Origin of the sequence: Kutzneria sp. CA-103260 (assembly GCF_018263855.1) — a bacterium.
Classification (GTDB): domain Bacteria; phylum Actinomycetota; class Actinomycetes; order Mycobacteriales; family Pseudonocardiaceae; genus Kutzneria.
Genome location: NZ_CP073318.1, coordinates 6,529,675 through 6,760,360, shown reverse-complemented (window position 1 = coordinate 6,760,360; position 230,686 = coordinate 6,529,675). Strand labels below are relative to the sequence as shown.

At 70.0% G+C, this 230,686-nt stretch carries 214 protein-coding genes, 3 tRNA genes and 2 riboswitches (2 of these 219 running past the window's edge); of the genes, 125 read left to right on the top strand and 92 right to left on the bottom strand.

Annotated features, from left to right (window positions below):
- The 3 genes from JJ691_RS29685 to ssuE all read left to right on the top strand — a co-directional run.
- Positions 1-152: the end of a glycoside hydrolase family 16 protein gene (locus JJ691_RS29685; RefSeq protein ID WP_211762902.1), read on the top strand. 778 nt of this gene lie to the left of the window's left edge; only the last 152 of its 930 coding nucleotides appear in the window; its start codon lies off the left edge, out of view; the stop codon is at positions 150-152.
- Between the two features lie 118 nt (positions 153-270).
- Positions 271-1,137: an oxygenase MpaB family protein gene (locus JJ691_RS29680; RefSeq protein ID WP_249227093.1), complete on the top strand. Its 867-nt coding sequence runs from the start codon at positions 271-273 to the stop codon at positions 1,135-1,137.
- A gap of 504 nt (positions 1,138-1,641) precedes the next feature.
- Positions 1,642-2,196, top strand: a complete 555-nt coding sequence (gene ssuE / locus JJ691_RS29675) for an NADPH-dependent FMN reductase (RefSeq protein WP_211762901.1) — start codon at positions 1,642-1,644, stop codon at positions 2,194-2,196.
- Here ssuE and pdxR read toward each other — a convergent pair.
- Complete coding sequence (gene pdxR / locus JJ691_RS29670; RefSeq protein WP_211762900.1) at positions 2,193-3,584, bottom strand: MocR-like pyridoxine biosynthesis transcription factor PdxR; 1,392 nt, start codon at positions 3,582-3,584, stop codon at positions 2,193-2,195. The two genes, ssuE and pdxR, sit on opposite strands and share 4 nt — an antisense overlap.
- A gap of 47 nt (positions 3,585-3,631) precedes the next feature.
- Between pdxR and JJ691_RS29665 the strand changes: the two genes are divergently transcribed.
- The 3 genes from JJ691_RS29665 (at position 3,632) to JJ691_RS29655 (ending at position 7,971) form a co-directional block, all read left to right on the top strand.
- Positions 3,632-4,108 (top strand): carboxymuconolactone decarboxylase family protein, encoded by a 477-nt coding sequence (locus JJ691_RS29665; protein ID WP_249227092.1) that lies wholly within the window; start codon positions 3,632-3,634, stop codon positions 4,106-4,108.
- A complete protein-coding gene (locus JJ691_RS29660; protein WP_211762898.1) occupies positions 4,105-4,860 on the top strand; it encodes an isocitrate lyase/PEP mutase family protein in 756 nt (251 codons plus the stop codon). Before JJ691_RS29665 ends, JJ691_RS29660 begins: the two co-directional genes overlap by 4 nt.
- Before the next feature lie 135 nt (positions 4,861-4,995).
- Positions 4,996-7,971, top strand: a complete 2,976-nt coding sequence (locus tag JJ691_RS29655) for a glycine--tRNA ligase (RefSeq protein ID WP_249228289.1) — start codon at positions 4,996-4,998, stop codon at positions 7,969-7,971.
- A 142-nt stretch (positions 7,972-8,113) separates the two neighbouring features.
- On the opposite strand, the gene JJ691_RS29650 is transcribed toward JJ691_RS29655, so the two are convergent.
- Entirely contained in the window at positions 8,114-8,719 is a 606-nt protein-coding gene (locus JJ691_RS29650) for a TetR/AcrR family transcriptional regulator (RefSeq protein ID WP_249227091.1), read from the bottom strand.
- Between the two features lie 78 nt (positions 8,720-8,797).
- On the opposite strand from JJ691_RS29650, the gene JJ691_RS29645 reads away from it, so the two are divergent.
- Both JJ691_RS29645 and JJ691_RS29640 read left to right on the top strand, forming a co-directional pair.
- A complete protein-coding gene (locus JJ691_RS29645; protein ID WP_211762896.1) occupies positions 8,798-9,976 on the top strand; it encodes a cytochrome P450 in 1,179 nt (392 codons plus the stop codon).
- Positions 9,977-10,105: 129 nt separating this feature from the next.
- Positions 10,106-10,321 (top strand): hypothetical protein, encoded by a 216-nt coding sequence (locus JJ691_RS29640; RefSeq protein ID WP_211762895.1) that lies wholly within the window; start codon positions 10,106-10,108, stop codon positions 10,319-10,321.
- A 66-nt stretch (positions 10,322-10,387) separates the two neighbouring features.
- Here JJ691_RS29640 and JJ691_RS29635 read toward each other — a convergent pair whose 3' ends face one another.
- From JJ691_RS29635 to JJ691_RS29625, 3 genes are all read right to left on the bottom strand, one after another.
- The gene (locus JJ691_RS29635) at positions 10,388-10,768 is read right to left on the bottom strand and encodes a GntR family transcriptional regulator (RefSeq protein WP_211762894.1); all 381 of its coding nucleotides are present in this window, start codon (positions 10,766-10,768) and stop codon (positions 10,388-10,390) included.
- Positions 10,765-11,475 (bottom strand): hypothetical protein, encoded by a 711-nt coding sequence (locus tag JJ691_RS29630; RefSeq protein WP_211762893.1) that lies wholly within the window; start codon positions 11,473-11,475, stop codon positions 10,765-10,767. The genes JJ691_RS29635 and JJ691_RS29630 overlap by 4 nt, the downstream gene beginning before the upstream one ends.
- A gap of 132 nt (positions 11,476-11,607) precedes the next feature.
- Entirely contained in the window at positions 11,608-12,078 is a 471-nt protein-coding gene (locus JJ691_RS29625) for an Lrp/AsnC family transcriptional regulator (RefSeq protein ID WP_249227090.1), read from the bottom strand.
- 93 nt (positions 12,079-12,171) lie between these two features.
- Between JJ691_RS29625 and JJ691_RS29620 the strand changes: the two genes are divergently transcribed.
- Both JJ691_RS29620 and JJ691_RS29615 read left to right on the top strand, forming a co-directional pair.
- A complete protein-coding gene (locus tag JJ691_RS29620) occupies positions 12,172-12,984 on the top strand; it encodes a hypothetical protein (protein WP_211762892.1) in 813 nt (270 codons plus the stop codon).
- Positions 12,981-14,198, top strand: a complete 1,218-nt coding sequence (locus tag JJ691_RS29615; RefSeq protein ID WP_211762891.1) for an MFS transporter — start codon at positions 12,981-12,983, stop codon at positions 14,196-14,198. Before JJ691_RS29620 ends, JJ691_RS29615 begins: the two co-directional genes overlap by 4 nt.
- Here JJ691_RS29615 and JJ691_RS29610 read toward each other — a convergent pair.
- From JJ691_RS29610 to cobM, 10 genes are all read right to left on the bottom strand, one after another.
- On the bottom strand, positions 14,188-16,296 hold the full coding sequence (locus JJ691_RS29610) for a putative bifunctional diguanylate cyclase/phosphodiesterase (RefSeq protein ID WP_211762890.1): 2,109 nt from the start codon (positions 16,294-16,296) through the stop codon (positions 14,188-14,190). The genes JJ691_RS29615 and JJ691_RS29610 overlap by 11 nt on opposite strands.
- Positions 16,297-16,347: 51 nt before the next feature.
- Complete coding sequence (locus tag JJ691_RS29605) at positions 16,348-17,169, bottom strand: SAM-dependent methyltransferase (protein ID WP_211771792.1); 822 nt, start codon at positions 17,167-17,169, stop codon at positions 16,348-16,350.
- A gap of 7 nt (positions 17,170-17,176) precedes the next feature.
- Positions 17,177-17,986 (bottom strand): SAM-dependent methyltransferase, encoded by an 810-nt coding sequence (locus JJ691_RS29600; RefSeq protein ID WP_211762889.1) that lies wholly within the window; start codon positions 17,984-17,986, stop codon positions 17,177-17,179.
- A 91-nt stretch (positions 17,987-18,077) separates the two neighbouring features.
- Positions 18,078-19,151, bottom strand: a complete 1,074-nt coding sequence (locus JJ691_RS29595) for a hypothetical protein (RefSeq protein ID WP_211762888.1) — start codon at positions 19,149-19,151, stop codon at positions 18,078-18,080.
- A gap of 4 nt (positions 19,152-19,155) precedes the next feature.
- Positions 19,156-20,850, bottom strand: a complete 1,695-nt coding sequence (locus JJ691_RS53195) for a CbiX/SirB N-terminal domain-containing protein (protein WP_211762887.1) — start codon at positions 20,848-20,850, stop codon at positions 19,156-19,158.
- Positions 20,847-21,623: a cobalt ECF transporter T component CbiQ gene (gene cbiQ, locus JJ691_RS29585; protein WP_249227089.1), complete on the bottom strand. Its 777-nt coding sequence runs from the start codon at positions 21,621-21,623 to the stop codon at positions 20,847-20,849. Before cbiQ ends, JJ691_RS53195 begins: the two co-directional genes overlap by 4 nt.
- 73 nt (positions 21,624-21,696) lie before the next feature.
- On the bottom strand, positions 21,697-22,359 hold the full coding sequence (locus JJ691_RS29580; protein ID WP_211762886.1) for an energy-coupling factor ABC transporter permease: 663 nt from the start codon (positions 22,357-22,359) through the stop codon (positions 21,697-21,699).
- Positions 22,346-23,128: a uroporphyrinogen-III C-methyltransferase gene (cobA, locus tag JJ691_RS29575; RefSeq protein WP_211762885.1), complete on the bottom strand. Its 783-nt coding sequence runs from the start codon at positions 23,126-23,128 to the stop codon at positions 22,346-22,348. Before cobA ends, JJ691_RS29580 begins: the two co-directional genes overlap by 14 nt.
- Positions 23,125-23,895 carry a precorrin-3B C(17)-methyltransferase gene (gene cobJ, locus JJ691_RS29570; RefSeq protein ID WP_211762884.1) on the bottom strand — a complete coding sequence of 257 codons (771 nt, stop codon included), beginning with the start codon at positions 23,893-23,895 and terminating at the stop codon, positions 23,125-23,127. The genes cobA and cobJ overlap by 4 nt, the downstream gene beginning before the upstream one ends.
- Complete coding sequence (gene cobM, locus JJ691_RS29565; protein WP_211762883.1) at positions 23,892-24,728, bottom strand: precorrin-4 C(11)-methyltransferase; 837 nt, start codon at positions 24,726-24,728, stop codon at positions 23,892-23,894. Before cobM ends, cobJ begins: the two co-directional genes overlap by 4 nt.
- Before the next feature lie 53 nt (positions 24,729-24,781).
- A riboswitch (cobalamin riboswitch) is annotated at positions 24,782-24,954 on the bottom strand.
- A 79-nt stretch (positions 24,955-25,033) separates the two neighbouring features.
- On the opposite strand from cobM, the gene JJ691_RS29560 reads away from it, so the two are divergent.
- Together JJ691_RS29560 and JJ691_RS29555 are read left to right on the top strand one after the other, a co-directional pair.
- Entirely contained in the window at positions 25,034-25,570 is a 537-nt protein-coding gene (locus JJ691_RS29560; protein ID WP_249227088.1) for a precorrin-8X methylmutase, read from the top strand.
- A gap of 80 nt (positions 25,571-25,650) precedes the next feature.
- Positions 25,651-26,400, top strand: coding sequence for a sugar isomerase domain-containing protein (locus JJ691_RS29555; protein WP_211762881.1), 750 nt, complete (start codon positions 25,651-25,653; stop codon positions 26,398-26,400).
- Between the two features lie 227 nt (positions 26,401-26,627).
- Here JJ691_RS29555 and JJ691_RS29550 read toward each other — a convergent pair whose 3' ends face one another.
- The gene (locus JJ691_RS29550) at positions 26,628-27,620 is read right to left on the bottom strand and encodes a helix-turn-helix transcriptional regulator (protein ID WP_211762880.1); all 993 of its coding nucleotides are present in this window, start codon (positions 27,618-27,620) and stop codon (positions 26,628-26,630) included.
- Between the two features lie 15 nt (positions 27,621-27,635).
- Complete coding sequence (locus tag JJ691_RS29545; RefSeq protein WP_211762879.1) at positions 27,636-28,730, bottom strand: DNA glycosylase AlkZ-like family protein; 1,095 nt, start codon at positions 28,728-28,730, stop codon at positions 27,636-27,638.
- A 246-nt stretch (positions 28,731-28,976) separates the two neighbouring features.
- Between JJ691_RS29545 and JJ691_RS29540 the strand changes: the two genes are divergently transcribed.
- Entirely contained in the window at positions 28,977-29,585 is a 609-nt protein-coding gene (locus JJ691_RS29540; protein WP_211762878.1) for a class I SAM-dependent methyltransferase, read from the top strand.
- Here the strand turns inward: JJ691_RS29540 and JJ691_RS29535 are convergent.
- Together JJ691_RS29535 and JJ691_RS29530 are read right to left on the bottom strand one after the other, a co-directional pair.
- A complete protein-coding gene (locus JJ691_RS29535) occupies positions 29,506-30,303 on the bottom strand; it encodes an MgtC/SapB family protein (RefSeq protein ID WP_211762877.1) in 798 nt (265 codons plus the stop codon). The two genes, JJ691_RS29540 and JJ691_RS29535, sit on opposite strands and share 80 nt — an antisense overlap.
- Before the next feature lie 3 nt (positions 30,304-30,306).
- Positions 30,307-31,263 (bottom strand): TrmH family RNA methyltransferase, encoded by a 957-nt coding sequence (locus JJ691_RS29530; protein ID WP_211762876.1) that lies wholly within the window; start codon positions 31,261-31,263, stop codon positions 30,307-30,309.
- A gap of 83 nt (positions 31,264-31,346) precedes the next feature.
- Between JJ691_RS29530 and JJ691_RS29525 the strand changes: the two genes are divergently transcribed.
- The gene (locus JJ691_RS29525) at positions 31,347-32,558 is read left to right on the top strand and encodes an alpha-hydroxy acid oxidase (protein ID WP_211762875.1); all 1,212 of its coding nucleotides are present in this window, start codon (positions 31,347-31,349) and stop codon (positions 32,556-32,558) included.
- A 398-nt stretch (positions 32,559-32,956) separates the two neighbouring features.
- On the opposite strand, the gene JJ691_RS29520 is transcribed toward JJ691_RS29525, so the two are convergent.
- Positions 32,957-33,029: transfer RNA gene (locus JJ691_RS29520), tRNA-Arg, on the bottom strand.
- Between the two features lie 147 nt (positions 33,030-33,176).
- Positions 33,177-34,259, bottom strand: coding sequence for a LacI family DNA-binding transcriptional regulator (locus tag JJ691_RS29515; protein ID WP_211762874.1), 1,083 nt, complete (start codon positions 34,257-34,259; stop codon positions 33,177-33,179).
- A 95-nt stretch (positions 34,260-34,354) separates the two neighbouring features.
- Between JJ691_RS29515 and JJ691_RS29510 the strand changes: the two genes are divergently transcribed.
- Together JJ691_RS29510 and JJ691_RS29505 are read left to right on the top strand one after the other, a co-directional pair.
- Positions 34,355-35,557: an MFS transporter gene (locus JJ691_RS29510; RefSeq protein WP_211762873.1), complete on the top strand. Its 1,203-nt coding sequence runs from the start codon at positions 34,355-34,357 to the stop codon at positions 35,555-35,557.
- Positions 35,558-35,647: 90 nt separating this feature from the next.
- Complete coding sequence (locus tag JJ691_RS29505) at positions 35,648-37,621, top strand: cytochrome c oxidase assembly protein (RefSeq protein WP_211771790.1); 1,974 nt, start codon at positions 35,648-35,650, stop codon at positions 37,619-37,621.
- A gap of 183 nt (positions 37,622-37,804) precedes the next feature.
- On the opposite strand, the gene JJ691_RS29500 is transcribed toward JJ691_RS29505, so the two are convergent.
- From JJ691_RS29500 to JJ691_RS29475, 6 genes are all read right to left on the bottom strand, one after another.
- Positions 37,805-38,656, bottom strand: coding sequence for an ABC transporter permease (locus JJ691_RS29500; protein ID WP_211762872.1), 852 nt, complete (start codon positions 38,654-38,656; stop codon positions 37,805-37,807).
- Positions 38,657-38,677: 21 nt separating this feature from the next.
- Entirely contained in the window at positions 38,678-39,619 is a 942-nt protein-coding gene (locus tag JJ691_RS29495) for an ATP-binding cassette domain-containing protein (protein ID WP_211762871.1), read from the bottom strand.
- Positions 39,616-40,254 (bottom strand): TetR/AcrR family transcriptional regulator, encoded by a 639-nt coding sequence (locus JJ691_RS29490; protein WP_211762870.1) that lies wholly within the window; start codon positions 40,252-40,254, stop codon positions 39,616-39,618. The genes JJ691_RS29495 and JJ691_RS29490 overlap by 4 nt, the downstream gene beginning before the upstream one ends.
- Positions 40,255-40,342: 88 nt before the next feature.
- A complete protein-coding gene (locus tag JJ691_RS29485; RefSeq protein WP_211762869.1) occupies positions 40,343-41,740 on the bottom strand; it encodes a sensor histidine kinase in 1,398 nt (465 codons plus the stop codon).
- Positions 41,737-42,417, bottom strand: coding sequence for a response regulator transcription factor (locus JJ691_RS29480; protein WP_211762868.1), 681 nt, complete (start codon positions 42,415-42,417; stop codon positions 41,737-41,739). The genes JJ691_RS29485 and JJ691_RS29480 overlap by 4 nt, the downstream gene beginning before the upstream one ends.
- Positions 42,418-42,477: 60 nt before the next feature.
- A complete protein-coding gene (locus tag JJ691_RS29475; RefSeq protein ID WP_211762867.1) occupies positions 42,478-43,512 on the bottom strand; it encodes a hypothetical protein in 1,035 nt (344 codons plus the stop codon).
- A gap of 344 nt (positions 43,513-43,856) precedes the next feature.
- On the opposite strand from JJ691_RS29475, the gene ssb reads away from it, so the two are divergent.
- The 6 genes from ssb to JJ691_RS29445 all read left to right on the top strand — a co-directional run bounded on the left by ssb (position 43,857) and on the right by JJ691_RS29445 (position 55,710).
- Positions 43,857-44,285: a single-stranded DNA-binding protein gene (ssb, locus tag JJ691_RS29470; RefSeq protein WP_211762866.1), complete on the top strand. Its 429-nt coding sequence runs from the start codon at positions 43,857-43,859 to the stop codon at positions 44,283-44,285.
- 286 nt (positions 44,286-44,571) lie between these two features.
- A complete protein-coding gene (gene ettA / locus JJ691_RS29465) occupies positions 44,572-46,248 on the top strand; it encodes an energy-dependent translational throttle protein EttA (protein WP_211762865.1) in 1,677 nt (558 codons plus the stop codon).
- A gap of 15 nt (positions 46,249-46,263) precedes the next feature.
- Positions 46,264-49,368 (top strand): diguanylate cyclase domain-containing protein, encoded by a 3,105-nt coding sequence (locus JJ691_RS29460; protein ID WP_211762864.1) that lies wholly within the window; start codon positions 46,264-46,266, stop codon positions 49,366-49,368.
- A gap of 166 nt (positions 49,369-49,534) precedes the next feature.
- Complete coding sequence (locus JJ691_RS29455) at positions 49,535-54,505, top strand: NAD-glutamate dehydrogenase (RefSeq protein WP_211762863.1); 4,971 nt, start codon at positions 49,535-49,537, stop codon at positions 54,503-54,505.
- A gap of 145 nt (positions 54,506-54,650) precedes the next feature.
- On the top strand, positions 54,651-55,082 hold the full coding sequence (locus JJ691_RS29450) for an acyl-CoA thioesterase (RefSeq protein WP_211762862.1): 432 nt from the start codon (positions 54,651-54,653) through the stop codon (positions 55,080-55,082).
- Positions 55,075-55,710: a hypothetical protein gene (locus JJ691_RS29445; RefSeq protein ID WP_211762861.1), complete on the top strand. Its 636-nt coding sequence runs from the start codon at positions 55,075-55,077 to the stop codon at positions 55,708-55,710. The genes JJ691_RS29450 and JJ691_RS29445 overlap by 8 nt, the downstream gene beginning before the upstream one ends.
- Positions 55,711-55,922: 212 nt before the next feature.
- On the opposite strand, the gene JJ691_RS29440 is transcribed toward JJ691_RS29445, so the two are convergent.
- The 5 genes from JJ691_RS29440 to JJ691_RS29420 form a co-directional block, all read right to left on the bottom strand.
- Positions 55,923-57,758 (bottom strand): LamG-like jellyroll fold domain-containing protein, encoded by a 1,836-nt coding sequence (locus JJ691_RS29440; RefSeq protein WP_211762860.1) that lies wholly within the window; start codon positions 57,756-57,758, stop codon positions 55,923-55,925.
- Between the two features lie 577 nt (positions 57,759-58,335).
- Positions 58,336-59,931, bottom strand: a complete 1,596-nt coding sequence (locus JJ691_RS29435) for a glycoside hydrolase family 13 protein (protein WP_211762859.1) — start codon at positions 59,929-59,931, stop codon at positions 58,336-58,338.
- A gap of 102 nt (positions 59,932-60,033) precedes the next feature.
- Complete coding sequence (locus tag JJ691_RS29430; RefSeq protein ID WP_211762858.1) at positions 60,034-60,417, bottom strand: globin; 384 nt, start codon at positions 60,415-60,417, stop codon at positions 60,034-60,036.
- A 15-nt stretch (positions 60,418-60,432) separates the two neighbouring features.
- Positions 60,433-61,419: a mechanosensitive ion channel family protein gene (locus tag JJ691_RS29425; RefSeq protein WP_211762857.1), complete on the bottom strand. Its 987-nt coding sequence runs from the start codon at positions 61,417-61,419 to the stop codon at positions 60,433-60,435.
- Positions 61,416-63,542 (bottom strand): prolyl oligopeptidase family serine peptidase, encoded by a 2,127-nt coding sequence (locus JJ691_RS29420; RefSeq protein ID WP_211762856.1) that lies wholly within the window; start codon positions 63,540-63,542, stop codon positions 61,416-61,418. Before JJ691_RS29420 ends, JJ691_RS29425 begins: the two co-directional genes overlap by 4 nt.
- A 151-nt stretch (positions 63,543-63,693) precedes the next feature.
- Here JJ691_RS29420 and JJ691_RS29415 point away from each other — a divergent pair, with 151 nt between their 5' ends.
- Complete coding sequence (locus JJ691_RS29415; protein WP_211762855.1) at positions 63,694-64,377, top strand: HNH endonuclease; 684 nt, start codon at positions 63,694-63,696, stop codon at positions 64,375-64,377.
- An 89-nt stretch (positions 64,378-64,466) separates the two neighbouring features.
- On the opposite strand, the gene JJ691_RS29410 is transcribed toward JJ691_RS29415, so the two are convergent.
- The gene (locus tag JJ691_RS29410) at positions 64,467-64,778 is read right to left on the bottom strand and encodes a hypothetical protein (protein WP_211762854.1); all 312 of its coding nucleotides are present in this window, start codon (positions 64,776-64,778) and stop codon (positions 64,467-64,469) included.
- Positions 64,779-65,096: 318 nt separating this feature from the next.
- Between JJ691_RS29410 and ctaJ the strand changes: the two genes are divergently transcribed.
- Together ctaJ and JJ691_RS29400 are read left to right on the top strand one after the other, a co-directional pair.
- Positions 65,097-65,360 carry an aa3-type cytochrome oxidase subunit CtaJ gene (gene ctaJ / locus JJ691_RS29405; protein WP_211762853.1) on the top strand — a complete coding sequence of 88 codons (264 nt, stop codon included), beginning with the start codon at positions 65,097-65,099 and terminating at the stop codon, positions 65,358-65,360.
- Positions 65,347-65,832 carry a DUF5130 family protein gene (locus tag JJ691_RS29400; RefSeq protein ID WP_211762852.1) on the top strand — a complete coding sequence of 162 codons (486 nt, stop codon included), beginning with the start codon at positions 65,347-65,349 and terminating at the stop codon, positions 65,830-65,832. The genes ctaJ and JJ691_RS29400 overlap by 14 nt, the downstream gene beginning before the upstream one ends.
- A 66-nt stretch (positions 65,833-65,898) precedes the next feature.
- Here the strand turns inward: JJ691_RS29400 and pepN are convergent, their stop codons facing one another.
- Positions 65,899-68,451 (bottom strand): aminopeptidase N, encoded by a 2,553-nt coding sequence (pepN, locus tag JJ691_RS29395; protein ID WP_211762851.1) that lies wholly within the window; start codon positions 68,449-68,451, stop codon positions 65,899-65,901.
- A gap of 216 nt (positions 68,452-68,667) precedes the next feature.
- Between pepN and JJ691_RS29390 the strand changes: the two genes are divergently transcribed.
- Positions 68,668-69,297 (top strand): mycothiol-dependent nitroreductase Rv2466c family protein, encoded by a 630-nt coding sequence (locus JJ691_RS29390; RefSeq protein ID WP_211762850.1) that lies wholly within the window; start codon positions 68,668-68,670, stop codon positions 69,295-69,297.
- Between the two features lie 203 nt (positions 69,298-69,500).
- Here JJ691_RS29390 and JJ691_RS29385 read toward each other — a convergent pair whose 3' ends face one another.
- The 7 genes from JJ691_RS29385 to JJ691_RS29355 all read right to left on the bottom strand — a co-directional run bounded on the left by JJ691_RS29385 (position 69,501) and on the right by JJ691_RS29355 (position 75,837).
- Positions 69,501-70,136 carry a TetR/AcrR family transcriptional regulator gene (locus tag JJ691_RS29385; protein WP_211762849.1) on the bottom strand — a complete coding sequence of 212 codons (636 nt, stop codon included), beginning with the start codon at positions 70,134-70,136 and terminating at the stop codon, positions 69,501-69,503.
- A gap of 100 nt (positions 70,137-70,236) precedes the next feature.
- Complete coding sequence (locus JJ691_RS29380) at positions 70,237-71,577, bottom strand: NAD(P)/FAD-dependent oxidoreductase (protein WP_211771789.1); 1,341 nt, start codon at positions 71,575-71,577, stop codon at positions 70,237-70,239.
- Between the two features lie 5 nt (positions 71,578-71,582).
- Entirely contained in the window at positions 71,583-71,813 is a 231-nt protein-coding gene (locus tag JJ691_RS29375) for a ferredoxin (protein ID WP_116177574.1), read from the bottom strand.
- Positions 71,814-71,894: 81 nt separating this feature from the next.
- Positions 71,895-72,443, bottom strand: coding sequence for a hypothetical protein (locus JJ691_RS29370; protein ID WP_249227087.1), 549 nt, complete (start codon positions 72,441-72,443; stop codon positions 71,895-71,897).
- 318 nt (positions 72,444-72,761) lie between these two features.
- Positions 72,762-74,093, bottom strand: coding sequence for an NAD(P)/FAD-dependent oxidoreductase (locus JJ691_RS29365; RefSeq protein ID WP_256449310.1), 1,332 nt, complete (start codon positions 74,091-74,093; stop codon positions 72,762-72,764).
- Between the two features lie 173 nt (positions 74,094-74,266).
- The gene (locus JJ691_RS29360; protein WP_211762846.1) at positions 74,267-75,091 is read right to left on the bottom strand and encodes an MBL fold metallo-hydrolase; all 825 of its coding nucleotides are present in this window, start codon (positions 75,089-75,091) and stop codon (positions 74,267-74,269) included.
- Positions 75,088-75,837, bottom strand: coding sequence for a 2-phosphosulfolactate phosphatase (locus JJ691_RS29355; protein ID WP_249227086.1), 750 nt, complete (start codon positions 75,835-75,837; stop codon positions 75,088-75,090). The genes JJ691_RS29360 and JJ691_RS29355 overlap by 4 nt, the downstream gene beginning before the upstream one ends.
- 78 nt (positions 75,838-75,915) lie before the next feature.
- Here JJ691_RS29355 and JJ691_RS29350 point away from each other — a divergent pair, with 78 nt between their 5' ends.
- On the top strand, positions 75,916-76,389 hold the full coding sequence (locus JJ691_RS29350; RefSeq protein WP_211762844.1) for a ribose-5-phosphate isomerase: 474 nt from the start codon (positions 75,916-75,918) through the stop codon (positions 76,387-76,389).
- Positions 76,389-77,195: an Fpg/Nei family DNA glycosylase gene (locus tag JJ691_RS29345; RefSeq protein ID WP_211762843.1), complete on the top strand. Its 807-nt coding sequence runs from the start codon at positions 76,389-76,391 to the stop codon at positions 77,193-77,195. The genes JJ691_RS29350 and JJ691_RS29345 overlap by 1 nt, the downstream gene beginning before the upstream one ends.
- A gap of 175 nt (positions 77,196-77,370) precedes the next feature.
- Here the strand turns inward: JJ691_RS29345 and JJ691_RS29340 are convergent, their stop codons facing one another.
- Positions 77,371-78,207 carry a hypothetical protein gene (locus tag JJ691_RS29340; RefSeq protein WP_211762842.1) on the bottom strand — a complete coding sequence of 279 codons (837 nt, stop codon included), beginning with the start codon at positions 78,205-78,207 and terminating at the stop codon, positions 77,371-77,373.
- A 296-nt stretch (positions 78,208-78,503) separates the two neighbouring features.
- The gene (locus JJ691_RS29335) at positions 78,504-79,727 is read right to left on the bottom strand and encodes a GNAT family N-acetyltransferase (RefSeq protein ID WP_211762841.1); all 1,224 of its coding nucleotides are present in this window, start codon (positions 79,725-79,727) and stop codon (positions 78,504-78,506) included.
- 129 nt (positions 79,728-79,856) lie between these two features.
- Here JJ691_RS29335 and JJ691_RS29330 point away from each other — a divergent pair, with 129 nt between their 5' ends.
- The gene (locus JJ691_RS29330) at positions 79,857-80,225 is read left to right on the top strand and encodes a nuclear transport factor 2 family protein (protein ID WP_211762840.1); all 369 of its coding nucleotides are present in this window, start codon (positions 79,857-79,859) and stop codon (positions 80,223-80,225) included.
- Positions 80,226-80,277: 52 nt separating this feature from the next.
- Here JJ691_RS29330 and JJ691_RS29325 read toward each other — a convergent pair whose 3' ends face one another.
- Positions 80,278-83,415, bottom strand: a complete 3,138-nt coding sequence (locus tag JJ691_RS29325) for an efflux RND transporter permease subunit (protein WP_211762839.1) — start codon at positions 83,413-83,415, stop codon at positions 80,278-80,280.
- 161 nt (positions 83,416-83,576) lie between these two features.
- Between JJ691_RS29325 and JJ691_RS29320 the strand changes: the two genes are divergently transcribed.
- From JJ691_RS29320 to JJ691_RS29300, 5 genes are all read left to right on the top strand, one after another.
- The gene (locus tag JJ691_RS29320) at positions 83,577-84,050 is read left to right on the top strand and encodes a MarR family winged helix-turn-helix transcriptional regulator (RefSeq protein WP_211762838.1); all 474 of its coding nucleotides are present in this window, start codon (positions 83,577-83,579) and stop codon (positions 84,048-84,050) included.
- A gap of 726 nt (positions 84,051-84,776) precedes the next feature.
- Complete coding sequence (locus tag JJ691_RS29315) at positions 84,777-86,888, top strand: hypothetical protein (RefSeq protein WP_211762837.1); 2,112 nt, start codon at positions 84,777-84,779, stop codon at positions 86,886-86,888.
- A gap of 14 nt (positions 86,889-86,902) precedes the next feature.
- On the top strand, positions 86,903-88,066 hold the full coding sequence (locus tag JJ691_RS29310; RefSeq protein ID WP_211762836.1) for a S53 family peptidase: 1,164 nt from the start codon (positions 86,903-86,905) through the stop codon (positions 88,064-88,066).
- 185 nt (positions 88,067-88,251) lie between these two features.
- Positions 88,252-88,815 (top strand): flavoprotein, encoded by a 564-nt coding sequence (locus JJ691_RS29305; protein WP_211771788.1) that lies wholly within the window; start codon positions 88,252-88,254, stop codon positions 88,813-88,815.
- A 36-nt stretch (positions 88,816-88,851) separates the two neighbouring features.
- Entirely contained in the window at positions 88,852-89,817 is a 966-nt protein-coding gene (locus JJ691_RS29300) for a phosphotransferase (RefSeq protein ID WP_211762835.1), read from the top strand.
- 92 nt (positions 89,818-89,909) lie between these two features.
- Here the strand turns inward: JJ691_RS29300 and JJ691_RS29295 are convergent, their stop codons facing one another.
- Positions 89,910-90,263 carry a VOC family protein gene (locus JJ691_RS29295; protein ID WP_211762834.1) on the bottom strand — a complete coding sequence of 118 codons (354 nt, stop codon included), beginning with the start codon at positions 90,261-90,263 and terminating at the stop codon, positions 89,910-89,912.
- 120 nt (positions 90,264-90,383) lie between these two features.
- On the opposite strand from JJ691_RS29295, the gene JJ691_RS29290 reads away from it, so the two are divergent.
- A complete protein-coding gene (locus tag JJ691_RS29290; protein WP_211762833.1) occupies positions 90,384-92,132 on the top strand; it encodes a proline--tRNA ligase in 1,749 nt (582 codons plus the stop codon).
- 27 nt (positions 92,133-92,159) lie between these two features.
- On the opposite strand, the gene JJ691_RS29285 is transcribed toward JJ691_RS29290, so the two are convergent.
- Positions 92,160-93,137, bottom strand: a complete 978-nt coding sequence (locus JJ691_RS29285; protein WP_211762832.1) for a hypothetical protein — start codon at positions 93,135-93,137, stop codon at positions 92,160-92,162.
- Between the two features lie 98 nt (positions 93,138-93,235).
- On the opposite strand from JJ691_RS29285, the gene JJ691_RS29280 reads away from it, so the two are divergent.
- The 4 genes from JJ691_RS29280 to JJ691_RS29265 are packed head-to-tail and all read left to right on the top strand — an operon-like array spanning position 93,236 to position 98,186.
- Positions 93,236-94,594 (top strand): glutamine synthetase family protein, encoded by a 1,359-nt coding sequence (locus JJ691_RS29280; protein ID WP_211762831.1) that lies wholly within the window; start codon positions 93,236-93,238, stop codon positions 94,592-94,594.
- A 5-nt stretch (positions 94,595-94,599) separates the two neighbouring features.
- Entirely contained in the window at positions 94,600-95,721 is a 1,122-nt protein-coding gene (locus JJ691_RS29275) for an amidohydrolase (protein WP_211762830.1), read from the top strand.
- A gap of 18 nt (positions 95,722-95,739) precedes the next feature.
- The gene (locus JJ691_RS29270) at positions 95,740-96,213 is read left to right on the top strand and encodes a vitamin K epoxide reductase family protein (RefSeq protein ID WP_211762829.1); all 474 of its coding nucleotides are present in this window, start codon (positions 95,740-95,742) and stop codon (positions 96,211-96,213) included.
- 29 nt (positions 96,214-96,242) lie between these two features.
- Positions 96,243-98,186 (top strand): NB-ARC domain-containing protein, encoded by a 1,944-nt coding sequence (locus JJ691_RS29265; protein ID WP_211762828.1) that lies wholly within the window; start codon positions 96,243-96,245, stop codon positions 98,184-98,186.
- On the opposite strand, the gene JJ691_RS29260 is transcribed toward JJ691_RS29265, so the two are convergent.
- Positions 98,162-99,739, bottom strand: a complete 1,578-nt coding sequence (locus tag JJ691_RS29260; RefSeq protein WP_211762827.1) for a hypothetical protein — start codon at positions 99,737-99,739, stop codon at positions 98,162-98,164. The two genes, JJ691_RS29265 and JJ691_RS29260, sit on opposite strands and share 25 nt — an antisense overlap.
- A gap of 110 nt (positions 99,740-99,849) precedes the next feature.
- Between JJ691_RS29260 and trpS the strand changes: the two genes are divergently transcribed.
- Together trpS and JJ691_RS29250 are read left to right on the top strand one after the other, a co-directional pair.
- Entirely contained in the window at positions 99,850-100,860 is a 1,011-nt protein-coding gene (trpS, locus tag JJ691_RS29255; protein ID WP_211762826.1) for a tryptophan--tRNA ligase, read from the top strand.
- Positions 100,861-100,930: 70 nt separating this feature from the next.
- Positions 100,931-101,638, top strand: a complete 708-nt coding sequence (locus JJ691_RS29250; RefSeq protein ID WP_211762825.1) for a hypothetical protein — start codon at positions 100,931-100,933, stop codon at positions 101,636-101,638.
- A 33-nt stretch (positions 101,639-101,671) separates the two neighbouring features.
- On the opposite strand, the gene JJ691_RS29245 is transcribed toward JJ691_RS29250, so the two are convergent.
- Positions 101,672-101,742, bottom strand: a tRNA-Gly gene (locus JJ691_RS29245).
- 84 nt (positions 101,743-101,826) lie between these two features.
- On the opposite strand from JJ691_RS29245, the gene JJ691_RS29240 reads away from it, so the two are divergent.
- The 4 genes from JJ691_RS29240 (at position 101,827) to clpX (ending at position 105,890) form a co-directional block, all read left to right on the top strand.
- A tRNA-Pro gene (locus JJ691_RS29240) sits at positions 101,827-101,900 on the top strand.
- A gap of 359 nt (positions 101,901-102,259) precedes the next feature.
- The gene (tig, locus tag JJ691_RS29235) at positions 102,260-103,621 is read left to right on the top strand and encodes a trigger factor (protein WP_211762824.1); all 1,362 of its coding nucleotides are present in this window, start codon (positions 102,260-102,262) and stop codon (positions 103,619-103,621) included.
- Between the two features lie 147 nt (positions 103,622-103,768).
- Positions 103,769-104,398, top strand: coding sequence for an ATP-dependent Clp protease proteolytic subunit (locus JJ691_RS29230; protein ID WP_211762823.1), 630 nt, complete (start codon positions 103,769-103,771; stop codon positions 104,396-104,398).
- 211 nt (positions 104,399-104,609) lie between these two features.
- Positions 104,610-105,890 (top strand): ATP-dependent Clp protease ATP-binding subunit ClpX, encoded by a 1,281-nt coding sequence (gene clpX / locus JJ691_RS29225; RefSeq protein ID WP_211762822.1) that lies wholly within the window; start codon positions 104,610-104,612, stop codon positions 105,888-105,890.
- 189 nt (positions 105,891-106,079) lie between these two features.
- Here the strand turns inward: clpX and lpdA are convergent, their stop codons facing one another.
- Together lpdA and fdhD are read right to left on the bottom strand one after the other, a co-directional pair.
- Complete coding sequence (gene lpdA / locus JJ691_RS29220) at positions 106,080-107,480, bottom strand: dihydrolipoyl dehydrogenase (RefSeq protein ID WP_211762821.1); 1,401 nt, start codon at positions 107,478-107,480, stop codon at positions 106,080-106,082.
- A 233-nt stretch (positions 107,481-107,713) separates the two neighbouring features.
- Positions 107,714-108,538: a formate dehydrogenase accessory sulfurtransferase FdhD gene (gene fdhD / locus JJ691_RS29215; RefSeq protein ID WP_211762820.1), complete on the bottom strand. Its 825-nt coding sequence runs from the start codon at positions 108,536-108,538 to the stop codon at positions 107,714-107,716.
- Positions 108,539-108,686: 148 nt separating this feature from the next.
- Here fdhD and JJ691_RS29210 point away from each other — a divergent pair, with 148 nt between their 5' ends.
- Together JJ691_RS29210 and JJ691_RS53435 are read left to right on the top strand one after the other, a co-directional pair.
- Positions 108,687-110,042, top strand: coding sequence for an L-lactate MFS transporter (locus JJ691_RS29210; RefSeq protein WP_211762819.1), 1,356 nt, complete (start codon positions 108,687-108,689; stop codon positions 110,040-110,042).
- Entirely contained in the window at positions 110,039-110,146 is a 108-nt protein-coding gene (locus JJ691_RS53435) for an MFS transporter small subunit (RefSeq protein WP_442912474.1), read from the top strand. Before JJ691_RS29210 ends, JJ691_RS53435 begins: the two co-directional genes overlap by 4 nt.
- Positions 110,147-110,611: 465 nt before the next feature.
- On the opposite strand, the gene JJ691_RS29205 is transcribed toward JJ691_RS53435, so the two are convergent.
- Entirely contained in the window at positions 110,612-112,912 is a 2,301-nt protein-coding gene (locus tag JJ691_RS29205; RefSeq protein WP_211762818.1) for an FdhF/YdeP family oxidoreductase, read from the bottom strand.
- A gap of 41 nt (positions 112,913-112,953) precedes the next feature.
- Positions 112,954-113,862, bottom strand: a complete 909-nt coding sequence (locus tag JJ691_RS29200; protein ID WP_211762817.1) for a hypothetical protein — start codon at positions 113,860-113,862, stop codon at positions 112,954-112,956.
- Positions 113,863-113,948: 86 nt separating this feature from the next.
- Between JJ691_RS29200 and JJ691_RS29195 the strand changes: the two genes are divergently transcribed.
- From JJ691_RS29195 to JJ691_RS29140, 12 genes are all read left to right on the top strand, one after another.
- Entirely contained in the window at positions 113,949-116,570 is a 2,622-nt protein-coding gene (locus tag JJ691_RS29195; protein ID WP_211762816.1) for a valine--tRNA ligase, read from the top strand.
- A gap of 7 nt (positions 116,571-116,577) precedes the next feature.
- Positions 116,578-119,055, top strand: a complete 2,478-nt coding sequence (valS, locus tag JJ691_RS29190; RefSeq protein WP_211762815.1) for a valine--tRNA ligase — start codon at positions 116,578-116,580, stop codon at positions 119,053-119,055.
- A gap of 91 nt (positions 119,056-119,146) precedes the next feature.
- Positions 119,147-120,508, top strand: a complete 1,362-nt coding sequence (folC, locus tag JJ691_RS29185) for a bifunctional tetrahydrofolate synthase/dihydrofolate synthase (RefSeq protein WP_211762814.1) — start codon at positions 119,147-119,149, stop codon at positions 120,506-120,508.
- 10 nt (positions 120,509-120,518) lie between these two features.
- Entirely contained in the window at positions 120,519-120,884 is a 366-nt protein-coding gene (locus JJ691_RS29180; RefSeq protein ID WP_249227085.1) for a DUF4233 domain-containing protein, read from the top strand.
- Between the two features lie 25 nt (positions 120,885-120,909).
- Positions 120,910-121,137, top strand: coding sequence for an AbrB/MazE/SpoVT family DNA-binding domain-containing protein (locus tag JJ691_RS29175; RefSeq protein ID WP_211762813.1), 228 nt, complete (start codon positions 120,910-120,912; stop codon positions 121,135-121,137).
- Between the two features lie 19 nt (positions 121,138-121,156).
- Entirely contained in the window at positions 121,157-121,552 is a 396-nt protein-coding gene (locus JJ691_RS29170) for a type II toxin-antitoxin system VapC family toxin (protein WP_249227084.1), read from the top strand.
- 57 nt (positions 121,553-121,609) lie between these two features.
- On the top strand, positions 121,610-122,251 hold the full coding sequence (locus JJ691_RS29165) for an LppU/SCO3897 family protein (protein WP_211762811.1): 642 nt from the start codon (positions 121,610-121,612) through the stop codon (positions 122,249-122,251).
- A 52-nt stretch (positions 122,252-122,303) separates the two neighbouring features.
- Positions 122,304-122,714 carry a nucleoside-diphosphate kinase gene (gene ndk / locus JJ691_RS29160; protein WP_211762810.1) on the top strand — a complete coding sequence of 137 codons (411 nt, stop codon included), beginning with the start codon at positions 122,304-122,306 and terminating at the stop codon, positions 122,712-122,714.
- A gap of 61 nt (positions 122,715-122,775) precedes the next feature.
- Complete coding sequence (locus tag JJ691_RS29155) at positions 122,776-123,237, top strand: GNAT family N-acetyltransferase (protein WP_249227083.1); 462 nt, start codon at positions 122,776-122,778, stop codon at positions 123,235-123,237.
- A gap of 41 nt (positions 123,238-123,278) precedes the next feature.
- A complete protein-coding gene (locus JJ691_RS29150) occupies positions 123,279-124,211 on the top strand; it encodes an ABC transporter ATP-binding protein (protein ID WP_442912471.1) in 933 nt (310 codons plus the stop codon).
- Entirely contained in the window at positions 124,211-125,008 is a 798-nt protein-coding gene (locus JJ691_RS29145) for an ABC transporter permease (RefSeq protein ID WP_211762807.1), read from the top strand. Before JJ691_RS29150 ends, JJ691_RS29145 begins: the two co-directional genes overlap by 1 nt.
- A gap of 10 nt (positions 125,009-125,018) precedes the next feature.
- Complete coding sequence (locus JJ691_RS29140) at positions 125,019-125,828, top strand: ABC transporter permease (protein ID WP_211762806.1); 810 nt, start codon at positions 125,019-125,021, stop codon at positions 125,826-125,828.
- 6 nt (positions 125,829-125,834) lie between these two features.
- Here JJ691_RS29140 and JJ691_RS29135 read toward each other — a convergent pair whose 3' ends face one another.
- Positions 125,835-126,053: a hypothetical protein gene (locus JJ691_RS29135; RefSeq protein ID WP_211762805.1), complete on the bottom strand. Its 219-nt coding sequence runs from the start codon at positions 126,051-126,053 to the stop codon at positions 125,835-125,837.
- Complete coding sequence (locus JJ691_RS29130; protein WP_211762804.1) at positions 126,046-126,321, bottom strand: type II toxin-antitoxin system Phd/YefM family antitoxin; 276 nt, start codon at positions 126,319-126,321, stop codon at positions 126,046-126,048. The genes JJ691_RS29135 and JJ691_RS29130 overlap by 8 nt, the downstream gene beginning before the upstream one ends.
- A 73-nt stretch (positions 126,322-126,394) precedes the next feature.
- Here JJ691_RS29130 and JJ691_RS29125 point away from each other — a divergent pair, with 73 nt between their 5' ends.
- Positions 126,395-128,359: a TIGR03960 family B12-binding radical SAM protein gene (locus tag JJ691_RS29125; RefSeq protein WP_211762803.1), complete on the top strand. Its 1,965-nt coding sequence runs from the start codon at positions 126,395-126,397 to the stop codon at positions 128,357-128,359.
- On the opposite strand, the gene JJ691_RS29120 is transcribed toward JJ691_RS29125, so the two are convergent.
- Complete coding sequence (locus JJ691_RS29120) at positions 128,342-129,946, bottom strand: S8 family peptidase (RefSeq protein WP_211762802.1); 1,605 nt, start codon at positions 129,944-129,946, stop codon at positions 128,342-128,344. The genes JJ691_RS29125 and JJ691_RS29120 overlap by 18 nt on opposite strands.
- A gap of 209 nt (positions 129,947-130,155) precedes the next feature.
- Between JJ691_RS29120 and JJ691_RS29115 the strand changes: the two genes are divergently transcribed.
- From JJ691_RS29115 to proB, 6 genes are all read left to right on the top strand, one after another.
- Positions 130,156-130,992: a TIGR03936 family radical SAM-associated protein gene (locus JJ691_RS29115; protein WP_211762801.1), complete on the top strand. Its 837-nt coding sequence runs from the start codon at positions 130,156-130,158 to the stop codon at positions 130,990-130,992.
- 145 nt (positions 130,993-131,137) lie between these two features.
- The gene (locus JJ691_RS29110; protein WP_211762800.1) at positions 131,138-134,134 is read left to right on the top strand and encodes a translation initiation factor IF-2 N-terminal domain-containing protein; all 2,997 of its coding nucleotides are present in this window, start codon (positions 131,138-131,140) and stop codon (positions 134,132-134,134) included.
- A gap of 272 nt (positions 134,135-134,406) precedes the next feature.
- A complete protein-coding gene (gene rplU, locus JJ691_RS29105; protein WP_043717997.1) occupies positions 134,407-134,715 on the top strand; it encodes a 50S ribosomal protein L21 in 309 nt (102 codons plus the stop codon).
- 14 nt (positions 134,716-134,729) lie between these two features.
- Positions 134,730-134,999, top strand: a complete 270-nt coding sequence (rpmA, locus tag JJ691_RS29100) for a 50S ribosomal protein L27 (RefSeq protein WP_211762799.1) — start codon at positions 134,730-134,732, stop codon at positions 134,997-134,999.
- 153 nt (positions 135,000-135,152) lie between these two features.
- The gene (obgE, locus tag JJ691_RS29095) at positions 135,153-136,619 is read left to right on the top strand and encodes a GTPase ObgE (RefSeq protein ID WP_211762798.1); all 1,467 of its coding nucleotides are present in this window, start codon (positions 135,153-135,155) and stop codon (positions 136,617-136,619) included.
- A gap of 3 nt (positions 136,620-136,622) precedes the next feature.
- Positions 136,623-137,741: a glutamate 5-kinase gene (gene proB, locus JJ691_RS29090; RefSeq protein WP_211762797.1), complete on the top strand. Its 1,119-nt coding sequence runs from the start codon at positions 136,623-136,625 to the stop codon at positions 137,739-137,741.
- Between the two features lie 117 nt (positions 137,742-137,858).
- Here the strand turns inward: proB and JJ691_RS29085 are convergent, their stop codons facing one another.
- From JJ691_RS29085 to JJ691_RS29075, 3 genes are all read right to left on the bottom strand, one after another.
- Positions 137,859-138,581: a G1 family glutamic endopeptidase gene (locus tag JJ691_RS29085; RefSeq protein WP_211762796.1), complete on the bottom strand. Its 723-nt coding sequence runs from the start codon at positions 138,579-138,581 to the stop codon at positions 137,859-137,861.
- A gap of 219 nt (positions 138,582-138,800) precedes the next feature.
- Complete coding sequence (locus tag JJ691_RS29080; RefSeq protein ID WP_249227082.1) at positions 138,801-139,832, bottom strand: DUF2891 domain-containing protein; 1,032 nt, start codon at positions 139,830-139,832, stop codon at positions 138,801-138,803.
- A gap of 147 nt (positions 139,833-139,979) precedes the next feature.
- Positions 139,980-142,082 carry a RecQ family ATP-dependent DNA helicase gene (locus JJ691_RS29075; RefSeq protein WP_211762795.1) on the bottom strand — a complete coding sequence of 701 codons (2,103 nt, stop codon included), beginning with the start codon at positions 142,080-142,082 and terminating at the stop codon, positions 139,980-139,982.
- A 96-nt stretch (positions 142,083-142,178) separates the two neighbouring features.
- On the opposite strand from JJ691_RS29075, the gene JJ691_RS29070 reads away from it, so the two are divergent.
- The 12 genes from JJ691_RS29070 (at position 142,179) to JJ691_RS29015 (ending at position 152,810) form a co-directional block, all read left to right on the top strand.
- Positions 142,179-143,444, top strand: coding sequence for a glutamate-5-semialdehyde dehydrogenase (locus JJ691_RS29070; protein ID WP_249227081.1), 1,266 nt, complete (start codon positions 142,179-142,181; stop codon positions 143,442-143,444).
- Between the two features lie 22 nt (positions 143,445-143,466).
- Positions 143,467-144,057 (top strand): TetR/AcrR family transcriptional regulator, encoded by a 591-nt coding sequence (locus JJ691_RS29065; RefSeq protein ID WP_211762794.1) that lies wholly within the window; start codon positions 143,467-143,469, stop codon positions 144,055-144,057.
- A 76-nt stretch (positions 144,058-144,133) separates the two neighbouring features.
- Complete coding sequence (locus JJ691_RS29060) at positions 144,134-145,336, top strand: cytochrome P450 (protein WP_211762793.1); 1,203 nt, start codon at positions 144,134-144,136, stop codon at positions 145,334-145,336.
- A gap of 41 nt (positions 145,337-145,377) precedes the next feature.
- Positions 145,378-145,611, top strand: a complete 234-nt coding sequence (locus JJ691_RS29055; protein WP_211762792.1) for a ferredoxin — start codon at positions 145,378-145,380, stop codon at positions 145,609-145,611.
- 119 nt (positions 145,612-145,730) lie between these two features.
- Positions 145,731-146,321, top strand: coding sequence for a nicotinate-nucleotide adenylyltransferase (gene nadD, locus JJ691_RS29050; RefSeq protein ID WP_211762791.1), 591 nt, complete (start codon positions 145,731-145,733; stop codon positions 146,319-146,321).
- A 282-nt stretch (positions 146,322-146,603) separates the two neighbouring features.
- The gene (gene rsfS / locus JJ691_RS29045; protein WP_184860447.1) at positions 146,604-146,981 is read left to right on the top strand and encodes a ribosome silencing factor; all 378 of its coding nucleotides are present in this window, start codon (positions 146,604-146,606) and stop codon (positions 146,979-146,981) included.
- Positions 146,978-147,586, top strand: coding sequence for a histidine phosphatase family protein (locus tag JJ691_RS29040; protein ID WP_211762790.1), 609 nt, complete (start codon positions 146,978-146,980; stop codon positions 147,584-147,586). Before rsfS ends, JJ691_RS29040 begins: the two co-directional genes overlap by 4 nt.
- Positions 147,583-148,302 (top strand): diglucosylglycerate octanoyltransferase, encoded by a 720-nt coding sequence (gene octT, locus JJ691_RS29035; RefSeq protein ID WP_211762789.1) that lies wholly within the window; start codon positions 147,583-147,585, stop codon positions 148,300-148,302. The genes JJ691_RS29040 and octT overlap by 4 nt, the downstream gene beginning before the upstream one ends.
- 11 nt (positions 148,303-148,313) lie before the next feature.
- Entirely contained in the window at positions 148,314-149,174 is an 861-nt protein-coding gene (locus JJ691_RS29030) for a DegV family protein (protein WP_211762788.1), read from the top strand.
- Between the two features lie 321 nt (positions 149,175-149,495).
- A complete protein-coding gene (locus JJ691_RS29025; protein WP_249227080.1) occupies positions 149,496-150,230 on the top strand; it encodes a ComEA family DNA-binding protein in 735 nt (244 codons plus the stop codon).
- Entirely contained in the window at positions 150,227-150,523 is a 297-nt protein-coding gene (locus JJ691_RS29020; protein ID WP_211762787.1) for a hypothetical protein, read from the top strand. Before JJ691_RS29025 ends, JJ691_RS29020 begins: the two co-directional genes overlap by 4 nt.
- Positions 150,516-152,810 carry a DNA internalization-related competence protein ComEC/Rec2 gene (locus JJ691_RS29015; protein ID WP_211762786.1) on the top strand — a complete coding sequence of 765 codons (2,295 nt, stop codon included), beginning with the start codon at positions 150,516-150,518 and terminating at the stop codon, positions 152,808-152,810. Before JJ691_RS29020 ends, JJ691_RS29015 begins: the two co-directional genes overlap by 8 nt.
- On the opposite strand, the gene JJ691_RS29010 is transcribed toward JJ691_RS29015, so the two are convergent.
- From JJ691_RS29010 to JJ691_RS28985, 6 genes are all read right to left on the bottom strand, one after another.
- A complete protein-coding gene (locus JJ691_RS29010; protein ID WP_211762785.1) occupies positions 152,790-153,089 on the bottom strand; it encodes a hypothetical protein in 300 nt (99 codons plus the stop codon). The two genes, JJ691_RS29015 and JJ691_RS29010, sit on opposite strands and share 21 nt — an antisense overlap.
- 119 nt (positions 153,090-153,208) lie before the next feature.
- On the bottom strand, positions 153,209-154,015 hold the full coding sequence (locus tag JJ691_RS29005) for an ABC transporter permease (protein WP_211762784.1): 807 nt from the start codon (positions 154,013-154,015) through the stop codon (positions 153,209-153,211).
- A 96-nt stretch (positions 154,016-154,111) separates the two neighbouring features.
- Positions 154,112-154,963, bottom strand: a complete 852-nt coding sequence (locus JJ691_RS29000) for an ABC transporter permease (RefSeq protein ID WP_211771783.1) — start codon at positions 154,961-154,963, stop codon at positions 154,112-154,114.
- A gap of 93 nt (positions 154,964-155,056) precedes the next feature.
- Entirely contained in the window at positions 155,057-156,256 is a 1,200-nt protein-coding gene (locus tag JJ691_RS28995; protein ID WP_211762783.1) for an ABC transporter substrate-binding protein, read from the bottom strand.
- Between the two features lie 10 nt (positions 156,257-156,266).
- On the bottom strand, positions 156,267-157,343 hold the full coding sequence (locus tag JJ691_RS28990) for an ABC transporter ATP-binding protein (RefSeq protein WP_211762782.1): 1,077 nt from the start codon (positions 157,341-157,343) through the stop codon (positions 156,267-156,269).
- Between the two features lie 49 nt (positions 157,344-157,392).
- Entirely contained in the window at positions 157,393-158,814 is a 1,422-nt protein-coding gene (locus JJ691_RS28985; protein ID WP_211762781.1) for a gamma-aminobutyraldehyde dehydrogenase, read from the bottom strand.
- A 177-nt stretch (positions 158,815-158,991) separates the two neighbouring features.
- Between JJ691_RS28985 and JJ691_RS28980 the strand changes: the two genes are divergently transcribed.
- Complete coding sequence (locus tag JJ691_RS28980) at positions 158,992-159,768, top strand: FadR/GntR family transcriptional regulator (protein WP_211762780.1); 777 nt, start codon at positions 158,992-158,994, stop codon at positions 159,766-159,768.
- Between the two features lie 30 nt (positions 159,769-159,798).
- Positions 159,799-160,497: a cache domain-containing protein gene (locus JJ691_RS28975; RefSeq protein ID WP_211762779.1), complete on the top strand. Its 699-nt coding sequence runs from the start codon at positions 159,799-159,801 to the stop codon at positions 160,495-160,497.
- On the opposite strand, the gene thrC is transcribed toward JJ691_RS28975, so the two are convergent.
- On the bottom strand, positions 160,494-161,756 hold the full coding sequence (thrC, locus tag JJ691_RS28970; RefSeq protein WP_211762778.1) for a threonine synthase: 1,263 nt from the start codon (positions 161,754-161,756) through the stop codon (positions 160,494-160,496). The two genes, JJ691_RS28975 and thrC, sit on opposite strands and share 4 nt — an antisense overlap.
- 10 nt (positions 161,757-161,766) lie before the next feature.
- A riboswitch (SAM riboswitch) is annotated at positions 161,767-161,881 on the bottom strand.
- 109 nt (positions 161,882-161,990) lie between these two features.
- On the opposite strand from thrC, the gene holA reads away from it, so the two are divergent.
- Positions 161,991-162,962: a DNA polymerase III subunit delta gene (gene holA / locus JJ691_RS28965; RefSeq protein WP_211762777.1), complete on the top strand. Its 972-nt coding sequence runs from the start codon at positions 161,991-161,993 to the stop codon at positions 162,960-162,962.
- A 394-nt stretch (positions 162,963-163,356) separates the two neighbouring features.
- A complete protein-coding gene (locus JJ691_RS28960) occupies positions 163,357-166,029 on the top strand; it encodes an alpha/beta hydrolase family protein (RefSeq protein ID WP_211762776.1) in 2,673 nt (890 codons plus the stop codon).
- Positions 166,030-166,089: 60 nt separating this feature from the next.
- Here JJ691_RS28960 and rpsT read toward each other — a convergent pair whose 3' ends face one another.
- Together rpsT and JJ691_RS28950 are read right to left on the bottom strand one after the other, a co-directional pair.
- Entirely contained in the window at positions 166,090-166,353 is a 264-nt protein-coding gene (rpsT, locus tag JJ691_RS28955; RefSeq protein WP_211762775.1) for a 30S ribosomal protein S20, read from the bottom strand.
- 107 nt (positions 166,354-166,460) lie between these two features.
- Positions 166,461-168,779, bottom strand: a complete 2,319-nt coding sequence (locus JJ691_RS28950; RefSeq protein WP_211762774.1) for a glycoside hydrolase family 3 N-terminal domain-containing protein — start codon at positions 168,777-168,779, stop codon at positions 166,461-166,463.
- Positions 168,780-169,168: 389 nt separating this feature from the next.
- On the opposite strand from JJ691_RS28950, the gene JJ691_RS28945 reads away from it, so the two are divergent.
- On the top strand, positions 169,169-170,779 hold the full coding sequence (locus JJ691_RS28945; protein ID WP_211762773.1) for a peptide-N4-asparagine amidase: 1,611 nt from the start codon (positions 169,169-169,171) through the stop codon (positions 170,777-170,779).
- Between the two features lie 78 nt (positions 170,780-170,857).
- Here the strand turns inward: JJ691_RS28945 and JJ691_RS28940 are convergent, their stop codons facing one another.
- On the bottom strand, positions 170,858-171,073 hold the full coding sequence (locus tag JJ691_RS28940) for a hypothetical protein (RefSeq protein ID WP_211762772.1): 216 nt from the start codon (positions 171,071-171,073) through the stop codon (positions 170,858-170,860).
- A gap of 106 nt (positions 171,074-171,179) precedes the next feature.
- Positions 171,180-172,055, bottom strand: a complete 876-nt coding sequence (locus tag JJ691_RS28935; protein WP_211762771.1) for an SPFH domain-containing protein — start codon at positions 172,053-172,055, stop codon at positions 171,180-171,182.
- A gap of 114 nt (positions 172,056-172,169) precedes the next feature.
- Here JJ691_RS28935 and JJ691_RS28930 point away from each other — a divergent pair, with 114 nt between their 5' ends.
- The 5 genes from JJ691_RS28930 (at position 172,170) to JJ691_RS28910 (ending at position 178,292) form a co-directional block, all read left to right on the top strand.
- Positions 172,170-172,982, top strand: a complete 813-nt coding sequence (locus tag JJ691_RS28930; RefSeq protein ID WP_249227079.1) for an ABC transporter ATP-binding protein — start codon at positions 172,170-172,172, stop codon at positions 172,980-172,982.
- Positions 172,967-174,547 carry a hypothetical protein gene (locus JJ691_RS28925; RefSeq protein ID WP_211762770.1) on the top strand — a complete coding sequence of 527 codons (1,581 nt, stop codon included), beginning with the start codon at positions 172,967-172,969 and terminating at the stop codon, positions 174,545-174,547. The genes JJ691_RS28930 and JJ691_RS28925 overlap by 16 nt, the downstream gene beginning before the upstream one ends.
- A 113-nt stretch (positions 174,548-174,660) precedes the next feature.
- Positions 174,661-176,262 carry a circularly permuted type 2 ATP-grasp protein gene (locus JJ691_RS28920; RefSeq protein WP_211762769.1) on the top strand — a complete coding sequence of 534 codons (1,602 nt, stop codon included), beginning with the start codon at positions 174,661-174,663 and terminating at the stop codon, positions 176,260-176,262.
- A gap of 10 nt (positions 176,263-176,272) precedes the next feature.
- On the top strand, positions 176,273-177,220 hold the full coding sequence (locus tag JJ691_RS28915) for an alpha-E domain-containing protein (protein ID WP_211762768.1): 948 nt from the start codon (positions 176,273-176,275) through the stop codon (positions 177,218-177,220).
- 229 nt (positions 177,221-177,449) lie between these two features.
- Positions 177,450-178,292: a transglutaminase family protein gene (locus JJ691_RS28910; protein ID WP_211762767.1), complete on the top strand. Its 843-nt coding sequence runs from the start codon at positions 177,450-177,452 to the stop codon at positions 178,290-178,292.
- 268 nt (positions 178,293-178,560) lie between these two features.
- Here JJ691_RS28910 and JJ691_RS28905 read toward each other — a convergent pair whose 3' ends face one another.
- The gene (locus tag JJ691_RS28905; protein WP_211762766.1) at positions 178,561-178,986 is read right to left on the bottom strand and encodes a type II toxin-antitoxin system PemK/MazF family toxin; all 426 of its coding nucleotides are present in this window, start codon (positions 178,984-178,986) and stop codon (positions 178,561-178,563) included.
- A gap of 87 nt (positions 178,987-179,073) precedes the next feature.
- Between JJ691_RS28905 and lepA the strand changes: the two genes are divergently transcribed.
- Both lepA and JJ691_RS28895 read left to right on the top strand, forming a co-directional pair.
- The gene (gene lepA, locus JJ691_RS28900) at positions 179,074-180,915 is read left to right on the top strand and encodes a translation elongation factor 4 (protein WP_211762765.1); all 1,842 of its coding nucleotides are present in this window, start codon (positions 179,074-179,076) and stop codon (positions 180,913-180,915) included.
- Between the two features lie 209 nt (positions 180,916-181,124).
- On the top strand, positions 181,125-181,697 hold the full coding sequence (locus tag JJ691_RS28895; RefSeq protein ID WP_211762764.1) for a Uma2 family endonuclease: 573 nt from the start codon (positions 181,125-181,127) through the stop codon (positions 181,695-181,697).
- Here the strand turns inward: JJ691_RS28895 and JJ691_RS28890 are convergent.
- From JJ691_RS28890 to JJ691_RS28880, 3 genes are all read right to left on the bottom strand, one after another.
- Positions 181,694-182,170 (bottom strand): hypothetical protein, encoded by a 477-nt coding sequence (locus JJ691_RS28890; RefSeq protein WP_211762763.1) that lies wholly within the window; start codon positions 182,168-182,170, stop codon positions 181,694-181,696. The genes JJ691_RS28895 and JJ691_RS28890 overlap by 4 nt on opposite strands.
- A gap of 94 nt (positions 182,171-182,264) precedes the next feature.
- Positions 182,265-182,657, bottom strand: coding sequence for a DUF3224 domain-containing protein (locus tag JJ691_RS28885; protein WP_211762762.1), 393 nt, complete (start codon positions 182,655-182,657; stop codon positions 182,265-182,267).
- A 15-nt stretch (positions 182,658-182,672) separates the two neighbouring features.
- The gene (locus tag JJ691_RS28880; protein WP_211762761.1) at positions 182,673-183,122 is read right to left on the bottom strand and encodes an HD domain-containing protein; all 450 of its coding nucleotides are present in this window, start codon (positions 183,120-183,122) and stop codon (positions 182,673-182,675) included.
- Positions 183,123-183,165: 43 nt separating this feature from the next.
- Here JJ691_RS28880 and JJ691_RS28875 point away from each other — a divergent pair, with 43 nt between their 5' ends.
- Positions 183,166-183,870: a M50 family metallopeptidase gene (locus tag JJ691_RS28875; RefSeq protein WP_211762760.1), complete on the top strand. Its 705-nt coding sequence runs from the start codon at positions 183,166-183,168 to the stop codon at positions 183,868-183,870.
- A gap of 10 nt (positions 183,871-183,880) precedes the next feature.
- Positions 183,881-184,933, top strand: a complete 1,053-nt coding sequence (locus JJ691_RS28870) for an NAD(P)H-dependent flavin oxidoreductase (protein WP_211762759.1) — start codon at positions 183,881-183,883, stop codon at positions 184,931-184,933.
- Positions 184,934-184,946: 13 nt separating this feature from the next.
- Here the strand turns inward: JJ691_RS28870 and JJ691_RS28865 are convergent, their stop codons facing one another.
- The gene (locus JJ691_RS28865) at positions 184,947-185,912 is read right to left on the bottom strand and encodes a zinc-binding dehydrogenase (RefSeq protein ID WP_211762758.1); all 966 of its coding nucleotides are present in this window, start codon (positions 185,910-185,912) and stop codon (positions 184,947-184,949) included.
- A 24-nt stretch (positions 185,913-185,936) separates the two neighbouring features.
- On the opposite strand from JJ691_RS28865, the gene JJ691_RS28860 reads away from it, so the two are divergent.
- Genes JJ691_RS28860 through JJ691_RS28850 form a run of 3 tightly spaced genes read left to right on the top strand, consistent with a single transcriptional unit; the run spans position 185,937 to position 186,941 of the window.
- A complete protein-coding gene (locus tag JJ691_RS28860) occupies positions 185,937-186,185 on the top strand; it encodes a hypothetical protein (protein WP_211772274.1) in 249 nt (82 codons plus the stop codon).
- Between the two features lie 10 nt (positions 186,186-186,195).
- Entirely contained in the window at positions 186,196-186,657 is a 462-nt protein-coding gene (locus JJ691_RS28855) for a ribonuclease domain-containing protein (protein WP_211762757.1), read from the top strand.
- Positions 186,654-186,941 carry a barstar family protein gene (locus tag JJ691_RS28850; protein WP_211762756.1) on the top strand — a complete coding sequence of 96 codons (288 nt, stop codon included), beginning with the start codon at positions 186,654-186,656 and terminating at the stop codon, positions 186,939-186,941. The genes JJ691_RS28855 and JJ691_RS28850 overlap by 4 nt, the downstream gene beginning before the upstream one ends.
- 3 nt (positions 186,942-186,944) lie before the next feature.
- Here the strand turns inward: JJ691_RS28850 and JJ691_RS28845 are convergent, their stop codons facing one another.
- On the bottom strand, positions 186,945-187,721 hold the full coding sequence (locus tag JJ691_RS28845) for an enoyl-CoA hydratase family protein (protein ID WP_211762755.1): 777 nt from the start codon (positions 187,719-187,721) through the stop codon (positions 186,945-186,947).
- Positions 187,722-188,037: 316 nt separating this feature from the next.
- Here JJ691_RS28845 and JJ691_RS28840 point away from each other — a divergent pair, with 316 nt between their 5' ends.
- Complete coding sequence (locus JJ691_RS28840) at positions 188,038-191,010, top strand: S53 family peptidase (protein ID WP_211762754.1); 2,973 nt, start codon at positions 188,038-188,040, stop codon at positions 191,008-191,010.
- A 67-nt stretch (positions 191,011-191,077) separates the two neighbouring features.
- Here JJ691_RS28840 and JJ691_RS28835 read toward each other — a convergent pair whose 3' ends face one another.
- The 11 genes from JJ691_RS28835 to JJ691_RS53430 all read right to left on the bottom strand — a co-directional run bounded on the left by JJ691_RS28835 (position 191,078) and on the right by JJ691_RS53430 (position 200,335).
- Positions 191,078-191,704, bottom strand: coding sequence for a cyclase (locus JJ691_RS28835; RefSeq protein WP_211762753.1), 627 nt, complete (start codon positions 191,702-191,704; stop codon positions 191,078-191,080).
- A 160-nt stretch (positions 191,705-191,864) separates the two neighbouring features.
- Positions 191,865-192,599 (bottom strand): sirohydrochlorin chelatase, encoded by a 735-nt coding sequence (locus JJ691_RS28830; protein WP_211762752.1) that lies wholly within the window; start codon positions 192,597-192,599, stop codon positions 191,865-191,867.
- A 3-nt stretch (positions 192,600-192,602) separates the two neighbouring features.
- Positions 192,603-193,481 (bottom strand): ABC transporter permease, encoded by an 879-nt coding sequence (locus JJ691_RS28825; protein WP_211762751.1) that lies wholly within the window; start codon positions 193,479-193,481, stop codon positions 192,603-192,605.
- Complete coding sequence (locus JJ691_RS28820) at positions 193,468-194,253, bottom strand: ABC transporter ATP-binding protein (RefSeq protein ID WP_211762750.1); 786 nt, start codon at positions 194,251-194,253, stop codon at positions 193,468-193,470. The genes JJ691_RS28825 and JJ691_RS28820 overlap by 14 nt, the downstream gene beginning before the upstream one ends.
- A 42-nt stretch (positions 194,254-194,295) precedes the next feature.
- Positions 194,296-195,318, bottom strand: a complete 1,023-nt coding sequence (locus JJ691_RS28815; RefSeq protein ID WP_249227078.1) for an ABC transporter substrate-binding protein — start codon at positions 195,316-195,318, stop codon at positions 194,296-194,298.
- A gap of 74 nt (positions 195,319-195,392) precedes the next feature.
- Positions 195,393-196,721 (bottom strand): sulfate adenylyltransferase subunit 1, encoded by a 1,329-nt coding sequence (locus tag JJ691_RS28810; protein WP_211762749.1) that lies wholly within the window; start codon positions 196,719-196,721, stop codon positions 195,393-195,395.
- The gene (gene cysD / locus JJ691_RS28805; RefSeq protein WP_211762748.1) at positions 196,721-197,629 is read right to left on the bottom strand and encodes a sulfate adenylyltransferase subunit CysD; all 909 of its coding nucleotides are present in this window, start codon (positions 197,627-197,629) and stop codon (positions 196,721-196,723) included. The genes JJ691_RS28810 and cysD overlap by 1 nt, the downstream gene beginning before the upstream one ends.
- Positions 197,622-198,308, bottom strand: coding sequence for a phosphoadenylyl-sulfate reductase (locus JJ691_RS28800; protein ID WP_211762747.1), 687 nt, complete (start codon positions 198,306-198,308; stop codon positions 197,622-197,624). Before JJ691_RS28800 ends, cysD begins: the two co-directional genes overlap by 8 nt.
- Positions 198,305-198,451 carry an Insertion element protein gene (locus JJ691_RS28795; RefSeq protein WP_211762746.1) on the bottom strand — a complete coding sequence of 49 codons (147 nt, stop codon included), beginning with the start codon at positions 198,449-198,451 and terminating at the stop codon, positions 198,305-198,307. The genes JJ691_RS28800 and JJ691_RS28795 overlap by 4 nt, the downstream gene beginning before the upstream one ends.
- The gene (locus JJ691_RS28790) at positions 198,448-200,130 is read right to left on the bottom strand and encodes a nitrite/sulfite reductase (protein WP_211762745.1); all 1,683 of its coding nucleotides are present in this window, start codon (positions 200,128-200,130) and stop codon (positions 198,448-198,450) included. Before JJ691_RS28790 ends, JJ691_RS28795 begins: the two co-directional genes overlap by 4 nt.
- Before the next feature lie 115 nt (positions 200,131-200,245).
- Positions 200,246-200,335 (bottom strand): putative leader peptide, encoded by a 90-nt coding sequence (locus tag JJ691_RS53430; RefSeq protein WP_442912462.1) that lies wholly within the window; start codon positions 200,333-200,335, stop codon positions 200,246-200,248.
- A 250-nt stretch (positions 200,336-200,585) separates the two neighbouring features.
- On the opposite strand from JJ691_RS53430, the gene hemW reads away from it, so the two are divergent.
- The 5 genes from hemW (at position 200,586) to JJ691_RS28765 (ending at position 206,599) form a co-directional block, all read left to right on the top strand.
- A complete protein-coding gene (hemW, locus tag JJ691_RS28785; protein WP_249227077.1) occupies positions 200,586-201,710 on the top strand; it encodes a radical SAM family heme chaperone HemW in 1,125 nt (374 codons plus the stop codon).
- Between the two features lie 103 nt (positions 201,711-201,813).
- A complete protein-coding gene (locus JJ691_RS28780; protein WP_211762743.1) occupies positions 201,814-203,373 on the top strand; it encodes a PstS family phosphate ABC transporter substrate-binding protein in 1,560 nt (519 codons plus the stop codon).
- A 247-nt stretch (positions 203,374-203,620) separates the two neighbouring features.
- Positions 203,621-204,643, top strand: coding sequence for a heat-inducible transcriptional repressor HrcA (gene hrcA, locus JJ691_RS28775; RefSeq protein WP_211762742.1), 1,023 nt, complete (start codon positions 203,621-203,623; stop codon positions 204,641-204,643).
- 58 nt (positions 204,644-204,701) lie between these two features.
- On the top strand, positions 204,702-205,871 hold the full coding sequence (dnaJ, locus tag JJ691_RS28770; RefSeq protein WP_211762741.1) for a molecular chaperone DnaJ: 1,170 nt from the start codon (positions 204,702-204,704) through the stop codon (positions 205,869-205,871).
- Positions 205,868-206,599 (top strand): 16S rRNA (uracil(1498)-N(3))-methyltransferase, encoded by a 732-nt coding sequence (locus JJ691_RS28765; protein WP_211762740.1) that lies wholly within the window; start codon positions 205,868-205,870, stop codon positions 206,597-206,599. Before dnaJ ends, JJ691_RS28765 begins: the two co-directional genes overlap by 4 nt.
- 201 nt (positions 206,600-206,800) lie before the next feature.
- On the opposite strand, the gene JJ691_RS28760 is transcribed toward JJ691_RS28765, so the two are convergent.
- The gene (locus JJ691_RS28760; protein ID WP_211762739.1) at positions 206,801-207,346 is read right to left on the bottom strand and encodes a hypothetical protein; all 546 of its coding nucleotides are present in this window, start codon (positions 207,344-207,346) and stop codon (positions 206,801-206,803) included.
- 69 nt (positions 207,347-207,415) lie between these two features.
- On the opposite strand from JJ691_RS28760, the gene JJ691_RS28755 reads away from it, so the two are divergent.
- The 17 genes from JJ691_RS28755 to JJ691_RS28675 all read left to right on the top strand — a co-directional run bounded on the left by JJ691_RS28755 (position 207,416) and on the right by JJ691_RS28675 (position 220,371).
- Positions 207,416-208,024 (top strand): TetR/AcrR family transcriptional regulator, encoded by a 609-nt coding sequence (locus JJ691_RS28755; protein WP_211762738.1) that lies wholly within the window; start codon positions 207,416-207,418, stop codon positions 208,022-208,024.
- Complete coding sequence (locus JJ691_RS28750; protein ID WP_211762737.1) at positions 208,021-208,371, top strand: histidine triad nucleotide-binding protein; 351 nt, start codon at positions 208,021-208,023, stop codon at positions 208,369-208,371. The genes JJ691_RS28755 and JJ691_RS28750 overlap by 4 nt, the downstream gene beginning before the upstream one ends.
- Positions 208,372-208,476: 105 nt before the next feature.
- The gene (locus JJ691_RS28745) at positions 208,477-209,523 is read left to right on the top strand and encodes a PhoH family protein (RefSeq protein ID WP_211762736.1); all 1,047 of its coding nucleotides are present in this window, start codon (positions 208,477-208,479) and stop codon (positions 209,521-209,523) included.
- A 5-nt stretch (positions 209,524-209,528) separates the two neighbouring features.
- Positions 209,529-210,098 carry an rRNA maturation RNase YbeY gene (ybeY, locus tag JJ691_RS28740; RefSeq protein WP_211762735.1) on the top strand — a complete coding sequence of 190 codons (570 nt, stop codon included), beginning with the start codon at positions 209,529-209,531 and terminating at the stop codon, positions 210,096-210,098.
- Complete coding sequence (locus tag JJ691_RS28735; RefSeq protein ID WP_211762734.1) at positions 210,098-211,402, top strand: hemolysin family protein; 1,305 nt, start codon at positions 210,098-210,100, stop codon at positions 211,400-211,402. The genes ybeY and JJ691_RS28735 overlap by 1 nt, the downstream gene beginning before the upstream one ends.
- Positions 211,395-211,730, top strand: a complete 336-nt coding sequence (locus JJ691_RS28730) for a cytidine deaminase (protein ID WP_211762733.1) — start codon at positions 211,395-211,397, stop codon at positions 211,728-211,730. The genes JJ691_RS28735 and JJ691_RS28730 overlap by 8 nt, the downstream gene beginning before the upstream one ends.
- A gap of 42 nt (positions 211,731-211,772) precedes the next feature.
- Complete coding sequence (era, locus tag JJ691_RS28725; protein WP_211762732.1) at positions 211,773-212,687, top strand: GTPase Era; 915 nt, start codon at positions 211,773-211,775, stop codon at positions 212,685-212,687.
- Positions 212,688-212,811: 124 nt separating this feature from the next.
- Positions 212,812-213,690 (top strand): RDD family protein, encoded by an 879-nt coding sequence (locus JJ691_RS28720; RefSeq protein WP_211762731.1) that lies wholly within the window; start codon positions 212,812-212,814, stop codon positions 213,688-213,690.
- Positions 213,687-214,070 (top strand): DUF2752 domain-containing protein, encoded by a 384-nt coding sequence (locus JJ691_RS28715; protein WP_211762730.1) that lies wholly within the window; start codon positions 213,687-213,689, stop codon positions 214,068-214,070. Before JJ691_RS28720 ends, JJ691_RS28715 begins: the two co-directional genes overlap by 4 nt.
- Before the next feature lie 21 nt (positions 214,071-214,091).
- Positions 214,092-214,922, top strand: coding sequence for a DNA repair protein RecO (gene recO, locus JJ691_RS28710; protein WP_211762729.1), 831 nt, complete (start codon positions 214,092-214,094; stop codon positions 214,920-214,922).
- Positions 214,903-215,517 carry a GNAT family N-acetyltransferase gene (locus JJ691_RS28705; RefSeq protein ID WP_211762728.1) on the top strand — a complete coding sequence of 205 codons (615 nt, stop codon included), beginning with the start codon at positions 214,903-214,905 and terminating at the stop codon, positions 215,515-215,517. Before recO ends, JJ691_RS28705 begins: the two co-directional genes overlap by 20 nt.
- 12 nt (positions 215,518-215,529) lie before the next feature.
- The gene (locus JJ691_RS28700; protein ID WP_211762727.1) at positions 215,530-216,360 is read left to right on the top strand and encodes an isoprenyl transferase; all 831 of its coding nucleotides are present in this window, start codon (positions 215,530-215,532) and stop codon (positions 216,358-216,360) included.
- Positions 216,357-216,776 carry a hypothetical protein gene (locus tag JJ691_RS28695; RefSeq protein WP_211762726.1) on the top strand — a complete coding sequence of 140 codons (420 nt, stop codon included), beginning with the start codon at positions 216,357-216,359 and terminating at the stop codon, positions 216,774-216,776. Before JJ691_RS28700 ends, JJ691_RS28695 begins: the two co-directional genes overlap by 4 nt.
- Positions 216,777-216,831: 55 nt before the next feature.
- Entirely contained in the window at positions 216,832-217,827 is a 996-nt protein-coding gene (locus JJ691_RS28690; protein WP_249227076.1) for a permease, read from the top strand.
- Positions 217,824-218,729, top strand: a complete 906-nt coding sequence (locus tag JJ691_RS28685; protein ID WP_211762725.1) for a TIGR03943 family putative permease subunit — start codon at positions 217,824-217,826, stop codon at positions 218,727-218,729. Before JJ691_RS28690 ends, JJ691_RS28685 begins: the two co-directional genes overlap by 4 nt.
- A 65-nt stretch (positions 218,730-218,794) precedes the next feature.
- Positions 218,795-219,925 (top strand): epoxide hydrolase family protein, encoded by a 1,131-nt coding sequence (locus tag JJ691_RS28680; protein WP_211762724.1) that lies wholly within the window; start codon positions 218,795-218,797, stop codon positions 219,923-219,925.
- Between the two features lie 68 nt (positions 219,926-219,993).
- Positions 219,994-220,371: a YciI family protein gene (locus JJ691_RS28675; protein WP_211762723.1), complete on the top strand. Its 378-nt coding sequence runs from the start codon at positions 219,994-219,996 to the stop codon at positions 220,369-220,371.
- 132 nt (positions 220,372-220,503) lie between these two features.
- Here JJ691_RS28675 and JJ691_RS28670 read toward each other — a convergent pair whose 3' ends face one another.
- The 3 genes from JJ691_RS28670 to JJ691_RS28660 all read right to left on the bottom strand — a co-directional run bounded on the left by JJ691_RS28670 (position 220,504) and on the right by JJ691_RS28660 (position 221,799).
- Positions 220,504-220,920: a Fur family transcriptional regulator gene (locus JJ691_RS28670; RefSeq protein ID WP_211762722.1), complete on the bottom strand. Its 417-nt coding sequence runs from the start codon at positions 220,918-220,920 to the stop codon at positions 220,504-220,506.
- The gene (locus JJ691_RS28665; protein ID WP_249228287.1) at positions 220,917-221,261 is read right to left on the bottom strand and encodes an ArsR/SmtB family transcription factor; all 345 of its coding nucleotides are present in this window, start codon (positions 221,259-221,261) and stop codon (positions 220,917-220,919) included. The genes JJ691_RS28670 and JJ691_RS28665 overlap by 4 nt, the downstream gene beginning before the upstream one ends.
- Before the next feature lie 235 nt (positions 221,262-221,496).
- A complete protein-coding gene (locus JJ691_RS28660; RefSeq protein ID WP_211762720.1) occupies positions 221,497-221,799 on the bottom strand; it encodes a hypothetical protein in 303 nt (100 codons plus the stop codon).
- Between the two features lie 119 nt (positions 221,800-221,918).
- Here JJ691_RS28660 and JJ691_RS28655 point away from each other — a divergent pair, with 119 nt between their 5' ends.
- The 3 genes from JJ691_RS28655 to JJ691_RS28645 all read left to right on the top strand — a co-directional run bounded on the left by JJ691_RS28655 (position 221,919) and on the right by JJ691_RS28645 (position 224,767).
- The gene (locus JJ691_RS28655) at positions 221,919-222,302 is read left to right on the top strand and encodes an antibiotic biosynthesis monooxygenase (protein ID WP_211762719.1); all 384 of its coding nucleotides are present in this window, start codon (positions 221,919-221,921) and stop codon (positions 222,300-222,302) included.
- Positions 222,303-222,373: 71 nt separating this feature from the next.
- Entirely contained in the window at positions 222,374-223,000 is a 627-nt protein-coding gene (locus tag JJ691_RS28650) for a class F sortase (protein ID WP_211762718.1), read from the top strand.
- 381 nt (positions 223,001-223,381) lie between these two features.
- On the top strand, positions 223,382-224,767 hold the full coding sequence (locus JJ691_RS28645) for a glycine--tRNA ligase (RefSeq protein ID WP_249227075.1): 1,386 nt from the start codon (positions 223,382-223,384) through the stop codon (positions 224,765-224,767).
- Here JJ691_RS28645 and JJ691_RS28640 read toward each other — a convergent pair.
- Positions 224,737-225,735: a hypothetical protein gene (locus JJ691_RS28640; RefSeq protein ID WP_211762716.1), complete on the bottom strand. Its 999-nt coding sequence runs from the start codon at positions 225,733-225,735 to the stop codon at positions 224,737-224,739. The two genes, JJ691_RS28645 and JJ691_RS28640, sit on opposite strands and share 31 nt — an antisense overlap.
- Before the next feature lie 234 nt (positions 225,736-225,969).
- On the opposite strand from JJ691_RS28640, the gene JJ691_RS28635 reads away from it, so the two are divergent.
- Positions 225,970-227,199, top strand: a complete 1,230-nt coding sequence (locus tag JJ691_RS28635; RefSeq protein WP_211762715.1) for an MFS transporter — start codon at positions 225,970-225,972, stop codon at positions 227,197-227,199.
- A 1-nt stretch (position 227,200) separates the two neighbouring features.
- Here the strand turns inward: JJ691_RS28635 and JJ691_RS28630 are convergent, their stop codons facing one another.
- Positions 227,201-227,929, bottom strand: a complete 729-nt coding sequence (locus JJ691_RS28630; protein WP_211762714.1) for a peptidase E — start codon at positions 227,927-227,929, stop codon at positions 227,201-227,203.
- Positions 227,930-228,009: 80 nt separating this feature from the next.
- Between JJ691_RS28630 and JJ691_RS28625 the strand changes: the two genes are divergently transcribed.
- The 3 genes in view from JJ691_RS28625 to JJ691_RS28615 are tightly spaced (each overlapping or abutting the next) and all read left to right on the top strand, a layout consistent with a single transcriptional unit that may run on beyond the window.
- The gene (locus tag JJ691_RS28625; RefSeq protein WP_249227074.1) at positions 228,010-229,146 is read left to right on the top strand and encodes a sensor histidine kinase; all 1,137 of its coding nucleotides are present in this window, start codon (positions 228,010-228,012) and stop codon (positions 229,144-229,146) included.
- Positions 229,143-230,228: a sensor histidine kinase gene (locus JJ691_RS28620; protein ID WP_211762712.1), complete on the top strand. Its 1,086-nt coding sequence runs from the start codon at positions 229,143-229,145 to the stop codon at positions 230,226-230,228. Before JJ691_RS28625 ends, JJ691_RS28620 begins: the two co-directional genes overlap by 4 nt.
- A protein-coding gene (locus tag JJ691_RS28615) for a sensor histidine kinase (protein ID WP_211762711.1) crosses the window boundary here: on the top strand, positions 230,225-230,686 show its start. 615 nt of this gene lie beyond the right edge of the window; only the first 462 of its 1,077 coding nucleotides appear in the window; the start codon lies at positions 230,225-230,227; its stop codon lies beyond the right edge, outside the window. The genes JJ691_RS28620 and JJ691_RS28615 overlap by 4 nt, the downstream gene beginning before the upstream one ends.

Below are 230,686 nucleotides of genomic sequence, written 5' to 3'. Positions count from 1 at the left end.
GGAACAACGCCACCCAGCACGGGTTCTTCGTCATCCTGAACGTGGCGATCGGCGGCGGCTTCCCGGGCGCCTTCGGCGGTGGTCCCACCGACGCGACGGTGTCCGGCCAGCCGATGCTCGTTGACTACGTCTCGGTGTCCACCAAGGGATAGTGGCGATGGCGCCGGCCTGTGCGATCTCGGCTCGGTACCTCTCCACCGTGAACGCGTTCACGGTCGGCCACTGAGCTGGCGGTTCGGGTCGGCCCCGCGACGGCGTAACTTCGCAGTGGTGAGCGTTGCGCCGTCGAACGGGGCCGACTCGGGCCTGGTCGGCCCGAACTCGGTCACCTGGCACCTGCACGCTGACCCCGCCATGTGGCTCGGCGGCATCACCAGCCTGTTCCTGCAGTCGCTGCACCCGCTCGCGGCGGCTGGCGTGGTGCAGAACTCCAACTTCCGCGAGGACCCGCTCGGCCGGTTGACGCGCACCGCCCGGTTCGTCGCGATGAGTACATACGCACCGCTCGAAGAGGTGTGTGCCGGCGCGGCCAAGGTCCGCGCCGTGCACCGCAGCCTGCGCGGCAAGGACCCGGCCACCGGCCGGACGTTCCGCATCGACCGCCCTGACCTGCTGCTCTGGGTGCACTGCGCCGAAGTGTCGATGTTCCTGTCCGTCGTCCGCCGGGCCGGCTTCCGGCTCACCAAGTCGCAAGCCGACCGCTATTTCGACGAACAACGCCATTCCGCCGCACTTGTCGGTCTCGACCCGGACGAGGTGCCTGGCTCGACCGAGCAGATGGCCGCCTACTTCCGCGGCGTTCGCGGCGAACTCCGCCGCGGCGACGAATCCGAGATCGTCTACCAGTTCCTGCACAAGCCGCCGCTGCCCGGCGTGCTCGGCCTCGGCGTGCCGGTCTACGAACAGGCGGTCGCCCACCTCGCGTACTCCCTCCTGCCGCGATGGGCCATCGGGTTGCATGGACATGCCGCCTACTCGCCGGCCGCGAGCACCGCGATGCTCCGTACCCTGCGATCCGCGGCTCTGCTCGTGCCCGCTCCGATCCGCTGGCGGTCACCCCACGGATACGTGCCGCGGGCCATGCGCCGCCTGGGTGCAGCCGTCCGACCGTCGGCGAAGTCGCTGCCCGCCGACTGAGCAGCCAGGTTTTCACCCCATGGGACGACCTTGTCGGTGGTCGCCAGCCTGACCTACCGTCGATGACGTGGCGCAGTCAGACGATCTCCGCACCAGGCGGCATGTGGACCTCTGCCACGTGTGCAGCGCACTGTGTCCCCGCTGATCCGCGACCCCGGACGGTGACACCCCACCTGATGGCCTCTTGATCCTGCGCACCCGACGAACCCGTGCTTTTCGTCGAAAAGCAGAAGTTCGTCGACGAACCGGAAGTTCGTCGGTCGGGGGCCGTTCGTCGGCTGACCGGGAGTCGGTGGTCGAGGAGCAGTTCGACGGCCGAGCACTTGTTCGTCGGCGAAGTGGTAGCTCGTCGACGGAGCGGCTGCCGACCGGCCGGTAGTTCGCCCGCAGAGCAGCAGCCCGACGTCAGCGAAGCAGTTGGCCGACGACCGAGTGGTCGACCGACGGTCGAGGGGTTGTCCGCCACGTAGTCATGTCCGCCCACCAGCAACCCAGGAGTCCGTGATGCCTGCTGTTGTTGTCCTCTCCGGAAGTCCGTCGCGCAGCTCCAAGACGGCCCGCGTGGCCGATTACGTCGCGGACCGCCTAGCTGGGGCGGGGCTCGTCACCGAGCACCTGCGGCTGCGTGACCTGCCGCCGGGGCCGCTGCTGGCGGCCGACACGTCCGATCCGGACATCGCCCGGGCCGCGGCGACGCTGGCCGATGCGGACGGGGTCGTGCTCGCCACTCCCACATACAAGGCGGCCTACTCCGGACTGCTGAAAGTGTTCCTCGACCTGCTGCCGCAGTTCGGCCTGTCGGGCAAGACGGTGTTGCCGCTCGCGACTGGCGGCAGCCTCGCCCACGTGCTGGCCCTCGACTACGGGCTGCGCCCGGTGGTGCAGTCGCTCGCGCCGAGGCACGTGATCCAGAGCTACTTCCTGCTGGAACGGGACCTCCAGATCGATGCCGACGGTGGGTTGGTCATCAACCCGGGTGTCGAGCACGTGTTCACGGACATCGTGGAGGAGTTCCGGCACGCCTTGACCACTGCGCTGCCGTATCAGCGCACCGCCTAGACCAGTTTGGCCAGTGCGGTCGCCAATGCCTGGACGGCGGCCGCAAACGTGTGGCCAGGGGGAGTGGCGTAACCGATGACGAGCCCGGGCGCCGCCGATCGGCGGCGTGCGTAGGCCGCCAGTGAATGTGCGCCGACCCCGTGTTCGGCGAGCACGGCCTGGGCATCCTCGTCGCGGACTCCGTCGGGAAGCAGCAATGTGACGTGCAGGCCGGCGGCGATCCCGATGGGCCGGACCGTGGGCACCGACGTGGCCAGCGCGCCGAGCAGGTAGTCGCGCCGTTTCCGGTAGTGCGTGCGCATTCGACGAAGGTGACGGTCGAGTCCGCCGCTCTCGACGAGGTGCGCGAACGCCAGCTGTTCGAACACCGGGCACTCCCGCTCCGACAGCTGCCGGACCTTGACTATTGGCTCGAGCAGCCGGTCCGGCACCGCCAGCCAGGCCAACCGCAGGGCCGGCGCCAGCGACTTGCTGGCCGTGCCGGCGTAGATGACGTGCTCCGGGGCCAGACCCTGGATTGCCCCGATCGGTTGACGGTCGTATCGGAACTCGCCGTCGTAGTCGTCCTCGACAACGACCGCGTTGTTGTCGCGAGCCCAGTCGACCAGCGCACCGCGGCGGGCCGGATGCAGGGTCGTGCCCCACGGCAGCTGGTGTGAGGCGGTCACCAGAACTCCGTCGGTTTTCGGGATTTCGTCGACGACGAGACCGTCGTCGTCGAGCCGGACGGGCTCCGCCCGGAGACCGGTCTGCTCGATCGCGTCGACGTGGAACGGCAGACCGAAGTCCTCGACCGCCATCGTTCGGCCGCCGCGGTCGCGCAGCGCGGTGGCGATCAACCGCAAACCGTTTGTGAACCCGGTACACACGACAATTGCCTGTGAACTGATGCGCACACCACGCACGCGCCCCAGATAGTCGGCCAACGCGCGGCGCAGGGCCGGATGGCCACGGGGATCGCCGTAGCGGAGGTCTTCGTCGACGGCCGAGGTGACCGCGTGCCGCAACGCCGACGCCCACGTCGACCGCGGGAACTGGCTGACGTCGGGGCTGCCGGGCTCCAGGTCGTACGGAACGGAGAAGTTCGTCGCACTTCTCGATTGCGTGCGAGTTGCTGTTCCCGGGACGGCCGCCACCTCGGTGTGCGTCCGCGACCGGCTCGTCAGATATCCCTCGGCGAGCAGCTGTTCGTACGCCTGGACCACCGTGCCGCGGGACAGCCCGAGGTCGGTCGCCAAGGCTCGGGACGACGGCAGCGGGGTGCCCGCCGTCAGCCGGCCGGACCGGATGGCCTCCCGTAGCGCCCGTTCGAGGGCCGCCCGGCGGCCGAAGCCCGGCTCGAGGTCGAGGTGCAGCTCATGCCCACCACTGGTCCATGATTTTGGCATCAACCTGGATCATACGAGTGGACCAGTTCCGGGTTAGCGTCGTTGTCGTGAGTTCTGACGAGTACGTGACGCACCTGCCCCGCATCAACGTGGCGACGGAGGCGCCGGGCAGCTACCGGGCGATGTTGCTGCTCAACAAGTCCGCCCACGACGGCATCGACCCCATCCTGGCCGAGCTGATCAAGATCCGGGCGTCGCAGCTGAACGGCTGCGGCTTCTGCATCGACATGCACAGCACCGACGCCCGCAAGCAGGGCGAGCATGAGCGGCGCATCTACGCGTTGCCGGCTTGGCGTGAGCTGTCCTTCTACACGGCACGGGAGCGGGCCGCCCTCGCACTGACCGAGGAGGGCACGCTACTGGCCGAGGGCGGCGTCAGCGACGAGACCTGGGCCGAGGCCGAGAAGCACTTCAGCCAGGCCGAGCTGGCCCAGATCATCGCCCTGATCGCCACCATCAACGCGTGGAATCGGATCGGCGTCATCAGCCGCAACCAGCCGCCGGCCCTGGACGGCACGGAGTGAGCGAGCTCGCCGCGCACGCCAAGGCGCTGCGTGACCGACACCAGCGGGGCAATCCGCTGGTGCTGCCGAATGTCTGGGACGCGGCGACCGCCGGCTTGGTCGAGGAGGCCGGGTTCCCGGTTGTCGCCACGTCGAGCAGCGCGGTTGCCAACAGCCTCGGCTTCCCCGACGGGGAGAAGGCCCCGGCTGACGAGATCTTCGCCGCCGTCCGCCGAATCGCGACGGCCGTCGACCTTCCGATCACCGCCGACGTTGAGGCCGGCTACGGCCTCCCGGCTGACGAACTGGTCGCAGCCGTGCTCGGAGCGGGCGCGGTCGGCATCAACCTCGAGGACAGCGACCACACCGCCGGCGGTCTACGCAGCACGGAGTGGCAGGTGGAACGGGTCGGGCGCATCCGCAAGGCGGCGGACGCCGCTGGCGTGCCGTTGGTCATCAACGCCCGGGTGGACGTGTTCCTCGGCAGCGGCGACCCGGGCCAGCACGGCGAGGTCTTGGCCGACGGAGTCGAACGGGCCAAGCGCTACCGCGACGCGGGCGCCGACTGCATCTACCCGATCATGCTCGCCGATCCGGGGCTGATCGCCGAGTTCGTCCGCCAGGTCGATTTCCCCGTCAACGTCATGTTCACGCCGAGGACCCCGGCGATCAGCGAGCTGGGCGCCCTCGGTGTCGCCCGGATCAGCCTGGCCACCGGCGTGTGGCGGGCCAGCCTGCAAGCGGTCCGGGACGTGCTGGCCGGCCTGCGCTGACGGCTCGCCCGGCGCCTGTGGTCGCCCCGCGGGGTGACCACAGGCCGTGCTCGCCTAGGATGGAGGGTCTGTGGCGGTGTGTTTCGCCAGCTCAGTGCCCACGACCGATGGCAAGAGGGTTCCCCCGTGTTGACGATGCAGGACGCGTTGCTCGCGTTGCAGAAGTACTGGACTGATCGGGGCTGCATGGTCGTGCAGCCGTTCAACACCGAGGTCGGGGCCGGTACCGCCAACCCTGCCACAGCATTGCGGGTGCTCGGCCCGGAGCCGTGGCACGTCGGCTACGTCGAGCCGAGCGTGCGGCCCGACGACGCCCGGTACGGCGAGAACCCGAACCGGCTCCAGACCCACACCCAGTTCCAGGTGATCCTCAAGCCGGACCCGGGCAACCCCCAGGAGCTTTACCTGGGCAGCCTGGAGGTGCTGGGCATCGACATCAACGCCCACGACATCCGCTTCGTCGAGGACAACTGGGCCTCGCCCGCCCTCGGCGCCTGGGGCCTGGGCTGGGAGGTCTGGCTGGACGGGCTGGAGATCACCCAGTTCACCTACTTCCAGCAGGCCGGCGGCCTGACGCTGGACCCGGTCTCGGTGGAGATCACCTACGGCATCGAGCGCATCCTGATGGCGCTGCAGGGCGTCGGCCACTTCAAGGACATCGCGTACGCGCCGGGCATCTCCTACGGCGAGGTGTTCGGCCAGTCCGAGTACGAGATGAGCCGCTACTACCTCGACGACGCCGACATCCAGGTCAACCAGCGGCTGTTCGACGAGTACGCCACCGAGGCCCGTCGCATGATCGACGAGCGGCTGCCGGTGCCGGCCTATGTGTACGTGCTCAAGTGCAGCCACGCGTTCAACGTCCTGGACGCCCGGGGCGCGATCAGCACCACCGAGCGGGCGAAGGCTTTCGGTCAGATGCGCACGCTGACCAGGCAGGCCGCCCAGCTGTGGGCGGAGCGCCGTGAGGAGATGGGTTATCCGCTTGGCGTCGTGGAGCCGCCGGCCGCCGCCAAGCTGCCGGCCGAGCTGCCGACCGTGAACGCCCCGGCGACGCTGCTGTTCGAGATCGGCGTCGAAGAACTGCCGCACAGCGAGGTCGTGCGCAGCGCCGAGGCAGTCCGCGAGGCGCTGTCGGCGAAGCTCGGCGGCACCCGGCTCGGCCACGGCGACATCACCGTGCACGCCACCCCGCGCCGCCTTGTGTTGCTGGTCGACGACGTGCAGCCCCGCGAGCCGGACGCCGAGCGCACGGTTCGTGGCCCGCGGGCGACGGCCGCGTTCGACGCCGACGGCAACGCGACCAAGGCCGCCCAGGGCTTCGCCCGCGGCCAGGGCATCGCGCCCGAGGAGCTGCTCCGTATCGACGTGGACGGCGTCGAGCACGTCGGTGTCGTCAAGACCGATGTCGGCCGCGGCGTTGTCGAGGTGCTGAGTGAGCTGCTCGGCCAGATCGTCGCCGAGCTGCGGGCCGACAAGAACATGCGCTGGCGCGACGCCGGCCTGTCGTTCACCCGGCCGGTCCGCTGGCTGGTCGCGCTGCTCGGCGAGACTGTCGTGCCGATCGCCGTGTCCTCGCTGGCCAGCAGCCGCTACACCCGGGTGCACCGGACCGCGGCGGAGCCGGAGATCGAGGTCGCCTCGGCCGACGGTTACGCCGACTTCCTCGCCGGCCACGACATCGTGCTGGATGGCGCGGTCCGCCGGGAGCAGATCGTCGCCCGCACCGGCGAGCTGGTCGCCGAGGTCGGCGGCGCCGTGGACTTCGAGGGCGAGGGCGCCCTGCTCGACGAGGTCACCAACCTGGTCGAGCAGCCGAACCCGATCCTCGGCTCGTTCGCCGCCGAGTACCTCGAGCTGCCGAGCCAGATCCTGACCACGGTGATGCGCAAGCACCAGCGCTATCTGCCGGTTCGCGGCCGGGACGGCCAACTGCTGCCGAACTTCGTCACCGTCGCCAACGGCTCGTGCGACGTCGACCTGGTGCGCGCCGGCAACGAGTCGGTGCTGCGTGCCCGGTACGAGGACGCCGCGTTCTTCTGGCGCGCCGACCAGAAGAAAACGCCCGAGCAGCACAAGTCGGGGCTGGCCAAGCTGACCTTCGAGGAGCGGCTCGGTTCGGTCGCCGACCGTGCCGAGCGCATCGCCGGCGTCGCCGCCGACCTCGCCGGCGTCGTGGGCCTCGACGCCGCCGAGCGGGCCACCCTGGACCGCGCCGGTCAGCTCGCCAAGTTCGACCTGGCCACCCAGATGGTGATCGAGCTGTCCAGCCTGGCCGGCACCATGGCCCGCGAGTACGCGCTGCGCGCCGGTGAGCCGGCCGAGGTGGCGCAAGCGCTTGCGGAGATGGAGCAGCCGCGGACCGCGGGCGGCGCGCTGCCGGCCAGCGTGCCCGGCGCGTTGCTGGCCCTGGCCGACCGGCTCGACCTGCTCGCCGGCCTGTTCGCCATCGGCGCCAACCCGACCGGCAGCTCCGACCCGTTCGCACTGCGTCGCGCCACCCTCGGCGTTGTCAGCATCCTGCGGGCGTTCCCGCAGCTCAAGGCCATCACCCTGAGCCGGGGCCTGGCCGCCGCGGCCAAGCGCGTCAGCGCACAGGGTGTCGAGGTGCCGGAGAAGGCGCTGGCCGACGCACACGAGTTCAGCGTCCGTCGTTACGAGCAGCAGCTGCTGGACGCCGGTCACGAGCACCGGCTCGTGCAGGCCGTGCTGCCGCTCGCCGACACCCCGGCCGACGCCGACGCCGCCCTGGCCGAACTGGAGCGGCTCGGCGACGACGCCGACTTCGCTGCACTCGCCGCCGCGCTCCAGCGCGTTCGCCGGATCGTGCCGGCCGGCACCGAGCCTGGCTACGACCCGGCGCGGCTGGTCGAGCCGGCTGAGCTGGCCCTGCACGAGACTGTCGACAAGGTCACGGCCCAGTTCGGGACTGACACCACCGGCCTCGCCGAGTTCATCGGCGTCGCCGGCCCGCTGACCGGTCCCGTCAACGCGTTCTTCGACGACGTGCTCGTGATGGCCGAGGACCCCGAGCTGCGGAAGGCCCGTCTCGGCCTGCTGGCGACGATCAACTCCCTGGCCGACGGCGTACTCGACTGGCGCGCCCTCTGAGCTGTGCCCGACCGCGGCGGCCCCGTCTCATTCGTGAGGCGGGGCCGCCGCGTTTTTGTCGGTGATGCGTTCTGAGGTCTACCGACATCGTCTCCAGCGCAGGCCGTGCTGTGAGCAACACATTCGTGACGGCGCCCTGGTCCTATTCGTGCGCAGAGGCCGTCGACGGTTGGCTGTCCGGCACTCGGCCGGCCGCGGTGATGACACCCCTGATGATCGACTGGACCCGATCGGCCACGGTCTCCGGATCCGGCTGGCCGGCGTCCAGCCACGCCATGATCGTCTCGACCAGGACCACCGGGATGCTGTCGGCCGCCCACTTCGCCCATGCCGGATCGGCGATGCGGCCGGCGATCTGCTCGTAGGTCGCGTCGGCCATGCCGCGTCGGACCAGTTCCACGGTCCCGCTGAACTCGGGCTCGCGGGCGGCGTGCCGGTACAGCAGCCGGAACCCGTCCGGCTCGGACGCGGCCGTCGCGATGAACGCCTCCAGCGTCGCCATCGAGATCTGTTCGCTCGCGGTCGCCGCCTGGATGAGGTCGCCGATCCGCACCAGGGCCTGTTCGTACAGGTCCCGCTTCGAGTCGAAGTGCCGGTACACGATCATCCGGCTGATGCCCGCCTCGCGGGCCACGTCGTCGAGGCTCGTCGCGGCGAACCCGGCCCGCGCGAACGCCGTGGTCGCCGCCGCCAGGATCTGCTCCCGTCGCTGCGCTCGAGGCAGTCGTTCGCTGCGCTGTTCCGTCACGCGCACTGTCCTACCAGGTCGCAGATGTTGACTCCCGTGTGTATATTTCAAAGTATACCGAGCTGGGGAGGGAACTCGATGTCCGATCTGCCGCAACTGCCGTTCGCTCAGACCGCCGTGCTCGACCCGCCACCGGTACTCCTGGAGCTCCAGGCTGAGGGGCCGGTCGTGCGGGTGCGCACGCAGGCCGGCGACGAAGCCTGGCTCGTCACCCGCTACGAGCAGGTCCGCGAGCTGTTCGCCGACCCGCGGCTGGGCCGGTCGCACCCGAACCCGGACCAGGCCGCCCGGGTGTCGAACTCGGTGCTGATGGGCACCGCGGTGGCCGACGACAATGAGGACGAGAACCACGCGTTGATGCGGGCGATGCTCATGCCGGCGTTCTCACCGCGGCGGATGCGGGCGATGCGGCCGCACATCCAGGAGATCATCGACGTGGTCATCGACGGCATGCTCGCCGACGGCGGCCCGGTCGACCTGCACGAACGGCTGTCCATGCCGCTGCCCGTGCTGGTCATCTGCGCCCTGCTCGGCGTGCCGTACGAGGACCGGGACGACTTCCGCGCCTGGTCCAACGCCCTCGGCGACACCGTCGACGGCACCCGCTCGGCCGCCGGCTGGGAGAACCTCACCACCTATATGAAGGGTCTCATCGGCCGGAAGCGGACCGAACCCGGCGACGACCTGATCAGCGACCTGATCGCCGAGTACGGCGACCAGGTCCGCGACGACGATCTGGCGATGCTGAGCAGCGGACTGCTGTTCGCCGGCCACGAGACCACGATGGTGCGGATCGACATCGGCACAGTGCTGTTCCTGACCAACCCGTCGCAGCGGGCGGCGTTCCTCCGGGACGAGAAGCTCGCCGCGGCCGCCATCGAAGAAGTGCTGCGCCGCAGTGTGACCGGTGGCGGCGGCCTGCTCCGTTACGCCCGCGAGGACATGGACATCGCCGGCACTAAGGTCCACGCTGGTGAAGCGGTGCTGCTCGCCGCAGCTGCGGCCAATCACGACGAACGTGCCTTCGTCGAGGCCGTGCAGTTCGACATCGCACGGCCGACCAACCAACACCTCTCCTTCGGGCACGGCGCGCGCTACTGCATCGGCGCGAACCTCGCCCGCGTCGAACTCCAGCTCGTCTTCGACGCACTGCTCCGCCGCATTCCGACACTCCGACTCGCCGTTCCCGTCGAAGACCTCCAGCTGCGCGTCAACCAGCTGGGCGGCGGTCTCGTCTCGGTGCCGGTCACCTGGTGACCGTCGGCGGTCGCGCCAAGTTCGTTGGATACGAGGAACTCGACGCGACCGCCCGGGCGACCGCGAAGTCGGGCTCGGCCGACGAGTGACAGGCCGCCGACGAAGTCGGGCTTTCTGACGGAGTTGCGCATGTCGGCCAACGAGAGGACACCGGCGAAGGCGGGACGGGCGGTCGGGGTCGGGATCCTCGGCGAACTTGAGCTTTTCGTCGAAGTCGAGCTTTTCGCCGAAATCCACCTCACCGGCGGACCCGGGGTCTTCGACGGACTGGTGGACTTCGACGAAATCGAGCACGTCGACGGAGCCGGGCTTTTCGACGGCACCGAGGTAGGCCGCCGCGGTTGAGGTCTCCGGCGGAGTTGGGGTCTCCGGCCGAGGCGAGGTTTTCGGCGGAGTTGAGGTGTGCGGCGGTCAGGCCGAGGGGGTGGGGGTCGACCAGGCGGGGTCGAGGGCGGCGCGGACGATCTGGAGGAGATCGTCGGGGGAGAGGCCGAGGTCGGCGGTGGCGGCGGCGAACTGGTGGGCGGCCTGCTGGGCGCGGAGCAGGCTGTGTTCGCCGGCGGCGCTGACGAAGGTGCCGGCGCGGCCGCGGGTCTGAACGAGGCCGGCCTCCTCGAGTTCGCGATAGGCGCGGGCGACGGTGTTCACGGCGAGGCCGAGGTCGGCGGCGAGGCGGCGGACGGTGGGCAGGCGGGTGCCGACGGCCAGCCGGCGGTCGGCGATCTGGCGGGCGAACTGGGACTTGACCTGCTCGTACGGCGGAACCGGTGACGCGGTGTCGAGCTGGATCACCGGGTCACCGGCACCTTGGGCGTGAGCGGCTCGTGGGCCATCGCGAAAACCGAGATCACAGCCGAAACGGCTGTGTACACAGTTAACAACCAGATCGACGACGGCGAGGCCATCGTCACGAGGGCGAGCAGCACGGGGTAGGCGACGGCAGCGTGCCGGGCGTCGTTGACGCGGAGCAGGTCGTCGGCCTGCAGCGAGCCGTGGTCGACGGCGATGGGCGCACGGGTCAGGGCGGTGCGCAGCGAGACATAGGCGATGGCGGCCAGCAGTGCGACGCCGACGAGGAAAACGACGGACTGGACGAGGTCGCCGCCGGAGAGAAGACCGGCGAAACCGAGGAGTGCGGCGCCGACATAGGAGACGGCGAGCAGGATGCGGGTCCGCCGGCCGATGACGGCGGCGGGGTCGACGGGCTCGTGGCGGTCGACGTGCTCACGCTGCATGGCGGCGACCCGGGCGTCGCCGTGGCGCTGGACGAGCAGCGCGATACCGGCGGCGAGCGCGACCAGCGCGGTCAGCAACACCGGCCAGACCAGTGCGTCCGAGTCGAGCAGGAACTGGGCGACCCGGAGGACAAGCGCCACGGCGACCAGGCCGGCGCCGAGGTACACGGCTCGCCGGCGCACCAGCAGCCGCGCGAGCAGCAAGCTGTACGGACCCAGGTCCATGCCGCGATAGCGCTGCGTCCACGAGTCGACGTATCCCACGGAGCTCCTCGACATTGAGTGCGACCGGAATGACATGTGACTGTGATCACCGTATCCGACCGGCGGCCCCGCGTCGCCCTCCGGAAGGAGGGCAGTACACCCGACGTCAAGTCGGGAATCCACTCGAATGTCTCAGGTGATCTCCAGCACACCGGCCGGGTCGAGCGGGATCTGCCGTAGCACGAGCCGGCTGCGCAGCTCGCGGACCCCGTGTTCGCGCTTGAGCCGCTCGATCAACTCCTCGAACTCGGCGGTGTCGGCGCATGCCATCCGCAGCTGGTAGTCGTACTCCCCGGTGACGTGCGCGGCCGAGAAAATCTGCGGAAACCCACGCAGCCCCCGCTCGAACTCCTCGCCGGACATGCCGTCCCGAAGCCGAATCTCGGTTACCAGCACCAGCGGCCGGCCGAGGGCGGCGAAGTCCAGGTCGGCGCGATAGCCGCGCAGGATTCCGGACCGGCGCAGCCTGCGCACCCGGTCGGCGACGGCGTTGGCGCTCAGCCGGACGGCGCGGCCGAGCTCCTGATAGGTGATCCGGCCGTCGTGCAGGAGCACGGCGAGGATCTCCCGGTCAACGGCGTCCACTGCGACTTTTGAAGACATGTGGCCAATGTACTGAGAACATCTCAGCGGGAAAGCCCATCATGCCGCGATTTCCGCGACAAACGCGGCGGGATGGCTGAAAGGGTCGAGGTCATGGGCCAAGACCTGCTCAAACTCCTGCTGACGCCCGCCCTGATCATCGCCGCCACCCTCATCCAACGCCGCTGGGCGTCGCTGTTCGGCGGCCGCCTCGTCGGTCTGCCGCTCACCGCCGCTTCCTCGCTCGCGCTGCTGACTTTCCGTGAGGGTGAGGGCTTCGCAGTGCAGACGGCGATCGCGACCCTGTCCGGCCAGCTCGCGATCGCCGCCTTCGGTCTCGGCTACGCCCGCACGGCGCTCACCCACCGCTGGCCGATCGCCCTGGCCGCCGCCGTCTGCTCCTACGTCATCGCGGCGCGAATCCTGAGCCTGTACGACTTTTCCCTGCCAGCGCTGGAATTCCTGGTGCCGACGGGCCTGGCGGCGACGCTGGCGGCCTGGCCGGCGCTGACGCCGCGCGAAGTCCGGCCGATGCCGTGGGAGCTGCCGACCCGCATCGTCGTCGCCACCGCCATGACCACGCTGGTGCTCGCCTGCGCCACCCTGCTGGGATCGAGAACGATCGGCCTGCTGGCCTCTTTCCCTTTGTTCGCGGCACTGTTCGCCGCCTACCGGCAGGAAAGCGCCGGCGGTCCGGCGGCTGTCATCTCGCTGCGCGCTGTGGTGGTCGGAGCGTTCACGTCGTCGGTGTTCTTCCTCACGATCGCGAGCACGCTGCCGAACCTGGGCGCCCTCGCCGCGTTCCCGCTTGCCGCCGCGGCAACGGTGTTCGCGCACATCGCCGTCAACCTATTCATTCACGGATCAAATCCGACGGATTCCTGTATTGGACGCATGAACGAGCGGCAACTAGCTTCCCGACTATGACCGTGACCCATGCGCCCGAGAATCAGACACATCACCGTGGCAGCAAGGGATTCCGTCGCATCAACCTCGCGCTGTTCGCCGCCGGCCTGGCCACGTTCATGGTGCTCTACTGCGTGCAGCCGCTGCTTCCGCTGTTCGCGCACGACTTCCGCCTCACGCCGGCCGCGTCCAGCCTGGCGATCTCCGTCGCCACCGGCGCGCTCGCGCTGTCCATCGTGCCGCTGAGCATGCTTTCCGAGCGCTGGGGCCGAATGTCGCTGATGACGGCCTCGCTGTTCGCCACCGCGCTGCTGCAGATCGCGGTGGCGATCAGCCCGAACTTCGAGCTCCTGCTGGTGTTCCGGGCGTTGCAGGGCGTCGCGGTGGCCGGCCTGCCCGCGGTCGCCATGGCCTACCTCGCCGAGGAGGTGCACCGAGGGTCGCTCGGGTTCGCGGTCGGCCTCTACATCGGCGGCAACAGCATCGGTGGCATGGCCGGCCGGGTGATCACCGGTCTGGTCACCGACCTCGGCGGCTGGCGCTGGGCGGTCGGCGTGGTCGGCATCGCCTCGCTGGCCTGCGCGCTGCTGTTCCGCGCGGTGATGCCGGCGTCGGCGAACTTCCACCCGAAGCCGATCAAGCTGCGCACGCTGGGCGCCTGCTTCCGGGACAGCGGCCTGCTCCGGCTCTACCTGATCGGCATGCTGCTGATGGGCAGCTTCGTCACCATCTACAACTACCTCGGCTTCCGGCTGACGGCCGCCCCGTTCGGCCTGTCGCAGGCGATCGTCGGCCTGATCTCCGTCGCCTATCTCGCCGGCACGGTCAGCTCCCCGGTCGCCGGCCGGCTGGTCGACCGCTACAGCCGCCGCCAGGTGCTGTGGGGGACGGCGCTGGTCAGCATCACCGGGCTCGGCCTGATGCTGTCGAACGACCTAGCGCTCGTCGTGATCGGACTGCTGCTGGTCACGGCCGGCTTCTTCGCCGGCCACACGGTGGCCAGCGGCTGGGTCAGCGCCCGCGCCACCCACCCGGCGCAGGCGTCCGCCGCCTACCAGCTGTGCTACTACCTGGGCAGCAGCGTCGGCGGATCCGTCGGCGGGATCGTCTTCGCCGGCGACGGCTGGGTCGGCGTCACGGTGTTCACGGCGGCGTTGACGCTGGGCATGCTGGCGCTGGGCCTGAGCCTGCGCAAACTGGCGCCGGCCGCCCGGCTGACGCCGGTCACGACGTGATCAGCGGACCGATGTCCTCGGGGCCACCGGGCTGGCCGAGCGCGACGCCCTGACCGGCGTCCACGCCGATCTCCCGCAGCCATGCCACGTCGTCCAGGGTGTCCACGTTCTCGGCGATCACCTGCATGCCCATCTGGTGCGCGAGCGACACGGTGTTCCACGCGACGGTCGCCGGGATCGTCTCCCGCTCGCCGTTGGCCTGCGGCACCGCCAGATCCCGGCTCTTGAGCACCGTAAACGGCCGTGCCACCAGGCATTCCGGCCGATGGTGGCTCAGGCTGGCGATGCTGAACGTGATGCCACGTTCGGCCAGCAGGCTCATGTCCTCTTCCTGCTCGTCGCCGTCGCAGTCGATCGCGTCGGGCTCCAGCTCCAGCCGCAGCAGGCCGCCGTCGAGCTCGCTCTCGGCCAGCGCCCGCAACACGTTCGGCAGGAAGTCGGGGTCGCGGGCCTGCCGCGGCGGCATCTTCACACTCACCACCGGGGCCCGCTCGCCGAACTCCAGCTGCCACTGGCGCGCCTGCCGGCACACCTCCAGCAGCAGCCACTCGGCCAGCCGCATCACCAGGCCGGTCCGCCCGGCCAGGGACAGGAACTCGGCCGGCGCCAGCAGGCCGTGCTCGGGGTGGTCCCAGGCCAGCTGCGCCTCGACGGCCACCAGCCGGTTGTCGCCGAGCGCGCGGATCGGTTGGTACACAACGGTGAACTCGTCGTTGTCGAGCGCGACCGGCATGGTCAGCGCCAGTTGCAGCTGGGCCCGGTCGCGGTCACAGCGCTGCTGGTCGAACAGCGCCCACTGCGCCTTGCCGCCCTCCTTGGCCCAGTGCAGCGCCATCGTGGCGTCGCGCAGCAGCTCCGCTGGCTGCTCCCGGCCGACGGGACGCTCCACGATCCCGGCGCTGGCGTGCACGGACAGCCGGTGCCCGAGCACCGTCACCGGATCGTTGATCAGCCGCAGCGCTTCCTCGACCAGCGGCGTCACCGTCCGGGTGCCCTCCGACTCCTCGATCAGCAGCGCGAACTCGTCGCCGCCGAGCCGGGCGGCCAGCATCTTGTTGTCCTCGGCGTGGTAGCGGAGCTTGGTGCCCAGCTTGAGCAGCACCTCGTCGCCGACCTCGGGGCCGAGCCCGTCGTTGATCATGGCGAAGCCGTCGATGCCGAACACGCACAGCGCGACCCGGCTCGGCCGGTCGACCCGCCCCAGCACGCTGTCCAGCCGGGCCATGAACGCGGTCCGGGTCGGCAGCCCGGTCAGTGGGTCCTGCATGCCGAGCGTGGCCATCGCCTGGTTCGCGTAGTGCAGTTCGGTGGCGTCCTCGACCATCGCCACCTGGTACGTCGGCGAGCCGGTGGAGTCCCGCACCGCCGACACAGTGACGTTGGCCCACAGCACGTCCCCGTCCTTCTTCAGCAGCCGCTGCCGGCTGCGAAAGGAGGAGTACTCGCCGCGGAACAGCCGGTCGTAGCGCTGGAGGGTGTCCGGGATGTCGTCCGGGTGCAGGATGTCCGCGCCGGTCAGCGCGTTCAGCTCCTCACGGCTGTAGCCCAGCAGCTCCTGCAGCGCCTGGTTGGACTCCAGGATGTTGGAGTCGAAGTCGCCGATCGCCAGCCCGATCGGCGCGGCGTCGAACACGGCGAGAAAACGCGACTCGCTGTCCTGCAGCCGCCGCTGCGCCACGTCCGTGGCCAGCCACATCGCCTGCTTGATGACCTCCTGCTCCTCGAAGGTGCGCTCACGCAGCGCCTCCGAGTAGCCGGTGCTCAGCCGGCCGAGCAGCTGCACCACCCGGTCCAGCAGCCGGCGCTCCTCGCCGGAGATCCCGGCCGGCAGCACCAGACCGGTGCCGAGCAGTTGCAGCGTGCGGCCGAGCGCCTCCGGGGCGGTGAAGTGGGCGCCGACCAGCCGCGCCCCGACCTCCATCGCCGGCTCGGGGTCGAACGGCTCGCTGAGCAGCGCGGTCAGCAGGGAGTCGGACAGGTCGAGCAGGAAGTCCTCGATCTCCCGCCGGGACATCGGCACGTAGCTGGTGTCGATGATGGCCGCCGCCCAGCCCTCGGCGAACTCGCGCAGTTCGGCGCTTCGACCGTCCTCGGTCATCGCCACCTCGCTCGCTCCGGCATCCCGGGCGGTAAGTGTATTCGGCATCGGCTAGGGCTTCGCTGCCACCACTCCGTAGACGAGCGACCTCTCCGGGTGACGGCCGATGTCGGCGGTGGAGTCGGGCCGCCACAGCGGCAGGTGCACGACGCCGGGCGGCACCGGCTCGAAGCCGGCCAGGATGCGCAGCAGGTCGTCGGCCCCGCGCAGGTTGAGCGGCTCCACGGCCTCGTGCACGATCTCGCCGACGGCCTCCGCGTCGGCCAGCAGTTCGCCGTGGGCGCCGGTGAAGCTCGGGTGGGACACCGCCACGTAGCTGCCGGGGGCCAGCGCGTCGCGGTAGCGGCCCATCAGTCGAGCCGGGTCGGCGCTGTCCGGGACGTAGTGCATCATCATCAGCGTCAGCACGGCCACCGGCTGGTCGAAGTCGATCAGCGACCGGACCGCGGGCGCGTTCAGCACCTGGTCGGGCGAGCGGAAGTCGGCCAGCACCGCGGCGGCCAGCTTGTTGTCCTTGAGCACGGGCTCCGCGTAGGCGACGGCGATCGGGTCGTTGTCCACGTACACCACGCGGCATTCCGGGTCGAGGCCCTGCGCGAGCTGGTGCACGTTGCCCACCGACGGAATGCCGGCGCCGATGTCGAGGAACTGGGTGACGCCCTGGCCGACCAGGAAGGACACCACCCGGCGCAGGAAGCTCCGGTTCAGCCGGACGGTCTCCTTGACCTGCGGCATCCGGGCGACGAGCCGTTTGGCCATCTCCCGGTCGGCCGCGGTGTTGCAGCCGCCGCCGAGCAGGTAGTCGTACATCCGGGCGGCGTTGGGCCGGTTGAGGTCGATCTGCTTGGGCGCCCAGCCCGGTCTGTCCAACATCGGCACGTCAGCGCTGCTTCCTCGCCACCACACCGTAGATGGCGGCCTCCTCGGGATGATCGGCGTCCTCGGGGGACTCCGGACGCCAGCGTGGCACATGCACGATGCCGGGCTCCAGTGGGTCGAAACCGTCGATCAGGCGGGCGATGTCGGCCTGGCCGCGCAGCGTGATCGGAGTCCGGTTGGCCGCGTACAGGTCGTACACGGTGAGGATGTGGTCGGACACGGCCTCGTGGGTGGAGTGCGATAGCGCCACGTAGCTGCCCTCCGGCAACGCCTCCCGGTACACCGACATCAGCTCCGCGGGGTCGTCCTCGTCCGGGACATGGTGCAGCAGCGCGAACAGCAGCAGGCCGACCGGACGGTCGAAGTCGATCAGGTGCTGCACCTCGGGCGAGGACAGCACAGCGCCCGGGCGGCGGAAGTCCTCGTGCACTACGGCGGCGAACTCGTTGTCCTGCAACAAGAGTTCACTGTGGAACACGGCAGCCGGCTCGCGGTCGACGTAGACCACGCGACACCGCGGATCCCGCCCCTGGGCCACCTCGTGCACGTTGCCGGCGGTCGGGATGCCGGAGCCGATGTCGATGAACTGGTGGACACCCAGGTCGACCAGCAGGCGCACGGCGCGGCGCAGGAACGCCCGGTTGGCCCGGGTCAGGTACTCCACCTCGGGCATCACCCTGATGATCTCGCGCGCCAGCTCCCGGTCGGCGGCCGAGTTGGTGGCCCCGCCGAGCAGATAGTCGTAGATCCGCGCGGCGTTGGGCCTGTCGAGATCGATGTAGGTGTGAGCCCAGCTCGTGTGGTCAAGCACGGCGCACCTCGTGGGTCCGGTGCTGCGAACGGCGCGCACCCTGGTGTCTCGGTGGTAGCCCTCGGGAGTGTAGTGATCGGGGCTGTGACGTCTAGCTACCTTGAGGTAAATCCCTGCCCGCTGAGGCAGACCCGCTTCGCTGAGTTGCTGTTACAGCGTCCGATCGGGTGATGTTGGGCGCACGAAGCACCGTGAACAGGATGCCGACCGCGACACCGGCTGTGATCGACACCAACGCGCGGTCCACATCGACCGGCAGCGCCACGACACTGGTGGAGCTCCACCAGACCGGCAGGTCCTGAAGCAGGGCGACGGCGCCCAGGCCGACCGCGGCCAGCGCGGCGAACCACCGCCCGGTTCCCCGGCCGGCGGCCAGCAGGACCACCGCGGCCGCCCCGATCAGCCAGGCCAGCACGATCGGCAGGTACTCGTGCTGCACAACAGTCCACGGATCTTCTGCCTGACGACCAAGAATTGTCGCAATTCCGTTGGTGGCGCTCGCCGCGACCAGCACGGCCGTCGCGGCCGCCAGCGGACGTTGGTCGCGGGCCAGTCCCAGCAACGCCGCCGCGATCGCCAACGAGACCGTGACCAGGATCCATGGCAGCGGCGACGGCCCCGGAACCCAGCGCAGCTCGCCGCGGGCCTGATAGGTCGTGCCGTTCGAGACCAGGTCCACCTGCCAGGCCCGGATCAGCTGCTCGTGGTCCGGATCGGCGAGAACCTGCGACGGAAGTGTTGCGTCACCCCAGTGCGCGTAGTGATCGTGCCACTGCACCACCGGCTCGGTGGAGATGCGTTGCCACTGCGGGGCCTTCGCCGCGTCGTCGGACGACTTCGCCGGATCCTCGCTGATGTCGCCGGCCGGCGTCGCCTCCGCCGGCAGCGCCGCGTTCACCGCCGCGCCGTCCGGGCCGATCTGGTAGCGCTGCGCGCCGTCCGGGTCGAGCACGACGACATCCGTTCGAGTGGAATTGCGCAGCCACAGGGCTTCGCCGTTCTGCAACACCCGGAAGTCGACTCCGGGCGGCAGGGTGGAGGCGATCAGCGCGCTGCGCAGATCGCCGACGCGGTCCGGCGGGGTGTGCGCGTCGGCGTCGTGCGCCGACGCCGGCGCGGCCAGCGCCAGCAGCAGCACGGTGACCAGGACGAGCTGGCGGGCCACTTCGTCAGCCTCCCAACGGGTTGAAGCCGGCGGGCAGCTCCAGCCGGTGCGCGCTCATGAAGCCCGCGTCGGACAGGATCTCCCGGATCGGGCCGTCCGCGACGACCTGGCCGTGGTCGAGCACCACGGCCCGCTGACACAGCTCCAGCGCGTACGGCAGGTCGTGGGTGACCAACAACGTGGTCATGCCGAGCCTTTTGACCAGGTCCGCGAACTCGCGGCGGGCCGCCGGGTCCAAATTGGACGAAGGCTCGTCGAGCACCAGGACCTCCGGGTGCATGGCCAGCACCGTGGCCACGGCGGCCCGGCGACGCTGGCCCAGCGAGAGCCGGTGCGGCGGGCGGTCGGCCAGCTCGGCAAGGCCCACATAGGACAGTGCCTCGGTGACGCGGTCGGCCAGTTCCTCGCCCTTGAGGCCCAGATGGGCCGGGCCGAACGCGACGTCGCGGCCGACGGTCGGGGTGAACAGCTGGTCGTCGGGATCCTGGAAGACGACGCCGACCTTGCGGCGGACCTCCTTGAGGGTCTTCGGCCCGACCGGGGTGCCGCTGATCAGGACCTCGCCGGCGTTGGGCGCGAGCACACCGTTCAGCTGCAACACGAGGCTCGTCTTGCCGGCGCCGTTCGGGCCGAGCAGCGCGACCCGCTCGCCGCGGCCGATGGTGAGGTCCACAGTGGACAGGGCGGAGGTGCCGTCGGGGTAGTCGAAGCTGACGCCGCGCATCTCGATCGCCGGCTGGTCGTCGGGGGCCGTCGCCGAGGGCATGAACCGGCCCCGGCGCACCTCGACCGTCGGCGCGGGGGCGGGCGTGCGGATCGCCCGGCGGGCCTTCCGCTTGCCCCGGGCCGGCTCGTCGCCATGCGGGGTAAGGGAAATCGGCAGGCCGACCTTGTCCTCGTAACCGGGCAGCTGGACCCGGTACGTGCACAGGTCGCAGTTCATCCGGACGTCGCCGTGCAGCGCCTCGCGGTAGCGCTCGAGAACGATCCGGGCCAGGCGTGGGTCGGGGCCGAGATGCGGCCCACCGCGCACGGTGATCTCCGGGTGCTGCGCGGCCCATTCGCCGGCCTGCTGGTGGATTCGAGGCACCAACAGACCCGTGAACAGGAAGAACGGGCTGACCACGATCGTGGTCGCGCCCAGCAGCCGGCAGCGTTCCATCGCCTCGCCGACGTTCGGGCGGGCCACCGAGACGAAGCCCGGCTCGATCGTGCCGAGGCCGCGCTTGTCGGCCAGCAGGCGGCCGACCTTCCACAGATCCGAGCACGCGTCCGGGTCGGAGGAGCCGCGGCCGATCAGCGCCACGCCCAGCTTCTCCGGGTCCGCGTCGCCGGCCGCGTCACGGATGCGTTCCTCGGCGATCGCCAGGATCGTCGGCTCGATGCCGAGATCCCGGGCAAGTCTGAAGTGGACGGTCGGATGCCGGAGGCGGGCACGGGCCATCGCCGCCGGTCCGTCGTTCTTGAGGTGACCGGCCGCCAACAGCACCAGCGGCACCACCACGACCTCGTGCGCGCCGTCCGCGACCAGGCGGTCGATCGCCTCGTCCACGCCCGGTTCGGCCAGTTCCACGAAGCCGCAGCCGATCTGGAGCTCCGGCGCGCTGCGCTTCACGGCCTCCGCGAGCGCCCAGTACTCGTCGACGCCGTCCGCGTCGCGGCTGCCGTGGCCCAGCAGCACCATTGCCGGCGCGGTCATGCCGTCGCCCACGCGGTCGCGGTCAGCGCGGCGAAAACCGCCGGTGGGGCGAAAGCAGCCAGCCAAGCCGCTCTGGTCGCCGGCTGCCCGGTCAACGTCGTCGGCAGCGATCCCTCGTAACCGCGCGACGCCATGGCCAGATAGACCCGCTCGCCGCGTTCGAAGGCCCGGACGAACAACGCTCCGACACACATCGCCGTGTCCCTCGCCTGCCACAGCCAGCGCGGATCCCCGCCACGGCAGGCGCGGGCGGTGCGCAGGCGGTTGAGCTCGGAGTTGAGCACCTCGACGTACCGGATCATGAACGACGCCACCGCCGTGAAGATCCTCGGCACCCGGAGCCGCTCCAGGCCGGTGATCACCTCCGGCAGTGGGGTCGTGGCCGCCAGCACCCCGGTGGCCAGCAGGCCGAAACTCGCCTTCAACACGATCGAGGCCCCCGACTCGAGGCCGGCGATCGACAGCGGGACACCCAGGACATGGACTTCCGGGCCGGTAGCGAGAAACGGCAGCACCACCACGAAGAACACGAACGGGATCTCCACCACCAGCCGCCGCAGCAATGTCGTCGCCGGGATCTGCGCGGTATACGCGGCGGCCGCCAGCACCAGGCCGTACCCGAGATACGGCCAGAAGATGTCGCGCGGCGTGCAGGCCACCAACAGGATGCACAGCGCCGTCGCCGCCACCTTGCACTGCGGGGCCGCTCGGTGCAGCGGCGTGTCCGCCGGGATCAGCAGGTCCGCGCCTGGATTGTGGGCGGCTCCGCTCACTGCGACACCTCGCTAGCGCTCGGTGTCCGCGTTCGCGGACGCTCTGCGTTGAATGACTCGCTCGCAAGCTCGCTCATGCGCTCGCCCGGGTCAGATGCCGGCCCACCCGGACCAGGTCCGGCCGCAGACGCAGCAGCGCCGCCACGATGAGCCCCGTCACCAGGCCCTCGAACACCGCGATCACCGAGTAGGTGCCGATCGTCGTCACCGCCACCGTGCCGGCCGGCACTGACGTGGCACCGCCCATCGCGTATTCCAGGCTGTAGAGCACCGATCCCGCCACCACCGACACGAAACCCGCCACCCCACAGCTGACAGCTACCCAGGTTTTGGTGCGGGGCAGGAGTTTGCGCAGACCGAGGATCAGCGGATAGCCGACGACCGCCGGGATCAAGGCCATGTTGACCGCGTTCACCCCCAGCGCCGTCACACCCCCGTCACCCGCGAACAGCGCTTGCACCGCCAGGACTACCGAGATCACCACCGGTCCCAGCCAGGGGCCCAGCAGCGCCACCGCCAGCGTGCCGCCCAGCAGATGGCCGCCCGTGCCCACCCCGATCGGGAAGATCGGCGCCTCCAACACCAGGAAGAAGGCGGCAGCCAGCCCAGCCAGCGGGATGTCCCGGTCCCGCAGCGACGGTCCCAGGTTCCGGGAGCACACCGCCAGCCCGGCAACGGCCACCACCCCGCCCGCGATGGAAACCGGCGCGTTCACGAAGCCGTCAGGAATGTGCATGGGATCCCTCCACCGGTCCGTTCGCTCCGCTGTTGGCCGCCTGCGCGCCCGCGACCCCACTGCCCAGCAGGTCGAGGGACGCGACCTCGCCGATCACGAAGGTGACCGGCGGCCGCAGGCGGGTATTCGGCAGCGACGCCAGCGTGCCGAGCTCGGTCCGTTGGTGCGGACGGCTGGCGGCGCTGATCGCGGCGACCGGGGTGTCGGGCGGCAGGCCGCCGGCCATCAGCTTGGCGGCGATGTCCCGCAATGCGGACCGGCCGGTGAGCACGACGACGGTGCCGCCGACCCGGGCGACGGCGTCCCAGTCGATGTGCTGGTGGTACTCGGGGTCGTCGTTGCCGGCGACAACGGTCAGCGTGGTGGCGATCTGACGGACCATCACCGGGATGCCGGCGAGCGCCGGGGCGGCGAGCGCGGCGGAGACGCCGGGCACGACGTCGAACGGCACGCCGGCGGCCGCGAGTGCGACGGCCTCCTCACCGCCGCGGGAGACCACGAACGCGTCGCCGGCCTTCAACCGGACCACGTTCCGGCCGGCCCGCCCGAGTTCGACGAGAAGCTGGTTCACGTCGGCCTGCGGCCACGCCGGTCGACTTCCCGCCTTTCCGACGCAATGCGCGATTTCGGTGGAATCCGCGATCGCGACGATGTCGGCCATCGACGGGCGGTCGTAGACGACGACTTCGGCGGACTTGAGCAGTTCGACCGCGCGGCAGGTGAGCAGACCGGGATCACCGGGGCCGGCGCCCACCAGGTGCACGGTCACCCAGCATCCTGTTCGACCGCGTCCCGCTCGGCCGCGGACCGCGGCGTCACCAGCCAGTCGCCGAACCGCCGGGTGGTCGACGACCCGACCAGCACAGTGGTGGTCATGCCGACCTTGTCGCAGTCCAGGTCGGCGAGCGTGGTCAGCTCGACGCGCTGCCCGTCCCGGGCGATGTCGGCGACGAGGGCGACCGGCGTGGCCGGTGCGCGGCGTTCGAGCAGGACCTGGCGGGCCCGGTCGAGCTGCCAAGGGCGGCCCTTGGACCGGGGGTTGTAGAGCGCGATGGCCAGGTCGGCGTCGGCGACGGCCCGGAGCCGGCGCTCCACTTCCTCCCACGGAGTCAGCAGGTCGGACAGCGTCAGGCAGGCGAAGTCGTGCGCGAGCGGAGCGCCGACGAGCGCCGAGGCGGCGAGCGCCGCGGTGACGCCGGGCAGCACGCGAACCTCTGGGCGGACGGTTTCCTCGATTTCGTACGCATTGCTCAACGCCAACGTCGCCATGCCGTACACACCGGCGTCGCCCGACGACACGAGCACGACCCGCCGGCCGCCGGCGGCATCGTCGACGGCCTGCTCGGCGCGCAACTTCTCCTCGGTCATCCGACCGCGGACGACGACCTGGTCGGGCCGGAGGAGGTCGTCGCACGCATCTATATAGGCGGAGTAGCCGTAGACGGCCTCAGCATCGGCGATCGCCTCGGTCGCGGCCGGCGTGCGGTGTCGTGCGTCGCCGGGGCCGAGACCGACGATGGTGAGCACACCGGTCATGGCAGCCTCCGCTTCTCCACCGGAATCGGCCGGCCCTCCGTGGTGCCCTCGGCCGACCGCCGTCGGCAGCCGTGTGAGTAGGCCGGGTCGTACAACTTGGTGCGCTGAACCTCGCGGTCGTCGCGGAGAGCTTCGCCGACGAGCACCAGCGCGGCCGTCCGGATGCCGGATGCGCGTAGTTCGGCGGCGAGGTCGCCGACAGTCGTGCTGACGATCCGCTCGTCCGGCCAGGTCGCCTTCGCGACGACGACCGCCGGGGTGTCGGGGGAGTAGCCGTCGCCGTCGGCGAGCAGCTCGGCCTGCAACTGCTCGGGGCGCTGGGTCGAGAGGTAGACGGCCATCGTCGTGCGATGGGACGCGAACGAGGCGACCGTTTCGCCGTCCGGCATCGACGCGGCCGTCCGACCGCCGGCGAGGCGTGTTAACACGATTGACTGCGCAACCGTCGGTGAAGTCAGTTCACAACCAACCGCCGCCGCGGCGGCGCCGAGTGAGCCGACACCCGGCACGATCTCGTACGGCCGGCCGGTCCGCCGACACCATTCGATCTGCTCGCCGATCGCGCCGTACACGGTCGGATCGCCGGAATGCAGCCGGACGACGGCCGCCTCCGGGTGGTCGGCGTAGACCTTGAGCACGTCCTCCAGCGTCATGCCGGCGGAGTCGTGCCGCTCGGCCGCGGGATTCGCGTGCTCCAGCACCTCGGCCGGCACCAGCGACGACGCCCACACCACGATGTCGGCCCTGGCCAGCCGGTCGGCGCCGCGGAAGGTCATCAGGTCGGCGGCGCCGGGACCGGCGCCGACAAAAGAGATCAGCCCGGGTGTGATCACCGCGGGGACCGCCCGGGGCGCAGCCCGATGCCAGCCATCACATCCTCCGTGCGACGCGTGTCGGTCGCGTGGCCGGTCTCCTGGCTCCCGGATCGCCGCCGTCGCCGCGCCTTCCCAGGCGCTCGCGCCCAGTGGCTGTAGCTCTGCGGGACAACTCCCCGGTCACAGTGGCGGGACCGCGCCGGATTCGCACCGGCTTCCCGTAACCACGCTCGCGGAGCAGGTTAACTGACGCGTCGGCGTGCCGACACCGCCGACTACGGTGTGAAACGACCCAGCAGAGGGGAAGCCCGGACGTGCCGCGAGTGCCTCATCCGATCGAGTCGGAGTCGTACGAAATCCTCCGCCGACGTGTCGACACCACGGGCCTGGGGCCGCTGTCCCGGGCTGTGGTCGAACGGCTCGTGCACACCACGGCCGACCCGACCTGGGCTGGTGATCTGCTGGTCGACGAGCAGGCGCTGGCCGCGGGCCGGCAGGCGCTCGTCGACGGCGCGCCGGTGATCGCCGATGTCCGGATGGTGGCCGTCGGCATCACCAGCCGACCCGCGGCAGTCGTCGCGGAGACGGCCGGCGGAATTGCGGAGTTCGTGCGAAAAGCACCAGTCGGTGCGGTGTGGGCGGTCGGCCAGGACGTGTCGATCGTCACCGAACTCGTCGCGCGCTGCCGTTCGGGCGAGATCCGGCCGGCGTTGGTCATCGCGCTGCCGGCCGGGTTCGTCGGGGCCGTCGAGGCCAAGCGGGCGGTCCGTGAGTCGGAGGTGCCCGCGCTGACCAATCGGGGTGAACGTGGCGGCGCGGCACTGGCGACCGCCGCCGTCAACGCGCTGTTGTACCTCTGATGCAGTCGTGCCCCAGCCTCGGTTTGCCGTTAACGTGATGGTGGCTGATATGGAAAGTCGCTAACGAGGGAGTGTGGCGGATGTCGATCGGCCAGGACGAGTTCGTCGCGGCGGCCAAGGACCTGATCGACCAGCTGGTCACCACCCAGCGCGACGCGATCGCGGCGGCCGCCGTCTTAGTGGCCGACTGCGTGCTCGCCGACGGCGTGGTCCAGGCGTTCGGCACCGGCCACTCGCAGGGCCTGGTGATGGAGATCGCCGGCCGGGCCGGCGGCCTGATCCCGACCAACCGGCTGGCCTTGCGCGACGTCGTCACCTACGGCGGCGACCCGGCCGACTCGCTCGGTCCGCACACCGAACGCGAGCCGGCGATCGCGCACCGCGTGTACGACCTCGCTGCGCCGGGCGAGAACGACCTGTTCGTCATCGCGTCCAATTCCGGCGGAAACGGCTCGACCGTCGAAATGGCCTCTCTCGTCAAGGAGCGGGGCCACCGGCTGATCGCCTTCACGTCGCTGGCCCACGCCACCGCGGTCGAGTCACGGCATCCGTCTGGCAATCACCTGCACGACTATGCCGACGTTGTCATCGACAACTGCGGGCCGATGGGCGACACCCTGCTCCCCATGCCCGGCGGCGGACAGGCGTGTGCGATCTCGTCGATCACCGCCGCGTTCGCCGCCCAGATGATGCTGGCCGACGCCTGCGCCCGCCTGCTCTCGGCCGGCACCAAGCCGCCGGTGTACCTGTCCGCGAACGTCCCGGGCGGTGACGACCACAACAAGGCCCTTGAGGCGCACTACTCCGGCCGGATCCGCCGCGATCCCTAGCGTCCGGCGGCCGTGGCGGTTCGTTCATCACCTGTGGCGTTCGGCCGCTCCATCGTGAGCCGAAGCCTCGCCGTTCCGGGAGCTTCCGCATCGAGTCGCAGCCTCACGCTTCGGTGCTTCTGCTGGGAGCTTGGCTGGAAACGGATTAGGTATTCGCTTACTGGGTGGACCCCGATGCGGGTCGAGGCTTCTGCCGGGTGGGAGATCTGCCGAGGCCCAGGAGGCGGTTACTCCGGCTGGTCCGGTCGTGCGCCGTAGATCCAGGCCAGTTTGCCGACGCTGGTGGCGACCATCTCTCGAAGTTCGCCGGGATCGAGAACCTCGACTTCGGCGCCGAAGCGGAGGAATTCGCCGTGGGCGTGGCGGACGGTCTCGATGGGGACGACCGCCTCGACCCAGCCGGCGGGATCCGGTTCGGACAGGGTGGCGGTGACGAGGTCGGCGACCTGGCGGCCGAGGAAGTACGGCAGCATGCGCACACCATCGGGTGACAGGCGCACGCGGGCGCGCTGGCCGCGCATCCGCACCTCGAACTGGCCGGCCCAGTCCTGCCAGTAGTCGGCGAGGTCGAAGTCGGCGGGCCGGTCGAAACGCTCGTCGAGGGTCTGCACGGCGAGCACCTTCGACACCCGGAAGGTGCGCAGGTCGTCGCCGGCCAGAGCGACGAGGTACCAGGTGCCGGCCTTGAGCACGACGCCGAGCGGGGCGAGGCGGCAGGTGACCTCGCGGGGTGTCTTCCAGCGGCGGTAGCGGATCTCGACCAGACGCTCGTTCCAGACGGAATCGGCGATTTCGGCGAGAAAGGGGACTTCGTCGGCGTCGCGGAGCCAGCCGGGCGCGTCGAGGTGGAACCGCTCGCGGATGCGGCTGGCCCGCGCCCGCAGGTCGGGCGGCAGGGCGGCGAGCATCTTCAGCTCGGCGGTCGCCACCACCGTGCCGAGCCCCAGCTCGGCGGCGGGCCCGGGCATACCGGCCAGGAACAGGGAGTCGGCCTCGTCGGTGGTGAGCCCGGTCAGCCGGGTCCGGTAACCGTCGAGCAGCTGGTAACCGCCGGTCGGCCCGCGGTCGGCGTACACGGGCACGCCGGCGACGGACAGGGACTCGATGTCGCGGTAGACGGTTCGGACGGAAACCTCGAGTTCGTCGGCGAGCTCCTGCGCGGTCATCCGGCCCCTGGTCTGCAACAGCAGCAGAGTGGACAGCAACCGGCTCGCGCGCATACCCCGCATTGTGGGTCAGGCGTAGCGGACGACCACCGCCGGCACTCCGCGGACCTCGGCGATCCGCTCGGCCTCGGCCTGCACGTCATCGCGCATCGACGGATCCATCTCGGTGTCGAACAGGGTGACGGTGACCTCCAGGCTCTTGCGGCCGGCCAGCCTCGCCCGCCACATTCCGCCGATCTGACCGTCGACCAGCAGCGCACCGGGATTGCGGAGGATGGTCCACAGCGCCTTCTGCTCCGCCTTGTCCGGCACAAGCAGGTCGTGGTCGCGGGCCTGGAGGAACGGGTCCATCGCCGGCAGCAGGCGAACGAGCTCAACTCGGTCGCAATCGAGAAGTTCGTCGACATTGGTCTTCGGCAACCACGCGCGTCGACCGTCGACGGTCACCTCGGCGAGGTCGTCGGGCCAGATCTCGCGCACGTTGGCCGTCGACGTGTCGAGCCACTTCGCCACCTCGGCGGGCGTCGCCGGCCCGAGGAAGCGGAGGTAGCGGTGCACCAGCCCGTGCGGATTGGTGGATTTCGTCGGAATCGAACCGCGCTTGGGCAGCGGCTCCAGCAGCAAACCGTTCTCGCCGGTGCGCAACCGCAGGCCACCGGGCAGCGCGGCGAGTCGGAACGGCTGCTCATATATATGTGTCGATTTGCACGCCGGGCAGGCCTTGAGCATGCCGGGCGGCATCAGCTTGGTGACCTCGGCACTGGCCGCGCCCTTGGTCATCGGCTTGGTGACGACCTCGCGCATCGATTCGGCGATCAGCCGGTACGTCTCCGTCGCGGTCAGTCCGTCGGTCACTGTCCGGGACTTCTGCCACATCAGCCGGGCCCGCGCGTCGGTGTCGCTCCACGGCCACAGTTCGCCGGCCAGGCGGCGCAGTTCGCCAGGGCGGTGGTGGTACGGCGCGCCGCGGAGCGTCCATCCCAGCTCGTACCCGTCGAGACTGACCGGCCCGGTGGTGCGGGCGGCCAGTGCCAGCTGGGCGGAGCCCATCTGGGTGTCCTGAAGGCCGATGTCCAGCACGTCCGGCTGTTCGCTGTCGCGGAGCAGACCGTGCTGGCGGACGCGGTACCACAGGACCTGGTCGCGGCTGACGTTCGTGGTCACGGCGTCATCATCGCCCGAAAGACTGCCATCTGCTGTCAGGATCGGCGCGTCATCCCGAGCCTAGGTGCCTCGGCCGGGCCGTCGATGACCAACGGTGTGCGCGACAACAATCGGCCGGATCAATTCTCAAGGTCTCGAATCTGCCGACAACGACCGAGCGCGCCGGAAAACACCAGGTAATTTGCCGAAAACGACACCGTCCGCTCCATTCACGAGGTGGAGCGCCGTCTTGGCTACCATCGTCGCGTGACCGAGCAGCACCAGCACTACTTCACCGCCGACCCGAACGCGGTCAGCGACCCGCGGCTGCTCACCGTCGAGCTGTCCGACCTCACGCTGAAGCTGACCACCGACGCCGGGGTGTTCTCGCCAAAACAGCTCGACCCGGGCACCAGGGTGCTGCTGGAGAACGCCCCTGCGCCGACGGTCGACGGCGACCTGCTGGACGTCGGCTGCGGCTACGGCCCGATCGCGCTGACGCTGGCCAAGCGCTACCCGGGCCGCCGAATCACCGGCGTCGATGTGAACACGCGGTCACTGGAACTGGCCCGCGCCAACGCGAAGGCGGCCGGCGTCGACGCGATCACGTGCCTGCTGCCCGAGGAAGTGCCGGCGGATGCGCGGTTCGCGGCGATCTACTCGAACCCGCCGATCCGCATCGGCAAGCAGGCGCTGCACGAGCTGCTGCTGCACTGGCTCGACCGGTTGCTGCCGGGTGGCGTCGCGTATCTGGTGGTGCAGAAGAACCTCGGCTCCGACTCCCTGGCCAGGTGGCTCACCGACCAGGGCCACGCCACCGAACGCATCGCCACCGACAAGGGCTACCGCGTGCTCGCCACGCAGCCCCGGGCCTGATCATTCCTCGGTGTCGGCCTCGCCCGGTGTCGACCGCCAACACCCCAGGGTGATCGGACAGACCAGTCAGCAAGGTGGCCAGCTGGCGCGGGCCGGTGAGCCGCAGCCGCAGGTCGATGACGTTGGTCGCCTCGGTCCGGTTGGTCGAGGCATGCTCGACGACGTACCCGGACGTCGTGACGAGCTCAAGAATGTCGCGCAGGGCGCCCTCGCCGTCGCGGTAGCTGGTGCGCACCACCGTGGTCGTCGGCCGGGACCGGGTGAGCAGCCGGACCAGCGGCGGATATCCGTACACCACAAGGAAGTGCGCCGCGGTGACGAACACGGCGAGCAGTGGCAGACCGGCCGCGCAGGCGCAGCCGACGGCGACACTCACCCACACCACGGCGGCCGTGGTCAGCCCGCGCACGATGTTCTGCCGGACGAAGATCAGGCCGCCGCCGATGAAGCCGACGCCGGACACGATCTGGGCCGCGACCCGGGACGGGTCCAGCACTGCCCGGCCCTCGACGAGCACATCGGTGAAACCGTATTTGCTGATCAGCAGGAACAGCGCGGCGCCCAGTCCGACCAGTGTCAGCGTGCGCAGTCCGGCGCTCTTCTGCTTGAGTTCCCGTTCCAGTCCGATAAGTGAGCACAACACAAGAGCGGTGGTCAGCTCGGTGATCTGGGTCCAGCCCTGACCGGTCGGTTCACCGAAGGACACCAGCTCGTTCATCGCTCACTCGTCTCGTCGGAGATTCTCCCGCATACGGCGGAGAAAGCCCTGGAACTGCGCCCGCTCCGCCGCCGTGAAACCGGTCAGTGCCCGTTCCACCGCATCCTCTCCCACGTACCCGGAATCCCGCAGGTCGGAAACAGTCGCGGTGAGTTCGGCGACGGTGACGCCGAGTGAGGCCAGCGCCATTCGGGCGCGCAGTTCATACAGACTGATGCCGGTGGCGACACCGACGTTGAGCGACTCGACCTCGCCCGACATTGGAATCCGGACCACGTGGTCGGCCAGATCCAACACCTCGTCGGCGACGCCGTCGGTCTCGTTGCCGACGACCAGGGCGACGGGCCGCCCGCTCAGCGGCACCGATCCCTGGAGCGTGCGAGCACGGCCCGAGGTGGCGACGACCTCGAAGCCACGTTCGCGCAGGTCGCGCACCGCTTCGACCGGTGTTTCGTACCGGCGGAGGCGGGCCCGGAGCACCGCTGCTCGGGAGGCGTCCAACACCCGGCGGCTGGTCAGATCCGTTTCTGGATCGGTGCAGACGATATCGGCGACGCCGAGGCCGACGGCCGTGCGCACGATCGTGCCCAGATTGCCGGGATCAAGCACGTTGTCCAGCACGACGGCGAAATCCCCATACGGCTGATCGTCGTCGGTGGCCGCCAGCTCGGCGACCGCCAGCCAGGACACCGACCGGTTCAGCCGCACCGCCTGCCGCAGCACCGACTCCTTCGCCACCATCACCGGCACCCGCGCCCCGGCCAGCAGCGACGCCACCGGATCGGAGGCACCCTCGGCGGCGAGCGCGAACCGTAGCGTCGCGCCAGCTTCTACCGCCTGGGTGATGAGCGCGGCCCCTTCCAACAGACAGCCGCCGGCTTCGGCCCGGCCCGTGCGGCTGGCGAGGGCCCGGACCTGCTGCAGGTGGTCGTCCTTGAGCGACGTGATGACTGCTGGCACGCTGACGACGGTATCTGCCGCACCGGTCGCGCCCACGCTGTGCCCAGACAGCGAGGTGTGACCAGACAGTGAGGAAGGTGGACGTGACCGAACGCCGCTTGCCGCGTCCCAGCGAGCTGGCGCAGTTGCTCCGGCCGAAGCCGTTCGTGTTCGATCCGACGGAGCGCCGGCTCGCGTCCGCGCACACGATCGCAGACCTGCGCACCATCGCCCGTCTGCGCACGCCGCGAGCAGTGTTCGACTACACCGACGGCGCCGCTGAGCTGGAAGACAGTCTCCGCCGTGCGCGCACGGCGTTCCGACGCGTCGAGTTCCGGCCGAATGTGCTGCGCGGTGTCGCCGACCCGGACACCAGCGTCGAGGTGCTGGGCAAGCGCAGCGCACTGCCGTTCGCGTTCGCGCCCACAGGGTTCACGCGGATGATGAACCACGAGGGGGAGCGAGCAGTCGCCAAGGTCGCGCAGCGCGTCGGCATTCCGTACGCACTGTCCACAATGGGCACCACTTCCATCGAGGACGTCGCGGCGGTCGCCCCCGACGCGCGCAAGTGGTTCCAGCTATACGTGTGGCGTGACAAGGGCGCGGGCCGTGAGTTGCTGGAGCGCGCACGGGCCGCCGGCTACGACACGGTTATGCTCACAGTCGACACGCCCGTCGGCGGCGCGCGCATGCGGGACGTGCGCAACGGCCTCACCATCCCACCCGCACTGACGCTGCGCACCTTCGTCGACGGCGCGCTGCACCCCGCGTGGTGGTTCAACCTGCTCACGACCGAGCCACTGACCTTTGCCTCGCTCACCGAGTGGGGCGGCACGGTCGAGGACCTCATCAACTCGATGTTCGACCCGACGCTGAACTTCGACGATCTGGACTGGGTCCGCGAGATGTGGCCCGGCAAGCTTGTCGTCAAGGGCATCCAGAACGTCGATGACGCCCGCGACGTCGTCAAACACGGCGCCGACGCCGTGCTGCTGTCCAACCACGGCGGCCGGCAGCTCGACCGCGCGCCGACGCCGCTGGAGCTGCTGCCGCAGGTCGTCGACCAGGTCAAGGACGACGCCGAGGTCTGGCTGGACACCGGCATCCTGTCCGGCGCCGACATCGTGGCCGCGATGGCCATGGGCGCCGACCTGTGCCTGATCGGCCGCGCCTACCTGTACGGGCTGATGGCCGGCGGCGAGCGCGGCGTGCTGCGCACCGTCGAAATCCTGCGCAAGGAGATCGTGCGGACGATGCAACTGCTCGGCGTGCGGGCGATCGCCGACCTGCGGCCCAGTCACGCCCGGCTGCGCTGACGCCGCTCGTGCCCGAAAGGACACCCGACAGAGCGGTGTCTCACCAGCGCCGCGCCGAGTCGATCCGACGGATGGTCGATACCGGCAACGGCGAACAGTGGTGTGTTCGGCACCGTTTGCCGTAACGGCTGCTCGGTTTCTTCGGACAGTGCCGGCATCGGCACCGTACGTATTGGCGGATAGCTCTTCCGTGACTTCCGCGGCGACGCTTCGGCGAATGTTTTCCCAATCTGTCGCCGAATGTGGTTGTCGACCGCCTTGTCGGTAACTCCATGGTGTGCGCACCTGGGGCGCCGGCGGTCAGGGCTCGACCTGTGGGCGGCGCACACCCGCCTCCAGATTAGAGAGACGGGCGTCACACGGTCGCCGCCGGCTCGCCACGGCCGGCTGGAAATGGGTGCCCCCGGCAGGACTCGAACCTGCGACCAAGTGATTAGAAGTCACTCGCTCTGTCCGCTGAGCTACGGAGGCTTGGGGCATGTCGGCGCACGCCCCGTGAGGTACATCGCTTCAAGCCCGCCAGTCGTTTCCGGTTGACCCTCATTCGGATGATCACGATATGGACAACCACCGTGGGTGCCGATTTCTGCACTCGGCGTTGTCAATCCGCGTTCGGGTTCACCGGATCGGGGCGGCGCTCGATGCGCGCACCACGAGTTCCACGTCGAGGCGTACGGGTCTGCTCGGTCTGCCGCCGTCCAGCAGGGTCAGGGCCAGTTCGCCGGCCAGCCGACCCTTCTCGACCAGCGGTTGTCTGACCGTGGTCAGCGGCGGGTCCGCGACGCCGGCGGCGGGCGTGTCGTCGAATCCGACGACCGACACGTCCGCCGGCACCGACAGGCCGGCGTCACGAGCCGCCTGGAGCGCGCCCAACGCCAGTTCGTCGGACATGCAGAGCAGCGCCGTCGGCTGCGGAGTCTGCTGTAACAACCAGCGCGCGGCGGTTCGGCCGTGCTCGCGTCCGCTGGTCACGGCCTCCCAGACCGGCACTGTCTCGGTGGCGATGCCGACCGCCGTCAGCGCGTCGACATATCCGCTCATGCGTTCGCGTGTCACGCGATACGGCGACCCGGTGCGGCGCTCCGGTTCGGCCGGGCCGGAGCGGCCGTCCGGATGAAGGGTGAGTGAGATCACGCCGAAGTCGCGGTGTCCGAGCTCGGTGAGGTAGCGGCCGACCGCCTGTGTTCCGCCGAAATCGTCGAGTTCGACCCGCGCCGTGCCACCGCTCGCCGGCTGGTCCACGACCACCATCGGCAGTCGGCGCTGGCGCACCGCGGTCAGTGCCGGGGCGTTGTCCGGCAGTGAGTACGCCACGGCCACGTCGGCCTGTGCGCGGGCGATGCTTTCCGGCCGTGGTCCGCCGGTCTCGTCGCCGGGCAACAGCACCAGGGCGTGGTCGCGGCCGTCGACCGTGGCGGCCAGCGCGTCGAGCATGATCGTCAGCGCTGGATCGGAGAAGGCGCTGGACAGACCCGAGGGCAGCATGAACGCGACCGCGGCCGACTTCCGCGTCGCCAGGCTGCGGGCGACCGGGTCTGGGCCGAGGTAGCCGAGCCTGTCGGCGACCTCGAGGATCCGTGTGCGCAGGCCGGCGGAGAGCTGGTTGGGCCGGTTGTAGGCGTTGGACACCGTCGCCCGCGAGACCCCGACGGCACGGGCGACCGTGTCGAGGGTCGGTCGGCGGCTCTGCTCGGTGTCCACGGGGAAGAGCGTAGTTGGCGCAGAGGGGCGACCTTGCGCACTAGACTGTACTGAAGCGCTTCAGTACAGTCACGTTCCAGTCGAAGGGGGTATGGATGCTGGCCAAGAGCACCGCTGTGTTCATCGTGTTCGTGCTCAACGGAGTGGTGTTCGGCTCCTGGGCCGCCCGCGTGCCGGCGCTCGCCGCGCAGGTCGGTGCCACTCCCGCCGGGCTCGGGCTGTCGCTGTTCGGCGTGAGCGTCGGGCTCTTCCTCGCCGCGCCCGTCGCGGGCCGGCTCTGCGCCGCCTTCGGCTCGCGCGCCGTCATGGTGCTCGCCGCCGCCGGTGGCTTCGTCGTGTTGCCGTTGCTCGGTCTCACGACGTCGCCGCTGCAACTCGGCCTCGTGCTGTTCGTCCTCGGGCTCACGATCGGCTCGCTCGACGTCTCTATGAACATCGCCGCCGTCACTGTTATCCGGCTGCTCGACCGGCCCCTCATGCCCGTGTTCCACGCCGGCTTCAGCTTCGGCGGTCTCGTCGGATCGGTGGGAGCCGCGTTCGCCGCCGGGCTGCAATGGAGTCCGTTACGGCAGTTCTTGATCCTCGCCGTGATCGGCGTCGTCGCCGTCGCGCTCATCGTCACCTCGCTACCGGCGGAGGCGGGCGAGCGGTCCCGGGCCCGATCGGGTGACGTCGTGGTCGCCGGCCCGTCGCCCGTCCGCCGCCCTCTGCTCTGGCTGCTGGCCCTGATCGCCCTGTTCTCCGCCGTCGCCGAGGGGGCCTCGGCCGACTGGACCGCGCTGTTCCTCGCCCAAGACCGCGGCGTGTCCGACTCCCTCGCCGCCGCCGGCTACTCGGTCTACTCCGTCGCGATGGCGCTGACCCGGTTGTCCGGAGAGCGGGTGGAACGGAGGTGGGGCCCGTACCGAATGCTCGTTTTCGGCGCATCGCTCGCCGCCGTCGGACTTCTCGCCGCCGTCACGATCCACGTTCCCGCCGTCGCGTATGTCGGCTTCGCGTTCGCCGGAGTCGGGCTCGCGTACTCCTTCCCCGTCACCATGAGCCTGGCCGGCGCCGCCGGCCGCCGCGCCGACGGCACCGGCGGCGAGCGCGAGATCGGCTTCGTCAGCACCATCGCCTACACCGGCTTCCTCGGCGGCCCGCCGCTGCTCGGCCAACTCGCCCAGTGGGGCGGCCTCGGCTTCACGCTCGGTACCGCCGCCGTCGTCGCGGCGCTCATCGTGCCCGCTGTCGTATTGGTGATTCGCGCCCGTCGTCGGGAATGCGCACCAGCAGCGGTCGGTGCGCCGACGGTGTGAGCTGCGTCGCGGCCTACCCTCAACTACGTGGCCGAAGACGTCGTGACAGCCGAGCCCACACCCGGCGCGCAGGTTCGCCGACCCGCCGGCATGCTCCCGTTGCTGTTGATCAGTACCGTCATCGCCGCCCTGGTCGCGGCCGTGCTGACACTGTTCTCCGGCAGCGAGCTGCTGTACACGAACCTGGGACTGCCCGATCCCGGCGCGATCACCCGCTACGGCATCACCGTGGTCCGGGTCCTGACCGAGGCCGCCTCGACCGTCTGCGTCGGAGCCCTGCTGTTCGCCGCCTTCCTCGTGGCTCCGCGACGTTCCGGGCGGCTCGCCGTCGACGGCTACGCCGCCCTGCGCACCGCCGGCTGGGCCGCGGTCGCCTGGTGCGTCGGCGCCCTGCTCGAGGTGCCTTTCACCCTCGCCGACGCCGAGGGCAAGCCCATCAGCTTCATGCTCAACCCCAGCGTGCTCATCAGCAGCGTCGGCATCGTCGAGCAGTCCGAGGCGTGGGTCATCACCGCCGTCATCGTTTTTCTGCTGGCTGTCGGCTGCTTCTTCGCGCTGTCCTGGGGATGGACCGCCACCCTGTTCTTCCTCGCTCTGGTCGGGCTCGTGCCCGTTGCCGCGAGCGGCCACTCGTCCGCCGGTGGCTCCCACGACCTGGCCACCAACAGCCTGCTGTACCACCTCATCGCCGCCGCCATCTGGGTCGGCGGCCTCATCGCGCTGCTGGCCCACGCCCGCCGCCGCGGCGCCGACCTGGGGCTTGCGACCAGTCGCTTCTCCAAAGTCGCCCTGGTCTGCTGGATCGTGATGGCCGCCTCCGGTGTCATCAACGCCCTCGTCCGGCTGCCCCTCGGCGACCTGTTCAGCACCTCCTACGGTCTGCTCGTCCTCGCCAAGATCGCCCTGCTCGCCGTGCTCGGCGTCGTCGGCTACTTCCAGCGGGAACGCGGCGTGAAGGCCGTGCTCGCGAGCGGCTCCGGTGGCTCCCTGATCCGGCTCGCCGCGGTCGAGGTGCTGATCATGTTCGTCACCCTCGGCGTCGCCTCCGCGCTGGCCCGGACCCCTCCGCCCCAGGACGTCTATTCCGCCGTCAGCGACGTCGAACGGCTCATCGGTTACCCGCTCGACGGGCCGCCCACGGTGTTGCGCCTGCTCTTCGACTGGCGCTTCGACCTCGTCTACGGCACCGCCGCCATCCTCGGCATCGTCCTCTACCTGCTCGGCGTCCGGCGACTTCGGCTGCGGGGGGATCGGTGGCCCGTCGGCCGCACCGTCGCCTGGGTCGGCGGCTGCGCCGCCATCCTGCTCGCGACGTCCTCCGGCATCGGTCGCTACGCCACCGCGATGTTCAGCGTGCACATGGGCGGGCACATGATGCTCAACATGCTCGCCCCGCCGCTGCTCGCGCTCGGTGGACCCGTCACCCTCGCGCTTCGCGCGCTGCCCACCGCCGGCAAGGACCGTGCCCCTGGACCTCGCGAATGGCTGCTTGCCGCCGTCCACTCGCCCGTCGCCCGCGTCCTCACGCACCCCGTCGTCGCCCTCGTTCTGTTCGTGGGCTCCTTCTACGGCCTCTACTTCTCCGGCCTGTTCGACGCCGCGTTGAACTACCACTGGGCGCATCTGGTGATGAACGCCCACTTCATCCTGGTCGGCTACCTGTTCTACTGGCCCGTCATCGGCGTCGACCCCGCCCCGCGCCGGCTACCTCCCCTTGGCCGACTCGGCATGGTGTTCGCCTCCATGCCGTTCCACGCGTTCTTCGGCGTCATCCTGATGAGCATGCAGACCGTGATCGGCCAGAACTTCTACCGGTCGCTCGCCCTGCCCTGGGTCACCAACGAGCTCTCCGACCAACACCTCGGCGGCGGCATCGCCTGGGCCGCAGGCGAACTGCCCCTGCTCATCGTGATGCTCGCCCTGCTCGCACAGTGGGCCCGCACCGACGAACGCGCCGCCCGGCGGGCCGACCGCCGCGCCGACACTGACGGCGACGCCGACCTCAACGCCTACAACGCCATGCTCGAACAAATGAGTCAGCGCGGCGGTCCCCAACCGAAGTAGCCGCCGCTGAGCACCACTCATATCGACTGTGGACAATCCACGCAGCTGACGCTGCCACCATCGGCCCGCTCAACCAGCGGTCCCCGGTCGATCCCGGGCCCATCACGAAAGACCCGAGCTCGCACTGGAAAAGCGACGGCCCCGCCGGCAACACCACTGCCGACGGGGCCGTTCGCACAAAGGTCAGTTCGCTCGACGGAAGTTCCGCGTCGCGATGACCCCGCCGACCAACGCGATCAGCCCGGAGATCGCCAGCGAGGCGATCAGCGTGTAGGCCGGGCTCGCCTCCCAGATCGTCGTCGCCAGTCCGCGCGAGGCGAAGATCGCGTAGCTGAGCGGGTTCACGTTGGCGATCACCTGCACCCAGCCCGGCATCGTGGACACCGGCATGTACGCGCTGGAGCCGAACATCAGCGGGAACATCGTCAGGAAGGCGACCGCCTGCATCGTCTCCGCCTTCTTCACCCAGGTCGCGATCGCCAGGAAGAGCCAGCCAAGGCCCCAACCCACCACCAGCGACACCGCCAGCGCCGCGATCACGCCCAGCATGCCGCCCGCCGGTGAGAAGCCGAACAGCGCCGCCGCGGCGATCAGCATGACAACCAGTTGGATCGCCATCCGCACCGTGTCCGACAGACTCCGGGCCAGCAGCACCGAGAACAGGCTCACCGGCATCGACCGGAACCGGGCGATCACCCCGTTGGACATCTCCGTCAGCAACCCGACCCCGGAGCTCATCGCCGAGGTCATCGCCGTCGTCACCAACGTCGAGGGCAGCAGGTAGTTGATGTAAGAACCCCACTCGTGCAGGCTGCCTAGTTGGCTGAGACCGCCGAAAACCTGGCTGAACAGCAGCAGCATCACCAGCGGCTGTAACAGGCTGAAGAACAACATCCGTGGGTCGCGCAGGAACGTGTTGAGCGATCTCTGCGTGAGCACCCACACCTGCGTGGCAAAGCTGCTGCCGTGCCAGCCCAGGTCGCTACGCCGCGGCGCCTCGCCCGTCGGCGTCGTGGCTTGAACTGTCGTGGTCATGGAATTGCCCCCTCGTCCGACTCAGGCAGCCGGAGCTTCGCTGTTGACGGCCAGATAAACGTCGTCGAGCGTCGGCTCGGTGAGCGCCAGTTCGCCCACCTCGACCCCGACTTCGTCGAGCGCCCGCACCACAGTCGCCAGATCGGTCGACTTCTCGACCGGCGTCGTGACCGAGTACCGCACCTTGTCGTGGACCGGGTGCAGCCCTGCCTTGGACAGTGCGTTCAACGCCGTCGCCGCATCCTCCGGCTCGGCCAGCACCACGCTCACCGTGCGCTTGCCGACACCAGCCTTCAGCTCTGCGGCTGTGCCGGCCGCGACCACCTTTCCCTTGGACAGCACCGTGATCGAGTCCGCCAACCGGTCGGCCTCCTCCAGGTACTGAGTCGTCAGCAGCACCGTCGTCCCGTCGCCCACCAGGCCCTCGACGATCTCCCACAGGCCGATCCGGCTCATCGGGTCCAGCCCCGTCGTCGGCTCGTCGAGGAAGATGACGTCCGGCCGGCCCACCAGGCTCGCCGCCAGGTCCAACCGACGCCGCATGCCGCCGGAGTACGTCTTCGCCGGCCGGTCCTTCGCCTCGGTCAGGTCGAACGTCTCCAGCAACTCGTCCGCCCGCGCCGACGCCTGCTTCTTGCTCGCCCCCAACAACCTCGCGATCAGCACCAGGTTGTCATGGCCCGACATGTTCTCGTCGACCGAAGCGAACTGCCCGGTCAAGCCGATCCGCCCGCGCACCTGGTCGCCCTGACGCACCACGTCCATGCCCGCCACCGAGGCCGATCCCGACGTCGGCTTGAGCAGCGTCGTCAGCACGTTCACCAACGTCGTCTTGCCGGCTCCGTTGTGGCCCAGCAGCCCGAGCACCGTCCCCTGCGGCACCGAGATGCTCACGTCGTCCAGCGCCGTCACGCTGCCGAACACCTTGCTCACGTTTCTCGCTTCGATCATCACTTCGGTCATCGCGGGTCCTTCCCCCCTTGCTCTGCCTCGTTGGCGATGGCTCCGTTCATGAAGAGATCGACGATCTCCGACACGAACGACTCCGGCTCCTTTTCCTCGGTCCGTGCCGTCCGGACCGCCTGCATCCTCGTCATGAAGATCAGGCCCATCAGATAGCCCGCCGCCCGATCGGCCGGTAGCCGTAGTTGTTCCTGGCCCGTCGACAGCAGCCTGGCGATCGCCGTCGTCGTCTGCTCGAACTCCTCCATCATCGGAGGCTTGCCCTGCTCTCCCGACTCCGGATCCTTCGCGTGGTTGGCTTCGTCCGGGCGGTAGCCGGTAGCACCCAGGGTGTGCATCAGCGCCCCCAACCGGGCGGCCATGTCGTCGAGCATCGTCATTGCTTCGATCAACCGCTCTCGCATCGGCTGGTCGACCGGAATCGTGCTCATCCGTTCGACCAGCTCACGCGTCCGAAACGCCCGCAGGACACAGAAATCCAGCAACTCCTGCTTGTCCTTGAAGACACGGAAGATCGTGCCCTCCGCGATCCCCGCCGCCTTGGCGATCTGCCCGGTGGTGACGTGTGTGCCGTGCTCGGCCAGCAGCGGGATCGCCGCGACGGCGATGGCCTCCTGCCGGTCCTCCGTGCTCATCGCAGGAGCGCGCCGACGGCGTGGGGGTGACTCGGTGGACATGGGCACAGCTTATGAGTGTGGACTCACTCATGCAATGAGTTATCACTCATAACGACGCAGCAGCCGGTCCCACCTGCGGAATCTGGATCCAGGCGTCGGTGCCCCCGCCGTCCCGGCGGCTCATCCAGGCCCGACCGCCGTGCCCCTGCGCGACCTGCCTGACGATCGCCAGCCCGAGGCCCGACCCTGGCATCTGCCGGGCTTCCTTGGTCCGATGGAACCGCTCGAAGACCCGCTCCAGGTCGCCTTCGGCGATCCCCGGCCCGCGATCCGAGACCTTCACCTCGGCGCTGGCGCCCCACTGCCGGACCAGCACCTCGACAGGCAAGCCAGGAGGTCCCCACTTCGCGGCGTTGTCCAACAGATTCAACACCGCTCGTTCCAACGCGTTCGCCTGTCCGCGCACGATCGCCGGATTCTCCGTCAGCGTGAAGTTCACTTGTGGTGTCCTGGCCCTAGCGCGCGTCATCGCCGACCGCACCACCTCGGCCAGGTCAAGGTCCTCGACGTCTTCCCCGGAACGCGGATCGCGCGCCAGTTCAACGACCTCGTCGATCAGATGATCCAGTTCGTGCATCTGGGCCTGGACGTCCTGCAGCAGCCGTTGTTTGTCGGCCGACTCCAGCCGTCGCTCAGGATGGCTCTCCGCTCGCAGAAGAAGATCGATATTTGTGCGCAGGCTAGTCAGCGGCGTTGCCAACTCGTGGCTGGCGTCCTCTACCAGTTGACGCTGTGCGTCGCGCGAGGCGCCCAGCGCGTTGAGCATCGAGTTCATGCTCTCCGCGACGCGTGTCACCTCGTCGGGATCTCGGTGATCAACTGAAACTGCGGCGCTGAGATCCTGAGTGCTGGCAACGTGCTCGGCGGCAGCGACCACACGATCCACCGGCCGAAGACCCGCGCGTGTCAACCAGTAGCTCAGCACGCCTGCGGCGGCGATGCCGACACCGCCGGTCAACGCCAGGATCAGACCGAAGTTCGCGAGCGTTCCATTCGTCTCGCTCAGGTCGATGGCGATCTGAACCGCGTGTCCGTTCGGGCCGGTCTGCTTGGTGCGGATCCAACGAGTGAGGACCCGGTACGAGGTGCCGCTGATCTTCACGTCTTCGGTCGTGTCGTACAGCTCCCGGCGTGCCACTTGTCGATCCGCGGCCGACACCGGAATAGACGCCTGCCCTACTGGCGTCAATGAAGAGCCGTCCGGAAACACCGTCTGGTAGAGCGGGGTGTCAGGTCCGCTGCTCTGAACTGGTGCGCGCATCCCGGCTGAGTCGATCTTCACCGCGAAGACCACCTGCCGATCGAGCCGCTCGTTCATCACATCGCTGAGTTGGTCGCGAAGCAGCAGCCAGGCGGCGACGGAGACGCCGATAACGGCGACCGCGACCGCGGCCGCCGACACGACGCCGAGGCGCCGGCGCAGCGACGGTCGTCGTCCCTTCACGCGTTCTCCGACTCTTTGAGCACATAGCCAACCCCTCGAACAGTGTGCACGAGTCGGGGCTCGCCGTGCGCTTCCAGCTTTCGGCGCAGGTACCCGATGTACACGTCCAAGCTGTTGGACCCCGTGCCGAAGTCGTAGCCCCACACCTCGGTGAACAGGACCGACCGTGACAGCACCCGCCGTGGATGCCGCAGCAGTAGCTCGAGGAGGTCGAATTCGGTGCGGGTGAGTTCGATCAAGCGCTCGCGCCTGAGCACGGTGCGCACGGTGACGTTCAGTTCAAGGTCACCGAAGGTGAGCTTCTCGCTCCCTCCGGTGTCGGTACGGCGGAGCAACGCGCGCAGCCGGGCGAGCAGCTCCTCGAGGGCAAACGGTTTGACGAGGTAGTCGTCCGCGCCCGCGTCGAGGCCGGTCACGCGATCGCCGACGGCACGGCGTGCGGTCAGCATCAGGACGGGCACCCGGTCGCCGGTTGCCCGGAGCCGACGGCACGTCTCAAGTCCGTCGATCACCGGCATCATCACATCGAGTACGACGGCGTCCGCCGGCCTGGCCGCCTGGGACTTGAGAGCCGACTCGCCGTCAGCCGCGAGTTCGACCTCATAACCCTCGAACCGGAGGCTGCGACTGATGGACTCGCGAACCGCGGGTTCGTCGTCTACGACCAGGACACGCATGGGGCCATCCTCACCGACATCGACCGCCGTCGCGATTGTTCACAGCAACCTCTCAGTTGCTCAGGCCGCGTCCGTGACCAGAGCCGGCCCAATCGTCCCGGTGGCACTACCATGTCCGACGCGGATACGGTTGACCGGACAACTTGCGAGCGCGGCAGCGTGTTCGTCGCATACGGGGCCGTGAGTGAGAATTGAGGTCCGGCTGCCGTCGAGCCAGCACACTTCGAACGCGATCTCGCGGGCTGACGCCTTGCTCGCGCAAGCCGGGTGGAGGCATCCGCCGATTGACATGGCGAGCTTCTCGGCCGCGCACGAGTCGTTGTCGCCCGATGGTGTCAATGTTGGCGCTACTGGTCGCATGGGTGTGAGGGCTGTGCGCGGCTCCGTATCTACGTCGTGATCGGGCTCCGTTGACCTGGGGAGGTAGCCGCGTTCCTGCGGTTCCTCGTAGGACGAGGCGTCCGGATGGTGCTCCTGGCTTGGTTCCTCGCCGTCTCCAGTTCCGGGTGCTTGCGAGTCGTTGCTTGCGTTCGCAGCTTCGGAGGCGTTGGTCGAGGTGTCGGCGTACGCACCCGATGTGATCGGGGGTGCGTCCCGATCCTTGTCGGCCTCGGGCGCTGGCGGCGACGGATAGCCGACTTGTTCGAGGTGACGGGTGTGCACGACGCGTTGCAGCACCTCCGGTCCTGTCCGGGTGGCGATGAGTTCAATCCAGTCGTGTTCGGTGTCCCGGACCGTGTCGATGCCAAGTCGGTCTACGGCGCGGACGAGTGTCGTCGCATGTGACCAGGTGATCGCGCCGGACTGGAGCGCGACGAATGTGCAGTGGAGCTGCTCGCGTAGCCGAACGGCGGACACCGCGAACTCGTTGGCTTCGCGACCTGATAGGTGGAACTCGCTCCTGAGCAGGTCGGCAGCCGTGGCGTGGCCGGAGCTTTGGTGGGCGCCTTGCGAGATCATGACGGCGACAGTGCGGCACAAGGCTGCGCGCACCGCGGATTCGAGGCGAATGAGTCTCCGCGCTGCTTCGATAATCTCCCGGTCGGGTTGGTCGCCTTCCTTGAGATTCAGTGCTTCGGTCAACAGCGTGGGCACGTTCCAAGGTTCTTGCATGGGCTGCTCCTGTGAGTCGCGTGTGCCATTCACGCTAAGCGGTCAGCGTCGCTCTCGCAACTATGTCAATTTGCCATGTTGGGTGCCGTTTGGGAATCGGCGCGTATACCACAAATAGTTGTCAGTGCTATCGCTTCAAGATCGACCTGTGGATAGCTGCTCGCTGGCCCCAAGTTGTCCACAGGTGGTGGCCGACCCGCTTCCAGTGCTGGGCGTTCGTGCGCACGGTAGAGGCGTTGGAGGTCGACGGCAGATGTAGCGCAAGCCTGTGGACCGGACATCTAACGCGAAGGATGTGATCAGTGTTTGCAACAGCGGTGACTGTCGTGGGCAACGTTGCCACGGATGTGGTGCTTCGTCAGACCCAAGATGGAACCTCCTACGCCGGCTTCGGTGTGGTCTCCGTTGAGAGGAAGTTCGACAAGCAGCAAGACGTCTGGTCTGACGGGCACAAGCTCTTCGTGTGGGTCACTGGATGGAAGCGGCTTGCGAAGGGAGCCGCCGCTTCGTTGAAGAAAGGTGACCCTGTGATCGTCAGTGGCAGGCTTCGGGTGGAAGAGTACGAGAAGGACGGTGAGAAACGAACGACGGTTAAAGTCGAGGCGACCGCGATCGGGCCGAACCTGGCCTTGTGTACGGCAGTCGCCCATCGAGACAGTGTTGAGGAGGACTTCGCACCTTTCTTGCGGTCGGTCGACCTCGACAAGGTTGGTGGGGAGAAGGTCGCTCCGCCGCTGTCCGCGGTCGCGGTATGAGGTGGGTGGGCACGGCGGCCGGCTGCGGCCTTCGTGCCCACCGCCGTCTTGATCGCAGTTGCCCCGGCGCGACCAGATGACGGCAAGAGTGAGGTCCGCCACCCTCGCAAGGGTGGACACGGTTCGTCGCGGTCGTCGTTCGGGTCGTCACCGCAGGTGAGATGGACCGAACGGCGGTACGGGAGATCCCGGACCGTCCACGTTCGCGTCAACTTCGGCGACCCGTCCCGCCCGTTCGTGGCTACCGAGGTTCTGGTCCACTCCGCGTCGCTCTACGATCGCGCCCATGGCCGAGTACATCTACACCATGAAAAAGGCGCGCAAGACGCATGGGGACAAGGTCATCCTCGATGACGTCACCACCGCGTTCTACCCGGGCGCCAAGATCGGTGTCGTCGGCCCGAACGGCGCGGGCAAGTCGAGTGTCCTCAAGATCATGGCTGGCCTCGACCAGCCGAGCAACGGCGAGGCCTTCCTCAGCCCCGGCTACACCGTGGGCATCCTCCTGCAGGAGCCGCCGCTGAACGAGGAGAAGACCGTCCTCGGCAACGTCGAGGAGGGCGTCGGCGATGTCATGGTGAAGCTGCACCGCTTCAACGAGATCGCCGAGCTCATGGCCACGGACTACTCCGACGAGCTCATGGAGGAGATGGGCAAGCTCCAGGAGGAGCTTGACCACGCCAACGCGTGGGACCTCGACTCGCAGCTTGAGCAGGCCATGGATGCGCTGCGGTGCCCGCCGCCCGACGCGAACGTGACGCAGCTGTCCGGTGGCGAGCGCCGTCGGGTCGCGCTGTGCAAGCTGCTGCTGAGCAAGCCGGATCTGCTGCTCCTCGACGAGCCCACCAACCACCTGGACGCGGAGAGCGTGCTCTGGCTCGAGCAGCACCTCGCCCAGTACGCCGGCGCCGTCCTGGCGGTCACCCACGACCGGTACTTCCTGGACAACGTGGCCGAGTGGATCATGGAGGTCGACCGTGGCCGGGTGATCGGCTACGAGGGCAACTACTCCACGTACCTCGAGAAGAAGGCCGAGCGACTCGCCGTCCAGGGCAAGAAGGACGTCAAGCTGCAGAAGCGCCTGAAGGACGAATTGGAGTGGGTCCGCTCCGGGGCCAAGGCCCGCCAGGCCAAGTCGAAGGCGCGTCTGCAGCGCTACGAGGAGATGGCAGCCGAGGCGGAGCAGAACCGCAAGCTCGACTTCGAAGAGATCCAGATCCCGCCGGGCCCGCGTCTGGGCAGCGTCGTGGTCGAGGTGAACGACCTGCGCAAGGGGTTCGGCGACCGGGTTCTGATCGACGGTCTGTCCTTCGACCTGCCCCGTAACGGCATCGTCGGCGTCATCGGCCCCAACGGCGTCGGTAAGACCACCTTGTTCAAGACCATCGTTGGTCTGGAGCAGCCTGACTCGGGCAACGTCAAGATCGGTGAGACAGTCAAGCTCTCGTACGTCGACCAGAACCGCGGCGGCATCGACCCTAAGAAGAACGTGTGGGAGGTCGTGTCCGACGGTCTCGACCACATCCAGGTCGGCCAGACGGAAATGCCCTCGCGCGCCTACGTCAGCGCCTTCGGCTTCAAGGGCGCTGACCAGCAGAAGCCGGCTGGTGTGCTGTCGGGTGGCGAGCGCAACCGCCTCAACCTCGCGTTGACCCTCAAGCTGGGCGGCAACCTGATCCTGCTCGACGAGCCGACCAACGACCTCGACGTCGAGACTCTGGGCTCGCTGGAGAACGCGCTCGAGCAGTTCCCCGGGTGTGCCGTGGTCATCTCCCACGATCGGTGGTTCCTTGACCGCGTCGCAACGCACATCCTGGCGTGGGAGGGGACCGACGAGCAGCCGGCGAAGTGGTTCTGGTTCGAGGGCAACTTCGAGGGGTACGAGAAGAACAAGGTCGACCGACTGGGCATTGACGCGGCCCGCCCGCATCGGGTGACCCACCGGAAGCTGACACGGGACTGAGGGCGGCAATCGATCGTGGCGGGCAGTGACGGGACGCAGCCGGATGCGGAGGTTGGCACGCTCAGCGTGCCGGCCTGGCAGCTGCGTTGGCGGGCTCCTGAACTGAGCCTCGTGCTCAGCGAACGGGCGTCCGCGCTCGCCACTGGTCGTCGAGACGAGCAGGAGCGGTTGAGGGCGGAAACGCTCACGGTGTTCGCCCTCAACCGGCTCGACAAGGGCGTTCAGGCTGTCGAGCGCGCGGTCACCGCGCTCAAGGCCGCCGAGGCGGGCAACCACGTTGAGCTGGCATGGGGCCTGCGCGTCGAGCTGGCGGCGTGCGCACGTGCCGCCGGTGTTCCGCTCACCGGATTCGGGGTGCTCAAGCCAGTCCTGCGTGCCGAGGGCGTGCCGACGGAGATACGGGCGTCTGCCCTTGTCGCGCTGACGGACTGTCTGGTGCTGATCGGCCGGAGCAAGGAGCTCACGGACGCGTTAGACCAGGCTGACCATCTCTACGGTGAGGACGCCACCCTCGACGCCGACGCGAAGTTGTTGTCCCGGGCGTTGCTGAGGGTCTCGACGGCGCGACAGTTCCGTCGGTGGGGAGACCTGAAGGCCGCGGTTGGAGCGGCACGTGACGGCCTCGCGTTGCTTGGGGAGCTGAGCGACGCGGCAGCCGATTCGGGCTACGTCGCCAGTCGATTGGTGCTGGAACTCGTCTGCGCGCTGATGGACTCGGAGCAGTTGGCGGATGCGGTGACAGCAGCCGAGCAACTGCTCGAACAGCCTGTGCGCGCACCGTCGGCGGCCTCAGTGGGCTGGCTGAAGTTGGCGCTGGCGACGCGGGTCCATCTGCCGGCGGGACGTACCAACATCGCGAACGACCTGCTCCTCGATGTGGCTGACAGCGCTGGGCGGCACCAACTGGATCCGTTGCTGTCGGAGAGCATGCTCGCGTTGTCCCACGTGCACGAGATGGCGGGCCAACTAGCTGAGGCGCTGAGCTGCTTGCGGAGCGCCCACACCGCGGAGCGGCGTCGGACCGCGGCGTTGTACACGGTTCGGGCCAAACTGGCCGAAGAGTTCGCGGCCGCGCACCGTGAGAGCACGGGGCTGAAGGAGCAGCTGTCGAGCCTGATCAAGCCGCCGGTAGCCAGCTCGCAATCCCTGCCCGACACGGATGCGGTTACTGGGTTGTTGAACCGCAACGGGTTCCGGCGGCGGATCGACGCGGTCGTCAATGGCGGCTACATCGACCACGCGCTGAGCTTGGTGTTGCTGGATGTCGACGTCGCGCGGGTGAACGGTTCTGGCGTGAGTGCGGTCGATGACCAGGTCATACGCAAGATTGCCGATCGAGTGCGGGACACAGCTCCTGACAAGGCTGCGGTCGGTAGAACCGCCGGCGACGAGTTGGCTGTGCTTCTCCCACACACGACACACGACCAGGCGCAGCGATGGGCCGAGGAGCTCAGGTCCGAGGTGTCGCCGCGCCTGGCCGTCACGATGACCACCGGCGTCGCTGAATATCGCCCCGGGAGTGGCGGTGAAGCGCTGCTGACCGATGCGGACCAGGCGCTGTCGCAGGCGAGGAGCACTAACGGTGCCAACGAGGGTGTCGACTTGGGCACCCGCGGGACTGTGCCGGCAGTGGAGACTTCGGTCGAGCGGGTCGATCCTGCGCCCCAGTCGACACCACCGTCCGGCGAACTGCCTCGCCGCCGTGCGAGGCGTGCGGACGAACAGGCTGCGGGATTGTCGACGGCCTGGGCGCAGGCGGCTGACCGATGGCGGATGGGCAACACCGGAACGCCTTCCACTCCAGTGGACGTGACGAAGTCCGCGGACATGTTCTCGGACGGGAACCCAGCGCCGGAACGTGAGCGCACGCAGGCACCGGGCGCGCTGGCAGCATTCTTCCGTGCCGCGGCCGACTCGACGGCCACCAACGCCGAGCAATCTCGGACCGAGTCCACTGGTGGACGACGTCGCGCTGAAGATCGTGAAACTGGGGTGGAGGCTACAGCCCAGTCACGGCACGCCAACGACGACTCGAACCGTCCAGGTCTTGCCTCACTGGTCGAACTGCTGGCTGCAGCCGGCACTGGTGGTCGGCGGAGGGCACCGGAACCGTCTGAATCCGAGACACCGGCCGCATCAGAGTCGGCGGCACCAGAGTCGCCTGTGTCGGAGTCGACCGCACCGGGGGCGGCCACGCCGGAGCCGGCCGCCAAGCCCAAGCCTGATCAGCGGACAACAGGCAGGCGTCGTCGCGCCGAGTCGTTTGAACGCGACGAAATTGCCGATGAACTCCGTGCCGATTCCGGGCGGTGGCGGCTTGAGCAACCGTCGAGCCGCGTCGCCGCGGAGCCGCCCGCTGTTGAGCCTGCGGCGGTTCAACCTGCACCGGTTCAACCGACCTTGCCTCAGTCGGCGCCAGCCACTCGGACGGATGACCTGGCAGCCTCCCTCGGGATGTCCGGGCAACCACCTGTTCTTGGAGCCCAGGCTGCTGTGCTTGGCGGCGACGCGGATTCCGGAACGGTGCCGTTCACCACTTATGCCGGTCTGCCGCGCGAGATCGTGCGGCGAGACGGCGAAGCCAGGCGTGAGTCCGAAACAGCGGCCAAGCCGGACGCTGTCGCTGCGCCCTCCGACACCGAGGCGGCCGCGACAGTGGCCGATCGGCCGGCCGACGAGCATGTGACCGGTGCCGAAGGTCGACGGCCGCGTTCGGAGCTGGCAGACCTGTTGGCTGAGGCACTGGTGGCGTTCGAGTCGACTGAGCACGCCGTACACGCGCACTTCGACGACGAGCCGTCGGTGTCACGGCCGTCTCCGGAGCCCACGCCGACGGCCGATCGATACGACTGGCAACCGGAGCCGTCGGGGTCGCGGCACCGGCAGCCTGAGCCAGACGACCGGATCGACGTGCCGAGCACTTTGTCTGAACCGCCGATGTTGTCTGATTGGGTGCTTTCGGGCAAGGAAGATCGGCCTCCGCGAGCTGACACCTCGGGGCTCGGCGACTGGGAGCCGACGCCATTCCGTGAGGACCGGCCGGTGGTCGATCGTGATCCGCGACCGGCAGAGCCGGAGCGGAACTGGTCGGACTGGACGTGGACGCCGCCGGAACGCTGACCAGGCGAAAGTCAACTCGTCAGTAACCTGCGAAAGCCCGTTGGTGGCTCCCGTCACAAGGTTCGATTCAGCTGCAACCCCTAGGCGTTTGCGGGTCGAAGGCCCATCTAGGGTGGACGGTGGTCCCGGCGCACCGAGGCGCCGGATAGCGTGGAGCCGCCTGAAAATGACCTCGACTGGAGCCCTGTCCCGCCCTGCGACCGCCGACACCGGCGTGAGCCGCGAAGACCGGCTGGACAGTCCCGAACAGGTACGCGACGAACTGATCGGCGGCGCGGTCGCCGCCGCTCCGGAACTCGCAGAACTGATCCGTCTCTACTACCGCTACGTGCCCGCCGAGGAAGTCATCGACGACGACCCGAGCGACCTGGTCGGCGCTGTGCGATCCACCTACCAGCTGGCGGACAGCCGTGTCCCCGGCCGGCCGGTGGTCCGCATCCTCAACCCGACCCGGTCCCAGGACGGGTGGACGTGCCCGGTGACGGTCGTGCAGATCGTCACCGACGACATGCCCTACCTGGTCGACTCGATCTCGTCGGCGCTGATCCGCAGCGGGATCCAGGTGCACCGTGTCGTGCACCCGATCGTGGTGGTGCGTCGAGACGTGACGGGTGAGCTCCGCGAGGTGCTGCCAGATGCGGACCCGGGGGATCCGCCGGCGGACACTCTCGCCGAGTCGTGGATGCACATCGAGGTCGACCTCATCACGGACGCGGAGCGGAGCCGTGAGCTGGAGAACCGGCTCATCACCGTGGTCAACGACGTCCGCGAGGTTGTCGAGGACACCGACAAGATGGCGGGCACTGCGCTTCAGCTCGCGGAGCAGTTGGAGCAGGCGCCCCCGCCGCTCGACGCCGAGCAGGTCGGCGACGGCACGAGCCTGCTGCGGTGGCTGGCGGAAGGGCACTTCACCTTCATCGGCTACCGCCAGTACGAGCTGATCGACGACCCGGCGGGCGGCGACGAGCCGGCGTTGCGAGCGGTTCTGGCGTCGGGTCTGGGCGTGCTGCGTCAGGACAGCCTGGCGGCACGGAGTTTGACCGCTGGCCCGGATACGGCGGCGCAGGCGCTGGCACCGGAGTTGTTGGTGCTCACGCAGGCGAGCGCGCCGTCCGCGGTGCACAGGTCCATGTACCCGTACTACGTGGGCGTGAAGACGTTCGACGCCGAAGGCAAGGTCAGCGGCGAACATCGCTTCCTCGGCGTGTTCACGACTTCGGCACTGCATGAGGACGTGCTGGACATCCCGGTGATCAGCCGTCGGGTCCGCAGCGTCATCCACCGGGCGGGCTTCCCGCTGGAGTCGTACTCCGGCCAGAAGATGCTCGAGGTCATCCAGAACTACCCGCGGAGCGAGCTGTTCTCGACCGACGCGGACACGCTGTACGACATCGCCACGGGCGTGCTCGCCCTGGCTGAGCGTCGTCGGCTGAGGCTGTTCCTCCGCCGGGACCCGTACGGCCGGTTCTACTCGTGCCTGGTCTACCTGCCGCGTGACCGGTACACGACGACGTCGCGGTTGGCGATGCAGGAAGTCCTGCTGGCCGAGCTTCAGGGCAAGAACCTGGAGTACAGCGCGTTGATCGGCGAGAGCCCGCTGGCCCGCGTGCACTTCATGGTGCACACGGAGCCGAGCGAGGCGGCAGAGCCGAATTCAGCTCACATTCAGTCCCTGTTGGGTGAAGCCACCCGCAACTGGGACGACCGGATGGCCGACGCGATCCTGTCCGAGCACAACGAGCCCGAGCAGACCTCGGAACAGGCGAGCCAGCTGGGCGCGGAGTCGGCGACCGAGCAGGGCCAGCGCTTCGCGATGGCTTTCCCGGAAAGCTACAAGGAAGATTTCACGGCCGTCGAAGGGCTCGCCGACCTGAGGCGGATCCAGCGGCTGTCCGAGGGCGACCTGGACATGTCGTTCTACCTGCCGGCAGACGCCGAGCCGGGCGAGCGGCGGTTCAAGCTGTACCTGGCCGGCGCTCGCGTGACGTTGTCCCAGGTGCTGCCGGTGTTGCAGCGCATGGGCGTCGAGGTCGTCGACGAACGGCCGTACGAGATCCAGCGCGAGGACGGCACCCAGTGCTGGATCTTCGACTTCGGTCTGCGCATGGAAGCGGCGGCGCTGGAGCGGCTCGCCACCCAGGACCTGGACGTCGTCCGTGTCCTGTTCCAGGACGCGTTCGCGGCGGCATGGCGCGACGAGGCGGAGGTCGACAGCTTCAACGCCCTCGTGCTGCGTGCCGGGCTCGGCTGGCGGCAGGCTTCGGTGCTCCGGGCCTACGCGAAGTACCTGCGCCAGGTGGGCATCCCGTACAGCCAGGACTACATCGAGGACGCGGTCCTGCGCTACACGAACGTCGCCGCGGCACTGGTGCGGCTGTTCGAGTCGCGGTTCGACCCGGCGCTGTCCGAGGAGACCCGGGCCGGCGTGGTCGAGACGTTGACCGCCGAGATCACCGAGCTGATCGACGAGGTGACCAGCCTCGACGCGGACCGGATCCTGCGTCAGCTGCTGTCGCTTATCAACGCGACGTTGCGCACCAACTACTTCGTGCGTGACGCCAACGGCGCCATGCGGCCGTACATGGCGTTCAAGCTGAACTCACGGTCGCTGCCGGCGTTGCCGGACCCGAAGCCGCGGTTCGAGATCTTCGTGTACTCGCCCCGATTCGAGGGCGTCCACCTGAGGTTCGGCCCGGTCGCCCGCGGCGGCCTGCGCTGGTCCGACCGGCGGGAGGACTTCCGCACCGAGATCCTGGGGCTGGTCAAGGCACAGGCGGTGAAGAACGCCGTCATCGTGCCGGTCGGCGCCAAGGGCGGATTCGTGCTGAAGCGTCCGCCGGCGCCCAAGGGCGACCCGAGCCTGGACCGCGAGGCGTTCCTGACCGAGGGCATCACCTGCTACCGCATGTTCATCTCGGGTCTGCTGGACCTGACCGACAACCTCGATGCGGGCCAGGTTGTCCCCGCCCCGCAGGTCGTCCGCTACGACGATGACGACACCTACCTGGTCGTCGCCGCCGACAAGGGCACCGCGACCTTCTCGGACATCGCCAACGAGGTCGCCGGCAAGTACGGCTTCTGGCTCGGCGACGCCTTCGCCTCCGGCGGCTCGGTCGGCTATGACCACAAGCAGATGGGCATCACAGCCAAGGGTGCCTGGGAGAGCGTCAAGCGGGCTTTCCGGGAACTGGACGTCGACACCCAGACGCAGGAGTTCACGGTCGTCGGCGTCGGCGACATGTCCGGTGACGTGTTCGGCAACGGCATGCTGCTGTCCGAGCACATCCGACTCGTCGCCGCGTTCGACCACCGGCACGTGTTCCTCGACCCGATTCCGGTGGCCGCGCCGTCGTTCGCCGAACGGAAGCGGCTGTTCGAGCTGCCGCGCTCGTCGTGGGACGACTACGACCGCAGCCTGATCAGCGAGGGCGGCGGGGTATGGCCCCGGACGGCGAAGTCGATTCCGCTGAGCCCACAGGTCAAGGCGGCGTTGGGCATCGACGACAGCGTCGAGCACCTGGCGCCGACCGATCTGATCAAGGCGATTCTGCTGGCGCCGGTCGACCTGCTGTGGAACGGCGGCATCGGCACGTACGTGAAGTCCGCGACCGAATCGCACGCCGAGGTCGGCGACAAGGCCAACGACGCGGTCCGGGTCGATGGTGCTGACCTGAGGGTCAAGGTCGTCGGCGAGGGCGGCAACCTGGGGTTGACGCAGCGTGGTCGGATCGAGTTCGCCCGCGCGGGCGGCCGGGTCAACACCGACGCGTTGGACAACTCGGCCGGCGTGGACTGCTCCGACCACGAGGTCAACATCAAGATCCTGTTGGACCACCTGGTCACCGAGGGCCGGCTCGAGCGTGAGCAGCGCAACGAGTTGCTGGCGGAGATGACCGACGAGGTCGGCATGCTGGTGCTCCGCGACAACTACTGGCAGAACGGGGTGCTGGGCGTCAGCCGGGCGCACGCAGCGCCGATGTTGTCGGTGCACGCGCGGCTGGTCGACGACCTGGAGGCCAACCACGGTCTGGACCGCCACCTCGAGGCGCTGCCGTCGAGCGCCCAGTTCAAGGCGCTGGAGAAGGCTGGCGACGGGCTGACCTCGCCGGAGCTGGCGACGCTGCTGGCGCACGTCAAGCTGGCGATCAAGGACGAGGTGCTGGCCACCAACCTGCCCGAGTCGGACGTGTTCGTCCGCCGTCTGCCGGAGTACTTTCCGAGCAAGCTGCGGGAGCAGTTCGGCGACGCGATCGGGTCGCACCCGCTGCGCAAGCAGATCACCACGACGCTGTTGGTCAACGAGGTCGTCGACGGTGGCGGCATCTCGTACGCGTTCCGGCTGGCCGAGGAGGTCGGGGCGAGCGCGACCGACGCGGTCCGGGCGTACGCGGTCGTGACGAACGTCTACGGCCTGCCGCAGATCTGGCGAGAGATCGACGCACTGGACAACAAGGTGTCCACAGATCTCCAGAACGCGTTGATGCTGGAGACGCGACGGCTGCTCGACCGGGCGTCCCGCTGGCTGCTGTCCAACCGGCCGCAGCCGCTGGCCGTGGGCGCTGAGATCAACCGTTTCTCGACGATGGTCAAGGAGTTGGCGCCCCAGTCGCTGACGCTGCTGCGCGGCCGTGAGCGCGAGATCGTCGCCGGTCACGCGGAGCAGTTGATCGAGCAGGGCGCCCCGAAGGACCTGGCCGAGCGGGTCGCCTCACTGCTCTACACGTACGGCCTCCTGGACGTCAGCGAGGTCGCGGAGCTGGCTGAGCGCGAGGGCCTGGGCGTCGAGCGCACCCACCAGGAGACGGCGGAGTTGTACTACGCGCTGTCCGAGCACCTGAACATCGACCAGATGCTCAGCTCGGTCAGCGCACTGGAGCGCGGTAACCGCTGGCACGCGCTGGCCCGGTTGGCCCTGCGTGACGACCTCTACTCCTCGCTGCGGACGATCACCCTCGACGTGCTCCGGCACAGCGATCCGGGTGAGAGCCCGGAGGTGAAGATCGCCAACTGGGAGCAGTCCAACGCGTCGCGGCTGAGCCGGGCGAGGGCGGCGCTCAAGGAGATCAGCCGGGTCGGCCGGCTCGACCTGGCGACGTTGTCGGTGGCAGCGAGGCAGGTACGCAGCATGGTCCGCTGACGCCGGCGGACGACGGAGGCCTCGCGGGCGTATGGCGCCGGCGGGGCCTCCGTCGTGTTCGGGGCTGCTGTCCGCGAAAGGGCTCCGGAGCTGGCTGGGTAGGATCGAGCGCTGAATCTGGGCATTGGCCAGGGAGGCGTTGTCGTTGGGTGTCTTCGTCGCGCAGGTGCGACCGCGGTGGTCCGACATGGATGCCTACGGGCACGTCAACCACGCGAACACGGTCACCCTTCTGGAAGAAGCGCGCGTCGCGCTCGTGTTCACCGAAGCGGCCCGGCAGGGCCTGGTGGACATGTCCCGAGGTATGGTCGTGGTGAAGCTGGCCGTGGATTACCGCGTTCCGCTCGTGTTCGACGGTGGAGCGGTCGACATCGAGATGGCCGTGCGTGATCTCAGGGCCTCGTCGTTCGTGCTGGACTATTCGGTTCGCGCGGGTGGCAACGGTTCGTCGACGGTCGCGGTGACGGCGGAGACGCTGATCTGCGCCTACGACGTCGAGGAGACGCGGCCACGGCGACTGACCGACGCTGAGCGGGACTTCCTCGCGAGCTGGCACTCCGGGGGCGCACGTGGCTGAGTTGGTCTTCGCTGATCCGTCCGAGCGCGACGACCTCGGCGCATTCGTGGCCCGGGCAGTACGCCTGGACCAGCAGGGGATCGTGCGCCTACGCAACCGCGGCGACGATCGGGTCGAGGCATGGGCGGCGACGCCGTTCGACGTTCTGGCGACCCGGACGGTTGCCGGTTCGGTGACGCCGGCCGACGTCGCGGTCGCGGGCAGCGAACTGCTGGCCGGCCTGGCGATCCTGCGTGGCGACCGGGTCGATCCGGGCGCATCGAAGGATCTGATGTGGCGCAGTGCGCTGCCGCCGGCGGAGGGTTGGAAGCAGGTCGACAACCTGCCCGTGACTGTCATGACGGAGTTGGCCGACCAGGGCGTGGCGGTCGCGAGGGAGAACGCCGGCCCGCACGGGACACCGCCCGCGTCGCTGCTGGACCAGACGGTGCTGACGGTCAGCGGTAGCGGGTTGGACGTCAAGATCCCGTTGCGCTGCCTGTTCGCGCTGTCTGGGATGGGGTTCCTGGGGGCCAGCGACGAGGGTGGCAGCGTGCGTGTGACGGCCACCGACGCGTGGTTGCGCATCGACGCCCGTTTCGGCGCGGTGGTCCGTCGTCGTCACGCGTTGCTGCCGCTGCTGGTCTGACGAAATCCAGCAGTCCGACGAAATCGACCAACCTGACGACATCGACCAGTCCGGCGAAGTCGAGCTCTGCGACGAAGTCGAGCCGAGCGTCGAACTTGAGCTGGTCGACGACGTTGTGTCGACCGGCTGAGACGAGCGGGTTGGCGATCCCGGTTGGGTGACGGTCGACTTCGCCGGCGGAATTGGGATGGCCGGCGAAGTCGACGAAGTCGTCAGCGAAGCATGAACTCGTGGACGGACAGGGCGCGGTTGACGATGCGGACGTCGCCGATCCAGCCGTAGAAGCCCTGGTCGACGGTGCGGTCGTAGTCGTAGGCGCCGAGCAGCCAGTTGCCGGTGCCGGCGATGCCGACGGCGGGTGTCTTGGGGTTCCTCAACACTTGACAACCCTCGACGAACATTGACGTGTGTTGACCATTGTTGACAAGGGCGACGTGCCACCACTGGTCGAGGGGCAGCTCGTGGCCCCAGCAGGTGGAGATGCCGTTCTGGTTCAACGGGAAGACAGCCCACTGGAACTGTGCGCCGTCGGACAGGGCCAGGGTGGCGGCGGGCTCGTTCGGATCGTCGCCGGTCTTGCCGGCGTCGCCGCCACGACAGAGCCGGGAGAAGATGCCGCACCACGCGTGCAGGCCGTTCTTGAAGTCGCCGGGCACCTTGACGAACGCCTCGATCGTGTAGCCGTGCTGGAAGTCGGCGGAGTTGAGGGGCGCGTTGTCGACGGTCCGCAGGTACGCGCCGTGCCCGGGGTTCTTGCCGCCGTCGAAGCGGAGGCTGCCGTGCGCGGGGGCGCTGGGGTGGAAGTCGGTGGACCAGGTCAACGCCGACGGAGCGCTGCCGGGCATAGTCACCCGGGCAAGGTCGTTGCCGTGACCTGAGAGGTCACGTTGCACGAAACCGTCGGCGAAGGGCGTGCCGGCGGCGGGCCCGTTGTCGAACCGCCAGTAGGCGAGCGTGCCGGGGATCAGCACGTCCCGCGCCGGTCGGGAGGCGGGCGGCGGCACCGGGGCGAAGCCGCTGAATCGGTCGGTGAAGTCGATGTCGAGCGTGAACCGGTTCACCGGGCCGGTCAGCTCGATCTCCCGCCGGTCGAGCTCGTTGAGCCGGGACGAGTTCTGGGCGAGCAGCCAGGGCGAGATGGTCGACACGTCGACGACGTTGCGGGCCAGGTCGAAGCGGTAGAGGCGGATCATGGCGCTGCCGCCGTAGTAGTGGTCCTGGTAGTTGGTGATGTGCACGTGCACGTCGTGCCCGGCCTTGTTGCGCAGCACGGCCCGCCCCGGCGGCCAGAAGTGGCCGTTGAGGGTGAGGAAGATCTGGTCGTTGTCGTTGATGAGCTGGTCCCACAGCTGCTGGCCGTAGTCGGACAGCGAGGCCTGCCCGGAGTCGTCGGCGTAGGCGAGTTCGTGCGTGGTGAGGATGACCGGCGTTTTCGGATGCTGCCGGATCACCGACCGCGCCCAGTCGAAGCCGGCCGGCGAGAGCCGCCAGTCGAGGGCGAGGACGAGCCAGTCGCGGCCGGCGGCACGGAAGACGTGGTAGCTGTTGTAGCCGTCCTTCGACGAGCCGCGGTAGGTCGGCGAACCGTGGAACCGCTGCGGACCGAAAGCGGACAGCCATGGGCTGCTGCCGCGCTGGTCGTCGGTGGAGGAGTTCACGTCGTGGTTGCCGGCCAGCACGCTGTAGCCGACCCGGTTGCGGTCCAGGGCTTGGAACGAGTGGCCGATCTGGGCGATCTCGCCGGCCTCGCCATGCTCGGTCAGGTCACCGAGGTGCGACAGGAAGACAACGTTGTCATCGCCGCCGTCGAGCACATAGCGCAGCGAGGCGTCCAACGGGGCGGCGTCGCCGCGGTCCTCGTCGAACAGGTACTGCGTGTCCGGCATGACGACGAGCGTGAAGCGCGGGTCGTTCGGGTCGGGGCACCAGCCGGACGTCGACGACGGGGCGGCGGCCGCGGACGCGGCGCCGAGGGCGCTGCTCGCCGCCACGCCCGCACCGATGAGTCCGGCACCGCGCAGGAAACTGCGACGACTTGAGTCAGTCATGGCCGGCAAGCTAACCGCCGCACGCCAACGCGGGCGGAACTACCAGTGAACGCTCTCTGATCAGGCCGGACGCGTGGCCGAACGGACCGGTTGGGTGGCTTACAGGAGCCGGGCGAGCACGGAGCGGCTGGCATCCAGGGGGCGGCTGGCGGCCAAGACCGGTTGGCTGGATGGGCTGGAGATGGTTGGTGGTGTGGCGGGATTGGTTTGGCGATTGGCCCGCGTTGGGGCGAGGGCTGGCGGCGCCGAGGCCGGATCTGGCGGCTGGCTCATGCGAGCCAGGGGCTGTCGATCGCATGGGTGCCGCAGCCGAAGGGGCGGGTGGCTCGAACTAACCGCCTGGTGGTCGGCTGGACGGGCACCGCTGCCAGACAGCCAAGTGGCTTGGGGAGCCGGGTGGTTGTCGACGACCGGACGGGAGCAGCGGCCGGAGGGGCTCGTGGCTCGAACGGGCAGGGCCGCTGTCAATTGGCCGGGTGCTGCCACCGGAGGGGCCGAGACGGCTGCCAATCGGACGGGCACCGCAGGTGGAAGGGCAGTGGCTCGGAGAAGCCGGGCTCGCCGGCACCCTGGCGGCTCAGACCAGCCAGACAGCAGTGTCGGGAGGGAGTTGGTCGGCGGCCATGGGCCCGCTGGCCAGCAGGACCTGGCCGGGCGGCAGAGGCACAGGGGCGCTGCCGGTGTTGAGGGCGCAGATGAGGCCGCCGCCCTTGCGACGGAAGGCGAAGCAGCCGGGTGGCGCGCCGTACCACTCGAGGCTCTCGCCGCCGAAGGCCGGATGGGTCTTGCGCAGCTCAAGGGCCTGCCGGTAGAGCGAGAGCATCGAGCCGGGGTCCTCGAGCTGGGACTCGACGGTGAGCCCGGCCCACTCATGGGGCATGGGCAGCCAGGTGGCGGCGCCGGAGGAGAAGCCGAAGGGCGGCTGGTCGCCCTCCCACGGGAGGGGCACCCGGCAGCCATCGCGGCCACGTTCGGTGTGCCCGGAGCGGAGCCAGATGGGGTCCTGCAACGCCCACTCGGGTAGCTCGACGTTGGGCAGCCCGAGCTCCTCGCCGTTGTAGACGTAGACGACGCCGGGCAGTGCGAGCTCGACGAGGGCCATGGCCCGGGCCCGCTGCCGGCCCAGCGGCCCGTCGCCGTAGCGGGTGACGTGCCGGACGACGTCGTGGTTGGAGAGGGTCCAGGTGGCGGGGGAGTCGACGTAGGCGACGGCGGCCAGCGAGGAGTCGATGGCGGTCCGCACCGAGTCGGCGTCGAACTCGGCTTCCACCAAGCGGAAGTTGAAGCCGAGGTGGAGTTCGTCGGCCCGCAGATAGCGGGTGAAGCGCTCGTTCTCCTTGACCCAGATCTCGCCGACGGCCATGGCGTTCGGGTACTCGTCGAGCACCTTGCGGATCATCCGGTGGATCTCGTGCACGCCGTCGTCGTCGAACCGGGGGTCGAGGGCGTTGTCGTGCAGCACCCCGGCGCCGACGGAGGCCCGGGGGTCCATGTCGGGCAGCCCGTACGGCTTGGCCATGCCGTGGGCGACGTCGATACGGAAGCCGTCGGCGCCCCGGTCGAGCCAGAACCGGAGGGTGCGCTCGAGGTCGACCCGAACCTCGGGATTGGCCCAGTTCAGGTCGGGCTGCTGCGGCGCGAACAGGTGCAGGTACCACTGCCCGTCGGCGACCCGGGTCCACGCCGGCCCGCCGAAGACGCTGGTCCAGTTGTTGGGCGGCTGCGAACCGTCGCCGCCCCGGCCGTCCCGGAAGTGGTAGCGGTCCCGCTCGGGGCTGCCAGGGCCGGCCCGCAGCGCGGCCTGGAACCACTCATGCTGGTCGCTGGTGTGGTTGGGCACGAGGTCGACGGTGACCTTGATGCCGCAGTTGTGCGCGTCCGCGACGAGGCGGTCGAACGCGGCCAGGTCGCCGAACAGCGGGTCGACGTCCCGCGGGTCGGCGACGTCGTAGCCGTGGTCGGCCATCGGCGACCGGTAGAACGGCGTCAACCAGAGCGCGTCCACGCCGAGCAGTTCGAGGTAACCCAGTCGGGACCGGATGCCCTCGAGATCGCCGACGCCGTCCCCGTCGGAGTCCGCGAAGGACCTGACGTACACCTGGTAGAAGACCGCGTCGCGCCACCAAGCCGACTTCTCGGCGATCTCGGCATGAACGTCAGCGGATCGTCGCACAGGGTGTCATCATGCCATCCGTCCGGGATTGGTTGTCCCCTAATGGGTTACGCCCACCGGAAAACCGTGGTCAGCCGCCCAGTGATCGTTCTCACCGGGATCTCACACCCAGCTGTTGAGCAGACTGTTGGCCGCCATCTCCAGGTACTCCCACAGCTGCTGGCGCAGCGGCTCGGGCAGCCGCTCCTCGTCCACGGCGATCCGCATGCACCGCAGCCAGGCGTCCCGCTGGATGGGGCCGATGGTGAACGGCACGTGCCGCATCCGCAGCCGGGGATGCCCGCGCTGGTCGGAGTAGGTGTGCGGGCCACCCCAGTACTGGATCAGGAACAGCCGCAGGCGCTCCTCGGCCGGCCCGAGGTCCTCCTCCGGGTAGAGCGGACGGAGCACCTCGTCCTTGGCGACCTCGGCGTAGAAGCGGCCGACGATGCGGCGGAACGTCTCCTCGCCGCCGACGGCCTCGTAAAAGCTCTGCGGCGTTCCCACGTCACAATCCTCGCACTAGCTGCCCAGGTCGGAAGATTTGGCGTCGTCGAAGCCGTTGGCCCGCGGCCGGGCCGGCGCGGGCTTGCGCGGCTCCTCCTCCGGCTTCGGCGGCAGGCGCACGAAGTGCGGCTCGATGCCGGCGGTGACGAACGCGCCCATGATCCGGGCCCGCAGCAGTCGCTGGGTGGCCCACTGCCGGCCGGGCCGGACCTTGACGGTCAGCCGCAGCGTGATGCCCTCGGGGGTGACCTTCTCCACGCCGAGCACCTGCGGGGCGTCCATCACGTCGTCGGACAGCGGCGCCTCGGCCACGACCTGCTCCGCGGTCTCGCCCATCACGGTCAGCGCCTCGTCCACGCTGCCGTGCGCCAGCGGCACGTCCACGACGGCGACGGCGAAGCCCTGGCTGGAGTTGCCGATCCGGACGATCTCGCCGTTGCGCACGTACCAGACCGTGCCGTTGACGTCACGCAGCGTGGTCACGCGCAGGCCGACCGCCTCGACGGTGCCGGTGGCCTGGCCGGCGTCGATCACGTCGCCGACGCCGTACTGGTCCTCCAGCATCATGAACACGCCGGACAAGAAGTCCCGGACCAGCGACTGGGCGCCGAAACCGATGGCGACGCCCAGCACGCCGGCCGAGGCGATGATCGGGGTGATGTTGATGTCGAGCTGCTGCAGGATCATCAGGAAGGCGATCCCGTAGGCCACCAGGGAGGTCAGCGACTTGAGCACCGAGCCGATGGTCTTGGCCCGCTGTCTGCGCCGTTCCGACCGCTGTGGGGCGGGCAGCTGCTGCGCCCGCTCCTTCAGCGGACGCAGCAGCGGCGGCATGTCGCCGCTGCCCTGGGTGAACTTGTCGATCATCCGGTGGAGCACCAACCGGATCACCATGGCGAGCACCACGAAGATCGCGATATGGATGGCTCCGGCGACTAACGACGGCCAGTTGTCGGCGAACCACCCGGCCGCCGCGACCACCGTGTTGTCCTGCCCGGTCATATATGCGGTTCCTCCAGCTCCAAGCCGACCTCGTTGGCGAGGAAGCCGAGCTCGTCGACGGCCAGCGCCACGCTGCGCGACACCGACCGCGCCGCGTGGCCGACCTCGGTCTCGCGCCGGATCAGCACCGGGTGCTTGGTGGGGTCCGCGCTGGTGGCGTGCTGCAACGCTGCGCACATCTTGCGGGCGTGGTTCGGGTCCACCCGGCTGTCCGACTCGAAGACGGTGAACAGCACGGCCGGATACTCGACCTCCTCGAGCACCCGATGGTACGGGGAGTAGGCCAGCAGCCAAGCCAGCTCTTCGGCCACCGAGGCGCTGCCGTACTCCTCCGCCCACAGCCTGCCCAGCAGAAACCGCTCATAGCGCACCATGTCCAGCAGTGGCGCGGAACACACCACCGCCCGGTACAACTCCGGCCTTTGGGTCAACGCCGCTCCGACAAGCAGACCACCGTTGGATCCGCCCATGATCGCGAGCTGTTCCGGCGTGGTCCAGCCCTGGCGGACGAGGTGCTCGGCGGCAGCGTGGAAGTCGTCGAAGACGTTCTGCTTGCGGTCGCGCATGCCGGCCTGGTGCCACTGCTCGCCCTCTTCGCTGCCACCGCGCAGCGACACGACGACGTACACGCCGCCGGACTGCACCCAGGCCAGCGCGGTGCTGTTGTAGCCGGGACGCCGCGTGAGGGCGAAACCGCCGTAGCCGGTGACGAGCGTCGGCAGCGGGTGGTCCGGGCGGCCGTTCGGCGACACGACGAACATGCGCACCACGGTGCCGTCCTTGGAGACGTACTCCAGCTGCTCGGTGCGCACGTGCGGCACGTCAACCGAACCCGGTGCCGCGGCCCACAGTTCCGTGTCGGTCGCGCCGACACGGAAGGTGCGCACGCACACCGGCGTGGTGAAGTCGGTCCAGCCGAACCACAGGACGCCGTCGCCGCTGTCGGTGCGGGCGTCGGTCATGGTGATGCCGTGCAGGCTGCCCTTGCTCGGCAGCGGCACCTGGCCGGTGTGAGCGCCGGTGGACGGGTCGTGCAGGTGCAGCTCCGACACGGCGTGACGGGTGCGCTGCAGCACGAGGTGGGCGCCCTCGTCGACGCCGTGGAGCCACTCGGCGTTCTCCAGCACGGAGTCGGTTTCCTCGGCGACCAGCTCGGCCCAGTGCTCACGGCTGGGGCGTTGTGGGTCGGTGACGCACAGCCGGCCGCGTGGGGCGTCCAGCGTGGTCAGCAGGTACAGGCGGCCGTCACCGGCGACCCACGCGTTGCACCGCGCACCGGCGTCGTCGGGCAGCACGTCGTTCAGTACGAACTCGTCCGCCGTGAGGTCGGCGATCCACACCGCCTCCCGCTGTGTGGTGCCGCGGCGGCCGTCGACGATCAGCCAGTGACCGTCCTCCGAGGTGTGCAGCGTGAAGTAGTACGTGGGGTCCATGCCGTCGCCGTGCACGTTGGCGTCGGTCACGGCGTCCGTGCCGACACGGTGCCGCCAGACCCGCCGGTGGAACAGCTCCTCGCCGGCCGGCACCTGGTCGGTGGGCAGCCGGCGGACGTAGAAGAACTCCTCGCCGCCGGGCAGCCAGCCGATGGAGCTGTACCGGCAGCGGTCGATCGGGCCGTCGAGCAGCTCGCCGCTGTCGACGTCCAGGACGTGCAGCAGCGACTCCTCGTTGCCGCCCACCGAGATCTGGTAAGCCAGCCGGGCGCCCTCGCGGCTCGGCGACCAACCGTCCAGAGTGGTGCGCCCGGACGGGTCGATGACGCTGACGTCGAGCAGCACGCGCTCGCTGCCGTCGCGTTCACGCAGCCAGAGCGAGGCGTGGTCCTGGCCGGGGTCGCGGCGGGTGAAGAAGGCGCGGCCGTTGCGCCAGACGGGTGTCCCGATGCTGCCGGCGGCCATCAGCCGCTCCAACCGACCCCGCAGCGCCTCGCGGCCGGGCAGCGCCGTCAGCCACGACTCCGTGAGCGTGTCCTGTGCGGCCGACCAGGCGACGGTGCGCTCGTCGGCCGGGTCCTCCAACCAGCGGTAGGGATCGGACACAGCGTGCCCGTGCAGGTCCTCGACCAGCGCGAGCCGCTCGGCCGGTGGATAGGACGCCGTCGAATGGGGGAGAGCCTCCGTCATCTGCCGAAGGGTAGCGACTAGGTGAAAACGATCGCCGTTAGGCCACGGTTCACCATGGATTTCACGTCGGGTTCATGACATGTCATGCATCACACGTGCGTTGAACGGCACAAGTGTGGTCGACTAGGGCAGCACCGGTGGAGGTGGTCGCGTGCCCGACCGACAACCAACTCCGATCGGCGCCCCCAGATCGGGGCTGGCGCCGCGGGTCCCCCTGTCTCAAATTCCTGCCCAGGCCACGGTCAGCGGTCACGTATCCAGCGTGGACGCGGACCGGGTCGGCCAGGACCGGGCGCGTGGTGCGCCGGGCGGACCAAGTTGGGGTCGAAGGCGGGTGCTCCTGCTCAACGCCACGTTCGAGCCGCTGACGGCGTTACCGCTGCGGCGAGCGGTGGTGCTGGTGGTCTGCGGCAAGGCGGAGGTCGTGCACGGCGACTCGGCCGGTCTGATCCTGCATTCCTCCACTGCGAGCGTCGTCGTGCCCTCGGTGATCCGGCTGTCCAGCTACGTCCGGGTCCCCTATCGCGGCCGGGTGCCGCTGACCAGGGCCGGGCTGATGCACCGGGACCGCTACCGCTGCGCGTACTGCGGCGGGCGGGCCGAGACTATCGATCATGTCGTGCCGCGCTCGCGCGGGGGTGCCCACAGTTGGACCAACTGCGTGGCCTGCTGTGCCAAGTGCAACCACCGCAAGGCCGACAAGATGCTGTCCGAACTGGGTTGGAGGCTGTTGGTCGTGCCGACCGCGCCCCGTGGGCCGCACTGGCGGCTGCTCGCGGGCGTGGCCGACGCTGACCCCCAATGGCTGCCATACCTGGGCGAGCCGGCGGCGTGAGCGCCAGTTCGTCCAGGTAGCGGGTTCGACACACGACGGCGGTCCGGGCGTTTCCCGCCCGGACCGCCGTCGTTGTGTGTCTGTGAGGGTCAGGCCGCGTGGTTGACGCGGATGCCGTCGCGATTGACCCGGATCCCGTCCCGGTTCACGCGGATGCCCTCCCGGTTGACCCGGATCCCCGCGCGGTCGGCGGCCGCGCGGTTGACGCGGATGCCGTCGCGGTTCACCCGGATCCCGTCGCGGTTGACGCGGATCCCGGCCTGGGCGTTCACCCGAATGCCACGCTGGACAAGGGTCGACTTGTTCACCCGGATGCCCGACGTCAGCGTGAGCACGGACAGCTTCTCTTCACTCGATCGGGTGACAGTCGCAACCGCGGTGGGGAGGCTCAGCGTGTACATGGCGTGCCCTCCTGGGACGTTCGGGGTGGCTTTCAGGCAAGGCCCTTGCTCCGCAAGACCCGTCTAGGTGAAAGCTAATCTTGATTCGCCGGTCAGGACAAGCCGCCAAATCGGCGGCATTCGCGTTGCCGACCCGGGGACCGTTCGGCGTAGCGCGTTACACCGCAAGAGTGCACCCCGATGATCACTTTCACGCCCTGTCATCGGCAACGGAGTGGTCACTTGATCGCGGACCGTGCCTGGTCGGGCGTGGGCAACCTCCCACACTCGGGCGGCCGGTGACGCGCCGGGCGGAGGGCTCGGCTACCGTAAAGCCCCGTGAACGTCGTGGACACCCTCCTCGTCTTCGCGCTGATCCCGCTGTGTGTGTACGGCCTGATCGCGCTGCTGACGCTGTGGCCGAAGTTCGCGCGTACCCCCCGGTACCAGGCAGGCCAGGAGTGGGGCTACGCGCCAGTGTGGTGGACCGCCAACCCCGCGGGTGTCGGCTCCCACGCCCCCTCCGCGCACCTGGCGCTGGAGCAGGGCGAAGCCGGTGAGCCCGCGCCGACCGCACGGGGAGGTGCCCGTGGCAACTGGTGAGATCGCGCGCACGGACGTCGAGGACGGCGAGATCGGTTACGGCGCGGCGCGCATGGCCGACGGTCGGATCTCGGTCGCCGTCGAGCAGAAGCCCAAGCCGCCCGCCCTGCCGTTCCGCTCCTCCGAGCTGGCCCAGCTGGACGAGGCGCTGACCCTGTCCAGCCGGGAGACCGGCCTCGACTTCAGCATCTACCTGGGCGAGCTGGACGGCGACGACACCCGCAAGGCCGCCGAGGAACTGCACGCGCAGACCCTGCGGCCCACGCACGCGGTGCTGATCGCCGTGTCGCCGGGCCAGCGGGCCGTCGAGATCGTGACCGGCGACGAGTCGCATCGTCGGCTGCCCGACCGCGGCTGCAAGCTGGCCGTGATGAGCATGGTGGCCTCCTTCAAGGAGAGCAACCTGGCCGGCGGCCTGGTCAGCGGCCTGCGCATGCTGACCGACCAGGCCGGTCCCGCGCCGCGTCGCTGAATTCCCCGTTACGACGAAGGGGGCCCTTCCGGATAGGTCATCCGGAAGGGCCCCTTCGCTTTCGGGTCAGGACTTGTCGAACTCGCGGGCCGCCAGCGCCCGCACGATGCCGGCGCGGCCCTCGGACACCAGGCGGCGCAGGGCCGGCGGGTGCTCCTCCGCGGCCAGCCACTCGTCCGACGCCTTGACGGTCGCCTCGGCCACCGCCCACGACGGGAACAGGCCGGTCACCAACGGCTGCGCCCGCTCGCTGGACCGCCGCCGCCACACGTCCGCGACGTCGGCGAAGTACTGCTGCGCGTACGGCGCGAGCAGGTCCTTCTGGCTCGGGTGCGAGAAGCCGTAGATGATCGCCTCGTTCACGGCGTTCGGCAGCTCGTCGTCGTGCACCGCGCGCCGCCACGCCTCGGCCTTGTTGGCCTCGGTCGGCACCAGCGCCCGAGCCCGCTCGGCGTGCCGCTGACCAGCCGCCGTCGGGTCCAGCTCCAGCTCGGCGCGCACCTCGGCGTCGCCGGCCGCGCCGTGCGCGGCGAGCGCCTGGAGCAGCCGCCAGCGCAGGTCGGTGTCCACCACCAGGCCCGGCAGCGGCTCGCTGCCGTCCAGCCAACCCTTCAGCACCGCGACGACGTCGTCGGTGAGCGACGCGCCGGCCAGCGAGTTGACGAACGCCAGCTGGTGGTCTGAGCCCGGCTCCGCCGTGCGGGCCAGCTCCAGCACCGTGTCGGTGAACCGCCGCCAGCCCTCCGCCGCCCACGCCGGGTCCGCGTAGGAGGAGATCGCCGTCTGCGCCTGCAGCAGCAGTCGCTGCACCACGCCAACCTCGGTCTCCGAGCGGATGCCGCCGAGCACCAGCGTGACGAAGTCACGGGCCTTCAGCTCGGCCTCGCGGGTCATCTCCCACGCCGCCGACCAGCACAGCGTGCGCGGCAGCGGCTCGGTGATGTCCGAGATCCGGTCCACCAGCGTGGCCAGCGAGTCGTTGTCCAGCCGCATCGTGCAGTAGGTCAGGTCGTCGTCGTTGACCAGCACCAGCTTGCCCCGCGGCACGCCCACCAGGTCCGGCACCTCGGTGCGCTCGCCGGTCACGTCCAGCTCGACGCGGTGGGTGCGCACCAGCTTGCCGGTCGCCGGGTCGTCGTCGTAGACGCCGATGGCCAGCCGGTGCGTGCGCAGCTCGCCCGCACCCGGCCGCGCACCGCCCTGGAGCACGGCGAACTCGCTGAACCGGCCGTCCGCGTCGACCGTGAACTTCGGCCGCAGCAGGTTCAGGCCGGTCGTCTCCAGCCACTGAGCCGACCACCACGACAGGTCGCGGCCCGACGCCTCCTCCAGCGCCGCCAGCAGGTCGGACAGGGTCGCGTTGCCCCACGCGTGCTTGGCGAAGTACACCCGCAGCCCGGCCAGGAAGTTGTCCAGGCCGACGTAGGCGACCAGCTGCTTGAGCACGCTGGCGCCCTTGGCGTAGGTGATGCCGTCGAAGTTGACCTCGACCGCCTGCAGGTCCGGGATGTCCGCCGCCACCGGGTGGGTGGAGGGCAGCTGGTCCTGCCGGTAGGCCCAGGACTTCTCGATGTTGGCGAACGTCGTCCAGGCGTGCTTGTACTCGGTGGCCTCGGCCTGCGACAGCACGCTGGCCCAGGTGGCGAACGACTCGTTCAGCCACAGGTCGTCCCACCAGCGCATGGTGACCAGGTCGCCGAACCACATGTGGGCCATCTCGTGCAGCACCGTCTCGCAGCGCCGCTCGTACAGGTAGCGGGTGACCCGGCTGCGGAAGACGAAGTCCTCCAGGAAGGTCACCAGGCCGGCGTTCTCCATCGCGCCCGCGTTGAACTCCGGCACGAACGCCTGGTCGTACTTGCCGAACGGGTAGCGCACGCCGAACGCGCGGTGGAAGAAGTCGAAGCCCTGCTTGGTCTGCGTGAACAGGCGCTCGTGGTCCATGTGCTCGGCCAGCGAGGCCCGGCAGTACAGGCCGAGGGGGATGCTGCCCTCGTCGTCGGCGTACTCGTCACGCCATTCGGCGTAGGGGCCGGCGACCAGGGCGATCAGGTAGGTCGACAGCGTCTTGGTGGTCTCGAAGACGTGCACGGACGTCTCCGGGTTGATCTCCTCGACACTGGCCGACGGCGCGTTGGACATCACCTTCCAGTCCTTCGGCGCGGTCACCGTGACGTCGTAGACCGCCTTCAGGTCCGGCTGGTCGAAGCAGGTGAACATGCGCTTCGCGTCGGCCGTCTCGAACTGGGTGTACAGGTAGACGCCCTTGTCGACCGGGTCGACGAAGCGGTGCAGACCCTCGCCGGTGTTCGTGTACAGGCACTGCGCCCGCACCACCAGCTCGTTCTGCTCGGCCAGGTCGGGCAGGGCGATGCCGTCCTCGTCCCGATAGCCGGAAACGTCGAGCTCGACGCCGTTGAGCACGGCGGACTGCACCTCGCCCGCGACAAGGTCGATCCAGGTCGACGCGCCGGCCGTGCGGCTGCGGAAGCGCACGGTAGTCGTCGACTCGAATGTGGGACCGTCGCCGGTCAGGTCCAGAGCGATGCCGTACGACTGGACCTCGAGGAGCGCCGCGCGCTGCTGGGCCTGGTCGCGGGTGAGGTTCGGCGCGGCCACTGGGTCACCTCATCTGTGGATGTCGGGGGGCCGGGTGGCTCTCGTCGGCCACCGGGGGATGGGCAGGGGTCCCCGCATCCAATCACGTGACGTGGTCGCCGCGCTGCCAGGATCCGGCGTAATCCCCGGACGGGAAGACACGGCATCCCCCGATGGTTGGCCTAGGGGGTGGGCCCGGGCAGGCCGGGCCGGCGCAAAGCCTATGGAGACGTGCTGATGACCGCAGTGCCGTCCGTGTCGGACGAGAAGGTGAAGGTCGACTTCTGGTTCGACCCCGTCTGCCCGTGGGCGTGGATCACGTCCCGGTGGATCCTCGAGGTCGCCGAGCACCGCGACATCGAGCTGGACTTCCACGTGATGAGCCTCGCGGTGCTCAACGACGGGCGGGACCTGCCCGACGAGTACCGCCAGCTGCTGGACCGCGCGTGGGGTCCGGTGCGGGTGGCCATCGCCGCCGCCAAGCACCACGGCGACAAGGTGCTCCTGCCGCTGTACACGGCCATGGGCACCCGGATCCACAACGAGGGGGCCAAGGACTACGAGGAGGTCATCAAGCTGGCGCTGGCCGACGCCGGTCTGCCGGCCGAGCTGGCCGCCGCGGCGACCAGCACCGAGTACGACGAGGAGCTGAAGACCAGCCACCACGCCGGCATGGACCCGGTCGGCATGGATGTCGGCACGCCGGTCATCCACGTCAACGGCGTGGCCTTCTTCGGCCCGGTGCTGTCCAAGATCCCGCGCGGCGAGGACGCCGTCCGCGTCTTCGACGGCGCCCGGCTGCTCGCCGGCTACCCGCACTTCTACGAGCTCAAGCGGACCCGGACCGAGTCGCCCGACTTCTCCTGACCGTCTGTTCGGGCGCGGCCGCCGCACTTCTCGCGGCGGTCGCGCCCAACCTTTTCGTCCACGACGGCCGCGAGCGACGACGCCGGTGGTTTTCGTCGAACTACTCGTCCGCGCACGGTCTGGTGGCGCTCGCCGGATACCTCATCCGCATGCGATCCGGTGGTTTTCGTCGGACTTCTCGTTTGCGTGCGCGGCAGTGGTTGTCAGCGCCCGGTTCGCCACTGGACGTCGGAGAGGTTGGCGGGCTTGCCGGGCAGCGGGGTCGCGGAGCCGGGGCGCAGGCCGTCGAGCATCAGCTGGGTGAGGCGGGCGTCCATCTCCTCGGGCTGCGTGCCGGGCAGGTCGAACGGCCGCTTGAGGTGCAGCGACACCAGCATGGCCACGTCGACGACGCCGACATCGGTGCGCATGGAGCCGTCGCGCTGCGCGGTGGCGATCATCTGCTCGACGATGCCGAGCAGGTCCATGCGAGCCGAGTGGACCTCTTCGCTGTGCTGGAGCGCGGTGTGCAGCTGCGGGTCGACGATGGACCGGAGGGCGCCGAGCCGCAGCGCGACGCATTCGCGGACGAACCGGCTCAGCGCGTTCCAGGCGTCGGGCTCGGTGTGCAGCGCGGTGCGGGCGAGGTCGGTCATGTGCTCGACGGTGTGCACGGACAGTGCCCGCAGCAGCGCGACGCGGTCGGGGAACCGCCGGTAGAGCGTCCCGACGCCGACGCCCGCGTGCCGCGCGATCTCCTCCATGGGCACGCCGACACCCTGGTTGACCAGCAGTTCGCGGGCGGCAGCGAGGATCTGGTCGCGATTGCGCTTCGCGTCCGCCCTCAGTTGTCCCGTCATGGCCACACGCCTCCACCGGCAGGTATGTGCTGGACAGAGGCTACCTGGCCGACGGGGCGGTTGTGGCCCGTCCGGTTCGGACGGGCCACAACCGTGACCCTCAGCGACCGTTGCGCAGGGCCGGGGTCTTGATCCGGGCCGACAGCTCGCTCACGTCGAGCTTGCTGGTGCCCACGACGGACTCGCTCTTGGTCTCCGCGGGCGCCATGGTCGGGTTCTCGACCGGCGTGCGGCGCGAGTTGCGGACCCGCTCGCTGGGCACCATGGGCCGCAGCTTCTGGTCCAGCTGCCGGGTCAGGTGGATCATCGTGCGCGGCTGGTTGAGGCCGACGATGCCGACCGGCTTGCCGGCCCGGATGTACCCGGTGACGGAGCGTTCGGCGCCGTTGGGCCGGGTGCTCAGGTACATCGTCTGCTGGCCGATGGCCGGGATGCCGGCGGCCTGGATGCGCACGTGGTGCTGCTCGGACCAGAACCGGGGCAACGGCGTGAACGGCTTGGCCCGGGACTTGCCGGCCAGCAGGTTCTCGGCGGCGGCCCGGCCCATCTCGATCGCGTTCAGCCAGTGCTCGACCCGCCGCGGCACGCCGTCGAAGCGCAGGTTGGGCCAGCGGGCGACGTCGCCGGCGGCCACCACGTCGGCGGCGCCGACCACGTGGCAGGTCGGCTCGCACAGCACGCCGTCCTCGAGCACCAGGCCCGAGCCGGCCAGCCAGTCGGTCGACGGCATGCTGCCGACGGCGAGGATCACGCAGGCGGCGGTGATCAGCCGCTCGTTGGACAGCACGATCGCGACGCCCTCGGGGCCGGTCGCCCAGTGCCTGATGTCCACGCCCAGCGCCAGGTCGACGCCGTGCCGGCGGTGCAGGTCGCCGATGGCCGCGCCGAGCTCGGGGCCCAGCGCCTTGCCGAACAGGGTCTTGGACCGGCCGATGATGGTGACGTCCCGGTTCATCTCCCGGCAGCTGGACGCGAACTCGCAGCCGGTGAAGCCGGTGCCGATGACCACGACGCGGCCCTTGGAGCGGGTCAGCGTCTCCTTGATCGCGATGGCGTCGTCGAGCGTGCGCAGGGCGTGCACGCGCGGGTCGTGCCGGGGCGCGCCGGCGAGGTGTCTCGCCTCCACACCGGTGGCGATCATCAGGCCGTCGTACTTGAGCTCCTCGCCGCCGGGCAGGTGCACGATGTGCCGGCCGTGGTCGAGCTTGTGGGCCCGGGTCCTGGTCCGCCAGATCGCGTCGATGTCGTGGTACGCGGGGAAGAACAGGTCCTTGGTGGACAGCTTGCCGGTGACCAGCTGCTTGGACAGCGCCGGCCGGTGGTACGGCTTGTACGGCTCGTCGCCGACGATGACCACCTCGCCGTCGAACTTCAGCTCCCGCAGCCGCTCGGCGGCGCGCAGCGCGGTCAGCCCGGCGCCGACGATGACGATCCGTTCCATCCGGCTCACAGTCGCTCCCCGGACAGCTGGATCGCCCGCATCGGGCAGGCCATCGCGGCGGCGCGGGCCTGGTCGGCGTACTCGGGGATCACCTCGGTGACGTAACGCAGCCGCTCGTCCTCGGTCAGTTCGAACAGACTCGGGGCCTCGTACTGGCAGGTGCCGTAGAGGTGACAGCGACCGTTGTTCACGCTGATGGTCAGGGAGCTGCCGTGCAGAGCGCGTCGGGGACTCATCGGGTCAGCTGTCCTTTCTCAAGAGGCGGGTTCGGGGTAACCGCGTGGCGGGGGAGGGGCGGGACGTTCGGGGGAGTCCCGCTAGCCGCCGTTGAGCACACCAGCGCCGACGAGGGTCTTGCTGGGGACGAAGCGGAGTATGGCCAGCACGACGGTCGGGATCATCAGGGTCAGGCCGCCGAGCCAGACGATGGACAGGTGGCCGTTGGCGACCGCGCCGAGCCACGAGTGGGCGATGGTGATACCCACCGCGATGTAGGCGGTCTGGTGGAACCGCAGCCAGTTCCGGTAGACGAAGAACTTGACCAGTCCGGTGGAGATCAGGATCGCGGTCATCACCTCCAGGCCGACGATGCCGAACGCCCAGCGCAACTGCCCACCGGCCACGATCGGGATCGTGATGTTCACCCAGCTGAAGAGCTCGTCGGAGTCGGTGAGGAAAAGGAAGCATGCCGCGTGGATGCCACCGAAGGCGAGCGTGAACGTCGCCATTATCATGTGGCTGCTACGAACGGCCTGGCGTCCTGTCAGCTTGGCCACCCATCCGGTCGCGGTGAAAATTCCCCAGACCAGGGTCAGGCACATCAACGCATAGGCCAACCGGGCTGACAGCGCGGCGACCTGGCGCACGCCGGAATCGTGCGCGGAGTGCACTGTCGGCGAAACAATCAACTGCGTCAACGTTATCAACTGCGTCGACACCTCAGACGCCTCCCGGAAGGCTGTGACGCTCGGGGTGATCCGTTCGGAGTAGTGGGGTGGGCCACGTGGTCGGGGCCGTTCTCCGGGGCGGATGCCCGAATGTCACTTATTGTTGGTCATGGTTAAACAGTTTGTCTGTGGGGACAGCCGCCTCCAGACCTCGCGAGGAGTAATCCGTACGGCTGAACGGAGTAGCTGTCGGTCGCTGCTTCGTTCCTGGTTAGCGGAACTAACGAATCCCGTTGTCTATGTTCTTGTAGAAGTTGGTGTGAGCGTCACTCCGGCGGGCAGGTAGTTCGACACCAAGGGTGTTGACTTCGGCGGCGGCCGCATCACTTCTCCTGCTCGCGGGATCCGTTCCCGGCCGGCTGGAACCGGTTCCTGGAATCGTTTTCTCGTTGCTGTCATGGCCGGACGGCGGGCATTGAGCCCGGCCACCAGCCGGTTGAACTCACGCGATCGGTCGACGGTGGTCAGCCCGACCAGCCCGTCCGTCCGTGCCGAGGCCACGCAGCCAGGGCCGAGCCGACCGTGCTCACTGCCCAGCTGCGGCTGGCCCGCGACCTGCACCTTCATCCGGTGCTGCTCGGTCCAGAACCGGGGCAGCGGCGTGAACGGCGCGGCCCGGGACGGCCCGAGCAGCAGGTTCTCCGCCGCGGCCCGGCCCATCTCGACCGCGTTCAGCCAGTGCTCGACCCGCCGCGGCACGTCGTCGAACCGCAGGTTCGGCCAGCACGCCACGTCACCGGCGGCCACCACGTCGGCGGAGCCGACGACATGGCAGGTCGGTTCGCAGTACACGCCGAGGAGTTCGTCGTGCCGGAGCTTGGAGCCGCGCAGCCAGGACACCGCCGGCACGCCGCCGATCGCGATCACCACGTGCCCGGCGACCAGCACCTGGCCGTCGGACAGGTGGACCGCGATGCCGTGGTCCTGTGGTAGCCAGTGCAGCACCTCGACGCCGAGAGCCACGCCGACACCCTTGCTCTGGTGCAAACGGGTGATGCTGTCGCACAGGTCGGGCGGCAGTGCCCCGGCCATCAGCGTCGGCCCCTCGGTCACGATCGTCACCCGCCGCTTCACCGCGCGGAGACTGGCCGCGACCTCGCAGCCGACGAAACCGCCGCCGATCACGACGACCGGCTCCTTGTCGGCGGCCAGTGCCTCGCGCAGCCGCGTCGCATCGTCGAGGGTGCGCAGCTGGTGCACGCGTGGGTCGCTGACCGGGGCGCCCGGCAGGTGCCGGGCCTCCATGCCGGTGGCGATCACCAGTCCGTCATAGGCGAGCTGTTCGCCGCCGGGCAGCATGAGCGCTCGCTTGCCGGTGTCGACGCCTCGAGCCGCGGTGTTCAGCCGCCAGCGCGCGTCGACATCGGTGTAGGCGGCCAGCCGCAGCTGGTCGGCATGCACTCTCCCGGTCAGCAGCTGCTTGGACAGCTCAGGTCGGTGATAAGGGCGGTGTGGCTCGTTGCCGACCATCACCACCTCACCCTCGAACCTGAGTTCACGCAGCCGTTCAGCGGCTCTCAAGCCCGCCGCTCCAGCCCCTACTACGACGATGCGATCTCGTCGGTTCACCGACTACGTCCTCGCTCACCGCGTGGTGTCCGCCACGCCGGCCCCGACCGCACGTGTGATCCAACCAACCGGCATACCGGATCGCGCTCCGATAGCCGTTAGGTAACAGTTTGTCGGTCAGGCTCGCGCTGGCTATCGACTGTTCGGGGCAATGCCTTCGGTGAAGGGACCTGTTACCGGGCGGAACGGTTACGCCCCGTCAAGCTCGCGAGGGCCTTGCTGGTGGTCTCGACCGAGAACGGTGAGTCACGGAGCACGTCCTTGAGCGTGATGGAACCGGCCGCGAAGGCGGCCGCGAGCTCGACGACGGCCGCGATGTCGGCTCGCTGGGCGGCGACGTAGGCCGCGTCGACCGGCTCGCCGTGCCCCGGCACGACGACCGTGTCCGGGCCGGTGAGTTCCAGCAGCCCGGCGAGCGCGGTCGGCCACGCCGCCGGGAACGACCCCTCGAACGCGGGCGGCGCGCCGTTCTCCACCAGATCGCCGGCGAACACCACATCGGCGTCCGGCACGCGCAGCACCAGGTCGTGGTCGGTGTGCCCGCGGCCGAACTGCTCGATTTCGACGGTCCGCCCGCCGAGGTCGACCGTGACCCGTTCGGACACCAACGTGGTTGGCAGCGCGATCCGGGTGGCGCGGATCGCGTTGGCGATGTCCGGCCGGTGCTGCCGGTCGTAGTACGCCGCCCAGTTGTCCTTGTCGGCCGCGCCCTCGACGACGAGTTCGTCGACGCAGTTCGGGTGGGCGAACACCGGACAGGGCAGGAACGCTTTGGTGCCGAACGAGTGGTCGAAATGGGCGTGTGTGAGCACGACGGTCCACGGCAGCGGCGTCACCGTGCGTACGGCCGCGGCCCACTCCGCGCCCTGTGTCTCGTCGCCGCCGGTGTCCACGACCAGGCAGGCTTCGTCGCCGACGATCAGCCCGAGCGACAGGTCCAACTCCTCGTGGCGGCGGACGTGCACTCTGTCGGCGACCTCGATCCAGCGCGCGTTCATGAGGACAGTCTGTTCGCCAGCACTCCGTCGCGAAGCACCGGTGCGCACGAACTGCTGCCGACCGCGGCGGCGAGCTCGATGTCGGCGGCGTGGCCGCCAGCCGTCAGCTCCCGGCCGGACACGCAGCCTTGGAGAAGTTCGACGACATTCTCGATTTCGTGCGAAAAGCAGCTCGCCGCCAACCTGGTCTCCGGCGACGCACCGCTTGAGTCGGTCGCCATCAGCGCGGCGGCGACGGCGCCCGCGCCGAGCAGGTCTTCGATTCCGTGGCGCAGCGGGCCGGCGGTGGCGCCCCACCGCTCACCGGCCGGCACGATGCCGATCGGCCGTCCGTCGGCGACTTTGTCGACTTCGGACGCGACCGTCTCGGCGTTGCGCAGACAGGCGGCGAAGACCGTCGCGCCGCTGGCGGCCGCCCGTGCGCACAAGGCCGCCCCATTGGGTGACGACAGCGCCAGCAGTGTGCCGGCCGGCAGGTCGAGCAACGACGACGGCCGGAGTGTCCACTTCTGATCGCCGGCGACCACGGCGCCGGCCGACCGCGCGGAGGAAATCGCACGAACATCTCCTCTTCGCACTGGCACCACTCGACCGCCGCAATCCAGCGCGACGTCGACCGCGGTGGTGAACGACAGCACGTCGACGACGACCAGCACCGCGCAGCTCGACGCCAGCGCCGCGAGCCCGTCCTCGCCCCACTCCAACCGGATTCGGTATCCGCTCTGACCGAACACGTCGTCGCTCACTCGGTGGAGTGTGGCGTGCACCGCACTGGTCGGCAGTCGAATTACTCCTCGGCGCCCGCCGGGTGGCAGACTCTGACCGTGCGCGTCTACCTGGGTTCCGATCATGCCGGCTACGAGCTGAAGTCCCATCTGGTCAAGCACCTCGCGGCCAGCGGGCACGACGTGGTCGACGTCGGCCCCGCCGTCTATGACCCCGAGGACGACTATCCGGCCTTCTGCATCGCCACCGCCAGCCGCGTGGTCGCTGACGAGGGCAGCCTGGGCGTCGTGATCGGCGGCTCCGGCAACGGCGAGCAGATCGCCGCCAACAAGGTGCCGGGCGCCCGAGCCGCGCTGGCGTGGAACACCGAGACCGCGAAGCTGTCCCGCGAGCACAACAACGCCCAAGTCGTGGGCATCGGCGCGCGCATGCACAGCGTCGACGAGGCCACCACGATCGTGGAGGCGTTCCTGGCCACGCCGTTCTCCGGCGTCGAGAGGCACCAGCGCCGCATCGACATCGTGGCCGAGTACGAGCGGACCGGCGTCGCGCCGGAGCTGCCGGCCAGCTGATGCCGGAAGGTCACACGCTGCACCGGCTCGCCCGGCTGCACCAGCGCCGCTATGCCGGGGAGAAGGTGCAGGTCAGCAGTCCGCAAGGCAAGTTCTCGGGCTCGGCGACCGTCGACGGGCGGGTGCTGGAGAAGGCCGAGGCCGTCGGCAAACACCTGCTGCACCGGTACGGCCCGGACGCCACCGTGCACATCCACCTCGGTCTGTACGGGACGTTCACCGAGTTCGCCCGGCCGGAGCCCGTCGTCACCGGCCTGGTGCGGATGCGCCTGCTCGGCGAGACCCATGGCACCGACCTGCGCGGCCCGGCCGCGTGCGAGCTGCTCACCGATGACGAGGTCGACGCGCTGTTCGCCCGGCTCGGGCCGGATCCGCTGCGGCGGGACGCCGATCCGGAGCGGGCGTGGCGGCGGCTCTCGAAGTCCCGGGTGTCGATCGCCGCGCTGCTGCTCGACCAGGCCGTGCTCGCCGGCGTCGGCAATGTCTACCGCGCCGAGGTGCTGTTCCGACACGGCATCGACCCGATGCTGCCCGGCCGGCAGTTGGACCACGAGCAGTGGGACTCCATCTGGGCCGACCTCGTCGAGCTGATGCGCTACGGCGTGCGGGTCGGCCGCATCGACACCGTCCGGCCGGAGCACGAGCCGAAGGTCACCGGCCGCGCGCCGAGGCAGGATCGGCACGGCGGCGAGGTGTACGTCTACCGCCGCACCGGCCAGCCTTGCCTGGTCTGCGGAACTCCGGTCGCCACCAAGGACTTGGCTGGCCGCAACCTCTACTGGTGCCCAACCTGTCAGCCCGTGTGATCCGCACGGCATCGGCCGGCGAAGCGATCACAGCTAGGCGTGACAGCCATTGACCGCGAACCGGCGGCTGGTGTGACGGGACTTGCCGAGCGCTGGTCGGCTGACTGCGCCCGGCTTCAACGCGGCTGGCGTCAACGCCGGGTGTAATGCGCCCGACGGTCAACCTGCCCGGCGGTCACCAGTTGTTGTCGCCGCCACCGCCCCAGTCACCGCCACCGCCGCCCCAGTCGCCTCCGCCACCGAAGTCCCAGCCGCCGCCCTGGTCGCCACCGCCCCAGTCGCCGCCACCTTGGTCGCCGCCGCTGAAGTCGGCCTGCTGACCCTGGTCGCCGCCGAAGTCGCCGAAGCCCTGGCCACCGTCGAAGCCGCCGTTGTCCCAACCGCCGTTGTCCCAGCCGCCTGCCGCGTACGGGATGCTGTGCATACCGGAGAACATGGCGTTGAACAGCAGGCCCGCGCCGATGCCCCAGGCGCCCGCGACCAGAGCGGGCTTCCACCACGGCTCGCTGTACCAGCCCTGCGGAACCGGCCGGCCGGCGACGTAGCCGCCGGGGTAGTAGTGCGGGGTGCCGGCGCCAGGCTGGGCCGACGCCTCGTACTCGTGGCCCTCGACCTCGACCCGGCGGTCGCCGGTGACCTGGCCGGCGCGGCTCTGGCCGTTGAGGTCGGGCAGCTCGGGGCCGGGGTCGAGGCCCATCGCGGTGCGGGCGGCCCGCACGTAGTACAGGCCCTCCTGTGCGGTCTGGGTGACCAGCCGGCACTGCTCGACGGTGCGCGCCTGCTCCATCTGGGAGCCGGCGGCGGTGTAGCGCTCACCGGCGTCGGCCAGGGCCTGCTTGGCGGCGTCGTTGGTGCCGGTCAGGTTCAGCACCTGGCCGCCGAGGCGCTCCACCCAGCGGCGGGCGTCGGCCTTGGCGTCGTCCAGGCGCTGGGTGCCCGTCGCGCGCTGGCGCCAGACGAGCACGGCCACGCCGATGATCACCACGATCAGGATCACGACGAGCGCGGTCACGGTGCCTCCCGGTTTCCAACAAGGGTGAATCCGTCGCAATCGGACAACGGGAAAGCTACCGCCATGGTTCCTGGCCGGCTGAACGGGCGGTGTGACCCGGCGGACAGCTACTTGTCGGTCGCGCCGGGCGACCGCTGCGCCCAGAGGGCGCCGAGCACACCGACCACGACCACCCCGACGAGGTAGGCACCCATCACGTTCCTCCTTCTCACGGCTACGTGACGGGAACGAGTCGGCTCGTGGCGGGTGTTCCGGTTCCTGCCTGTCGGTTCCTTAAGGATCAGCTGTCCTGAAGGTCAGAAAACCTCCGGGCAGTGCGGTTGGTGGTCGCCGGCGAACGCCCGCGACGCGGCCCGTGCGCTGCCCGGCGTGAGTTCACGGATGCGTTGCGCGGCAACGAGTTCCTGCACGGTGGTGCCGCCGAGGAACACCGCGCCGAGTTCACGGGCGCCCAGCGCCAGGTCCGGCTCGGCGTCGGTGCGCGTCACGGTTGCCTGCCCGTCGGCCTCGGCGACGAGCCGCCAGGTGCCGGCGTTCCAGGGACAGAACGTGTCCTCGACCGCCAGTACGACGTCCAGCGGCGCGGAGTAGCCGCGCAGCGGCAGGGCCCGGTCGATGTCGATGACTCGCACCCACAAGCCGTCGCGGACCTGGCGGGCGTTGTCACCGGCGTCCTTGAGCATGTGGATGATCGGGTCGTCCACGGCGCAATCGGCCTCGACCGCCGCGGTCAGGTCGATGTCGAGCAGGTACCGCCACAGCGCCGCGTACGCCTGCGGCGTGGTGCCGAGTATCTCCAGGGCGTTCACCCCGTGCTCGGGCTTGCGGGACTCCCACTTCCGCTTGACCTGGTAGACGGCGTAGCCCTCCGGGTGGATGGCGTAGCGCCACTTCGTGAGGTCCTCGCTGCGCAGGTCCGCCGCGTTCTCGGACAGGTACGCCTGCCATGACGCCTTGGTGCGGCCGAGCCAGCCGACGCGGGTCGGCGCGTACTTACTGTGCAGGTGGTGCATCAGCGGCAGCGCGGTCTCCTTGTCCACCTCGCGGACCCGGGCGTCGCTGACGTCCACAGTAGACTGGAACTCGGCGCCCCTCGGCACCGTGAAAGAGGCGCGGTGACCGGCGAGGCCGTAGCCGAAGCGGCCGTAGATGTCGCCCTCGGAGGCATACAGCGCGGCGAACGCGTCGCCGCTCTCATGCTGGGAATGCAGCTGCGCCCGCATCAACTGCGACATGGCGCCCCGACGGCGGTGGTCAGGCGCGACGCCGACACAGGAGATCGCGGCCACCGGATGTGGCCCGGTGCCGGGCAGCGTCATGCGTTTGCTGAGCATCGTGGCGCCACCGATGAGCTCGTCGCCATCGAAGGTGCCGTGCGTGCGGTGCGCTTCCAGCAGATCGATCTCGGCCGCGACGTCTTCCGGGGCGGGGTCCTCCAGGAACGCCCGGAAGACGAGCTTGACGAACGCCGGGATCTCCTCGGCGGTGAGAGTGCGGGTCACCAGGGGCGATGCGGACATACCCGACTTCGTACGCCTGCGCGGCCGCCGGCGCGAGTCGTTTTTCATGACGCCCGAGGTAATCGACCGCGGCCCCGACCGCTGTCAGGGTGGAGGAAACCAAGTGGGACAAGGGAAGGAACGATCGAGATGACCGACGCGAACGCCGTGGTGCGCCGCTACGTGGAGATCTGGAACCAGCCCGATGGCGCATTGCGGGCCAAGGCCGCGGCCGAGCTGCTCACCGCCGACTGCCGTTTCGTCGACCCGATCGCCGACGTGACCGGCCCCGACGCCCTCGCCGCCGTCGTCGGTGGCGTGCACGAGCGGTTTCCGGGCCATCGGCTCCAGCAGCTGGGGGAGGTGGACGCCCATCACGACGTGTTGCGGTTCACCTGGGAGCTGGTGCCGGACGGCGGCGGCGAGTCGCTGGTGATCGGCACCGACGTGCTGGCACTGACCGAGGACGGCCGAGTCGCCGGCATCGACGGCTTCTTCGACAAGGCGCCGGCGGCCTGAACATGGCTGTGGGCCACGGGAATCCCCGTGGCCCACAGTCGTTGCCGTTGCCTTACTGGTTGGCGTCCACCAGCTCCGGCTGCGCCGGCTCGGCCGCCTTGTTCCGCTTGCGCTCGCGGCGCTTGCGGAACTTCTCCTTGCGGTTCTCGACCATGGTGTAGAGCGTCGGCACCAGCAGCAGGGTCAGCAGCGTCGAGCTGACCAGACCGCCGATCACCACCACCGCCAGCGGCTGGGAGATGAAACCGCCGCTCTGCGTCAGGCCGACGGCCATCGGCAGCAGCGCGAAGATCGTCGCGGCGGCCGTCATCAGGATCGGGCGCAGCCGCCGGCGGCCGCCCTCGACCACCGCGTCGGCGATGCTCATGCCGTCCTCACGGTACTTGTTGATCAGGTCCATCAACACGATCGCGTTCGTCACCACGATGCCGACCAGCATCAGCACGCCGATCAACGACGGAAGGCCGAGCGGGATGCCGCTGATCAGCAGCGCGGCGATGGCGCCGGTGGCCGCGAATGGGATCGACACCAGCAGCACCAGCGGTTGGATCAGGCTGCGGAACACCGCGACCATGATCAGGAACACCAGGGCGATGGCAACCACCAGGGCGATGCCGAGGTTGCCGAAGGCGTCGCTCTGCTGCTGGCTGACGCCGCCGACGGAGTACGTGGCGCCGGCGGGCAGCGTGGTGTCCTTCAGCTTCTGCGTCAGGTCGGCGCTGATCTTGCCGGTGTTGGCGCTGTCGGCCGTGCCGCTCACGGTCGCGCTACGCGCGCCGTTGATGCGCTTGATCTGCGTCGGGCCGCTGGTCTGCTGGACGGTCGCGACGGAGTCGAGCCGCACCGCGCCGGTGGCACCGGGCAGTTGCAGCGCCTTGAGCGCGTCGAGGTCGCTCGGGGCGGAACCGGTGCGCAGCATGACGTTCTCCGACGTGCCGTTCAGGGTCAACTGGGCGATCTGGCTGCCGGCCAGCTGGGCCTGCACGGCCTGGCCGATCGTCGAGTCGCTCAGGCCCTGCTTGGCGGCGGCCTGCCGGTCGACCGAGACCTGCACCTCGGGCGCGCTGTTGACAAGGTCGCTGGTGACGTCGGTGACGCCCGAGATGCCGCTCATGGTCTTCTGGACGGCGTCCGAAGCGGTGCGCAGCACGTTCTCGTCCGTGGCGTTGACCACGACCGACAGCCCGCTGCCGCCGAAGTCGCCGCCGCCACCGGCGCCCACCGTGATCTTGCCGGCGTTGGGCAGGGCGTTCAGCTTGTCCCGCAACGTGTTCTGCACAGTGCTGAGGTCGGCGCCGTCCTTGATGGCGATCGCGTAGCTGGCCTTGGACGTGCCGCTGTTGCCGCCGAAGCCGAGGAAGCCGCCGCCCGCGCCGACCGTGACCTGGTAGGTGTCGATGCCGTCGATGCCTTGGATCACGGACTCCACGCGCTTGGCCGCGGCGTCCGTGGTGGCCAGGCTGCTGCCGACCGGCAGCGTCTGCGAGACGTTGATGGTGTTCTCGCCCGAGCCGTCGAGGAAGTTGGTCTTCAGGCCGGCGCCCATCGCCAACGTGCCGAACAGCACCGCGATCGCGATCAGCACGGTGGTCAGCCGGCGGCGCGTGGCGAACCGGATGACCGGCACGTAGATGCGCTGCAGCGGGCTGCGCAGCTCCTTGCGGACCGCCTCGTCGGGATCGGTGCCTTCCTTGGCGGGCTTGAGGAACCAGTACGCGAGCACCGGCACGATGGTCAGCGCGACCAGCAGCGACGCCAGCAGCGCGACCGTCACAGTCAGGCCGAACGGCGCGAACAGCTCGCCGACCAGGCCGCCCACCACGGCGATCGGCGCGAACACCGCGACCGTGGTCAGCGTCGATGCGGTCACCGCGCCCGCCACCTCACGGGTTCCGTCCAGCACGGCCCGCTTCTTGTCCTCGCCGTAGCTGAGATGGCGCTTGATGTTCTCCAGCACCACGATCGAGTCATCGACGACACGTCCGATGGCGATGGTCAGGCCGCCGAGGGTGAGCAGGTTCAGCGAGGTCTTGGTGGTCCACAGCACGATCAGCGCGATGACCACCGAGAGCGGGATGGACACCGCGGTGACGAGAGTGGAGCGGACCGACAGCAGGAAGATCAGGATCACCACGACGGCGAAGGCCAGGCCCAGCAGGCCCTCCTCGGTCAGACCGTCGACAGCCTTGTTGACCGCGGGCGCCTGGTCCTGCACGACCGTCAGCTTGGCGTTGTCGCCGAGGTCGGCTTCCAGCTGAGAGATCTTGTTCCGGACCTGGTTGGAGATGTCGACGGCGTTGCCGTCGGGGGTCTTGGTGACCGAGACGCCCAGGCTCTCCTTGCCATTGGTGCGGGTCAGTGAGGTCGCCGGCGCGAGGTCCTCAGTCACCTGGGCGACGTCGCCCAGCTTGACCGGCTGCGGCGCGGGACGGCCCGGGAGCGACGGCGTCGTCGGCGTCAGGTAGAGGGTGCGGACGTCGTCCACCGAGGACAGTCGCTGTCCGATCTGGACGGTCAGGGTCTGGTCGTTCTGCGTCAGCGTGCCGGCCGGCGTCGGGGTTCCGTTGGCGCGCAACGCCGTCTGCACGGCGGTGGCGCTCAGTCCGGCGGCCGCCAGCTTAGTGTTGTCCAGGCTGATCGTGACGACCTTGTCGCGGGCGCCGGTCACACTGGCGTCCCGGACGCCGGTGATGCCCTGAAGTTCCGGCACCACCGTGCTGGTCAGTTTGGCCGCCAGCTGCTGCTGGTCGGCGTCCGACGAGGCCGCGAGCACGATCACCGGCAGGTCGTCGGTGTTGCCCACCACCACGTTCGGCTTGACGTTGGTGGGCAGCTGGGCGGCGATCTGGTTGACCGCCTGGGACATCTTGTTGACCGCGTTGTCGAGGTTCGTGCCGAAGTCGAACTGCACCGTGACCGAGGACGAGCCCTGGCTGGAGGTCGAGTTCATCTGAGTCTGGCCGGGCACGCTGCGCAGCGCGTCCTCGATCGGCTTGGTGACCTGGTCCTGCACGATTTCCGGGGAGGCGCCCGGGTACTGGGAGACCACCACCGCGGCCGGGAAGGACAGCGACGGCAGCAGCTGTCTCTGCAGCGACGGGATCGCCCACGCGCCGAAGCCCAGGGCGATGAGCGCCACCAGGGCCACCAGGCCGCGGTTGGCGAGGCTGAGTCTGGTCAGGAAGGTCATGGCAGCTCTCTGCGGAATTGGTTAGCCTTGCCCTAACATTTGGGCCAAGGCTAACAGTGCGATCGGCGAGCTCGCTGATACTTCTCTCAGGTTGAGGGGTGGCGCTGGCAGGGCTCGCGAGCCGTCACAGCGGCGTGACGAAGGGTGATCGGGAACCGTCCATGCAGGACAAGGAGCAGCTCATCGCCAGCATCACCGAGACCCAGCGGTCGCTGGGCCGGGTGTTCGGCGCGGCTCGGGCGAACCCCCTGATGTCGCTCAACCTCACGATGCGGCAGCTCAAGGTGCTGCTCACGCTGGCAAGACGCGGGCCGCTCGCCGGGCAGGTGCTCACCGCCGAGATGGGCGTGAGCTTGGCCACGGTCACCGGCATCGTCGACCGGCTGGCCGCGCAGGGGCTCGTCTCCCGCCGCGAGGACCCGTCCGACCGTCGGGTCCGGCTGCTTGAACTCACCGCCGAGGGACGGAAGCTGGTCGGCGGTGTCATGGATGCCGGCAGCGCCCAGTACCGCCGGCTGCTCTCGCGGCTCGAGGTCGACGAACTGCGCCTCCTTGACTCCCTCATCCGCCGCATGGCCGAGATCGCCGACGAGGAGTTCCCGCCGGCCGACATTGACGAGACTCGTCAACATTGACCACTGTGGACAACATTGACGCGCATTGACGAGGTTCGCTCAGGTGCGCCCTGACCGCTCTTTCGCCCGTTCCGGTGGCTCGCGTACGCACTGGCGGACTTCGACGCCGCGGTCAGGTCCTGCCGCCAGGGTCAGCTTCGCCGTCGAGGTCCGCTTCGCCGGCGGTCTAGCTCTCGACGTTGGAGATGTGCCCCGGCCGGCTTTGCTTCCGCCGGTGGTCCGAACGTCGGCGGTCTCGATTCTGGCGGTGTCCTCCACTTCGCCGGCGGTCTGGATTTCGTTGGCGAGGTGGAAGTTCGTCAGTGGGGCGAAGGTCGCTCGGAGTGGTGGTCGGCGATGAAAGCGGGAATCTGGGCGTTTTGATGTGTTTTGTCGGAGTTTGGTAGGCCGTTCGCGGTGGAGTGACCGTGCGCAATCGTCTCGACGGTCGAGTTCGAGGAGTACGTGTGAACTGCTCAACTTCGGCGAAGTCGTTGTGAACTGAGTTCACAGGGAGATTGCTGCGGGCAGGTCAGTCGGAGCGGCCATTCGGATCTGACACGGCTGTCATCGCTGCTCTGTCCGAGTGGAAGGCAACTCCGTTCAGGCAACGGCATGTGCTCGCTCGTGTACGAACCGTCGTGATGCCCCGTTGTGGGCGTCGACCCGTGTCCTTGCGACGGAGGGGAACCTATGCGGCATACGGACGGCGGTCGTCGATCTCCCTGGTTGCGTAGAACGCCGGCGGTGCTGGGCATCGCGGCGGCGGTGGTGGCGGGCCTGGCGCCGGCGGCGCAGGCGGACCCGGTGACCAGCGCGGACTCCACACACACCGTCACGCTGGTGACCGGCGACCAGGTGGTCGTGCAGGACGCCGGCGGACGACAGACGGCGGCGGTGCTGCCGCGGCCGGGCTCGAGCGGTGACTTCGTGAACCAGCGCGTGGACGGCGACCTCTACGTCGTGCCGGCGACCGCGCTGCCGTATCTCGGCACTTCCCTGGACCGATCGCTGTTCGACGTGTCGGCGCTGATCCGGGATGGCATCACGGACCAGGTCCCGGTGCAGGTGGCCGGCAGCGCGCCGGGTGTGCAGAGCGGAAAGGTGACGGCGCAGTCGGGGCCGGCGTTCGGCGCGGCGCTGGCGGCGCAGGCTGGACGGGACGCGAAGAACCATTTCGCTACGCCGGGGCCGCTGTTCGGCACCGCCAGCTCGGTGCGGTTAGCCGCGCCGGGCGCACCGCAGCAGGCGCACCCGAACTTCCCGATGCACACGGTCCGGATCCTGACCGTCAATGGCCCGAACACGCCGGTCGACGCGTCGCTGGGCCTGATGAACACCGACGACGGCCGGATCTTCAACGCCTTCCCGTACAGCACCGGCGGCGAGGAACGGGTCAGCGTGCCGTCGGGCAACTACGGACTGGTGGGTTGGTTCCCGACGTTCGACTCGGCCGGCCGCGTGACGTCGGTGCGGGTGGTGGTGCAGGACTTCGTGGTGTCCGGTGACCAGACCGTCACGATCGACGCCGCCAAGGCGACCTCGCAAGTGACGGTCAGCACGCCGAAGCCGTCGAACCTGGTGTCGCAGACGCTGGAGTATTTCCGCAGCGCGCAGGCCCTCGGCTCGCAGGGCTACAGCTTCGGGGTCGGCAACGGCACGGCCTATGTCGCTCCGTCGGCGCCCTCGGCGGTCGGCGGTTTCCATTTCAACGTGCAGCTGCACAGCGAGTCCCCGGACGGTACGGCCAGCCCCTACAGCTACGACCTCAAGATCGACAGTGCTGGCGCGCTGAGCCCGAACCAGCACTACAAGGTCACCGTGGACCAGTTGGCCACGCTGAAGGAGAACTACTACAGCGACAAGCCGGGACGGTTGGAGGGCTCGTCGCGGATCATCTTCCTGCCGTACGAGTTCTTCGGCTTCGGCCAGTTCGCGCCGCTCACGGCTCCACTTCAGCGCACTGAATACGTGCTCGGCGGCGCCGACCTGCTCTACGACGACGCGCTGCTGGCCAGCATGAACACCGGCGGCGGCTTCGTTTCCGGCGGTTTCCAGCACTACGCGGCGAAGACGACGACGCCGGTCGACTGGCTGCGCGGCCCGCTGGCCCCCGGCCTGACCACGCCGTCGGCGGGCACGACCTCCTGGTTCTGCAACGCCTGCCGTCGTGACGACACGATCCACATCGGCCTGGTGCCGGTGCTGGACAGCGACGGCCACGGCTTCTCCCTCGACGCGCCGACGACGGGCACCGTGTCGACTTCGCACTTCCAGCTGCTTTCCGGCGGAAAGGCGCTCATCGACGGAAAGGACGTCACCGGCGGCGAGGTCGCCGCGCCGGCCGACCCGGCCGACTACAAGATCGTCTATGACCAGACCCGGACCGCGCCGTGGTTCCACCAGTCCACGGTCAGCCACAGCGAGTGGACCTTCGGCTCGGCTCACTCCGGCACGCAGACGGTCCCGGACGGCTGGGCCTGCGATCCGGTCACCGGCAAGGCGACCGACTGCTCGGCGCTGTCCCTGGTGACGGCGGCCTACCAGCTCAACACCGGTCTGGACGGTGCCGCGCCGGCTGGGCCGGACCAGGTTCTCGTCACGTTCGGGCACGCCCCGGGCAGCCAGAACCTGCCCTTCGTCAAGGCCTCGATCCAGGTGTCGTTCGACGGCGGCGCGACGTGGACGCCGACCTTCCAGGCCGATCTCGGCGGCGGCCGCTACCGGGCGCAGTGGACCAACCCGGCGTCGGCCACGGGCGGCGACGTCGCGCTGCGGGTCAGCGCGACCGACATAGCGGGCAACTCGCTGACCCAGTCCGTCACCAGCGCGTTCTCCGTGCCGGGCGCCCAGAGCTGACCAGGGGAGTGACGATGAACCGATTTCGTGCGGCCGTAATCGTCGGCGCGCTGCTGACACTCGGATTGCCGGCGACGGCCGTCGCCGCGCCCGACACGACGTTGCACGCCGCGTGCTCGTCGACGGTTTCCACTATTTCGACGGCGCACTGCTTCGCCGTCTACCGCGCTCCGCACGCGTTCGGCCCGAACGCGACGCCGACCGGGTTCGGGCCGGCGGATCTGCGCAGCGCGTACAAGTTGCCGTCGACCGGCGGCGCGGGCCAGACGATCGCGATCGTTGACGCATACGACAACCCGAACGCGGAAACCGATCTGGCCAGTTACCGGCAGCAGTTCGGCCTACCGGCGTGCACGACGGCGAACGGCTGCTTCAAGAAGGTGAACCAGCGTGGCGCCGCCTCGCCGCTGCCTGAGGGCGACCCGGGCTGGGGTGTGGAGATCTCCCTCGATCTGGACATGGTGTCGGCGGCCTGCCCCGACTGCCACATCGTGCTGGTCGAGGCGGACAGCGCCACCTCCGCGAACCTCGGCGCGGCCGAGGACACGGCGGCGGCGTCCGGCGCGAGCGCCGTCTCCAACAGCTACGGCTCCGGCGAGTACAACGGCATGGACGTCGACGCCCGGCACTACCAGCATCCGGGCGTCGCCATCCTGGCCTCCAGCGGCGACTCCGGCTTCCAGCCGGCGTCGTTCCCGGCGTCGCTGCCGAACGTGATCGCTGTCGGCGGCACCTCGCTGGTCAAGGCCGACAACGCCCGCGGTTGGACGGAAACGGCCTGGTCGGGCGCCGGCAGCGGCTGCTCGGCGTGGATCGCGAAACCGGCGTGGCAGCACGACGCCAACTGCGGGATGCGGACCGTCTCGGACGTCTCGGCGGTCGCCGACCCGAACACCGGCCTGGCCGTGTACGACACGTACGGGCTGGGCACGCAGGCCGGTTGGATCCTGGTGGGCGGCACCAGCGCGTCATCGCCGTTCATCGCCGGCGTCATCGGCCTGGCCGGCAACGGCGGCCAGTTGGGCGACGCCTCCTCGCTGTACACGCACGCCGACAAGCTGTTCGACGTGGTCGGCGGCTCGAACGGCTACTGCGGTGAGGACTACCTGTGCACCGGTCTAACCGGTTACGACGCCCCGACGGGGCTGGGTACACCGAACGGAATCGGCGCGTTCTGACCGGACCGCGGTCCGGCCCGGTGTCCGATTCGGGCGGCTGGGCCGGACCGCGGTCAACTTGGCAGGTGTTCGAGCCAGTTCGTGGACTGGCTCGCGCGAGCCAGCCCGGAGAGGTTCGGATCGCAGCCGACGATGTGCCGGCGGGGCAGGCATTCTAGCCTGGCCGGGTGGCAGATCGATCTCCGATGCTGGGTGTGGTCGCGTCCGGCGCGGGCGGTGTTGAGGGCTTGTTCGACGGGCTGGTCCGTCCCGCGCTGGAGGCTGGCTGGCGGGTGGGCGTCACGCTGACGCCGACCGCGGGCCGGTGGTTCGACGAAGCCGGGCTCGTCGCCGAAATCGAGGAAGCCACCGGCCTTCCCTTGCGCGTCGAATCGCGGCTGCCGCGTGAGCCGAAGCCGCATCCGCCGGTCGACACGTACGTCGTCGCGCCGGCCACGGCCAACACGGTCGCCAAGCTGGCCCTCGGGTTCGGCGACAACCAGGCGTTGACCCAGGTCTCCGAGGCGATCGGGACCACGGGCGTCGAAGTGGTGGTCTTCCCCTGCGTCAACGCCGCCCATGTGCGCCACCCGGCCTGGCCGGGGCACATCGCCGCGCTCAGGGCGGCCGGCGTGCGCCTCGTCAACGGGGACGACGTCTGGCCGCTGACCGAGCCCCGATCGGGGGAGTGGCATCCGATCCCGTGGCAGGCCGTGCTCGACGAGGTCAACGCGACCCGCTCTGACCCCGGGCATCCACCGAGCGGGTGACCCGAAACGGTCACCGTAAGATGATCAGGTGACCTCATGGGGGCGGCCCGCGTGACGGCCATCGTGGACGGCACCCGGCAGACCCGACCGACCTGGGCCGATGTGCCCGGTCGGGTGCGCGAGGTCATCGAGCACAAGATCGGCGCCCCGGTCGTCCGCGCGCTCAGCCAGGCCGGCGGCTTCACCCTCGGCCTCGCCTCCCGCCTGCTGCTGGCCGACGGCCGCCGCGTGTTCGTCAAGGCGCTGCCGGCCGACCATCCGCTCGCCGGCGCCTACCGGTCCGAGGCGTCGGTCGTCTCGCGGCTGCCGCAGAACGTGCCGTCGCCGAGACTGCTGCACGTCGTCGAGGGCCAGTGGGTGGCCCTGGTGCTCAGCGACGTCGACGGGGGAGAGCCGAACCTGAGACCGGGGTCGCCGGATCTCGCGGCAGTGCTGTCGGCCCTGGGCAGCGCGTCGCGAACCTTGACGCCGTGCCCGCTCGACGACGTGCCGAGCGTGCTCGACGACCTGGCCCCGATGCTGTGCGGATGGACGTCGCTGCGGTCGGCGGCGGTCGGCGACCTGGATCCGTGGGCCCAGGCCAACCTGGACTCGCTGGCCGCGATGGAGACGGCGTGGCAGCCGTGGGCCGAGGGCGACACCCTCCTGCACAACGAGCTGCGGGTCGACAACATGATCCGGCGCGTCGAGGACGGCCGGGTGCTGCTGGTCGACTGGTCCTACCCGTCCAAGGGCGCGGCCTGGCTGGACACCGTGACGATGGTGCCGCAGCTGATCATGGCCGGCCACCCGCCCGCTGACGCCGAACGCCTGGTGCTGGGCCGGCCGGTGCTCGCCAAGGTGCCGGCCTGGGCGATCACCGGCTTCGCCGCCGCGCTGGCCGGCCGCTGGGAGCTGTCCAGCCGGCTGCCGGAACCGGCCGGCTGCGTCGGGCTGCGGCCCTACCAGTCCCGCGCGGCCGCCGCCGCGCTGACCTGGATCGTGCACCGCACCCGCTGGTAGCCGGCGCGGCGACCGGCTCTATGCAGTGGCACTGGTAGACCGCGCACCGCGGCCACCGGCCGGGCCTTGGCGAGCGCCGACCGGCGTCAGTCTCATCCGTTACGGGAGCCGACGCAGAACTCGTTGCCCTCCGGGTCCTGCAAAACGCTCCACGCCATGCCGGGGTACTTGAACTCCTCGCCCACGGTCGCGCCCAGCGCCACCAGCCGGGCCACCTCGGCCGGCCGGTCCGGGGCGCCCAGGTCGATGTGGAGTCTGTTCTTGCCGGCCCGCGGCTCGGCGACCTGTTGCAGGCCGATGTCCACGTTGTCGGGGGAGGACAGCACCAGCATGGCGCCGTCGTCGACCTCGTGGATGATCTCGGCGCCGAGCGCCGCGACCCAGAACTCCGCCAGCTTCCGGGGGTCCAGGCAGTCGATGGTGACCATGCGGATCCTCAGTGCCATGCGCAGAAGGTAATCGGCGGAACGGCCCTGACCGGCCGTTCCCGGTAACCGGTTGGAAACCCTGCCCGTGCGTTCTCTACGCTCTGTACTTTCGTCGACCCCGCACGAGGAGTCAGAGCCGTGATCACGAGGATGTCGTCGTTGTTCCTGCGCACCCTGCGCGAGGACCCGGCGGACGCCGAGGTGCCCAGCCACAAGCTGCTGGTCCGCGCCGGTTACGTCCGTCGCGTCGCACCGGGCGGCTACTCGTGGCTGCCGCTGGGGCTGCGCGTGCTGCGGCGGATCGAGGCCGTCGTCCGCGAGGAGATGAACGCGATCGGCGCGCAGGAGATCCAGTTCCCCGCGCTGCTGCCCCGAGAGCCCTACGAGGCCACCAACCGGTGGACCGAGTACGGCCCCAACCTGTTCCGGCTCAAGGACCGCAAGGGTGCCGACTACCTGCTCGGCCCCACCCACGAGGAGCTGTTCACGCTCACCGTGAAGGGCGAGTACGCCTCCTACAAGGACTACCCGGTCACGCTGTACCAGATCCAGACCAAGTACCGGGACGAGGCGCGGCCCCGCGCCGGCATCCTGCGCGGCCGCGAGTTCCTGATGAAGGACTCGTACTCCTTCGACCTGGACGACGAGGGCCAGGCCCGGTCCTACCAGGCGCACCGCGACGCCTACGTGCGTATCTTCGACCGCCTCGGCCTCGAGTACGTGGTGGTGAAGGCGACCTCCGGCGCCATGGGCGGCTCCGCGTCCGAGGAGTTCCTGGCCGTCGCTGAGACCGGCGAGGACACCTTCGTCCGCAGCACCGCGTCGACCTACGCGGCCAACGTCGAGGCGGTCGTCACCACGGCGCCCCCGGCGCAGGCCATCGACGGCAAGCCCGAGGCGAAGGTCCACGACACGCCCAACACGCCGACCATCGCCACGCTGGTGGACTTCTTCAACAACGCCGGCCTCGGCCGTGAGTTCACCGCCGCCGACACGCTGAAGAACGTGCTGCTCAAGACCCGCCGTCCCGGCGAGGACAAGTGGGAGCTGCTGGCCATCGGCGTGCCCGGCGACCGCGAGGTGGACCAGAAGCGGCTGGAGGCGGCACTGGAGCCGGCCGAGGTCGCGATGCTGGAGGACGCCGACTTCGCCGCGAACTCCTTCCTGGTCAAGGGCTACATCGGGCCGAAGGCGCTGCTCGACAACGGCGTGCGCTACCTGGTCGACCCCCGCGTGGTCACCGGCACCAGTTGGATCACCGGCGCGGACCAGCCCGGCCGCCACGTGATGGATCTGGTCGCCGGCCGTGACTTCGTGCCCAGCGGCACGATCGACGTGGCCGAGGTGCGCGAGGGCGACCCGTCGCCCGACGGCCAGGGCACCCTGGTCGCGGCCCGGGGCATCGAGATCGGCCACGTGTTCCAGCTGGGCCGCAAGTACGCGGACGCGTTCGGCCTGGACGCGCTGGGCCCGGACAGCAAGCCGATCCGGATCACCATGGGCTCCTACGGCATCGGCGTGTCCCGCCTGGTCGCCGTGATCGCCGAGCAGTACTTCGACGACCGCGGCCTGACCTGGCCCCGCGTCGTCGCCCCGGCCGACGTGCACGTGGTCATCGCCGGCAAGGACGACACGGTGCGCGCGGGCGCCGAGAAGCTCGCCGGCGAGCTCGCCGCCGCCGGCGTCGAGGTGCTGCTGGACGACCGGACCGCGTCGCCGGGCGTGAAGTTCGCCGACGCCGAGCTGATCGGCGTGCCGACCATCGTCGTGGTCGGCCGGGGCCTGGCCAGCGGCGTCGTCGAGGTCAAGGACCGGGTGTCCGGCGAGCGTGGCGACGTGCCGGTGGACGAGGCCGTGGCCCACGTGGTCGGTCTGGTCCGGGGCTGATTCGAGGCCGGTGCGGCCCGTCGGCGATCAGCCGGCGGGCCGCATGCTCGTCATGATCTTCTTGGCGTCGTCGTCGGACAGCGCGTTCGGCACGCCCTGATCGGCGAACAGCACCAGGATCACCGAGCCGGTGTCCGAGGTGGACACGGCGGCCGCGTACACCTTGGCCGACCGGGGCACGCACGGATCGGCCGACGCCGGGATCGCGACGTCGGCGATCGCCAGGGTGGCGTTCACCTTGCCGTCGGCGATCTTGATCTGCTGCGACGGCTCCACCTTCACGTCCGTGGGCTGGCTCGCGTCCGCGGACTTGTAGGCCACGGCCGCCCAGTGCTGGGCGATGTCCGGCGCGGACTTGTCGGGGCCCTCGGTGTCACTCGCGGTCACGGCGGTGCCGGCCCGCACCGAGCCGGGCTTGCCGCCGCAGAAACCCGGCAGGTAGGACGCCGCGCCGGTGCCGGTGACGAAGTCCCCGTCGGACGGACCGAGGCTGACGATGTCGTCCGAGTCCTTCCTGGTCCACTGGGTCTTCGGGATGTCGTAGGCGACGTTGCGCCGGTTGGACACGGCGACCTGCCAGCCCGGCACCCGCGGGTCCTGCGGCTTGAGCGCGGACGTGGTCGCCGGCGCGGTGGCCTGCTGCGTCTGGTTGCCGGCCTGCTGCTGGCCGTTGCGGGTGAGCAGCACGACCGTGGTCCCGATGCCGGCCAGCACGAGCACACCGGCCAGCGCCAACACGATCGTCAACGTGCGGCGGTTGCGCGGCGGCTTGCCCTGGGGCGGCTGCTGGTAAACGCCGAAGCCGCCGTAGCTGGACTGGTACGGCTGCTGCTGTTGGTAGCCGGGGTACTGCGGCTGCTGCTGGCCATAGGTGTAGCCGGGGTAGCTGTGCTGCTGGCCGTACGGCTGTTGTTGCTGCTGTCCGGGAGTTCCCTGCGGCCCGGGGTAGTCCGGCCCACCGGCCTGGTTGTCCCCGTAGCCCGATCCACCGCTTGGCCACGTCACGGCCGCAAACGCTACCGCCTGGGCGCTGGTCTGTCAGACGACCTGCGGCACCACGTGGGGACTGGTGTCCCGGCAGCGGTCCGGAGTACTACTCGTTCATGGCGACCAGCGCGACGATTCCGGCGGATGTTCCCGAGGCCGATCCACTTGTGGAGCGGTTGCGAGCCCAAGACGTCGAGGTGGTCGCGCTGTCCTTCGTGGACAACGCCGGCATTGCGCGGGTGAAGACGGTGCCGCTGCCGAAACTGGCCGCCGCCGCTCGGGTCGGCGTCGGGGTGTCGCCCTGCTTCGAGACGTTCTGTTTCGACGACGTGCTGGTGCAGGGCCGGTTCCTCGGCGGTCCCGACGGCGATCTCCGACTGGTGCCGGACCTGGCCCGGATCGTGCCGCTGGCTGGCCAGACCGGTTGGGCGTGGGCGCCGGCCGACAAGTTCCACCAGGAGGGCGACCGGTTCGAGGGGTGCCAGCGGGCGTTCGCGACGGCCCAGGTGGCGGCGGCCGCGGCGCGCGGGCTGGACCTGCGCATGGCGTTCGAGACGGAATGGGCGCTGGTGACCGAGTCCGGCGAGCCGGTTTTCCACGGCCCGGCCTACGGCGCGATCCGCCTGGAGCAGGTCGCCGACTACGCCCGCGAGCTGCTGGCGACCCTGCGCGCGCAGGATGTCGGCGTCGAGCAGTTCCATCCCGAGTACGCCGCCGCACAACTGGAGGTGTCGGTCGAGCACAACGACCCGGTCGGCGCCGCCGACGATGTCGTGCTGGTCCGCCACACGATCAGGCGAGTCAGCCATCTGCACGGCTGGTTGGCCAGCTTCGCCCCGACGCTCACGCCCGGCAGCGTCGGCAGCGGAGCGCATCTGCACCTTTCTGTTGTCGACCAGTTCAGCGGTGGCGGCGGGCCGTTCGGGCTGCCACCGGTCGGCGAGGCGTTCCTGGCCGGTGTGCTGCGCGAGCTGCCGGCGCTCGTCGCGGTCGGCGCCGGCAATCCGGCCAGTTTCCTGCGCGCCGAACCGTCGCGGTGGGCCGGCGTGTGGCAGGCGTGGGGACGGGAGACCCGTGAGGCGGCGATCCGGTTCATCACCGGCGTCACCGGGACCGGCGACACGGCGGCGAACGCCGAGGTGAAGTGCTTCGACGCGACGGCGAACCCGTATCTCGTCGTCGGCTCGGTCATCGCCGCCGGTCTCGCCGGCGTCGACGACGGGCTGCGACTGCCGCCGCCGATCGCCGGCGACCCGGCCGCGATGGACGAAAGCGTCCGAACCGCGGCCGGCGTGGCACGGCTGCCGGAGTCGGCGCTGGCCGCCGCAAACGCTTTCGCGTCGTCGAAGGTGCTCGCCGCGGCGATGGGCGAGGTGCTGCACGACAGCGTGCTGACCGTCCGCCGCGCCGAGGCCGACCGGTTCGCCGACACGCCGCCGGCCGAGTTGGCCCAGCTCACCCGTTGGCGGTGGTGACGGTGGTGACCGACGACCTCGTTCTCGTCGATCAGCACTGTCACGGCGTTGTCGCCGGCGACCTGGACCGCGCACGGTTTGCTGGATTGCTGACGGAATCCTCGTTCGCGACGAACTTCGACTCGATGGTCGGAGTCGCGCTCCGCCGCTGGTGCGCGCCGTGGCTCGAACTGCCGGCGCACTGCTCCGTCGACGACTACCTGGAACGCCGTGCCGAATGGGGCTGGCGTCGGGTCAGCGCCCAGCTGCTCGGCTCGGCCGGCGTGCGGTCCTGGCTGCTGGACACCGGTCTGACCGGTGTCGCCGACCTGCCGCTGACCGAACCGGTGGATTTCGCCGACATTGCCGGCGGCGCCGCTTTCGAGGTCCTCCGCCTGGAGTCCGTCGCCGAGCGCGTCGCCGTCGACGACGTGTCCGCCGTCGACTTCCTCGATTTCGTCGAAAACGAGCTTCGCGACGGAATCGGGGCCGGCGCCGTCGGGCTGAAAAGCGTCGTCGCGTACCGCACCGGTCTGGAGCTGCCGGCCGAGCCGCCGACCGACGTCGAGGTCGCCGCCGCCGCGAGCGCGTGGCTGCGCTGGGGCGGCGGACGGATAGATGATCCGATTCTGCTGGCCTGGCTCGTTCACCTCGGTGCCCGGCTCAGCGCCGAGTTGCACGTTCCGCTCCAACTGCACACCGGCTTCGGCGACGACGACCTCCGGCTGCATCGCGCCGACCCGGCCCTGCTCGGCGACTTCCTGCACGCCACCAAGTCGACCGGCGCCACGATCGCGTTGCTGCACACCTGGCCGTTCCACCGGCACGCCGGCTACCTCGCGCACGTGTTCCCGCACGTGCTCGTGGACGTCGGCCTGGCCATCCCCTATGTGGGTGACCGGGCCGGCAGCGTGCTGGCCGAGCTCCTGGAGCTGGCGCCGTTCGGCTCGGTCTGCTTCTCCTCCGACGGCTACGGCCTGCCCGAGCTGCACCATCTCGGCGCGACCCTGTGGCGGCGGGCGCTCGGCCGGCTCATCGACGACTGGCTCGCCGACGACGTGATGACCACCGCCGACGCGGAGGCCTTCGCCGTCAACTTCGCCGCCGGCAACTGCTGCCGGGCGTACGGTCTGACCGCACCGGCCTGATCCACGTATCCTGCGACCATGTCCGCAGGCACCCAGGCGTCGGAGTCGACGAGCGTCTACCCGAGGTGGCTGGTCGTCAGCACACTGGTGCTGTCGCTGGCCGGGCTCGCGGTGGCGATCTACATGACGATCAGCCACTACACCGACAACGCCACCCTGGTCTGCCAGGCCAACTCGGTGGTCAACTGCGCGCAGGTGACTTCCAGCCCGCAGTCGGTGATCCTCGGCATCCCGGTCGCCGTGCTCGGCCTGGTCTACTTCGTGCCGATGGTGGTGCTGACCAGCCCGTGGGCCTGGCGCTCCGAGCTGCCGGCGGTCCGCTGGCTGCGCCTGGCCGGTGTCGGCGTGGGCCTGCTCTTCGTCGTCTACCTGGTCGCCGTCGAACTCGTCGTGATCGGCAAGATCTGCGAGTGGTGCACCAGCGTGCACGTCATCACCATCGCGCTGTTCGCGCTCGTCGTGGCGGGTGAATACCGGTCGAGGCCGGCCTAGCCGTCCTTGATCGTCGGTAGTCTCCGGGCGTGGCGAACCAGGCGTCGGGCGATCTCTCCGGAACGGTCATCCAGGCCGAGACCATCGACCGGGTGATCCTGCGGGCCGCCAGTGAGCGGCTGGCTGTCGGCCTGGCCGCGCCACGGCCGCCGGTGTGTTTCGTCAACCGCGATGGCGTGCACAGGGAGGCCGACAAGCGCCGGGCCCGCGCCGTCGCCGCAGGCGAACCCACCTTGATCTGCTTTCACGGTCCCGGCGGCGTCGGCACCACCGGTGCGGCCACCATGTGGGCCGGCCGCCATGCGACCGAATATCCGGACGGCGTGCATTTCCTCAAGCTGTCCAATCCGGAGCGTGACGAGCGTGAATCGGCCGGCGAGGCGCTGGGCGTCGTGTTGAGGGCGGTCGGTCTTGAGCCCGACGACATCGCGCCGACGGCCGACGGGCGGGCCGCCCAACTGCGCGATTTCGGCTCCGACAAGAAGATGATGCTCGTGCTCGACGACGTCATCAACGCGGCCCAGGTGGCCTACTTCCGCCCGACCGGCGCGGGCTGCGCGGTTCTGGTGACGAGTCGATGGCTGCTGCAGGATCTCGGCCCGGACTTCGGCTATGTCCCCGTGCCGCCGCTGGCGACGGAGTACGCGCACCGGTTGCTCGGTGAACTGCTCGCGCGGCACGACATCGAGCTCACGGCCGAGGAGTCGGAGATCATCGTTCGGGCCGCGGGAGGCTTTCCGGCCGCGATCGAGTTGATGGCGTGCCAGCTGATCGGCGGGTCCGACGGCAAGCGGGCCCGGTTCCTGCGGCGGGTCGCCGAGCGTGGCTGGAACGCTCTCGGCGACGATGCCAAGCAGCGGCTCGTCGCCCATCTCGACATCGCCTATGGCAGTCTCGACAGTGCGGCGGCCGCCGCGTATCGGGCGCTGGCCTGGCATCCCGGGGCCGATTTCGACATCGCGCTGGCCGCGCACCTGATCGGCGGCGATCCCGACGACGCCGACGACGCGCTGGAATCGTTGGCCCACGTGGGTTTGCTGACCGTCGAGGACGAGCGATGCCGCTTCCACGACCTCGCTCAGGCGCATGCGCGGGCCAAGACCGACGGGCCGCCGGCCGAGCTGAGTCGGCGGATCGCCGAGTGGTATCTCGACTACACCGTCACTTTTGACCGGCTGCTGTCCGATCGTCCGCGCAGCGGGCCGCTGTATCGGCAGCTGTCCGCTGGGCGGGCGATCGCGCGGGCGGATGCGCTGGCCTGCTTGGAACGTGAGCGGCCGAATCTCGCCGGTGCGGTCAAGTCGACCGAGGCGGCCGGGCATGACGACCTGGTGTGGCAGCTGTGCGAGGCGTTGTGGGGCCTGTATCACCTGCACGGCCACTACGAGGACTGGATCACCACCCACGAGCTGGGACTCAACGCGGCGCAGCGGTGTGGGGACGCCGAGGGGGAGATGCGGATGGCGTCTCAGCTCGGGTCGGCGTATCTGGGCATCGGCGAACTGGACCGGGCACTGGAGTGCTTCCGGATCTCGCACGGCGTCGCGGCGCGCATCGGGCACCGGCAGGGCCAGGAGAGCGCGCTGGAGTGGCAGGGCAAGATCGCGCTCCGTGGCGGTGACGCTCGGGAGGCGTCGCGCTGCTTCGACCTTGCGTGGGCGGTCGCCGATGATCCCCGGGAGTTTGCGATCCTGCGGTTGCAGCGCTGCCGGGCGCTGGTGAAGCTGGGCCAGTTCGCAGCCGGGCGGGACGAGATCATGGCCGCGTGGCAACACTTCCAGCCCACGACGGAGACCGACAACAAGGCCAAGTGCCAGCTCGAACTCGGTCGCGCGCTGGCCGGGCTCGGCGAGGTCGATGCCGCCCGGGTGGCATTCGCCGAGGCGGAGCGGCTGTTCGCCGAGGACGGGTCCGAGCGTCAGCGGAAGGCCGCCGAGAGTCTGCGCAATCAGCTCGACAGCGTGCAGGAGTAGGCCCGGCCGTCGGCGACGATCCGCATTTCGGCCGGTGGTTCGCCGTTGACCGCGAACAACGCCGAGGCCGCGAGCAGCGGATCGCAGCCGTGCAGGCGAACCGGTCGGTCACGACCGCGAATCGTTGCTGTGCCGGTGGTTGTGGACACCACGATCCGGCAGCCGGGGGCCTGCGCGAGCAGCGCCGGCAGGTTGTCGGTCCGGTCGGTGAAGAGGATGTCGGCGTTGGTGCGGTGTTCGCGGATCGGATGGTCGGCGTGCACGACCAGATGCGCTGGGCCGGTGGGTGTCGGGCGTACGTCGGTGCGACGCCGGCGTAGTCGCACTGTCGCGTTCGACTCAATCTCGGCGGTGACGGTGAATGCCTGCACACCGGTGCCGGTCTCCAGGCCGGCCACGGAAAGCGGCGGCTCGACGATGCCACCGTCCGGTTCGGACAGATCGAGTCGTTGGTAGAACAGGGATCGGAGTCGGTGGGCGGCCTGGCCGGGCCGCGAGCTGACGAGTTCGCGGACGCCCGGCCACGTCGCGTTGGCGGCTCGCAGTTGCGGCAGCAGTGGAGCGTGCCGATCGAGTCGGTCGGCGAGCTCGACCATTGTGGACACGGCGGTGTCGCCGACGATCTCGTTCTCGTCGAACGCCGCCAGCACAACGGGTTTGTCGAGTGCGGCGGCGTAGCAGGTGACCGCGCCATGATCGCCCACGACGATGTCAGCGGCGATGAGAGCCGCCCGCCATCCCTCCAGCGGCGGGACCAGGATCAGGCCGGCTCGGACGCAATCGGCCAGCCAGGATCGGATCTGGTGCGGACTGTGGCCGTGCCAGACATGTGGGTGCAGCACCGCCGCCACGCGGAACTCCTCCGGCGGCAGTTCGGCCAGGAGCTGACGCAGAAACGTCGGCCAGGAGCCGAAAGCGGAGCCTGCGCGCCAGGTCGAGCTGGCGACAATCAGCGTGGTGTCGTCGTCACATCCCAGCGCCGCACGGTAGATCGGACGACGGCCCGTGCTGGCGAGGATGCGGTCGAAACACGGATCGCCGGCGACATACGCGGCCGGCAGCGCCTCGGGCACCGTCGCGGCCAGTCGGGCGACCTGCTCCTCGTGTGCGAACACCAGGGTGTCGGCGACGAGATTCCCGTTGTGCAGCAACCATTCCCGGGAAAGCCCATATGCTGGACTCTGGACTCTGGACTCTGGACTCTGGGCCGCTTTCTTGCTGTACCCCACCCCGTGAGAAACGATCACCACCGGCGCGCGCAACCGGTGCAACTCCCCGCTGTGGTTGGCGGTGACCGCCAGGTCGAAGTCCCGCAGCAGCGCCTGCTCCCACGGAATCGCCAGCACGTCCAGCTCCGCGAACACCTCGGCCACGCCGTCGGTAACCGTCGAGTTCGGCGGCGTGGTGAACACCAACTGCACCCGCAGATCCGCCTCGAACAACGCGACCACGTCCAACAGCCGGTTGGCCGACGCGACTGTGTTCACGACGAACAACACGCTGCGGATGAACCCGACGGTCGACAACCGGTCGACGGGCTGGTGGTGCGCCACCAACCCACCCTAACCGGCTGACCGGCGCACTGTCGCAGGTCCGCCGAATTAGCGCGGCATCCGGAGGGTAGAATTCACCCGTAAACGCTCCGTTGAATAGAGGGAAAAAGATGACGGACGCCGCAGCGCAGGCGAAGCCAAGGGTTCTGTCCGGTATTACCGCGACCGGCAACCTGACCATCGGCAACTACATCGGTGCGCTCAGCGTCTGGGCCGAGGAGCAGGACCGGTACGAGAACTTCTTCTTCATCGCCGACCTGCACGCCCTCACAATTCCCGAGGCGATCAGGGCCGACGACCTGCGGCGGCGCATCCGTGAGATCGTCGCCCTCTACCTGGCCTGCGGCCTCGACCCCGAGCGGTCCGTGCTGTTCCTGCAGTCCAAGGTGCCCGCGCACGCCACCCTCGGCTGGATCTTCGACTGCGTCACCCCGGTCAGCTGGCTGGAGCGCATGACCCAGTACAAGTCCAAGTCCCAGGGCGCAAACCCGAGCGCGGGCCTGTTCACCTATCCGGCGCTGATGGCCGCGGACATTCTCCTCTACCAGGCCAATTTCGTGCCGGTCGGCGACGACCAGCGTCAGCACGTCGAACTCACCCGGGACATCGCCAACCGGTTCAATTCGATGTTCGGTGAATGCTTCCGTGTTCCCGACGCGCTGATCCGCAAGAGCGGCGCCCGCATCATGGGCCTGGACGACCCGACCGCCAAGATGAGCAAGAGCAAGGCCGAGACCACCGAAGGCCACGCCATCGGCCTGCTCGACGACCCCAAGAAGATCCGCAAGGCCATCATGCGGGCCGTCACCGACGCCGGCACCGCCGTCGACCGCGAGAACCTCTCGCCCGGCGTCGACAACCTGCTCGTGCTGCACGAAGCCCTGTCCGGGGCCAGCCGCGAGCAGACCCTCGACCAGTTCGACGGCAACGGCTACGGCACCCTCAAGAAGGACCTCGCCGAACTCGTGCTCGACAAGATCGGACCCATCCAGGCCCGGTTCACCGAGATCCACAACGAGACCGGCTACCTCGACCAGGTGCTCGCCGACGGCGCCGCCAAGGCCGCCGAAGTCGCCGACGCCACCCTCAAGCGGGCCATGGAACTCGTCGGCCTGCGCTGAACCACGCTGGCGGCGTTCCCGAACACCCCGGGGACGCCGCCAGTTCTCATTCACGGAAGCGAGGCCGAGGTTGGCCACCACACACCAGCTGACCCACGGCCGCCGCGCCGCCACCGCCACCCGGCGCGGCGTCCGCGACCAAAACATGGACGCCGCCGCCCTCTTCCAGGCGTCCACCGGAGTCGCCGTCGCCGCCATCGTCGACGGCATCGGCAACGACCCCGCCGGCGCCGCCACCATGCGCCTGTTAGCCGACAGCGCCGTACGCATCGGCGCCACCAAAGGCGCCCTCGCCGGCGTGCTCGCCGCCGCCGCGCTCGTCGAAGACCCCGGCATCCACCCCCACATACCCGACGGCGTCATCGTGCTCGCCCTCACCGTGCCCGGACGGCCCACCCACCTCGCCTGGGTCGGCGACTCCCACGCCTACACCTGGGACGGCACCGCCCTCCACCGGCGCACCGACCCCCACACCATGGGCGCCTACCTCCGCGGCGGCGGCGTCGCCGACCTCGCGCCCCTGCACGACAGCTGGGTCCGAGTCACCCTCGCCAGCGCCACCGTCACCAACGTCGCCGTCACCTCGGCCCCCACCGACGAACTCGTGATCCTGCTCAGCGACGGCCTCGACACCGTGCCCCACGACGAACTCGAAGCCCTCACCCGCGAACACCAGGACAACCCCGAGACCCTCGCCGACGCCCTCGTCGCCGCGGCCCGCGAAACCGACGACGGCTACCGAGACGACGCCACCGCCCTCGTCCTCACCACCAGATGATGTGGCGCTCGACACATTTCGGGCACAAAAAAGAGCGGGTGACGGGAATCGAACCCGCATGACCAGCTTGGAAGGCTGGGGCTCTGCCATTGAGCTACACCCGCACGCACCCCAACCACCCGGGTGCATGCGGGAGCTTAGCGGGTCGCGCTACTCTCATGCACGCGCCATCACCAAGACGGCGCGAACGGGGTGTGGCGCAGTTTGGTAGCGCACTCGCTTTGGGAGCGAGGGGCCGTGGGTTCAAATCCCGCCACCCCGACGATTGGGTGAGCTGTGCTCAGGGGACGCCTTCGGCGTCCCCTTCGCCGTTATCGGCGGGGGTGTTTTCTGGGGCTCCCGCCCCAGACCCCGAGCCAGGAGGGCTCCGCCCCCTGGACCCCCGGGGGCGTGGCCTTCGGCCTACGCCCCCTCTGAGGTCCCGGGTGTGGCCTGTGGCCTACGCACTGTCGACCTCCGTGCGTCGGTGGTTCGCTGGTGCGGGCCTCGACCTCGTTGTCGGGTGGCGTGGGGGTCGGGGCTGGGGTGGTTGGGGGGCGACCTAGACTTAGGCATCCAATCCCGGGCGACCTGTGCGGCCGGGACGTCTGTGCACGTATTTGTTCGTACGAGGAGACCACGTTGAAGAGCACCGTCGAGCAGCTGAGCCCGACCAGGGTCCGGATCAACGTCGAGGTGCCGTTCGACGAGCTGAAGCCGAACTTCGACCGCGCCTACCGCAAGCTCGCCGGCCAGGTCCGCATCCCCGGCTTCCGCCAGGGCAAGGTGCCGCCGCGCGTGCTGGAGTCGCGCATCGGCCGCGCGCCCGTCCTCGACGAGGTCGTCAACGAGGCCATCCCGGCGAAGTACATGGAGGCCGTCAACGCGGGCGAGGTCCGCGCCCTCGGCCGGCCCGACATCGAGGTCACCAAGATCGAGGACGGCGACCACCTGGCCTTCACCGCCGAGGTCGACATCCGCCCCGAGATCACGGTGCCGGCGTTCGGCGAGCTCGCCGTCAGCGTCGACGACATCGAGACCTCCGACGAGGACGTCGACAAGCAGCTCGACGAGCTGCGGGCCCGCTTCGGCACGCTGACCGGCGTCGACCGGCCGGCCGAGAACGGCGACTTCGTCACCGTCGACCTGTCCGCGACCGTCGACGGCGAAGAGGTCGAGGAGGCCCGCACCACCGGCCTGTCCTACGAGATCGGCTCCGGACAGCTCGTCGAGGGCATCGATGACGCCCTGATCGGCGCCAACTCGGGCGAGACCAAGACCTTCACCACCAAGCTCGTCGCCGGCGAGTACGAGGGCCGCGACGCCGAGGTCAGCGTCAAGGTCGAGAACATCAAGAAGCGCGAGCTGCCCGAGGCCGACGACGAGTTCGCCCAGCTGGCCAGCGAGTTCGACACCCTCGACGAGCTCAAGGCCGACCTGCGCGAGCGTCTCGGCCGCGTCAACAAGATGCAGCAGGGCGTGCAGGCCCGGGACAAGGTTCTCGAGGCCCTGCTCGAGGTCACCGAGGTGCCGCTGCCCGAGGCCGTCGTCGCCGCCGAGGTCGAGACCCGCAAGCACGACGCGGTGCACGCCTTCGACCACGACGACGACCGCTTCAACGAGTGGCTCAAGGAGCAGGGGCAGACCCCGGAGGAGTTCGACGCCGAGCTGCGCACCGCCGCCGAGCAGGCCGTGAAGACCCAGCTCGTGCTCGACGCCGTCGCCGACGCCGAGAAGGTCCAGGTCAACGACGCCGAGCTGTCCGAGCGCATCGTCTACCAGGCCCAGCGCTTCGGCATCAGCCCCGACGAGTACGTGCAGCGGGCCCAGCAGGCCGGCCAGCTCGGCGCCATCTTCGCCGACGTGCGCCGCGGCAAGGCCCTGGCCTCCGTCGTCCGTCAGGCCACGGTCACCGACGCCGGCGGCAACACCATCGACCTGGACGAACTGTTCGGCGCGCCGGCCGCGGCCGAGACCGCCGACGAGGCAGCCGAGCAGGAGTGACGCCCTGAGCGAACGCGGGCGGCGTCGATACGTCGGCGTCGCCCGCGTTCGTTAAAGTCGGAAACAAGCCAGCCGCGGGCCGGCCGCCGGGAAACGGCCCCCGACCCGCCAGCTCGACCAAGCGACAAGCGACGCCAGGAGTCATCAGTGAGCCAGTACCAGCCACTCCAGTCCCGCTACGTGCTGCCGTCGTTCGTCGAGCGCACCAGCTACGGGGTCAAGGAGTCCAACCCCTACAACAAGCTGTTCGAGGAGCGCATCATCTTCCTCGGCGTGCAGATCGACGACGCGTCCGCCAACGACGTGATGGCGCAGCTGCTGTACCTGGAGTCGGTCGACCCCGACCGCGACATCATCATGTACATCAACTCGCCCGGCGGCTCGTTCACCTCGCTGATGGCGATCTACGACACCATGCAGTACGTGCGTCCCGACATCGCCACCGTCTGCCTCGGTCAGGCCGCCTCGGCCGCCGCCGTGCTGCTCGCCGCCGGCTCCCCTGGCAAGCGCCGCGCGCTGCCCAACTCCCGGATCATGATCCACCAGCCGGCCACCGAGGGCGTCTACGGCCAGGTGTCCGACCTGGAGATCCAGGCCAACGAGATCCAGCGAGTGCGCCGCGCCCTGGAGACCACGCTGGCCCGGCACACCAACAAGACGCCGGACGAGATCGCCGCCGACATCGACCGCGACAAGATCCTCACCGCCGAGGAGGCCCGGGCCTACGGCATCGTCGACGAGGTGCTGCCGTACCGGAAGCTGTCCGCGCAGAGCTGAAAACCGGGGCCGCGTCCCCGGCCGACACGCCGAATCCGGCTAGTAATCGCCTGGTTCGACACGGTCGGGGCACGCTGGTCCTCCCGCTCGCCATCGCGGGCGGGTACCGTCGTGGAGAACGTGCGCGACCCACCCGAGTGGGTCGGGCCATCGTGACAGCCAGGTGAGCCGGCGGCAGTCGGTCCACCGGAGGGGACAGAGGTCAGCGGTCATGGCGCGTATCGGTGACGGCGGAGACCTGCTGAAGTGCTCCTTCTGCGGGAAGAGCCAGAAGCAGGTGAAGAAGCTCATCGCCGGTCCAGGCGTGTATATCTGCGATGAATGCATCGACCTCTGCAACGAGATCATCGAGGAGGAACTGGCCGAGGCGGGCGACGTCAAGCTGGACGAGCTGCCCAAGCCGGCCGAGATCCACGACTTCCTCGACCAGTACGTGATCGGTCAGAACGATGCCAAGCGCACGCTGTCGGTGGCGGTGTACAACCACTACAAGCGGATCCAGGCCGGCGATCGCAACCGCGACGGTCGGGACGACGGCGTCGAACTGGCCAAGTCCAACATCCTGATGCTCGGGCCCACCGGCTGCGGCAAGACCTACCTCGCCCAGACCCTGGCCAAGCTGCTCAACGTGCCGTTCGCCATCGCCGACGCCACCGCGCTCACCGAGGCCGGCTACGTCGGCGAGGACGTCGAGAACATCCTGCTCAAGCTGATCCAGGCCGCCGACTACGACGTCAAGCGGGCCGAGACCGGCATCATCTACATCGACGAGGTCGACAAAATCGCTCGGAAGAGTGAAAACCCGTCGATCACGCGGGACGTCTCCGGCGAGGGCGTGCAGCAGGCGCTGCTGAAGATCCTCGAGGGCACCACCGCCAGCGTGCCGCCGCAGGGCGGCCGCAAGCACCCGCACCAGGAGTTCATCCAGATCGACACGACGAACGTGCTGTTCATCGTGGCCGGCGCGTTCGCCGGGCTGGAGCGCATCATCCAGGACCGGGTCGGCAAGCGCAGCCTCGGCTTCGGCGCCGAGATCCGCACCAAGGCCGAGATGGAGTCGTCCGACATCTTCGGCGACACCATGCCCGAGGACCTGATCAAGTTCGGCCTGATCCCCGAGTTCATCGGCCGCCTGCCCGTCGTGGCCAGCGTGACCAACCTGGACAAGCCGTCCCTGGTCAAGATCCTCACCGAGCCGCGCAACGCGATGGTGAAGCAGTACCAGAAGCTGTTCGAGATGGACGGCGTGGAGCTGGAGTTCACCAAGACCGCCCTCGAAGCGGTCGCCGACCAGGCGATCCTGCGCGGCACCGGCGCCCGTGGCCTGCGTGCCATCATGGAGGAGGTGCTGCAGCCGGTGATGTACGACATCCCCAGCCGCAGCGACGTCGCCAAGGTGGTCATCACCGAGCAGACCGTCCGGGAGAACGTCAACCCGACTATCGTCGCCCGGCAGCCCAGCCGCCGCGAACGCCGCGAGAAGTCGGCCTGATTCCTCGACCAATTCGCCTGGTGGCCCCTCGGCCGCCAGGCGAATTCGTCTTTCCGCCGGCGGCAATCGCCCTGGAAGCCGGCCCTGACCCGCGCGGCCGGTGGTGCCCAGCCATCGTGGGCTGGGCAGCGGCGGACAAGGTGAAGGCCCGCTCACCGGGAGTCCGGTGCGCGGGCCCTTCGCCACGGGTCAGAAGTTGATCATGTGGCCGGCCAGGCCGTGGATGGCCTCCTTGACGGCCTCGCTCAGCGTCGGGTGCGCATGCACGTTGCGCGCGACCTCGTTGACGGTCAGGTCCCACTGCTGAGCCAGCGTCAGCTCGGGCAGCAGTTCGGTCACCTCGGGGCCGATCATGTGCGCGCCCAGCAGCTCGCCGTACTTCGCGTCGGCGATGATCTTCACGAAGCCGCCGGGCTCGCCGAGGCCGTGCGCCTTGCCGTTCGCGGTGAACGGGAACTTGGCCACCTTGACGTCAAAGCCCCGCTCCTCGGCCTGCTTCTGGGTGTAGCCGAAGCTGGCGATCTGCGGCTGGCAGAACGTGGCCCGAGGGATCATCACGAAGTCGAGCTCCATGGTCTCCGCGCCGGCGATCGTCTCGGCCGCGACGATGCCCATGGACTCGGCGGCATGGGCCAGCATCAGCTTGGCGGTGACGTCGCCGATGGCGAAGATGTGCGGCACGCTCGTGCGACCGCGGGCGTCGATGTCGACGGCGCCGCGCTCGGTCAGCCGGACGCCGGTGTTCTCCAGGCCGTAGCCCTGGGTCCGCGGCTGGAAGCCGATCGCCTGCAGCACCTTGTCGGCCTCCAGCACCTGCTGCTGGCCGTCCTTGGTGACGGTGACCCGGACCTTCTCGCCGGAGTCGTCGATCGCGTCGACCCGGGTCGAGGTGAGCACCTTGATGCCGAGCTTGCGGTAGCGCTTGGCCAGCTCGGCCGAGACCTCCTCGTCTTCGAGCGGGACCGGACGGTCCAGGAACTCGACGATCGTGACGTCGACGCCGTAGCCGTGCATGACGTACGCGAACTCGACGCCGATCGCGCCCGCGCCGGCGATGACGATGCTGCCGGGCAGCTTGACGCTGAGGATCTGCTCCTCGTAGGTGACGACCCGCTCGGACAGCTTGGTGCCGGGCAGCAGCCGGGTGGTCGCGCCGGTCGCCAGGATGCAGTGGTCGAACGTGACCGTCTCCTGGCCGCCGTCGGTGAGCGCGACCTGGATCGTGTTGGCGTCGGTGAACGTGCCCCAGCCGAAGAACTGCTGGATCTTGTTCTTCTTCATCAGGAAGTGGACGCCCTTGACCCGGCCGTCGGCGACCTTGCGGCTGCGCTGGAACGCGGCGCCGTAGTCGAACGTGATGCCGCCCTCGGCGTGGATGCCGAACGCCTCGGCCTCGCCGGTCAGCAGGTGCGCCAGTTCGGCGTTGCGCAGCAGTGCCTTGGACGGGATGCAGCCCACGTTCAGGCAGACGCCGCCCCAGTACCGGTCCTCGATGATCGCCGTTCGCAGCCCGAGCTGGGCCGCCCGGATCGCCGCGACGTACCCGCCGGGGCCGGCCCCCACCACCACGACGTCGAAGTGTGTGCTCATGGTCCAACCCTAGTCAGCGGCCCGGTCCGGTCCGATGTGACGTTCGAGCTTGTCACCGCCGACACACCCCGGACTGCCTGTGAACTCAGTTCACAACCAGTTTCCGCTGTGTGGTCGACACGACCGATTCCGTCGACCGGACGGATAGCGCTGTGGGGCCGGTTTGCGCGCGGGGTCGTGGTCTTCGTTGAAGTGCTCGTTGTCGGCGGCGTGGTGGCGGATCGGTGGTCGGGTCAGCGGAGCACGCGCTGCGCTCCGGTGTAGACGTTCATCGACTCGCCGCGGAGGAAGCCGATGAGGGTCATGCCCTGTTCGTCGGCGAGCTCGGCGGCCAACGACGACGGGGCGGAGACGGCAGCGAGCACGGGGACGCCGGCCATGGCGGCCTTCTGCACGAGTTCGAACGACGCCCGGCCAGAGACCATCAGCACGCAGCCGCGCAGCGGGACCAGACCGGACTGCACGGCCCAGCCCATCACCTTGTCGACGGCGTTGTGCCGGCCGACGTCCTCGCGCGCGACGAGCAGCTTGCCGTCGGCGGTGAACAAGCCGGCGCCGTGCAGGCCGCCGGTGGAGTCGAAGACCTTCTGCGCGGCCCGCAACTTGTCGGGCAGCGTGGTGAGCACCTCGACGGGCACGCCGCAGTCGTCGTCGGCGGGCAGGTAGCGGGTGCGGAGCTTGACGGCGTCGAGGGCCGCCTTGCCGCAGACGCCGCAGGAGGAGGTCGTGTAGAAGTTGCGCTCCACGCCGACCTCGGGCGGAGCGACGCCGGGCGCAAGTGAGATATCGAGCACATTGTACGTATTACGGCCGTCTGGACCGGTTCCGGAGCAGTAGCGGGCCGCCGAGATGTCCTCGCGGCCGCCGATCACGCCTTCGGTGAGCAGAAAGCCGTGGGCCAGTTCCACGTCGTTGCCGGGCGTGCGCATCGTCACCGCGAGTGCTTTTCCGTCAATACGCAATTCGAGTGGTTCTTCGGCGGCTAGTGCATCCGGCCGATGGCGTTCGCCCTGGTGGGAGAGCTTGAGTACCGGCCGTCGGACCGTCACCCTTCCCATTACGGAACCACCTCGTTTCGTAAGTCTTCGCTTCATTCCGTTCGGCGCGTCACTGCTGCCGTTCGTCGTTACGTGGGCCACTCGGTCGTGCCGAGTCACACCTGATCCCAATAGGTTCCATTCTCAACTATCTGGGAGGGCAGTGGAGATGGGACTCGGGGTCCTTGATCGCTCGCGCACGATCGCGCCCGAGGGATGGAGCCGCTGGCTCGTGCCCCCCTCGGCGCTGGCCGTGCACCTGTCGATCGGACAGGCCTACGCGTGGAGCGTGTTCAAGACGCCGCTGGAGAAGGCGCTACACCTCAACGGGGTGGAGAGCGGCCTGCCGTTCCAGGTGGCGATCGTCATGCTCGGCCTGTCGGCGGCCTTCGGCGGCACACTCGTCGAACGCAACGGACCTCGGTGGGCGATGGCGGTGGCATCCGTCGCGTTCGGCGCTGGGTTCCTGATCGCCGCGCTCGGCGTGGCGACGTCGCAGTTCTGGCTGGTGGTCGTCGGCTACGGCTTCGTCGGCGGCATCGGTCTCGGCATCGGCTACATCTCGCCGGTGTCCACACTGATCAAGTGGTTCCCGGATCGGCCCGGCATGGCCACCGGTGTCGCGATCATGGGCTTCGGCGGCGGAGCGTTGATCGCATCACCCTGGTCGACTGCCATGTTGGCCGGTTTCGGCACCTCCACCTCGGGCATCGCGGAGACGTTCGCGGTGCACGGCGTGGTGTACGCGATCTTCATGGCGCTGGGTGTCTTCCTGGTGCGGGTGCCGGCGGACGGTTGGAAGCCGGCCGGCTGGGACCCGTCGATGGCCACCTCGCACAAGCTGATCACCAAGAACAACGTCTCGGCGTCCAACGCGATCAAGACTCCGCAGTTCTGGCTGCTGTGGCTGGTGCTGTGCCTGAACGTGACCGCCGGCATCGGCATCCTGGAGAAGGCGTCGCCGATGATCGTCGACTTCTTCAAGGTGAGCCCGGCTCCCGCGGCCGGCTTTGTCGCGCTGCTGTCGCTGACCAACATGCTGGGCCGGTTCGTCTGGTCGTCCACTTCGGACGCCATCGGCCGGAAGAACATGTACCGCATCTACCTGGGTGTCGGCGCGCTGCTGTACCTGGTGCTGGTGCTGGCCGGCGGCTCGTCGAAGCTCGTGTTCGTGCTGGCCGCGATGCTGATCCTGTCCTTCTACGGCGGCGGGTTCGCCACCGTGCCGGCCTACCTGCGTGACCTGTTCGGCACGTACCAGGTCGGCGCCATCCACGGCCGACTGCTGACCGCGTGGTCGGTGGCCGGCGTGGCCGGGCCGCTGATCATCGACGGCATCGCCGACGCCCAGCACGCCGCCGGCCGCTCCGGCCCGGCGCTGTACTCGCTGTCCTTCTACATCATGATCGGCCTGCTGATCGTCGGCTTCGTGGCCAACGAGCTGATCAAGCCGGTCGACAGCAAGTTCCACGAGCCGGTGGCCACCGTGGACGAGCCGGCCGCGCAGGAGGTGGACGCGAAGTGAACCGCAGCACGCTCATGGTGATCGCCTGGCTGTGGGTCGGGCTGCCCTTCGCCTACGGCCTGTACCAGCTGTTCGTCAAGGTGGTGCAGCTCTTCCAGAGCTGACAACGGAAAACGGAAAGGGCCGGGGCGTGCGAACGCCCCGGCCCTTTTGTCTGTTGAGGACGGACGACGGACGGGGGAGAGGTGAAGGGGCGGAAAGGGGAAGGTGAGGCGGAGGGCAGGACAGGGAGATCGGAGGGAGGGAAGGGGCGGAAGGTGGAGCGTGGGTTGGGAGAGACGGGAAGCGGTGTCGGAGCGGAAGGTGAAGCAAGGGCTGGAAGGGAAACGAAGTAGGGCCGCAGGGGAAGGGAAGAGGGACTGGAAGGGAAGGGGAACGGGGTCGCAGGGGAAGGGGAGTAGAGGCTGGAAGAGAAACCTGGAGGCATAGGAAAAAAGCGATGCAGGGGGCAGAAGGGAAGAGTGGACGGAAAACGGTGGTTGGAGATCAGGGCGAAGGGTCGCGGGAGACAGAAAACGCCGCGCTGACCGGGAAAAGAGTCAGCGCGGCGCGAACATCCAGGGCTGGGGTCAGCTGCGTTCGAGGCGGATGATGACGGCCTTGGAGGTGGGGGTGTTGGACGTCTCGGCGGTGGACTCCAGCGGCACCAGGGCGTTGGCCTCGGGGAAGTAGGCGGCGGCGCAGCCGGGGGCGGTGGGGTAGGCGATGACGCGGAAGAGCTTGACGCGGCGTTCGACGACGCCGGAGGGGGAGGGCCATTCGCTGATCATGTCGACCATGGAGCCGTCGGTGATGCCGAGGGAGGAGAGGTCGGCGGGGTTGACGAACACGACCCGGCGACCGTCGTGGACACCACGGTAGCGGTCGTCGAGGCCGTAGATGGTGGTGTTGTACTGGTCGTGGCTGCGCAGGGTCTGCAGGATGAGACGGCCGGCGGGCACCTGGATGAGCTGCACGGGGTTGACGGTGAAGTTGGCCTTGCCGGTGGTGGTGGGGAAGGACCGGGTATCCCGGGGCGGGTGCGGCAGGATGAAGCCGTCGGGCTGGCGGACCCGGGTGTTGTAGTCGGAACATCCAGGCACGACACGGGAAATGTGGTCGCGGACGACGTTGTAGTCGGCCTCGAAGGAGGCCCACGGCACGACGTGGTCGTCGCCGAAGACGGCCCGGGCGAGCCGGGAGACGATGGCGACCTCGGACAGCAGCGAGGAACTGGCGGGGGCGAGACGGCCGCGGGAGCGGTGCACGCAGGACATGGAGTCCTCGACGGTGACGAACTGGGTGCCGCCGGCCTGCTCGTCGCGTTCGGTGCGGCCGAGGGTGGGCAGGATCAGGGCCATCTTGCCGGGAACGACGTGCGACATGTTGAGCTTGGTGGACACGTGCACGGTGAGGTCCATGGACCGCAGGGCCCGCATGGTGACCTCGGTGTCGGGCGTGGCGGACACGAAGTTGCCGCCGACGGCGAAGAAAACCTTGGCCTTGCCGTCCCGCATGGCCTCGATGGCCTCGACGGTGTCGTAGCCGTGGGCCCGCGGCGAGGTGATGCCGAACTCGGTGTCCAAAGCGGACAGAAACTTCTCGGCGGGCTTCTCGTAGATGCCCATGGTGCGGTCGCCCTGCACGTTGGAGTGGCCGCGAACGGGGCACACGCCGGCCCCGGGCTTGCCGATCATGCCGCGCAGCAACAGAACGTTGACGAGCTCGCGGATGGTCGGCACGGACTGCTTGTGCTGGGTCAGGCCCATGGCCCAGCAGATGATGGTCCGCTTGGACTCCACCAGAAGTCGGGCCACGTGAGCGATCTGCTCCCGCGACAGGCCGGTGGCGGCGTCGACCTCGTCCCAGTCCAGCTGACGGATGTCGGCGGCCCACTCCTCGAAGCCGTGCGTGGACGACTCGATGAACTCCCGGTCCAGGACCGTGCCCGGGGCGGCGTCCTCGGCGGCCAGCACGAGGTGTCCTAGCGCGCGGAAGAAGGCCAGGTCGCCGCCGAGCCGGATCTGGCAGAACTCGTCGGCCAGCGGAGTGCCCTGGCCGACCACGCCACGCACGTTCTGCGGGTTCTTGAACCGCATCAGGCCGGCCTCGGGCAGCGGATTGACGGCGACGATGGTGGCGCCGTTGCCCTTGGCCTCCTCCAGCGCGGACAGCATCCGCGGGTGGTTGGTGCCGGGGTTCTGGCCGACGACCAGCAGCAGGTCGGCATTGGTGACATCGGCCAGGCTGACCGAGCCCTTGCCGATGCCGATGGTCTGCACCAGCGCCGAGCCGGACGACTCGTGGCACATGTTGGAGCAGTCCGGCAGGTTGTTGGTGCCCAGCGCGCGGGCCAGCAGTTGGTAGCTGAAGGCGGCCTCGTTGCTGGTGCGGCCGGAGGTGTAGAAGATCGCCTCGTTGGGGTCGGCCAGGCCCCGCAGCTTGCTGGCGACCAGCTCGAACGCGTTGCCCCAGGAGATCGGCTCGTAGTGGCTGGCGCCCTCGCGCAGCACCATCGGGTGGGTCAGCCGGCCCTGCTGGCCCAGCCAGTAGTCGGTCTTCTCGGCCAGCTCGGCGACGGAGTGCTCGACGAAGAACTCCGGCTGGACCCGCCGGGTGGTGGCCTCCTCGGCGACCGCCTTGGCCCCGTTCTCGCAGAACTCGGCCATCTTGCGGTGCCCCTGGGCCTCCGGCCACGCGCAGCCCGGACAGTCGAAGCCCTCCCGCTGGTTGAGCAGGCGCAGGGTGCGCACGCTGCGGGTCGCGCCCATCTGGTCCCAGCCGTGCTGGAGCGACACCAGCACGCCCTTCACCCCGGCCGCGTACGTTTTCGGCTCGCCGACCTTGATCTTGCTCTCGTCGACGTCCTGCTGCGGAGGCCTGCGCGTCATGCCTCCATTGTCCGCCCGCGGGTAACGAGAGGCCAGGCGGGTCAGCAGCCGACCTTGGGGATGTCCACCGTGTGCTTGGGGTCGTAGTAGGCCTGCGGGGGCTCGGCGTCGGGCGCCGCGCCGCCGCGGCCGGAGTACTGCGGGGCCAGCAGCCCCTGCTGCAGCGTCAGGTCGCAGTTGATCGAGTAGAAGTACGACTTCTCGGTCGACGGCCACGGCTTGCCGTCGACGATCGCGTAGTCGGCGTTCTCGTGGATCACGGACACGATGTCCCACGGGGTCGAGGGGGCCAGGTGCGCGGGCGGCTGGAACGCGTAGGCGTAGACGAAGTTGGCGTGCACGACCAGGTCGCCGTGCTCGTCGACGGAGCTGGTCATGCCGCCGGACACCCGGGGCGGCACCGGCAGCAGCTGGTAGCCGTCGGCGATCTTGGTGATCCGGCTGCCGGGGTCGGGCAGCTTGACGCCGGGCGTCAGCGTCGCCAGGTACGGGCCGTTGTCGTGGCGGACGGTGACCTCGGGATCCAGCCGGGCCTCGGTGGTGGTCTTCTGCACGGCGCGATAGGCGGCGTCGACCTGGGCGGCGCTGAACCGACCGGTCGCTTTGGCGATCGGCACCGGGACCTCGGTCGGCCAGTCGGCGGCCGGCGTGGTGGCGAACGGCCGGGTCAGGTCGACGTGCCCGGTGGCCTCGGCGCTGGTCGGGTCGGGATGGGCGCTGGTGGGGGCCGCGCCGGTGGTGGGCGCCGACTCCGGCAGCTGCACCGTGCCGACCCGGTAGAACACGATCAGCGCGCCGCAGAACAGGACCAGCACCCCGGGAATGACCAGCCGGCTCCACCGCGGGCCGGGTCGGCGCCGGGCGCGGCGAGCGGCCCGGCGGGCCCGTCTCTCGGCCCCGCGCAGCCATTTCTGGTCGGTCAGATCGGGATGGTTCTCGATGTCGTCCACGGTTCCCCCCGTTTCGGCGCGAGCACTCTAACAACCGGCATGTCACCCATTGGTTGGGTGCGCTCGGGGCTCCGTAGACTCTTCGCGTGACCGAGACCCTTCCGCAGCAGTACACCACCGATCTCCCGACCGCCTGGAATCCGGCGGAGGTAGAGCAGGGGCTGTACCAGCGGTGGGTAGACAGCGGCTACTTCGCCGCGGACCCGGCCAGCGACAAGCCGCCGTTCTGCATCGTGCTGCCGCCGCCCAACGTCACCGGCAGCCTGCACATGGGCCACGCCCTCAACCACACCGTGATGGACGCGCTGACCCGCCGCCGCCGCATGCAGGGCTACGAGGCCCTGTGGCTGCCGGGCATGGACCACGCCGGCATCGCCACCCAGAACGTGGTGGAGCGGCAGCTGGCCGGCGAGGGCCTGTCCCGGCACGACCTGGGCCGCGAGAAGTTCGTCGAGCGGGTCTGGGAGTGGAAGACCGAGTACGGCGGCAAGATCCTGGACCAGATGCGCCGGCTGGGCGACAGCGTGGACTGGAGCCGCGAGCGCTTCACCATGGACGAGCCGCTGTCGCGGGCCGTGCAGACCATGTTCAAGAAGCTGTTCGACGACGGCCTGGCCTACCGGGCCGAGCGGATCATCAACTGGTGCCCGCGCTGCCTGACGGCGCTGTCGGACATCGAGGTGGAGCACTCCGAGGACGAGGGCGAGCTGGTCTCGATCCGCTACGGCGACGGCGCCGCCTCGATCGTGGTGGCGACGACCCGGGCCGAGACCATGCTGGGCGATACCGCGGTCGCGGTGCACCCGGACGACGAGCGCTACAAGCACCTGGTCGGCACCGAGGTGGAGCTGCCGCTGACCGGCCGCCGCATCCCGGTCGTGGCCGACGAGCACGTGGACCCGTCGTTCGGCACCGGCGCGGTGAAGGTGACGCCGGCCCACGACCCGAACGACTTCGAGATCGGCCAGCGGCACTCGCTGCCGTCCCTGACGGTGATGGACGCCCGCGGCGTGATCACCACCGCCGGCCCGTTCGAGGGGCTGGACCGGTTCGAGGCGCGGCCCGCGGTGGTGGCGGCGCTGCGCGAGCTGGGCCGGATCGTCGCGGAGAAGCGGCCGTACCTGCACTCGGTCGGCCACTGCTCGCGCTGCGACACGGTGGTCGAGCCGCGGCTGTCGCTGCAGTGGTTCGTCAACGTCGGGCCGCTGGCCAAGGCGGCCGGCGACGCCGTGCGCGACGGCCGCACCACGGTCCATCCGCCGGAGCTGGCCAAGCGGTACTTCGACTGGGTCGACAACCTGCACGACTGGTGCATCTCGCGGCAGCTGTGGTGGGGCCACCGGATCCCGGTCTGGTACGGCCCGGACGGCGAGGTCGTGTGCGTCGGCCCGGACGAGCAGCCGCCGACCGGCGAGGGCTGGCACCAGGACGAGGACGTGCTGGACACCTGGTTCTCCTCGGGCCTGTGGCCGATGTCCACGCTGGGCTGGCCGGAGCGGACCGCCGACCTGGCCAAGTTCTATCCGACCACGGTGCTGTCCACCGGCTACGACATCCTGTTCTTCTGGGTCGCCCGGATGATGATGTTCGGCCTGTACGCGATGGACGGCGCGCAGCCGTTCGACCACGTGTACCTGCACGGCCTGATCCGCGACGCCAACGGCAAGAAGATGTCCAAGTCCCGCGGCAACGTGATCGACCCGCTGAAGTGGCTGGACGCCTACGGCGCCGACGCGGCCCGGTTCACCCTGGCCCGCGGGGCCAACCCGGGTGCCGACATGGCGCTGGCCGAGGAGTGGGCCGGCGGCTCCCGCAACTTCTGCACGAAGCTGTGGAACGCCAGCCGGTTCGCGCTGCTCAACGGCGCGACCACGGCCGTGCCGGTGCCGGCCCGGGACCGGCTGACCGACGCCGACCGGTGGATCCTGGACCGCGCCGACCAGGTCGTGTCCGAAGTGGACGAACTGTTCGAGCGCTACGAGTTCGCCAAGTTGTGCGAGGCGCTCTACCACTTCACCTGGGACGAGTACTGCGACTGGTACCTGGAGCTGGCCAAGGTGCAGATCGCCGAGGGCGGCGAGCGGGCCGAGGCGACCCGGGCGGTGCTCGGGCACGTGCTGGACACGCTGCTGCGCCTGCTGCACCCGGTGATCCCGTTCATCACCGAGACGCTGTGGACCGAGCTGACCGGCGGCGAGTCGCTGATGATCGCCGACTGGCCGACGGCCTCCGGCGCTGAGGCCGATTCCGTTGCCGCGCGGCGCATCGACACCGTGCAGCGGCTGGTCACCGAGGTCCGGCGGTTCCGCGCCGACCAGGGCCTCAAGCCGGGCCAGAAGGTGCCGGCCCGACTGTCCGGTGTGGACGAAGCCGACATCGCCGGCCAGCTGGCCTCGATCCGGACCATCGCCCGCCTGGAGGACCCGGCCGACGGCTTCGCCGCCAGCGCCTCGCTGGAGGTCGGTGGCGTGCTGGTCGAGCTGGACACCTCGGGCACGATCGACGTGGCCGCCGAGCGCAAGCGGCTGGCCAAGGACCTGGCCGCGGCGCAAAAAGAACTGGCCCAGTGCGACGGCAAGCTGAACAATCAGGCCTTCGTCGACAAGGCCCCGGCGCAGGTCGTGGACAAGATCAAGGCGCGCCGGGAGGCTGCCGTCGCCGACATCGCGCGGGTCACCGCGCGTTTGGACGCACTGCCGGAAGGGTGATTTCTCCATGACGGGTGACGGAATTCCGCAGCGCCCGTCGATGGAGGGCATCGAGGACAAGTGGTCGGGCCGGTGGGCCGCGGACGAGACGTTCCGCTTCCACCGGCCCGATTCCCGTGCTGAGGTGTTTTCCATCGACACGCCGCCGCCGACGGTGAGCGGGTCGCTGCACGTAGGCCACGTCTTCAGCTACACCCACACCGACGTCGTAGCCCGGTTCCAGCGCATGCGCGGCAAGCACGTGTTCTACCCGATGGGTTTCGACGACAACGGGCTGCCCACCGAGCGCCGCGTGCAGCTGCGCTACGGCGTGCGCTGCGACCCGTCGCTGCCCTACGACCCGGACTACGTGCCGGCGGAGACCACTGGCAAGCAGCAGGTCGGCATCTCGCGCCGGAACTTTGTCGAGCTGTGCCACCGGATGACCGTCGAGGACGAGAAGGCGTTCGAGGCGTTGTGGCGTCGGCTCGGGCTGTCCGTGGACTGGTCGCTGACGTACACGACCATCGGCACCCATGCGCAACGTGTGGCGCAGCAGGGTTTTCTGCGGCTGCTCGCGGAAAACCAGGCGTACCAGTCGGAAGCGCCGTCGCTGTGGGACGTCACGTTCCAGACCGCGGTGGCGCAGGCCGAACTGGAAGCGCGTGATCACGCCGGCGCGTGGCACCGGATTTCCTTCGGCCCGGTGGAGATCGAGACCACTCGGCCGGAGCTGCTGCCGGCCTGTGTCGCGCTGATCGCCCATCCCGACGACGAGCGGTACCGGCACCTGGTCGGCACTACCGTGCGCTCTCCCTTGTTCGGCATGGAAGTTCCGGTCCTGACGCACCCGGACGCCGAGCCGGAGCGCGGAGCTGGCATCGCGATGTGTTGCACCTTCGGCGATCTGACCGACGTGCGCTGGTGGCGTGAGCTGAAGTTGCCCACCCGCACAGTGATCGGCCGCGACGGACGGTTCCTGCCGGAGCCGCCGGTGGGCGTGCCGGCCGCGCCCTACGACGAGCTCGCGGGGCTGACCTCGTTCAGCGCCCGCAAGCGGATCGTCGAGTTGCTGCGGGAATCCGGCGACCTGATCGGGGAGCCGCGGCCGACGACCCGCCCGGTCAACTTCTACGAGAAAGGCGACAAGCCGCTGGAGATCGTCTCCAGCCGGCAGTGGTTCGTGCGCAGCCTGGAGCACCGGGATGCGTTGCTGCGTAGGGGATCCGAGCTGCGGTGGCATCCGGCCTGGATGCGCAACCGGTACGACGACTGGGCCAAGGGCCTCAACTCGGACTGGCTGGTCAGCCGGCAGCGCTTCTTCGGCGTGCCGTTCCCGGTCTGGTATCCGCTGGACGCCAACGGCGAACCTCGTTACGAGGAGCCGATTCTGCCCGGCGAGGACGCCCTGCCGGTGGATCCGTCCAGCCAGGTCCCGCCCGGCTACGACGAGTCGCAGCGCGGCGTGCCCGACGGCTTCGTCGGTGACCCGGACATCATGGACACGTGGATGACCTCGTCGATGTCGCCGCTGATCGTGTCCGGCTGGGAGCAGGACCCGGAGCTGTTCTCGCTGACGTATCCGATGGACCTGCGGCCGCAGAGCCACGAGATCATCCGGACCTGGCTGTTCTACTCGGTGCTGCGCTCGGAGCAGGAGCTGGACGAGCTGCCGTGGTCGGACGCGGTGATCTCCGGCTGGATCCTCGATCCCGACCGGAAGAAGATGTCCAAGTCCAAGGGCGCGGTGGTGACGCCCGACGACCTGCTCACCGAGCACGGCTCCGACGGCGTGCGGTACTGGGCCGCCAACGGGCGGCCCGGCACCGACACCGCGTTCGACCCCAAGCAGATGAAGATCGGCCGGCGGCTGGCCACCAAGCTGCTCAACGCCAGCCGGTTCGCGCTGTCCTTCGACGAGCCGTCCACTTCGGACAGTGTCACGCATCCGTTGGACCAGGCCATGATCACCGCCCTGTCGTCCGTTGTGGACGATGCGACGCGGGCCCTGGCCGACTTCGAGCACACCGCCGCGCTGGAGCGGGTCGAGCGGTTCTTCTGGACGTTCTGCGACGACTACCTCGAACTCGTCAAGGAACGGGCGTACGGCCTGGAGGGCGCCGGCTCCGCCCGGGTCGCCCTGCGCACCGGGTTGTCCACGCTGCTGCGGCTGTTCGCGCCGTACCTGCCGTACGTGACGGAGGAGGTGTGGTCCTGGTGGCAGGACGGTTCCGTGCACCTCGCCCCGTGGCCAGCCGCCCTCGGCTCGCCCGGCGACGTGAAGGCGTTGGACCTCGCCTCCGCTGCCATCGCCGCCGTGCGCAAGGCCAAGTCCACCGCCAAGCTCTCCATGCGAGCCGACGTGGCGGCGGTGGAACTGGCCGCCGATCCCGCCACGCTGGCGCTGGTCCGGGGCTTCGCCGACGACCTGGTGGCGGCCGGACGGATCGGCGAGCTGGGCTACCGAGAGATCGACGGCGACCTGGAAGTGGCCGTCCAGCTGTGACCCGAGCGCCGGTCCGGACCGCCGGGGTCCGGATCGGCGCCCGACGTAGACTCGGCAGGTACACCCGTCGTCCAGCGCACCGGAGACCAGCGTGCCCCAGAACGATCCCGAGGCGCTCGCCGCGCTGCGCGAGGTCGAGTCCCAACTGGACACCCGGTGGCCGGAGACGAAGATCGAGCCGTCCACGGACCGGATCGCGGCGCTGGCCGACCTGCTGGGCGAGCCGCAGCGGGCCTACCCGGTGGTGCACATCACCGGCACCAACGGCAAGACCTCGACCAGCCGCATGATCGACGCGCTGTTCACCCGCATCGGGCTGCGCACCGGGCGCTACACCAGCCCGCACCTCCAGCTGGCGACCGAGCGGATCAGCCTCGACGGCGCGCCGATCAGCGCGCAGCGGTACGTGGAGGTCTACCGCGACGTCGAGCCGTACATCGCCATGGTGGACGCCAAGTCCGACGTGAAGATGAGCAAGTTCGAGGTGCTGACCGGGATGGCCTTCGCGGCGTTCGCGGACGCGCCGGTCGACGTGGCGGTGGTGGAGGTCGGTCTGGGCGGCCGCTGGGACGCCACCAACATCGCCGACGGCAAGGTCGCCGTGATCACGCCGATCGACATCGACCACATCGACTTCCTCGGCGCCGACATCCTGGGCATCGCGGCCGAGAAGGCCGGCATCATCAAGGAAGGCGCGGTGGCGGTGCTCGCCGAGCAGCGCCCCGAGGTGGCCAAGGTGCTGCTGGAGCGCTGCGCCGACGTCGGCGCCACGGTGGCCCGCCAGGGCATGGAATTCGGCGTCCTGGAGACGGAGACCGCCGTCGGCGGGCAGCTGCTGCGGTTGCAGGGCCTCGGCGGCGTCTACGACGAGGTCTTCCTGCCGCTGTTCGGCGCGCACCAGGCCCAGAACGCGGCCCAGGCGCTGGCCGCGGTAGAGGTGTTCTTCGGCGCCGGCGCGGGCCGCAAGCTCGACATCGACGCCGTGCGCGAGGCCTTCGCCACGGTGACCTCGCCCGGACGCCTGGAGCGGGTCCGCAACGCGCCGAGCGTGTTCGTCGACGCCGCGCACAACCCGCACGGCGCCCGCGCGCTGGCGGTCGCGCTGCAGGAACAGTTCGCCTTCCGCAAGGTGGTCGGCGTGCTCAGCGTGATGGAGGACAAGGACGTGGACGGCATCCTGGCCGCCCTGGAGCCGGTGTTCACCGAGGTCGTGCTGACCAACAACGGCTCGCCCCGGGCGATGGACGCCGACCGGCTGGCCGGCCTGGCCCGGGACGTGTTCGGCGAGGACCGGATCGTGGTCGAGCCGCGGCTGGACGACGCCCTAGAGGAGGCGGTCCGGCTGGCCGAGGAGACCGACGGCGAGCCGGTGTCCACCAGTGGCGTCGTGGTGACCGGCTCGGTCGTGACCGCCGGCGCGGCCCGCGCGATGTTCGGCAAGGAGCCCCAGTGAGGATGACACCGTGACCGCCCCCGACCCGATGAAGGGCATCCGCGGGGTGATGGCCGGCACCATGGTGCTGGAGGCCATCGTCACCGGGCTGGCGCTGTTCGTGCTGGGCCGGGTCGACCACCTGGCCGGCTGGCCGGTGGCCGCGGTCGGCGTGCTGGCGCTGCTGATGGTGGTGTCCAGCGGCTGCTTCCGCTTCCCGTGGGGCATCCCGTTCGCGCTCGTGCTGCAGGCGCTCACCCTGGTCGGCTTCGTGCTGAGCGTGCCGCTGGGCATCGTCGGCGTGCTGTTCGGCCTGGTCTGGGCCTACCTGCTGTGGGTGCGGCGGGACGTGGCGCGGCGCATCGCCGAGGGCACGCTGCCCAGCCAGCAGCAGTAAGAGTAATACCTGGTAGACTCTTACCGTGAGGCTGACCAGCAAGGGGCAAGTGACCATCCCCATCGAGGTGCGCGAGGAATTCGGGCTGCAACCCGGCGACGAGATCGAGTTCGTGCTCGACGAGCGCGGACTGCACATTGTCAAGAGCACGACGCAGCCCAGCAGGGGGCGACGCATCGCCGAGTCCCTGCTGGGGCGGGGCGATGTGGAGATGACCACCGACGAGATCATGGCGTTGACGCGTGGCGAGTGACGCCGCCAGGGGCACCTTGGTGGACTCGAACGTCCTGATCGACCTGTTCACCAAGGACCCCACCTGGTGCGCCTGGTCCTTCGAGCAGCTCGCCGCCGCGGGGGACAGGGGGCCACTGTTGATCAATCACGTGGTCTACGCGGAGGTGTCCATCCGTTTCACCAGTTTCGAGGAACTGGAGGACGCACTGGGCCGGGATGTCTTCCTGCGCGCCGAGCTGCCCTGGACAGCCGCGTTTCTCGCCGGTAAGTGCTTCCGCGACTACCGGTCCCGGGGTGGTGTGAAAACCTCGCCGCTGCCCGACTTCTTCATCGGCGCGCACGCTGCCGTGATGAAGTTGCCGCTGCTGACCCGGGACGCCGCGCGGTACCGCACGTACTTCCCGACGGTCGAGCTGATCACCCCGGAGAGCTGAGTCCCGGCGCAAGGGGCCAGAATGCTGGGATCCGCAGTCGAACGGGGGAGGACGACGATGACGGGGCCGTACCCGCAGCCGGGCTCGTGGGGGCCACCACCGCCGCGCAAGTCCCAGACCGGGGCGGTCATCGGGACCATCGTCGGGGTCGTGCTGATGCTGGGCATCGGCACCTGGGCGGTGGTCGGCATCATCAGCAGCCGGCACAGCACCGACGCCGGCGGCAGCACCACCAGCCCCACCAGGACCACCAGCCGGGCGCCGCGCACCTCCAGTGTGAACAGCGTGCAGTACCACGTGAACGACTGCGTGTGGCTGGACGTGGACACCAGCGAGCGGGTGGCCTGCACCTCGGACAAGGCGGCGTTGCAGATCAACCTGGTGATCCCGCAGAAGTCCAAGTGCCCCGGCGACTTCGGCAAGTACGGCGACAACTGGTACAGCGACGAGTCGGCGATCCGGTACTGCGCGTCGCTGACCGTGCCCAAGGGCCAGTGCGTGAAGATGGACCTGGAGGGCAGCGGCCTGGTCGAGCGGGTCGCCTGCGGGGCCAATCCGCAGACCTACCAGGTGACCGACGTCGTCAGCGGCACCGACGGCAGCACCGCCTGCGCGAAGGTGCCCAACACCGACGACGTGTGGTTCTACCAGTCCAACCTGTCCGGGCAGTTCGCCTGCCTGAAACAGCTCGGCGGCTGACCGGTTACCCTGCTCGGCGGAGATTCCCATTACCTAAGGAGTTCGGACCACCGTGAGTGAGCGCACCCTGGTCCTGGTCAAGCCGGACGGCGTCAGCCGCGGCCTGGTCGGCGAGGTCATCGCCCGGATCGAGCGCAAGGGCCTGAAGCTGGCCGCGCTGGAGCTGCGCACGGCAGAGCGTGCCGTGGCCGAGGAGCACTACGCCGAGCACGCCGGCAAGGGCTTCTACAACGACCTGGTCGAGTTCATCACCGGCGGTCCGCTGGTGGCGATCGTGGTCGAGGGCACCCGGGCCATCTCGGCCTTCCGGCAGCTGGCCGGCGGCACGGACCCGGTGGAGAAGGCGACGCCGGGCACCATCCGGGGCGACTTCGGCCTGGAGGTCCAGTTCAACCTGGTGCACGGCTCGGACTCGCCGGAGTCGGCCGACCGTGAGATCAAGATCTGGTTCCCCAACCTCTGAGGTGGGGCTGACCAGCGGTCCTGACCGTGTCGACGGGTCGGCTCCCCGACTCGTCGACACGGTGACCGAGCTGTGGTTCCGGGTGTCCCAGGCCGGCGGCGCGGCGGGTTTCGCGGCGTCCGACACCGTCGAGGACATCCGGGCCGTCGCGGTGGGCATGCTCGCCGACGTTCGTGACGGCCGGGCGGACATGCTGACCCTGAGCGACGGCGACACGGTGCTGGGCGTCGCGGTGATCGAGCCGGGGCAGCGGCCGATCCGCCGGCACTCGGGTGAGCTGACCTGGTTGATGGTCGACCCCGATCTGCAGGGTCAGGGCTGGGGCGCCAAGCTGCTGGGCGCCGCGGTGGCGCATGCCCGGGCGATCGGCCTGGTGCGGCTGGAGCTGCACACCCGATCGGGGCACGGCCTGGAGCGCTTCTACTCGTCGCAGGGCTGGACCGAACGCGGCCGCTGGCCGGGGGCGGTGCGCCTGGCCGAGGACGACGAGCGCGACGAGATCTGGTTTACCCGCGAGATTTAATCGCTGCCGTTTTGTCAGGGGTGCTCGCTAGCGTCGTGGGCGTGAGTGACGACGCGGTCCTGGTGCAGGCGGACGGCCTGGTCAAACGGTTCGGCGACTTCGAGGCCGTGCGCGGCATCGACGTGAAGGTGCGGCGGGGCGAGGCCTTCGGCTTCCTCGGCCCGAACGGCGCCGGCAAGTCGTCGACGATGCGCATGATCGCCTGCACGTCGCCGCGAACCGCCGGCGAGCTGCGGGTGCTGGGCCTGGACCCGGACCGGCAGGGCCCGCGGATCCGAGCCCGGCTCGGCGTGGTGCCACAGCAGGACAACCTCGACAACGAGCTGACGGTCCGGCAGAACCTCCAGGTGTACGGCCGCTATTTCGGCTTGTCCCGCCCGCAGGTCCGGGCTCGCGCGACCGAGCTGCTGGAGTTCGCGCAGCTCGCCGATCGCGCCGACGACCAGGTGGAGCCGTTGTCGGGCGGCATGAAGCGCCGGCTGACGATCGCCCGGTCGCTGGTCAACGAGCCCGAGTTGCTGCTGCTCGACGAGCCGACCACGGGCCTCGACCCGCAGGCGAGACATCTGTTGTGGGACAGGCTTTTCCGGCTCAAGCAGTCCGGTGTCACGCTGATCGTGACCACGCACTACATGGACGAGGCCGAGCAGCTGTGCGATCGCCTGGTGGTGATGGACGGCGGCCGGATCGTGGCCGAGGGCTCGCCGGCGGCGCTGATCGCCGAGCACTCCAGCCGTGAGGTGCTGGAGCTGCGGTTCCCGGTCGACGAGCAACAGGCCAATGTGCCGCTGGTGCAGGACTTGGCCGACCGCGTCGAGGTGCTGCCGGACCGGCTGCTGCTCTACACCGCCGACGGCGAAGCCGTGCTGGGGGCGGCGAATCGGCGTGGCGTGCGGCCGATCTCCAGCCTGGTTCGCCGGGCCACCCTCGAGGACGTGTTCCTGCGCCTGACCGGCCGGACGTTGGTGGACTGATGCCCTCCGTGGGAAGGGCCGTGCACCCGGTCGCGGCGGTCGGCCTCGTGCTGGAGAACCTGTGGACCTGGTACCGCCGCAACTGGCGGGCCACCGTGGTGTCCAGCCTGCTGACGCCGCTGATGTTCTTGGGGGCCATGGGTTTCGGGCTCGGCAGCCAGATCCGGCCGGGGCCGGTGACCGAAGGGCTGCCCTACGTCGTCTACCTGGCGCCCGCCGTGCTGGTGATGCTGTCCACACAGGTCGCGGCCAGCGAGTCGTCGTTCCCGGTGCTGGGCAGCTTCAAGTGGGACCAGCGCTACTACGCCATCACCGCCACCCCGGTCTCGGTGGACCAGCTGGTCGCCGGGCAGTTCCTGTGGATCGTGCTGCGGGTGCTCCTCTCCGGCCTCGCCTACCTGGCGGTCGCCAGCCTGTTCGGGGCGTTCACCAGCGTCCGCGTGCTGCTCGCCGCGCCGGTGGCGGTGCTCGCCGGCATGGCGTTCAGCACGTGGGTGCTGGCGCTGGCCGCGTCGGTCAACGACGAGGGCAATGCCTTCGGCAACGTGTTCCGCTTCGTCATGGTGCCGGTGTCGCTGTTCGCCGGCACGTTCTATCCGATCAGCCAGCTGCCGGCGTGGAGCCGGCCGGTGGCCTGGGTGACGCCGCTGTGGCACGGCAACGAGCTGGCTCGGGCCGCCGAGTTCGGGCACATGGACCCGCTCACCGCGGCCGGCCACGTGGCCTATCTGCTGGCGCTGACGACCGGCGGCCTGCTGCTGGCCCGCCACCGGTTCCACGTCCGGCTCAAGGTCTGAGGGGGAGACCGTGACGACTCAGGGACTCGTGCTGCGGATCGTGCCGGTCGGCAGCTACGCCGGCCGGGCCCGGGCCGTGGTGGAGCGGTCCGCGCTGGTCAACCGCCGCAACTGGCTGCTGGTGCTGTCCGGCGTGGTCGAGCCGCTGTTCTACCTGTTCGCGCTGGGCATCGGCTTCGGCGGCATCATCGGCCAGCAGACCGCCCCCGACGGCCACCCGATCAGCTACGCCGCGTACGTGGCCCCCGGCCTGCTGGCCGCCTCGGCCATGAACGGGGCCGTCCACGACTCGACGTTCAGCATCTTCCTCAAGCTCAAGCACGCCAGGGTCTACGACGCCATGCTGGCCACCCCGCTCGGGCCGATGGACGTGGCCCTGGGCGAGACCTCCTGGGCCCTGTTGCGGGGCGGCATCTACGCCGCCGGCTTCCTGGCCGTGATGGCCGCGCTGGGCCTGATCGCCAGCCCCTGGGCCCTGCTGGCGCTGCCGGCCGCCCTGCTGGTCGCCTTCGGCTTCGCCGCCGTCGGCATGGCCGCGGCCACGCTGATGCGCTCCTGGCAGGACTTCGACCTGATCCTGCTGGTGCAGATGCCGATGTTCCTGTTCTCCACCACGTTCTACCCGATCACCGTCTACCCGGAGGCCATCCGGATCCTGGTCCAGTGCCTGCCGCTCTACCACGGCATCGAGCTCATGCGGCAGCTCACCACCGGGGCCGTCGGCTGGTCGGCGCTGGGCCACGCCGCCTACTTCCTGGCTATGGTCCTCGTGGGCGGCTGGTTCGCCACCCGCCGCCTCGGCCGCCTCCTGCTGACGTGACGGGTGTCAGATCGGCACGACGGTCGGGATCGAGTCGAGTCCGACGAAGTCCTTGGGATTGCGGGTGATCAACGGTAGGTCGTTCGCCACTGCGGTCGCCGCGATGTACAGATCCGAGATCCTGGAGCGTGGATTGCGACCGACCGCCCGCACCAGCACGTCGATGTGGCCATAGGCGCGGGGCACGTCGGTGGTGTCCAGCAACCCACGCTCGATGTCAGTCATTCTTCCTGAATCGCCCATAGGGGTCATGCGGCGTCTGGTCAACGAATTCGTCGATGTCGGCGCGGAGTTGCCCGTAGTCGAGCTTCGGCACGTGTGCGAACGCGGACTTGAGCTCGGCGACCGGCACGAACGTGCGCCGCCGGATCGGGCGGACCTCGGCGATCGGGGTGCCGTTGCAGGTGAGGATGAAGCTCTCGCCGGCCTCGACAGCCCGCAGGATGGCGGCGCTGTCGTTGCGGAGCTCCCGCTGGGTGATCTGTCGGGTCATGCCGCAAGGGTGCTACAAGGTGCCATAACCGGGCAGGTCGGCCGGCGGGTGACTTGGTCGTTACGCTTGACGGGTGAGTGTCGAGTCTGTCTTCCCCGCGTTGGAGCCCCTGCTGCCGAGGGTGTCCAAGCCGGTGCAGTACGTCGGCGGCGAACTGAACGCGACGGTCAAGGACTGGGACTCGACCGCCGTGCGGTGGTGCCTGATGTACCCGGACGCCTACGAGGTGGGCCTGCCCAACCAGGGCGTCATGATCCTCTACGAGATCCTCAACGAGCTCGAGGACGTGCTGGCCGAGCGCACCTACACGGTCTGGCCGGACCTGGAGGCGCTGATGCGCGAGCACGGCGTCCCCCAGTTCACGGTGGACGCGCACCGCCCGGTGCGGGCCTTCGACGTGCTGGGCCTGAGCTTCGCCACCGAGCTCGGCTACACCAACATGCTCACCGCCCTGGACCTGGCCGGCATCCCGCTGCACGCCGCTGACCGCACCGAGGACGATCCGATCGTGCTGGCCGGCGGGCACGCGGCGTTCAACCCGGAGCCGATCGCCGACTTCATCGACGCGGCCGTGCTGGGCGACGGCGAGGAAGCCGTGCTGGAGGTCACCGACATCATCCGGGAGTGGAAGGCGCAGGGCCGCCCCGGCGGCCGCGACGAGCTGCTGACCCGGCTGGCCGAGACCGGCGGCGTCTACATCCCGCGCTTCTACGACGTGGAGTACCTGGCTGACGGCCGGATCCAGCGGGTGGTGCCCAACGCCGACCGCGTGCCGTACCGGGTGTTCAAGCGCACCACCATGGAACTGGACGAGTGGCCGTACCCGAAGCAGCCGCTGGTGCCGCTGGCCGAGAGCGTCCACGAGCGGATGAGCGTGGAGATCTTCCGCGGCTGCACCCGGGGCTGCCGGTTCTGCCAGGCTGGCATGATCACCCGCCCGGTGCGGGAGCGCTCCATCGAGGGCATCGGGGCCATGGTCCAGAAGGGACTGGAGGCCACCGGCTTCGAGGAGGTGGGCCTGCTGTCGCTGTCCAGCGCCGACCACTCGGAGATCGCCGAGATCACCAAGGGCCTGGCCGACCGCTACGCCGGCACCAACACCGGGCTCTCGCTGCCCAGCACCCGGGTCGACGCGTTCAATGTGGACCTGGCCAACGAGATCTCCCGCAACGGCCGCCGGTCCGGCCTGACCTTCGCGCCCGAGGGCGGCAGCGAGCGGATCCGCCGCGTCATCAACAAGATGGTGTCGGAGGAGGACCTGATCCGCACGGTCAGCGCGGCCTTCTCCAACGGCTGGCGGCAGGTGAAGCTGTACTTCATGTGCGGCCTGCCGACCGAGACCGACGAGGACGTGCTGCAGATCGCCCGGATGGCCAAGGAGGTCATCCTGGCCGGCCGGGAAGCCAGTGGCCGCAAGGACATCCGCTGCACGATCTCGATCGGTGGCTTCGTGCCCAAGCCGCACACGCCGTTCCAGTGGGCCCCGCAGTGCGACCCGGACACTGTGGACGACCGGCTGCGCAAGCTGCGGGCCGAGGTGAACCTGGACCGCGGCCTGGCCCGCAACATCGGCATGCGCTATCACGACGGCAAGCCGTCGCTGATCGAAGGACTGCTCAGCCGGGGCGACCGCCGGGTCGGCCGGGTCATCGAGCGGGTGTGGCGCGACGGCGGCCGGCTCGACGGCTGGAGCGAGCACTTCTCCTACGAGCGCTGGGTGAACGCGGCGCAGAGCGAGCTGGAGCCGCTGGGCGTCAGCCTGGCCTGGTTCACCACCCGCGAGCGGGAGGAGACCGAGGTCTTGCCCTGGGACCACCTGGACTCGGGCCTGGACAAGGAATGGCTCTGGGCCGACTGGCAGGACGCCCTGTCCGAGCAGGAACAGGACGACTGCCGCTGGACGCCGTGCTTCGACTGCGGCGTCTGCCCGGCCATGAACACCGACATCCAGGTCGGCCCGACCGGCCGCAAGTTGCTGCCGATCTCGCCGGTGGGCGTGGGCTCCCCGGTCAGGAACCCGTCACTGACCGGCGGCTAGCTGCTCCGGGCCGATCGGCTGCTGCTGCGACATCGTCGCCGGGCCGGTCGGCCCTTGGGCGCTGCCGGTGGTCGTGGGCGCGTCCGGGGCGTTGGTGGTGGGCTTGGGCGCGGTGCCGCTGGCCACCGCGGCCAGGGCGTTCACCATGCCGTGGCCGTAGAAGCCGTTGAACGACGCGTAGCCGGAGCAGTAGGCGTCCTGCACGCCGGTGTCGTTGAGGTCGTAGTCGCTGGGGCACTGCACCGGCTTGGCCTGCTGGTTGAGCAGCTTGGTCAGCTGCGCGGGCGTGTCGCCGGGGTGCATGGACGCCAGCAGCGCCGCGACGCCGGCCACGTGCGGAGCGGCCATGGACGTGCCACAGAAGTCGCCGTAGCCACCGGGCACTGTGGACAGCACGCACGGGTTGTCGTTGTTGGACGGTTTCTGGTGCACGTCGCCGCCGGGCGCGGTGACGTCGACCGCGCCCAGGCCGTACGAGCTGTAGCTGGCCTTGACCTGGTCCGAGCCGACCGAGGACACCGCCACCACGTTGCGCTCCGCCGCCGGCAGCACCGCGCAGTCCGACCCCAGCTGGCGCACGCCGTGGCTGGGCGCGTTGTCGGGGCTACGCGTGTCGGTGCCGGGCTGTGTGAGGTCGGCGGCCGAGTTGGTGACCGCCGCGATGTTCAGCACACCCTGCGAGGTCGCGTAGTCCACGGCCCGCCGCATCGCCTCCGTGACCACGTGCTGCCCCTGCTGGTTGGCGCAGGTGTACTCCCACGGGTCCACGTAGTAGCTGTTGTTGGTGATGCTGATGCCGTGCGTGGCGGCCCACATGAAGCCGCACACGGCGTACTCGGGATAGATGTAGCCATCGTCGTCGACGACCTTCACCGACGCGATGCGCACCCCCGGGGCCACGCCGGTGACGCCCTTGCCGTCGTCGGCGGCGGCGATGATGCCGGCCACGTGCGTGCCGTGCGGCGACGTCGTCGGGGCCCAGGCCGCGACGCTCGGGTCCGGCTTGCCGGTCAGGCAGCCCACCGACAGCTGCGGGTCCAGCGCCGGCTTCAGGTCCGGGTGGCGCGGGTCGACGCCGGAGTCCAACACGCCGACCACGACTCGGGGGTCGCCCTCGGTGATCTGGTGGGCCTGGCCGGCGTTGATCATCCGCATGTCCCACTGCTCGCCGCTGCGGTCCGCCGTCGGCACCGTCTCGGTGCTGGTCAGCAGCGAGGCCGCGGACATGGTCTCGTCGGCCTTCTTGCGGGTCGACGGCCCGGTCGAGGTCCAGGCCTCGCCCTGGGCGCTGTAGGCCCGGCCGGGGCCGATCTTGGCGGCGAAGCCGGGGTCCGGCGAGGTGGCCACCGCGACGGCGATCGGGGCGTAGTAGACAGTGGTCGTGCCGCAGGCCGCCGCGACCTGGGCGTCGGCGTCCGGCTCGGCGGTGCCCTTGTCGAAGACCACCAGGTAGCGCAGGGTGGGCCCGGGCTGCACGCACCCCTGCGGAGCCTGGTCCTCGGCCCCGGCGACGGGCGCGCTCAGGCACCCTGCCGCGAGCAGGGCGGCGGCCAGTGCCGCCAGCTGTGACCGGCGGAGCAGAGGCACGCGAGACCTCCATCTCTGGGGTGGGCGTTTCGGGGTCGCCCACGTCAGCGATCAGCCGGACGGTAACCACCGTCAGCCCGCTGGACAAGCCCAGCGGTGGACCTCAGTGTCCCCGCGACCGGCCGGGTACCGTCCTACCGGACCCGTCGAACCAGCCAAGGAGAGTAGTCCTGAGCCGCCAAGACTCACCCAACCCGTCCGCCGCCGCGGTGCAGAAGCTCAGGCTGCGCTACACCAAGCGGGGCCGGCTCCGGTTCACCTCGCACCGGGACGTCGCGCGCACGTTCGAGCGGGCGCTGCGCCGCGCGGGGGTGCCGATGGCGTACTCGCAGGGCTTCAGCCCGCACCCGAAGATCTCCTGGATCGGGGCGGCGCCCACCGGGGTGGCCAGCGAGGCGGAGTACGTCGAGGTCGGCGTGGTCGAGCGGATCGATCCGGCGGCGCTGCGCCGGGCCCTGGACGAGGCGCTGCCGCCCGGCCTGGACGTGGTCGACGCGGTGCAGGCCGAGCAGGGCTCGCTGGCCGAGCGGATCGACGCCAGCCGCTGGCTGGTCGAGCTGCCCGGGGTGGACCCGGAGGAGCTGCGGCGGGCCGTCGACGCGCTGCTGGCGGCCGAGGCGGTCGAGGTGGAGCGGCTGACCAAGGACGGCCGGCGGATCATGGACGTGCGGCCGGGGGTGGTCACCGCCGAGGTGGGTGATGTGACCTCTCTCACCGCGACGCTAAGTGATCAAGGTGTGGGCGCAACGGGTGATTTGGCGGACGCGCCGATTCCGCGTAAGGACGACGACACGGCTGCGTCTTCCCCGTATGGGATACTCGTGATGGTGGTACGGCAGCTGACCCCTGCGGTGCGACCCGATGACGTGCTGAGTGCGCTCCGCGTCGTCGCCGGCCTCGAGCCCCCGGTACCCGCCAAGGCGACCCGGTTGGCGCAGGGGCGGCTCGACGACGCGGGTGGGCTCGTCGACCCGTTCGCCCCCGAGGGGCGCGGGCCGGCGGACCCGGCCAGGGAGCAGGAGCCGGACCAGCCCGCCGTCGAATGACCTGCCGCCCGCAGGCCTGGCCCCGCCAGGAACCGGGCGGCGCCAGGCAAGGTTTCCCGTCGCCGACGGCGACGGAGACAGAACAGAACGGGCCCCTGTGTGGCCGCGTCCAGACTCTGGACGCGCCCGGGGGCGGAGGAGCTACATGTCGAAGAAGAAGATCCCCGCCGGTGGGCCCGGCGGGGATGGCACCACACCCATTCCCGAGTTCCCTCCCAAGCTGCGGGTGCACGCGCTGGCCAAGGCGCTGGACACGAGCAGCCGGGAGGTGCTCGCCGCGCTGGCCGACCTCGGCGAGGTCGTGCGCAGCCCGCAGTCCAGCGTGAGCCGTGAGGTCGCCGAACAGGTAGCCGCCACTCTGCTGGCCACCGGGCACCAGGACGTCGAGGACGACACCGACGAGGTGTTGGTCGCCAACGACGAGCTGACCGAGGCCCTGGCCGAGCGGGTCGAGGCCGAGGACGAACCGGAGCCCAACGACGCTGACGACGAGGTCGCCGTCGCCCTCGCGCCGGTCTTCGCCCCGCCGTCGGTGGTGTTCATGCAGCCCACCGCGGCCGAGCCGCGCCCGGCGCGCCGCCGCAAGGCCGCCGAGCCGGTGGTCGAGGAGATCGTCGCCGACGACGAGGACGACGATCAAGAGCCGGCGCAGGCCGCCGACGATGCCGTCGAGGACGCTGCGCTCGACGAGTTCGGCGACGCCGACGACGATGCCAGCGCCCGTCGCCGCCGCCGTCGTGGCCGTCGTGGCCGTGGCCGCGGCAAGGGCGGCCCCGAGGACAGCGCCGAGGCCGAGTCCGATGAGGACACCGAGTCGGCCGAGGGCGAGTCGGAGGAGCCGGCCGAGGCCGAGTCCACCGAGGACGCCGACGCCGACGAGGGCCCCGGCGGCAACCGTCGTCGCCGTCGTCGCCGTCGCCGCAAGGGCGGCGCCGACGAGGAGGCGGCCGCCGCCGAGGACGACCCGCCGAACACCGTCGTGCACGTGCGCAACGCCCCGCCGAGCCGGGACGAAGAGCGCGCCGAGGCCGCCGCGGCCAAGGACGAGGTGCGCAGCGTGCGCGGCTCGACCCGGCTGGAGGCCAAGCGGCAGCGCCGCCGGGACGGCCGGGAGGCCGGCCGCCGCCGCGTGCCGATCCTGTCCGAGGCCGAGTTCCTGGCCCGCCGCGAGGCCGTGGCCCGCAAGATGGTCGTGCGCGAGCGCGGCGACCGCACCCAGATCGCCGTCCTGGAGGACGGGGTGCTCGTCGAGCACTTCGTGACCTCGGCCGGCACCGGGTCGCTGGTCGGCAACGTCTACCTCGGCCGGGTGCAGAACGTGCTGCCCAGCATGGAGGCGGCGTTCGTGGACATCGGCCGCGGCCGCAACGCCGTGCTCTACGCCGGCGAGGTCGACTGGGACGCCGCCGGCCTGGAGGGCAAGGCCCGCAAGATCGAGCAGGCCCTGTCCACCGGCGACAGCGTGCTGGTCCAGGTAACCAAGGACCCGGTCGGGCACAAGGGCGCCCGGCTGACCACGCAGATCAGCCTGCCGGGCCGGTTCCTGGTGTACGTGCCGGGCGGCGGCGCCACCGGCATCAGCCGCAAGCTGCCCGACAACGAGCGCAAGCGCCTCAAGGACATCCTCAAGCGGGTCGTGCCCGAGGACGCCGGCGTGATCATCCGCACCGCCTCGGAGGGCATCGCCGAGGAGGAGCTGGGCCGCGACGTGCGCCGTCTGCAGGCCCAGTGGGAGGTCATCAAGGAGAAGGCCGACGCGCCCAAGGCGCAGGCCCCGCAGTTGCTCTACGAAGAGCCCGACCTGCTGGTCAAGGTCGTGCGGGACCTGTTCACCGAGGACTTCTCCGAGCTGGTGGTGCAGGGCGAGCAGGCCTGGGACACCATCGACGGCTACGTCCGGCACGTCGCCCCCGACCTGGCCGACCGGCTGCGCAAGCACGTCGGGCTCAACGACGTGTTCACCGAGCAGCGCATCGACGAGCAGATCACCAAGGCGCTGGACCGCAAGGTCTGGCTGCCCTCGGGCGGCTACCTGATCATCGACCGCACCGAGGCGATGACCGTCATCGACGTCAACACCGGGAAGTTCACCGGATCGGGTGGCAACCTGGAGGAGACGGTCACCAGGAACAACCTGGAGTCGGCCGAGGAGATCGTCCGCCAGCTCCGGCTGCGCGACATCGGCGGCATCATCGTCATCGACTTCATCGACATGGTGCTGGAGTCCAACCGGGACCTGGTGCTGCGCCGGCTCACCGAGTGCCTCGGCCGGGACCGCACCCGCCACCAGGTTGCCGAGGTCACCTCGCTCGGCCTGGTGCAGATGACCCGCAAGCGGGTCGGCACCGGCCTGCTGGAGGCGTTCAGCCAGACCTGCGAGCACTGCCGCGGGCGGGGCGTCGTGGTCAGCACCGAGCCGCTCGGCCACAGCCACGGCAACGGGAATGGCAACGGTCAGGGCGGCAACGGGCACGCCAACGGCAACAGCGGCCAGCAGCAGGCTCCGGCCGAGAAGCCGGCCGGCTCCGGCCGCAAGCGCAACCGCAACCGGCACCGCAACGACGACCAGCCGGCCGCCGAGGTCGAGCCGGTGACGTCGGAGGCTGTCGAGGGCGAGTCCGCCCCGGCGTCGACCGCTGGTGGGCACACCACCGAGCGCGTGGTCGCCGCGGAGAGCGAGCCGGCCGCGGTCAGCGAGGCGGCGTCGACCGACGGTGGGCACACTGCCGAGGATGTGGTCGCTGTTGAGGCTGAGCCCGCCGCGGTCGGCCAGACCGCGGCGACCGCTGAGGGCGAGTCCACGCCGGAGGCCCCGGCTGCCGCTGAGTCCGCTCCGGCGGACGCCGTCTCGACTCCGGCCGCCGCGTCCGAGCCGGCCCAGTCGGCCTTCGGCTGGCCCGCTGCCGCCGAATCGGCCGCCGTCCCGGCCGGGGAGGCCGTGTCCACGGTCGCCGCGGCCGCGGTCACCGGCCAGGCCGGCGTCTCCGTGCCCTACGAGGTGTCGGAGGAGCCCGTCGCCGTCGCCACCAACGGGCACCACGCGTCCGAGCCAGAGCCGGTGGTTTCCACCACACGGCGCCGTCGCCGCGCCGCGTCCCGACCGGCCGGTCCGCCGTCGACCGGCCTCGCGACGCAGGACTGACCAGGTGTTTCACCGGCCCGTGGGCACGCGCCCACGGGCCGGTGACGCCTGTCCGGGGTGACCGCGGTCACCTTGTGCCGGCTACGGGGACCCCGGTTTGACCTCCCGTCCACCCGGCCCGTAACCTCTTGTTTGGTCCCCATCCGGTGGGCCCCGTCGTGCGCCAGTCCAAGCTGGTTGGAATTCCTCAGTCGGATTTCCTCTGGGGGTTGCCCCTGTGCTTGGGCCGTGCGTGCCCCGTCAACGTCGAGTAGCAGGAGACTTCCGTCCCGATGTACGCGATCGTCAAGACTGGCGGCAAGCAGTACAAGGTTGCCGTCGGCGACATCGTCCAGGTCGAGAAGCTCGACGGTGGGCCGGGCGCCGAAGTCAGCTTCCCAGCGCTGCTCGTCGTCGATGGCTCCGATGTCATCGCTGACGCCGATGCCCTGGGCAAGGTTTCGGTGACCGCCAAGGTCGTCGAGCACACCAAGGGCCCCAAGATCCGCATCCACAAGTTCAAGAACAAGACCGGTTACCACAAGCGCCAGGGTCACCGCCAGAAGCTGACCCGCGTCGAGGTCACCGCCATCACTAAGTGAGGACCTGACCAGCCATGGCACACAAAAAGGGTGCATCCAGCTCCCGTAACGGCCGTGACTCCAACCCGCAGTACCTTGGGGTCAAGCGCTTCGGCGGTCAGGTCGTCAAGGCCGGCGAGATCCTGATCCGCCAGCGTGGCACCAAGTTCCACCCCGGTGTGAACGTGGGCCGCGGCAAGGACGACACGCTGTTCGCGCTGTCCGCCGGCGCCGTCGAGTTCGGCGTCAAGCGCGGTCGCAAGACCGTCAACATCGTCCCGGTCGAGGCTCTGGCCTCTGCCTGAGGGATTTTCCGAACGGCCGAACGGGCGACGTGTGTCCGCGGAGAGCGCGGACCACGTCGCCCGTTCGTGTTTTGTGGGGGCCGAGCCCCCACACCCCACGTCGGGGACAAGCCCCCGGACCCCCAACCGGGGCTCTGAAAGGGAGTTCTTCTCGTGTCTCGCTTCGTTGACCGCGTGACCATCCACGTGGCGGCCGGTAACGGCGGGAACGGGTGCGCCTCGGTGCACCGCGAGAAGTTCAAGCCGCTGGGCGGTCCGGACGGCGGCGACGGCGGCCGCGGCGGCGACGTCGTGCTGGTCGTCGACCCCAGCGTGCACACCCTGCTGGACTTCCACTTCCGCCCGCACGCCCGCGCCACCAACGGCCGCCAGGGGCAGGGCTCCAACAAGGACGGCGCCCAGGGCGACGACCTCGAACTGCGCGTGCCCGACGGCACCGTGGTGCTCAGCCCGGACGGCGAGGTGCTGGCCGACCTCATCGGCGCCGGCACCCGGCTGGTCGCGGCCCAGGGCGGCCGTGGCGGCCTCGGCAACGCCGCGCTGGCCTCCAAGGCCCGCCGCGCGCCCGGCTTCGCGCTGCTCGGCGAGGAGGGCGAGGCCCGGGACCTGGTCCTGGAGCTGAAGTCCGTCGCCGACGTCGGCCTGGTCGGCTTCCCGTCGGCCGGCAAGTCCTCGCTGATCGCCGTGCTGTCCGCGGCCCGGCCCAAGATCGCCGACTACCCGTTCACCACGCTCATCCCCAACCTGGGCGTGGTCACCGCCGGCGACTCCGTCTTCACCATGGCCGACGTGCCTGGCCTGATCCCCGGCGCGAGCGAGGGCAAGGGCCTCGGCCTGGACTTCCTGCGCCACATCGAGCGCTGCGCGGTGCTGGTGCACGTCGTCGACTGCGCCACCTACGAGCCCGACCGCGACCCGCTGTCCGACATCGACGCGCTCGAGGCCGAGCTGGCCAAGTACACGCCGTCGCTCGGCGGCGAGCTGGCCTCCCGGCCGCGACTGGTCGTGCTCAACAAGACCGACGTGCCGGACGCCCAGGACCTCGCCGACATCGTCCGCCCCGAGCTGGAGGCCCGGGGCCTACCGGTGTTCGAGGTCTCCACCGTGACCAGGACCGGCCTGCGGGAGCTGTCCTTCGCGCTGGCCAAGACCGTCGAAGAGCACCGCGCGGCGCAGCCGATCCTGGAGCCCACGCGGATCGTGCTGCGGCCGATGGCCGTCGATGACGCGGGCTTCAAGGTCGAGCCGGACCCGGAGAACGAGGGCGGCTTCGTGGTGCGCGGCAGCCGGCCCGAGCGCTGGATCCGGCAGACCCAGTTCTCCAACGACGAGGCCGTCGGCTACCTCGCCGACCGGCTGGCTCGGCTCGGCGTCGAGGAGGCGCTGGCCAAGGCCGGCGCGGTGCCGGGCTGCCCGGTCACCATCGGCGATGTGACGTTCGACTGGGAACCGTCCACGCCGGCCGGCATCGCGGTACTCATGACGGGCCGCGGCACCGACATCCGGTTGGAGACCAACGACCGGGTCGGCGCGGCCGAGCGCAAGGCGGCCCGCAAGGCCCGGCGGACCCCGGGCGAGTGGCCGGCCGACGACACAGAAGAAGATTTCGACGAGGAGTAAGGCGTGTCGCAGGCCCGCCAGGCGGTCGCCGCCGCGAAGCGGATCGTGGTCAAGGTCGGATCGTCGTCGCTGACCACCGCCGTCGGAGGTCTGGACCCGAGCCGCTTGGACGCGCTGGTCGACGCCCTCGCCGCGCGGTCGGCGGCCGGCAGCCAGGTGGTGCTGGTCTCCTCCGGCGCCATCGCCGCCGGCCTGGCCCCGCTCGGCATCGGAAAGCGCCCCAAGGACCTCGCCACCCAACAGGCCGCCGCCAGCGTCGGGCAGTTGGAGCTCGTGCACGCCTACGCCACGTCGTTCGCGCGCTACCAGCTCACCGTCGGCCAGCTCCTGCTCACCGCCGATGATGTCGTGCGCCGTGCCCACTACCGCAACGCCCAGCGCACCTTCTCCCGCCTGCTGGCCCTCGGCGTCGTCCCCGTCGTCAACGAGAACGACACCGTCGCCACCGACGAAATCCGCTTCGGCGACAACGACCGCCTCGCCGCTCTGGTAGCCCACCTCGTCGGCGCCGACGCCCTCGTCCTGCTGTCCGATGTGGACGCCCTCTACACCGGCGACCCCCGCCGACCCGGCGCCCGCCGCATCACCGAGGTCATCGACGAGTCCGACCTCGCCGAGGTCACCGCCGGCTCCACCGGCGCCTCCGGCGTCGGCACCGGTGGCATGGCGTCCAAACTCGCCGCCGCCCGCCTAGCCGCTTCCGCCGGCATCCCCGTCCTGCTGGCGTCCGCCGCCGATGCCTCCTCCGCGTTGACCGCCGCCGTGGTCGGCACCGCCTTCGCCGCCACCGGCTCGCGGCTGTCCGCCCGCCGCTTCTGGCTGGCCCACGCCGCCGACTCCACCGGCCGCCTCACCCTCGACGACGGGGCCGTCACGGCCGTCGTCACCCGCCGTCGTTCCCTCCTGGCCGCCGGCATCGCCGCCGTCCACGGCGACTTCGACGCCGGCGACGTGGTTGACCTCACCGACCTCTCCGGCAACGTCGTCGCCCGCGGTGTAGTCGCCTTCGACGCCCTCGAACTCCCCGCCATGATCGGCCGTTCCAGCGAGCACCTGGCCCCCGAGCACCGCCGCGAAGTCGTCCACGCCGACGACTTGGTCCCCCTCGCCAACCGGAACTAGCCCGCCCCTCCAGCGCCGCCATCCGCCTTCGCGTGTTGGCGCCGCCCTGGAAAGTGAAAACCGCACCCGCCACAGGGATCGCCCGTGACGGGTGCGGCTGCCTGGCGCAGGCGCTGGTCAGTGCCTGGTGATCGAGAAGCTCGTGCCGTCGGAGCCGATGGCGCCCGGGATCCAGGTGTTGGTGCCACGGTCGTCGGCGTTGAGCGCGGACGGGTTGGTGGCCTTCAGGGTCTTGCCGTCGAACTTCACGCCGGTGAACGAGATGGTGTTGCCGCTGACGGTCGGGTACGAGTCGGTGGGGGACTCGATGATCGCCTCGGCCGAGTAGTGCTTGGCGCTGCTCAGCGACTTGGTGGTGGACTTGGTCCAGCCCTTGGTGGTGTCGCTGATGTCCAGCTTGTAGCTGGTGCCGGAACGAGTGACCGTGGCGGTGAAGTGGTCGCCAGCGCTGATCGCGTTGCTGTAGTACACCGGCGCGGCCGGGTACATCTCGTACCACGCCTGGTAGACCGCGTGACCGCTGGAGCAGTCGGTGGCGACACCAGTCTGCTCGACGGTGGAGGAGCCGTCGCCGTCGATGCCGACCCACGGCGCGAACAGGTCGTTGCTGGACCGGCAGGTGACCGACGGCTCGACCCAGCTGGCCGTCGCGGTGGTCCAGCTGCCGAAGCTGGCGTAGCCGCCCCAGTTGCCGCCGGAGAAGCTGCTGCCCGCGCCGTGGCCGAAGCTCACGTGCGGGCCGAAGCCGGCGGGGGCGGTGGCGGCGACAGCCGTGCCGGCGAGGCTGGCGGTGGCCAGCGCGGCCGCGACCAGGGCACGGGTGAGACGAGTGGCGCGCATTTCCGATCCTTTCACCGGCGCCTCCCACTCGCCGATCAGCGATGCGGGAGCGCCATGCAGGGGTGGTGGAGGGACAGGCGTTAATCTCCGGAATTCCGCCGGGGAACTGATCAGATTCCCCGGCGGAACCCATACCGATCCTTCAGTGCGTGATCGCGCCGCGGTAGCTACTTTCGGGGGGTTCCAAGGGGTGATAAATCCCTTTTGCTCCCCTTTGGGTCAGGTCAGCAGCAGCACTGCGTAAGCGGCGAGCCAGTGCTCGACCATGTAGTCCGTTCCGCTGGTCAGATCCAGTTCCGGAAGCGCGTGCGCGGACGCCGCGGCGTGCATCCCGGCCGGGCGGACGTCCGTCGGCGGAAGGGCTGCGGCCAGTCGGAGCAGACACCAGGCCCGGCTCAGGTTCAATCCGTGCAGATGCGCGATCTGTCCGTCCGAGTCATCGGAAACGATGGCCGGCGTGAACAGGCCGCTGTTGGCGAGGTCCGGCAGGAATCGATCGAACCAATGGGCGAACTCGGTTGGGCTGAACAGGTTCGACATCAGTTCCGCCTCGCAGAGCGCCGGCGACAGGAAATCGGCGCCGCCCGGCTCCCACCGAGCCTGATAGTCGACGTCATTGTCGAACCAGCGGTGCGCCGCGTCGGAGATGGCGGTCAGCAGCCCCGGCTCGCCCCGGTCACCCAGCGCACGGGCGTGCGGCAGCGCGCGGGACAGCCCGAACGCGCTGTTGAAGTGTGCGCCCTGCCGGTCCGGATAGGTCGCCTTCGGCAGCCAGGCCAGGAAGGCGTCCGTGATCGTCTCGGTCAGCGGCGTCAGGTTCGCCGCCCACCGCTGGGCGTCCGGATCGTCCCAGGTGGACAGTTCGTGTTGCAGCATGTGTTCCCAGGCCCACGCGTAGGGCCGCGCGTGCTTGCTGAACTCGGTGAAGCTGCGCGTCTCCACCGCGATGTTGTCGGCCGTCAGGTGCTCGTCGAGCACCGTTCGAATCTCGGCCGCCGGCACCTGGTCGGGCGCTGCCCGCAGCAGACGCACGACCGCCCAGTGCATCTCCACGCACGAGTGCCAGTCCAGGCAGCCGTAGAACGCCGGATAGACATCCTTAGGCCGGTTGGGCAGGTCGCCCGGACCCGACATGAGGTGGCTGATGTGGTTGGGAAACTCCCGGCGCAGGTTGACCAGGATGATCTTGGCGAATTCCTCGGCCCGGGCCCGCAGCAGCGCCTGCCGGTCGGCCGTCCCCAGAGTGCTCACGACTCTCCTCCGTGATGAGCGGATTGTGGTGAGATCGCTCCCGGGGGTCCCTCGCGTTACACCCGCGGGCCGCGCAGTCCATTCGGCACGGTCGAGTCGGCGTGCGAGCAGCCGTGGGGCGACTGAGTTCTGTCCGTGAGAGGCCTGCTAGTTCGTGACCGCGAGGGCGAAGGGGAGGACTGCGGGGGCACCTCCTTCGCGGAGCAGACGGGCGGCGAGGGTCATGGTCCAGCCGCTGTCCACGAGATCGTCGACGAGCAGCACGGGACCGGTGAAGGCGTTGTCGCTGTCGGCGATCCAGGACGGAGCGTGCAGGCCCTGCCACAGGCCGGCGAGGCGTTGGGCGCTGTTGCTGCGTCGGGTGCCCTCGCCGCGTGACTCGATCTCGCCGAGGTAGGTCAGGCGCCCGATCGAGGCCAGCTGCTCGCCGAGGCTGGCGACGAGCTTCGGCCGGCGGCGGGAGCCGATGGTCACCACGCCGGAAGGCCGTTGGTCCCACTTCCACGACGCGAGCACCTGCACGCAGGCCTTGAAGACGTCGTCCGGCACCGGCTGGTCGGGCGTGGCATCGGCCAGCAGGTCGCGCAGGCGGTTGCCCCAGCCGATGTCGGTCAGCCGGCCCAGCGCCCGGCCCTCCTCGGCCTGCTGCCCGGCCGGGATCTTGCCGGACAGCGGCACGCCCAGCCCGGACATGCCGCTCGGCCACATCTTGCGCGGCGCGATCTCCACGCCTGGCCGGCTCAGCCGGTCCTGTGCGGCCGTCGCCGACGAGCCGGACACCTCGACGCTCCACCGCCGGCCCGTGCAGTTGTCGCACCGCCCACACGGAGCCGCCGTCGGATCGTCCAGCTGCCGCAAGAGGAACTCCATCCGGCAGCCGTCGGTGGCCTGGTAGTCGAGCATCGCCTGCTGCTCGGCCCGGCGCGCCTCGCCGAGCCGGCCGTAGCGCTCCTCGTCGTACTGCCACGGCGCGCCCGTCGACACCCAGCCGCCGCGCACCCGGTGCACCGCACCGTCCACGTCCAGCACCTTGAGCACCACTTCGAGCCGGCTGCGGGACAGCTCCACCATCGGCTCCAACGCGGCCGTCGACAGTGGACGGTCGCTGCCCCCGAGCGCGTCGAGCACTTGGCGCACCACGTGTTCCGGCGGGAAGGCCAGCGACGCGAAGTACTGCCAGATCTCCCGGTCCTCGCGACCCGGCAGCAGCAACACCTCCGCGCGCTGCACGCCGCGGCCGGCGCGGCCGATCTGCTGGTAGTAGGCGATCGGCGACTGCGGCGCGCCCAGGTGCACCACAAAACCCAGGTCCGGCTTGTCGAACCCCATGCCCAGCGCCGAGGTCGCCACCAGTGCCTTGACCCGGTTGGCCAGCAGGTCCGCCTCGGCCCGCTCGCGTTCGGCCGGGTCGGTCTTGCCGGAGTACGCCGCCACCTCGAAGCCGCGCTCACGCAGGAACGACGCCACGTCCTCGGCCGCCGACACCGTCAGTGTGTAGATGATGCCGGAGCCGGGGAGTTCGGTCAGCTTCTCGGCCAGCCAGCCCAGTCGGGCCGCTGGACTCGGCAACGCGACCACGGCCAGGTGCAGACTTTCCCGGTCCAGCGGGCCGCGCAGCACCAGGGTCTGGGTGCCGCCGATGCCCAACTGGTCGGCGACGTCCCGGACCACGCGGTCGTTCGCGGTCGCCGTCGTCGCCAACACCGGCACGCCTTCCGGCAGCTCACCCAGCAGCGTGCGGAGCCGGCGGTAGTCGGGCCGGAAGTCATGGCCCCAGTCGGAGATGCAGTGCGCCTCGTCCACCACGAGCAGGCCGGCGCTCGCGGTCAGACTGGGCAGCACGTTGTCACGGAAGTCCGGGTTGTTCAGCCGTTCCGGGCTCACCAGCAGCACGTCCACGCCGCCGGCGGTGACGGCGTCCTGGACCTCCTGCCACTCGCCGAGATTGGCGGAGTTGATCGTCGCCGCGCGCACCCCCGCGCGGGCCGCCGCCTCCACCTGGTTGCGCATCAGGGCCAGCAGCGGCGACACGATCACCGTCGGCCCCTCGCCGAGGGAGCGCAGCAGCGCCGTGGCGATGAAGTACACCGCCGACTTGCCCCACCCCGTGCGCTGCACGACCAGCGCACGCCTGCGCTGCGACACCAGTGCGCTGATCGCCGTCCACTGGTCGTCGCGGAGTCTCGCCGCCGGCCCGGCCAGGGACCGGAGGTGTTCCTCTGCCTGCTCGCGCAAGGCGTGGTCGTCCATGACCACATGCCTACACCACGAATCTGGAAGTGTTGTCGCCGCCCGAGGTCGGCGGCCGTATTCCGGGTCGAGCGAGATTGTTCTACAATCCTACAGGTGACCGACGAGCTGCGGGACCAGGTCCACGACGCCGCCAGGCGGGCGCGAGTCGCCGCCAAGAGCCTCGCGGCCGCCAACACCCAGCGCAAGAACGCCGTGCTGCTGGCGATGGCCGACGCGTTGCAGGCCAACGCCGCCGACATCCTGGTCGCCAACGAGCGTGACCTGGAAGCGGGCCGCAAGTCCGACATCGGCGACGCGCTGCTGGATCGGCTCTCTCTGAACGAGAAGCGCATCGCCGGCATTGCCGATGGCCTGCGCTCGGTCGCCGGCCTGCCGGACCCGATCGGCGACGTGCGCCGCGGCTCGACCCTGCCCAACGGCCTGGAGCTGCGCCAGGTGCAGGTGCCGCTCGGTGTCGTCGGCATCGTCTACGAGGCCCGCCCCAACGTCACGGTGGACGCCGCCGGCCTCACGCTCAAGGCCGGCAACGCCGTGCTGCTCCGCGGTTCCTCCAATGCCGAGCAGTCCAACACCGCGCTGGTGAAGGTGCTTCGCGAAGTGTTGGCGGACAACGACTTCCCGGCCGACGCGGTCCAGTTGCTGCCGTGTCACGACCGCGTCTCCGTGCACCACCTCATCACCGCGCGCGGCCTGGTCGATCTGGTGATCCCGCGCGGTGGCGCCGGCCTGATCTCCGCAGTCGTGCAGCAGGCGACCGTGCCGACGATCGAGACTGGCGTCGGCAACTGCCATGTCTACGTGGACCGCGGCGCCGATCTCGAGATGGCGCACCGGATTCTGATCAACTCCAAGACCCGCCGGCCCAGCGTGTGCAACGCCGCCGAGACGGTTCTGGTGCACCAGGACGTCGCCGAGCGGTTCGTGCCGGAGGCTGTGCGCCGGCTCAAGGAGCACGGCGTCACCGTGCACGGCGACAAGCGCGCCGCCGAGTTGGCCGACGTGGAGCCGGCCGTCGACGCCGACTGGGACACCGAATATCTGTCCCTGGACATCGCGATGCGGGTTGTCGACTCGCTGGACGAGGCCGTCGAGCACATCGGCGAGCACGGCAGCGGCCACACCGAGGCGATCGTCTCCGACGACGTCCGCGCGGCTCGGGACTTCGTGGCCCGGGTGGACGCGGCGGCCGTCATGGTCAACGCCGCGACCTCCTTCACCGACGGCGGCGAGCTGGGCCTGGGCGCGGAGATCGGCATCTCCACCCAGAAGCTGCACGCCCGCGGCCCGATGGGACTGGCCGAGCTGACCTCGACGAAGTGGGTGGTGTGGGGCGACGGTCACGTCCGTCCCTCCTCCTGACACCGCCGGTACGTTCACGGGCGTGACTTCAGAAGCGCCCGAACACCGCAGACGTGACGCGTCGGCCACCAAGGCGGCCTTGCTGCGAGCGGCCCAGGAGCTGTTCACCGAACGTGGCTACGAGCGGACGACGGTGCGCGACATCGCCGACCGCGCGGGCGTGAACCAGGCGCTGCTGTTCCGCTACTACGGCAGCAAGGAAGACCTGTTCCACGTCGTGCTGGCCACCGAGAGCCGGGTGCTGGTCACTGAGTCGCCGGCCGAACAGGTGCTGGCCAAGACCCTGGCCAGGATGCTCAGCCCGGACCGCGCCGAGGCGCAGGAGAGCGTGTGGCTGGCGGCGCTGCGCTCCAGCGGCCACGACAGCGCTGCCGACGCCATCCGCAAGGAGCTCAGCCAGGACTATGTCCGGGCCCTGGGCTCGCTGACCGAGGCCGGGGACGCGGACCTGCGGGTGGACCTGGTGCTGGCCTGGTTGGTCGGGCTGGGCACGCTGCGCTCGGTCGTGCGCAAGGAGCCGCTGGTCAGCGCCGATCCGGAGGCGGTGACGCGGCTGATGCTCAAGGCCGTGGCCGTGCTGCTCGAACGAGTCGACACCGATCCCGTTGGTTGACGCGCGGTAGCCGGGTGCTTATCGTCAGAGATGTAAGCGGAAGCTTACATCTCAGTTCGGCCATGGGGAGCCTGACATGACGACTGTCGACCGCGGCGCGTGCCCATACCCGTTCAGCGAGGCCAAGGGCCTCGACCTCGATCCCGAGTACGGCCGGCTACGTGACGCCGGCCAGCTCGGCCGGGTGAGCATGCCGTACGGCGGCGAGGCCTGGATGGCCACCAGCTACGAGGACATCAAGACTGTGATGGGCGACCCGCGGTTCAGCCGCGCGGCCACGCTCAACGCCGATGTGCCCCGGACCTTCCCCCTGATGCAGACCGACACCAACCTGCTGACCATGGACCCGCCGGACCACAGCCGGCTGCGCAAGCTGGTCGCGAAGGCGTTCACCATGCGGCGCATCGAGATGCTGCGCCCGCGCGCCCAGGAGGTCGTGGACGGCCTGCTGGACAGGATCGAGCAGCAGGGGCCGCCGGCCGACCTGGTCGAGGGCCTCGCGCTGCCGCTGCCGATCACCATGATCTGCGAGCTGCTCGGCGTGCCCTACGAGGACCGGGACCAGTTCCGTGCCTGGTCGGACGCGGCACTGTCGCTCACCGCCTTCACCGTGGAGGAGATCCAGCAGGGCCGCGACGGGCTGCGGGACTACCTGGCGAGCCTGGTGGCCAAGCGTCGTGAACAGCCGAGCGACGACCTGCTCGGTGTGCTGGTGCACGCCCGCGACGAGGAGGACCGGCTGTCCGAGGACGAGCTGGTTCAGTTCGGCGTCACGCTGCTGGTCGCCGGGCACGAGACGACTGCCAACCAGACCGGCAACTTCCTGTACACGCTGCTCAGCAAGCCGCGCCTGCTGCGCGAGCTGCAAGAAGACCCCGACCTGCTGGAGCCGGCGATCGAGGAGCTGCTGCGGGTGACGCCGCTGGGCACCGCCGCCGGCTTCCCGCGGATCGCCACCGAGGACGTCATGCTCAGCGGCACGCTGGTCAAGGCGGGCGAGGCCGTGATGACACAGAATGCGGCGGCCAACCGCGACGGCACGGTGTTCGACCACCCCGACGAGATCGACTTCCACCGGGAGAACAACCCGCACATCGCGTTCGGCCACGGCGTGCACCACTGCCTCGGCGCGCAGCTGGCCCGGCTGGAGCTGCAGGTCGCCGTCGGCACCGTGCTGCGCAGGCTGCCCGGCCTGCGGTTCGCCGTGCCGGTCGAGGAGGTGCCGTTCAAGCAGGGACGGCTCATCCGTGGCCTCCAGGCGCTGCCGGTCGCCTGGTGAGAGAAGATTGACGCGTTCCTGGACTGGCTGAGGAGGACAGCGTGACGGAAGACGGCCGCTGGCAGATTTCGATCGACTCGGGCACGTGCATCGGCTCCGGCGTGTGCGCCGGCACCTCGCCGAAGTACTTCAAGCTCGACGGCGGCTACGGGACACCGGTCGCCGACGAGGTCGACGCCGACGACGAGGTGGTCACCGCCGCCGAGTCGTGCCCGATGGAGGCGATCCTGGTGCGCGAGGTCGGCACCGAGAAAGTGGTCGCGCCGCTGGACTGAGCGGTTCGGGGCGCCTGCTGCCGGCGGGCGCCCCGCCGCTGGGTTCACCGACTAGCGGTTCCTCACACTTCGGCGCTCGCACAGGCCGTTCTGGTGATGGCTGCCTACGCTGGGCCGTTATGACCGACAAGCGCCGGATCGGGGTCATGGGCGGCACCTTCGACCCGATCCACCACGGCCACCTCGTGGCGGCCAGCGAGGTCCAGGCCAAGTTCGAGCTGGACGAAGTCATCTTCGTGCCGACCGGGCAGCCCTGGCAGAAGAGCGGCCGCGACGTGGCCGCCGCCGAGGACCGCTACCTGATGACCGTGATCGCGACGGCGTCCAATCCCCGGTTCTCGGTCAGCCGCGTGGACATCGACCGCGGCGGCCCCACCTACACCGCCGACACGCTCACCGACCTGGCCGACCGGTTCCCCGACGACGACCTGTTCTTCATCACCGGCGCGGACGCGCTGTCGCAGATCGTGTCCTGGAAGCGGGTCGACGAGCTGTTCACCCGGGCCCACTTCATCGGCGTCACCCGGCCGGGATTCCGGCTGGACGGCCACCACCTGCCCGCGGGCTCGGTGAGCCTGATCGAGGTGCCGGCGATGGCGATCTCGTCCACCGCCTGCCGGGACCGGGTCTGCGCCGGCCTGCCGGTCTGGTACCTGGTGCCGGACGGGGTGGTGCAGTACATCTCCAAGCGCGGCCTCTACCAGTGCTGATGGATCTGGGCCGAGCTGACGGGAATCCCCCGATCCGGCGCCTGGACCGGGGGACCCGTACTCGTCAGTCCTGGCGCGCTATCGCGTACGCCCGACGGGACGAAGCGCGAGCGCGCCGAGAGACTTCCCGAGCATTCGCACACCTCCCTTCGGTTGGGCCACCCACTGCGGCCGTGTGCCGATATCTGATCGCGACGGCCGCACCCAGGTCAACGGGTTTTTCGCGCGGCCGGGGACGGTACCCTTTGCACTCATCCGTAGTTGAAGAACGCAGGGAGTGACGTGGCAGCCACCGACGAGGCACGACGGCTGGCGCTGGTGGCCGCGGCAGCGGCCGCCGACAAGAAGGCGCACGACATCAAGGTGCTGGACGTGTCGAACCAGCTCGTGATCACGGACTGCTTCGTGATCGCGTCGGCGCCCAACGAGCGTCAGGTCGGCGCGATCGTGGACGCCGTCGAGGAGAAGATGCGGGAGGCCGGCACCAAGCCGGTCCGCCGCGAGGGCGCCCGCGAGGGCCGCTGGGTGCTGCTCGACTTCGTCGACGTGGTCGTGCACGTCCAGCACACCGAGGAGCGTGTCTTCTACGGCCTGGAGCGGCTGTGGAAGGACTGCCCGGAGATCCCGTTCGACGACGGGTCCAGTGAGGACGGTTCATGACCCTGAGCAGAATCCTGCTGTGGCGGCACGGGCAGACCGAGCACAACGCCAGCGGCCACTGGCAGGGCCACCTGGATTCCCCGCTCACCGAGCGGGGCCGGGAGCAGGCGCGGGCCGCGACGCCCGCGCTGCTGGCCTACGAGCCGCACCTGGTGGTCGCCTCCGACCTGCGGCGGGCCACCGACACGGCGAAGATCCTGGTCGAGGCCAGCGGGCTGCCGCTGCGGCTGGACAAGAGGCTGCGGGAGACCGACATCGGCGACTGGCAGGGGCTGACCTCGGCCCAGGTGGACGCCAGCTACCCGGGCGGCATCAAGACCTGGCAGTCCGACCCCACGTGGGCGCCTCCCGGCGGGGAGTCCCGGGTCGAGGTGGCCACGCGCGCCCATGATCTCGTCAACGAGCTGGACGAGGAGCAGGACGGCACCGTGCTGCTGTGCGCGCACGGGGGCCTGATCACCGCGCTGACCGCGCAGCTGCTGACCATGCCGGTGTCGATCTGGCCGCAGCTGGGCGGGCTGAGCAACTGCCACTGGGCGGTGCTGGCGCGGCGTCCAGGCGGCGACGGCCGCTGGCGGCTGCTCACGTACAACGCCGGCGCGTGAACCTGCTCGTCCTCGGCGACTCGCTCTGCTTCCACGGGCCGGTCGGGCCGCTGGCCGCCGACGATCCGCGGCTGTGGCCGTCGGTGGCCGCCGGTGAGCTGGGCGGCGCCTCGGAGCTGATCGCCGGCTTCGGGTGGACCGCACGGGACGCGTGGTGGGCCGTGACGGGGGATCCTCGGTTCTGGGCCGGGCTGGCCAAGGCCGACGTGCTGGTGTTGGCCGTGGGCGGCATGGACACCTTGCCGTCGCCGCTGCCCACGTACCTGCGGGAAGGGCTGCGCTACCTGCGGCCGGACTCGCTGCGGCGACGGGTTCGTGCCGCGTATCTGGCCGCCCAACCGCACCTTTCCCGGCTGTTCGGCGGTCGGCCGGTCGCGCTGCCGGCCTCGTTGACGGAGCGGTACCTGGACGACTGCGTGCGGGCCGTGCGGACATTGCGGCCGGGGCTGCCCGTCGTCGGCTTCGTGCCGGCGGTGCATCGCGCCGCCGTGTACGGCTACGTGCACACCGGCCGGCCGGCCGGGGAGGCCGCCGTGCGGCGGTGGGGCGTGCGGCACGACGTTCCGCTGCTCGACCTGCCCGGTTTGATCGGCGATCACGTCCTTGGCGGGCACGGCAACCCGGACGGCATCCACTGGGGATTCGACGCGCACCGCGCCGTGGGGCAGGCATTGGCGGACATGGTCCGCCGCCGCCTGGACCACATCAGCACGTAGGCTGGGCGGCCGTGTCCGTCGCCGTCGTCACCGACTCCACCGCGTACCTGCCGGAAGGCTTCGCCGATCGGCGCTCGGTGCGGGTGATTCCGCTGCATGTCCTGGTCGACGGGGTCGGACGGCTGGACGGCGTCGACTTCGGGCCGGTCGAGCTGGCCGGGGCGCTCGGCGACCGGCGGACCGTCACCACGTCCCGGGCCAACCCCGCCGAGCTGGCCGCCGAGTACCGCAAGGCTCTGGAGGACGGAGCCGAGGCGGTTGTCGCCGTGCACCTGTCGGGGGAGTTGTCCGGCACGTGGAACGCGGCGTGGATGGCGGCCGAGGAGGTCGGGCCGGACCGGGTGCGGATCGTCGACTCGCGGTCCACCGCCATGGGTCTCGGCTTCGCCGCACTGGCCGCTGCCGACGCCGCTGCCGCTGGGGCCTCCGCCGTTGAGGTTGAGCGCGCCGCCACTCGGGTAGCCGCTCGGGCCCGGACGTTCTTCTCCGTGGAGACCCTGGAGCATCTTCGACGCGGCGGCCGGATCGGTACCACCGCCGCCCTGCTGGGCACCGCGCTGTCGGTCAAGCCCCTGCTGCACGTCGAGGACGGCCGGATCGTGCCGCTGGAGAAGGTCCGCACCACCAGCCGGGCCATCGCCCGCCTTGTCGACTTGGCCGCCAACGCCGCCGGGCGGGGGCCCGTCGAACTGGCCGTGCACCACCTCGCCGCCCCCGAACGAGCCGCCGAACTGGCGGCCAAGCTCGAGTCCCGGCTCCCGAACTCGCCCGGCTGCCTGATCTCCGAGGTGGGCGCGGTGATCGGCGCCCACACCGGCCCGGGCGTGCTGGGCGTGGTGGTCGTCCCGGGTGGCCTGACCCCGCCGGCCTGACCCACTTCCGGTTCGCTGATACCGCCGCTGCGCTTCGTCTCCGTGACGTGGCACTCCTGCCGTCGCGGCCGGTGATCTCGTTTGTCCGGCTCGGCACCGGGTTTTCCGCTGGCCTGGCCGGATTCTCCGTGTCGTGACGGGTTTCCGCACTCCTGATGCGAGGACCCTCGTCTCCGAGCCCAACCCACCATTGTCCCCCTGGCCCACTCCGCTCGGCCCATGCAAAGATCGTTTCCGGGCAGTTGTCCACAGGCCCCGAGTTGTCCACATCCCGATCTTCACGTGCCCCTCGGCCGACCCCCGCGCCCTAGCGTCGGCGGCGTGCTCGATCGACTGCGCCCAGGCGCCTCCAACCACGCGGAACAGGTGCGCAAGCGCCTGGCCGAAGTGCTCGGCGGCGCCGTGCCCGAACCGCAGGACCAGTCCGAGGACCGGGCCGGTCCGTCGGTCGAGCGCTGGCTGCCCGGAGGCGCCCGAGTCCGCCGACCCCGAACGGTGGTGCTCGCCCTTGCCGGTGTGGCGATCCTCGCCGCGCTGGCCGCTGCCCTGGGCATGTGGTTGAGCCGGCCTGTGCTGGAGCAGCCACCCGCCCTGCCCGCCCCCGCCACCCCAACCGCCGCGCACAGTGCGGGGGCGGGCAGAGCCGGGCCGCTCGTTGTCAGTGTGGTCGGCAAGGTAGCCCGGCCCGGCCTGGTCACGGTGCCCGACGGCGCTCGTGTCGCGGACGCCCTGCAGGCCGCCGGCGGCCCGTTGCCCGACGCCGACCTCACCCAGCTCAACCTGGCCCGCAAGCTGTCCGACGGCGAGCAGATCGCCGTCGGCGTGCCTCAACCCCAGTCGGCTCCCGGGCCGCAGCAGCCGGCCGGGAAGGTCAATCTCAACACCGCCACCCAGGCGGAGCTCGAGGCCCTGCCCGGTGTCGGTCCCACCATGGCGCAACACATTCTCCAGTGGCGTGCCAAGAACGGCCGTTTCCAGTCCGTCGACCAGCTCCGCGAGGTCGACGGCATCGGCCCCACCAGATTCAACCGCCTCAAGGACTTGGTGCAGACATGACCACCACCCCGCGCTCGGTTCCCCCGGATGCCGACATGACCAATGCTCGGGTTTGGTCGGATGAGGCCGAGCGGAGTCGGGTGGGGCGCGCGGCCCGGTTCGCGAAGGCGTGCCGGCCACGGCTGGCGGTGGCGGCCTTGCCGGTCGTTCTCGTTTGCGGGCAACAGTTCTGGTGGGCTCTGGTCGTCGCGGGCGTGGCCGCGGTGATCGAAGTGGTCCGGTACCTCAGGTCGCCGCCGTTCATGCGCATGCGCCTCCCCGCAGGCAAGGAGGCGGGGCCGCCAGATGACTGACACGCGGATGGTTCCGGTCGCCCTGGTGGTGTGGGCGGTCGCGACGGTGGGCCTGGCCTGGGGCTGGCAGTTCAGCTGGCTGGTCGGCGTGCTGGCCGTGGCAACGTCCTTGGTGGTCGCCTTCCGCTCGCTGCGCTGGCGGCCCCAGGCGGTGCTCGTGATCGCTCTCGGCTCGCTGGCCACGTGTTGGATCGCGACGGTGATCCATGCCTCGGCCACGCATCCGCTGCGGCACGAGGCCGAGCGGGGCGCGATTGTCAAGCTGCGGGTTGAGGTGTCGGAACGGCCGAAACCCCTTCGCACACAAGGATTCGGCGGCCGACAGGGCGGAGCCGACCGGGTGCTCGTCCCGGCGGGTGACGTGGTCGTGCTGGCCCAGGCCAAGGATTGGGCCGATCTGCTGCCGGGGCAATGGCTCACCGTCACCGGGCGAGCGGCTTCTCCCCGGGGCGGTGACCTGACGGTCGCGGTCGTGCAGGCCAGGGGATCGCCAGCCGAGGTGACGCCGGCCCCGGTGTGGCAACAAGCCGCGGCAGCGCTGCGCGGAGGACTGCGACGAGCGTCGGCGGTGCTGCCGGAAGAGCAAGCGGGCCTGGTGCCAGGACTTGTCGTGGGCGACACGGCGAAGCTGTCGCCGCGGGTCTCCGACGAGTTCAAGGTCGCCGGCATGACCCACCTGCTCGCGGTCAGCGGTGCCAATCTGGCGATCGTGGCTGGCGCGGTGCTGTTCACGATCCGGTTGCTGGGCATGGGACCGCGGGTCGCGGGTGTCGGCGCCGGCTTGGCGGTGATCGGGTTTGTCATCCTCGCCGGTCCGGAGCCGAGCGTGCTGCGAGCGGCTGTGATGGGCGGCCTGGCGCTGCTGGCCCTGGTGCTGGGCCGTGAGAGATCGCTGCTGCCGGCGCTGGCCTGGTCGGTGGTGGTGCTGGTGCCGATCGACCCGGCGCTCGGTCTGAACGCCGGGTTCGCGCTGTCGGTGCTGGCCACCGGGGCACTGGTGCTGGTCGCGCCCCGGTGGGCGACTTGGTTGCGGGACAAGGGCGTGCCGCCCGGCATCGCCGAGGCGGTGGCGGCGCCGTTGGCCGCCCACCTGGTCACCGCACCGGTCGTCGCTGGCCTGTCCGGCGAAGTCAGCGTGGTCGCGGTGTTTGCCAACCTGCTCGCCGAGCCGGTGGTCGCGCCGGCCACGGTGATCGGCGTGCTGGCGACCGTGGCGACGCCGGTCAATCAGGGCTTGGGGGAGTTGCTGGTCCGGGTGACGAGCCCGGAGGCGTGGTGGCTCATCCACGTCGCCCGCTTCACGTCCTCAATGCCGCTGGCGACGCTGCGGTGGCCGAGTGGGCTGCTGGGTTCGGCGTTGTTGACCGCAGTGTTGCTTGTCGGCTGGGCCGTGTTGCGGTCGCGGCGGCTGAGAGTTGTGGTGGCGGTGGTTGTGGTGGTCGCGGTGGTGGTGTTGATGCCGGCCCGGCTCGCTGGATCCGGTTGGCCGCCGACAGGGTGGGCGATGGTGAGCTGCGATGTGGGGCAGGGCGACGCGCATGTGGTGGCGACGTCCGAGCCGGGCCGCGTGGTGGTGATCGACACGGGCCCGGACCTCACCTCCATCGTGGGCTGTCTGCGCCGGCTCAGCGTGGTCAGCATTCCGCTGGTGGTGCTCAGTCATTTGCACGCGGACCATGTCGGCGGCTTGTCGTCGGTGCTCAGCGACTACCCGGTCGGCGCGGTCGGTGTCGGACCGCTGCACGAGCCGGCGTGGGCGTGGGACCAGGTGCGGCGGCAGGCCGCGAACGCCGGCGTGAAGGTAGTGGACATTGTTGCGGGACAACGGTTCGAGTTGCCGGGAGTGAGCATGACCGTGATCGCGCCGAGGACGGCGCCGAGTCATCTCGGACCGAACGCCGACGGCACGCCGGTGAACGACGCGTCGCTGGTGCTGCGCGCCGACACGTCGGCCGGCCGGATTCTGCTCACCGGCGACGTCGAACTGGAGGGGCAGGCCAATCTGTTGGCCGACAACGAGGATCTGTCCGCCGATGTGCTGAAGGTGCCACATCACGGCAGCCGCTACTCGCTGCCGCGCTTCCTGGAACGGGTGCATCCGCGGGTGGCGATGGTCAGTGTCGGGGCCGGCAACCCGTTCGGGCATCCCAGTCCGATGATCGTCGACGCCTTGAAACGGGAAGGGGCGACGGTGTTGCGCACTGATGAGGACGGGGACGTGGCTGTCGTCGCGAGCCGGGACGGCCCGCTGATCGCCCGGCGTGGGTCACCACGAGTCGTCCACTAGGGCGATGCGTCGCCGCAAACGCTTGGCATCGCGAGAAGGGAGGGCGGTGAGCACGAGGTCGAGCTGATCCCGCAGGGTGCGGTAGTCCGGGCAGCATGGCTCGAAGCCGCAACCGGGATGGTCGTGGTCCCAGATCCGATGGGTCGGCGCACGGACGAAGTCCGCCCAATGGCGGAGCATTCGCGACACCTCGCCGGGCGACCGGCGGGTGCGTTCCAGCCGGGCGATGGCCCAGCGGCCACGGGTGGACAACCCGGGAACGGCCGAGAAGCTCGACACGGGATTACGGAAGGGAGCATGGGCGCGCACCTGCGCCGGTGGCCTACGCGGCATCGGCCTTTCGGGTAGCGGTCATGAACCGATGATCGCACCGGGACGCCTTGGTCGGCACGCGGTTTCTAGAGCCGCCCACCGGAGGCGCTGTCGCCGGACAGCCGCTGGGCCAGGTAGACCGGCACGGTCGAGGCCAGGATCAGGACGGCGGCGACGACGTTCACGATCGGGGCCTGGTTGGGCCGGAAGAGGTTGTCGTAGATCCAGATCGGCACGGTCTCCATGCCCGCGCCGAGGGTGAACGTGGTGACGATGATCTCGTCGAAGGAGAGGGCGAAGGCGAGGAGTCCGCCGGCCAGCAGGGCCGAGCGCAGCATCGGGAACGTGACGAGCCGGAAGGTGGTGATGCCGTCGGCGCCGAGGTCCATCGACGCCTCCTCCAGGTTGTTGCCCATGCGGCGCAGCCGGGCCACGACGTTGTTGAACACCACCACGATGCAGAACGTGGCGTGCGCGACGATCGCCGTGAACAAGCCCAGGTTGACGCCGAGGATGGTGCGGAACGCGTTGTTCAGCGCGATGCCGGTGACGATGCCGGGCAGTGCGATCGGCAGCACGACGAGCAGCGAGACGGGGTTGCGGCCGATGAACCGGTAGCGCTGCAGGGCGAACGCCGCCATGGTGCCGAGCACCAGCGCGATGGCGGTGGCCGAGAGGCCGGCCACGACGCTGGTGCGCAGCGCGGCCAGTGCGCCCTCGTTGGCGGCGGCCCGGCTCCACCACTCCAGCGTGAAGCCGGCCGGCGGCCAGCCGAACGTCGGATCGTCGTTGAAGGAGTTGAGGAACACGACGAGCAGCGGGAAGTAGATCACCGCGAGGCCGAGCACGAGCGCGGCCAGCAGCACCCGCCGTGTGGTCCGGGAGAAGGTCACGACCGCGCCTCCTGAGGTGTGTCCGGAACGATGTGTCGTGCTGAAAACCCTTGCAGCTACAGAAATCGGGGTCGGGGTGGGGGGATTCCCCCCAAGCTAAAGAGTGTCGAGGGCGCCGGTTCGGCGTACGGCGGCCAGGTAGACGAGCATGATCACCACGGGCACGAGGGCGACCGTGGCGGCGAACGGCAGGTTGTTGGCGGCGCCGATGTTGTCGTAGACGACGTTGCCGAGCAGTTGGCTGGTGCCGCCGACGATCTTGACGGCGATGTAGTCGCCCAGCGACAGGGAGAAGGTGAAGATCGAGCCGGCGATGACCGCCGGCATGGCCAGCGGCAGCACGACGGAGAAGAACGTCCGCACCGAGCGGGCGCCGAGGTCACCGGAGGCGTCGACCAGGGAGTCGGGCAGCCGGTCCAGGCCGGCGTAGATGGGCAGGATCATGTAGGGCAGCCACAGGTACGACAGCGTGATCACGGTGGCCGGCAGGCCGTAGCCCGGGCCGTCCAGGCCGACCGGGGCCAGCAGCCAGTGCAGCACGCCGTTGCCGGACAGCATGGACCGCCAGGCGTAGGCCTTGACCAGGTAGCTGGCCCACAGCGGAGTCATCACGGCGATCACCAGCAGCCGCTGGGCGCGCCGGGAGGCGAGCTTGGCCATGGCGAACGCCATCGGGAAGGCGATCACGGCGTCGATCACGGTGACCAGCACCGCCACGCCGACCGTGCGGATGGTGATGGTGCGGTACACCGCGTCCCGGAACAGGGTGGCGAAGTTGTCCAGCGACCAGCTCACCACCACCTGTCCGGTGAACACGTCGGTGGTCCAGAACGCGGTCACGAACAGCGCCGCCAGCGCGCCCAGGTAGGCCACACCGAGCCAGGCCAGCGGCGCAGACAGCAGGATGCCCAGCCGCAGTCCCGGTGTGCGGTGCAGGTAGGCCGACAACCGGCGGCGCCGTGACGTCCGCGACGGCGTGCGGTCTGGTGACGCCCCGGACGAGCGACGCGGCGGCGGGTTCGTGATCGCGGCGGTCACGGGTCAGCCCTTGATCTCGGTCCAGGCCTGGGTCCACGCGCCGTAGTCCTCGCACTTGACGTCGGCGCGGCCGTCCAGGCACTGGGAGATCGGCGTGGTCCAGTAGGCGATCTTCGACGCGTACCCGGCGTCGCCGGCGTGGTAAGTGTCGCAGTGCTTGGGGTCGGCGGTCTGCGCGCACGCCTTGGAGTTGGCCGGGGCCTCGCCGAAGTACTCGGCGACCTGGGCGTTGACCTTGGGGCTGACGATGTAGTTCAGCCACATGTAGGCGCAGTTCTTGTGCTGCGACTTGGCCGCCACCATCCAGGTGTCCGACCAGCCGGTCGCGCCCTCGGACGGCACCGTCGACTCCAGCGGCACACCACCGCCCTTTGTCACGTTGACGGTCACCTGCCAGGCGGTGCCCATGACGGTGTCGCCGCTGGTCAGGGACTGGCTCTCCTTGAGGTAGTCCGACCAGTACTCGCTGACCAGGGGCCGCTGCTTCTTGAGCAGGTCGACGGCGGCCTGGAACTGGGTGCTGTCCAGCGCGTAGGGGTTCTTGATGCCCAGGTCGGGCTGGTGCGCCTTGAGGTACAGGGCAGCGTCGGCGATGTAGATCGGTGAGTCGTAGGCGGTGATCTTGCCCTTGTACTTGGAGTTCGGGTCGAACATCACCGACCAGGAGGTGGGGGCCGGGGTGACCTTGTCGGTGCGCCAGGTGAGCAGGTTGGCGCCCCAGCCGTGCGGGATGCCGTAGGCGACGCCGTTGACGCTGTTCCAGGACTGGTTCTTCAGGAAGCCGAACACGTCGTTGTAGTTGGGCACGAGCGAGGTGTTCACCGGCTCCACGTCGCCGGAGGCGATCAGCCGCAGGGAGGCGTCGCCGGAGGCGGAGACGACGTCGTACTGGCCGGTCTTCATCAGGCTGATGGCCTCGTCGGAGGTGCCGAACGGCTTGACGTTGACCTTGCAGCCGGTCTGCTGCTCGAACGGGGTCACCCAGTTGACCTTGGGGTCGTTGGAGCCGTTCTCCGCGTAGCCGGGCCAGGCCAGCACGGACAGCTGCCCCTCGCCCGGGCCGAGCTTGCCGAGGGCGGCCAGGGCCGGCGGGGTGAAGCCCTGGGTGCCGCCGGTGGCCGTCGAGTTGCCGCTGGTGGTGCCGCAGGCGGTGAGCGCGAGGCCCGCCGCGAGCAGTCCGGCCAGCAGCGCCGTGTTCTTCATGATCGACCTTTCATTCGGTGCCGGTGACCGGGAAGTTGTGCTCGTGCCGCCAGGTCAGCCGGACCCGGCCGTTGCTGAAGCCCGGCACGCCGTCGGTGTTCTGCCGCACCACGGACAGCTGCCCGCCGGCGTCCAGGGTCACCTCGAAGCGCATGGTCGCGCCGGCGTACACCACGTCGGTGACGGTGCCGGTCGCGCTGGTCTCGCCGGGACCGGCCGGTCGGGCCAGGTCGCCGTCGATGCGGATCTTCTCGGGGCGGATGCTGAACAGCCCGGTCATGCCGATCACCGTTTCCGCCGCGCGTCCCCCGAGCAGGTTGGAGGTGCCGACGAAGCCGGCGACGAACGCGGTCGAGGGCCGCTCGTAGACCTCCTGCGGGGTGCCGACCTGCTCGATCCGGCCGGCGTTGAACACCGCGATCCGGTCGCTCATGGTCAGCGCCTCGTCCTGGTCGTGGGTGACGAACACGAAGGTGATGTCGACATCTCGCTGTAGTTGCTTGAGTTCGCTCTGCATCGCGTGTCGGAGTTTCAGGTCGAGCGCGCCCAGCGGCTCGTCGAGCAACAGCACCTTGGGCCGGTTGACCAGGGCTCGGGCCAGGGCGACGCGTTGGCGCTGCCCACCGGACAACTGGGACGGTCGGCGGCGGCCGAAGTCCTCCAGGCGTACGGACCGCAGCGCATCGGCGGCCCGACGCTTCCGCTCGGCCCGGGGCACGCGCTTGACCTTGAGTCCGTACTCGACGTTGCGACGCACGCTCATGTGCGGGAACAGCGCGTAGTCCTGGAAAACGGTGTTCACGTCCCGGTCGAACGGCGCCAGCCGGCTCACGTCCCGGCCGCCGAGTTCGATGGCGCCGGCGGTGGGCTGCTCGAAGCCGGCGATCATGCGCAGCACGGTCGTCTTGCCCGAGCCGGACGGCCCGAGCATGGAGAAGAATTCACCCGGTCGGATGTCGAGGTCGACGCCGTCGACCGCGGTGATCGGGCCGAAGCTCTTGCGCAGGCCGCGCAGCCGGACCGCGGGCACGTCGGCGGCCGCGGGCGGCCGGCCGCCGAGCGCGACGTCGGGGGCTTGGTGGGGCATCGCGGGCCTCCGGAATCTCTGCAGGGCCGATGTCCTGAAGGGCGCTGTCCTACAGGGCGCTCATCACGTGCTTGACGCGGGTGTAGTCCTCCAGCCCGTACAGCGAGAGGTCCTTGCCGTAGCCGGATTTCTTGAAGCCGCCGTGGGGCATCTCGGCGACGAGCGGGATGTGCGTGTTGATCCACACGCAGCCGAAGTCGAGGCGGCCGGCCATCCGCATCGCCCGCTGGTGGTCGGTGGTCCACACCGAGGACGCCAGCCCGTACGGCACGCCGTTGGCGGCGGTCAGCGCCTCGGCCTCGTCGGCGAAGCGCTGCACGGTGATCACGGGCCCGAACACCTCGTGCTGGCTGATCTCGTCCTGCTGTCGAACGCCGGAAACCACGGTGGCGCCGTAGAAGTAGCCCTTGTCGCCGACGCGCTGGCCGCCACTGTGGACGGTCGCGTGCGCGGGGAGGCGGTCGATGAAGCCGGCGACGCGGTCGAGTTGGGCGGCGCTGTTGAGCGGACCGTAGTCGGCGGAGGTGTCGTCGGGGCCGCCGGTCCTGGTCGCCAGCGCGCGGGCGGTGAGGGCGGCGACGAAGTCGTCGTGCGCCTCGGCGGCGACCAGCACTCGGGTCGCGGCGGTGCAGTCCTGGCCGGCGTTGAAGTAGCCGGCCATCGCGATCGTCTCGGCGGCGGCCTCGATGTCGGCGTCGGCGAACACCACGACCGGGGCCTTGCCGCCCAGTTCCAGGTGCACACGTTTGACGTCCACGGCGGCCGCGCCGGCGACCTCGGTGCCGGCGCGGACCGAGCCGGTGATCGACACCATCGCCGGGATCTCGTGGCTGACCAGCGCCCGGCCGGTGTCCCGATCGCCGCAGACGACGTTGAACACGCCCGGCGGCAGGAACTCGGCGGCGATCTCGGCCAGCAACAGCGTCGAGGCCGGCGTGGTGTCGGACGGCTTGAGCACCACGGTGTTGCCGGCGGCCAGCGCCGGCGCGATCTTCCAGACCGCCATCATCAGCGGGTAGTTCCACGGCGTGACCTGCGCGCACACCCCGACCGGCTCGCGCCGCACGAACGAGGTGTGACCGGCCAGGTACTCGCCGGCCGACTTGCCTTCGAGCACCCGGGCCGCGCCGGCGAAGAAGCGGAGCTGGTCCACGACCACCGGAAGTTCCTCGGATGCCGTGAGCGCCAACGGTTTTCCCGTGTTCTCGCACTCGACGCGGACCAACTCGTCGGCCCGGCTCTCCACTGCGTCAGCGATCTTCAGCAAGGCCAGCTGGCGCTGGGCCGGTGTCGTGTCGCGCCACGCCTCGAAGGCCGCCTTCGCTGCGTGCAGCGCACCGTCGACGTCCGCCGCCCCGGCCACCGGTGCCGTGCAGTAGGGCTGGCCCGTCGCCGGATCCATGATGTCCGTGCGTGGTTCGGAGGCGGAGTCGACGTGGGTTCCGTCGATGAAGTGGTGCAGCTGTCGCATCGCGACTCCCTGCGGTCCCGGGTGGCGGAGGAGCGGGATGCCGGTAAACATATGAGGCCATATGTCATATGGCAAGAGTCTGAGGCAGGATTGACGACGAGGGCGGCCGGCGGGGCCGGTGACGGCGGGTCCGAGGGTGTGTGCCGGGGTCGGTGCCGAGAAGGATGAGGGCAGGCGATGGGTCAGGCGAGGTCGCACGTGTTCGCGCCGCTGGGCGACCTCGGACGGGCCGAGGCGGTGACGGCGCGGCTGGTGGACGCTATCTCGATGGGGCTGCTGGCGGACGGGGAGCAGCTGCCGAGCGAGGCGGAGCTGGCCGGGCAGTTCGGGGTCGCGACGGTGACGGTCCGGGAAGCGCTGGTGGCGCTGAGACAGCAGGAGTTGGTGGAGACGAGACGGGGGCGTGGTGGCGGAAGTTTCGTCATCACGCCGAGCGACGGATCACCGGCATCGTGGCGGCAGCGGCTGCGCGAGGTGTCGCTGAGCGAGCTGAGGGACATCGGGGACCACTACCTGGCGGTGGCCGGGGCGGCGGCGAGGTTGGCCGCGGAGCGGAGCTCGCCGGAGGACGTGGAGCGGCTGCGGCTGGCGACGGAAGACCTCCGGAAGGCCACTGCGCCGGCGGAGGGGCGGCTGGTGAGGGAGGGCCCTGAGGACCAGGCGGGGCGGCGGGGGCGGGAGTTGGCGGCGGCGAGGGCGGAGCGGCAGTTCCATCTGGAGGTCGCGGCGGCGGCGCAGTCGCCGAGGTTGACGCACCAGGAGATCCAGTTGCAGGGGGAGCGGGGCGGCCTGTTGTGGTTGCCGCCCAGCGCGAACGCGCACGAGGAGCATCGGGCGATCACGGAGGCGATCGCGCACCAGGACGGGGAGCTGGCCCGGAAGTTGACGGAGGAACACATCCTCCAGGCGGTGGACCGGCTGGTGGACATGCACCTGGAGCTGCTGGACCCCTAAGCTTTCCCGACCCGGACATCCGAGGTGGGCATGAAACGCGAGGACGAGGTCGTGGCGCACGTCTCGGCGATCGTCGAGGACGTCTTCGACCGGTTGAAGCCGGTGCTGGTGGCGGTGGAGTCGCTGCTGGACGAGGTGGAGCAGGTGCGGGCCGAGGACCTGGACCAGGTGCGGCCGCAGGTGATCGACGCGCTGGGCGGCCTGGTGATCGGCGCGGGCTATGTGGCGGCGCCGCACGTGCTGGCCGACCAGGAGTACGGGTTCGAGTGGTGGACGGCGTCCGAGAACGAACAGCCGGAGCAGCTGTTCATCAGCCTGGAGCCGGGCAGCGCCAACTTCCTGGACTACACAAGGCAAAGCTGGTTCACGGTGGCCCGGGACACCGGCCGCCGGCACGTGAACGGACCGTACGTGGACTACCTCTGCACGGATGAGTACACGCTGACGTTCACGGTGCCGGTGCAGCGCGGCGGCGCGTTCGCGGGAGTGGTGGGGGCGGACGTGTTCGTCCGGGAGTTCGAGCGGGTGTTGCAGCCGAGGCTGCGTCACCTGGGCTCGCGAGCGGCGCTCGTGAACGCGCAGGGCCGGGTGATCGTCTCCAACAGCGCGAGGCTGCCGACGGGCTCACTGATGCGGGACGCGGACGTGCCGGCGTGGTGGAGCGCCGGCGCGGAGGCCCGTGCCGGCGTTCGACGGTGTGGAGACGCCCCGATAGTGCTGGTGACCTAGAGGCCGAGGGCCTCGGTGACGGCGGCGGCGTTGGGCGGCACGACGGCCTTGGGCCCGATCCGGTCGGACACGGCGTCGAGCGTCTTGAGGCCGTCGCCGGTGATCAGCAGCACGGTGTCGGCGTCGGGGTCGAGCTGACCGGTCTCGATGAGCTTCTTGGCGGTCGCCACGGTCACGCCGCCGGCGGTCTCGGCGAAGATGCCCTCGGTCCGGGCCAGCAGCCGGATGCCCTCGACGACCTCCTCGTCGGTGACGTCCTCGACGGCGCCGCCGGTGCGGCGCACGGTGTCCAGCACGTACGGCCCGTCGGCGGGGGCGCCGATGGCCAGCGACCGGGCGATGGTGTCGGGGCGAACCGGCGACACGACGTCGGTGCCGGACTTGTAGGCGGCGGAGACCGGGGAGCAGCCGGTGGCCTGGGCGCCGAACACCCGGTACGGGGTGGCGTCCACCAGGCCCAGCTCGCCGAGCTCGCGGAAACCCTTGTCCACCTTGGTCAGCTGCGAGCCGGAGGCGACCGGCACCACGATCTGGCCAGGCAGCCGCCAGCCGAGCTGCTCGGCGACCTCGTAGGCCAGCGTCTTGGAGCCCTCGGCGTAGTACGGCCGGACGTTGACGTTCACGAACGCCCAGTCCTCGTGCTCGGCGGCGAGCTGGGTGGCCAGCCGATTCACGTCGTCGTAGTTGCCGTCGACGGCGATCAGCGCGCCGTCGTAGACGGCGGTGGTGAGGATCTTGGCCTGCTCCAGGGAGGACGGGATCAGCACGACCGACTCCCAGCCGGCGCGGGCGGCCGCGGCGGCGACGGCGTTGGCCAGGTTGCCGGTGGAGGGGCAGGCCAACACCTTGAAGCCGAGCTGCCGGGCGGCGGCCAGAGCCACGGCGACGACGCGGTCCTTGAAGGAGTGCGTGGGGTTGCCGGTGTCGTCCTTGACCCACAGGTTGCGCACGCCGAGCGCGGCGCCGAGCCGGTCGGCCTTGACCAGGCGGGTCAGGCCGGGCTCGGTGTTGGGGAAGGACTGCACGTCGGTCGGCACCGGCAGCAGGTTGCGGTAGCGCCAGATGGACTTGGGGCCGGCCTCGATGTCCTCGCGGCGGACCTGGCCGAACTCGTAGGCGACCTCGAGGGGACCGAAACACTCGCTACAGGCGAATTCCGCGGCCAACGGGATCTGGTGTCCGCACTCGCGGCAGCTCAGGGCGCGCGCGGGCCCGAGGTTGAACGCGGCGGTGGTGCGGGCGTCGACAGTCGAAGTCATGGGAGGCGTCTCCTCATCTTTCCCACGTGTGGGTCGGAATTGGCACCGTGATCGACACATGAAGATGTGTGTCGCCGGTTGCCGGGGCTTCAACGGGCCGTTCCCTCTGCCCCTCTGGATGAGCGGTTTTCAGTTGTGACTTGCACGGTACGGCACCGCAACGTGGCCCCGCCAGTTGGCCGCCCACCATGCGGGAGCGCATGGGCTGTCAGGGGGACGTGGAAGGATGACGGCGTGAGTGCCGCCCCCGAACCGCTGCTGCTCGTGCTCGGCGATGAGGAACTGCTGGTCGAACGGGCCGTGCGGACCGCGCTGGCCACGGCCCGCCAGGCCGATCCGTCGGCCGACCTGACGCGGGTCCGGGTGACTGACCTCACCCCGCCCGAGCTGGCCGAGTTGCTCAGCCCGTCGCTGTTCGCTGAGGGCCGGGTGGTGGTGCTGGAGGGCGCGCAGGAGATCGGCAAGGAGATCGCCGACGCGGTCCTGTCCTACGCCAAGGAGCCGGCCGACGGCATCGTGCTGATCGTGCTGCACACCGGCGGCGGCCGGGCCAAGGTGGCCAAGGACCTGCCGGGCGCGCTGAAGAAGGCCGGCGCCGCGGTGGTGGAGTGCTCGAAGATCACCAAGCCGGCCGACCGGGACGCGTTCGTGCGCGACGAGGTGCGCCGGGCCGGCGGCAAGATCGATCCGGCCGGGCTGGCCGCGCTGATGGAGACCGTGGGCAACGATCTGCGGGAGCTGGCCTCGGCCGCCTCGCAGCTGGTGTCCGACAACGACGGCAAGGTGGACGAGGCGGCGGTGCGCCGCTACCACCAGGGCAAGGCCGAGGTGACCGGCTTCGCGGTGGCGGACCTGGCCGTGGTGGGGGACCGGGCCGGCGCGATGGAGGCGCTGCGCTGGGCCATGCAGCTCGGCGTGCCGCACGTGCTGGTGGCCGACGCGCTGGCTGAGGGGGTGCGCACGGTGGCCAAGGTGGCTTCGGCCGGTCGGGGCGACCCGTTCCGGATGGCCGGCGACCTGGGTATGCCGCCGTGGAAGGTGAAGCGGGCGCAGGGCCAGGCCCGTGGTTGGACGCCGGCCGGGCTGGCCGACGCGATGCAGGTCGTGGCGGCGCTGAACGCCGACGTGAAGGGTGTCGCCGCCGACGCGGACTACGCGCTGGAGCGGGCCGTGCTGCGGGTGGTCGCGGCGCACCAGATGGGCTGACGCCAGTCCCGTCGGCAATTCGGCACTAGGCCAATCGGGCCAGTAAATGGTGACCGGTGGCGATGGTCAATCGTGCGCCTGATCGGGGTCGGCGACTGTCCGATAGGGCAGTGTGCTTCATCACGCCCCGTCACCGGTGATTTCCGGCGTATCGTCGAGGTATCGGCCGACATTGGCCGGAATTGTGTTCTTCTGGGGCGGTTCGGGTAGCCGTTTGGGGGCGTTTGAGCAGTCCGCCGCACGCATGTGACGGACTCTCATATCATTTCGCGGCTTTCATAGTCACTGTCTATATGCACGTGCGGTAACCGTACACAGTTAACTTTCAAAGGCCCGTGGTCCGTCTGGGGGAGACGTGTGCCGGGCGGGGGCCGCGACCGTGGATCGAGGTCGAATGCGCAAGCTCTTACCCTTGTTCGCAGCGTTGTTCATGGCCATCGCTGTGGCCCAGACCGCCCAGGCCCAGCCGGCCGCCCCGACGCCGTCGGGGGCAGGGACGGGCTGGCGGTTGGTGGACGGGCAGCCCGCCTGGACGTCGCCGACGCCGCTGACCGGCGACGCGGCGGTGGAGTTCTGGTCCGACGGCAAGCTCGTCGGCCGGGCCCGGTCGTCCGCGGACAGCCGCACGTTCTCCTTGCCTGGCAAGCAGTTGGGCGACCTCAGCAAGGTGGAGGTCCGGGCCGGCGGGAAGCGGCTGGACGCTCCGGACAAGACTTTCGGGCCGCACCGGACGCCGGCGGCCCTGCCGCCGCCGCAGCCCGCGGGCGCGGTGGATCCCGGTACCCCGGGGCAGTATCAGACGGTGACCGGCGAGTACTCGCTCGACTCGGTCAAGCTGCCCGGGTACGCCCAGCTGATCGAGATGCAGGCCGTGGTCGTGGCCCCCAAGAACGCCCCGGGCAACCGCCCGCTGGTGCTGTTCCTGCACGGCCGGCACGGGACCTGCTACGACCCGACCAACGTCAACAACCAGCCCTTCACCTGGCCGTGCCCGGCGGGCACGCTGTCGGTCCCGAGCTACCGGGGTTACCTGCAGACCCAGCAGTTGTTGGCGTCGCAGGGCTACGACACGGTCTCCATCTCGGTCAACGGCATCAATGCCCAGGACGCCGAGACCACGGACCAGGGTGCGCAGGCCCGCTCGACGCTGGTCCGGCTGCACCTGGCGCACTGGGCGGACTGGGCCGGCGCGGGTCGCGTCTCGGCCCCGCAGGTCGTGCGGGACGCCCCGGTGGCCGACATGTCGAAGGTGATGCTGGTCGGGCACTCGCGCGGTGGCGAGGGCGTCAACCAGGCGGCCCTGGACAGCCTGGCCCCGCCGCCGTTCGACACGGGCTACTCGGGCCCGGTCCGCTGGACGATCCGCGGTGACGTGTTCATCGCGCCGACCATCTTCGGTCAGAACCCCACTCCGGACGTGCCGTCGGTGACCTTCCTGCCCGGCTGCGACGGTGACGTGGCCGACCTGCAGGGACAGCAGTACGTCGACTCGACGCGGGGCGTCAGCCGGGGCAAGGCCCTGCACAGCGCCCTGTACATCGCCGGTGCCGACCACAACTTCTTCAACTCGGAGTGGACGCCGGGCATGGCCGTGGCCCCGGCCCAGGACGACTACTTCGCCGGCGGCGACCCGAATCCGCTCTGCGACCCCGGGCAGCCGGCCCGCCTGACCGACGCCCAGCAGCGTGCGGTTGGCGCGACCTACGTGGCCGCGGCCGCGCATCTGTTCATCGACCACGACCAGCGCGTGCAGCCGCTGCTGGACGGCTCCGGCGTGCGCGCGCCGTCGGCCGACCCGGCTCGGGTGCTCAGCGCGGCGCTGGGCGCGAACCGCACGCCGGTGGTGGTCCCGGACCCGACCACCAAGATCACCGGCAGCGGCAAGCTGTGCGACGAGATCAACGCCGCCAGCGCCTGCCTGGCCAACTCGTTCAAGTCGCCGCACGAGTTGGCGCTCACGCCGGCCCCGACCGAGGCCGGCCGGTCCGCGGTGGACGTGCGCTGGTCGTCGGCCGGAACGGCGGCGGTGATCGAGCCGCCGAAGCCGGTGTTGCTGGTCGGGGACCAGTCCCTGGCGCTGCGGGTGATCGTCCCGGAGAACTCGACCGGCACGTCCTTCGACGTGGCGGCGGTGGACGCCAACGGCCACCGGACCAAGCTCGGCAAGGCCACGGTGAACGGCATCCCCGGCGTGGAGCGCACGGTTTCGTACTGGGCCCAGGAAGTGCGCGTCCCGGTGCCGCCGGTGTTGCAGGTGGCCAAGCTCGAACTGGTGCCGTCGACCGGCAGTGGAGAGGCCTGGCTGCTCGACGCGCACGGCTGGCGTTCCGGCCTGCCGGATCTTGACCCGGCCCATCTGACCCGGGTCGACGTCGGTCAGATGTCGGTTCCCGAGGGGGACTCGGGCTCGAAGAACGTCCAGTTCCCGGTGACCGTGACCGGCGACGGCGGCGGTGCGCTGAAGGTGTTCCAGAGCGACCCGACCAGCCGGCGCTGGACGGAGAAGGCGCTGACGCTGGCCCCCGGCCAGCACACGGTGAGCCTGTCCACGACCGTGGTCGGCAACACCGGCTGGAGCCCGGACTACCTCATCGGCGCGATCGTCAAGGCGGCCAAGGGCACCGTGGTGGGTTCCTACCGGGGCGGCGTGAAGGTCCTCAATGACGACCCGGCGCCCAAGGTCACCCTGACGCCCTCGGCGTCCGTGGCCGCGGGCGGCACCCTGACCTGGCACGTGTCGCTGTCCGCGGCGGTCGACGTCGACGTCTTCTTCGAGGGCGCGATCGTGGCCCCGACGACCGGGCCCGAGCTGACCACCACGGACGTGGATCCGGCCTGGTTGAAGTCGATGGGTGTCGACCCGCTGCCGTCACGGCCGCTGTCGAAGGCCGGCTTCCTCGAGGTCTTCCAGCGGGTGCCGGCCGGCACCACCGATGTCGACCTGAAGCTGCTGACCCTGGCCCACAACCCGCCGGACCCGGACAAGCACGTGCAGCTGCACGTCGTGACCTACCCGACCGGCCTGGGCGTGGACGCGACCCTGACCGGCACAGTCACCGGCAAGTAGTCGAACAGCAGAACGCCCGGCCCGCACGAAGCGGGCCGGGCGTTCTCGAAAGCAGCGTGCTCAGCCGATCTTGTTCACGGCCGCGGCCAGCGCCGACTTCTTGTTGGCCGCCTGGTTGGCGTGGATGACGCCCTTGCTGGCGGCCTTGTCCAGGCTGCGAGAGGCGGCGCGAACCAGCTCGGTGGCCTTGTCCTTGTCACCGGCGGCGACGGCCTCGCGGACCTTGCGGATCGCGGTCTTCACACCGGACTTGACCGCCTTGTTGCGCAGGCGGGCAGCCTCGTTGGTCTTGATCCGCTTCTGCTGCGACTTGATGTTCGCCACGCGTCTACCTCTCAGTTCCTCACGGCTTGTCCGTGTCGCACTTCACACGGCACCCGGAGACCGGGTTTTCCTCCACAGCGGAACGCCGCACGACACGAGCAGCCAGTCTAACGCACCGTGAACGGCGCCTGCGCACTGCCCACGACCACGCTGTACGCGCTCTTCTCGACCTCGCGCTTGCCGGTGGCGTCCACGTCGCCGACGGTCACCGCGAGCTTGCTGACGTCGAAGCTGACCTGCACGGTCTTCGACTCGCCGGGCTTGAGGTCGACGCGGGTGAAGCCGACCAGCCGCTTGTCCGGCACGAGCACCGGGCTGACCGGCTGGTGCACGTACACCGGCACGACGTCGGAGCCGGCGACCGCGCCGGTGTTGGTGACGGTCACCGACACCGTCTCCTTGCCGTCCGCCCGCACGGTCGGCGCGCTCAGGGTCGGTGCGGAGGTGGCGAAGCTGGTGTAGGACAGGCCGTAGCCGAACGGGAACAGCGGGTCGTAGCCGGAGCTGGCGCCGCCGTTGGTGCCGGGCAGCTGGTCGTAGGACATCGGCTCGTCGCCGACGGTCTTCGGCCACGACACCGACAGCCGGCCGCTCGGGTTGGCCTTGCCGAACAGGATGTCGGCCAGCGCGTGCCCGCCCTCGGAGCCGGGCAGCCAGTCGGCCAGCAGGGTCGGCGCGCCGGCCACCGAGCCGAGCACCAGCGGCCGGCCGGTCATCAGCACCACGACCACCGGCTTGCCGGTCGCCTTGAGCGAGTCCACAAGGGACTGCTGGGCGGCGGTCAGCGACGGGTCTTCCTTGTCGTTGTTGCCCTCGGCCCCGGCCTTCTCGCCGAGCACCACCACGACGGCGTCGGCGTCGGCCGCCTGCGCGACGGCGCTGGCCTGGTCGGTCGCGGCGACGACGTTGGCGTTGGGCACGGCCTCCTTGATGCCCTGCACCGGGGTGACGACCGGCGGCGTCGGGCCCTTGGGGTCGACGCCCTGCCAGTTCACGGTCCAGCCGCCGAACTGCTGGGAGGGGTTGTCCGCGCTGTCCCCGGCCACGACGATCTTGTGCACGCCGGTGGACAGCGGCAGCGTCTTGTTGTCGTTGCGCAGCAACACGGTCGACTCGGTGGCCGCCTGCCGGGCCAGGTCCAGCCCGGCCCCGTTCACGATGCCGTCGGCCGTGTTCTCGTCCACGAACGGCTTCTCGAACAGGCCCAGGTCGAACTTGAGCTTGAGGATGCGGCCGACGGCCTGGTCGATCCGCTGCTGGCTGATCAGTCCGTTGTGGACGTCGTCGATCAGCGCCTTGGTGTAGCTGGCGGCGTCGGCCGGCTCCATCGCCATGTCCACGCCGGCGTTCACGCTCATCGCGATGGCCGTCGGGTAGTCCGCGGCGACGTGGTACTTGGTGGCCAGGCTGGCCATGTCCGCCCAGTCGCTGACGGTCACGCCGTCGAAGCCCAGCCGCTGGCGCAGCTCGGTGGTGAGCATGAACTTCGAGGCGTGCACGGGAATCCCGTTGACCGCCCCGGAGTTGGCCATGGCGGTCTTCGCGCCGGCGTCGATCTGCGGCTGGAAGGCCGGCAGGAACACGTCCTGCAGCTCACGGACCGGGATCTGGGCCGGCACCCGGTCGTGGCCGTTGATCGGCTCCGAGTAGCCGGCGAAGTGCTTGGCGGTGGCGGTCAGCTTGGCCGTCGCGCCCTTGCCGTCGTAGGCCTGCATGCCGGTGACCAGCGCCGCCGACAGGCTGCCGGCCAGCGTCGGGTCCTCGCTCAGCGTCTCGTAGTAGCGGCCCCAGCGGGTGTCGCGGGACAGGTCGGAGACGGGCGCGAAGTTCCAGAACACGCCGGTCGCGCGCATCGTCGAGGAGGTGGACTCGCCCATCTTCTCGGCCAGCGCCGGGTCCCAGGTGGCGCCGACGCCGATCTGCTGCGGGAACATCGTGGCGGTGACCAGGTTGTTGTCGCCGTGCACGCCGTCGGCCCCGTACAGCACCGGGATCTTGAGCCGGTTGTTGTCCAGGGCGTAGTGCTGGATGCCGTTGGTGGTCTGGGCCCAGCCCTTGGCGGTGTTGTCCACCGGGTAGTCGCCGCCGCCGGACAGGATGGAGCCGACGTGCGCGTCCACCAGCACCTTCTGCTCGCAGGACGCCACCAGCGCGCCGTTGGCGCCGTTGCAGTCCCCGCGCAGCTCGCCGACCTTGATCTGGGTCATCTGGCCGACCTTCTCGGCCAGCGTCATCCGGCGCAGCAGGTCGTTGACCCGGTACTGGGTGGGCAGCGTGGGGTTGAGGTAGATGGGTCTGCCGTGGTCGTCGGTGCCGTCGGGTCCGCTGGGGGACGCCTGGCTGCTGGACTGGGCCAGCGCCGTGGTGAGCGCGATGACCGCGGTCACCGCGAGGGCGGCGCGTAAGCCGGGGCGGATTCGGGCCACTGTGCCTCCAGTTGTCGCAGGTAACGCAGTTGTCACCTTTGTCCGGGAGAGGCCGTGACCAGTAGCGCCGATCGGGGGATTTGGAAGCGCTCCCATCCCGGGATCTGGGCACGCACGGTGACATGTTTCAGAGATTTTTCAGTGCTGCCAACGGCTTTACCGCCGGGTAATGGTTTGGACAACCCGTGCGGTCGTCACACAGGGGGCGGAACCGGTCAGCCCGAGGGGGCGGATTTCCGCAGCTCAATCGGGAATTGGCCGCCGGGACTGGACGTTCCAGAATCTGGTCACGGATATGAACGGGCCTCGGCTCGGGTCTCCACGGTTGTGAACGATTACCGCCGTCCGGGGGGTCTCGCGAACACCCGGCCGGGCGCTAGCGTCCCGTCGTGCGCCGATATCTCATCGCCCTGTTCGCCGCCGTCGCCGCGCTGAGCGTGGTCACCGCGGCGCCCGCCAGCGCCGACACCGTGGTCACCGACTACCAGGATCCGCTGACCGCGCTGCCGCCGGTCAGCAGACCGCCGACCGAGCACTGCACCGTCACCGCGATGCAGCACGTGTTCGCCAACTCCTACGGCCAGCCCTTCGTCGGCACGCTCACGCCGCCGCCCGCCTGCGCCGGGCCGTGGACCAAGGTGGTGCTGAACTGGACCGCCAAGAGCCAGGGCCGCCAGTACGACCGGCTGGCCGGCCTGTGGATCGGCGGCTCCGAGGTGCTGCGGACCTCCACCCCGGAGCCGGACCCGTCCGGCATCACCTGGAGCTTCGACCGCGACATCACCGAGTTCGCGCCGCTGCTGCACCAGGCGCAGCCGTTCGTGGTGGACCTCGGCAACGTCGTCAACGACACCTACACCGGCTCCTACGACGTGACCGTCACGGTCACCTACTACCAGGCCGACCGAGCCCATCCCGCGCCGAAGCAGGCCGACACCGTGCTGCCGCTGGCCGCCGACAAGGCCAAGCCGGGCTGGCAGGACCTGTCCGACGGCCAGAACTACACCGCCCAGGTGACGGTGCCGGCCAACACCGCGAAGCTGACCGCCGAGATCTACGCGCGGGGCGGCGGCTGCGAGGAGTTCTGGTGGTCGAACGTGCCCACCTCGCTGGCGCAGGCCAATCCTTCAGCCGGTCTGTGCGGCGGTGGGACCTACCGTGAGGTCGAGGTGACCGTCGACGGCAAGCCGGCCGGCGTGGTGTCGCCGTACTCGGTGATCTACACCGGCGGCGTGGCGCCGATGCTGTGGCGGCCGATCACCGCCATCGACTCGATCGTCACGTTGCCGTACACGATCGACCTGAGCCCGTTCCTCGGGCAGCTCACCGACGGCAAGGCGCACACCGTGCAGCTGATCCCGCCGAAGGGCATCGTCGACCTGTGGACGCTGGGCGGCAACCTGTTCGCGACCACCGACCCGCACGTCACCCGGGTCACCGGCAGCCTGCTGCACGACGACGTGCCGGCGGCGGACGTGCGCACCACCACGACCGGCAGCGGCCTCGACGACAAGATCGTCACGCACGTGAACCGATCCTGGCGCACCGCGGGCGTGCTGCACACCTCGGCCGGCCTCGTGCCGGTGAGCTCGTCCGGGCAGTGGACCTTCGACAACACCACCACGCTGGCCGACTCGGCCAGCAAGCAGAACACCGACCAGCACGTGCTCGGCAGCTACGGCTCCGACGGTCGGGTCGATGGCTTCGACTTCGCGCTGACCGCCGACGTCACGCAGAACATCGTGGACGACAACAACTACCGGATCGACGCGACCGTCCACCAGGGACGACGCCTGTGGACGGTCGGCGGCGGCGCGCCGGCGCTGAGCGACGACAGCATCGACACCAGCGGCGGATTCGGCCGCACCAACGGCGTGCTCACCTATGCCGACGGGAAGTCCAGCGAGAAGTGGAACGGCTTGGCCGACACCGGCCGCTTCTACTTCCGTGACATCGACACCGCCCACGGCTACGTCACCCGCGACGTCAGCTCGCACTAACCCCCGCTTTTCGGCCACATGTGCTCCACATTCCGCGTTCGGGCGCGAATGTGGAGCACATGTGGCTTCTCTAGCGGGTCAGTGCACGAGGTGGTAGCTGTAGGTGAAGCCGCTCGGGTTGCAGACGCCCAGCTGGTTGGCCACCTGGTCGTAGGTGTACCCGGCGGGCACCGAGCAGGCCCAGCCGTCCAGCGGCTGCGCCGACGCGGTCACCGCGCCGACCCCGAACAGTGAGCCGCCGACAAGGGCGGCAAGGGCAAGCAGCTTTGAAAGACGGGAAAATGTCTGGCGCATAAGGACTTCGACCTCCCCAGTGGATGGAATTCCCTATTACGCGGGACATTCCACCCATCGGGGAGGTCGCGGAGCTAGTGGCCGTTCGGCGGTAGGCGAGGGTCCCTTAGTACAGGGTGCCGGCATTCACCACGGGCTGGGTGGCCCGATCGCCGCACAGCACGACCAGCAGGTTGCTCACCATGGCCGCCTTGCGCTCCTCGTCCAGCTCCACCACGTCGCGCTCGGCCAGCCGGGCCAGCGCCAGCTCGACCATGCCGACCGCGCCCTCCACGATGCGCTGGCGGGCGGCGACGACCGCACCGGCCTGCTGCCGCTGCAGCATCGCGCCGGCGATCTCCGGCGCGTAGGCCAGGTGGGTGAGCCGCGACTCGATCACCCGAACGCCGGCCGACCGCACCCGTTCGGCGATCTCCGCGGACAGCTTGCCGGTGATCTCCTCGGCGTTCTCCCGCAGCGACAGCCGCTCCTCCTCGGTGTGGTTGTCGTACGGGTAGCTGGTGGCGATGTGCCGGACCGCGGTCTCGGTCTGGATGCCGACGAAGCGGACGAAGTCGTCCACCTCGAACACGGCCCGGGCGGTGTCGTCGATCTGCCAGACGACCACGACGGCCATCTCGATCGGGTTGCCCTCGGCGTCGTTGACCTTGGCCACGGCGGTCTCGTGGTTGCGGATCCGCACCGACAGTCGGGTGCGCGTGGTGAACGGGTTCACCCAGTGCAGTCCGGGGGCCCGCACGGTGCCGGCGTAGCGGCCGAAGAACTGGACCACCCGCGCCTCGCCGGGGGCCAGGATGATCAGGCCGCGCAGCACGAACAGTCCGAGCACGCTCACCAGCAGCCACACCACCATGTGGCCGACCGCCGCCAGCACGATGCCGGCGACCAGCAGAACCAGCCCGAGCAGCAGCATCAGCCCGCCGGGCACCCGGCCGGCGGTGCGCTCGGTGATCGACGGCTCCGGTGTCGCGACCGAGGTCATGGCCCCCTCCTTAACCTATCAATGTGATATCAGAACTCTACCACGGTGAACCAGCGGCGCGACGGCCTTTCCGGGTGCATGATGGATGGCCTCAACCGGTCGGGAGGCAACGAGTTGGACACGGGAGGGCTGCCCGCCTACGGGCAGCAGCAGGGGGCGCAGCCGGTGGAGCAGGCCCCGGCGCTGCAGATGTCCGGCCTGCGTAAGACGTTCGGGGCCACGGTCGCGGTCGACGACGTGCGGCTGACGGTTCCACGGGGATCGTTTTTCGGCCTGGTCGGTCCGAACGGGGCCGGGAAGACCACCTCGCTGTCGATGGCGGTGGGTCTGCTGCGTCCGGACGGCGGGTCGGTGCGGATCTTCGGGGTGGACGTGTGGGAGTCCCCGGAGCGGGCCAAGGCCCTGGTCGGGGTGCTGCCCGACGGCATGGCGCTGCCGGAGCGGCTGACCGGTCGGGAGTTGTTGACCTACACCGGTCTGTTGCGGGGTTTGGATACCGCGACGGTGGCGGCGCGGGCGGATGAGTTGTTGGGTGTGTTGGAGTTGTCCAGCGCGGAGCGGACGCTGGTGATCGACTACTCGGCGGGTATGCGGAAGAAGATCGGGTTGGCGACGGCGTTGTTGCACGCGCCGAAGTTGTTGGTGCTCGATGAGCCGTTCGAGGCGGTGGACCCGGTGTCGGCGTCGACGATTCGCACGATTTTGCAGCGGTTCGTGGCGTCGGGTGGGGCGGTGGTGTTGTCGAGTCATGTGATGGATCTGGTGGAGAAGTTGTGTGACCACGTGGCGGTGATCACTCGGGGTCGGGTGGTGGCCAGTGGTCCGGTGGCGCAGGTGCGGGGGGATCAGTCGTTGGAGCAGGCGTTCGTGCATCTGGTGGGTGGGCGGACCGGTGGTGGGGAAGGGTTGTCGTGGTTGGCGTCCTGATCCGCATGAAACTGCGGGTGCTCTCGCACTCGCTGAGCGGGGCCCGGGCGGTCAGCTTCGGGATCGGGGCGCTGGTCGGCCTGGTCGCCGGTGTCGTGTCCCTGTTCCTGGTGGTGCTCGGCTACGGCCAGAGCGTGTCCATCGGCACCACGCTCGCCGCCGCCATGATGCTGGTGTGGACGGTCGGCTGGCTGGTCGGGCCGATCATCATGGGTGGCGGCGACGAGACCCTGCGCCCCGAGAACTTCGCCCTGCTGCCGCTGTCGCCGATCAAGCTGGCCTTCGGCTTGCTGGGCGCGTCCATCGCCGGCGTGCCGCCGGTGGCCACGGTGATCGCGTTCTTCGGCGTGGTGGTCGGGTCGTGCCGGCTCGGCGTGCTGCCGGCGGTCGTCGCCGTGATCACGACGGTGCTGGCCCTCGCTTTCACCGTGCTGCTGTCGCGAGTGGTCATCAGCATGATCGGCGCGGTGCTGGGATCCCGGCGCGGCAAGGACCTCGGCGTCCTGCTCGCGGCGTTGGCCGGTTTGTCCTACCTGCCGCTGCGCTACGCCGGTCAGGCGCTGGCCCCGATCCTGTTGCAGAACGATCCGGAGCTCGCCAACCCGGTGCGGTGGCTGCCGACCGGCTGGGCGCCGGCGGCGGTCGAGGGCGCGGCCACGGGCAACTGGCTCGTGGCCATCGGCGCGCCGCTCGCGCTGGCCGTTGTGGACGGTGCGCTGCTGTGGGCGTACGCGCGGCTGTTGGTGCGGCGGCTGACCACGCCACAGACCAACGTCGGGCCGTCCCGAGTGGGCAGGGCCAAGACCGCACGGCGGAGTCTGCTGCCGGCGACGCCGGTCGGGGCGGTGATCAGCAAGGAGCTCCGCATGTGGTGGCGGGACGCCCGCCGCCGGGCGATGCTGCTGACCTCCGTGCTGATCGGACTGTTCATCCCGGTGTTCTCGTCGGCCGGCGGCCGCGGCGGGGTGGTCATGCTGCCCTTCGCCGGGCTGTGGGTCGTCGCCTTCTCCATGCTCCAGGTCAGCAACCTGTACGGCTTCGACGGCACCTCGGTCTGGCACACCATTGTCACGCCGGGCGCGGCGCGGGCCGACGTGCGCGGCCGGCAGTGGGCGTGGGCGCTGATCGTGGGACCGGTCGCCATCCTGGCCGGGGTGCTGCTGCCGGGGCTGGCCGGTCGTGAGTGGGCCTATCCTTGGGTGCTGGGCGTGCTGCCGGCGATGCTCGGCGGCGGGGCCGGGTGCATGCTGCTGCTGTCGGTGTACTGGGCGTTCCCGATGCCCGTGCAGCGCGGCGGCAACCCGTTCAACCAGGGCAACCGGCCGGGCTGCTCGCGGGGCCTGATCCGGCTGGTGTCGATGGTGTCGCTGCTGGTGATCGCCCTGCCCTCGCTGCTCCTGCTGCTCATCGGACAGCTCGAGTCGAACCCGCTGGTCAGTTGGCTGGCGGTGCCGGTCGGGGTGGCAACCGGGGCATTCACCGCGTGGTGGTTGGGCAGACTTGCCGCGCAGCGCTTGCTCGATCGCGGCCCGGAGCTGCTGGCCCAGGTGAAGGCGACCGCGTAGAAATGGCTCTCCGTAGCGTTCAGCTGGTGTTTCGTTGAGGTAACCAGTGGTGTGGAGTAGTGCCCTCGGCCACCCCGCTGGGTGAAGATGTCGACCATGACCAGGACGTCGCCATGAGTAGGTCGGCGAGGAACGGGCGCGGCAACGGCGAGCTGTTCCGCGGATACCTGGACCCGGCGCGGCCGCATGCCGACGCGTACGACGAGATGTTCTCGGCGGACGCGTCCGTGCGGTCCGCCTACCGGGCGCTGCACGAGATGCTGGCACCGTCCGATGTGGCCGATCTGAGCGCCCGCTCCGACGCGCTCGGGCGGGCCTTCGTGGACCAGGGCATCACGTTCTCGCTGTCCGGGCAGGAACGGCCGTTCCCGCTCGACCTGGTGCCGCGGGTGATCACCGCGTCCGAGTGGGCCAAGCTGGAACGCGGCATCGTGCAGCGGGTGCGGGCGATGGAGGCGTTCCTGGCCGACGTGTACGGGGACGCGCAGATCATCCGCGACGGCGTGCTGCCCCGACGGCTGATCACCTCGTGCGAGCACTTCCACCGCGAGGCCGCCGGCATCGTGCCGCCCAACGGGGTGCGCATCCACGTCTCGGGCATCGACATCGTGCGCGACGAGGCCGGCACGTTCCGGGTGCTGGAGGACAACGTGCGCTGCCCGTCCGGGGTGTCGTACGTGATGGAGAACCGGCGCACCATGGCCCGGGTGTTCCCGGACCTGTTCGCGCGGCACCGGGTTCGCGCCGTCGGCGACTACGCCTCGCACCTGCTGCGGGCGCTGCGCAACGCCGCCGCGCCCAACGCCGCCGACCCGAACGTCGTCGTGCTGACGCCCGGCGTGCACAACTCGGCCTACTTCGAGCATTCCCTGCTGGCCCGGCAGATGGGCGTGGAGCTGGTGGAGGGGCGGGACCTGTTCTGCCGTGACCACACCATCTACCTGCGCACCACCGAGGGCGAGCGCCAGGTGGACGTGATCTACCGTCGGATCGACGACCCGTACCTGGACCCGGTGCATTTCCGGCCGGAGTCGGTGCTCGGCGTGGCCGGGCTGGCCAACGCGGCGCGGGCCGGCAACGTGGTCATCGCCAACGCGGTCGGCACCGGCGTCGCCGACGACAAGCTCGTCTACACCTACATGCCGGAGATCGTGCAGTACTACCTGAACGAGAAACCGTTGCTGCCCAACGTGGACACCTTCCGGTGCTGGCTGCCCGACGAACGGGACCACGTGTTGGACCGGATGTCCGAGCTGGTGGTCAAGCCGGTCGAGGGCTCCGGCGGGTACGGCATCGTGTTCGGACCGGAGGCCTCGGCCCGTGAGCTGAACGCCCTGCGGCGCAAGGTGCGCGGCAATCCCCGGGGCTGGATCGCCCAGCCGGTGGTGCAGCTGTCGACCGTGCCGACCAAGATCGGCGACAGGTTGTCGCCGCGCCACGTGGACCTGCGGCCCTTCGCCGTCAACGACGGCAACTTCGTTTTCGTGCTGCCCGGTGGGCTGACCCGGGTCGCGCTGCCGGAGGGGAGTCTGGTGGTGAACTCCTCGCAGGGCGGCGGATCCAAGGACACCTGGGTGCTGGCTCCTCGGTCGTCCACAATGGACAGCGAGCTGTCCGGTCCGGAGCTCGTGCACGCCGGGCAACTCGGCGGCGTCGCCACCGAGCAGGGGCCGGAGTTGACGACATCGCAGCAACAGCAACAACAGCAGCAGTGAGGGAGGCGTCGTGCTGGCTCGGAACGCGGAATCCCTGTACTGGATCGGCCGTTACGTCGAACGCGCCGACGACACCGCGCGCATTCTCGACGTGTCCGTGCACCAACTGCTGGAGGACGCGACCGTCAACCCCGACTCGGAGAGCCGGCAGCTGCTGTCCGTCCTGGGCATCGCGCCGCCCGACGGGACCGCTCTGGACGTCTGGTCGCTGACCGAGCTGGTGGCGTACTCCTCGTCCAACGCCGGCTCCATCGTCGCCTCCGTCACCAGCGCCCGGGAGAACACCCGTGGCGCGCGGGAGGTCGTGTCGACCGAGATGTGGGAGTGCCTCAACAGCATGTGGAACGCCGTGCCGGAGCGGCAGCGCTACGCCCGGCAGGTGGGGCCGCACGCGTTCTTCTCCTTCGTGGAGGAGCGGGCCGCCATGTTCGCCGGGCTGGCCGACTCCACCATGAGCCGCGACGACGGCTGGCGGTTCCTCGTGCTCGGCCGCTCGGTGGAACGCGTCGACATGATCGTGCGGCTGCTGCTTTCCCGTTCCGGCGACAAGGCTTCCTCCCCGGGCTGGATCACCGTGCTGCGCTCCGCCGGCGCCCACGACACGTACCTGCGGACCTATCGCGGGGCCATGGACGCCTCTCGCGTCGTGCAGTTCCTGTTGCTGGACCGGCTTTTCCCGCGGTCCGTGTTCCACGCCCTGTCGCAGGCCGAGCGGTGCCTGGAACACCTCGACCACGCGCCCGGCCGGCGGCTCGGGGCCACCGCCGAGGCCTCCCGGCTGCTCGGCAAGGCCCGCAGCGACCTGGAGTTCCTGCGCGTCTCCGAGCTGATGGAGGACCTGCCCCGGCGGCTGAAGTCCTTGCAGGCCACCGTTCGCGACGTCGGCGAGGCCGTGTCCCAGCAGTACTTCCACACCGCGCCGTGGGTGGCGTGGACCAACGCGGAGGTCGGCGCATGAGTGAGCTTGCGAGCGAATCATTCAGCACAGGGCGTTCGCGAACGCGGGCACCGAGCGCTGGCGGGGTGCCGCGCATGAGTGAGCTTGCGAGCGAATCATTCAGCACAGGGCGTCTGCGAACGCGGGCACCGAGCGCTGGCGGGGTGCCGCGCATGAGTGAGCTTGCGAGCGAATCATTCAGCACAGAGCGTCCGCGAACGCGGACACCGAGCGCTAGCGAGGTGCCGCAGTGAGCTGGCGGCTTCGGGTCACGCACACCACCCAGTACCGGTATGCCTCGCCGGTCACCCAGTCCTACAACGAGGTTCGGCTCACTCCCCGCAGCGACCGCCGGCAGAACGTCGTCGTCAGCCGCGTCGAGACCCATCCCGCCACCCGGGCCTACCGATACACCGACTACTGGGGCACCGTCGTCACCTCGTTTGACCTGCACGCCCCGCACACCGAGCTCACCGTCACCGGCTCCTCCGTCGTCGAGACCGGCGGCGAGGTCGCCCCCGTTGGCGGTGCCACCTGGACCGACCTGCGCCGCTCCGAGGTCCTCGACCGCTACACCGAGTACCTCGGCTGGACCGACTACGTCCCCCGGGACCGGGAGCTCGCCGCCAAGGCCCGGGAACTCCGCCGGGGCCTCACCCCCGTTGACGCCGTGCACGCCGCCGCCTCCTGGGTGCACTCCCAGATGACCTACAAACGGGGCAGCACCGGCGTGCACAGCTCCGCCGTCGATGCCTGGCAGGCCAAGGAGGGCGTCTGCCAGGACTACGCCCACCTCACCCTGGCCCTGCTGCGGGCCATGGGCATCCCCGCCCGCTATGTCTCCGGCTACCTCCACACCCGCCCCGACGGCGCCACCAAGGAGACCGTCCAGGGCGAGAGCCACGCCTGGATCGAGGCCTGGACCGGCGGCTGGTGGGCCTACGACCCCACCAACGCCATCCCCATCGGCCAACGCCACGTCTGGGTCGCCGTCGGCCGCGACTACGCCGACGTCGTCCCCTTCAAGGGCATCTACACCGGCGGCGCCGGGGCCGGCCTCACCGTCACCGTGGAGCTCACCCGCCTGGCGTGAGTCGCGGTGCGTAGCGTGGCGTTGCAGTGGGTTACTTCCAACGGAAGTTCGGCGCGATGGGGCGGGGCGGTCGGGCGTACTGGCTGGCGGAGGATGTCTACCGGGCCATCGACTGATCCGCTGGCTGCCGCCTGGCTGACCGGAGCCCTACTTCCAACGTTGAGGTGGTCATCGTTGGAGCGTCGGCCCGTTGGTCCAACCCGTGTTGGAAGTTTCCGCCCTACTTCCAATGTTGAGGGCCTGTTTGTTGGAATACGGCACGTAGCGATCAGTGCCAGCCGCGGGCGTGCAGCGCGTCGACGACCCGGCCGAAGCGGTCGGGGGGCAGCACGGCGCCCTCCCGGCGCAGGTCGTCCTCGTGCAGCTCGTAGGCGCGGTCCAGGCGCAGCCAGGAGGGGCGGCCGTCGTGGTCCCAGGCGCCGGCGCCCAGGTCGAGCCAGTCCTGGGACTCGTGGGGCTTGCTGGACAGCATCAGGGCCAGCAGGAAGCGGCCGGTGCGGCCCACGACCAGCAGCGGGCGGTCCTTGCCGATGGCGGGGTCGTCCTCGAAGGGGACCCAGGCCCAGACCACCTCGCCCGGGTCGGCCAGGCCGTCCAGGTCGGGGGAGTAGTCGAGCCGGGCCAGGCGCTCGGCGCCGTGCACCTGGGTGACCGCGCCGTGGGCGGGACGGGGAACCGGACCGTGTTCGGACACGGCCCGCACCCTATTCTGTGAGGACCACCGTCGGGCACATGGGACCATTGGTGTGTCCACCGTCCGCTTTCCCGAGGAATCGCCCCAGTGAGCACGTTCGCCGACAGCACGTTCACGTCGCCGGAGCTGATCCGGAACTTCTGCATCATCGCGCACATCGACCACGGCAAGTCCACCCTGGCCGACCGGATGCTGCAGCTGACGGGCGTGGTCGACGCACGCGCGATGCGGGCCCAGTACCTGGACCGGATGGACATCGAGCGTGAGCGCGGCATCACCATCAAGGCCCAGAACGTGCGGCTGCCCTGGCAGCTGGACGGCCAGGACCACGTGCTGCACATGATCGACACGCCCGGCCACGTGGACTTCACCTACGAGGTGTCGCGGGCGCTGGAGGCCTGCGAGGGCGCGATCCTGCTGGTCGACGCGGCCCAGGGCATCGAGGCGCAGACGCTGGCCAACCTCTACCTGGCGCTGGAGAACGACCTCACCATCATCCCGGTGCTGAACAAGATCGACCTGCCGGCCGCCGACCCGGACAAGTACTCCAAGGAGCTCGCGCACATCATCGGCTGCGAGCCCGAGGACGTGCTGCGGGTGTCGGCCAAGACCGGCCTCGGCGTCGAGGAGCTGCTCAACGAGGTCGTCCGCAAGGTGCCGGCCCCGGTCGGCGAGGCCGACGCCCCGCCCCGCGCGATGATCTTCGACTCGGTCTACGACACCTACCGCGGCGTCGTGACGTACATCCGGGTGGTCGACGGCAAGATCACGCCGCGGCAGCGGATCCGGATGATGTCCACCGGGGCCACCCACGAGCTGCTCGAGGTCGGCATCATCAGCCCCGAGCCCAAGCCGTCCGCCGGTCTCGGCGTCGGCGAGGTGGGCTACCTGATCACCGGCGTGAAGGACGTCCGGCAGTCCAAGGTCGGCGACACCGTGACGTCCGAGCGGCACGGGGCGAGCGAGCCGCTGGCCGGCTACCGCGACCCCAAGCCCATGGTCTACTCCGGGCTGTACCCCATGGACGGCTCCGACTATCCGGACCTGCGGGAGGCGCTGGAGAAGCTCCAGCTCAACGACGCCGCCCTGACCTTCGAGCCGGAGACCTCGGCCGCGCTGGGCTTCGGCTTCCGCTGCGGCTTCCTCGGCCTGCTGCACCTGGAGATCACCCGCGATCGGCTGGAGCGGGAGTTCGGCCTGGACCTCATCTCCACCGCGCCCAACGTGGTCTACCGGGTGATCATGGACGACGGCGCGGAGCACGTCGTCACCAACCCGTCCGACTGGGCCAACGGCAAGATCGCCGAGGTCTACGAGCCGATCACCAAGTGCACCATCATCGCCCCCAGCGACTTCATCGGCGCGATCATGGAGCTCTGCCAGTCCAAGCGCGGCCAGCTGGCCGGCATGGACTACCTGTCCGAGGACCGGGTCGAGCTGCGCTACACCATGCCCCTGGCCGAGATCATCTTCGACTTCTTCGACTCCCTGAAGTCCCGCACCCGCGGCTACGCCTCGCTGGACTACGAGGAGGCCGGCGAGCAGTCCGCCGACCTGGTCAAGGTCGACATCCTGCTGCAGGGCGAGGCCGTCGACGCCTTCTCCGCCATCGTGCACCGCGACGCCGCCTACGGCTACGGCACCAGGATGGCCACCAAGCTGCGCGAGCTCATCCCCCGCCAGCAGTTCGAGGTCCCCATCCAGGCCGCCATCGGCTCCCGCGTCATCGCCCGCGAGACCATCCGGGCCATCCGCAAGGACGTGCTCGCCAAGTGCTACGGCGGTGACATCACCCGTAAGCGCAAGCTGCTGGAGAAGCAGAAGGAGGGCAAGAAGCGCATGAAGATGGTCGGCCGCGTGGAGGTCCCCCAGGAGGCCTTCGTGGCCGCGCTGTCCACCGAGGACTCCGGCGGCAAGGCCAAGAAGTAGCCCTCCCGGCCGCCGGCCCCGGCCGGCGGCCAGGACGATGCGAGGTCTCCACGGTGTCGGGCTTGAGCACTGAACAGGTGGATCTTGTTCACGGCCGGTGACCGGCGAAGCTCACACGATGTGGCGATACCTGACACGGTAGGCCGGCACGCGGTCCGAATTGTCGGGGGTGCCTGGTGGGGTGGTCCCCATGAGGAAAAGGAGGGACCATGACGGTCATGGCCACGCACCCGCCCTCAGGTCCGTACACGGTCGCGGACCTGGAGCTGATGCCCGATGACGGACGTCGCTACGAGCTCATCGACGGGGAGCTGTTCGTGAGCCCGGCGCCGGGGACCCGGCACCAGAAGATCGTGGCCGCGCTGGTGGCGCAGCTCTACCCCATCTGTCCGCACGATCTGCATGTCTTTCCGGCCCCGTACGCGGTTCGGCCGTCCGAGAAGACCGAGGTGCAGCCGGATGTGCTGGTCGCCCGCGACGAGGACCTGACCGAGAAGAACCTGCCGGTCGCGCCGGTGCTGGCGGTGGAGGTGCTCTCGCCGAGCACGGCGTCCAACGACTTCATCAGCAAGAAGGCGGCCTACGAGCGGATGGGGGCGGCCAGCTACTGGATCATCGATCCGGAACAGCCGCGGCTGATGGTCTTCGAGCTGGACGAGCAGGGGCGGTACCGGATGGTCGCCGACGTCAAGGAGGGTGACGTCTTCGAGGCCGAGCGGCCCTTCCCGGTGCGGATCGTGCCGGCGAAGCTGCTGGGCACGCTCCGCCGGTCCGACATCTAGCCCCGCTGACAGCCGTCGGGCCAGATCACGGTGACGGGGACACCGTGATCTTGGGCGTGGGTGACGACGTCGGCGGTGCCGCCGCGGCCGGCGGCGGGTTGGCCGTCCCAGACGGCGACGAGGTGGTCGGCGCCGGTGACCATGCGGACGCTGGCGGCCATGTAGGCCTCGCGGCCGGGGCGGTCGTAGTCCATGGTGACGACCTCGGTGGCCTGCTGGAGTAAGGCGTCGTAGGTGGGGTGGTAGTCGGCGGGTAGCCGTTCGCGGTAGCGCTGGGCGGGCAGGACGGCGACGAGTTGGCCGCCCTCGTCGAGCACGGCCTGGGCGAACAGTGCGTCGGCGCCGTCGGCGAGGCAGCTGACGCCGACGAGGGGCTGAATGGCCTGGCGGAGCTCGGCCCGGAGCGCGGCGTCGACCAGCGCTCGGGTGGGGTTGGGGAGCCCTCGGTGTCCGGTGATGGCGATCCGGGTCATCACGTCTTCTCCTCGATCGAGGGGCGGCTCCTCGATCGTGCCGTGGACCAGCGCAAATGGGGAAGACGGCCATTGGGTGGGTCACGCTATTGGTTCAGACCTCGTAGTCCAACTGGTAACTGTGCGTGCCGTCGTCGCGCTTGTCGATACGGAGCGTGCCGGAGATGCCGGTGAGCTTGCCGGTGCCGGAGTCGGGCACGATCCGCACGCTCATGTCACCGGCTCCGCCGGCCATGACGGCGGAGTGCTGGAGGACGAAAGAGCCGGAGAGCCCGTCGACGCTGCCGACGAAGCGCTCGATGGCCACATAGGCGGCGGACGTGGGCACGGGACCGCCGGCGGTGAGCAGCCGGGCGGTGCTGTCGCCGGAGAGCCCGCCGGTGAAGGCCTTGGCGACGTCGATGGCGCCGAGCTTGACGCCGTCGGCGTCGAGGTAGGTCTGGTCGTCCCAGCGGGTGATGTCGAAGGTGCCCTGAGCTGTGGTCATGGGCCCAGTCTGCGACTAGTTCCTGCCATCTTTTGTCAGGTACGAGTCGAGCAGCCGCAAGGCGGTGTCGTACTTGATCCGGAGCCGGGACTGGGTGGCCTCGTCGAGCTCGGAGAACCGGGCGGGGGAGAGGTTGTCGGCGATGTCGGCGCGCTTGACGACCACGGCGATCGGGTCGGCGGCGACCCGCGCCAGGTAGTCGGCCTGCGGCTCGTCGGGCAGATGGCTCAGCGCGACGACGGCGGTGACGACCCGTTCGGGGCAGCCGGCGGCCCGCAGGTCCTCGGCCGTGACCGGGGTGTCCTCGATCACGTCGTGCAGCACGGCGGCCATCCGCTCCTGGTCGCCGGAGACCCGGTTCATCACCCGCACCGGGTGCCCGATGTAGGGTTTGCCGCTCTTGTCGAGCTGACCGTCGTGCGCGTCGGTGGCGATCCGCACCGCGTCCGAAACTGAGAAGACCATGTCGGGAGTCAACGGGATGGGCCCTGGCGCGTCCACCGTTTCGATGGACCTCACGGATGTCTGGAACCGGGTGCTCGGCGGCCAGCCGAGCCCGCAGTTGGAACTGGTGCTGATCGCGGCCGCGGTGGCGCTGCTGGCCGTGCTGCCCTGGCGGGTCTGGCGGATCACGCGCAACGTGGTGACGATCGCGCACGAGGGCGGCCACGCCCTGGCCGCGGTGCTGACGGGCCGCCGCCTGACCGGCATCCAGCTGCACTCGGACACCTCGGGCCTGACCTTGACCAGGGGCAAGCCGCGCGGGCCGGGCATGGTGCTGACCGCGGCCGCCGGCTACGTGACGCCGTCGCTGCTCGGCCTGGGCGTCGCGGCCCTGCTGGGCGCCGGCAAGATCACGCTGCTGCTGTGGATCGCGATCGTGCTGCTGGCGGCCATGCTGGTGATGATCCGCAACGCCTTCGGCGTGCTGTCGGTGCTGGTCACCGGCGGCCTGGTGTTCGCCGTCTCCTGGTACGCCCCGAGCGACATCCAGGCGGTCTTCGGCTACGTGATCGCCTGGTTCCTGCTGCTCGGCGGCGTCCGCCCGGTCTTCGAGCTCCAGCGCAAACGGTGGCGCGGCCGGGCCCCGGACTCCGACGCCGACCAGCTGGCCAAGATCACCGGGGTGCCGGGCGGCCTGTGGGTGACGGTGTTCGGGCTGGTGACCATCGCCTCGCTCGTCGTCGGGTCCACCCTGCTGCTGCCGCACTAATGTGCCAGGAGTGATCGAGCAGCTGCGCGTCCCCGTGATCGTCGCCCCGATGGCGGGCGGCGGGTCCACCCCCGAACTGGTCGCCGCGGTCGTGCGGGCCGGCGGCTTCGGCTTCACACCGGGCGGTTACCTCAGCCCCCAGGCGATGGCCGAGCAGATCGCGAGGACCAGCTCGCTCACCGACGGCCGGTTCGGCGTGAACCTGTTCGTGCCGGGCCCGAACGTCCGTCCCGACCTGGGCGACTACCCGAGCCGGGTGGCGGCCGAGTCGGCCCGGCTGGGCGTGGCGCCGGGCGATCCGCGCTGGGAGGACGACGAGTACCCGGCCAAGCTGGAAATCGTGCTGGCGCAACGGGTGCCGGTGGTGTCGTTCACGTTCGGGCTGCCGGACGCGGCCGATGTGGCGCGGCTGCACGCGGCCGGCGCGCAGATCGTCGCCACGGTGACGACCCCGGCCGAGGCGCAGCAGGCGGCGCAGCTCGGCGTCGACGCACTGGCCGTGCAAGGCTTCGAGGCCGGCGGCCACCGCGGCACTCTGACCGACGACGGCGTCTCGCCGGGCGGCGGCGAGGAATTCGGCCTGCTGGCGCTGATCCGCCGCGTCTCGGCCGTCACCGACCTGCCGCTGATCGCCGCTGGTGGCCTCGTGCACGGCGCGGATGTGGCGGCGGTGCTGGCGGCCGGCGCGATCGCCGCCCAGCTCGGCACGGCTTTCCTGCGCTGCCCGGAAGCGGGCACGTCCGCGACGCACAAGGCGGCGCTGGCGGACGGCGCCCGGCGGACCGCGATCACCCGAGCGTTCACCGGCCGCCCGGCCCGTGGCATGGTCAACCGGTTCCTCACCGAGAACACCGCCGCTGCCCCGGTCGGCTATCCGCAGGTCCACCACCTGACCCGGCCGATGCGCGCCGCCGCGGCCAAGGCCGGCGACCCGGAGCTGGTGCACCTGTGGGCCGGCCAGACCTACCAGCTGGCCGACGAGCTGCCGGCGGCCGAGCTGGTGGCCCGGCTCGACCGCGAGGCCCGCGAGGCGATCGAGCGGGTCAGCCGCCGCTGGGGCTGACCCGCTCGAGAACTCAGCGGCTGAGGACGATCTTGCCGGCGATGTCGCCGTCGAGCATGGTCTTGAGACCCTCGGCGGCTCGCTCGAACGGCAGCTCGGCCCCGATCTGCGGGCGCACGCCGGCCAGGTCGCAGAACTTGAGCAGGTCGGCCAGCTCCTCGCGGGTGCCCATGGTCGAGCCGACGACCCGCAGCTGGAGGAAGAACAGCCGCTGCAGCTCGGCGGCGGAGGCGTCGCCGGTGGTCGCGCCGGAGATGACCACCACGCCGCCCGGCTTGAGCGACTTCATGCTGTGCGACCAGGTGGCCTTGCCGACCGTCTCGAACACGCCGTCCACCCGCTCGGGCAGCCGCGCCCCCGACTCGAACGCCTCGTGCGCGCCGAGCTGCTTGGCCAGCGCCCGCTTCTCCTCGCTGCGGCCGGTCACCCACACCCGGAAACCCGCCGCCACGCCCAGCTGGATCAGGGCCGTGGCCACGCCGCCGGAAGCGCCCTGCACCAGGATGCTCTGCCCCGGCCGCAGGCCCGACTTCACGAACAGCATCCGGTAGGCCGTCAGCCACGCGGTGCCCATGCACGCCGCCTCGGCGAAGCTCAGCCCGGCCGGCTTGGGCAGCGCGTTGCGGCGCGGCACGACGACGGTGTCGGCGAAGGTGCCCTGGTGCTTCTCGGTGAGCAGGGTGCGTTTCGGGTCCAGGGTCTCGTCGCCGCCCCAGTCCGGATCGCCGATCACCGAGTGCAGCACCACCTCGGTGCCGTCGTCGAGCACGCCGGCGCCGTCGCAGCCCAGGATCATCGGGAACTGCTCGGGTTTGATGCCCACGCCCCGCAGCGTCCACAGGTCGTGCATGTTCAGGCTGGCCGCGCGCACCGAGACGCTGACCCAGCCGGGCGGCGGCGTCGGGGTGTCGCGCTCGCCGACCACCAGCGAGGCGAGCGGGTCGGCGGGGTTCGGCTCGGAGGCGTAAACGGCGAACATACGCCGAACCTATACCCTGGGGTTGTGTTCGACTGGGTCGCCGACACCTGGGACGGGATCGAGCTGTGGGTGGCACAGCTGTGGTTCCCGCTGCAGTTCGCCCTGGTCATGGTGGTGCTGCTGCCGCTGCTGCGGGCGGTGGCGTGGCTGATCGAACGGGTCGTGGACAAGGTGTCGGCGTGGCTGGCGCCGCGCTACCGGGCCGAGCCGACGCTGTGGGGCATCGAGGAGAAGGAGCGGGCCGCCGAAGCGGGCAGCCGTCGTTCTTCGTAGGCTCAGCGGCGTGACCTCGCGCCGACGCATCACCTTCGCCCTGGTCGGCCTGATCGTGCTGGTGCTGGCCGGTTGGCTGATCAGGGACCTGTCCTCGGGCTCGCCGGCCCCGACCACCTCCGCTTCCGCGACGTCGATCTCAGGCAAGGGATCCGTGAGCGGTTCCGTGCCGGGGGCGGCGTCCGGCCTGCCGGTCAAGGCGTTGTCCTCGCTGCCCAAGGAGACCTCCGACACCTGGAAACTGATCCAACAGGGCGGCCCGTTCCCGTACCCCAAGAACGACGGCGTGGTGTTCCACAACAACGGGAACGTGCTGCCGCGCAACAAGGACGGCTACTACCACGAGTACACCGTGGACACGCCGGGGGCGAAGAACCGGGCCACCCGGCGGCTGATCACCGGCTCCCAACGTGAGCTGTACTACACCGACGACCACTACGACTCGTTCGTGGTGGTGGACCCGACGAAATGAGCGGTATGCGGCACGTGCTCGACGGCTCCGCCCTGCACGACAAGGGCTCCGCGCTGGACGCCATCGCGGCGGCGCTGTCCTTTCCCGACTATTTCGGCCGCAACCTGGACGCGCTGCGGGACTGCCTCACCGACCTGTCCTGGCTGCCGGCCGGCGAGCACGTCCTGGTGTGGCGGCACCCCGAGGTGCTGCGGGGCGACGACCCGACCGCGTACGAGCGGATCGTCGCCGTCCTCGACCAGTCGGCCTCGGAGAACGAGGACTTCTCCTATCAACTGTCCTGAGGGTCAGCTCTCCTGAGGAACCCAGCTGGGCTTGCGCTTCTGCACGAACGCCGCGATGCCCTCCTGGCCCTCCTCACCGGCGAAGTGCTTGGCCGACAGCTCCAGCATGTCGGTGAAGTCCTGGCCCATGTCGCCGGTCCGGGGCTCGCGCAGCATCTCCTTGGTCGCCGCCAGCGCGTTCGGCGCGCCCTGGGCCAGCATGGCCGTGTAGCGGTCCACCTCGGCGTCCAGGCCGTCCGCCGGCGCCGAGGCGTTGATCAGGCCGATCCGCACCGCCCGGTCCGCGTCGAACGTCTCGCCGGTCAGGAACAGCTCGTGCGCCGCTCGCGGCAGCAGTCGCGGCAGCACCGTCACCGAGATCACCGCCGGCACCACGCCGATGCGGACCTCCGAGAACGCGAACGTGGCCGTCTCCACCGCCACCGCGATGTCACAGGCCGCGACGATGCCCACACCGCCCGCCCGCGCCGGGCCGGCCAGCTTCGCCACCACCGGCTTGGGGCTGGTCCACAGCTGCTCCAGGATCGCCGGGAACTCGTTGACCCCCTGCTGCTCCGTGTTCGCCCCGCCGGCTTCCTTCAGGTCCATACCCGCACAGAACACCGGGCCGGTGTGCGCCAGCACCACCACCCGCACCCCGTCGTCGGCCACCGCCGCCGTCAGGTGGTCCCGCAGCTCCCGCCGCAACTGCGCGGACAGCGCGTTCCGGTTGTGCGGCGAGTCCAGCGTGATCGTCGCGATGCCCCGTCGCACCTCGTAGTGCACCAGCTCGTCAGCCATGGCCGCACTCTATGCGCAGCCGCTCTGACCAGCTGAGGCAAGAGTGCTGACCTACACAAAGTTTTCGGTCCCGCCCGGGGTCACCCGCTGGTAGTGTCTCGCCGGCAAGGGGGAGTCACGGAGGGTGAACCGCCGTTGCGACGGCGGCTGGCCGCTCCACATCTTCTCCTTGGTCGGGGTTCACGTAAGCACGTGTTCCAGGGAGGAATGCATGTCAGACACGGACGCCGGTAGATCCTCTGCCGGTTCGACGTGGCGTCGCCGGTTGAGAGCGGCGACGGTAGCGGCAGTCAGTCTCTCGGTCATCGCGACGCCCATGGCGGCGGCGCAGACCACTCAGGCGGGCCTGGTCCCGCAGGCGGTCGGCAAGGCGCCGGTCATTCCGCAGGGTGCGGTCGCGGCGGCGGCGCCCGCATCGGACGCGAAGCTCAGCCTGTCGGTGGCCCTGGCGCCGCGCGACCAGGCCGGGCTGGACGCCTTCGTGCAGCAGGTCTCGGACCCGAAGTCCCCGCAGTACAAGCACTACCTCGGCAAGGGGCAGTTCGGCGGGGTCTTCGGCGCGACGAAGCAGACCATCGACTCGGTGACCAAGGCCCTGCGCGACGCGGGCCTGACGCCGGGCGCGGCGACGCCGGACGGCCTGAGCATCCCGGTGACGGCCACGGTGGCGCAGGCCAAGTCGGCGCTGGGCGTGGACATCGCCGGCTACAAGATGCCGGACGGCCGTGTCACCTACGCCAACACCTCGGCGCCCAAGCTGCCGGCCTCGGTGGTCCCGTCGGTGACGGGCGTGCTGGGCCTGAACAACCTGGTGAAGCCGACGCCGAACTACACGGCGCCGACGAAGCAGTTCGCTGCTACGAGCAGTGCCAACTCCGCGGTCCGGCCGAATCTGGGCACGCCCGGCGTCTGTGCCGAGATCAGAGACATCGCCGCGGCCCAGAAAGTCCCATTGCGCGACACCTACGAGTACTGGGAGCCCTACTCTCTGGCTCAGTCGTACGCGTACAACACCACCCAGCTGTTCTCGCAGTACGGCGACAACGGCAACGGCGTGACGGTCGGCGTGTTCGAGCTCGAGGACTTCGACTGGGACGACATCGTCGAGTTCCAGAGATGCATGAACGCGCACGCCAACGTCAACAAGATCCCGGTGGCCGGTGGCCCGCAGACGCCGGGCAACGCCAACCAGGGCGTCGGCGTGGAGTCGGCGCTGGACATCGAGTACGTCAACGGCATCGCCCCCGGCGCCACGGTCAACGTGTACCAGGGTCCGGACGCGAACGTCGCCAGCGACAACGACGTGCTGCAGACCTACCAGCGGATGGTCACCGACGACACCGCTCAGGTGATCTCGACCAGCTGGGGCCTGTGCGAGGCGGACCTCACGACCAGCTACATGACCGCCGAGAAGAACATCTTCGCCCAGGCCGCGGCCCAGGGGCAGACGGTCGTGGCCTCCTCGGGCGACCAGGGTTCGACCGGCTGCTACTTCCGGTCGGGCTCGCCCAACTCGAGCCTGCTCAATGTGAGCGACCCGGCGAACCAGCCGTACGTCACGGCGGTCGGCGGCACCAGCAAGTACGGCCCGAACACCAGCGAGTCGGTGTGGAACACGCCCGCCAGCACCGACCCGAAGCACCCCCACGTCGGCATCGCGACCGGCGGTGGCGTGTCGACCGTCAACTACCTGTCCGGCTCGGCGAACTACCAGGCAGGCAAGGTCGGCCCCGGTTATCAGAACGTCTGCAACGCGCCGGCCGGCGCGACCTGCCGGCAGGTTCCGGACGTCGCGGCCATCGCCGACCCGGGCACGGGTTACCTGATCGCCGCCGGCTGGGAGATGCAGGGCACCGCGAAGGTCCGCGACTGGGGCGTCATCGGCGGCACCAGCGGCTCCGCGCCGTTGTGGGCGGCCCTGTTCGCGCTGGCCGACAGCAGCCACCCGTGTGCGGCGACCGGCCCGGTGGGCTTCGCCAACCCGGCGCTGTACGCCGCCCCGTCGAGCACGTTCTTCGACGTCACGTCGGGCAACAACTACGTGTCCGACTCGGGCAACAACTCCGGCCTGTACAGCGCCGCCAGCGGTTACGACCTGACCACGGGCCTGGGCACGCCGCACGCCCCGCAGGTCGTGGAGGCGGTGTGCAACGCGGCGCCGGTCACGGCTGGGGCCAAGTACACGCCGGTGTCGCCGGCTCGACTGCTGGACACCCGCAACACCGGCCAGACACTGCACGGCGGCAGCTCGCTTCCGTTGCAGGTGGCGGGTCAGGGCGGGGTGCCGGCGAGCGGCGCCACCGCGGTGGTGCTGAACGTGACGGCGACCAACACCACGGGCAACAGCTTCCTGTCGGTGTTCCCGGACGGGCAGCCGCGGCCGATCTCGTCGAACCTGAACTACACGCCGGGGGTGACGGTGCCGAACCTGGTCACCGTGCAGCTGCCGGCCAACGGGAAGGTCGACTTCTACAACAACGTGGGCAACGCCGACGTGGTGGCGGACGTGTTCGGCTACTACTCGGCGGACGGTTCGAGCGGCTACAAGCAGGCGGGCCCGGCCCGGCTGCTGGACACCCGCAACACCGGCCCGTCGCTGGGCGACCACGGGACCCGGCTGCTCCAGGTCACCGGCACCCAGAACATCCCGACCACGGGTGTCACGGCGGTGATTCTGAACGTCACGGCGACCAACCCGACCGACAACAGCTTCATCTCGGTCTACCCGGGCGGCTCGCCGGTGCCGGCTTCATCCAACCTGAACTTCGGTCCGGGCCAGACCATCGCCAACCTGGTGACGGTCCCGGTCGGCAGTGACGGCACGGTGTCGGTCTTCAACCACTCGGGCTCGGTTGATGTGGTGGCCGACGTGTTCGGGTACTACACGAGCGACGGCACCGGCCTGAGCTTCCACGCCACGGCCCCGGCCCGGCTGGCCGACAGCCGGACCGGCAGCGGTCTGATCAACAACAACGGCACGCCGCTCGGCACGGGCGGGGTGGCGCAGGTGGCGATCCAGAACGTGAACGGCGTGGTCGGCAACAACGGCCCGCTGGGCAACGCGGGCGCGCTCGCGCTGAACGTGACGGCGACGAACCCGACGGACAACAGCTTCTTGACCGTCTACGGCTCCAGCGTGCCGCTGCCGTCCTCGTCGAACCTGAACTTCACGCCGGGACTGACGATCCCGAACGCGGTGGTGGTGCCGGTCAACGGCGGCGCGATCAACGTGTTCAACCACATCGGCAACGTCGACGTGGTGGTGGACCTGTTCGGGTACTTCTCCTGACCGACAAACAGAAGCGTGTGCCCGGCCTCCGCACGATGGCCGGGCACACGCTTTTTTGCGGTCTCCGTCAGCTGCCGATGGTGGTGCTGGTCAGCGTCGGGGCCGGGCTGGGGAAGCAGCTGGTCGGGGCGTCGATCGGGAAGCCGAACACCGAGACCGTGGTGGTGAACTTCAGACCGGCGTCGTCGAAGCTGGTGCCGGCCAGCGTGGTGGTGATGGTGCCGGAGGACCCGGCGGTCAGGTTGATCGTCAGCGCCGGCAGCTGGAACTGCGCGCCGCCGTTGATCGGGCCGGTCACCGAGGTGACGATGTTGTTGCCCACCTGGGCCACCGAGGCGCTGCCGATGCCGGAGCCGCCGGACAGGCTGAACGAGGTCACCGTCGCGTTGGTCGGGACCGGCACGGCCAGCGTCAGGTTCTTGACGGAGTTGACGGTGAAGGAGCCGGCCGAGGTCGGCACGGTGTTGACGCCGGGGGCGAGCGTGATGGTCAGCGCGCCGCCGGGAGCCACTGTCGCGGGCGCGGTGGAGTCGACGTTCTGCTGCAGGCTCAGGGTGCTGGTCTGCCCGGCCGCCTTGCCCTGGCAGGAGTAGTTCACGGACTGGGTGTCGGCCGAGGCCACACCGGCCAGCCCCAGCAGCGGCACGATCGCCAGGGCCGCACCGGCCAGCAGACGCGAGCTTGTCTTGATCACGAAAGCCACCTCGCTGTGGTTGCAGGGGATACTGTGAAAAGTGTTCGCGCTCACAGCGTTACCCGCGAGTAACACGCCGACAAGGGTTAACCATTCACAGCGAAAACCGTTGTCACAGAAGGCAAGCCACGCGCCACAGGTTGGTGGTCGGGAACAACGGTCAGGCCGACTGTACGCCGACCGCGTCCAGTGTTGCCGCCGAATAGCGGTGCAGCACCAGTTCCGCGACGTCGATGTCCGCGCCCAGCGGCTGAGCGATCGTCACCTCCGGTGCGGCCGACCGGGCCTGCGCGATGACCCGGTCGGGGAGTAGACCCGGGGCCAGGAACCACGATCCGAGCGCGATGTGCTTGGCCCCGGCCGCCCGCAGCCGCTCGATCGCCGCCGGCACACCGGGATCCGCCGCGGCGGCGAAGGCCGCTGTCACGCCGGCCCAGCCGGATTCGCGGGCCCAGCGCCGCGCGACCTTGTGCACCAACGCATTCGCCGGCGCGTGGGAGGAACCCGCTGCGGCCAGAACGATGCCGACCTCCGGGTCGTCATGGCGTACCCCGGCAGCGGCCAATCGACGCAGTGCCGCCGACTCCAGTCGCGGATTCGGCCCGAGCACGTCGGCGATGCGAATGGACAGCCGCGGGTGTCGCGCGGCTGCCGGCACGTCAACCTTGGCGTGGTAAGCACTTCCGAGCAGCAGCGGCACCACGACCGCCTCGCGGTGCCCGTCCCACGCCACGGCCGACAACACGTCGGTCAGCCGTGGCGCGGACAGGTCGAGGAACGCCGCCCGCACGTCCAGCCCGGGCCGCAGCGCCCGCAGGACGTCCAGCAACTCGTGCACGGTCGCGGCCGACCGGGGATCCCTGCTGCCATGAGCGACAGCGATGAGAGGCGTCATCGGTCAGAAGGCTCCGCTCAGTCCACGCGCCCGCAGCACCGAGCGCTCCAGCGGACGGAACACCAGCAGCTCGATGCCGATGCCCACCAACAGGATCAGGAAGATGGCGGCGATCACGGTCGGCATGTCGCTCAGGTCGCGGCCGGCCTCCAGGAACGCGCCCAGCCCCTTGCCCAGCTGCGGCGACACGGCGATGATCTCGGCGGCCATCAGCGACCGCCAGGAGAAGGCCCAGCCCTGCTTGAGCCCGGCCAGGTAGCCCGGCAGCGCGGCCGGCAGCAGGATGTGCCGGGCCGAGGCCAGCCGGGACGCGCCCAGCACGGTGCCGACCCGCGGCAGGATCGGCGGGATCTGGTCGATGCCGGCGACCAGGCCGTTGGCGATCGACGGCACCGAGCCCATCAGCACCACGAAGTACACCGTCGACGGCGTGACGCCGAACCACAGCACGGCGGCCGGCACCCAGGCCACCGACGGCAGGCTCTGCAGACCGGACAGCAGCGGTCCGATCGCCGCCCGGATCACCCGGACCTTGGCCACGACCAGACCGAGCGGCGTGCCGATCAGCACGCCGGCGGCGAAGCCGAGCACGGCGCGGTGCACGGAGTTCCACAGCACCTCGAACGCCTGGCCGTTCTGCACGTTCTCGGTGATCACCGCCCACACCGCGGCCGGCGCGGGCAGTTGGTACTCGGGCCAGAACGCGGCGGCCCACAGCGCCTGCCACACCACGAGCAGCAGCACGACGGCGATGACGGGCGGGGCCGCCACGGCCACCACCCGCCGCCACGACCGCGTGCGCCGCTGCGCCGGCGTGTCCAGCGCGTCGAGGCCCGCCTCGACCGCCGCGACCGACTCGTCGACGAGGTCAGGCTGCGGCATGGCTGCTGATCACCTCGCGCAGGCTTGTGTTGATCTCGTCCACGGCGACGGCCTCGTCGGCCGGCTCCAGCCCGTCCACCGACCACTCGCGCACCACGCGGCCGGGCCGCGAGGACAGCAGCACCACGCGCTGCCCCAGCCGAACCGCCTCGCGCACGTCGTGGGTCACGAACAGCACCGCCGTGTTGGTGGCCCGCCACACCCGCAGCAACTCGCCCTGCAGCACGTCCCGGGTGATCGCGTCCAGCGCGGAGAACGGCTCGTCCATCAGCAGCAGCGCCGGCGACCCGTCGCGCGAGCCCTGCACGGCCGAGGCCAGCGCGCGGGCCAGCGCGACCCGCTGCCGCATGCCGCCGGACAGCTCGTGTGGCCGCTTGTCGCCGAGACCGGCCAGCCGCACCAGCTCCAGCAGCTCGGCGGCCCGCCCCCGGCGCTCGGCCCGCCGCATGCCGCCGAAGCGCAGCGCCAGCTCCACGTTGCGGGACGCGGTCAGCCACGGCATCAGCGCGGCCTCCTGGAACATCACCGCCGGCCGCGAGGTGCTCAGCGTGATGTCGCCGGCGGTCGGTCGCTCCAGGCCGGCCACCAGGTTGAGCAGCGTCGTCTTGCCGCAGCCGGACGCGCCGAGCAGGCACACGAACTCGCCCGGCGCGACCGACAGGTCCACCCCCTCCAGCGCCGACACGGCCGAGCGGCCGGCGCCGAAGCTCTTGTGCACGCCGGTGAGTCGCACGGCAGTGGTCATGGCGGAGGTCTCCAGCGTCGCGGTCATGTCCTCGCCTGCCTTATTCCGTCCCCTGGCTTGGTCAGTCGGTCACTTCTGGTCGAGCCCGGCCGCGTCCACCGCCGGCTTGCCCGCGGCCTGTAACACCTTGTTCAGCAGCGTGAAGTCGGCGAAGCCTTTCACCGCCGGCGCGGTCTTGACCACGCCCGCCGTCACCTGGTCCTTGGCCAGCTCCGGGAACCGCGAGGCCAGCGGGTCGGTGGTGAGCAGGATCTGGCCCCACGAGTCGTCGATCACGTTCTGCGCCAACGCCTTGCCGGTCAGCTTCTTGAGCTGGTCGTTGACCGCGGTCTCGGCGTCGGCCTTGTTGGCCGCCGCCCAGTCCACCGCGTCCAGCTCGCCCTTGAGCAGCGCCTGCACGGTCTGCGGGTGTTGCTGCAGGAACTGGGTGCGCACCACCAGCACGGTGGTCGGGAACTTGCCGTCCGGCCACAGCGAGCGCTCGTCCACCAGCACCTTGGCGCCGCCCTCGATGACCAGCCGGGACGACCACGGCGCCGGCGCCCAGGCCGCGTCGATGTCGCCCTTCTTGAACAGGTCGAGCGTGGTGGCGTTGTCGGCGTTGGTCACCTTGACGTCGCCTGCGCCGGTACCGACGGTGAGCTTGTTGTCGGACAACCACTTCTTGAGCGCGATGTCCTGGGTGTTGGCCAGCTGCGGGGTGGCCACCGTCTTGCCCTTGAGGTCGGCCGCCGAGGTGATTCCGTTGCGCACCACCAACTGCGCGCCGCCGGAGGTCGCCCCGGCGATCAGCCGCACGCCCTGTCCCTCGGACTTGGCGAAGGCGTTGATGGCCGGGCCGGAGCCGATGAACGCGGCGTCCAGCGAGCCGCCCAGCAGCGCGCCGACCTCATCCGGGCCGGCGTTGTACTGCTGGGTGGACAGCTTGGTGGCGCCCAGTTCCTTGGCGAAGAAGCCCTTCTCCAGACCCACCAGCGCGGCCGCGTGGGTGACGTTGGGGAAGTAGCCGAGGTGGATCTCGGTGGCCGCCCCCTGGTCGGCGGCGGCGGGGGCCTGGGTGTCGCTGCCGCCGGCCCGAGAGCAGGCCGACAACGCTAACGCGGAGATTCCGGTGGCGATCAGGGCTCTAACCCAAAAAGTTCTACGCGGCACGGGTTCAGTCCCTTTCAGGGGCCGGGGGAGACGAGGTCCTGGGCGGCCGGCTCGGCCTCGGAGATTTCGGGCTGGTCCAGCTGCGACAGTGGCGCGCCGACGAGACCGCCGGCCAGCGTGCTGCCGTCGGCGGGGTCGATCACCAGGAACGCCCCGGTGCGACGGCTGTCCGCATAGTCATCGATCGGCAGCTGCTCCGCGCTACGCACCACAACGCGACCGATATCATTCAGTGACAATGATTCCGGCCCGTCCACACTGGACAGGGTCTGCTCGTCGAACCGGGACCGCAACTCCGTGACCAAGGCCTGGACAGTGCGGGCCCCGTGCTTGACAAGAACCCGCGCGCCGGGCCGCAGCGGCTTGTCGCCCAGCCAGCACAGCGTCGCGTCGAACTCGTCGGACAGCCGCGGCGGGGCCGCCGCGGCGGCGATCAGGTCGCCACGGGTGATGTCGACATCGTTGTCCAGCAACAACGTCACGGACTCGCCGGACTCGGCGGTCTGCTTGGGGCCGTGCGGCGTGTCGATGCCGGTGACCGTGCTGGAGATGCCCGAGGGCAGCACGACCACCTCGTCGCCCACGCTGATCTGGCCGGCGGCGATCTGACCGGCGTAACCGCGGTAGTCCGGGAACTCCGCGGTGCGCGGGCGGATCACGTACTGCACCGGGAAGCGGAACGGCGCGTCCTCGGCGTCGGCGTGCACCGGCACGGTCTCCAGGTGCTCCAACAGAGTTGGGCCCTCGTACCACGGCGTCTTGTCGCTGCGGTCCACCACGTTGTCGCCGACCAGCGCCGACACCGGGATGGTCACCACATTGGACTCCGGGAAGCCCAGCTCCGTGGCGTGCGCGCTGAACTCCTTGGCGATGCGGTTGTAGGTCTGCTCGTCGTAGCCGACCAGGTCGATCTTGTTCACCGCCAGCACCAGCTGCGGCACCCCCAGCAGCGCCAACACCGCCGCGTGCCGGCGGGTCTGCTCGACCACGCCGTTGCGGGCGTCCACCAGCAGCACGCCCAGCTGCGCGGTGGACGCGCCGGTCACGGTGTTGCGGGTGTACTGCACGTGCCCCGGGGTGTCGGCCAGCACGAAGGACCGCCTGGGCGTGGCGAAGTAGCGGTAGGCCACGTCGATGGTGATGCCCTGCTCCCGCTCCGAGCGCAGGCCGTCCACCAGCAGCGACAGGTCCGGAGTGGACAGTCCGCGGTCGGCCGAGGCCCGGTGCACCGCGTCCAGGGTGTCGGCCAGCACCGACTTGGTGTCGTAGAGCAGCCGGCCGACCAGCGTGGACTTGCCGTCGTCCACGCTGCCCGCGGTGGCCAACCTCAACAGCTGCGACATCAGAAGTAGCCCTCCCGCTTGCGATCCTCCATGGCGGCCTCGGACATGCGGTCGTCGGCGCGGGTGGCGCCGCGCTCGGTCAGCCGCGAGGCGGCGACCTCCGCGATGACGTCGGCGATGGTGGCGGCGGTGGACTCCACGGCCCCCGTGCAGGAGCCGTCGCCCACGGTGCGGTAGCGAACCGTCTTGCTCAGCAGGGTTTCCCCGTCGCGGGGCCCGCCCCACGGGCCCTCGGCCAGCCACATGCCGTCGCGCAGGTACACCTCGCGCTGGTGGGCGTAGTAGATGGCCGGGAGCTCGATGTCCTCGCGCTCGATATAGTGCCAGACGTCCAGCTCGGTCCAGTTGGACAGCGGGAACACCCGCACGTGCTCGCCCGGGCGGTGCCGGCCGTTGTACAGGTTCCACAGCTCCGGGCGCTGCCGGCGCGGCTCCCACTGGCCGAAGGCGTTGCGCAGGCTGAAGATGCGCTCCTTGGCCCGGGCCCGCTCCTCGTCCCGGCGGCCGCCGCCGAACACCGCGTCGAACTTGTGCGCGGTGATGGAGTCCAGCAGCGGCACGGTCTGCAGCGGGTTGCGGGTGCCGTCCGGGCGCTCGGTCAGCCGGCCGTCGTCGATCCAGTCCTGCACGGCCGCCACCTCCAGCCGCAGCCCGTGCTCGGCCACCACCTTGTCCCGGAACTCGATGACCTCCGGGAAGTTGTGGCCGGTGTCCACGTGCAGCAGCGCGAACGGCACCGGCGCCGGCCGGAACGCCTTGATCGCCAGGTGCAGCAACAGCGTGGAGTCCTTGCCGCCGGAGAACAGGATCACCGGCCGGTCGAACTCGCCGGCCACCTCGCGGAAGATGTGGATCGCCTCGGACTCCAGGGCGTCCAAGTTGTCGGCGATGGCCAGGGTTTCAGCCATGCAGACCACACTCCGTCTTGGACTGGCCGGCCCAGCGGCCGCTGCGCGGGTCCGCGCCCGGCGCCGGCCTGGCCGTGCACGGCGCGCAGCCGATGGACAGATATCCCTCGCTCACCAACGGGTTCTCCAGAATGCCGTGATCGGCGATGTAGGCGTTGAACTCGTCGTCGCTCCACGGCGCGATCGGATTGACCTTGACCAGCCCGTTGCGCTCGTCCCACTGCACGATCGGGGTGTTGGCCCGGGTCGGCGCGTCCACCCGCCGCACGCCGGTGACCCAGGCGTCGTACTTCGAGAGCGTCTGGCGCAGCGGCACCACCTTGCGCAGGAAGCAGCAGCGGTCCGGGGCGGTCTGGTTGAGCAGCCCGAACTCCGCCTCCTGGTCGGCCACCGACTGCTCGGCCTGGGCGTTGACGATGGTCAGCTTCGGGTAGACGGTGGCCACCGCGTCGCGGGTGCCGATGGTCTCCGGGAAGTGGTAGCCGGTCTCCAGGAACAGCACGTCCACGTCCGGCTTCACCTGTGCGGCCAGGTCGATCAGCACCGCGTCCTGCATGTTGGACGCCACGATCCACGACTCGCCGAAGTTCGCCGCCGTCCAGGCCAGGGCCTCGGCCGCGGTCGCCTCGGCCAGTTCGGCCGACGCCTTCTCGGCGAACTCCTTGAGATCCGCGCTCACTTGGTCACCACCAGTCCGACGAACTTCACGGTGAACACCCGACAGCACGCCGCGCAGCGCCACGCCGCGTGCGGCTCCTCCTCGGGACGCAGGTCCTCGTCCCCGCAGTACGGGCAGTACATGGGCACAGCTCGTTCGCTCACCGGAGATCCCCCTCCTCCGCGCGAGCGGCCCACTGCGCGAACCGCTCGCCCTCGGTGCGCTGCTCGACGAAGCGGCGCACCACCCGCTCCACGTAGTCGTTCAGCTCGGCGGCGGTCACCTTGTGGCCACGCAGCTTGCGACCGAAACCGGAGTCCAGGCCGAGGCCGCCGCCCAGGTGCACCTGGAAGCCCTCGCCCTGGTTGCCGTCCGCGTCGGTGACGATCTGACCCTTCAGGCCGATGTCCGCGGTCTGGATCCGGGCGCAGGAGTTGGGGCAGCCGTTGATGTGCACGGTCACCGGCACTTCCAGTTGCGCGTTCAGGTCGGCCAGCCGGTCCTCCAGCGCGGTGATCAGGTCGGCCGCGCGGCGCTTGGTCTCGACGATGGCCAGCTTGCAGAACTCGATGCCGGTGCAGGCCATCGTGGACCGCCGCCACGGCGATGGGGTGACCTGCAGGCCCAGTTTGTCCAGGTCCGCGCTCAGCGACTCCACCTCGGTGGCGGGGACGTCCAGCACCACCAGCTTCTGCTGCGGCGTGAGGCGGACCCGGCCCGAGCCGGCGCGCTCGGCGGCCTTGGCCAGCTCCACCAGCGTGGCGCCGGACACCCGACCGACGATCGGCGCAGCGCCCACGTAGCGCTTGCCGTCCTTCTGCTCGTGCACGCCGACGTGGTCATAGGGCACGGCCGGCGCTTCCGGCGCGGGGCCGTCGATCAGCGTCCGCTTCAGGTACTCGGTCTCCAGCACCTCGCGGAACCGCTCCGGACCCCAGTCCGCCACCAGGAACTTGATGCGGGCGCGGTGGCGCAGCCGGCGGTAGCCGTAGTCGCGGAAGACGCTGACCACGCCCTCCCACACGTCCGGCACCTCGGCCAGCGGCACCCAGGCGCCGAGGCGCTTGCCCAGCATCGGGTTGGTGGACAGGCCGCCGCCCACCCACAGGTCGAAGCCCGGCCCGTGCTCGGGGTGCTCGACGCCGACGAACGCGATGTCGTGGATCTCGTGGGCCACGTCCTGCAGGCCCGAGATGGCCGTCTTGAACTTGCGGGGCAGGTTCGAGTACTGCGGGTCGCCGATGTAGCGGCGGTTGATCTCCTCGATGGCCCAGGTGCCGTCGATGATCTCCTCGCTGGAGATGCCCGCGACCGGGGAGCCCAGCACCACGCGCGGGCAGTCGCCGCACGCCTCCGTGGTGGACAGGCCCACCGCCTCCAGCTTCTGCCAGATGGTGGGCACGTCCTCGATGCGGATCCAGTGGTACTGGATGTTCTGCCGGTCCGTGATGTCCGCGGTGTCCCGCGCGTACAGTTCGCCGATCTCGCCGATCACCCGCAGCTGCTCGGTGGTCAGCGCGCCGCCGTCGATGCGCACCCGCATCATGAAGTAGCGGTCGTCCAGCTCCTCCGGCTCCAGCACGGCGGTGCGGCCGCCGTCGATGCCGGGCTTGCGCTGCGTGTACAGGCCGTACCAGCGGAACCGGCCCCGCAGGTCGGCTGGGTCGATGGAGTCGAAGCCGCCGTGCGCGTAGATGTTCTCGATGCGGGCCCGGACGTTGAGCGGGTTGTCGTCCTTCTTGCTGCGCTCGTTCGGGTTGAGCGGCTCGCGGTAGCCAAGGGCCCACTGCCCCTCGCCCCGGCGGGCGTGACCGCGCTTCGGGGGTGCTGCTGGGGGGACCATGCTGGCGTCCTCCGGGGTTCAGGGCGTGGGGCACGCTGAACGAGGTCCCGGATGTGGTGGGGGACGCTTCGCCGGCGTGACCCGCGCCGGCGAGGATCGTGCGAACGGCTACGGGCTACCTGTCGGCAAGCCCGCACATCGCGCTGGAGACACGCTGGAAGTCGACGTGGCGGCGAACCACGAGGCGAAGTTCCAGCGCAGACATGTTTCCTAGCGTGCCACGCGTCCATGAGGTGGTCCACCGCCAACCGGATGGTGGGACGCTGTTCACGAACCCCCTGGTGAAGTGCTATGCAGCGGTTCCCGACATATGACTTCGGGTGACGCGCCGATCGCCCAGCGTCGTCGGGGAGACTGGGGGTGTGCCCTCAGCTCTGCCCGTAGCCGATCCCGCCCCCGCCGACGGTTCGCTGCCCTCGACCGCATTGCGCGGTCTCGGTAGCCGTCCATTCGGAATGTACGTACATGTTCCGTTCTGCGCTGTGCGCTGCGGCTACTGCGATTTCAACACATACACGCCCGGGGAACTGGGGTCCTCCGCCTCTCCCCAGAGTTGGCTGGACGGTCTGCGCCGGGAACTCGACCTGGCGGCGTCGGTGCTGGGGAACGCCCCCGTGGCCAACACCGTGTTCGTCGGCGGCGGCACCCCATCGCTGCTCGGCGCCGACGGTCTCGCCTCCGTGCTCGACGCCGTGCGGTCCTCGTTCGGCCTGGCCCCCGACGCCGAAGTGACCACCGAGTCCAACCCGGAGTCCACGTCCGTCGAGTTCTTCGCCGGCATCCGTGACGCTGGTTACACCCGGGTGTCCCTGGGCATGCAGTCCGCCGCACCCCATGTGTTGGCCGTGCTGGATCGCAAGCACACCGCCGGCCGCCCCGTGGCCGCCGCGCGTGAGGCCTTCGCCGCCGGCTTCGAGCACGTGAACCTGGACCTCATCTACGGCACGCCGGGGGAGCGGCCGTCCGATCTCCAGTCGTCACTGGACGCCGTGTTGTCGGCCGGCGTCGACCACGTCTCCGCCTACGCGTTGATCGTCGAGGACGGCACCGCCCTGGCGCGGCGGGTCAACCGTGGCGAGTTGCCCGCCCCCGACGACGACGTGCTCGCCTCGTACTACGAGATGCTCGACACCTCGCTGGAATCCGCCGGGCTGCACTGGTACGAGGTCTCCAACTGGGCCTCTTCGCCGGCAGCCCAGTGCCGCCACAACATCATCTACTGGCAGGGCGGCGACTGGTGGGGCGCCGGCCCCGGTGCCCACAGCCACGTCGGCGGCGTCCGCTGGTGGAACGTCAAGCATCCGGCCAAATACGCCGCGGAACTGGCCGCCGGCCGCTCGCCCGCCACCGGGCGGGAGACCCTGTCGGACGAGGACCGCCGGGTGGAACGGGTTCTGTTGGAGATCCGCCTTGCCGCCGGTCTCTCCGTGGACGCCCTGGATGCCGACGGTCTCGCCGCCACTGCGCAATGTGCCGCCGACGGCTTGCTGGAACCGGCCGCGTTGTCGGCGGGACGCTGTGTTCTGACGCCCCGCGGCCGGCTCCTGGCCGACGCGGTGGTTCGCCGTCTCCTGTCGTGACATCGCGGTGAACACGGGTCGAACAACTGCGCGTTGTTTGTGTGAGCGGCGCCACCCCTCCTTACCTTGATCATTCAGCTCCCTGCGCTGCGGAGGTGGAGTCGTGGTGGACCTGGCGACGGTGCTGGCGATTCTTGGCATTCTCGTGCCGATTGGCGCGTTTCTCGGGGAATTCGGAGTCATCAGGCAGAAGCGGCTCGGCTACCGCGTGCAGATGGACACCACGCCCACCGGTGTCGGCGCGGAGTACGCGGGGGCGTGGCAGCGGCTGGAGCACAGGGACGGCACGCGGCTGGTGGACCTGTCGTTCGCGCTGATCCGCATCGAGAACCTCGGCCGGGTCCATCTCGAGGAGAAGGACTACGCGTTTCCCGAGGCGGGCGACGTCGGCGTGCGGCTCCGCTTCCGCGGGCGCAAGGTCGCCGGAATCGTCGCGACGGAACCCAGCGACGAGAGCCTGATGTCGTACTTCGACGGGGACGCGCCGCCCGGGTTCGACCGACGGAACACCACCGAGGGCGACCACACCTTCGGCGTCGTGGACCTGCCCAAGGTGAAGCTGAACCGACGCGGGCACTACAAGGTGCTCGTAGTTTTGGAGCGGGCGGAGGGCGCGCCGCACAAACCCGAGGACCCCGAGGTGATCGGCACCATCGCCGGCGGTGTCCGTGACGGGAAGATTCGCGAGACCAAGAGCCGGACCGGGCTGCCCCCGTGGATCATCCCGACGGTCTCCGCGCTGGTGGCGGTCATTCTTCTCGAGCCGTTCGCACTCAACCTGCTCCGGGGAAACGCCGCCCCGATCGACTGCGCCAGCGGAAACGTCACCATCGTCGGATCCACCGCGTTCGCACCCGTGCTGCGCGAGGCCGCCGCCTCCTACCAGAAGTCCTGCCCCGACAGCTCGTTCGCATTCCAGACGCAGGGCAGCCAGGACGGTCTCAACGTGCTCAACCGGACCAAGAATACCGACACGGTCGCCTTCTCCGACGGCGACAAGGGTCAGGTCCTCGGCGACGAACTGCCCGCCCTGCTGCCGCGGCCCATCGCCTTCCTGCTGTTCACACTCGTGGCCAACAAGGGCGCCGGCGTGCAGGACCTCACCCTGGCCCAGGTCAAGGACATCTTCGCCGGGCGCGTCACCAACTGGAAGGACGTCGGCGGGAGCGACCTGCCCGTGCGCATCGTGGACCGGGAGAGTTCCTCCGGCACCCGCTCCACCCTGGAATACCACGTTCTCGGCGTCAGCGAGCCCGGCGAGAACTCCGACGACTGCGTGCACCCCAAGCTCGGCACCCCGGCCTCCGACGCCATCCGCTGCCGCCGCGGCGACACCGACAGTCTGCTCGACGCCGTCGCCCAGACCTCAGGCGCCATCGGCTACGCCGAACTCGGCGCCGCCAACAGCCGCGCCGACCTCAACCTCGTCAAGATCGCCGGCCAGCCCACCACCGTCGACACTGCCCTGCAGGCCGCCGACCACGGCGCCTACCCGTTCTGGCAGACCGAGTACGCCTACACCTACGGCGAGCCCAAGGCCGACTCCCTCGGGGCCAGCTTCCTGCGCTACCTCACCAACCAGGTCGGCCGCGATGTCATCCGCGCCCACGGCGACCGTCCCTGCGCCGAACTGGCCAACCCCGTCCTCTGCCGCCCCTCCTGACCTCCGCGTGTCACGCTCAGCGGCACACCGAATGTCGATTTCGTGCAGAACGAACCCTCATATCCCATGAGGTGAGCCCTCAGATCGACAACTCGGACAGCCGCGCCAGAGCTTGCCGTTCAGGCCTGGACCGCGCGCCCCGTGCTACGGCTGAGCTGCGAAGTCGGCAACAGGTGACCCTTGAGTCCGCCCCGCTCCGTAAACTTGTCGTGAGCACCGTTGTCGACCGGCCCGGAGGTGACGCCGCGTGAACGCTGATGAGCGCCGCTTCGAGGTGTTGCGCGCGATCGTCGCGGACTACGTCTCCAACCAGGAGCCGGTGGGGTCCAAGGCGCTGGTGGAGCGGCACAACCTGGGGGTGTCGAGCGCGACGGTGCGCAACGACATGGCGGTGCTCGAGGAGGACGGCTTCATCACCCAGCCGCACACGAGCGCGGGGCGGGTGCCCACGGACAAGGGGTACCGGCTGTTCGTGGACCGGATCAGCGAGGTGAAGCCGCTGTCGGCGGCGGAGCGGCGGGCGATCCAGAGCTTCCTCGAGGGCGCGATCGACCTGGACGACGTGCTGCGGCGCAGCGTCCGGATGCTGGCGCAGCTGACCCGGCAGGTGGCGGTGATCCAGTACCCGACGCTGACCCGCTCCACGGTCCGGCACCTGGAGGTCGTGCAGCTCACACCGGCCCGGCTGATGCTGGTGCTGATCACCGACGCGGGCCGCGTCGACCAGCGCATGGTGGAATTGGGCGACACGATCGACGACGAGGGCACGGCCCAGATCCGGGGTCTGCTGAACTCGGCGATGAACGGGCAGCGCCTGACCGACGCCTCGGCGCGGGTGGCGGAGCTGCCCACCCAGGTGCCGGCGGAGCTGCGCAACGCGATGCTGCGGGTGTCGACGGTGCTGGTGGAGACCCTGGTGGAACACCCGGAGGAGCGTCTGCTGCTGGGCGGCACGGCGAACCTGACGCGTAACGTGGCGGACTTCCCGGGCTCGCTGCGCCAGGTGCTGGAGGCGCTGGAGGAGCAGGTGGTGGTGCTGCGTCTGCTGGCGGCGGTGCGCGACCCGGGCACGGTGACGGTGCGCATCGGCAACGAGAACGAGGCCGAGGACCTGCGCAGCACCTCGGTGGTGTCGATCGGCTACGGCGGCGGGGGAACCCTGCTCGGGGGGATGGGCGTTGTCGGGCCGACGAGGATGGACTATCCGGGCGCCATGGCCGCCGTGCACGCGGTGGCCAACTACGTGGGCGACATCCTGACCGGGCGCTAGCCCGGGACAGGCAACGGGCCGGGTCCAGGGGTGATCCGGCAGGAGGACTGGAAAACAGGTGGCCAGGGACTATTACGGCACGCTGGGGGTCAGCCAGGACGCGACCCCCGAGGAGCTCAAACGCGCCTACCGCAAGCTCGCCAGGGAGCTGCACCCGGACGTCAACCCGGACGAGCAGGCGCAGGCGCGCTTCCGTGAGGTCACGGCCGCCTACGAGGTGCTGTCCGACCCGCAGAAGCGCAAGATCGTGGACCTCGGCGGCGACCCGCTGGGCAGCGGTTCGGGTGGCGGCGGGGCCGGCATGCGCGACCCGTTCGGCGGCGCGGGCTTCGGTCTCGGCGACATCATGGACGCCTTCTTCGGCGCGGCGACGGGTGGCGGCGGTGGCCGCGGGCCGCGCAGCCGTGTGCAGCCGGGCTCGGACGCCCTGCTGCGCATGGAGCTGACGCTGGACGAGTGCCTCACGGGCGTGAGCCGCGAGATCACGGTCGACACGGCGGTGCTGTGCGACCAGTGCCAGGGCGGCGGCTGTGCCCCCGGCACGACGACGCAGCAGTGTGACACCTGCCACGGCCGCGGCGAGATCCAGTCGGTGCAGCGCTCGTTCCTCGGCCAGGTGGTCACGGCCCGCCCGTGCCCGGTGTGCCGCGGCTACGGCGAGGTGATTCCGGAGCCGTGCCAGCAGTGCTCGGGCGACGGCCGGATCCGGGCCCGCCGCACGATCACGGTGCAGATCCCGGCCGGCGTGGCCGACGGCATGCGGGTGCGGCTGGCCAGCCAGGGCGAGGTCGGCCCGGGCGGCGGCCCCGCCGGCGACCTGTACGTCGAGGTGGACGAGCTGCAGCACGACACGTTCGAGCGGGAGGGCGCGAACCTGCACGGCACGCTGCGCATCCCGGTGACGACGGCGGCGCTGGGCGCGGTGCTCCAGCTCAAGACGCTGGACGGCACCGAGGAGCTGCGCATCGAGCCGGGCACGCAGCCGAACACCGAGCTGGTGCTGACCGGCCGCGGCATGCCGAAGCTGCGCTCGTCGGGCCGGGTCGACGGCCGCGGCGACATGTACGTGCACCTCCAGGTCGAGGTGCCCACGAAGCTGGACCCGAAGCAGGCGGATCTGCTGCGTGAGCTGGCGGCGCTGCGGGGCGAGGAGGAGCCGGAGCTGGCCTCGACCAACGGGCGCGGCCACGGCGGCCTGTTCTCCCGCCTGCGCAACAACCGCCGGTGACGACGCTGCCGGTCTTCCTGGTCGACAGCCTGCCGGCGGGTGACGCTGGCGTGCTGGACGGCCCGGAGGGCCATCACGCGGCCTCGGTGCGGCGGCTGCGCGTCGGCGAGGAGCTGGTGCTGGCCGACGGCCGCGGCGGCCGGGTGCGCTGCGGCATCGAGGCGGTGGAGCGGGACACGCTCCGCCTCGCGGTGCTGGAGCGCACGCACGTGCCGCCGCCGCAGCCGCGGGTGATCGTGGCGCAGGCGTTGGTGAAGGGCGATCGGGGCGAGCTCGCGGTGGAACTGGCCACGGAGGCCGGCGCGGACGCGATCGTGCCCTGGCGCGCCTCCCGGTGTGTAGCCCGATGGGATGAAGGTCCCCGCGGCGCAAAGGCCCTGGCCAAATGGCGGAACACCGTTCGCGAGGCGGCCAAGCAGTCCCGGCGGGCCTGGGTTCCGGAGGTCGCGGAGCCGGTGAGCACCGCCGAACTGGCGGCGCTGGCCGGCAAGGCGGCGAAGGCGATGGTGCTGCACGAATCGGCCACCGGGCGGCTCGCCGATCTTCCGTCAGACGGAGATCTGCTGCTCGTGGTGGGTCCGGAGGGCGGCATCAGCGCCGAGGAACTGGCCGTGCTGACCGACGCCGGCGCGGTCGCGGTCCGTCTCGGGCCGTCCGTGCTGCGCGCTTCTACCGCGGCCGCGGTCGCGCTGGGGGCGATCGGCGCGTTGTCTACCCGTTGGGGCTGACCAGAGCGATCAAGATGGCCGCCGCGTCAATCCGGTATGGCGCGAAGCCGTGAGCAGGGTCTACCCTTTGGCAACCAAGAATTTCCGACGCCCGAAAAGGCGTTGGCGCTATCCGCCGGACACCTCCCCCCTCGGTCCGGCGGCGGCCGCGCCGTAGCGGAGTGACCCCCAGGCTCCGCTGCGGCGCGGCATTTTTTGTGGTCAGCCCCGGATGCTGTCGGTCTTCACCGCGCGCGGGAACACCGTGTAGCTGAACGACCAGATGAAGTCGACGACCAGCACCACGGTCCAGAACCCGATGCCGGCCAGCAGCGCGCCGCCGCGCAGCACGTCGAACCCGGCGAGCGCGTAGCCGCCGGCCAGCAGCACGACGACCACCGCCCATTCGCCGGTCCGCCGGTAGAAGTCGGTGCGCTGCTTGCGGGCGAACTCCGCGCCGTACAGCCGCGGCTTGGGCTCCTTGGCCAGCTTGCGCCGCACCCAGCCATCCATCGCGTGCAGGTGGTGTCGCCCGGAGACGGCCACGATGCCGATGACGATCGCGCCGAACACGTGCGCGATGTCCGAGGTGCCGCCGCGGGCCAGGTCGATGGCCCCGGCGATGAGCACGGCCACGTAGCCGAGCGGGGACAGCGCCAGCAGCACCGCGCCGGTCCTCGGCATCTTCACCAGGTAGCGCACGACCAGGCCGGCCAGCAGCAGCACGAAGAAGCCGACCTCCGAGCCGATCACGAGCGTGAGTAGCACGTCGTCCCCCGTTTCAATACGAGCGTGTTAGTACGATCGTATTTATACCAGTTGTGTTAAAACGGTGCCATGCCCAAGGCTGTCGATCACCAGGCCCGTCGCCGCGAACTCGCCGAAGCGGTCTGGCGGGTGATCAGCGTGGACGGGGTGCACCGGGTGTCGGTGCGGTCTGTGGCCGCCGAGTCCGGCTGGTCCACCGGGTCGTTGCGGCACTACTTCCCGACCCAGGACGCGCTGCTGGTCTTCGCCATGGAGCTGCTCGCCGACAAGGCCAAGACCCGGATCGCCGCCATCGAGGACACCGGCACCCGGGGCGTCCTGCGCGGCATCGCCCATGCCCTGCTGCCGGCCGGCGACGAGCAGAGCATCGAGGTCGAGGTGTGGCTCGCCCTGCTGGCCCGAGCCCAGGTCGACCCGGGCCTGCGGCGCGCCGAGCGGGACAACCGGGAGGCGCTGCTCGCTGCCTTGTGCGGCCTGCTGTGGCGGGCCGCCGCGCAGGGCGAGCTGGCCGAGGACCGCCAACCCGAGCTGGAAGCCGTGCGGCTCAGCGCCCTGATCGACGGCCTGACCCTGGCCTGCGTGTACTCCGCCGAGCGGATCACCGTCGAGGCCGCCCTCGCCGTGGTCGACCGGCATCTGGACGACCTGCTGAACCCGGCGTCTACCCTGCCGGCATGACCGCGGACTGCCTGTTCTGCAAGATCGTCGCCGGCGACATTCCGGCGACCGTCGTCCACGACGGGGAGCGCACCCTCGCGTTCCGCGACATCAACCCGCAGGCCCGGGTGCACGTGCTGGTCGTGCCCAAGCAGCACCACGAGGACGCCGCCGCGCTGGCCGCCGCCGACCCCCGGCTGCTGGCCGAGGTGATCACCACCGGGGCCGAGGTGGCCAAGGCCGAGGGCATCGCCGACAGCGGCTACCGGTTCGTCTTCAACACCGGCGACGACGCCGGTCGCACCGTGTTCCACGCCCACCTGCACGTGCTGGGCGGAGAACAATTGGGTCTCTTTGGCCGGCCCTGACGGGTCAACTTGAATGCGCGCTGTCGGTGCCCCCGACTAGCATCGGGGTGAGAGCAGCAGTTCACCGACAGCGCGCGCACGCGCAGGAAGCAGGCCCGAGGCCAGGTGCCGTCAACACCCAAGAACGGTTCGTCGCCGGCTTCCCTCGCCGACACGGACGCCCAGTCCCGGTTCACCGTTCCCGACGAGGCGGTGTTGGCCCTGCTGGGCTCCCGCGACGAGAGCCTGCGGGCCGCCGAGGAACTCCTGGACGCCGACGTGCACGTCCGCGGCAACGAGGTGACGCTGACCGGCCGCCCGGCCGACGTGGCCTTCGCCGAGCGGGTGTTCGCCGAGCTGGTCACCCTGGCCCGCGGCGGACAGCAGGTCGGCCCGGACGCGGTCCGCCGCACCATCGCCATGCTGGAGGGCGGCGACGCCGAGTCCCCGGCCGAGGTGCTCAGCCTGGACATCCTGTCCCGGCGCGGCCGGGTGATCCGCCCCAAGACGCTCAACCAGAAGCGCTACGTCGACGCGATCGACGCCAACACCATCGTGTTCGGCATCGGCCCCGCCGGCACCGGCAAGACCTACCTGGCCATGGCCAAGGCCGTGCAGGCGCTGCAGGCCAAGCAGGTCAGCCGGATCATCCTGACCCGGCCGGCGGTCGAGGCCGGCGAGCGGCTGGGCTTCCTGCCGGGCACCCTGTTCGACAAGATCGACCCGTACCTGCGGCCGCTCTACGACGCGCTGCACGACATGGTCGAGCCCGAGTCGATCCCGCGGCTGATGCAGGCCGGCACCATCGAGGTGGCGCCCCTGGCATACATGCGTGGTCGGAGCCTGAATGAGGCCTTCATCATCCTGGACGAGGCGCAGAACACCACGCCCGAGCAGATGAAGATGTTCCTCACCCGGCTCGGCTTCGGCTCCAAGATCGTGGTCACCGGCGACATCACCCAGGTCGACCTGCCCGGCGGGCAGCGCAGCGGCCTGCGGGTGGTGCAGGACATCCTGGCCGGCGTGCCCGACATCCACTTCTCGGTGCTGACCAGCCAGGACGTGGTGCGCCACCGGCTGGTCGGGGACATCGTGGACGCCTACGACAAGTGGCAGGCCGGCCAGGAGGCCGGACCCGGTGTGCAGACCAAGCAGGGCGGCCGGGGACGATAGGGCCCGTGAGTATCGAGATCGCCAACGAGGCCGGCGTCGGCGTCGACGAGGCCAGCATCGTCGCCGTCGCCCGCTTCGCGCTGGACCGGATGGGCGTCAGCCCGCTCGCCGAGCTGTCCGTGCTGCTGGTCGACCTGGACGTGATGGCCGACCTGCACGAGCGCTGGATGGACCTGCCCGGTCCGACCGACGTGATGGCGTTCCCGATGGACGAGCTGGACTCGGCCCGCCGCCCCGACGCCGCCGGCGTCGGCCCGGCCCTGCTCGGCGACATCGTGCTGTGCCCGGCCTTCGCCAAGGACCAGGCCCGCAAGGCCGGCCACGGCCTGCTCGACGAGCTGCACCTGCTCACCGTGCACGGCGTGCTGCACCTGCTCGGCTACGACCACGCCGAGCCGGCCGAGGAGCGGGAGATGTTCACGCTCCAGAACCGGATCCTGGCCGACTACCGGGACACCAAGGAGTCGGCCGCCCGCGCCGCGCAGCAGCGCAGCAACGACGACCGCGTGCTGGGCGCCGTCGGCCTGGCCGAGGAAGAGGACAAGCCCGCGGCCGCGGACCCCGACGCCGGCTGATGGGCGCCGGTGCCGTGGTGCCGATGCTGCTGTGCGCGGTCGTGCTCGTGCTGGCGGCCGGCGCCTTCGCCTGCGCCGACGCCGCGCTGGGCACCGTGTCCCGGGCCCGGGTCGAGGAGCTGCTGCGGCAGCGCCGCGCCGGGGCCCACCAGCTCCAGCTGCTGATCGAGGACCGGCCGCGGCACATCAACCTGCTGTTGCTGCTGCGGCTGGGCTGCGAGTTGGCCGCGACCGTGCTGATCACGGCGTTCTGCCTGCAGGCCGTCACCCCGGGCTGGCTGGCCCTGGTGGTGGCCGGTGTGGCGATGGTCGTCGTCTCGTACGTGTTGATCGGCGTCGGCCCGCGCACAGTCGGCCGCCAGCACCCGTACGGCGTGATGCTGCTGGCCGCCGGCCCGGTGCGGGTGCTGGGCCGGGTGCTGGGACCGCTGAGCCGGCTGCTGATCCTGATCGGCAACGCGATCACCCCGGGCCGCGGCTTCCGCGAGGGCCCGTTCTCCACCGAGGTCGAGCTGCGCGAGCTGGTCGACCTGGCCGGCGAGCGCGGCGTGGTCGACGAGGACGAGCGGGAGATGATCCACTCCGTCTTCGAGCTGGGCGGCACCATCGCCCGCGAGGTGATGGTGCCGCGTACCGAGATCATCTGGATCGAGCAGGCCAAGTCGGTCCGTCAGGCGCTGGCCCTGTCCCTGCGCACCGGCTACAGCCGCATCCCGGTGATCGGCGAGAGCGTCGACGACGTAGTCGGCGTGGTCAACATCAAGGACCTGGCCCGGGCTTCGGTCGAGGGCGGCGCCCAACAGCCCATCGACCAGACCGTGCGGGACCTGATGAAGCCGGCCGTGTTCGTGCCCGACACCAAGCGGCTGGACGACCTGCTGCGGCAGATGCAGGTCACGCACAACCACCTGGCCATCGCCGTCGACGAGTACGGCGGCACCGCCGGCCTGCTCACCATCGAGGACATCCTGGAGGAGATCGTCGGCGAGATCACCGACGAGTACGACCAGGACGAGCGGCCCCCGGTCGAGCAGGTCGACGAGGACACCTACCGGGTCAGCGCCCGGCTGCCGGTCGAGGACTTCGCCGAGCTGTTCGGCGTGGAGTTGGACGACTCGGACGTGGAGACCGTGGGCGGGCTGATGGCCCAGCGGCTGGGCCGGGTGCCGCTGCCCGGGGCCGAGGCCGAGATCGCCGGCCTGTGGCTGCGGGCCGAGGGCGGCAAGGACAACAGGGGCCGGGTCCGGATCACCACCGTGGTGGCCCGGCGCGGCGAACGTGAGAGGAACGGCGAGCGTGTCTGAACTGGACCCCGAGGACGCCAAGATCGTGACCCTGGCCCGGTCGGCCCGTGCCCGCACCGGCGCCGCCGAGGGCGCCGCGGTCCGGGACACCGACGGCCGCACCTACGCCGCCAGCACGGTCGCGCTGCCGTCGCTGCGGCTGACCGCGTTGCAGGCCGCGGTGGCTGCTGCGGTGGCCAGCGGGGCTCCCGGCCTGGAGGCGGCGGCGGTCGTCACCGAGGCCGGCAAGGTCGACGACGAGTCGCGGGCCGCGGTCCGGGACCTCACCGAAGCCGCGTACGTGCTGATCGCCGACCCGTCCGGGACCGTGGTCGACACGCAGCGTTAGACCCGGGCGCGCACGTTCGGAGCAACCAGCGAGAATAAAACGATGACCAGCGACATCACCCCTGCCGAGCACCGCTCCGGGTTCGCGTGCTTCGTCGGCCGGCCCAACGCGGGCAAGTCGACGCTGACCAACGCGCTGGTCGGCGCCAAGGTGGCGATCACCTCCAGCAAGCCGCAGACCACCCGGCACACCATCCGCGGCGTGGTGCACCGGCCGGACGCGCAGCTGATCATCGTGGACACGCCCGGCCTGCACCGGCCGCGCACCCTGCTCGGCCAGCGGCTCAACGACCTGGTCATGGAGACCTGGTCGGAGGTCGACGTGGTCGGCCTGTGCGTGCCCGCCGACCAGAAGGTCGGCCCCGGCGACAAGTTCATCGCCAGCGAGCTGGCCAAGGTGGCCAAGCGCACGCCGGTGCTGGGCATCGTCACCAAGACCGACCTGGTGCCCCAGCAGCAGGTCGCCGAGCAGCTGCTGGCGCTGCAGAAGGTGATGGACTTCGCCGACCTGATCCCGGTGTCGGCCCAGGACGGCTACCAGCTCGACACCCTGGCCGACCTGCTGGTGGGCCGGCTGCCCGAGGGGCCGCGGCTGTACCCGGACGGGGAGCTGACCGACGAGCCGGAGGCCACCCTGGTCGCCGAGCTGATCCGGGAGGCCGCGCTGGAGGGCGTGCGCGACGAGCTGCCGCACTCCATCGCCGTGGTGGTGGAGGAGATGCGCCCGCGCGAGGGCCGCGACGACCTGATCGACGTGCACGCCAACCTGTTCGTGGAGCGCACCAGCCAGAAGGCGATCATCCTGGGGCACAAGGGGGAGCGGCTCAAGCAGGTGGGCACCACCGCCCGCCGCCAGATCGAGCGGCTGCTCGGCTCCCGGATCTTCCTCGACCTGCACGTGAAGATCGCCAAGGACTGGCAGCGCGACCCCAAACAGCTCCGCCGGCTGGGCTTTTAGATCACACGTTGGGGCGGATCAGTAAAGATCGGGCCGCGAGTTGCGCCAAATGCCTGGCGGGAGCCGCCGAGCGCCCTATAGTTCCTCGCGCTTTGGCAGGTAAAAACCAGTCCAGGAGTTCGTCGTGACGACACCGCCCCCCGGCTTCGACCCGCAGGGTCAGCAGCCCAATCCGTATGGTCAGCAGCCCTACGGGCAGCAGCCGCAGACCCCGCCGCCGGGCTTCAGCCAGCCGGGGTACGGGGCGCCGCAACAGCCGTACGACCCGAACTCACAGCAGTTCGGGCAGCAGCCCTACGGCCAGGCGTCCCCGCCGTACGGCACGCCGCAGCAGCCCTACGACCCGAACCAGCAGCAGGCCTACGGGCAGCAGCCGCAGTACGGCCAGCAGCCGTACGGCGCGCAGCAGCCCTACGCCGGGCAGCCCCTGCAGTACCAGGCCGGCGGGATCTACACCCAGATCCCGGGGCTGGGCACGGTGCCGCTCGCGTCGATGGGCAACCGCTTCCTCGCCCGGCTGATCGACGGCGTCATCATCGGCATCCCGGCCGGCATCCTCATGGGCATCATCACCGCGGCCCTGGCCACCAGCGCGGCACAGGACGCGCAGAACGCCTACCACTACGACCCGACCACCGGCACCGTCGTCGGGGATCCCAACGCGGCCGCGGCGACCGGTCTGGGCTTCTTCGGCGTGATCCTGCTGATCCCGGTGATCATGGTCGTGCTGCAGTGCGTCTACGAGGCGACGATGCTCGGCCTCAAGGGCGCCACCTTGGGCAAGATGGCGCTGGGCGTGCGGGTCGTTCGCGAGGACAACGGCCAGCTCCCCGGCCTCGGCAAGGGGTTCGGCCGGGTGGGCACGATGTTCGGCCCCTGGATCGTGCCGTGCCTGGGCAGCATCTGGATCCTGCTGTGCTACCTCTCGCCGCTGTTCGACAACCAGCGCCGTCAGGGCTGGCACGACAAGGCGGTCAAGACGCTGGTCATCGCGACCAAGTGAGCACGCTGACCCGCCTGCGGGTGACCCCGGCCGTCGTCGCCGCGACGGCGACGGCCGGGGCGCTGCTGGGCACCGGGATCGTCAGCATCCCGTGCTGGTTCCACGCGCTCACCGGTGCCGACTGCCCGTTCTGCGGCGGCAGTCGGGCGCTGGGCGCGCTGCTGCACGGCGACCTGGCCGGCGCGCTGCGCTTCAACGCCTTCGCCGTGCTCCTGCTGCTGCCGGCCGCGGTCGCCGGCCTGGTCCTGCTGGCCCGCATCGAGCTGGGCCGGCCCATCCCGTCGTGGCGGACCCGCCGCGCCGGGCTGGTCGCGCTGGGGATCGCCGCCGTCGCCTGGTGGCTGGTCCGTGACCTCGCGTTCCCCCAGCTTCAGGTGTGACGCGCGTGGGATGATTGACGGGTGAGCCTGTACCGAGACACCTGCGTCGTGCTGCGGGTGCAGAAGCTCGGCGAGGCCGACCGGATCATCACGCTGCTGTCCCAGCGGCACGGCAAGATCCGGGCCGTTGCCAAGGGCGTGCGCCGCACGTCCTCCCGGTTCGGCGCCCGGCTGGAGCCGTTCGGCCACGTCGACGCGCAGTTCTACACCGGGCGCACGCTGGATGTGATCACCCAGGTGGAGACGGTCGACGCCTTCGGCGTCGGCCTCGTCGACGACTACGCCCGGTACACGGCCGCCTGTGCGGTGCTGGAGACCGCCGACCGGCTCACCGCCGAGGAGGGCGAGCCGGTGCTGCGGCTGTACATGCTGGTCGTCGGCGCGCTGCGGGCGCTGTCCGGCCGGCAGCGTGAAGCCGGCCTGGTGCTCGACGCTTTTCTCTTGCGCGCCATGGGTTTCGCCGGCTGGGCGCCGGCCGTCACCGAGTGCGCGCGGTGCGGCACGCCCGGCCCGCACGCCGCGTTCAGCGTGCCCGCCGGCGGCTCGGTGTGCGGCACCTGCCGGCCGCCCGGCTCGGCCAGCCCGTCCGGTGAGACGCTCGGCCTGCTCGATGCGCTCACCCACGGTGACTGGGAGCGGGTGGACCGGACCCAGCCGTCCAGCAAGCGCGAGGCCAGCGGCCTGGTCGCCGCGCATCTCCAGTGGCATCTCGAACGGCAGCTGCACTCGCTGCCACTGGTGGAGCGCCGCGTGTCGGCCACCGCCATCGACCGGCTCGCCGCCCAGATCCGCGCCGTGGTGGCAGATCGACAGGAAACAGTGGGGGAGAGCCTTGATCCTGCGTCCAGCTGAGCCCGACGACCTCCAGGCCGTGCACGACATCTGCGTCGAGACGGCCACCCAGCGCGACCTCGACGACCTGGACCTGATCGGCTACATCTTCGCCGATCCGTACCTGGCCCTGGTGCCGGAGCTGTGCTTCGTCATCGCCGACGACGAGGGCGTCGCCGGCTACACCGTGGGCGCGGTCGACACCGCCGAGTTCTATGCCCGGTGGCGGGCCGAGTGGACGCCGCGCTTCGCCGATCGCTATCCGAAGCCGGCCCAGGAGACCAACCGGTACGAGTCGCTCGTGCTGTCGCTGCACAACCCGGAGCGCTTCCTGCCGGCGACACTCGGCGGCTACCCGTCGCACCTGCACATCAACCTGGACGCGCGGGCCCGGCGGCAGGGCTGGGGCACCAAGCTGCTCGACGCCCTGTTCGACGTGCAGCGCCAGGCCGGGTCGCCCGGCGTGCACCTCACGACGTCCACCACCAACACCCGGGCCATCGCCTTTTACCACACCTTGGGGTTCGAGGTGCTCGATCGACCGGGAAACGCGACCGTGATGGGACTCCGCTTCGACGGTTCGGGCAGGATGGAGGCATCCCCATCCCGATCGTGAGGAGCTGGCCTGATGCTGCGTAGGCAGCTGCGCGGACGCAACGACCCCACCGTGAGGCCGCCCGACCCGCACGCCAGCGGCGCCCGGCCGCCGCGCATCCCGCTGGAGTTCGTGCCCAAGCACGTGGCCCTGGTGATGGACGGCAACGGCCGCTGGGCCAACATGCGGGGGCTGCCCCGCGTCGAGGGGCACAAGCGCGGCGAGGCCGTCGTACTCGACGTGGCGAAGGGGGCCATCGAGCTCGGCGTGAAGTGGATCTCGCTGTACGCCTTCTCCACCGAGAACTGGAAGCGCAGCCCCGACGAGGTGAAGTTCCTGATGAACTTCAACCGGGACGTGATCCACCGGCGCACCGACGAGCTCGACGAGATGGGCGTGCGCATCCGCTGGGCCGGCCGCCGGCCGCGGCTGTGGCCCAGCGTGGTCAACGAGCTGCAGAAGGCCGAAGAGCGCACCAAGAACAACGACGTGCTCAACCTGACCATGTGCGTGAACTACGGTGGCCGAGCCGAGATCGGCGACGCCGCCCGCGAGGTCGCCCGGCTGGTGGCCGCCGGCAAGCTCAACCCCGACAAGGTGGATGAGCGCACCCTGGCCAAGCACCTCTACCACGCCGACATGCCCGACGTGGACCTGTTCATCCGGCCCTCCGGCGAGCAGCGCATCTCCAACTTCATGCTGTGGCAGTCCGCCTACGCCGAGCTGGTGTTCCAGGACATCCTGTGGCCCGACTTCGATCGGCGTGACCTCTGGGCGGCCTGTGAGGCGTATGCCCGTAGGGACCGCCGCTTCGGCGGCGCCGAGGATGCTCCGTCGGAAGAGATGCAGGAGGTTGCCCGGTGACCGACGACGAGGCGCAGACCACCGCCCGCCTGCTCACCGCCGCCCGTGAGGCGCTGGAGCTGTTCCACGAGGTGCACGTCGACGACGACGGCGCCCTAAGCTTCCGTCACGGCGACGTGCCGTGCGCCGTGCAGGCCATGCAGATCGCCGAGGGGCTGACCCTGCTCAGCCTCACCTGCGTCGTCGCCTGGGACCTGCCCGACGACCCCGCCCTGGCCGTTTCCGCCGCCGAGCGCGCCGGCCAGGGCCTGTTCGGCACCCTCGGCGTTGTGCACACCGAGCGGGGGATGGACGTCACCCTCCGGTACGCCTTCCCCGCCGACAACCTCGAGTCCTCGCCGCTGTCCACCATCCTCATGCTGGTCGTGTCCACCGCTTCGCAGCTGCGGGCCGACCTCCTGGCCAGCGTCGAATGACCACCGCCAAACACCGATCGCTGTCACCGAGCCGCCGTCGATTGGGGCTGATGCCTTGACGTCCGCCACGGAGTCCCGGTCCCGCCGGCGCATCACCTCGCTCGAGGTGCTGTGCGTCGTGCTGGTGCTCGCCCTGCTGTTGCAGAGCCAGCTCGTCGACGCGCTGGACATTCCCGCGCTGCGGACCGGGGCCACCGTGTTCGTCGCCGTCTGCGTGCAGGCCATGCCGTTCCTCGTGCTCGGCACCCTGATCAGCGGGGCCATCGCCGCCTTTCTGCCGGCCGAGGTCCTGCGGCGGGTGCTACCCCGGCGGTCCGCGCTGGCCGTGCCCGTGGCCGGTCTGGCCGGCGTCGCCCTGCCCGGCTGCGAGTGCGCCTCCGTGCCCGTCGCGCGGCGGCTCATGCAGCAGGGCGTCGCCCCCTCGGTGGCCTTGGCGTTCCTGCTGGCCGCCCCGGCTGTCAACCCCGTCGTGCTCGTCGCCACCGCCGTCGCCTTCCCCGGCCGGCCCGAGATGGTGCTCGCCCGGTTCTGCGGCTCTCTCCTGACCGCCGTGGTCACCGGCTGGCTGTGGGCCCGTTTCGGCAAGGCCTCGTGGATCGCCGCCCGGGCCCTGGAACGGCTGCCCTCCGGCGGCTCGTCCAGGTGGGCCGTCTTCGCCGAGACCACCCGTCACGACCTGGTCGAGGCCGGCGGCTTCCTCGTCATCGGCGGCCTCACCGCCGCCGCCCTCAACGTGCTCGTGCCCTCATCGCTGCTGGAGTCCCTGTCCGGCCAGTGGGTCCTCGGCATCATCGTGATGGCCCTGCTCGCCGTCGTGCTGGCCATCTGCAGCGAGGCCGACGCCTTCGTCGCCGCCTCCCTGTCCGCCCTGCCCCTGCTGCCCCGCCTGGTGTTCCTCGTCGTCGGGCCCGCCGTCGACGTCAAGCTCATCGCCCTGCAGGCCGGCACCTTCGGCAAGGCCTTCGCCCTGCGGTTCGCCCCCCTGGCGTTCACCGTCGCCGTCGTCTCCGGCACCGTCGCCGGCCTGGTCCTCCTGGGAGGCGTCTCGTGAGGCGGGAAACCCAGAACATCCTGCTCGTGCTGCTCGGCGGCGCGCTGCTCAAGATCGCCCTCAACGGCACGTACCTGAACTACGTCAAGCCCGGCCTGCAGCCCTGGCTCATCCTCTCCGGCGGGATCATGGTCCTGCTGGCCGGCGTCGCCATCGTCACCGACATCCTCAAGGCCCGCCGCGCCCACGCCGACCCCGCCACCTCCACGGCCTCGGTTTCCCTCGCCGCAGACCCGGCCGTCGCCTCTTCCCTTGCCGCTGATGGCGTTTCCGCTGCCGCCACCGCCACCGCGATTGCCCCCGATCGCGAGCTCGCCCCGGCCCACGCCGGCGGTTCCGAATCCCACTCGCATCCGCCCTCCCACTCCCACGACGACGGCCATGGCCATGCGCACGGCGCCGCCCGCAGCGCGTGGATGCTGCTGATGCCGGTGCTGGCGATCTTCCTGATCGCCCCGCCCGCGCTCGGCGCCGACTCGGTCAACCGGGCCGGCGGCCGGACCGTGGCCAGCGAGCAGCGACAGGACCAGGTCATCAAGACCAAGTTCCCGCCGCTGCCGGCCGGGTCCGTGGTGCCGATGCGGATGGCCGACGTCGCCACCCGGGCCGCCTGGGACTCGACCAACTCCCTCGACGGCCGGACCCTGGAGCTGACCGGCTTCGTCGTGCACGACGCCGCGGGCGTGTACGTCGCCCGGCTGGTGATCACCTGCTGCGCCGCCGACGCCATGCCGGTCAAGGCCCGCCTGGTCGGCGCCGAAGGCCTGGCCGACGACGAGTGGATCACCGTCACCGGCCAGGTGCGGCCCAACTCCGCCGTGCAGGCCGACAACTACGTGCCGGTGTTCGACGTGACCACCGTGAAGAAGATCGGCACTCCCAGCGATCCCTACGAGTACTGATGTAGAGACGCCGCCGTCGGCTCCGACCGTGGGGTGTGAACATCCCCGACGCCGAGGAGCCGACCATGGAGACGTTTCGCATCGAGGTTCCGGACGCCGAGCTGGCCGACCTCCGCGATCGGCTGGCCCGCGTCCGCTGGGCCCCCGAGCCGCCCGCCGACGGCTACGGCATGTCCGGCTCGACCGTGCGCAAGCTCGTCGAGCACTGGCGTGACGGCTACGACTGGCGGGCCGTCGAGGCCCGGCTCAACGCCCATCCCCAGTTCACCACCACCATCGACGGCGCCAACGTGCACTTCCTGCACGTCCGCTCGCCCGAACCGGACGCCCTGCCGCTGATCCTCACCCACGGCTGGCCCGGCTCCGTCACCGAATACCTGGACGTCATCGGTCCCCTCACCGATCCCCGGGCCCATGGCCTCGATCCCGCCGTCGCCTTCCATCTGGTGATCCCTTCGCTGCCCGGCTTCGGCTGGTCCGGTCCCGTCACCGAGCCCGGCTGGGGCCCTCGCCGCATCGCCGTCGCGTGGACCGTGCTGATGGAGCGGCTCGGCTACCGCCGCTACGGCGCCGCCGGCAACGATTGGGGCTCCGTCATCTCCCCCGAGGTCGGCCGCCTCGCCCCCGATTCCGTCGTGGGCGTGCACGTCACCCAGATATTCTCCGGCCCCGAGGGCGATGTGCCGTTCTATCCGCCCACCGTCGAACCCGCCAGCGTCGCCACCCTGCCTCCCGACGAGCGGGCCCTGGTCGAGGGCTTGCGCCATTTCCAGCGCACCATGGCCTCGTACCACCATGTGCACGCCGAGCAGCCCCAGACGCTCGCCTACGCCCTCAGCGACTCCCCGGTCGGCCTGCTCGCCTGGAACAGCCAGGTCATGGGCGGCCTCGACCCCGACGCGCTGCTCACCCACGTCTCCATCCACTGGCTCACCGACACCGCCGGCTCCGCGCCCCGGATCTACCTCGAGGACCACCGCCACCCCGTGCCCACCACCCCCACCACCGTTCCGCTCGGCCTCGCCCAGTTCCCCAACGACGCCCAGGCCATCCGGACCTACGCCCACCGGGACCACGCCAACATCACGTCGTGGCACGTCTACGACCGCGGCGGCCACTACGGCTCCCAGCAGGCCCCCGACCTCTACATCGCCGACGTGCAGCAGTTCTTCGCCCAGCTCCGCCCCTGCCCCTAGCCTTGCCGATCTGCGGCGGTTCTTTGCCCAGCCCGACCTCTGACCCTTCACCTCGCCGAGGAGCCCCCGTGAAGTACCTGGTCCTGATCTACAGCAACCCCATCAGCTGGGCGCATCCCACGTTCGAGCAGACCGACTACTACCGCAGCGCCTCGCCCGCCGAACGGACCGAGATGGACACCCAGTTCGCCGACCTGATGCAGGAGATCTCCGCCTCCGGCGAACTCGTTTCCGGCACCCCGCTCGCCCCGCCCGCCACCACCCGCACCGTCCGCGTCCAGGACGGCGCCACCGTCACCACCGACGGCCCCTTCGCCGAGTCCAAGGAACAGATGGCCGGCTACTTCGTTCTCGACTGCGTGGACATGGACCGCGCCGCCGAGCTGGCCGCCCGCTTCCCCGACGCCCGAGTGGGCCGGGTGGAGGTCCGACCCATCATGGAATGAGGACGCCGACAGCCCACCGCCTGCTCGGCCGCAGCCGAATTTCCCTTGGTTGGCGCGCTTGCTCGATCCTGCCTGGACAGCCCGGTCGTTCCCGATGGCGGCTACCCGTTCGGCTTGCCGGGAACAGTGCTGTCAGGCGGTGCAGCCGGCGCAGGTGCCGAAGATCTCCACGGTGTGGCTGACCTCGCTGAAGCCGTTCTCGGCGGCGATGCGGTCGGCCCACTTCTCCACGGCCGGTCCCTCCACCTCGACGGTGCGGCCGCAGCTGCGGCACACCAGGTGATGGTGGTGGTGGCTGGAGCAGCGCCGGTAGATGGCCTCGCCGCTGTCGGTGCGCAGCACGTCGACCTCGCCGGCGTCGGCGAGGGACTGGAGGGTCCGGTAGACGGTGGTGAGCCCGATGCCCTCACCCCGCCGGCGCAGCTCCTCGTGCAGATCCTGGGCGGAGCGGAAGTCGTCGAGCTGGTCGAGCAGCTTGGACACGGCGGCCCGCTGCTTGGTGGCCCGAAGCCCGGGCACGGTGGTGGACGGACGCTCGCTGGTGGTCACGCTTCCTCCCGGTGCTCGCCCCGTGCGGCGGAGCCGCCCTCCTCGACGTGGGTGACAGCGTCCACCACGATGTGCGCCAGATGCTCGTCGACGAGCCGGTACATGACCTCTCGGCCATGCCGTTCCCCATGGACGACGCCGGCGGACTTGAGCACCCGCAGATGCTGGCTGATCAGCGGCTGGGCGACGGCCAACGCGTCCACCAGCTCGTGCACGCACCGCTCGCCCTCACGCAGCTGGAGCACGATGGCGATCCGCACCGGCGCGGCGAGCGCCCGCAGCAGGTCGCCGGCGGCGGTCAGGGTGCCGGCGGTGCGCCGTGGCGCGCTGGTGGTAGCCAGCTCACGCGGCGCGTGCTCGTGGGAGTCCGCCAGCGCGGTGCCGGAGCCGGCACGGCCGTCCGGACGCTCCGGAACAGGGCTCGCGGCGTCCGGGGTCACTGGGGCATCGTCCTCTCCGGCACGGCAGGCAACAGGGCGCAAGACCAGTCGGTCGTAACCACCATGGTAGGCGAACGAGGTCGTCCGATGCCGGCGATGCTGATAATGGTTATCGAAGCAGATGCTATCGGACCTGCTAACGGAGCACCGAGACCAGCACCGCGACCAGGATCACCAGCACCACGATCCGCAGTACCCGGTCGGCCGTCGACAGCACCCGCCAGGTGGCCCCGAGCAGCCCGAGAACGATCAGCACGAGGGCGCCGAGCAGGCCGGCGCCTACCGGCCCGCGCACCACCACGCCCACCGCGAACAGCACCAGCACCAGCCCGAACACGGCGGCCGCCGGCACCCGGGCCAACGGCCCGTTGCCCGGCAGCAGCGGCGCCTTCAGGTCGCGCCGGCCACGCCCCCGATCCGGTTGCTGTCCTCCGGCCATGTCCCCACTCGATCCGCCGACGTCGACGCCCGGGCCGTACCCCGGCGGCGGGCGGGTCCCCGCTGGTGCGAGGATGCGCCACCATAACCGACCGCCGGAACCACCCGAGGAGTCCGACCGTGCTGCTGGTCTGCCGGTTCGAGGTGCCCGAGGCCGAGGCGGCCGAGTTCACCGCGACCGCCCGCCACGCCCTGGAGCTGCTCACCGCGCAGCCCGGCTGCCGCACCGGCCGGCTCGGCCGGGCGACCGACGCGGCCGACCGCTGGGTGCTGGTCGTCGAGTTCGACTCGGTGGTCGCCTACCGGCGCGCCATGTCGCCGTTCCCGGTCCGCGAAGTCGTGGTGCCCCTGCTGTCCCGCGCTCTGGCCGACGAGCCGGCGGCCTTCGAGTTGACGGTCTCCGCCGCCGACGGTCGCGCGGACGAGCACGTGAGCCTGCTGGCCGGCGACGCCGGCACAGTCCGCCTGGGCGAAGCCGCCGGACCCGCTGCCAGCCCCCGCTGACAACAACCCCCGCTGACGGCCGCCGCCCACCGAGGGACAATCGGCGGTAGCCGGTGCGAAGGGGAAGGGCCATGTCGAGACGACGGATCGTCCTGCTCGCCTCCGCGGCCGCTGCTGTTGTCGTAGTCCTGGTAGGCCTCCTGTTCTTCGTCCCCACTGACAACTCGTCGACGACTGCGGCCGCACCGGCCACCGTGAGTTCCGGACCGTTGACGGCCGACGCCACGACCACGGTCCGACCGACCGGGGTGCCGACCACCGGCTCCGTGCACCTGCCCGCCGGCGGCACCGCCCAGTTGATCCCGGCCCAGGTGAGCAAGGACGGCACGATGTCCGTGCCGGACCAGCTCGACCAGGCCACCTGGTGGGGCGCCACCCTCGGTGCCGCACAGGGGGCCACGCTGCTCGCGGGCCACGTGAACTGGCAGGGCCGCACCGGCCCGTTCGCCGAACTGTGGCAGGACCGGGTCGGCCAGCAGGTCACCGTGGTGGACAACGCGGGCCGCGACTGGGTGTACCGGATCACCCAGATGGTCACGGTCGCCAAGGCCGACCTGCCCAATCGGGCCAAGCAGCTCTACGGCCTGGACGGCGACCACCGGCTGGTGCTGGCCACCTGCGGCGGCGAGTTCGTCGGCGGCACGGAAGGCTACGACGACAACCGGTTCGCGGTAGCCACCCTGGTCACCCGCCCGTAGCCGCCCAGTCCGGGACGGCCCAGTCCGGGACGGCCCAGTCCGGGACGGCCCAGTCCGGGACGGCCCAGTCCAGGATCGCCCAGTCCGGGATCGCCGAGGCCCGTGGAGCGCGCCGTGGCGTTGGCCGATCGGAGGATCCGTGGTCGGACAGGTCCGCGGGGCTGTGTCGGCAAAGCAGACCGACGACCCAGCAGATCAACGACTCGGCAGTTCGGTGAGCGCCGTGTCGGGCCGCCGGCCGAGCCGGGTTCGTGATCGCCCGAGTCGGTGGTCGCCCGGCCGTTGAGGCCCTACCTCGTCCGCGCGGTGGCGGAACCGACTATTCTTGCTCCCTTCCAGGAATTGCCTGTCAGTTCGAGTCTCGGCCGGATGGAGTTTGGCGTGCCCGCGGACCGCATCGACGCCGTCGTCAGCCTCTGCAAGCGCAGGGGTTTCGTGTACCCGTGCGGAGAGATCTACGGGGGCACACGGTCGGCGTGGGACTACGGGCCCCTGGGCGTGGAGCTCAAGGACAACATCAAGCGGGCCTGGTGGCGCACGATGGTGCAGGGCCGGGACGACGTGGTCGGCCTGGACTCCTCGGTGATCCTGCCGCGTGAGGTGTGGGCCGCGTCCGGCCACATCGACGCGTTCGTGGACCCGTTGGTGGAGTGCAACTCCTGCCACCGCCGGTTCCGCGCGGACCATCTGGCCGAGGAGTACGCGGAGCGCACCGGCAAGCCGGCGTCCGACAGCGACCTCTCCGACGTGCCGTGCCCCAACTGCGGCAACCGCGGCCAGTACACCGAGCCGAAGATGTTCAACGGCCTGCTCAAGACCCACCTCGGCCCGGTCGAGTCGGCGGAGGGCCTGCACTACCTGCGGCCGGAGACCGCGCAGGGCATCTTCGTCAACTTCCTCAACGTCATCACCACCTCCCGCAAGAAGCCGCCGTTCGGCATCGGCCAGATCGGCAAGTCGTTCCGCAACGAGATCACCCCCGGCAACTTCATCTTCCGCACCCGTGAGTTCGAGCAGATGGAGATGGAGTTCTTCGTCGAGCCGGGCAGCGACGAGGAATGGCACCAGTACTGGATCGACGAGCGGCTGCGCTGGTACACCGACCTCGGCGTCAACCGCGACAACCTGCGGCTGTACGAGCACCCGCAGGAGAAGCTGTCGCACTACTCCAAGCGGACCGTGGACATCGAGTACCGGTTCTTCTTCGCCGGCCAGGAGTGGGGCGAGCTGGAGGGCATCGCCAACCGCACCGACTTCGACCTGACCACGCATGCCAACCACTCGGGCGTCGACCTGTCCTACTTCGACCAGGCCACCAACTCCCGCTACCGGCCGTTCGTGATCGAGCCGGCGGCCGGCGTCGGCCGTCCCATGATGGCGTTCCTGCTGGACGCCTACACCGAGGACGAGGCGCCCAACGCCAAGGGCGGCGTGGACAAGCGGCTGGTGCTGCGGCTGGACCGCAGGCTCGCCCCGGTGAAGGTGGCGGTGCTGCCGCTGTCCCGCAACGCCGAGCTGTCGCCGAAGGCCCGGGACCTCGCAGCGGCGCTGCGGCGCAACTGGAACATCGACTTCGACGACGCGGGCGCCATCGGCCGCCGCTACCGCCGGCAGGACGAGATCGGCACGCCGTTCTGCGTGACGGTGGACTTCGACTCCCTGACCGACCACGCGGTGACGGTGCGGGAGCGCGACTCGATGACCCAGGAGCGGGTGTCGATGGACCGGCTGGAGGCCTACCTGGCACCGCAGCTCCTCGGCTGCTGAGCCGCCACGGGGTGCCGCGGGTTCGCGGTCACCGGTGGGCGGTCGCGTTTGGCCGCCCACTCGTGGGCCTGTTTGAGCCGTTGGACGAACTGGCCCGGGAAGTCCCGCAGCCGCTGCGGTGAGGTGTGCACGACCACCACACCGGCGGCGGTGAGCGCGGAGTGCCGGTCGGTGGTGTCGTCGTACGGCCGGCCGGCCATGTCGATGTCCAGCGCCACCGCCACGTCGTCCCACCAGGCGCTGACCGGTCCGAGGTAGGCGTCCTCGGCGTCGTCGAGCTGCATGTTCCATTTCGGTCGGGGCAGGCGGGCGGTGCCGATGAGCGAGGCGGCCAGTGCCTCGACGTCGGTCCGGATGCCACTTGTCACTTCGGCCAGCACGCGCCGGGGCAGCGCGCTGCCCCGACCGTTGCCGGCGACGAGCTCGGCCCTGATCAGCTCGGGCGGCAGGCCGTGCTCCCAGATCGACTCGGTGATCGGCCCGCGGACCTGCTCGGCGACCCGGACGTGGCGGACCGTGTCCAGCAGCGCCCGTTCCAGCGGTGCGACGAGGAAACCCTTGCGCATCAACGGTTTCGGCATCCTGGTGGTGCGCTCGACCCGCACCTCCGGGAAGCTCTGCAGCGACCGTCCTTTCGGGACGAGCACGTGCACGGGGCTGTACGGCAAGGGTAGGGCGGATCGCATGCCGTGCAGCAGCAGGGCGTGGCGCCCCGTGATCACCCCGTCGGGTTCCGCATAACGCAGCGCGGCCTGCATGCGCTGCGGCAATGTCGGCGGCGAGCTGCCGAGCACCAGCACCCCGGGCAGGACGCGCTGCCAGGGGCCGCCGGGCTGACATCTCCGGTACACGGAGCTGCCGCAGAGACCTAGTTCGATCAGATCCTCGGCCCGCGCGACATGGTGCGGGAACAGGTTGTTGAGCTTGTCGAGCTGGATGTGCGTCCCGCTCGGGCTGCATGTGCGCATGGGGCAAGCCTGCGCCATCCGCCCCATCGGCCGACCTCGTTTCCACCCCACCTGTGGACAACTCGGCCCCTGTGGACAACCAGGCCCTCGGAGATCCACATCGGACGGTCCGGCAGACCGGCCGCGCTAGTCTGGAGGGTTTGCCGGAATCGAGTTGACGGCGGCTCGGGCGTATCGAGATCGTGGGCCGTCAAGGCGTGTTTCCCTGCCGGAGACGCCACCAAGGGGGACTTCGTGTCAGTCAACCGCAGCCGCGGCGGTGTCGTGCTGCTGTCCGCGCTGGTCCTGGATTCGGTCGGCAACGGCATGTTCCAGCCGCTGTCGCTGTTCTACTTCTTCAAGTTGACGCCGGTGCCGCTGGCGCTGATCGGCGTGCTGGTCAGCCTGGCGAACGCGGTGACGCTGCCGATCCCAGTGCTCGCCGGCTGGCTGGCCGACCGGGTCGGCCCGCTACCACTGGTCGTCGCGTCGCAGGTGGCGCAGGGCATCGGTTACCTCGCGTTCGCCTGGGTGCACGGGCCGGTCGGCATCTTCCTCGCGTCCAGCCTGGTCACCATCGGCGTGCGGTTCTTCTGGTCCAGCGTGTTCACGGCGATCGCCGACTTCTCCGACGGCAGCGTCTCCACGATGAGCAAGGACAGCTGGTACGCCTGGGCCAACATGACCCGAACGGGTGGTCTGGGCATCGGCGGCCTCATCACGACGCTGGCCGTCGTCGGCGGCAGCGACGCCCTCTATCGAGTGCTCTCCAACAGCTCGGCCGTCTGCTATCTGGTGGCCGCGGCCGCTATCGCGGCTTTCGTGCGGGCCCCGCGCCGTGTCCACGAGACGGGCGAGGCCGTCGGCTACGCGACCATGCTGCGAGATCGGCCCTTCGTTGCGTTCGCCGCAATCAACACGGTCTTCGCTGTCTCGACCGGCATGCTCGCGCTCGGGCTGTTGGTCTTCGTGACGACCGGTCTCGGCGGACCCGCGTGGCTGCCGCCGGCTCTGCTGGCCGGCAACACGATCCTGTTGGCCCTGCTGGGGGCGCCGGTGATCAAGCGGGTCGCGCCGTACCGACGCACGCGGGTGCTCATCGCGGCCGCGGGCCTCTGGGCGGCGTGGTGCCTGGCGTTCGCGGGCCTGGTGCCGAATCAACTCGAATGGGTGATTCCGGCGTTGATCCTGGCCACCCTGCTGTACACGGCGGCGGACGTGCTGCACGCGCCCGTTTCGATGGGACTGGCCACGGCCCTGTCGCCGCTCGCCGCGCGCGGCCGCTACCTGGCTGTCTTCCAGTACTCCTTCACCATCGCCAACATGATCTCGCCGGCCTTCTTCACCGCCCTGTTCGAGCTGCATCGGTCGCTGCCGTGGCTGGCTCTCGGCCTGCTCAACCTGGCCGCGCTGGGCGGGGTGCTGCTGCTGGAGCGGATCGTGCCGGACTCGGCGCAGCGTGTCGCCGAGCCGGCACGGGCGTGAGTCAGAGCCGGCGGACGTCGAGGGCCGTCTCGACCACCTCGCTGGTCGCCTCGTCGCGCCGCATCAGGTAGGCACCGCCCCGCCGCCGCTCCGAGACGGCCTCGACCAGCGTCGTGCCGCGGTATACGAGGCCGGCACCGTCGTCGGTGCAGTGGGTCTCCGCCAGCTTGCCGGCCGCCACGGCCTCGTGGATCGTCGGCCTGCGCTGCTCCTCCGAGTCCAGGTGCACGCCGTTCGAGTAGGGCAGCAGGCCCAGGCCGTTGGTGACGACCCGCAGCTCCGGACCGAACGAGTCGGTGACGCCGCCGGTGTACCAGCAGATGGACCCGGCTGAGACCCCGCCGAGCACGACCCCGGCCTCCCAGGCCGCGCGCATGATCTCGCCGAGCCCGTGCACCTGCCAGACCGCGAGCAGGTTGGCCACCGAGCCGCCGTTCACCCACACCACGTCGTGGTCCAGCACGAAGCCGGCCAGATCGGCGACCGGGGGCATCGGGAACAGGTTCAAGTGGGTGACCTCGACGCCGGCGACCCGGCCGGCGTCGGTCACCATCGCGTTCATGGTGCGGTTGTCCCCGTTGGCCGTGCCCACGTGGCACAGTCTCGGTTGGCCGGTCGCCCCGGACAGGTCCAGCGCGAGCCGGATCAGGGGCCCGAACTCCAGCTCGGTCCGCTCGCCCCGGACCCATCCGCCCGAGGTCGCCACGATGGTCGGTTGATCGGCTGCCATGTCCGGATCCTGGCAGCCGCGGCGCCATCCATGCCAGTTGTCATGGGGGACTGCCAGCTTCCTGCCCTACCGTGATGGCCATGGTGGACGGATGCACTTCGGCGCGGGCGGACGGCGAGCGGGCCGAACGCCGGCGACGTCGGGGCGCGACCGCCTTCGCCAGCATCTTCCTGGTCTGGTCGGTGTCCGGCCTTCAGGCGCTCGCGCAGGCGGACGCGCCGGTCGCGATGAAGGCGGCGCAGCTGGCGGTGACAATCGCCTACCTGCTCAGCTATCCGCTCGGGATCTGGCTGTCGTCGACGATCGGGTCGCGGGCGAAGGTGTGGTATGTAGCCGTGGTCACGGCCCTCGGCCTGGCCACGCTGGGCTTGGACGGGCCGGATTTCAGTTCCTTGTTGATCTACGCGCTCGCGCTCGGTGCCATCATGTTGACCAGGCGCTTCGCGTTCGTGTTCGCGGGTTGTGTCACGGTCGTGGCGTTCGCTGTCTCCCTGCTCACACGGAACGGTCCCGACTGGGCGGACCTGGTGTTGATGGTGGTCCTGACCATAGGGATCTCCAGCTTCGCCAAGGTCGGGGGGGATCTGCGGGAGGCCAATCGGGAGGTGGCCAGGCTCGCGGTGGCCGAGGAGCGGGCCCGGGTGGCCCGGGACGTGCACGACGTGCTCGGGCACAGCCTGACCACGGTGACCCTGAAGCTGGGGCTGGTCCGCAGGCTGTTGGAGACGAAACCGGGGGAGGTGGAGCGGTTGATCATCGAGGTGGGGGAGGCCGAGCAGTTGTCGCGGCAGGCGTTGTCCGAGGTGCGGGCCACGCTGTCCGGATACCGGAGCACCTCGTTGAGCGCCGAGGTCGCGGGGGCGAGGGCGGCGCTGGCCTCCGCGGGCATCACCGCCGATCTGCCCCGGGCGGTGGACAACGTGCTGCCCGAGTACCAGGAGTCGTTCGCCTATGTGCTGCGAGAGGGGGTCACCAACGTGTTGCGGCACAGCGGTGCGACCAGCTGCGAGGTGCGGCTGGGGGAGTCCTGGCTGGAGGTGCGGGACAATGGTTCGGCGGCTGGGGACGCGGGGATGTCGCGGGCGAACGGCGGCGGCGCCGGCCTGACCGGGCTGGCCGACCGGCTCGCCGCCATCGGCGGCCGGATCGACGCGGGCCCGGTGCCGGGCGGCGGGTTCCTGCTGCGGGCCAGCGTGGCGAGGCCGGTGCCGGTATGACCGACGACATCAACCGGATCATCCACCGTGGCTGGGTGATCTCGGCCTCCTTCTTCACGTTGTTCATGCTGCCGATGCTGATCACGCAGTTCGGCTCCGGCCGTCCGGGCTGGATCACGGCGCTGGCCGTCGCCGGCATCGTGGTCTACGGCGTCGGCTACGTCGTGCTGCCGGTGATGATGTGGCGTTCGTCGATGGCCTGGCAGCTGGGTTGCGCGATCGCCTACATGGGACTCGCGACGGCGCTTTCGACGGTGGCCTCGCCCTACGCCTTCATCTGGGCCTTCGCCCTGTGCGCCGTGATCGTGCCGGGCTGGTGGTTCGTCGTGGTCGACGGTGCGGCGCTGGTGGTGCTGATGGTCGTGCTGTCCATGGACTACCTGGGCCTGCTGATCATCCTGCTCTCGGTGGCCGTGCTGTGCCGGTCCGTGGTGCACATGATCGACGTCAACCGCGAGCTGCGGATGGCCCGGGACCAGGTCACCGCGCTCGCGGTGGCCGACGAGCGCGGCCGCATCGCCCGGGACCTGCACGACGTGTTGGGGCACAGCCTCACCACCGTCACCGTCAAGGCCGGACTGGCGCGACGGATGCTGGAATCCGGTGTGGCGACCGATCGGGTGTTGACCGAGATGCGTGACGTGGAGCGGTTGTCCCGTCAGGCCCTGGCCGACATCACGGCCACGGTGTCCGGCGAGCGGGCGGTGTCCCTGGCGGCCGAACTGGTCGGGGCCAAGGAGGCCTTGCGCTCGGCCGGCATCAACGCCGACTTCCCGCTCGCGGTGGACGACGTGGAGCCGGCATACCAGGAGGCGTTCGCCTTCGCGTTGCGGGAAGGCGTGACGAATGTGCTCCGGCACAGCGCGGGCGCGACCCGGTGCGAGGTTCGGCTCGGCGACAGCTGGCTGGAGGTGCGCGACGACGGCGATCCCCGGCCGGCGGCGGCCGTGCCGTCCCGGGTGGCCGGCGGCGGCAACGGCCTGAGCGGGCTTTCCCAGCGGCTGGGCGGAATCGGCGCTCGGCTGGAGGCAGGACCGTTGCCCAGCCAGGGTTTCCGGCTGCGGGTGGAGGTATCGGCGTGACGACACTTCGGTTCGACCCCCGGATGGGGTGGCAGATCAGTTGTTTCTTCCTGCTGTTCGCGCTGCCGAGCCTGTACCAGTTGGTCACCAGCGCAGCGCCGACCTGGAAGATCGTGAGCGGGCTGGTGGTGTTCGCCGGCTACGCCGCGCTGTACGTCCTGGCGTCGACCAGGATGTGGGAGCTGGGCTCGCGATCGAAGCTGGTGCTGACGGTGTTGTTGCTCGCGCTGCCGACGACCTTCGTGTGGCTGCTCGGGCTGTCGTCTACCTGGGTGTTCGTCTACGGCCTGTCGGTGATCGCGATCATGCTGCCGACCGGGCTGACGTTCGCCGTGGGGTTGCCGACGCTGGCCGTGACGGCCGTGCTGATCATCGTGTACGAGGGTTTCGACCAGTTGTTCAGCGACTGGGTGGTGCTCGCCTCGGTGTTCGCGGCGACCTGGTTCATGGGCCGGTTG

Excerpts from the sequence above, each read along its gene's own strand:
- JJ691_RS28865 (WP_211762758.1), bottom strand. The coding sequence starts at position 185,912 with ATGTTCGCCGTTTACGCCTCCGAGCCGAACCCCGCCGACCCGCTCGCC.
- JJ691_RS29580 (WP_211762886.1), bottom strand. The coding sequence starts at position 22,359 with ATGCACATTCCTGACGGCTTCGTGAACGCGCCGGTTTCCATCGCGGGC.
- JJ691_RS53195 (WP_211762887.1), bottom strand. The coding sequence starts at position 20,850 with ATGACCGCGCCGGCAATGGTGCTGCTGGGCCACGGCAGCCGCGACGCG.
- JJ691_RS28975 (WP_211762779.1), top strand. The coding sequence starts at position 159,799 with ATGAAACGCGAGGACGAGGTCGTGGCGCACGTCTCGGCGATCGTCGAG.
- JJ691_RS28940 (WP_211762772.1), bottom strand. The coding sequence starts at position 171,073 with ATGCGCCAGACATTTTCCCGTCTTTCAAAGCTGCTTGCCCTTGCCGCC.
- JJ691_RS29605 (WP_211771792.1), bottom strand. The coding sequence starts at position 17,169 with ATGTTGGACAGACCGGGCTGGGCGCCCAAGCAGATCGACCTCAACCGG.
- JJ691_RS28650 (WP_211762718.1), top strand. The coding sequence starts at position 222,374 with ATGTCGAGACGACGGATCGTCCTGCTCGCCTCCGCGGCCGCTGCTGTT.
- JJ691_RS29075 (WP_211762795.1), bottom strand. The coding sequence starts at position 142,082 with ATGGACGACCACGCCTTGCGCGAGCAGGCAGAGGAACACCTCCGGTCC.
- JJ691_RS28960 (WP_211762776.1), top strand. The coding sequence starts at position 163,357 with ATGCGCAAGCTCTTACCCTTGTTCGCAGCGTTGTTCATGGCCATCGCT.
- JJ691_RS28995 (WP_211762783.1), bottom strand. The coding sequence starts at position 156,256 with ATGAAGAACACGGCGCTGCTGGCCGGACTGCTCGCGGCGGGCCTCGCG.
- JJ691_RS28630 (WP_211762714.1), bottom strand. The coding sequence starts at position 227,929 with ATGGCAGCCGATCAACCGACCATCGTGGCGACCTCGGGCGGATGGGTC.
- JJ691_RS29145 (WP_211762807.1), top strand. The coding sequence starts at position 124,211 with ATGCCCTCCGTGGGAAGGGCCGTGCACCCGGTCGCGGCGGTCGGCCTC.
- era (WP_211762732.1), top strand. The coding sequence starts at position 211,773 with ATGACCAGCGACATCACCCCTGCCGAGCACCGCTCCGGGTTCGCGTGC.
- nadD (WP_211762791.1), top strand. The coding sequence starts at position 145,731 with ATGACCGACAAGCGCCGGATCGGGGTCATGGGCGGCACCTTCGACCCG.
- JJ691_RS28820 (WP_211762750.1), bottom strand. The coding sequence starts at position 194,253 with ATGACCGCGACGCTGGAGACCTCCGCCATGACCACTGCCGTGCGACTC.
- JJ691_RS29610 (WP_211762890.1), bottom strand. The coding sequence starts at position 16,296 with ATGACCGAGGACGGTCGAAGCGCCGAACTGCGCGAGTTCGCCGAGGGC.
- JJ691_RS29385 (WP_211762849.1), bottom strand. The coding sequence starts at position 70,136 with ATGACGGGACAACTGAGGGCGGACGCGAAGCGCAATCGCGACCAGATC.
- JJ691_RS53430 (WP_442912462.1), bottom strand. The coding sequence starts at position 200,335 with ATGTCTGCGCTGGAACTTCGCCTCGTGGTTCGCCGCCACGTCGACTTC.
- JJ691_RS28920 (WP_211762769.1), top strand. The coding sequence starts at position 174,661 with ATGAGTAGGTCGGCGAGGAACGGGCGCGGCAACGGCGAGCTGTTCCGC.
- JJ691_RS29420 (WP_211762856.1), bottom strand. The coding sequence starts at position 63,542 with ATGACGGAGGCTCTCCCCCATTCGACGGCGTCCTATCCACCGGCCGAG.
- JJ691_RS28680 (WP_211762724.1), top strand. The coding sequence starts at position 218,795 with ATGGAGACGTTTCGCATCGAGGTTCCGGACGCCGAGCTGGCCGACCTC.
- JJ691_RS29640 (WP_211762895.1), top strand. The coding sequence starts at position 10,106 with ATGTCGGCCAACGAGAGGACACCGGCGAAGGCGGGACGGGCGGTCGGG.
- JJ691_RS29625 (WP_249227090.1), bottom strand. The coding sequence starts at position 12,078 with ATGTCTTCAAAAGTCGCAGTGGACGCCGTTGACCGGGAGATCCTCGCC.
- JJ691_RS28980 (WP_211762780.1), top strand. The coding sequence starts at position 158,992 with ATGGGTCAGGCGAGGTCGCACGTGTTCGCGCCGCTGGGCGACCTCGGA.
- JJ691_RS29380 (WP_211771789.1), bottom strand. The coding sequence starts at position 71,577 with ATGGAACGGATCGTCATCGTCGGCGCCGGGCTGACCGCGCTGCGCGCC.
- JJ691_RS29060 (WP_211762793.1), top strand. The coding sequence starts at position 144,134 with ATGACGACTGTCGACCGCGGCGCGTGCCCATACCCGTTCAGCGAGGCC.
- JJ691_RS28880 (WP_211762761.1), bottom strand. The coding sequence starts at position 183,122 with ATGGTCTTCTCAGTTTCGGACGCGGTGCGGATCGCCACCGACGCGCAC.
- JJ691_RS29425 (WP_211762857.1), bottom strand. The coding sequence starts at position 61,419 with ATGACCGGGCAGGACAACACGGTGGTCGCGGCGGCCGGGTGGTTCGCC.
- valS (WP_211762815.1), top strand. The coding sequence starts at position 116,578 with ATGACGGGTGACGGAATTCCGCAGCGCCCGTCGATGGAGGGCATCGAG.
- JJ691_RS28620 (WP_211762712.1), top strand. The coding sequence starts at position 229,143 with ATGACCGACGACATCAACCGGATCATCCACCGTGGCTGGGTGATCTCG.
- rpmA (WP_211762799.1), top strand. The coding sequence starts at position 134,730 with ATGGCACACAAAAAGGGTGCATCCAGCTCCCGTAACGGCCGTGACTCC.
- thrC (WP_211762778.1), bottom strand. The coding sequence starts at position 161,756 with ATGACTTCGACTGTCGACGCCCGCACCACCGCCGCGTTCAACCTCGGG.
- JJ691_RS29550 (WP_211762880.1), bottom strand. The coding sequence starts at position 27,620 with ATGCGCGCGAGCCGGTTGCTGTCCACTCTGCTGCTGTTGCAGACCAGG.
- JJ691_RS28700 (WP_211762727.1), top strand. The coding sequence starts at position 215,530 with ATGCTGCGTAGGCAGCTGCGCGGACGCAACGACCCCACCGTGAGGCCG.
- JJ691_RS28625 (WP_249227074.1), top strand. The coding sequence starts at position 228,010 with ATGGTGGACGGATGCACTTCGGCGCGGGCGGACGGCGAGCGGGCCGAA.
- fdhD (WP_211762820.1), bottom strand. The coding sequence starts at position 108,538 with ATGGGAAGGGTGACGGTCCGACGGCCGGTACTCAAGCTCTCCCACCAG.
- JJ691_RS29390 (WP_211762850.1), top strand. The coding sequence starts at position 68,668 with ATGACCGCAGTGCCGTCCGTGTCGGACGAGAAGGTGAAGGTCGACTTC.
- JJ691_RS28890 (WP_211762763.1), bottom strand. The coding sequence starts at position 182,170 with ATGACCCGGATCGCCATCACCGGACACCGAGGGCTCCCCAACCCCACC.
- JJ691_RS28790 (WP_211762745.1), bottom strand. The coding sequence starts at position 200,130 with ATGGTCCCCCCAGCAGCACCCCCGAAGCGCGGTCACGCCCGCCGGGGC.
- JJ691_RS28850 (WP_211762756.1), top strand. The coding sequence starts at position 186,654 with ATGAGCGGTATGCGGCACGTGCTCGACGGCTCCGCCCTGCACGACAAG.
- JJ691_RS29325 (WP_211762839.1), bottom strand. The coding sequence starts at position 83,415 with ATGACCTTCCTGACCAGACTCAGCCTCGCCAACCGCGGCCTGGTGGCC.
- JJ691_RS28735 (WP_211762734.1), top strand. The coding sequence starts at position 210,098 with ATGGGCGCCGGTGCCGTGGTGCCGATGCTGCTGTGCGCGGTCGTGCTC.
- JJ691_RS28750 (WP_211762737.1), top strand. The coding sequence starts at position 208,021 with ATGACCGCGGACTGCCTGTTCTGCAAGATCGTCGCCGGCGACATTCCG.
- JJ691_RS28640 (WP_211762716.1), bottom strand. The coding sequence starts at position 225,735 with ATGCGCACATGCAGCCCGAGCGGGACGCACATCCAGCTCGACAAGCTC.
- JJ691_RS28810 (WP_211762749.1), bottom strand. The coding sequence starts at position 196,721 with ATGTCGCAGCTGTTGAGGTTGGCCACCGCGGGCAGCGTGGACGACGGC.
- JJ691_RS29270 (WP_211762829.1), top strand. The coding sequence starts at position 95,740 with ATGTCCGCAGGCACCCAGGCGTCGGAGTCGACGAGCGTCTACCCGAGG.
- JJ691_RS28755 (WP_211762738.1), top strand. The coding sequence starts at position 207,416 with ATGCCCAAGGCTGTCGATCACCAGGCCCGTCGCCGCGAACTCGCCGAA.
- clpX (WP_211762822.1), top strand. The coding sequence starts at position 104,610 with ATGGCGCGTATCGGTGACGGCGGAGACCTGCTGAAGTGCTCCTTCTGC.
- cysD (WP_211762748.1), bottom strand. The coding sequence starts at position 197,629 with ATGGCTGAAACCCTGGCCATCGCCGACAACTTGGACGCCCTGGAGTCC.
- pdxR (WP_211762900.1), bottom strand. The coding sequence starts at position 3,584 with ATGCCAAAATCATGGACCAGTGGTGGGCATGAGCTGCACCTCGACCTC.
- JJ691_RS29555 (WP_211762881.1), top strand. The coding sequence starts at position 25,651 with ATGTCGATCGGCCAGGACGAGTTCGTCGCGGCGGCCAAGGACCTGATC.
- JJ691_RS28885 (WP_211762762.1), bottom strand. The coding sequence starts at position 182,657 with ATGACCACAGCTCAGGGCACCTTCGACATCACCCGCTGGGACGACCAG.
- JJ691_RS29040 (WP_211762790.1), top strand. The coding sequence starts at position 146,978 with ATGACCCTGAGCAGAATCCTGCTGTGGCGGCACGGGCAGACCGAGCAC.
- JJ691_RS28990 (WP_211762782.1), bottom strand. The coding sequence starts at position 157,343 with ATGCCCCACCAAGCCCCCGACGTCGCGCTCGGCGGCCGGCCGCCCGCG.
- trpS (WP_211762826.1), top strand. The coding sequence starts at position 99,850 with ATGACGGACGCCGCAGCGCAGGCGAAGCCAAGGGTTCTGTCCGGTATT.
- JJ691_RS29345 (WP_211762843.1), top strand. The coding sequence starts at position 76,389 with ATGCCGGAAGGTCACACGCTGCACCGGCTCGCCCGGCTGCACCAGCGC.
- JJ691_RS29335 (WP_211762841.1), bottom strand. The coding sequence starts at position 79,727 with ATGTCCGCATCGCCCCTGGTGACCCGCACTCTCACCGCCGAGGAGATC.
- JJ691_RS29495 (WP_211762871.1), bottom strand. The coding sequence starts at position 39,619 with ATGACCGAAGTGATGATCGAAGCGAGAAACGTGAGCAAGGTGTTCGGC.
- JJ691_RS28985 (WP_211762781.1), bottom strand. The coding sequence starts at position 158,814 with ATGCGACAGCTGCACCACTTCATCGACGGAACCCACGTCGACTCCGCC.
- JJ691_RS29490 (WP_211762870.1), bottom strand. The coding sequence starts at position 40,254 with ATGAGCACGGAGGACCGGCAGGAGGCCATCGCCGTCGCGGCGATCCCG.
- rplU (WP_043717997.1), top strand. The coding sequence starts at position 134,407 with ATGTACGCGATCGTCAAGACTGGCGGCAAGCAGTACAAGGTTGCCGTC.
- JJ691_RS29085 (WP_211762796.1), bottom strand. The coding sequence starts at position 138,581 with ATGCGCGCCACTCGTCTCACCCGTGCCCTGGTCGCGGCCGCGCTGGCC.
- JJ691_RS29480 (WP_211762868.1), bottom strand. The coding sequence starts at position 42,417 with ATGCGTGTCCTGGTCGTAGACGACGAACCCGCGGTTCGCGAGTCCATC.
- JJ691_RS29330 (WP_211762840.1), top strand. The coding sequence starts at position 79,857 with ATGACCGACGCGAACGCCGTGGTGCGCCGCTACGTGGAGATCTGGAAC.
- JJ691_RS29020 (WP_211762787.1), top strand. The coding sequence starts at position 150,227 with ATGACCACCACCCCGCGCTCGGTTCCCCCGGATGCCGACATGACCAAT.
- JJ691_RS28825 (WP_211762751.1), bottom strand. The coding sequence starts at position 193,481 with ATGCCGCAGCCTGACCTCGTCGACGAGTCGGTCGCGGCGGTCGAGGCG.
- hemW (WP_249227077.1), top strand. The coding sequence starts at position 200,586 with ATGTACGTACATGTTCCGTTCTGCGCTGTGCGCTGCGGCTACTGCGAT.
- JJ691_RS28840 (WP_211762754.1), top strand. The coding sequence starts at position 188,038 with ATGGCGGCGGCGCAGACCACTCAGGCGGGCCTGGTCCCGCAGGCGGTC.
- JJ691_RS29645 (WP_211762896.1), top strand. The coding sequence starts at position 8,798 with ATGTCCGATCTGCCGCAACTGCCGTTCGCTCAGACCGCCGTGCTCGAC.
- JJ691_RS29135 (WP_211762805.1), bottom strand. The coding sequence starts at position 126,053 with ATGACTGACATCGAGCGTGGGTTGCTGGACACCACCGACGTGCCCCGC.
- JJ691_RS29375 (WP_116177574.1), bottom strand. The coding sequence starts at position 71,813 with ATGAGTCCCCGACGCGCTCTGCACGGCAGCTCCCTGACCATCAGCGTG.
- JJ691_RS29295 (WP_211762834.1), bottom strand. The coding sequence starts at position 90,263 with ATGGCACTGAGGATCCGCATGGTCACCATCGACTGCCTGGACCCCCGG.
- JJ691_RS29500 (WP_211762872.1), bottom strand. The coding sequence starts at position 38,656 with ATGACCACGACAGTTCAAGCCACGACGCCGACGGGCGAGGCGCCGCGG.
- ettA (WP_211762865.1), top strand. The coding sequence starts at position 44,572 with ATGGCCGAGTACATCTACACCATGAAAAAGGCGCGCAAGACGCATGGG.
- JJ691_RS29280 (WP_211762831.1), top strand. The coding sequence starts at position 93,236 with ATGGCGACCAGCGCGACGATTCCGGCGGATGTTCCCGAGGCCGATCCA.
- JJ691_RS28830 (WP_211762752.1), bottom strand. The coding sequence starts at position 192,599 with ATGACGCCTCTCATCGCTGTCGCTCATGGCAGCAGGGATCCCCGGTCG.
- JJ691_RS29360 (WP_211762846.1), bottom strand. The coding sequence starts at position 75,091 with ATGAACGCGCGCTGGATCGAGGTCGCCGACAGAGTGCACGTCCGCCGC.
- cobJ (WP_211762884.1), bottom strand. The coding sequence starts at position 23,895 with ATGACCGGTGTGCTCACCATCGTCGGTCTCGGCCCCGGCGACGCACGA.
- JJ691_RS29305 (WP_211771788.1), top strand. The coding sequence starts at position 88,252 with ATGCTGGGTGTGGTCGCGTCCGGCGCGGGCGGTGTTGAGGGCTTGTTC.
- JJ691_RS29165 (WP_211762811.1), top strand. The coding sequence starts at position 121,610 with ATGACGGGGCCGTACCCGCAGCCGGGCTCGTGGGGGCCACCACCGCCG.
- JJ691_RS29110 (WP_211762800.1), top strand. The coding sequence starts at position 131,138 with ATGTCGAAGAAGAAGATCCCCGCCGGTGGGCCCGGCGGGGATGGCACC.
- JJ691_RS29655 (WP_249228289.1), top strand. The coding sequence starts at position 4,996 with ATGCAGGACGCGTTGCTCGCGTTGCAGAAGTACTGGACTGATCGGGGC.
- JJ691_RS28660 (WP_211762720.1), bottom strand. The coding sequence starts at position 221,799 with ATGGCCGGAGGACAGCAACCGGATCGGGGGCGTGGCCGGCGCGACCTG.
- JJ691_RS29320 (WP_211762838.1), top strand. The coding sequence starts at position 83,577 with ATGCAGGACAAGGAGCAGCTCATCGCCAGCATCACCGAGACCCAGCGG.
- JJ691_RS29505 (WP_211771790.1), top strand. The coding sequence starts at position 35,648 with ATGCTCCCGTTGCTGTTGATCAGTACCGTCATCGCCGCCCTGGTCGCG.
- JJ691_RS28895 (WP_211762764.1), top strand. The coding sequence starts at position 181,125 with ATGACGGTCATGGCCACGCACCCGCCCTCAGGTCCGTACACGGTCGCG.
- JJ691_RS28845 (WP_211762755.1), bottom strand. The coding sequence starts at position 187,721 with ATGGCTGACGAGCTGGTGCACTACGAGGTGCGACGGGGCATCGCGACG.
- JJ691_RS29410 (WP_211762854.1), bottom strand. The coding sequence starts at position 64,778 with ATGTACACGCTGAGCCTCCCCACCGCGGTTGCGACTGTCACCCGATCG.
- JJ691_RS29455 (WP_211762863.1), top strand. The coding sequence starts at position 49,535 with ATGACCTCGACTGGAGCCCTGTCCCGCCCTGCGACCGCCGACACCGGC.
- JJ691_RS29615 (WP_211762891.1), top strand. The coding sequence starts at position 12,981 with ATGACCGTGACCCATGCGCCCGAGAATCAGACACATCACCGTGGCAGC.
- JJ691_RS29510 (WP_211762873.1), top strand. The coding sequence starts at position 34,355 with ATGCTGGCCAAGAGCACCGCTGTGTTCATCGTGTTCGTGCTCAACGGA.
- JJ691_RS28875 (WP_211762760.1), top strand. The coding sequence starts at position 183,166 with ATGGACCTCACGGATGTCTGGAACCGGGTGCTCGGCGGCCAGCCGAGC.
- JJ691_RS29205 (WP_211762818.1), bottom strand. The coding sequence starts at position 112,912 with ATGACGCGCAGGCCTCCGCAGCAGGACGTCGACGAGAGCAAGATCAAG.
- JJ691_RS29300 (WP_211762835.1), top strand. The coding sequence starts at position 88,852 with ATGGGGGCGGCCCGCGTGACGGCCATCGTGGACGGCACCCGGCAGACC.
- lpdA (WP_211762821.1), bottom strand. The coding sequence starts at position 107,480 with ATGAGCACACACTTCGACGTCGTGGTGGTGGGGGCCGGCCCCGGCGGG.
- JJ691_RS29210 (WP_211762819.1), top strand. The coding sequence starts at position 108,687 with ATGGGACTCGGGGTCCTTGATCGCTCGCGCACGATCGCGCCCGAGGGA.
- JJ691_RS29535 (WP_211762877.1), bottom strand. The coding sequence starts at position 30,303 with ATGAACGAGCTGGTGTCCTTCGGTGAACCGACCGGTCAGGGCTGGACC.
- JJ691_RS28935 (WP_211762771.1), bottom strand. The coding sequence starts at position 172,055 with ATGACCTCGGTCGCGACACCGGAGCCGTCGATCACCGAGCGCACCGCC.
- JJ691_RS29015 (WP_211762786.1), top strand. The coding sequence starts at position 150,516 with ATGACTGACACGCGGATGGTTCCGGTCGCCCTGGTGGTGTGGGCGGTC.
- ssuE (WP_211762901.1), top strand. The coding sequence starts at position 1,642 with ATGCCTGCTGTTGTTGTCCTCTCCGGAAGTCCGTCGCGCAGCTCCAAG.
- JJ691_RS29620 (WP_211762892.1), top strand. The coding sequence starts at position 12,172 with ATGGGCCAAGACCTGCTCAAACTCCTGCTGACGCCCGCCCTGATCATC.
- JJ691_RS29130 (WP_211762804.1), bottom strand. The coding sequence starts at position 126,321 with ATGACCCGACAGATCACCCAGCGGGAGCTCCGCAACGACAGCGCCGCC.
- JJ691_RS29440 (WP_211762860.1), bottom strand. The coding sequence starts at position 57,758 with ATGACTGACTCAAGTCGTCGCAGTTTCCTGCGCGGTGCCGGACTCATC.
- JJ691_RS29310 (WP_211762836.1), top strand. The coding sequence starts at position 86,903 with ATGAACCGATTTCGTGCGGCCGTAATCGTCGGCGCGCTGCTGACACTC.